Origin of the sequence: Pseudomonas protegens CHA0 (assembly GCF_000397205.1) — a bacterium.
GTDB lineage: Bacteria > Pseudomonadota > Gammaproteobacteria > Pseudomonadales > Pseudomonadaceae > Aquipseudomonas > Aquipseudomonas protegens.
This window is the reverse complement of the sequence record NC_021237.1, coordinates 527027-757712: the sequence shown is the minus strand read 5'-3', so window position 1 is coordinate 757712 and position 230686 is coordinate 527027. Positions and strand designations below refer to the sequence as shown.

Genomic DNA, 230686 nt, shown 5'->3' with positions numbered 1-230686 from the left:
GCTGGTGGTGTGCCTGATGATCCTGCTCGGCGCCGTGAGTGGTCTCATCATGTGGTGGCAACGACGGCCCCAGGGCCGGCTCGGCGTGCCCCCACTGCGCCACGACCTGCCACGCTGGAAGACCGCAATGCTGGTCATCGGCCTGCTGGCCCTGGCCTTCCCGCTGGTGGGGGCTTCGCTGGTCGTGGTCTGGCTGCTGGACCGCCTGCTGCTATCGCGCTGGAACCGTGATCCTGAATCAGCCTCATCTTCAACATGAATCAGCCGAGATGCGCGTTCCAGAGGGCTCTGTACACTCCGCGCGCTTCAGTCGCGCACAGTTATAATGTTACTTTATAACGCCTGGTGTAAGATCCCCGCCCGCAGCCTCATCCGCTGCGGGCAACCCTCTGGAAGAAGTGATTCACCGTCCCGATGAACAAGTACCTGCTGCCCAGCCTCTGCCTGATGGCCCTGACTTCCCCGGCCCAGGCCGACGACTCCGCCCTGACCCTGCCCACCGGCACCATCTCCGCCGCCGCCAGCGAAGCCGACGACAGCATCAGCCTGGCCACCCCCACCAGCGCCGGTTCGCGCCTGGGCCTGAGCGCCCTGGAAACCCCGGCCAGCACCGACAGCCTGAGCGGCGATCGAATCCGCGCCCGGGGCGATCGGAGCATCCAGGACGCGGTATCGCGCAGCGCCGGCATCAGCCGCACCGGCACCCCGGGCGACGGCGGCACCTCGCTGTCGGCACGGGGCTTTACCGGGCAGAGCTCGGTGATGCAACTGTATGACGGCAACCGCATGTACACCGGCATGGGCACCGTGACCTTCCCGGTGGACACCTGGGCGGTGGAGCGGGTCGACGTGCTGCGCGGCCCGGCCTCGGTGCTGTACGGCGAAGGCGCCACCGGTGCGGTGATCAACACCGTTGCGAAAAAGCCGTTCAGCGGCGAAATCGAAAACCACCTGCGCCTGGGCTACGGCTCCTTCGATCGCCAGCAGCAGGCCCTGGACAGCGGCGGCTCCCTGAGCGACACCCTGAGCTACCGGCTCAACCTCAACCGCGAACGCAGCAACGGCTGGATCGACCGGGGCGATTCCTCCGGCGACTTCGTCAGCGCTGCCCTGCGCTGGCAGGCCCGTGACGACCTGGCCTTCACCCTGGCCCACGACTACGGCGACCAGAACCCGATGAACTACTTCGGCACGCCGCTGATCGACGGGCGTTTACACAAGAGCCTGCGGGACAAGAACTACAACGTCGGCAACGACAAGCAGCACTACAACGACCAGTGGACCCGCCTGACCAGCCAATGGCAGATTTCCGACAACCTCAGCGCCAGCAACGAGCTGTACTACCTCAAGGCCCAGCGCCGCTGGCAGAACGCCGAGAGCTACAACTTCAACAGCCTGGGCCGGCAACTGACCCGCAGCGGCAACTTCGGCATCGGTCACCAGCAGGAACAGGTCGGCGACCGCCAGACCTTCACCTTCAAGCACTCGCTGCTGGGCCTCGACAGCCAGACCCTGACCGGGGTCGACTACAACCGCATCCGCTTCCACATGAAGAGCAACTCGCCCTTCATCGACAGCTTCAGCAACGGTCAGCCGGTGGACCTGTACCATCCGGCCCCGGACGACTTCGCCAGCGACAGCCCCTACCGCGACCAGTTCAAGACCACCACCAGGCAGATGTCGGTGTTCGCCGAAAACCGCCTGCAGCTCAGCGAGCGCTGGTCCCTGGTGAGCGGTGTGCGCCGCGACTACGTGCATATTGATCGCGATGACTTGAAGGACGACAGCCGAAGCGACAAGACCCTGACCGGTAACAACTGGAAGGCCGGGCTGGTGTTTGCGGTGACCCCGGACACCTCCCTCTATGGCCAGTACTCCACCAGCACCGACGGTGTCGGCGGGCTGATTTCCCTGAGCAAGAGCCAGCAGCAATTCGACCTCTCCAGCGCCAGGCAGACCGAGATCGGCCTCAAGCAGATGTTCTGGGACCAGCGCGGCGAATGGACCCTGGCGGCCTACCACATCGTCAAGAAGAAGCTGCTGACCGATGTCCCGGGCGACCCGGACCTGAAACAGCAGGTGGGCCAGCAATCCTCCAACGGCCTGGAAGCCAGCCTGGACCTGCAACTGCCCCGCGCCTGGCAACTGCAGGCCAACGCCGCCATCGTTCGCGCCCGGTACGACGACTTCCAGCAGGACGTCGACGGTGTGCAGGTCTCCCGCGACGGCAAGCGCCCGGTGGACGTGCCCCGGCGCACCGCCAACCTGTGGCTGAGCAAGGCCCTCGACGATGACCTGCGGGCCGGCGCCGGAGTGCGCTACGTAGACGCACGCTACGCCGACATGGCCAACCGGAATCAGTTGCCCAGCTACACCGTGGTGGATGCCGCGCTGTCGTGGAAAGCCCTGCCCAGCACCACCCTGGGCCTGCAATTGAACAACCTGTTTGACCGCCAGTACGCGCAAAGCCAATACAATGACGGCCAGCAATGGATACTCGGCGAGCCGCGCTCGTTCTTCGTCACCGCTGACTACACCTTTTAACCTCACCTGCGGCCACCGCGCGGGGACCACACGGATACGGCATGACCTCGCTGAACCTCACCAACCTGGCCTGGACACCCTTGGGCCAGGGCCACTGCCACCACCAGTTCCAACTGCGTGAGGCCAGCCTGCAGGTGGCGGCCGGCGAGTTCGTCGGCCTGATCGGGCCCAACGGCAGCGGCAAGACCAGCCTGTTGCGCTGCGCCTATCGCTTCAGCAAGCCGCAGCAGGGCGAGGTGCAGCTTGAGCATCAGAATGTGTGGAAGCAGTCGCCGCGCTGGTGCGCGCAACGCATCGCCGTGGTCCTCCAGGAGTTTCCCGACGCCTTCGGCCTGACCGTGCAGGAGGTGGTCGCCATGGGCCGCACCCCGCACAAGGGCCTGTTCGACGGCGACACCCAGGACGACCGGCGCATCGCCCGCGAGGCCCTGGAATCGGTGGGCCTGCTGGGCTTCGAGGATCACGCCTTCGCCACCCTGTCCGGCGGTGAGAAACAGCGGGTGATCCTGGCCCGCGCCCTGGCCCAGCAACCCCAGTTGCTGATCCTCGACGAGCCCACCAACCACCTCGACCCGCGCTACCAGCTGGAGTTGCTGCAGCGGGTCAAGCGCCTGGGCATCGGTACCCTGGCGAGCATCCACGACCTGAACCTGGCCGCAGCCTTCTGCGACCGCCTGTATGTCCTCGACCATGGGCGCATCGTCGCCAGCGGCACGCCCGGCGAGGTGCTCACCGTCGAGTTGCTGCGCAACGTCTTCGGCGTCGAGGCGCTGATCGACGCCCATCCCCTGTCCGGCTACCCACGAATCACCTGGATCACCCAACCATGACCTTGCGCTCCCTGCTTCGCTCCAGCCTGCTCCTGGCCCTGTCTCTGGGGGCCGCCCAGGCCTTCGCCGAGGCCACCCATTACCCGCTGACCATCACCAGCTGCAACCGCGAAGTGACCTTCAAGCAAGCGCCGAAACACGCCCTCAGCCATGACATCAACATGACCCAGATGATGCTCGCCCTGGGGCTCAAGCCACGCATGGTGGGCTACAGCGGGATCAGCGGCTGGAAGGCCGTGACCCCGCAGATGAGCGCCCTGCTCGACGGCCTGCCGGAACTGGCGGCCAAGTACCCGTCGGTGGAAACCCTGCTCAATGCCAACGTCGACTTCTTTTTCGCCGGCTGGGACTACGGCATGCGCGTGGGCGGCGACCTCACGCCCCAGACCCTGGCGCCGCTGGGGATCAACGTCTACGAGCTGACCGAGTCCTGCGCCTTCGTGATGAAGCGCCCGGCCGCCAGCCTCGAGGACACCTACACCGACCTGCGTAACCTCGGGCGGATCTTCGACGTGCAGGATCGCGCCAACGCCCTGATCGCCCGGATGCAGGAGCAGGTGGCCCAGGTACAGAAGGACCTGCCCAGGGACAAGCCGCGGGTATTCCTCTATGACAGCGGCGAAGACCGGGCCATGACCTCGGGCCGCCTGGGCATGCCCCAGGCCCTGATCGACGCGGCCGGCGGGCGCAATATCCTCGATGACGTCGACGCCAGCTGGACCCGGGTCAACTGGGAAACCGTGGTCGAGCGCAACCCGCAGGTGATCGTGATCGTCGACTACAGCGAAGTCAGCGCCGAGCAGAAGCAGCAGTTCCTGCTGAACAACAAGGCCCTGCAAGGAGTCGATGCGATCAAGAACCAGCGCTTCATCGTCATCCCCTATGTGCAGGCCACGCCGGGCATCGACAACGTGCTGGCGGTGGAAACCCTGGCCAAGGGTTTCCACGGCGAATGACCAGTCCCCGCTATGCCGCACTGTTGATGGCCCTGGGCGCCCTGCTGCTGGCGTCCTGCGTGGTGTCCCTGGGCTTTGGCCCGGCGCGGGTGCCGGTGGAGGTGGTGGGGCGCATTCTGTTGCACAAGGCCCTGGGCCTGGGCGTTGTGGACTGGAGCCCGGGCCAGGAGCACATCGTCTGGCTGATCCGCGTGCCGCGCATGCTCCTGGGGGCCCTGGTGGGTGCCGGGCTGGCACTGATCGGCGCGGTGCTGCAGGCGGTGACCCGCAACCCGCTGGCCGACCCGCACCTGCTGGGGGTGACCTCCGGCGCCACCCTCGGCGCGGTGATCGTGGTGCTGCACCTGGGCCAGGTCATCGGGCTTTTGACCCTGCCCCTGGCGGCCTTTGTCGGCGCCCTGCTGAGCATGGCGCTGGTGCTGGGGATCGCCGCCCGCAACGGCCGCCTCGACAGCGACCGGCTGTTGCTGTGCGGGGTGGCGGTGTCGTTCGTGATGATGGCCGCGGCCAACCTGCTGCTGTTCATGGGCGACCACCGCGCCAGCTCCGCAGTGATGTTCTGGATGCTCGGCGGCCTGGGCCTGGCGCGCTGGGAACTGCTGGCGATCCCCGCCGCCAGCGTGCTGCTGGGGCTGGTGTTGCTGCTGGGCATGGCGCGCCCGCTGAACGCCCTGATGGCCGGCGAGCAGACCGCCGTGACCCTGGGCCTGAACGCGCGCAATGTGCGCCTGAAGGTGTTCCTGATTGCCTCGCTGATGACCGGAGTGCTGGTGTCCATCAGCGGCTCCATCGGTTTTGTCGGGCTGATGGTGCCGCACATTGCCCGGCGCCTGGTGGGCGCCGAACACCGCCGGCTGCTGCCGGTGTGCGTACTGCTGGGTAGCCTGTTCCTGGTCTGGGTGGATGTGGCTGCGCGCACCCTGATCGCCCCCGAGGACCTGCCCATCGGCGTGGCCACCGCGGCCATCGGCGGGGTGTTCTTCATCGGCCTGATGCGCCGCCGCTGACTGTGCCCGCCTCTGTAGGAGCCGGCTTGCCGGCGAAGGCGCTCGTGAGCCTTGTGCAAGGTTCGAAGGCCTCTTCGCTGGCCAGCCAGCTCCTACAATCGTCGCCCTTGCTTTAAGATCGCGCGCTTGGATCTCTCAGGATGAGTCTCATGTTCAGAACCGCGCTCCTGGCCTTGCTGCTCGGCACCTCCCTTGGCGCCGTGGCCGACACCTCGGTCGACGTCTCGAAAATCTACGGCAACATCCAGATCGTCAACAGCTTCCCCGACTACAAGGTCAAGGTGGTGAACTCCTTCCCCGACCTGAAGGTGAAGCAGGTCAACTCCTTTGCCGACGCGCCGGGCAAGTGGAAAATCGTCAACAGTTTTCCCGACTACAAGATCCAGATCGTCGACTCCTTTCCCGACTTCACCATCAAATATGTCGATTCCTTCCCGGGCGTGAACTGAAGCCACCCCCAGGCCACGGCTGCCGCCAAGCGGCAGCACCACAATGACGCACCCCGACGCACCAGCCCCTTGCCCAAGCCTCGTCTTGGGGCATCACCTCCCCCGCCCGCGCCGTTAAAGCGACGTTTTCATGCCTTGCGCCGACTCGGCACACCCCTTGCAAAACAGCCCTTCAGCAGTCCGCATCTACCACCTGAAAAATCAAGAGTTCATGGAGATCGCACAATGAAGCGTCGTAGTTTGCTCAAGGCTTTCACTCTCACGGCAAGCATTGCCGCGATGGGCATGACCTGGACCGTCCAGGCCGCCGAAACCATCAAGGTGGGGATCCTGCACTCGCTGTCGGGCACCATGGCGATCTCCGAAACGTCCCTCAAGGACATGGCGCTGATGACCATCGACGAAATCAACGCCAAGGGCGGGGTCAACGGCAAGCTGCTGGAGCCGGTGGTGGTGGACCCGGCCTCGAACTGGCCGCTGTTCGCCGAGAAGGGCCGCCAGTTGCTGACCCAGGACAAGGTGGCGGTGGTATTCGGCTGCTGGACCTCGGTGTCGCGCAAGTCGGTGCTGCCGGTGTTCGAGGAGCTCAACGGCCTGCTGTTCTACCCGGTGCAGTACGAAGGCGAAGAGATGTCGCCCAACGTCTTCTACACCGGCGCCGCGCCGAACCAGCAGGCGATCCCGGCGGTGGAATACCTGATGAGCGAGGACGGCGGCAGCGCCAAGCGCTTCTTCCTCCTGGGCACCGACTACGTCTACCCGCGCACCACCAACAAGATCCTGCGTTCGTTCCTGCACTCCAAGGGCGTGGCCGACAAGGACATCGAAGAGGTCTACACCCCGTTCGGCCACAGCGACTATCAAACCATCGTCGCCAACATCAAGAAGTTCTCCGCCGGTGGCAAGACTGCGGTGATCTCCACGGTCAACGGTGACTCCAACGTGCCCTTCTACAAGGAACTGGCCAACCAGGGCCTGAAAGCCACCGACGTGCCGGTGGTGGCCTTCTCGGTGGGCGAGGAAGAACTGCGCGGCATCGACACCAAGCCCCTGGTGGGCAACCTCGCGGCCTGGAACTACTTCGAGTCGGTGGATAACCCGGTGAACCAGAAGTTCGTCGCCGCCTGGAAGGCCTACGCCAAGGCCAAGAACCTGCCGGGCGCGGACAAGGCGGTGACCAACGACCCGATGGAAGCCACCTACGTCGGCATCCACATGTGGGCCCAGGCGGTGGAGAAAGCCAAGTCCACCGATGTCGACAAGGTTCGCGAGGCCCTGGCCGGGCAGACCTTCGCCGCCCCTTCGGGCTACACCCTGACCATGGACAAGACCAATCACCATCTGCACAAGCCGGTGATGATCGGCGAGATCCAGCCCGACGGTCAGTTCAACGTGGTCTGGCAGACCGACGGCCCGATCCGCGCCCAGCCCTGGAGCCCGTTCATCCCGGGCAACGACAAGAAGCCGGACTACGCGGTCAAGAGCAACTGATCCGAACCTGACGCCTTCCCCGTAGGAGCGAGCTTGCTCGCGACGAGGTCCGCAGGACCTCCAACGAAAACCGCCCGGCTGGCCGCTGCGCGGATCGCGAGCAAGCTCGCTCCTACAGGTTATCCGGGCGCTTTCAAGGACACCGATATGCCCACTGCCCTCTACCGTTTGATCCTCGCCGGCCTGCTGTTACTGCCATGGACGGCCCAGGCCGGGGATGCCGAAGACTTCGTCGCCGGCAACTCCGGCGAGCAGGCCCGGCTCCTGGAAACCTGGGCCGCGCAGCCCGACCCGGCGCGCCTGGAACTGCTCAACGCCCTGCAGCAGGGCCAGTTGAACATCGCCGGCGAAAGCAGAACCCTGCGCCTGAACAACCGTCTGCGGGGCCTGATCGACAGCGCCCTGGCCAGCCACCAGTTGCTCGCCAGCGACGCCAACAGCCGTCTGGCCGCCGCCCGCCAACTGCAGAAAAGCGCCAAGCCGGCGCAACTGAAATTCCTCGATGCCCGACTGGCCGCCGAGCAAGCCCCGGACGTGCACGATGCCCTGAGCCTGGCCCTGGCCAACCTGCAACTGGTGGACAGCGACCCGGCGGTGCGCCTGGCCGCCGTGCGCCTGCTGGGGGAAACCGGCGACCCGCTGGCCCGTACCCGCCTCGAAGGCCTGCTCGAACCCGGGGTCGAAGCCGATGCCGCGGTACGCACCGCGGCCGAAACCAGCCTGGCCCAGGTCAAGCGCAAGCTGCTGGTGGGCGAAGTGCTGGGCCAGGCCTTCAGCGGCCTGTCCCTGGGTTCGATCCTGCTGCTGGCGGCCCTGGGGCTGGCCATCACCTTCGGCCTGCTGGGGGTGATCAACATGGCCCACGGCGAGATGCTGATGCTCGGCGCCTACGCCACCTATGTGGTGCAGTTGCTGTTCCAGCGCTACGCCCCGCAAGCCATCGAGTACTACCCACTGCTGGCGCTGCCGGTGGCGTTTTTCGTCACCGCCGGGATCGGCATGGCCCTGGAGCGCATGGTGATCCGCCACCTCTACGGCCGGCCCCTGGAAACCCTGCTGGCCACCTGGGGCATCAGCCTGATGCTGATCCAGCTGGTGCGCCTGCTGTTCGGCGCGCAGAACGTCGAAGTGGCGAACCCGGCCTGGCTGTCCGGCGGCATCCAGGTGCTGCCCAACCTGGTACTGCCCTACAACCGCATCGTGATCATCGCCTTCGCGCTGTTTGTCGTGGTGCTCACCTGGCTGCTGCTGAACAAGACCCGCCTGGGCCTGAACGTGCGCGCGGTGACCCAGAACCGCAACATGGCCGCCTGCTGCGGCGTGCCCACCGGGCGCGTGGACATGCTCGCCTTCGGCCTCGGCTCGGGCATTGCGGGCCTGGGCGGCGTGGCCCTGAGCCAGATCGGCAACGTCGGCCCGGACCTGGGCCAGAGCTACATCATCGACTCGTTCCTGGTGGTGGTCCTCGGCGGGGTCGGGCAACTGGCCGGCAGCGTGCTGGCGGCCTTCGGCCTGGGGGTGGCGAACAAGATCCTCGAACCGCAGATCGGCGCCGTGCTCGGCAAGATCCTGATCCTTGCGCTGATCATTCTGTTTATCCAGAAACGCCCGCAGGGACTCTTCGCACTGAAAGGACGGGTGATCGACTGATGAATCAACCACTGCTCATTACCGCCACCCAGAAAGCCGGGCCCAGGGTCACGATCACCGTCGGGGCGTTGCTGCTCCTGGTGCTGCTGGCCCTGCCGCTGCTGTCGCTGCTACCGGCGGACCACCCGCTGCAGGTCTCGGCCTACACCCTGACCCTGGTGGGCAAGATCCTCTGCTACGCCATCGTCGCCCTGGCCCTGGACCTGGTCTGGGGCTACGCCGGGCTGCTGTCCCTGGGCCACGGCCTGTTCTTCGCCCTGGGCGGCTACGCCATGGGCATGTACCTGATGCGCCAGGCCGCCGGGGATGGCCTGCCGGCCTTCATGACCTTCCTTTCCTGGAGCGAACTGCCCTGGTACTGGGCCGGCACCGAGCATTTCCTCTGGGCCTTGTGCCTGGTGGTGCTGGCCCCGGGGCTGCTGGCCCTGGTGTTCGGCTTCTTCGCCTTCCGCTCGCGGATCAAGGGCGTGTACTTCTCGATCATGACCCAGGCCCTGACCTTCGCCGGGATGCTGCTGTTCTTTCGCAACGAGACCGGCTTTGGCGGCAACAACGGCTTTACCAACTTCCGCAGCATCCTGGGCTTCGGCATCACCGAACCGGGCACTCGGGCGGTGCTGTTCCTGGCCACGGTGGCGCTGCTGGTGGGCAGCCTGTACCTGGGCTGGCGCCTGGCCCGGAGCAAGTTCGGCCGGGTGCTGACGGCCCTGCGCGACGCCGAAAACCGCCTGATGTTCTGCGGCTACGACCCGCGCGGCTTCAAGCTTTTCGTCTGGGTCCTGAGCGCCGTGCTGTGCGGCCTGGCCGGGGCCCTGTACGTGCCCCAGGTGGGCATCATCAACCCCAGCGAAATGTCCCCCACCAACTCCATCGAGGCCGCCGTGTGGGTCGCCCTGGGCGGGCGCGGCACGCTGATCGGCCCACTGCTGGGGGCCGGTGTGGTCAACGGCATGAAGAGCTGGTTCACCGTGGCCTTTCCCGAATACTGGCTGTTCTTCCTCGGTGCGCTGTTCATCGTCGTGACCCTGTACCTGCCCAAGGGCGTGATCGGCCTGCTGAACAAACGAGGTGAACAATGAGAGTCACAGCAACGGCGGACTTCATGCTCGAACCCATTCTCGACACCAACAAGGACGCCGGCACCAGCCGCGACGCCATCGGCCTTGGCCACGCCGCCGGCAAGGGCCTCAACACCCGCCACGGCACCATCCTGACCCTGGAGGACATCAGCGTCAGCTTCGATGGTTTCAAGGCCCTCAACGACCTCAACCTGTACATCGGTGTCGGCGAGTTGCGCTGCATCATCGGCCCCAACGGCGCCGGCAAGACCACCCTGATGGACGTGATCACCGGCAAGACCCGCCCCTCCCGGGGCAAGGCCTGGTTCGGCGAAACCCTGGACCTGACCCAGATGAGCGAAGTGCAGATCGCCCAGGCCGGGATCGGCCGCAAGTTCCAGAAACCCACGGTGTTCGAGGCCCTGAGCGTGTTCGAGAACCTGGAGCTGGCGCAGAAGACCGACAAGTCGGTGTGGGCCAGCCTCGGGGCCCGCTTGAGCACAGAACAGCAGGACCGCATCGCCCAGGTGCTGGAGACCATTCGCCTGAGCCCTTCGGCTCAACGCCAGGCGGGCCTGCTGTCCCACGGCCAGAAGCAGTTTCTGGAGATCGGCATGCTGCTGATGCAGGACCCGCAACTGCTGTTGCTGGACGAACCGGTGGCGGGCATGACCGACGCCGAGACCGAATTTACCGCCGAGCTGTTCAAGACCCTGGCGGGCAAGCACTCGCTGATGGTGGTGGAACACGACATGGGCTTTGTCGGCTCGATTGCCGACCACGTCACCGTGCTGCACCAAGGCAGCGTGCTGGCCGAAGGCTCCCTGGAACAGGTGCAGGAAAACGAACGGGTGATCGAGGTTTACCTCGGCCGTTAGCGCAACCGCCGTTCGCCGGCAAGCCGGCTCCTACCCCTCCCGCAGGAGCCGGCTGGCCAGCGAAGACCGCCCCGCAATCCCCACAAAACTCGAGTACCCGACCATGCTCCAAGTCGACAAGCTGCACCAATACTACGGCGGTAGCCACATCCTGCGCGGCCTGAGCTTCGAAGCCCGGATTGGCGAAGTCACCTGCCTGCTGGGGCGCAACGGCGTGGGCAAGACCACCCTGCTCAAATGCCTGATGGGCCTGCTGCCGGCCAAGGAGGGCGCGGTCAACTGGGAGGGCCGGGGCATCACCGGCTACAAGCCCCATCAGCGCGTCCACGCCGGGATCGCCTACGTGCCCCAGGGCCGGGAAATCTTCGGCCGCCTGACCGTGGAGGAAAACCTGCTGATGGGCCTGTCCCGCTTCCCCGGCTCCCAGGCCAAGGAAGTGCCGGCCTTCATCTACGAACTGTTCCCGGTGCTGTTGCAGATGAAGCAGCGCCGTGGCGGCGATCTCTCCGGCGGCCAGCAGCAACAACTGGCCATCGGCCGGGCCCTGGCCAGCCGCCCGCGCCTGCTGATCCTCGATGAGCCCACCGAAGGCATCCAGCCCTCGGTGATCAAGGAGATCGGCGCGGTGATCAGCAAGCTCGCGGCCCGGGGCGACATGGCGATCCTGCTGGTGGAGCAGTTCTACGACTTTGCCGCCGAACTGGCCGACCAGTACCTGGTGATGTCCCGGGGGGAAATCATCCAGCAGGGCCGCGGCAAAAATATGCAGGCCGAGGGTGTACGCGGCCTGGTTACGATCTAATCTGTAGCCTCCTAACGATAACGACCCAGCATGAACCTACCTGCCGCCACCGCCCTGTTCACTCCCAGCTGGCACGCCGAACTGGAGCTGGCCTATGCCCGTTGCGGCGCCACCACGCGCCCGGTGCTGCGCCGCCACCTGGGCCCGCTGCGGGTGCAGAAGCACCTGTATGCCGAAGGCCCCGAGGTTTGCCAGCACATCATCGTCCACCCGCCCGGCGGCATTGCCGGCGGTGATCGGCTGGCCATCAGCGCCCGGGTCGACAGCGGTGCCTGGGCCCAGTTGACCAGCCCCGGGGCGGCCAAGTGGTATCGCGCCACCGGCCCGGCCAGCCAGGCCCTGAACCTGCAGGTAGCGCCGGGCGCGACCCTGGAGTGGCTGCCCCAGGAAACCATCGTCTTCAGCGCTGCCCAGGCCGAGCTCACGACCCGCATCGAATTGCAGGGCGATGCCCGGCTGTTCTACTGGGACATCATTGCCCTGGGGCGCCCGGCCAGTGGCGAGCGGTTCGAGCAGGGCCATTTCCAGGCCCACCTGGACCTGTACCGCGACGGCCGGCCGCTGTGGCATGAACGCCAGCGCATCGGCGGTGGCGACGGCCTGCTGGATTCCCCCATCGGCCTGGATGGCCAGCCGGTGTTCGCCACCTTGCTGGTGACCGGTGAAATCGACAGCGAACTGCTGGAACGCTGTCGCGCCCTGGCACACCCGGTACGCGGCGACCTGAGCCAACTGCCGGGCCTGCTGGTGGCCCGCTGCCTGGCCAGCGAAGCTCTGCAGGCCCGGGCCTGGCTGATCGAGCTGTGGCGCCTGCTGCGCCCGGCGCTGCTGGGCCGCGAAGCCAGGCCACCCAGAATCTGGAACACCTGACCCGCATGCCCTTTTCCACTGCACCTTTTTCTACTGCCTGACAACGGATTGACCACGATGGATCTGACCCCACGCGAAAAAGACAAGCTGCTGATCTTCACCGCCGGCCTGGTGGCCGAGCGGCGACTGGCCCGCGGCCTCAAGCTCAACTACCCGGAAACCATGGCCTATATCTCCGCGGCGCTGCTCGAAGGCGCCCGGGACGGGCAGACCGTGGCCGAACTGATGCACTACGGCACCACCCTGCTCAGCCGCGAGCAGGTGATGGAAGGCATCCCGGAGATGATCCCGGACATCCAGGTGGAAGCCACCTTTCCCGACGGCACCAAGCTGGTCACCGTTCACCAACCCATCGCTTGAGGCCGTGCCATGACCTATCGCATCCGCGATGCCCTGCATGCCGACCTGCCGGCGATCCGCGACATCTACAACGACGCCGTGCTCAACACCACGGCGATCTGGAACGAGCAACCGGTAGACCTGGGCAACCGCCAGGCCTGGTTCAGCGCACGCCAGGCCCAGGGCTATCCGATCCTGGTGATCATCAACGCCGAGGAGCAGGTGCTCGGCTACGCTTCCTTCGGCGACTGGCGGCCTTTCGACGGCTTCCGTCACACCGTGGAACATTCGGTCTATGTGCGCAGCGACCAGCGCGGCAACGGCCTGGGCCCGCGGTTGATGGCGGTGCTGCTGGAGCGCGCCCGGGGCTGTGGCAAGCACGTGATGGTGGCCGCCATCGAGAGCGGCAACAGCGCCTCGGTCCGTCTGCATGAGCGCCTGGGGTTCATCAGCACCGGGCAGATGCCTCAGGTGGGCACCAAGTTCGGGCGCTGGCTGGACCTGACCTTCATGCAGCTGATTCTCAACCCCGGGGCGCAACCGCCCGCCCCGCACAAGGAGTGAAATCTCGATGAACGCCGCCCAACTGCGCCTTGTCCATGGAGAAAGCTTTGCCCATTACCGTCAGGGACTGATCGAGTTGCTGCTGGACTCGGTGCAGCACGGTGCGTCCATCGGCTTCATGGCCGATCTCGACGACAGCCAGGCCCGCAGCTACCTCAGCAGCGTGCAGGCCGGGGTCGAGGACGGCAGCCTGCTGTTGTGGGTGGTGGTACGCGACGAGAAAGTCCTGGCCAGCGTGCAACTGGCCCTGTGCATGAAGGCCAACGGGCGCAACCGCGCCGAGGTGCAGAAGCTCCAGGTCCTGCACAGCGCCCGCCGCCGCGGCCTGGGCCAGCAGTTGATGAATGCCCTGGAACAGGCCGCCCGCCAGCACAAGCGCGGGCTGCTGTACCTGGACACCGAGGCCGGCTCCGCGGCGGAAGAGTTCTACCGCGCCCTGGGTTATACCCGGGTCGGCGAACTGCCCAACTACTGCCAGAGCCCGGACGGCACCTATACCGCCACCGCCATCTACTTCAAGACCCTGGGACAACCCCTATGATTCCTGGCCAATACCAGATCCAGCCCGGCGAGATCGAACTCAACGCCGGGCGCCGCACCCTGCGCCTGAACGTATCCAACAGCGGCGACCGGCCAATCCAGGTCGGCTCCCACTACCACTTCTTCGAAACCAACGACGCCTTGACCTTCGACCGAGCCGCCAGCCGCGGCATGCGCCTGAACATCGCCGCCGGCACCGCGGTGCGCTTCGAACCGGGCCAGACCCGGGAAGTGGAACTGGTGGAACTGGCCGGCAAGCGCCGGGTATTCGGCTTCGCCGGGCGGATCATGGGCGACCTCTGATCCCTCGACCCTACGCATGTAGGAGCCAGCTTGCCGGCGAATGCGGTCTTTCGGGCCCCTTCGCCGGCAAGCCGGCTCCTGCAAGACCTGTTTCTGTAAGGAGCTGCGATGAAGATTTCCCGTGAAGCCTACGCCGACATGTTCGGCCCCACCGTGGGCGACAAGGTGCGGCTGGCCGACACCGAGCTGTGGATCGAAGTGGAGAAGGATTTCACCACCTACGGTGAAGAAGTGAAGTTCGGCGGCGGCAAGGTGATCCGTGACGGTATGGGCCAGAGCCAGTTGCTGGCCGCCGAGGTGGTGGACACCCTGATCACCAACGCCCTGATCATCGACCACTGGGGCATCGTCAAGGCCGACGTCGGCCTCAAGGACGGGCGCATCGCCGCCATCGGCAAGGCCGGCAATCCGGACATCCAGCCCGACGTGAACATCGCCATCGGCGCCAGCACCGAGGTCATCGCCGGTGAGGGCATGATCCTCACCGCCGGCGGCATCGACACCCATATCCACTTCATCTGCCCGCAGCAGATCGAAGAGGCGCTGATGAGCGGCGTCACCACCATGATCGGTGGCGGCACGGGACCTGCCACCGGGACCAACGCCACCACCTGCACCTCCGGGCCCTGGCACATGGCGCGCATGCTCCAGGCGGCGGACGCCTTCGCCATGAACATCGGCTTTACCGGCAAGGGCAACGCCAGCCTGCCGGAGCCCTTGATCGAACAGGTCAAGGCCGGGGCCATCGGCCTCAAGCTGCACGAGGACTGGGGCAGCACCCCGGCCAGCATCGACAACTGCCTGAGCGTGGCCGATGAGTACGACGTGCAGGTGGCGATCCACACCGACACCCTCAATGAATCGGGCTTCGTCGAAACCACCCTGGGCGCCTTCAAGGGCCGCACCATCCATACCTACCACACCGAAGGCGCCGGCGGCGGCCATGCCCCGGACATCATCAAGGCCTGCGGCCTGGCCAACGTGCTGCCCAGCTCCACCAACCCGACCCGGCCCTTCACCCGCAACACCATCGACGAACACCTGGACATGCTGATGGTCTGCCATCACCTGGACCCGAGCATCGCCGAGGACGTGGCCTTCGCCGAAAGCCGCATCCGCCGGGAGACCATTGCCGCCGAGGACATCCTCCACGACCTCGGGGCCTTCTCCATGATCAGCTCCGACAGCCAGGCCATGGGCCGGGTCGGCGAAGTGGTGACCCGCACCTGGCAGACCGCCGACAAGATGCACAAGCAGCGCGGCCCGCTGCCGGGGGATGGCCCGGGCAACAGCAACTTCCGGGTCAAGCGCTACATTGCCAAGTACACCATCAACCCGGCGATCACCCACGGCATCAGCCATGAGGTGGGCTCCGTCGAAGTGGGCAAGTGGGCCGACCTGGTGCTCTGGCGCCCGGCGTTCTTCGGGGTCAAGCCGACCCTGATCCTCAAGGGCGGGGCCATTGCCGCCAGCCTGATGGGCGACGCCAACGCCTCGATCCCGACCCCGCAGCCGGTGCACTACCGGCCGATGTTCGCCAGCTTCGGCGGCAGCCGTCACGCCACCAGCCTGACCTTCATCAGCCAGGCCGCACTGGAGGCCGGGGTGCCGGAGCAGTTGGGGCTGAAAAAACGCATCGCCGTGGTCAAGGGCTGTCGCAACGTGCAGAAAACCGACCTGATCCACAACGACTACCTGCCGGATATCGAAGTCGACCCGCAGACCTATCAGGTCAAGGCTGATGGCGTGCTGCTGTGGTGCGAACCGGCGGACGTGCTGCCCATGGCCCAGCGCTACTTCCTGTTCTAGGGCTGGCCCACCACTGGGCAGAGTGGCTGCTGAAATGTTCGATTAGGCGCTAAGATGCGTCTCGGTTTTCCACTCACTGCCCAGTAAGGTGCCCGGCTATGCGCCTGTCCGATTTTATCGTGCAGCACGTTGATCGAATCGTTGATGAATGGGAACAATTTGCCAGGAGCCTCGCTCAGGACTCCCTGACCCGCACGGACCTGCGTGACCACGCGCGCTCCATCCTGCTGGCCGCCGCCCGGGATATGTGCACCGCCCAGAGCCCCGGGGAACAACGGGCCAAGGCCAAGGGCGAAGGCCCGGAAAAAACCCCCAGCCTGGATGCCGCGGCCGCCAGCCATGGCGAGCTGCGCCATCACGTGGGGTTCGACCTGGTGCAGATGACCTCGGAATTCCGCCACCTGCGAGCCTGCGTGATCCGCCTGTGGGTGGCCAGCCTGCAGACACCGGACCTGGCCTACCTGCAGGACATGATCCGTTTCAACGAAGCCATTGATGAAGCCCTGGCCGAGTCCACCGCAGCCTATGCCGAACAGGTCAGCCGCTCGCGGGATATCTTCCTGGCAATTCTTGGCCACGACCTGCGGGCGCCGTTGCAGGCAGTGAGCATGTCCACTGAAATGCTGGCACGCAAAGTCGCCCTGGACGGCGACGCCCAGGCCTTCGTTTCACGTATCAAGAGCGGCACCCGGCACATGGGCGCCATGGTCAGCGACCTGCTGGAGTTCGTGCGCAGCCGCCTGGGCAGCAGCCTGCCCATCGAACCTGCGCCCATGGACCTGGCCAGCGCGGCCAAGGCGGCCATGGACGAAGCCTGCGCCGGGCAGCCCGATTGCACCCCGCTGATGAGCTTCGAGGGCGACAGCCATGGCATCTGGGACCGCGGGCGCATCGAGCAGATGCTGCAGAACCTGATCGGCAACGCCCTGCAGCACGGCAACAACCGCCGCACCGTGACCGTGACCATCACCGGTGGCGCGGAACAGGTGCTGTTGACCGTGCACAACTACGGCACGCCGATCCCCCCGGAGGCCCTGGGCACCCTGTTCGACCCGTTGGTGCGCAGCGTCGACGAAGAACTGGGCAACCCCAGCACCAGCCTTGGCCTGGGGTTGTTCATCGTCAAGGAAGTGGTGGTTGCCCACCAGGGCAGCATCGAAGTCAGCTCCAACGCCAGCGATGGCACCACCTTCACCGTGGTCCTGCCGCGCGTCTCCCGCGCCAGTGCCTGAGGCGCTTTGTAACCGCTAGTGCGTTTGTATCGTTTGTGCCGTTTGTATCGTTTTGTAGCCGCTGCTGAGCGCCAGCGAAGCTGCGAACGAGGACGCAGTCCTCGCAACCCGCTTTTTCCTGACACACCGCAGTCGCCTGGTTAGACGGGCGCTGCGCGCCCGGTCGCAGCCTCGCTAGCGCTCGGCAGCGGCTACAGGCCTACACACCCTCAGTCCACCAACAGGCGGCCCAGGCGCTGTTTGAGCATCTGGTTCTCGGCGCGCAGTTGCCGCACTTCGTCCAGCAGGTCCAGGGCCAGGGCCACGCCTTCCCATTCCAGGTCCAGGTCGCGGCGCAACTTCGCCGCGCGCTTGGCCAGGGACAGCTCATAGTCGTTGAAGCGCCAGTCCTTGGGGGCCCGGCCCTGAGGTTCGAGGATGCCGTGCTCGACGATTTCGATCACGTAGGCCGCCGACAGGTCGGCCACTTCACAGAACTCTTCCATGTCCAGCTGAACGATCAGGGTGCTCATGATCAGCGCCTCCTAGTGTCGAATCAGAAATTTTCCCGGGGGTCGAACGCTGCCTTCTTCGCCAGCTCCTGCCACAAGGCCTTGACGTCGTCGCCCGCCTGCTTGGGCATGACCGCCTTGAGTTGCACGAACAGGTAGCCGCGCTGGCCGGCCTTGTTCAGCAGGCCATGGCCCTTGGCGCGCATGCGCTGGCCATTCTGGCTGCCGGCCGGAACCTTGAGGTTGATCTTGCCGGTCAGGGTCGGTACCGCGACCTCGGTCCCCAGCGCCAGCTCCCAGGGGGCCAGTGGCAGGGTGATGATCAGGTTCTCGCCTTCGACATCGAACTTGGGATGCGGCGCGAAGCGAATGGTCAGGTACAGGTCGCCATTCGCGCCGCCGCCCACGCCCGGCGCGCCCTGGCCCTTGAGGCGGATGCGCTCGCCGTCGGTGACACCTGCCGGAATCTTCACGTTCAGGCTCTTGCTGGTGTTGCTGACGTGTTGGCCATTGGCGTTGTACTGCGGCACCTGGAAGCTGATCTTCTTCGACTCGGTGGACAGGGTTTCTTCAAGAAAGATCGGCAGTTCCATTTCCACATCCTGTCCACGACGACCGCTGCTGCGGCGCTGCTCCGGGCCGCCGAATCCTGGCCCCCGGTTACCAAAGATCGAACTGAAGAAGTCCGAGAAATCGCCACCGTCCTCGCCGCCGCCAAAACCGCCACGGCTCTGCCAGCCCGGCGGGCCCTGGAACGGTTGGCCATGCTGGCCGTACTTGCGCAGGTCATCGTACTCGGCGCGCTTGTCGGCGCTTTTCAGCGCTTCATAGGCTTCCGAGGCGTCCTTGAACTTGGCCTCGGCATCCTTTTCCTTACTGACGTCGGGGTGGTACTTGCGCGCCAGCTTGCGATAGGCGGCCTTGATCGCCTTGTCGTCCGCTGTCGGCTCCACGCCGAGAATCTTGTAATAGTCTTTGAAGTCCATCGAGGGAATCACCATCCGTTATCAAAGTCGCGCGGCGTGCAGCACAGCATGCTCGGTCTGGCAGCATGAGAATTGATCAATCTCAATCCTCTGACTGAACGGCGCATCAGAAGTTTATCGGCAGCCTCGGGCGGATCTTGTGATCCCAGGTGGCTGCGCGGCCCATGCCTGCAAGTTTGGGGGTAAAGGATAGTCTTTCAAGGCACGACAGGGGGTGATTTAGCAGATAGTCGGCCTTTGCAAGGCGCGAGGACTGGCGTACGCTGCGCGGCCGTTTTTTTCACCGGATCCAAAGACATGAACAACGCCACCCCGGCCCGTGCCTGCGGCATTGACTTCGGTACCTCCAACTCCACCGTCGGCTGGCTGCGCCCCGGCGAGGAGACGCTGATCACCCTGGAGGACGACAAGATCACCCTGCCTTCGGTGGTGTTCTTCAATATCGAGGAACGCCGTCCGGTGTACGGCCGCCTGGCGCTGCACGAGTACCTGGAAGGCTACGAAGGCCGGCTGATGCGCTCGCTCAAGAGCCTGCTGGGTTCCAAGCTGATCAAGCACGACACCAGCGTGCTGGGCACTGCCATGCCGTTCAAGGACCTCTTGGGGCTGTTCATCGGCCAACTGAAAAGCCGCGCCGAAGCCGCCGCCGGTCGGGAATTCGAAGAAGTGGTGCTGGGGCGCCCGGTGTTCTTCGTCGATGACGACGCCGCCGCCGACCAGGAAGCCGAAGACACCCTGGTGGAAGTGGCCCGCAAGATCGGTTTCAAGGAAGTGTCCTTCCAGTACGAGCCCATCGCCGCGGCCTTCGACTACGAATCCACCATCGAGCGCGAGGAACTGGTGCTGATCGTCGACATCGGCGGTGGTACCTCGGACTTCTCCCTGGTGCGCCTGTCCCCCGAGCGCCGTGGCGTCGATAACCGCCACGACGACATCCTCGCCACCGGCGGCGTGCACGTCGGCGGTACCGACTTCGACAAGCAACTGAGCCTCCAGGGCGTGATGCCGCTGTTCGGCTACGGCAGCCGGATGAAGAGCGGCGCCTACATGCCCACCAGCCACCACATGAACCTGGCGACCTGGCACACCATCAACTCGGTGTACTCGCAGAAATCCCAGCTGGCCCTGGGCAGCATGCGCTATGACATCGAGGACACCGGCGGCATCGACCGTCTGTTCAAGCTGATCGAACAGCGCGCCGGGCACTGGCTGGCCATGATCGTTGAAGAGACCAAGATCCAGCTGACCCACGCAGAGAACCGCCTGGTAGCCCTGGACCGAATCGAGCGCGACCTCAGCGTGGACCTGAGCCGGGCCCTGTTCGAATCCTCCATCGACGGTTTGCTGGAGCGCATCCGCACCAGCGTCACCCAGTTGCTGAACGACGCCAATGTCGGTGTGGGCCAGGTCGATACGGTGTTCTTCACCGGTGGTTCCAGCGGCATTCCGGCGCTGCGCCAGAGCGTGGCGGCGATGCTGCCCAATGCCCGGCATGTGGAAGGCAATATCTTCGGCAGCATCGGCAGCGGCCTGGCCATCGAGGCCAAGAAGCGTTACGGCTGAAACAGCTTCGCCGGCCCGCCGGCTCCTACAAGGTTCTGTAGGAGCCGGCGGGCCGGCGAACAAGACTCACACCAATCCCGCCAGCTTCAACTCGCTCTTCAGGTACGCGTAATAGATCGGCCCCGCCACCACCCCGGGCAGGCCGAAGGCGGCCTCGAACACCAGCATCGCCAGCAGCAGCTCCCAGGACTTGGCACTGATCTGCCCGCCAACGATCCGCGCGTTGAGGAAGTATTCCAGCTTGTGGATAAAGATCAGGTAGCCCAGCGCCGCCACCGCCACCCAGATCGACAGCGACAGGCCGACGATGGTGATCAGTGTGTTGGAAATCAGGTTGCCGATCACCGGCAGCAGGCCCAGCAGGAAGGTCAGCACGATCAGGGTCTTGGTCAGCGGCAGCTTGACCCCGAACAGCGGCAGGATCAGCGCCAGGAAGATCCCGGTGAAGAAGGTGTTGAGCAGGGAGATCTTGATCTGGGCGAAGACGATGTTGCGAAACGCCTGGACCAGCAGGTGCAGACGGTCGAACAGCGCCGCCGCCAGAGGCTTGCGCTTGGTCAGGTCGGGGACCCGCTGCAGGGCAATGATCGCCCCCAGGACCATGCCGATCAGCAGGGTCACGAACATGTGCGCCGCGTCCTTGCCCACCAGTTGCAACTCGCTCAGGTGCTTGCTGGCCCAGGCACCGATGGCAGCCTGGAACTCGGCGGCGCTGGCCGGCAGGTAGGAATCGAGGAACGGCGGCAACTGGCCCCGGGCCTTGTCCACCACCACCATGAACTTGCCCAGCGAGGCACCCGGGTTCTCCGCCTCATGCAACAGGAAGCTGATGGCCCCGGCGAACAGTAGGGTCAGCAGGCTGACCACCAGGGTGCCCAGCAAGGCCACCGCCAGCCAGCGCGCACGCCGGCCTTCGATCAGCCGCTGCAGTTGCGGGGTGAGCATGTTGACCAGCTCGAACACCAGCAACCCGGCCAGCAGGCTGGGCAGCAGACGCAGGGGCAAGGCCAGCAACAGGCCACCGAAAATGATGATCCAACTGATGAACAACAGATGACGCTGTGAAAACGCTGGCATATAGCCTCAAGACAGACAGCGGGGAAAAGATCGGCAGTCTGCCAGCCTTCACCCCTGAGGAATAGTGGCAGGCGCCGTGAGGACGCGGGCTTACAGGGTACTGGAGTGTTGTGACAGGCGAAGGTTCAGTCGGCTTTGGCCCCGGGCGCCGGGGCCGAAAGGTCGGGCAGCGGCACGTCGTAGCCGCAGTAGTGCAGGCGAGAGCCCAGGCGCTGGTTTTCGTAAACCAGAGAGGGCGCCGTGCAACTGCTGATGCCTCCCAGACAACCACTGGCCAGGGCAATCCCCATGGCACCGCGGATACTCACAGACACCTTCACTTTTTGTATTTGCTGATAAACGAATACCTGATGCCCGCTGCTTCGACGATGCTGCGCATTTCCTGCTCTTGCCCAGGTTCGCCGACAAAGAACAGCCAGACCCGAGGAAAGCGCTGACCACTCAGTGCACCGCCGACAATCGCCTTGTCCAGTGCCGGGTTGGCCCCGAACATCAGGAACCTACCGTTGGGGCTTTGGGAAACCTTGGCGAACATGTCACGCACATTGAAGCGTTCAACACCCCCGCCGGCCACAATCACTAGACGATCGGGAAGCTGCCCATGGCTGTTGATCTGCGTGACAAGCAGTTGCAGATCCTGACGCTCACCTGAGCCACCGCTGTCCCTCTGCACCACATCAGCGACCTCGGACAGGACCTGATCATGATCCTTGGATAGCGGTTGAGAAGCACAACCACTCAAGAGCAGCAACGTCGCAATCCATGCCCAGGTATTCATAAACATATCCTTATGTACTGTCGGCTAACGGGCTTGTCAGCAAACACCCTCCTTAGAGCAGGCCCGAAGGTTCAAGGTGAAGGCGCCTTGAGATCGGGCAGCGGCACATCGTAGCCGCAGTAGTGCAGGCGGGTCAGGGTCAGGCGCTTGTCGGGGTAGTCGCTGCCCCAGGCACTTCCCCGGTCATAACGAGCCTTGCCGCGGGCACAAGCAGCCTGGAGCCGGTTTTGTGCCTGAGCCAGAGCCGAAGGTGCCAGACGCTTGATCTGCAAGCTGGCAAAGAACGGCAGGATAAAGGTCCGATCCAGATCGTAACCCTTGGCGCCCAACGCCAGACGTTGCCCGGCATGTACATAGAACGGTTGAGTCAGGCCGCTTTCCCCTTCCCAGCACCAATACCTGACCTCATCCTCCCAGAGCCCCACTGCAGCCCCCTGCCAGTGCTCATAGAAGCGCAGGCACTGGTAGCCACCCCGGGTGACCCAATCCACTTCACGGGGTTTGGCACCACTGCCGGGCAAAGCCAATGCAGCCAGCTTGCCCTGGAGAAAGGCGTCCCGGGGATACATCAGCCCATAACCCTCACCGTCGAGAAAGCTGCTGACCTTCATGTACAGCGAAGACGCCGATACCTGGACATCGCCATAGGCGAAGGTCCCCTCGGTAGCGACAGACAGGCTGTCGCTGATTCTGTCGTAGTAGAAACCGCCCATGAGCGTACCGCATTCTGTGTGCCGGAACGGTTCAGGCAGGTCGAAGGAGAAACGCTGGGGCAAGGTCACCCGCTTGGCCCCTTCGCTACACAACATGCGCTGCTCGGTGCGTCGCTCCTGCGGCTTGGCGGGGAGGTTCAGGCATCCCCCGAGCAGCAATGCCAGCCCCACCACCACACTTGGGCTCCCCCTCATCTGCGGATAGTGTCCTTGCCATTGGCATCGATGAACGTAGGTTCAATGTACCGGGGATTCTTCTTGAACTGGTCCTGCAGTGCATTGGGCGCATCACCGCACATGCCCTTGGCGACACACAGGTAGTTCGAGTGCGGGCTATCCACTCCCATCAACGAGGTGCTGGTCGCCAGCGAACCGAAGAAACGAGCCACCGGGTCGGACGAGTGCGTGAAGTTCTGCCCCAGCAGATCCGACACGGTATCGGTGACCGGCAACATGCCGAAGAAGGTCTTCGACCCCGGACGGTTGACCTGGAAGAAGGCGCCGTTGCCGATATCGAATCCGGCGGCATCGGCGGCTTCAAAGAAGCTCTTGGAACCCACTGGGGCGCCCGACAACTGGATGCTCCCGACCTGGCCATTGAGGTTGAAATCCAGGCCGGAAATCGCCCGGTAGGTCAACAGGCCGCCCTGGCTGTGGCCGGCAACGTCCAGCTTGTACTCATCCTTGATCCCGGCCTGGAAGAAATCGTGCAACTGCTGGGCGTTACCAGAGCGCACCGTCCCGCCCAGCGCCACATCCCACAGTGACTCGACCAAGTCGCCGAGAATCCCGTGCTCGGGGTTGTAGGCCTGCATGAAGGAATCGGAGCCGGTCTGCATCGCACCGTTGACCAATGCCGCCATCAGCGAGTTCTGGATGCCGTTGGTGAACACTGCACCATCACCATCGGGACGCTCGATCTCCATCAGCTTCTGCACGTTCTCGATCATCGGTTTGCCGGACAACGGGTCCACCTTGATGGTCTTGCCGTCGGACTCGTACTGGTACTTGGTCTCAACCCGGTAGAAGCGCATGTCACCCGTGATCAAGGCCGGCACCTGGGTGATCAGGCCACCATGGTTCTCGACGCCGGGCATGATGCCACCGGTGTACTTGCCAGCCTTGTCGAGCACGGTTTCCAAGAGCCCGGGAATCCAGGCCAGCGGCAGCAACGACGGGTTGTCGGCCACCACCTGGTCCGCCGCCTTACTCAGGTCGCCAAACTGGGTAAAGATACCCGAGGCATTCTTGCCATAGTTCTTCATCCCCTCCTTCCACTGGTTCAGGGTCTGAATCGGGTGGTTCACCGACTCCAGGGACGACTGCGAGACATACAGGTCGGTACGCTTTTCCTTGTCCTTGGTGATTTCATAGGCCTGGGACACATCGCGGTTCAGGCCCGCAGTGGAGTCGACGCCAGTCTTGGCGTCGTTGCGCACGGTGATGGTGCCCGCGCCCACCGTGGCGCGCACTTCCTGCTCACGCTCCTTGCGGTAGTCATAGCCGCTGACGCTCCAGCCGGAGGCGCCGGTCTTGCCCTTGCCTTCCTGGCTCTTGTCCGTGGTGAAGGCCACGTCCTTGCCGCCGGTGGCCTTGGCGCCATCGCCGCCGCCCCAGCCAAAGGTGCCGCCCGCGTTCACATAGTAGCTGTGCTCCTTGTCCTGGCCGGAGATATCACGGAAGCCCAGGGTGCCGGTGTCCAGCTTGAGGTTGCCGTTGTCGGCGGCGACCAGCGCACCATCGAGCTGGGTGTGCTTCTCGGTGCGGATGTCGACGCCGTTCTTGCCGGTGATGCTGGTCTGCTCCTGGACCCAGTTGGTCTTGCCGGTGGTCTTGCCCATGCCCAGGGAACCGCTGACGCTGCCCCCGCCGCCCAGGCCAATGCTCACGGTGACGCTGGCATCCATTTCCTTGCCGCTGACCTTGCCGGTGTCCGGTACCGAGGAAACGGTCAGGTCACCGCCAACCCGGCCGATGACTTCACCGCCACGCAGGGTGGCACCGGCAATGGTGGTGTCCTTGCCACTGCTGAAGCGCAGCTGGTCACCCGCCACCAGATGGGCGTTCTGCTGGTTCTGGTTGTCCCGGTCCAGTTGGCCCTTGCCCATGTCGACGCTGGCGTAGACCGAGATGAAGTCCTTGCCGCCCACGGCCAGGCCCACTTCACCACCGCCGCTGTGGCGGCTGGACTCACTGCTGGAATCATTCTGCGCGGCACGGATGGTCAGGTCGTTGCCGGCGCCCAGGTCGATATCGCGCCCGGCCTGGACCTGGGTCCCAATCAGGGTCAGGTTGTTGCGCGCCTCAAGGCTGACATCGCGCCCGGCGAGGAACACCGACGGAGTATTGGTGCCCTGGCTCATCTGCTCGCTGGCCACACCGTTGCTGCCGCCGATGCCGGCACGGGCGCTACCGCCGCCGCTCTGGCCATTGATGCCGCCCTGGCTGCGGGCGGTCTTGCTCTCTTCGGAAACCGAACCGCGGGCCACATCCACATTGATGTCACGGCCCACCAGGGTGATGTCGCGCCCGGCGTCGAACTGACCACCGCGAATGTTGATGTCATTGCCGGCCACGGCGCTGATATCCCGCCCGGCCCCTAGGCTGGCAGGGCTGTTGCTGTGCACTTCCTGGCGCGAGCTGCTGGACTGGCTGGCCGTACCGAAATGGGTCGCGGCGGTCGGGCCCGAGGTGAACTGGTTGATCGCATCCACGGTGCTGAGCACGCTGGAGGCCTTGCTGGTGTTGTCCTCGCCTTTACCGGTGCCCTTGAGGGCGTCCATGGTGTTGCCGTAGTTGTGGCTGACATTGACCGTCAGGCCATTGCGGTCACGGCTCTTGCTACGTTCCTCGATCGAGGTTTCCTTGCCCGCGTCGATGCTGATATCGCGCCCGGCCTGCAAGTTGACATCACGCCCGGCGTCTACCCGCGAGCCTTCCAGGGTCAGGTCACGCCCGGCCTTGATGGTTGCATCCTGCCCGGCCAGCAACTGGCTCGGGGCCACTGTCTGCTCGGCATTGCGCGACTTCTGCTTGAGAGCTTCGCTGCCCAGGAACGCAGTAACGCCGTTGCGATCGCTCTCCAGGGACAGCCCCACATGCTTCTCGGATTTCCAGTTGCTCTGGTCCGAACTGTTGCTGCCGGCCAGCACGTTGACATCGCGCCCCGCCCCAACGTTGAGGTTGCGCTCGGCCGCCGCCGTGCTGCCGATCATGTTGACGTCACGGGATGCCTGCAGGGTGGTGTCACGCCCGCCGCTGACCACGCTGCCAACGCTCTGGGACTGGGTGTTTTCCTGCCCCGACTTCTTCGCCGAGGCAATCGAAGTGAAGCTGCCGGAACTGGAAAGCCCCACCTTGCTCTTGTACTTGTCGCTCTGGCTGCTGGAGGTGTTGGCCGCATCCATCAGGTTGATGTCGCCGTTCTTGTCGATCAGTCCGGCGCGCACTTCGGCATCGCGCTTGGCCTCGATGGAGCTGGCCGAAAGGTTGACATTGGTCCCGGCGATCACCACCGCGTCATTGCCGGCACTCAGCTCGCTGCCCACCTGGGTGGTGCTGCTGGAGGTGCGGCTGTTGCCGCTCTTGCTCAGGCCAAAGCTGCCTTTCTTCTTCTGGCTGTAGGAGCTGTCGTGCTGCTCCTGGGCCGATACCAGGCTAACGTCCCGGGTGGCGCCCACCAGCAGGTCGTTGCCGGCCTTGAGCTGGCTGCCGACCACGGTGACGTCGCGTCCGCCGTTGAGGCTGATACGGCCGTCCTTGTCCTGGCTGACGTTGACCATCAGGTCGTGCCCGGCGCTGATCTCGGAAGCCACGTTGGTGGTGGAGGAATCGGCGCTGCGGGTGGTCTTGCTCTTGCCCCAGGAACCTTTCTTCTTCTGGTAGAAGGTCGAGGACTGCTCGTCCTGGGCCGAAGCGATGACGATGTCGCGCTTGGCATTGAGGGACAGGTCGTTGCCGGCGCTGACCTGGCTCGCTACCACCGCCAGGTCGCGCCCGGCATTGAGTTCCAGGTTGCCGCCGGTGGTCACGCTGGAGCCCAGGGTCTGCACCGTGTCGTTGGTCACCAGGCCGCGACGGATCGCGCTCTGGGTGAAGGTGTGGTCCTGCACCGCCAGCAGGTCGATGTCGCGACCGGCGCTGAGCTTGGCATCGCCGGCACTGGCGAGCTGGCCGAGGTTGGTCAGGTCGCGACCGGCGCTGAGGTCCAGCTGCTGGCGCGCGGTGATCTGGCTGCCCTGGTCGAGGATGGTGCGATTGCCCGAGCCGTAGCCGACGGCCACTGCGGTGCGGTCGTTGATGATGTCGCCCTTGATCGAGGTGACGCTGACCTGGTTGCCGCGGATTTCCCCGGCCAGGGCGTTGCGCACGCTGTCCTGGGCCATCAGGCTGACCCGCTCGTTGGCCTCGATCAGGCCGCCCTGGTAGAGGCTGCCGCCAGCATTCACGCTCAGGTCGTTGCTGGCCCGCAGGGTACCGACGTTGGTCAGGTCGCCGCCGGCGATCAGGGTCATGTCGCGCCCCTGTATCAGGCTGCCACCGCGCAGGTTGCGGGTTTCCGCCTGGGCCAGGTAGAGCACCGGCACCAGCACTTTCTCACCCTGCACTTCGCGGGTTTCCATCCACACGATGTCATGGGTCAGCGAGGCCACCTGGGCCGGGGTCAGGGACACGCCGATGCTCAGGTTCAACTGGTCCTTGGAAGCGATGGCGTTGTCCATCAGGTAGCGGTACTGGTCGTAGTCGCTGGTCAGCCCGGCCGCCAGGAAGCGCTGGCCGGTCTGGGCCAGCACTGCGTCGCGAATCAGCCGGGTCTCGTACAGGCCGTCGCCCAGGCGGCGCCAGGTCTGGTCGGTGTTGTAGTTGAGGTTGCCGAGCATGTAGTCCGAGCTCATGAAGCGCGACAGGTCGGTGAAGGTCGGGTTGGTCTCGATCAGGTAGCGGCCCTGGGGGTTCTGGCTCTTGACGAACAGGCCGTACTCGCCCTGAGGCACGCGGAAGCTCGACAGCGAGGTCGGGTCCACGGCGGCGAACGGCACGCCGGAGAAATCCACCGGGACGAAGCTGACCTGGGTGGTGCCGTCGGCGCCGACCTTCTCGATGCGTTGCACATCCTTGGCCACCTGGTTGGCCGCCGCGGAGCTCTGGGCATTGACCGTGATCACCTGGCCGCCCACCTGGGCCAGGTTGTTCTGCAGCGTCTGCCCGGTGAGCTGGGCGCGGCTCTGTTCGCTCTGCACGCCGTTTTCAAGGGTGCCGCTGACCTGCAGGTGCAGGCGCTGGCCGGCCTGCAGGGTGGAGGCGTAGGCGCTCTGGGAACCCGGGGTGATCACCGTGTGGCTGGCGGGTTCGTAGATCGGGTACTGGGTCACCACGGTCGGCAGCGGGTCCTGCTGGCCCGGCGCGCGATTGGCGTTGGCGGCGTTCCAGGCGATGGTGGCGCGCTCGGCGGCGCGGAACGCGCCCTTGGAAACCCCGTGCAGGAAATAGCTGATGCTCTCGACCCGTTTGTTCAGGGTCAGGCCCCGGTTGTACAGGTTGTTGGCGGTGATGGAGACATCGCGGTTGGCGGCGATCAGGCTCTGGTCGTTTTCCACCGTATCGGCATTGATGGTCAGGTCACGGTTGGACACCAGGCGGGCGCCAGCGGAGTGCTCGCCCATGGTGCCTTCGTAGGTGGTGTTAACGATGTAAGTGGCGGTGTGGTAATCGCCGGAACAATCGGTGCAGTTGATCACGATATTGCGCTGGGTGATGGTTTCGCCGACCTGGTAATGGTCCATGGCGTTTTGCAGCAACGCCACGTTGAGGTTCATGTCGCCCTCGCTTTCGATGGTTCCGGAGCGGTTGCTCAGCAGGGCCGCGCGGCCCCCGTCGAGGGCGGCGAAGCTGAGGTTGCCGGCGCTGTAGATGTCGCCGTAGCTGTTGGCCAGGCCGTTGCCCCGCAGGAGCATGTCGCCGCCGCTGTAGATCAGGGTGTCGGCCGAGGTGGTGATGCCGTTGCTGGAGCGCAGCTGCATCTGCCCCAGGGCGCCCAGGGTGCCGCGGTTGTTGATCTGCCCCGCCGACACGTAGAGGTTCTGGCTGGCGATCAGCCGGCCCAGGTTGTCCAGGGTGCCGCGCAGGTTCAGCTCGGTGTCGCCGCCGCTGGCGATACGACCGCCGTTCTGGTTGAGGTCGCTGGCGCCCACCGTGAGCTTGCCCCGGGACGACAGCAGGCCGCTGTTGTTCAGGTTGCCCCCCAGGTCCAGGGTCAGGTAGCCGTCACTGGCCAGTTCCCCGGCGTTGTTCAGGGTGGCGGCGCCCACCCGCAGGCCGCTGGCGCTGGCGATACGGTCGCCCGCACTGAGGTTGAGATCGCCACCGGTGCTCAGGTCCAGGGCGCCGTTGAGCTGCATCAGCCCGCTGCGGTCCACCCAGCCGATGTCCCAGTCGCCCCGGCCCAGGCCGGTGATGCGCCCCTGGAGGCCCGAGAGCCCGCCCAGGTCGAGTTTGAACAGGCCGTTGCCAGCGTGCTCGATGCTGCCGCCGACGTTGTTCAGGTTGCCCGCATTCAGGCTGAAGGCGTTGGAGCCCAGGGCCAGGCTACCGCCCTGGTTGTACAGGCTGCCGCCCAGGCTGACCCGGCTTTGCTCCCCGCCTACGGCGCGGATTCGCCCGCCGGCGCTGTTATCCAGGTTGCCGCCCACCAGCAGCAGCGAGCCGGCCGACTCCACCAGGCCGCCCTGGTTGTAGAGGTTGGCCGCGGTGGTCAGGTCCAACTGCTGGGCGCTGATTTCGCCGCCCCAGCGGTTGTCCAGGGTCTGTCCGGAAGCGCTGAGCAGGCCGTTGGCGTAGAGCTTGCCTGCCTGGTTGGTGAGGCGGTCCACCACCAGCTTCAGGTTGCCGGCCTGGCTGCTGATCAAGCCGGCCTTGCCGTTCAGGGCACTGTTATCCACAGCCCCGGCCGTCACCGCGAGGGTCGCGCCCTGCAGGGTGCCGCCACGGTTGTCCAGGCTGCCCTGGCCCAGGGTGACTTCACCATGGCCGCCCTGGGCCAGGATCATCCCTTCGGCGTTGTTCAGGCCCCCGGTCACCAGGTTCAGGCCGTCGCTGCCAGCGAGCAGTTGCCCCTGGCGGTTGTCCAGCGCGCCGCCATCGACCTCCAGGCGCTTGCCCTTGAGGGTGCCGCCCTGGTTGTCGAGACGGGCCAGCTGGGTGACCTTGAGTGCCTGGTCACCGGCGTCGATGACCCCGGCGCTGTTGTTCAATACGCCATTGTTGAGGGCCACATGCAGCCCCCCGGCCTTGGCCACCACTGCGCCCCTGGCGCTGTTGTCCAGGCCCGCGGCGTTGATCCCGACGCTCTCGCCGAGGATCACCCCGCCACTGTTGTTCAGTTGGCCGCCGTTGACTTGCAGATGCCCGTCGCTTTGCAGGCGCCCCTGGCTGTTGAGCAACTGCCCCGGGGTGGCGCCGTCGGCAGTCAAGGTCAGCAGCAAGCCGTCGCTGCCCGCCGCCAGCAAGCCTGCGCCCTGGTTGTCCAGGCGCTGGGTGCTCAGGCTCAGGCGGTCGCCCACCAGTTGCCCGCCACGGTTGTCCAAAAGGCCGTTGTTGGTCAGCAGCAATTGATTGCCCACCACCACGCCGCCCTGGTTGTTCAGGCTGCCGGAGCCGATCTGCACATCGCCGTTCTTGGCCTGCAAATGGCCCAGGGCGTTGTTCAGATGCTGCTTGACCGTCAGGGTCAGCTGGCCGGCTTCGGCGCTGAGTACCCCGCCCTGGTTCTGGCTGAGGCTGTCGAGGTTGGCAGTCAGTACGTTGCCGATCACCTGGCCCTGGTTGTTGGCCAGGTCCCGGGCTTCCAGCAGCAGGTTGTCCTTGCCTTGCAGCAGGCCGCCCTGGTTGTCGATGTCCGCGGTGTGCAGCTCAAGCCCGGTGGCATCCACCGTGCCGCCCTGGTTATCGAGCTTGCCACTGCTGGTGAGGGTCAGCTGCGGAGCAACCAGGGTGCCAGCGCGGTTATCCACGCTGGCGGACTTGAGGCTGAGCAGCGATGTGGCCTGGAGCTTGCCACCCGCATTGATCAGGTCCTGGGCGAGGCTCACCTGCAACTCGCCCTTCTCGGCGCTGACCAGGCCCTTCTGGCTGTTGTCCAGGCGCGTGCCAGTGATCTTGATCTGGTCGGCCAGCAGCTTGCCGCCCTGGTTGAGCAACTCTGCGCCCTGGGTTTCCAGCAGGGTCTGGGCCTGGAGCTGGCCACCGTTGTTGTTCAACTGCTCGCTGACCTTGAAGGTGGCGCTACCCTGGCTGGCCCCGATCAGGCCCTGCTGGTTGTCCAGCCGCCCGGCGCTGATCTCTACCCGGTCGGCAATCATCGAGCCTTTCTGGTTGCTCACTTCGCGGGCCTTGAGGGTCAGGTCGGCGCCCGCCACTTCCAGGCGCCCGCCGTTGTTGTTCAGGCTATCCAGAGTGAGCGTCGCGGCCTGCTGCTCGCCAAAGCGGATCAGGCCGCCCAGGTTGGCGATGGCCGGGGTGGTCAGCACCAGCTCGTGCTGTGCCAGCACCCGAGCCTGTGCGCCCTGGTTGACCAGGCGCGCGGTCTTGACCTCGACCTTGGGCCCCTGAATCACCCCGTTCTGGTTGTTCAGGGCCTGGCGCGCGGTCAGCTCCAGGTTGCGGCTGGCCAGTACGTTGCCGCGGTTCTCCAGGGTGCCGGCGGTCAGCTTGACCTCGCCGTGATCGTTGCGGCTGTTGTCGGTGTTGACTCCGGCTTCGATGATGCCGTGGTTGACCACCTGCGCGGCGTCCACCACCTGGACCCGGTCCCGGGTCGCCAGGCTGGTCTGCACCTGGATCTGCTCGGCGGCCTGCAGGGTCGCCTCGGTGCCGGCGTAGGCCTTGCCCTTGAGCTCGATGCTCTGGGCCTTGATGGCGATGGCCTGGTTGGCGCCCATGCCGGCGACCGTGACCTTGCCGTTGGCGTCGATCTGGATATCACCGGTGCTGGCCGCCATTTCCCCGGACATGTTCACCCCCACGCCCTTTTCCGTGCCCACCAGGCGGATCGCCCCGGCGTACATGCCGCCCAGGGCCGAGCTGTCGATGGCCAGTTCCGGCTTGGCGCTGGCGTCGGCATCCCGGGCCGTGACACTCAGGTCATCGGCCTTGACGTCGTTGCGCCCGGTGATGACGTTGAGCTTCTTGGCGTACAGGTCGGCATTGAGCTTGGTACTGCGGGTGATCAGGTCGAACTGGTCGATGTTGCTGGCGTTGAGGCCGGCGCCTTCGATGCTGATGTCGCCGCCATCGACCTGGAAGCGATCGAGTTTCTGCCCTTCGATCACCGGCTTGCCGGTGGTCAGGGTGGCCCGTGGGGTGTTGATGAAGCCGCAGCCGTTGCAGGTGATGCCATGAGGGTTGGCGACGATCACCCGGGCCGACTGCCCGGCCACTTCGGTATAGCCCGCCAGCTTGCTGCGATTGCTGCCGGTGACTTCGTTGAGAATGACCTGGGCCGCCTGCCCCTTGAGGTTGGGGTTGCCCATGATGTAGCCGCCCAGCTGAGTGTTCTGGGTCGAGCCGGTACCGTTATTGAGGATCAGGCCGTTGCTGCCGACGTTGTATTCGCTGAACTTGTTGTGGGACAAGCCGGCGCCGTTGGCGGCGTTGATGTTGACGATGGGTACGCCATTGCCGGCCGCGCCGATGGTGGCGTTGCCCCCCGCGGCCGGGTCCAGGGCCAGGCCTGCGGCCACGCTGACGATCGGGTTGAGAAACAGGATCCCCGACAACGACAGGGCAATGCATTGGGCAAAAGGCTTGCGTACGTCCATGTGCGAATCATCCATTCAATAACGTTGCGGGCGAGTCAGAAGAACAGGTCTACCCGGAAGTACACCGGGTGCTCTCGCCTCTCGATAATTGCCGGTCGCTCCAGGGAGCGTGCGAAGCTGACGGATGCAGCCAGGTACTGGCCGCGGGCATTGAGTTCCAGGGCATTGCCGCTCATGCGGCCGCGGGCATCGTGGTTGTAGCGATCGCCCTTGATCACCCCCACGTCATACGCAAAGGCCATGCCGTATTCCTGGACAAAAGGCTGCAACGCCGGCCAGGTCACCGCACGGCGCCAGCGCAGTTGGTTGCGCCAGTAGCCGCCGCTGTTGCCGGACAGGGTCTGGTCCTGGAAGCCACGCACCGAGTTGAGGCCGCCGAGGCTGATGCGCTGGGGGCTGAAGAGCACGTCCTCGCTGCGCTGCCCGGTGGCCAGGCTGTCGAAGCTGAAGTTTTCGTTCCACAGGCGAAAGGGCTGCAGGTAGCTCAGGGTCAGGCTGTATTTGTTGTAACGGGCGACCGGCTCGCTGCCATGGGGATTGCCGCTGGCCTGGGCATCCAGGGCGCCGATGCCCTGCTGCCAGCCAATGTCGGCGTTGACCAGGGCATTGCCGATGCGCCGCCCATGGTTGAAGCCCAGCTGGCTTTCGGTGATGCGGTTGCTGGACACCTCGATCAGGTTGTCATCGATGTAGTTGCGCGTGCGCAACTGGCTCAGGCCCAGGCTCATGCCGGTCTTGCTCAGGTTGTCGCGGTGCAGCACCCGTTCGGCGCGCAACTGCTGGTTCTTGCTTTCGCCGTCCATGGTGAAGTCGAAGCCGGTGCTGTCATTGCGGGTGCGGTAGTAGCTCTGGCTGTAGGAATAACTGAGGGTCCACCAGCCCCAGGGCAGGCTGTAGAACAGGCTCTGGTTGTCGGAGTGGCGCCAGCGGTCACTGACCGTGTCCTGATTGGCCCGCAGGCTGAGCTGGTCTGCCAGGCCCAGGGGGCTGTCCCAGTCCAGGCCGAGGCCGGCCTGCTGCTCGCCGGTGCTCTTGTCGCCGCTGTTGTTGCGGGTGGCCGATACCCGCCAGGGCTTCAGACGCTGGCCCTTGAGCCCGACACGGCTGTCGCCCAGTTTCTCTCCCGGGGCCAGTTCCAGTTCCACCTGGCGCGAAGGCAAGCGAGTCAGCTGGTCCACCAGTTGCTCCAGCTCCCGCAGGTTGAGCACCTCGCCGGTGGTGCCGGGAAAGGCCATGGCCAGTTCCCGCGAGCTGGCCAGGGCGGAACTGTCCAGGCTCTCCAGGCGGCCTTCGACCACCACGATGGTCAGTTGCCCCGAGGCCAGTTCCTGGGCCGGCAGGTAGGCCCGGGTGGTGACATAGCCCTGCTGCAGGTAGTGATGGGTGATGGCCTTGAGCAGGGTGTTGATCTGCGTCACCGACAGGCACTGGTCGCGATAGGGCGCCACCAGGCGCTCGCGATCGGCGGCGGAAAGATGATCGGCACCCTTGAGAATCACGGTCTTGATGGTGAAGCAGCGCTGCTCGCCCGGTTGCGGGGCAGGCTCGGGGGGCAAGGTCTTGCCGGGGAGTTGCTGGAGTTCGTCGAGGCGCTTCTGCTGCTCTTGCAGCAACTGCTGCTGGCGATCCCGAATCAGGTCGCGATCACCCGGCGTCTGCAGCGGCGCGGCGCTGAGCGCGAGCGAAGCAGACAAAGCACAAAACGCTACTACAGGCCTGAACAAGCCAAAACGCGACATGCTTTCCATTCCCTAGAATCACGGATTTTGGCTGGCCAAACGTCCGCGTGGTGCGTCCCGGCACCTGTTTTCGAAGGGAACAAAGTGTAAATGTAAAAAAATTTACATAACAAAAAAGCGACGAGCGGTAGCTGCCAGACCTATCTCATTGAAAGCTAATGGTTTACGTGCTGCGAAACTCTGAAAAACCGATGCAGGCCAAGGTCCTGTAGCGCGCGCGATACCTCGGCCCCATCGATTCAGGCTCATTTCTTCTTCAGGCAATCACTCATGAACGCCTTGCGCGCATCGCCCTTGAGCGCCTGGGTGGTGGCCGTGGCGTTGCAGGTCTTCATTCTTTCCTGAGGCGTGGACGGGGTAGCCGCAGCTGCCGGGGCCGCCTTGAGGCAAGTGCTCATGAAGGCTTTGCGCTCATCGCCCTTTAGGGTCTTGGCGGTGGCCTCGGCATTGCAGGTGGTCATCTTGTTCTGCTGGGCGGTGGCGGCAAAACCCTGGGAGCACAGCAGCAGGCCCACCATCAACAACGGAATACGCAACATCTTCATGGAGTTTTCTCCTTGTCACCGCACCGACGGGCACGGCCTCCAGCGCAGTGTAGACAAAGCCTGTTACACCTTCACCTGTTCTGCAGGCCGGCCCGGCGATACTGCTCCGGCGTGCTGCCAGCCTGGCGCTGGAACATCGCGATAAACGCCGAGGCGCTGCTGTAGCCCATGTCGAAGGCGATTTCCTGGATGCTGCGCGAGCTCTCCAGGGCCTCGATGGAGGCCAGGAAACGCTGGCGCTGGCGCCATTCGCCAAAACTCATGCCCAATTCCCGCACGAACTGCCGGGCCAGGGTCCGCTCGCTGACATGGGCCAGCCCCGCCCAGTGGGCCAAAGGCTGGTTGTTGCCCGGTTCGGCCTGCAGGGCCTGGAGCACCCGCAGCAGGTCGGGGCTGCTGGCGTAGGGCAGGTAACAGGTATGCACCGGCGCCTGGCGCAACTGGTCCAGCAGCACCTGGGCCAGGCGCTGGTCGGCCTCGCCCTCGGGGATCTGCACGTCACGGGCGGCGAAGTCCTTGAGAATCGCCTTGAGGATCTCGCTGATGGCCAGGGTACTGCCCCCGGCCGGCAACTCGGCACACAGCTCCGGGGCCAGCAGTACGGCGCGGTAGTTGATCGGCTGCGCGGTGTAGAAACTGTGGGGCGTCTGTGGCGGCACCCACACCGCATATTGCGGAGGCGACATGAAACGCTGGCCGGCAATCTCCATGTGCATCACGCCGTGGGCCGAATACTCCAGGCAGCCCCAGGGGTGGCGATGCTCCAGGGCATGGCTGTGGGCGGCGAAGTCGGCATAGCGGAAGTACACCGGCGCGGGCAGCCCGTGGAAATCCAGGAGATCAATGTGTTTTTTGCTCATGCTGTCCGGATGTCGGGGCGGGTTGTCCGGTTCGCAGTATAGGCATTGATCCGGACAAGAGGATAATCAGCCTTCATCAACTGTCTGGTTGTCTCCATGCAATACGCTTATCCACTGCTGGCCATCTTTATCTGGGCCGGCAATACCGTGATCAACAAACTCGCCGTGGGCGCGATCTTTCCCGCGGAGATCGGCTTCTATCGCTGGTTGCTGGCGGGCCTGCTGTTCACCCCCTTCATGCTCAAGCCGGTGATCAAGCACTGGCCGGAGGTCCGCCCCAACCTCTGGCGCATCGCCATTCTCGGCGTGCTGGGCATGGCGGTGTACCAGAGCCTGGCCTACTTCGCCGCCAGCCTGACCTCGGCCACCAACATGGGCATCATCCTTTCGCTGATGCCGCTGATGTCCCTGGCCATGGCCATCGCGGCCCTGGGCCAGCGCCTGACTGCCGGAGCCCTGGTGGGCGCCGTGCTGTCCTTAGCCGGGGTGCTCGTGGTGGTGTCCTCCGGCAGCCTGGCCGCGCTGCTGCAACACGGGGTCAACCTGGGGGACGCGATGATGCTGGTGGCCACCCTGGCCTACGCCATCTACAGCACCCTGCTGAAGAAATGGCAGCTGCGCCTGCCGCCGCTGGTGCTGTTGTATCTGCAGGTGCTGGTGGCGGTCGTGGTGCTGCTACCGTTGTTCCTGGCTTCGCCGAAGGTAGGCCCGACTCTGCAGAACATTCCGCTGGTGCTCTATGCCTGCCTGCTGGCTTCGATGCTCGCGCCCTTGGCCTGGATGCAGGCGGTGGTGCGCCTGGGGCCAAGCCGGACCACGCTGTTTTTCAATCTGCTGCCATTGATCACGGCGCTGATTGCAGCAGTGGTGCTGCATGAGCAGTTGGCCTGGTTCCATTTGGTGGGTGGCTTGCTGACCTTGGGCGGGGTGATTCTCTCGGAACGCTGGACCACCGTGCTGGGACCGCTCGCCGGCAAGCCGGCTTCTGCCGGGCAACGCTGAGATCAGAGGCCGGCGGCCTTGAGGCGCCGGGCATGTTCGACGAACAGGCGGATCGGCTCCGCGCCCTTGCCCACCAGCCCCAGGGACTGATTGACGATATCGAAATGGTCCAGCGGGTAATCATCGCCAATGACCTGCCCCAGGTGCGAGCTGTAGCGCCCCACCATACCGTCGCACTGGCCGGCTTCACGGACGAAGGTGCGGGCGAACAGCCGGCAACTGCGGTTGGTGCCGTCGAACAGGTTACGCCCGCGGTTGGTCTTGCCCGGCTGCAAAATGCCGGACCAGGAGTAGTAGTGCACACCGTCGACCTGCGCCGGCCCTTGCCCGCCCCATTCCTGCGGCAACCCCTGGGGGTACTGGCGGTTGAACAGGGCCACGCCCTCGGTGGTCAGGGACTGGTGCGAAGCATGGATATCCACCGGCTGCTTCGGTCCGCGATAGCCGGTTTCCAGCAACCGCATCAGGCTTGAAATCCCCCTCAGCAGCAGGCTCAGCACTCGCCCCCGCAGGCTATGGGCGGGTGAATGCCGCTGCAGATAATCCGCCAGCTCGGAGCCATGGTTGGGCCCCGCCACCGACGTTACCGAGGCCACCCAGTCCGGCCGCCTGGCGGCGGCGTAGCGCGCGGTGAGCGCGCCCTGGCTGTGGCCGATCAGGTTGACTCGAGCGGCGCCGGTCTCGGCCATGATCCGCTGGATCTGCGCCAGCAACTGCTCACCGCGCACCTCGCTGGAATTGAGCGGCGAGACCTGCACCGCGATCACCTGCGCCCCGCCCCGGCGCAAGGCCGGAATGATCCCGTACCAGTAGGGGTACAGCAGCAGGCGGACAAAGCCGAGCATGCCGGGCACCAGGACCAGGGGGTAACGGGTGGCAAGCTCTTGGGACATGCGGCGACATCCTTGTGCGAAGGCAGCGGGGCTGGCTGAAAGCTAGACCATAACCGGGGCCGTCGTCAGCCCCCATGACGCTTTGGCGACAAACCGGTGACAGCCCGTTTCTCCCGGCAGCTACTTCAGCCCGGCCACCCCCGCCACGATCAGCCCCACCGACACCAGCTTGACCGCCGTCAGGCTTTCTCCCAGCAGCAGGCAGCCCAGCAGCACCGTGCCCAGGGAACCGATGGCGGTCCAGATCGGGTAGGCCACGCTCACCGGCAACTCGCGCATGGCCAGGGTCAGGAAATAGATCCCGCCCACCGCCGCGACCACCGTCAGCAGCGACGGCCAGGGCCGGGTAAAGCCCTCGGCGTACTTCATGCCCATGGCGAACGTGACCTCGAAGGCCGCCGCCAGCAGCAGGAACATCCAGGCCATGGCGCCGCCCCCTCAGAAACTCTGCGCCAGGGCCAGCAGGCGCTGCTGGGCTTCGCCACAGGACTGCGCGAATCGCTCGGGCGCCGACTCCTCGCCTTCCGCCGCAACCACGGTGACGTCTTCGATCCCGATAAAACCCAGGGCCGTGCGCAACCAGCGGTCCGCGTGGTTCATCGCTTCATGCTCGCCCCCCGGGCCAAAGCCGCCCCCGCCGCGGCTGGTAACGATCAACACCTTCTTGCCCTGCACCAGGGGCTGGTACTGGGCCACGCCGTTGTCCTGATGGGTGTTGAAGGTCAGCCCCAGGCGCACGATGTGATCGACCCAGGCCTTGATCCCGCTGGGCACGCTGAAGTTGTGCATTGGCGCCGAGATCACCAGGCGCTGATGGCCAAGCAACTCCGCCACCAGTTCGTCGCTCAGGGCCAGGTCGGCCTGCATCGACAGAGGCCGCGCCTCGGGCTGTGGATAAAACGCGGCGGCGATAAAGGCTTCGCTGACGTGGGGCAAGGCACCCCGGCCAACCTCGCGCCGGGTCAACCGCCCCTGGGGATTGGCCGCTTGCCAGGCCTGGAGGAAGGCGTCGGCCAGGCGCCGGCTGTGGGAACGCTCGCCCCGTGGGCTACCGTGGATCGCAAGAACTGTACTCATCTCATCTGCCTCAGAGGGGTTGCTGATGGCGGCCTTGAAACCAAGGCCGGTCCGCGCTAAAGCTAAGAGCACAGCCGCACTGCAACAAATGAACAGAATTTCTTCCAGATGAATTTATCTCAGCCATGGAGCACTCAATGTTCGCCCACCTGCCCCTCACCGCCCTGCGCACTTTCGAGTCCGCCGCGCGCCTGCTGAGTTTCAAGGCCGCCGCCGAGGACCTGTCGGTGACGCCCACCGCGGTGTCGCACCAGATCCGCAGCCTGGAGCACTGGCTGGGGGTGGCGCTGTTCGAACGACTGCCGCGCCAGGTGCGCCTGACCGAGCCCGGCCAGCGCTTGTTTCACAGCTTGCACGGTGCTCTTTTGGAAGTGACCCAGAGTGTCGATACGCTGCGGCCCACACCCAGCAATGCCCAACTGACCGTTTCCACCACCGCGGCCTTTGCCGCCCTGTGGCTGGTACCGCGGCTGGGGCGCTTCTATGCCCGGCACCCCGGCATCAGCCTGCGCCTGGATACCCAGTGCGAGGTGGTGGACCTGCAACAGGACGCCAGCATCGACGTGGCGATCCGCTACAGCCAGGAGGGCTACCTGGACCTGCACGGCCTGTGCCTGTTCGACGAACGTTTCGCAGTCTACGGCTCGCCCCAGCAGGTGGCCCTGGCCCGCCAGCAGGCGCCGACCCTGATCAGCGTGCACTGGCGCAACTCCCGGCTGTATGCCGACGGTTGGCAGGCCTGGTGCGCCCAGGCCGGGGAAAGCTGGTTCGATGACGCGCCGCTGATCCGCTCCTACGACGAGGAACAGTACGCCCTGCAAGCGGCCATTGCCGGCCAGGGCCTGGTCCTGGCCAGCGACATACTGGTGTCCCAGAGCGTGGCCAGCGGCCTGCTGCAGCCCTACCGACCCGAAGTCCAGGTGGACGGCGCCGGCTACAGCGCCCTGTGCGTGCCCGGCCGCGAGCGCCATCCGCCGGTGCGCGCCTTCCTTCAATGGCTACAGCAGGAATCATTGCTGGCCGGGCACCCGCCACTGGCACGCAGTTGACCGCCGGGCACATCCGATAAAACTTTTTGCCGCCGCCGCGACTCACAACCAAGGTAGCGATCAGGCCAACAGAGCCTGGCGTAAATCGGATTAGCCTCCAGGAGATCGAGATGAGCGACATGCATTTGTCTGATGTGAACACCCTGCGCGAACGGGCCCGCCAACACGTGGAAAACGGAGCCGTGACCGAGGGCTACAACGCCGATCGCGAGGAGATACTGCGCCTGCTCAACGAGTCGCTGGCCACCGAGCTGGTCTGTGTGTTGCGCTACAAGCGCCACTACTTCATGGCCAACGGGATCAAGGCCAGCGTCGCCGCCAGCGAGTTCCTCGAGCACGCCACCCAGGAAGCCGAGCACGCCGACAAACTGGCCGAGCGCATCGTCCAGCTCGGTGGCGAACCGGAGTTCAACCCCGACCTGCTGTCCAAGCACTCCCATGCCCAGTACGTGGCCGGCAACACCTTGAAGGAAATGGTCTACGAGGACCTGGTGGCGGAGCGCATCGCGGTCGACAGCTACCGCGAGATCATCCAGTACATCGGTGACAAGGACCCCACCACCCGCCGCCTGTTCGAAGAGATCCTGGCCCAGGAAGAAGAACACGCCGACGACATGGCAGACATCCTCAACGACCTGTAACGCCCTCTCCCCCAAGCCCGCCCTGCCTGCAGCGGCGGGCTTTTTTCTGGCCGCGCGCCCAGGCCCTTAATGAGTCGGTTTCACCGTCACCGGTGCCTTGCCCGAGCGCATCTGCTGCAACAGCGGCGCGCACTGGTTGGGCTCATCGCCGCTGGGCGCCACCAGCGCCAGCAGCCCCGCCGCCGGCCCGGCGATCACCCCCAGGGCCACCATGCCGGCACCGCGCAGTACCAGGGGCACGGCCTTGACCCCGGCACTGGGCTGGATGAACTTGCCCTGTACATAAAGCGGCGAGCGCAGGGAGAACAGGCGCAGGCCCTTGGATTCCGGAGTGATGGTCAGGTCCAGTTGCTCGCTGGCCATATTGGCGGTGCCATCGATGTAGATGATGGCGTTCTCGGTGTCGAAGACGAACAGCCGGGAAGTCGCCAGGCCGCTCTTGATGCCGAAGTCGGCCGCCGCGCAATTGATCTTCACTTCCTTGTCGCCAAACATCTTGCCGACCACATAGTTGCCGACGTTGAGCCCGGCGATTTCCATCAGGCTGCGGCTGATGGCGCCATCGTTGATCAGCATCTTCAGGTCACCGTTGGCGCTGCCCAGCAGGGCCGCCACCGAGTTGCCGCGACCGGCGATGTCGGCATCGCCATTGAGCTCGCCAAAGCTGGTCTTCATCGGTTCGAAGGTGGGGAACAGTTGCTTGAGCTTGAAATTGCGCGCCGTCAGCCTGGCCCGGCCCTCCAGCGGCGTGGTGTGGCCGTTGAGGCGGATCTGGGCGTCGAGCTTGCCGCCGGCCACGCCGAAGCGCAGGGGCTCCAGGCTGAGCTGGCCGTCGTTGAGCACCAGGTGGGTGTACAGATCGGTGAACGGCAGCTCGGCGCTGTGGACGATGCGCTTGCCGGTGAATTCCACATCGGCGTCCATGTCCCGCCAGCGCTCGGTGCGGAACTCTTCCACCGGCAGCACCTTGTCCGCCGGCTGCTTGCTCTCGCCGCCCCGGGCCTTCTGCTTGGCGTTGGAGTCGGCGCCGATCAGCGGCGCCAGGTCGCTCATCAGCAACTGGTTGGACACCAGCGCGCCACTGAGCTTGGGCCGTGGCTGGCTGGCCACGTAGGTCAGGTTGCCGTGGATGTCGCTGTCGCCGATCTTGCCGTTGAAGTCCTGGTAACTGAAGGTCGCGCCCGCCGGATCGTGCAGCTTGGCGGTCAGGTGGCCGTCGGTGGAATAGGGCGGCGAATCCGGCAGGGTCACCCCGGTCAGCGGGTAGAGGTTGCCCAGGCTGGTGCCCGCCAGCTTCAGGCGCAGATCCAGGGCGCCGAGGTTCAGCGGGTCGGTCAAGCTGCCGCGCAGCTCCACCTTGGTGTCGCCGATCTGCGCCTGGGCCTGCAGCGGAAACGGCTTGCGGGAATCCTGCAAGGCCAGCAGGCCGCCGATCTTGCCGGTGCCGGCGAGCTTCTGCCCGTGATACTGGCCCTTGACCTTGAGGGCGAAGGCATAGGCCTGGGCCTCGGCGCCTTTCTCGGCCACCTTCTTCGCTTCACTTTCACCGACGATATCGCTGAACGGGATCGGCTTGCCGAGCAATTCCACCTGCAGGTCCAGCTGGGTCTTCAGGCTCTGGTCATCGAGGGTCACGTGGCCCTTGTCGAAACCGATGGCACCGATGTCCACCGTCCAGTTGGACGGTTCGGCGTTCGGGTCCTTGGGGTCGAACTTGAAAGTCCAGTTGGCGCGCCCGTCGGCCAGGCGCTGCAACGCGGCGTCGGGCTCGGTAAGGTCGATGCGCGGAATGCTCACCCGTTGCGCCAGCAGGGCCAGAGGCGAAATGCGCAGCTCAACCCGCTTGAGGCTGACCATCTGCGGCGCCTTGGACCAGTCCGGGTTGCCCAGGGTCAGGTCCTGGGCCACCACGTGAGGCCAGGGCACCCAGGCCCGCCAGCCACCTTCGTCAGGTTCGCGTTGCCAGACCACCGACAAATCGCCATTGATCGCGAAGGGCCGGTGCAACTCCTCGGAGACCTTGGCATTGAGCGTGGGTTTGATCCGGTTCCAATCGAAGAACGCGATCACCAGTACCAGCACCGCCAGTAGCAGGATCAGGCCAGTGATGGACCAGGCGAGAATTTTACGAGTGCGCGTCATTGCACGAGGCTCCTGAAGACAACTGAGCGCCCAACCACGACGCATCGATGAACTGCCGATGGAAAAATCACCGGCCATGAAAACTACGACTGACAAAGCCCGCGCAGGTTTAATCCGGCTACCCGATCCGCTGAAAAAACCTGCTTTCCTGATCACTCGGACAGCTTTGTGTTACCTCGAGCCGCCCCTCCCTGAAGCGGCAGTGAGTCGAAAATACCCACCCTGGTGCAAAAGCAATCGGCGTTAACGCCCGAGCTAGAGCCTTCGCGGCAAACAATCAATTCCGTTGATTATTACCATTGTGTTTATGAACTTTTATATCGATTTAGCGGCGGTAACATTAGCTCCGTACCCAATTTATCGCCCTACCAAGGAGCAACCCATCATGAAACGCCAACTTTTACTGAGCCTCGCCTTATCTGTTCTGGCTGCCAACGCCTTCGCCCTGCCAGCCGCTGAACAAGCCACCCCACAGGTCAAGGCCAGCCACAGCGTGTTCACCCAGACCCTGGCCGAAGGCGGTTCGGATCGCCTGATCGAACGCAACAAAGTCGCTGCCGACGGTTATGACCGTACTCCACAAGGCCAGAGCGTTGCCGAAGACGGCTATGATCGCACCCCTCAAGGCCAGAACGTTGCCGAAGATGGCTACGACCGTACACCTCAAGGCCAGAACGTCGCCGAAGATGGCTACGACCGCACCCCTCAAGGTCAAAACGTAGCTGAAGGCGGCCGTGATCGCCTGGAAGAGAAAGGCCTGGTGGAAGATGGCTACAGCCGTACACCTCAAGGTCAGACCGTTGCCGAAGGCGGTGCTGATCGCCTGGCCGAACGTCATCAAGCTGCGAGCTGAGGCCATGCTGGCCCTGGAAAAAAGCCCGATCCCTGGATCGGGCTTTGACTTTTATAGCAGCTGCATTTTTCCCCCTGCCTCTCCCTCCTGTCTCTGACAGCAGTTCGACTCCGGCAAAGTTGATTTGCTAGAGTGCGCCGCTCCCATTGAGCAAAGAACGCCCCGCCGATGCTGCCCCGCGCCGAACAGAAGCAACAGACCCGCAACGCCCTGATGGATGCCGCCCGGCACCTGATGGAGTGTGGCCGTGGGTTTGGCAGCCTGAGCCTGCGGGAAGTGGCGAAAGCCGCGGGTATCGTGCCCACCGGTTTCTACCGGCACTTCAGCGACATGGACCAACTGGGCCTGGAACTGGTCAGCGAAGTCGGCCAGACCTTTCGCGAAACCATCCGCCTGGTGCGCCACAATGAATTCGTCATGGGCGGCATCATCGATGCCTCGGTACGCATCTTCCTCGATGTGGTGGAAGCCAAGCGCTCGCAGTTCCTGTTTCTGGCCCGAGAGCAGTACGGCGGCTCGCTGCCGGTTCGCCAGGCCATCGCCACCTTGCGCGAGAACATCAGTTCGGACCTCGCCGCCGACCTGACCCTGATGCCCAAGCTCCAGCACCTGGACGCCGCCGATCTCAGCGTCATGGCCGACCTGATCGTCAAAAGTGTGTTCGCCACCCTGCCCGACATCATCGATCCCCCGGCCCAGGCCCTGCCCGAACACCTCACGCCCCAGGCCAAGATCACCCAGCAACTGCGCTTCATCTTCATCGGCCTCAAGCACTGGCAAGGCCTGGGCAGCACCGAGTAACTCGCCCGCACCGCCCCCCCTTCACACTATGCGCCCCGCTCTGGGCTGCGCGTTTGCGCCTGCCTGCCCGCCGGGCACCGGATTGCAGCAAAAACATTTCCCGCGCACCAACTCAGTGCTATAAATCAGCTCAGCGCATCAATTTGTAACAAGATGAAACAAGGTTTTGCCCCTTTTTCAGGCGCAGTTCCGGCATCGAGAAAGGGTTTTCCCTCTCCACCGAGTGATTGGCAAGGCCCTTGCTCTGGCTTGTGCATCGCTCATAGCTGGAAGCTTTCCGATGCTGGTGATCCACCGCAGAACCGCCCCCCAAGCCACCTGGTCCGCCGAACTGCACCTGACTTACGAGGCCCGCAGCAAAAGCCGCCTGCGCTGTTTCAGTGCCGCCGGTGAAGACGTCGGCCTGTTTCTGGAGCGGGGCCAGCCACCACTGCACGATGGTGAGTTCCTGGAGGCCGAGGACGGGCGCATCGTCAAGGTCTGCGCCCGCCCGGAAGCCCTGCTGCACGTCACCTGCCGCAACGCCTTCGAACTGACCCGCGCCGCCTATCACCTGGGCAACCGCCACGTGGCCCTGCAGGTGGGTGACGGCTGGCTGCGCCTGCTGGACGACTATGTGCTCAAGGCCATGCTCGAACAGCTGGGGGCCAGCACCGCGCCCCTTGAGGCACCGTTCCAGCCCGAGCATGGCGCCTATGGCGGCGGCCACCATCATTCGCGCCACGGCGATGAAGACTTCAACTATCCGCCGCGCCTGCACCAGTTCGGCGTCCGCCCATGAACCCGGCCTGGGCCCTGCTGCGCCTGGCCAGCCCGCAGTTGCCGATTGGCGGCTACAGCTATTCCCAGGGCCTGGAAATGGCCGTGGAGCAGCAGCGGGTAAATGATCAGGCCAGCGCCCGCCGCTGGATCAGCGATCAACTGCTGCTGAACCTGGCACGCTTCGAAGCACCGCTGCTGCTCGCCCACTGCCAGGCCGCAGCCGACCAGGACTGGGCCCGCTTGCAGCAGTTGAGCGAGGAACATCGGGCCAGCCGCGAAACCCGCGAGCTTTACCAGGAAAGCCGGCAGATGGGTTATTCCCTCAAGCAACTGCTGGAGGGTTTGCCGGAACTGGACAGCGATGCCAGGGAACTGCTGGCGCACCAGGACGAACCACACCTGGCCCTGGGCTGGGCCCTGGCGGCACGGGCCTGGGGCATCAGCCCAGCGGACGCCCTGGCCGCCTGGCTGTGGAGCTGGCTGGAGAACCAGCTGGCGGTGCTGATGAAGACCCTGCCCCTGGGCCAGCAGGCCGCCCAGCGCCTGACCAGCGAGCTGCTGCCACTGTTGCAGCAAGCCCAGCACCACGCCGCGAACCTTGACCCCAACCATCATGGCAGCGCCGCTTTCGGCCTGTCCCTGGCGAGCATGGCCCACGAGCGCCAATACAGCCGCCTGTTCCGTTCCTAGGAGAAACTCATGAACGCACAACCTCTGCGCGTCGGCATCGGCGGCCCGGTGGGCTCCGGTAAAACCGCCCTGACCCTGGCCCTGTGCCTGGCCCTGCGCGAGCGCTACAACCTGGCGGTGGTGACCAACGATATCTACACCCGTGAAGACGCCGACTTCCTGGTACGCAATGAGGCCCTGGCGCCGGAACGGATCATCGGCGTGGAAACCGGCGGCTGCCCGCACACCGCGATCCGCGAAGACGCCTCGATCAATCTGGAAGCGGTAGACCAGTTGAACCGGCGCTTTCCCGGGCTCGACCTGATCCTGGTGGAGTCCGGCGGCGACAACCTCTCGGCCACCTTCAGCCCCGAACTCTCCGATCTGACCATCTATGTGATCGACGTTTCCGCCGGTGACAAGCTGCCGCGCAAGGGCGGTCCGGGCATCTGCAAATCCGACCTGCTGGTGATCAACAAGATCGACCTGGCGCCGCTGGTGGGAGCCTCCCTGGAGATGATGAACAGCGATACCCAGCGCATGCGCGGCGGCAAGCCGTTCGTCTTCAGCAACCAGAAAACCGGCCAGGGCCTGGCGGACATCATCGCCTTCATCGAACGCCAGGGCCTGCTCACCGCTGCCTGATCCCCGAACCCAATCCGCTCAACAAGGAAAGCCACTCCATGACCCTAAAACGCATCCTCGGGGCCCTGGCCCTGCTGCTGACCCCGGCCCTGGCCTTCGCCCACCCGGGCCATGGCGACAACGGCCTGATGGCCGGTATCAGCCACCCCATCAGCGGCCTCGACCACCTGCTGGCCATGCTCGCTGTCGGCCTGTGGGCCGCCCAGCAGCAAGGCGCCGCGCGCTGGGCGCTGCCTTGCACCTTCGTCGGCACCATGCTGATCGGTGGTGTGCTGGGCTTCGAGGGCCTGGAGTTGCCGGCCCTGGAAAGCGGCATCGCCGCCTCGGTATTGGCCCTGGGCCTGGCCGTGGCCCTGGCCGTGCGCCCGCCCCTGAGCCTGGCGATTGCCGCCACCGCGCTGTTTGCCCTGTTCCATGGCGTGGCCCACGGCCTGGAACTGCCGGACATGTCCAGCCCTTGGGCCTATGCCGCCGGTTTTGTGGCAGCCACTGCGGCCCTGCATGCCGCCGGCTATGCCGTGGTACGGGTACTGCCTCAGGCGGCAGCGCCGCTGGTGCGCCTGGCCGGTGCGGCCTCGGCCGCTACGGGCGTGTGGTTGCTGGCAGGCTGATCCCTGCTTCATCTGCAGGAGCCGGCGTGCCGGCGAAGGCGGTCTTGCGGGCCTCGTTCGCTGGCAAGCCAGCTCTTGCAAGACTGAGGTGATCTTTGGGCCGCCTTCGCAGGCAAGCCAGCTCCTGCCAGCAGGTCGTGCTCGGCGGGCAAGCCGCCTTGTGGGGCTTCTCTGGTAACATGTCGCGCATTCAAAACTGCCGTGACGACGCCAGCCAATGCCTGATGTATCCCGTTCCGCCGCCTCGCCTGAATCGAGCGCTCTGTTCAACGCCATGCAGCAGCATTTCCACAAGGTGATAGTGCCGCTATGGCAGGGCCCGGGTTGGAACCCGCAGTTGGCGTTGCCCTATGAGGCGCTGGACGCCGAGCATCGGCCGCTGCCACCGCAGCGCTATCGGGCCATGGCTTGCGCCCGGCAGTTGTATCTGTTTTCCCAATTGATCGGCGATGCCGCCGCGCCCTTTGCCCAGGAGCGCGCCGCCGCGCTGTTCCGCTCGCTGCAGCGGCACTTTCACGACGCAGAGCACGGCGGCTGGTTCTACAGCATCGACCCCGAAGGCGCGCCGCTGGATAGGCGCAAGGACCTCTACACCCACGCCTTCATCCTCTTCGCCTGCGCTCACTACTGGGCCAAGGTCCGCGAGCCGTTGGTGGAGTCGGTGCTCAACGCCGCCCTGGAAGTGGTAGCCCAGCGCTTCGCCCGCGGCGACGGGCTCTACGAAGCCAGCCTCGCCGAGGACTGGTCCATATTGGGTTCGGGGCCGCTGCAGAATCCACTGATGCACCTGGCCGAAGCCTTTCTCGCGATCCTGGCCGTACGCGAGGACGCTGCGGTGCAAGCCGCGTTGCTGGACCTGTGCCAGGCCATGCAGCAGCAGTTCATCGACCCCCAGCACGGGGTGATGATGGAGAAGCCCCTGGGAGCTGTGGATAACTGGTTCGAGCCGGGGCACCAGTTCGAGTGGTACTTCCTGCTGGCCTCATCACAGTTACTGCGTGGCAGCGCCCTGCACGCTTGCGTGGAACGAGCCTTCGCCTTTACCGAGCAACTGGGTGTCGAGCCCAAGAGCGGCGCCGTGTGCGCCATGCTCGAACTGCCGCCCCGAGCCGGCGTCAAGGACGCCACCCAGCGCATCTGGGCCCAGGCCGAGTACCTGCGCGCCCTGACCTTGCGTGCGGACAGCCAGACGCCCTTGCTGCGTCAGCTAAAGGCGCTGCAAGCGCATTTTCTGCATGCCGGGGGCTGGAATGAATGCCTGGATGCCAGCGGCGCGGTCAGCCGGCGGGATATGCCCTCGACCACGCCTTATCACCTGGCGACCTGTTATCGCGGGCTGGCGGAATATTTTGCCTGAAGCCCTTCGCCTGCAAGCCGGCTCCTACGCGGTGTTGTAGGAGCCGGCTTGCCGGCGAAACAGGCGCCGCCCATCAAGCGATCCACTTGCGATCCCCGGTAAAGCTGATGGTCAGCCAGCGCGCTGCGTCGGCCTCTCCCAACTGGCTGGAAATCTCCTCGCGCAAGCGGTCCAGAGTCGCCACATCCTGCAGCGGATAGTGCGCCGGCAGGACGATATGGATCTCGATGAACCGCGCCCGACCGTGCTTCTGCACGTAGCTGATGTAGTCGTCGAAACCATGGGCGGCCTTGGCCTGCTCCATCACATTGCGGACCTTTTCGTCCAACTGGTCCGGGGCGATCCCCAGCACATCACGCAGGGCCGGGCGCAGGATCTTCAGCGCCGGCGGCAACATGCTCAGGGCCAGCAGGATCAGGATCGCCGGGTCGACATACACCGCCCACTGGCCGTGCCCGTACTGCTTGAGCAGCAAGGCGATGATGAAGCTCACCAGCAGCCCCACCGATAGCATCGCGTCCACCAGCCAGCTGATGTTGTCGAACTGGATCAGCGACGACTTGAGCTTGCGGTTACGCCGGCGCACGTAGAAGAAGTAGGCGAACTCCGCCACGGCGAAAAACGCTGCATAGAAAATCACCAGCCCCAGCTCGACCTCGCGGCCACCGTTGATGATGCCGAACACCCCATTGAGGAAGGCGTAGATGGCGATCAGCATCAGGAAGCTGCCTTCGATCAGCAGCACCATGGGTTCCAGGTGCCAGAAGCCGAACTGGAAACGGTGGTTGCTTTCCTTGGCGATCAGCTTGGCGGTGATCAGCATCAGGACCTTGATGAAGGTGGCGATCAGCGAAAAAAATCCATCGAACAGGATGGATTGGGCGCCAGAAACAAAACCCGTGACGATACCGGCGATCGCCACGGCGAACATCAGTACGGTCGATTGTTTGAGCAGAGCCTGCTCACCTCGGTTACTCACGATTCCTCCTATCGAACTTCAAAAACGCCGCCTCGTGTGAGGCAGCGGCGAAATTTCTGGCGGGAATTCTAACCTGTCAGGGCTGACCACAAGCTGAAACGAATCAGCTTATGTGTATCCGAGTACAACTGTAGCCGCTGCCGAGCGATGGCGAGGCTGCGACCGCCTCCGCAGGAGGCGCAAGATCTTGCGGGCGCTGGAGGGCCCTGCGGCCCTGTCGCAGCCTGCGGCAGCGGCTACAGGGGGCTCATGACTTGGCGTTGCGTTCGATGGCGAAACCGGCCCAGGTCTGGCTCACAGGCATCAGCTCCAGGCTGTTGATGTTGACGTGTGCCGGGGTATTGAGCACCCAGAAAATGGTGTCGGCGATGTCCTCGGGCTGGATTGGCTCGGCCCCGGCGTAGGTGGCGTCGTAGCGTGCCTGGTCACCGGCGAAGCGCACCAGGGAGAACTCGCTTTCGCACAGCCCCGGCTCGATGTTGGTGACGCGCACGCCGGTGCCCTGCAGGTCGCAGCGCAGGTTCAGGGAGAACTGTTTGACGAAGGCCTTGCTCGCGCCATAGACGTGGCTGCCCGGGTACGGGTAGTTGCCGGCGATGGAGCCCAGGTTGACGATGCCTGCGCCGCGGCCATGGGCGATCAACCGTGGCAGCAGCAGGCGGGTGCTGTACATCAGGCCCTTGATGTTGGTGTCGACCATGGTGTCCCAGTCATCCAGGTCGCACTTGGGCGCCGGGTCCACGCCCAGGGCCAGGCCGGCGTTGTTGATCAGCCCGCGCAGCTTACTGAACGAAGGCGGCAACTGGGCGATGGCCTCTTCCATAGCCTTGCGGTCGCGCACATCGAGCACCAGGCCATGCACCTCGGTCTGTTTGGACAGCTCCGCGCACAGGGCGCTGAGGCGCTCCTCGCGGCGGCCGGTCAGTACCAGGGACCAGCCGGCTGCGGCAAAGCGCCGGGCGCAGGCTTCGCCAAAACCGGAAGTCGCGCCCGTAATGAACAGTGTGGAAGTCATGGTGTTCTCCTTGCTGGGTGGCGAGCCGCCGTTTCGATAAAAAACGCTTCGCAGCATGCCCGGGCCGGCTCCTACCGGCAACCGCGCCGTTGGCCGTAAAGAGCCGCAAGCGGTGAGCGCGCCCGATGCTCGCTGTACAAAAAACACTCACCAGGCGCCAAGCCACGGGTTACATGGCCTGCAGCCATGTGCACGCACCTTATCCACAGGCCGGTCCACAGTCTTTGGGGGCAAGTGCAAAGGGCTGAAAGCCGCTATCCACAGGGCCTGCGCGGGTCCAGCAGAAGTTTTTTGCTTGACCCGGACCGCGGGTCCATGCAGCCGGCCCGGGCAAAGATGACCGCACGGTCAAGGTTGACAAGGCCAGAGGCCAGTAACTACGCCGCTCAGAGCCGTCTTTCCAGAGTTTAATCACAGACTTATCCACAGGCTTATCCCAACCCTTTTCCAGGTACAGCTGCGACAATAAAAAGGTTGACAAGCGCACCTTCAGCTCCCATAAAAAGCACCGATCAAAAAACAACCAATCGCCTGCAAGGCACGTGGTTAAAGGCCTGCAGCCAGCTACACCCACGTTACCCACAGCCCGCTCCACAGCAAACGGGGACAAGTCAAAACAGTGGAAAAACAACTGTTTGCAGCGTCTTTATGCCGCGTTAAAGCAGCTTGCCAGGAATGTTTTCCACAATTACCGGACACAGGCTTGGTGCAGGCAAAAAGCGCCAGTCGGCGCTCGGTGAAATCAGAAAGGCGGTCAGGCGGCCCCCTTCGCTGGCAAGCCAGCGCCTACAGGGGAGGACGGGATGGGGTGGGCATAACAATGCCCCGGCGGCGCGGGCCGGCGGGGCATGCTTTATCCACAGAGCGGACGGTCAGTGGCCGCCCAGGTAAGCGTTGCGCACCTCCTCGTTGACCAGCAGTTCCTTGCCGGTGCCGCTCAGGCGGATCTCGCCGTTGACCATCACGTAGGCGCGGTCCGAGAGCTTCAGCGCGTGGTTGGCGTTCTGCTCCACCAGGAAGATGGTCATGCCGGTGGCCGCCAACTCCCTCAAGGTGGCGAAGATCTGCTTCACCACGATCGGCGCCAGGCCCAGGCTCGGCTCATCCAGCAGCAGCAACTTGGGCCGGCTCATCAATGCCCGGGCAATGGCCAGCATCTGCTGCTCGCCGCCAGACATGGTCATGGCCCGCTGGGTACGCCGTTCCTTGAGGCGGGGAAACAGCTCGAACATGCGCTGCATGTCCTCATTGGCGTACTTGTCGCCAATGGGGATGGTGCCCATCAGCAGGTTTTCCTCCACGGTCATGTCGGGGAACACCCGACGCCCTTCCGGGGACTGGGCGATACCGTTGGAGGCGATGTAGTGGGACGACTTATGGGTGATGTCCACACCGCGATAGAGAATCTGCCCGGACTCCGCCCGGGGCTGGCCGAAGATCGACATCAGCAGGGTCGACTTGCCGGCGCCGTTGGAGCCGATCAGGCTCACGGTTTCCCCTTCGTTGATGTGCAGCGAGACTTTCTTCAGGGCCTGGATCGGGCCGTAGTACACGTCCAGGTCCTTGAGTTCGAGGATAGGTTGAGTCATGCCAGTTCCTCTTCGTCGGCACCCAGGTAGGCGGCAATCACTTTCGGATCATTGCGGATCGCCTCCGGGCCGCCCTCGGCGATCACGTTGCCGTGGTCGAGCACCACGATGTGGTCGGAAATACTCATCACCATGCCCATGTCGTGTTCGATCAGCACCACGGTCAGGTCGTGCTCGTCGCGCAGCAGCCGGATCATTGCGCTCAGCGCCTCGGTTTCCTGGGGGTTGAGGCCGGCGGCCGGCTCGTCGAGGCAGATGATCTGCGGCCGGGTGCACATGGCCCGTGCGATCTCCAGGCGCCGTTGCTGGCCGTAGGACAGCTCGCCGGCCAGGCGGTTGGCGCAGTCCACCAGGTCCACCACCTCCAGCCAGTAGAAGGCATGGTCCAGGGCGGCGCTTTCCGCCTTGCGGTAGCCCTTGGTGTTGAGGATGCCCGCCAGCAGGTTGCGGTTGACCCACATGTGCTGGGCCACCAGCAGGTTTTCCACCACGGACATTTCCTTGAACAGGCGAATGTTCTGGAAGGTCCGCGCCAGGCCGGCGCGATTCACCAGGTGGGTGCCGCCGAACATCTTGTAGTACAGGCGGCTGGCGAAGCTTTTCGGCGAGACGAAGTCGGTGGCGCGAAAGGGCTCGCCCAGGAGCTTGATGACGTTGGTCTGCCGGCCCCGGGTATTGAGCTCGATGCGCCCGCCGGAGGCCTTGTAGAAGCCGGTCAGGCAGTTGAACACCGTGGTCTTGCCGGCGCCGTTGGGGCCGATCAGGGCGAAGATCGAGTTGCGCTTGACCTTCAGGCTGACGTCGCTGAGGGCCTTGATGCCACCGAAGTGCATCATCAGGTTTTCGACCGAAAGAATGTATTCGCTCATGGCGCGTTCCCCTCAGTCAGAGCACCTTTGCGTGGAGTGACGCCGGTGCGGCTGATGCGGATCAGCCCTCGCGGTCGCCAGATCATCATCAACACCATGAGAATGCCGAACAGCAGCACCCGGTACTCGGAGAAGCTGCGCAGCAACTCCGGCGCCACAGTCAGCACGAAGGCCGCGATCACCACGCCCACCGTCGAGCCCATGCCCCCCAGCACCACGATGGCCAGGATCAGCGCCGATTCGAAGAAGGTGAACGACGACGGGTTGACGAAGCCCTGGTAGCTGGCGAAGAACACCCCGGCCAGCCCGGCGGTGGAAGCACCGATGGTGAAGGCCGAGAGTTTGACCAGCACATGGTTCAGGCCCATGGCGCGGCAGGCGATCTCGTCTTCACGCAGGGCTTCCCAGGCCCGCCCCACGGGCATGCGGGTCAGCCGGTGCTTGATGTAGAGCACCAGCAGCACCACCAGGAACAGCACGATGTAGATGAACAGGAATTTCAGGTTGGGGTTGTATTCCAGGCCGAAGAACTCATGAAACGGCACCCCGCCGTCCTTGGCCTTGCGGCCGAACTCCAGGCCCAGGAAAGTCGGCGACGGCACCGGCATGCCGTTGGGGCCACCGGTGAAGGACAACCAGTTATTGAGCACCAGGCGGATGATCTCGCCGAAGCCCAGGGTCACGATGGCCAGGTAGTCGCCGTGCATCCTCAGCACCGGGAAGCCCAATATGCACCCCGCCAGGGCCGCGGCAATCGCCGCCAGGGGCAGCACGCTCCAGAAGCCCAGGCCCAGGTACTGGTAGCCCAGGGCCAGGCCGTAGGCGCCGATGGCGTAGAACGCCACGTAGCCCAGGTCCAGCAGGCCCGCCAGCCCCACCACGATGTTCAGCCCCAGGCCCAGCAGTACGTATATCAACCCGAGAATGACCACGGTCAGCAGGTACTTGTTGGCGAAGAACGGAAACACGATGGCGATCACGATCAGGGCCGGGATGATCCAGCGCAGCCGCGACTTGTAGTCCGGCGCCAGCACATGCACGCCGGAGCCGGTGCTTTCAAAGCCCTGGAGAATCTTCAGGCCCTTGGGGGTTTGCAGGAACAGGCTCAGGGCCAGCCGGCCGGCCATGACAATGGCTACCAGCCAGGCCACGCGAGTCGGCTGCAGGTTGAAACTGTAGCCATCGAGCACCACACCCACGATGGGGCCAAACACGATCAGCGAGATCAGCCCGGCCAGCACGGCGTCGATGACGCTCTTTTTGATATCAATCGGTTTATTGGCAGCAGACATACTTACACCTTCGCCACGAGTGGGCGACCCAGCAGGCCTTGGGGACGGAAGATCAGGATCAGCACCAGCAGCGAGAAACTGAACACGTCTTTGTAGTCGGAGTTGATCAAGCCGGAGAACAGCGACTCGGAGATGCCGAGGATGATCCCGCCGAGCATCGCCCCAGGCAGCGAGCCGATGCCGCCGAGTACCGCCGCGGTGAACGCCTTGATGCCGATGACGAAGCCGGCATAGAAGTCGAACGTGCCGTAGTTCATGGTGATCAGCACCCCGGCCAGGGCCGCCATGGCCGCGCCGATGACGAACACGTAGGAGATCACCCGGTCGGTGTTGATGCCGAGGATCGACGCCATCTTGCGGTCTTGCTGGGTGGCCCGGCACATACGCCCGAGCTTGGTGTACTTGATGATGTAGGTGAGCAGTGCCATGCCGGCGAACGCCGCCACCAGGATGAAGATCTTGGTGTAGGTGAGCTGCACGAAGCCTGTGCCGATATCGACTTTCCAGGCCCCGGCCAGCAGGGTCGGAACCCCTTGCTGCTTGGCACCCTGGCTGATCTGCGCGTAGTTCTGCAGGATCAGCGAAATGCCGATGGCGCTGATCAGCGGCGCCAGGCGGGTGGAGTTGCGCAGGGGTTTGTAGGCCACGCGCTCGATGACCCAGCCATAGATCCCCGTCACCACGACGGTGAAGATCAGCGTGCCGAGAATGAGTAGCGGGAAGGATTCAATGCCGAAATAGGCCAGCAGAGCCAGACTGATTGCCGCGAGGTAGGCGGAAATCATGTAAACCTCGCCGTGGGCGAAGTTGATCATGCCGATGATGCCATAGACCATTGTGTAGCCGATGGCGATCAGACCGTAGACGGACCCGAGGGTCAGCCCATTGATCAGTTGCTGCAGGAAAATACCATCCATAACGCAATCTCACGGACTTGAGAGACTGCACAGGCCGTCGACGCCGGACAGGGATCACCCGTCTGCGCAACACGTCCGTTGTGCAGCTCTACGAGAAAAGGCAAGTACTGCACGAGCAGGGACCGGTACCAGGGGGGGTACCGGCCCGTTCGGACTCATGTCACTTCTGTTTTTCCAGCTGGTGGTACTTGCCGTCCTTGTCCCACTGATAGACCACGTAGTCGGAAACCTTGAGGTCACCCTTGGCGTCCCAGGACTTCTCGCCCATCACGGTTTTCACCGGATTGGCCTTGAGCCATTTGGCCGCATCTTCGCCCTTGTTGGACTTGGCGCCGCCGAAGCCGGCCGCCAGGGCCTGGATCGAGGCATAAGCGTACAGGGTATAGCCCTCTGGCTCGGTGCCGGCCTTGCGGAAGGCATCCACCACGGCCTTGCTGTCTGGCAACAGGCGCGGGTCGGCGCCGAAGGTCATGTACACGCCGTCAACGTATTGCGGGCCACCGGCGGTGGTCACCAATTCGTCGGTAACGATGCCGTCGTCGGACATGAACTTGACGTCCTTCAGGCCCTGCTCACGCAGCTGGCGTACCAGCGGACCGGCTTCCGGATGCAGGCCGCCGAAGTACACCACGTCGGCGCCGGCGGCGCGGATCTTGGTCACCACGGCGCTGAAGTCTTTCTCGCCACGGGTCAGGCCCTCGTACAGCACCGGGGTCACGCCGCGCTTGGTCAACTGTGCCTTGGTGGCATCCGCCAGGCCCTGGCCGTAGGTGTCCTTGTCGTGCAGCACCACGACTTTCTTGCCCTTGAGCACATCGATGATGTAGTCACCGGCGACGATGCCCTGCTGGTCGTCACGCCCGCACATGCGGAACATCGCGGAGAGGCCACGCTCGGTGACCTGGGGGTTGGTGGAGCCCGGGGTGATGGCAATCACACCGGCGTCGCTGTACACCTCGGAAGCCGGAATGGTCGACGAGGAGCAGAAGTGCCCGACCACGCCGGCCACCTTGTCCTGGTCCACCAGGCGGTTGGCCACTGCCACCGCCTGCTTGGGTTCACAGGCGTCATCGCCCTTGACCAGGACGATCTTCTCGCCGTTGACCCCGCCCTTGGCGTTGATCTCGTCAGCCGCTGCCTGTGCACCCTTCATGTACTGCTCGCCAAATGCCGCGTTGGCGCCTGTCATGGGACCCGCTACACCGATCTTCAGGTCGGCTTGAGCAAACGCAGAAACACCCAGCGCAGTTGCCACTGCGAGGGCCAGAAAGCCTTTCTTGTAAAACGTCTGGGACATGAGGTGGTGCTCCAAGGTTTTTTTAGTTGGCACTGCGACTTCACTAAGGTTGCTCAGAGCAAGCGCCGTGCCAGTGGTTTTTTATTCTGAAAAAAGTCGCTGTCTTATTGTTATTTCGACTGTTTCGAGCCCTTTTTTATTGGGCGTGCAACCGTCTAAACCGCGGAAGGTAAAACCCTGCTTTTTAATGGGCGCAACCCATGCGTGCCATCATTGCAACCGCGACACAATTCAACGTGCAACCCTGCTGTAACAGCTCGCGTCACCGAACTGCACACTGCTGGTGCGAGACTGCTACGAGCCGCACCATTACAGGCTAGTCGCTGCATCGAAAAGCGTCGTCGGCCGCCCACTATTTCCTTGTTCAGATCACAATTCGCAGGCACTGGCCCGCGTGGTAGAGGGAGAAGCCGGCTTCGTACAGGCAACTGCGCAAGCCCACGCCGGCCAGGGGCTGCATGGCTGCGAAGGGGATCGGCAGGGCCTGGGGATCGCCGTTGCACAGGTAGTCGGCGAAGGCCTTGCCCACCACGGTTCCGGTGGTCACGCCCCGGCCGTTGTAACCGGTGACAGCCACCAGGCCCGGGGCTGGCTCGAACAGGCGCATCAGGTGGTCGGGGGTGAAGGCGATGCAGCCGGTCCAGGTGCATTCCCACTCCACCGGCTTGAGGTACGGGAAGTAATGCTGCTGTACGCGGTCGGCCCAGGCCTTGAGGAACCACAAGGGCTTCTGGCTGCCATTGCCCAGGCTGCCCAGCAACAGGCGGCCCTCGGCATCCCGGCGGATGCTGCTGAGCACCTGTCGGGTATCCCAGGAGCCCTGGCCCCCGGGCAGGATCTGCCGGGCCGCTTCTTCGGTCAGGGGCGCGGAAGCCACCTGGTAGTAGTAGCCGGGGAAGAAGTTGCGCCGCAGCTCGGTCCAGTCGCCTTCGGTGTAGGCGTTGGAGGCGATCACCACCTGCTCGGCCAGCACCGAGCCCTGCTCGGTCTGCACCGACCAGCGCTGGCCCTGGCGCTCCAGGCGGGTGACCGGGGAATGGTCGAACAGACGCCCGCCCAATTCCGTCGCCGCCCTGGCCAGGCCGCTGACGTAAGCCATGGGGTTGAGGGTTCCCGCCCGCCGGTCGAGCAGGGCCGCGGCAATCTTGCGAGTGCCGGTGGCCGCCTCGCACGCCGCGCCGGTCAGCAACTCCACGGGGGCCCCGCGACGTTTCCACTGTTCTTCACGGCTGCGCAGATCGGCCTCGCCCCGGGCGTTGTGGGCCATGTGCAAAGTGCCTTCGCGGCGCAGCTGGCAATCGATGTGGTACTTGTCCACCAGGCTGAACACCAATGACGGCGCCGCGCCGAGCATGCGGTTGAGCTGGCTGCCCACCTGCTCGCCGAAACCGGCCTCGATCTCGTCCGGCGGGATCCACATGCCGGCGTTCACCAGCCCGACGTTGCGCCCTGAACCGCCGTGCCCCGCGCGGTGGGCTTCGACCACACAGACCCGCTTGCCCTGCTCCAGCAAATGCACGGCGGCCGACAGCCCGGTGAAGCCGGCGCCGATGATGCACACATCCGCCGTCAGCTCGCCCTTGAGCGGCGCCCTGTCAGGCCGTTGCGGAGTGAGTGTTTCCCACAGACATTGTTCTTGTAGCGCCATTGCCAGACTCCGAAATCAACGAACCACAGACGCTGAAACGCACTTGCCGCTGTTCGCCAGCAAGCTGGCTCCTACAAACCTCCCCGTAGGAGCGAGCGTGCTCGCGAAAAGACTCAATCGAAGGTGATGCCCTGGGCCAGCGGCAGCTCCCGGGAGTAGTTGACGGTGTTGGTCTGGCGCCGCATGTAGCCGCGCCAGGCATCGGAGCCGGATTCGCGACCGCCGCCGGTTTCCTTCTCGCCGCCGAAGGCGCCGCCGATCTCTGCGCCGCTGGGGCCGATGTTGACGTTGGCGATGCCGCAGTCGCTGCCCACCGCCGACATGAACTGCTCGGCTTCACGCACGTCGGTGGTGAAGATGCAGGACGACAGGCCCTGAGGCACGGCGTTGTTCAGGCGCAGCGCTTCTTCGAAGTCGTTGTAGCCGATCACATAGAGGATCGGCGCGAAGGTTTCGCTGCACACCACCTCGCTCTGCTCGGGCATTTCGACGATGGCCGGCGACACGTAGTAGGCGTTGGGGAACTGGTCCTGCAACTGGCGCTGGCCGCCGAAGACCCGGCCGCCCTCGCTCAGGGCCTGCTCCAGGGCATCCTGCATGGCCTCGAAACTGTGCTTGTCGATCAGCGGGCCGATCAGGTTGCCTTCCAGCGGATGGCCGATGCGCACCTTGGAATAGGCCGTCTTGAGGCGGCTGATGATTTCCTCTTTCACCGACTCGTGGGCAATCAGGCGACGCAGGGTGGTGCAACGCTGGCCGGCGGTACCCACGGCGCTGAACAGGATGGCGCGCACCGCCATGTCCAGGTCGGCGCTGGGGCCGAGAATCATGGCATTGTTGCCCCCCAGTTCGAGAATGCTGCGGGCAAAACGCGCGGCCACCTTGGGCGCCACTTCGCGGCCCATACGGGTACTGCCGGTGGCGCTGATCAGGGCCACCCGCGGATCGTCCACCAGGGCGGCACCGGCATCACGGCCGCCGATGATCACCTGGCTCAGGTATTCGGGAGCATCCTGGAAGTTCTTCAACACGCGCTCCAGCAGCGCCTGGCAGGCCAGGGCGGTGAGCGGGGTCTTTTCCGAGGGTTTCCAGATCACCGGGTTGCCGCAGACCAGCGCCAGGGTGGTGTTCCAGGCCCAGACCGCTACCGGGAAGTTGAAGGCGCTGATCACCCCGACAACCCCCAGGGGATGCCAGGTTTCACGCATGTGGTGGCCCGGGCGCTCGGAGGCGATGGTCAGGCCGTAGAGCTGGCGCGACAGGCCGACGGCGAAGTCGCAGATGTCGATCATTTCCTGCACTTCCCCCAGGCCTTCCTGGGTGATCTTGCCGGCTTCCCAGGACACCAGCTCCCCCAGGTCGGCCTTGTACTCGCGCAGCACCTCGCCGAATTGCCGCACCAGCTCACCGCGACGGGGTGCCGGCACCTTGCGCCACAGGGCGAATGCATGCTCTGCGCGACTGACCTGCTGCTCCACCTCGGCGGCGCCCTGCCAGTTCACCGCGGCGATCCGGCTGCCGTCGATGGGCGAGTGCACAGGCTGGGTGCCCGACTGGTACAGGGCCGGGTTGACACCCAGACGATCAAGCAATGCGGCAACCATGGGGTTACTCCTTACAGATGAAAGCGAAAGAACCAGGCCGCTGCGACGGCCATCAAGGCTAGTAGTTGTAGCTGGCCCGAGACTTGCCAACAAACGACCTTTAAGCGAGATATCATTCCGTTTATTCATGCTGAGCCGCTCGCTGGCACCCATAAGAACAAGGACCACCCATGCTCAACAAACGCTACTTGCCGTCGATCACCGCCCTGCAGTGCTTCGAGGCCGTGACCCGGCACCTGAGCTTCACCCGTGCGGCCGAAGAGCTCAACCTGACCCAGAGCGCGGTGAGCAAGCAAGTGGCGCAACTGGAAGAGCTGCTGCAACACCTGCTGTTTCGTCGGGTACGGCGGCGCCTGCAACTGACTCCGGCCGGCGACCTGTACCTGGTGGAGGTGCGCAAGATCCTCACCCAGGTGGAGATGTCTACCCATTACCTGCGTTCCTACGGCGGCGAGACCGAAGTCCTACGAGTCTCCACGCCTTACACTTTTGGCGCCCGCTGGCTGGTGCCGCGCCTCAAGGGCTGGCGACTGCGCCACCCGCACATCCACCTGGACCTGTGCAATGAGCAAGAGCCTGACGAACTGCTCCAGGGCCATGCCGACCTGGCCTTCTACTTTGGCCAGGGTTCACGCCCCGGCACCGAGAGCCTGAAGCTGTTCAGCGAAGAGCTGGTGGCGGTCTGCGCCCCTGACAGCCTGCCCGCCGAGCCCTTGACCGACCCCAGGCAACTCACTGAACTGGTGCTGTTGCAGAACGCTTCACGGCCCCAGGGCTGGCACGAATGGTTCGACCAACAGGGCTACCAGACCGAGCACAGCTACCACGGCCCACGCTTCGAAACCTTCTATATGTGCATTCGTGCGGCCCAGGTCGGCTGCGGGGTCGCCCTGCTGCCACGTTTTCTGGTGGAAGAAGAACTGGCTGAAGGCAAGCTGGTGATCGCCTGGGAATACGCCATGCCCAGCCAGGACGCCTATTACCTGGCCTACCCCGAACACTCGGCGGAAGTGCCCAAGGTCCGGGACTTCGTGCGCTGGATGCTCGAACACAACGACTCGCCCCTCCCGTAGGAGCCGGTTTGCCGGCGATGGGGCCCTTGAGCCCTGCTCAAGACTGAAGATCCGTTCGCTGGCAAGCCAGCTCCTACGGCCGGAGAATGGCCCGCCACAAAAAACACTGGCAAAGCGCTGCGCGTCTATGCGCCACTAGCGCCTTCATTGAAAGAGCTGAATGCCGCACTTGTCCGTCGCGGCCAGCATGGAGATTCCCGTTATGAGCGAGAGTGTGTTTGCCGATCGCATCGTGCAGAACCTGCTCGACACCGACTTCTACAAACTGACCATGATGCAGGCGGTGCTGCACAACTACCCCAACGTCGAGGTGGAATGGGAGTTTCGTTGCCGTAACAGCGAGGACCTGCGGCCCTATCTGGCAGAGATCCGCTACCAGTTCGAGCGCCTGGCGGAACTGAGCCTGAGCGCCGACCAGCTGGGCTTTCTCGAACGAATCAGCTTCCTCAAGCCGGATTTCCTGCGCTTTCTCGGGCTGTTTCGCTTCAACCTGCGCTACGTGCATACCGGCATCGAGGACGGCGAGCTGTTTATCCGCCTGCGCGGCCCCTGGCTGCACGTGATCCTGTTCGAAGTGCCGATGCTGGCCATCATCAGCGAGGTGCGCAACCGCTACCGCTATCGCGAGATCCAGCTGGTCCAGGCCCGCGAGCAGCTGTACCGCAAGTTCGACTGGCTGACCGCCAACGCCAGCAGCGAAGAACTTTCCGAGCTGCAAGTGGCGGATTTCGGCACCCGCCGACGCTTTTCCTACCGAGTCCAGGAAGAAGTAGTGAACGTGCTCAAGCACGATTTCCCCGGACGTTTTGTCGGCACCAGCAACGTGCACCTGTCCCGGGAACTGAACATGAAACCCCTGGGCACCATGGCCCACGAATGGATCATGGCCCACCAGCAACTGGGGCCGCGGCTGATCGACAGCCAGATCGCCGCCCTCGACTGCTGGGTCCGCGAATACCGTGGCTTGCTGGGCATCGCCCTGACGGATTGCATCACCACCGATGCTTTCCTCGGCGATTTCGACCTGTTCTTCGCCAAGCTGTTCGACGGCCTGCGCCACGACTCCGGCGACCCGATCCTCTGGGCGGAAAAGGCCATCGCCCACTACCACAAGCTGGGCATCGATCCGATGAGCAAGACCCTGGTGTTCTCCGACAGCCTGAGCCTGCCGCGCGCCCTGGAAATATTCCGTGCGCTGCGGGGGCGGATCAATGTCAGCTTCGGCATCGGCACCAACCTGACCTGTGACATTCCCGGTGTCGAGCCGATGAGCATCGTGCTTAAAATGGCTGCCTGCAATGGCCAGCCCGTCGCCAAGATCTCCGATGAAGCGGGCAAGACCCATTGCAAGGATCCGAACTTCGTCGCTTACTTGCGCCACGTTTTCCAAGTACCTGCCCAACCTGGCAAGGAGTGAATCATGCAAGCCGTACAGCGTGAGATTGCGCAGCAGCTCAAGGTCCAAGCACCTTTTCCCGACCACGCCGCCCTTGAGGCAGAAATCGCCCGGCGCATCCGCTTCATCCAGGACTGCCTGGTCAATTCCGGGCTCAAGTCCCTGGTCCTGGGCATCAGCGGCGGTGTCGACTCCCTGACCGCCGGCCTGCTGGCCCAACGGGCGATGCGTGAATTGCGCGAACGCAGCGGGGACGATGGCTACCGCTTCATTGCCGTGCGCCTGCCCTATGAGACCCAGTTCGACGAACACGATGCCCAGGCCTCGGTGGACTTCATCAACCCTGACGAACGCCACACCGTGAACATCGGCCCGGCGGTCAGGGCCCTGGCCAACGAAGTGGCGGCCTTCGAGGGGCAGCACGCCGTGTCCCGGGATTTCGTCCTCGGCAACACCAAGGCGCGGATGCGCATGGTGGCCCAGTACACCATCGCCGGCGCCGCCCATGGCCTGGTGATAGGTACCGACCACGCCGCCGAAGCGGTGATGGGTTTCTTTACCAAGTTCGGTGACGGCGCCTGCGACCTGGCGCCCCTGAGCGGCCTGGTGAAAAACCAAGTGCGCTCCATTGCCCGCCACTTCGGTGCCCCGGAATCCCTGGTGGAAAAAGTGCCGACCGCTGACCTCGAAGACCTGTCGCCGGGCAAGCCGGACGAAGCGTCCCACGGCGTCACCTACGCCGAGATCGACGCCTTCCTGCATGGCCAGCCGGTACGTGAGGAAGCCTTCAAGATCATCTGCGACACCTACCGCAAGACCCATCACAAACGCGTCATGCCCTTCGCCCCATGACCCGCCTCGCTCTGTAGGTGCCGGCTTGCCGGCGAAAAGGCCGCTTGTGCTGCACAAGGCTCGAGGGCCTCTTCGCGGGCAAGCCCGCTCCTACGGATGCACACAAAAAAAGCGCCCCTGGGGGCGCTTTCTTGTTGCAGCCGGGCCTGATGCTTACTTCAGGACCACAGCGCCTTTCATCATCGAGTTGTGGCCTGGGAACGAGCAGAAGAACTGGTAGCTTTCGCCAGCGGTCAGCTTCGATACGTCGAAGGTCACCGAATCTTTCTCGCCGGCACCGATGATCTTGGTGTGGGCGATGACGCGGGTGTCGCCTTCCTTCAGGTAGCTCTTGTCGATGCCGGCGGCCATGCCGTCGGTGGCGATGCCAGCCATGTCTGCGGTCTTGCTCAGTACCCAGTTGTGGCCCATGACGTTCTTCGGCAGGCTGCCGGAGTGGGTCAGGTTCACGGTGAAGGTCTTGCAGCTCTTGTCGATGGTGATTTCCTTAGTGTTGAAGGACATCTGGTCGGTAGAGTCGACATCGACCTTGCATTCGGCGGCCATCAGTTGGCTGCTGGCCAGTGTCAACAGGGATACCGCAACGAGTTTGGCAAACATGGTGAATCTCCAAGGCAGGGTTAACAAAATCCATCTGAATCCATGGGACGGAAGACTGCCTGAATTTCTCGCAAGTTCCTATGATTTGCATCAAAAAATTGTATACAACTCTCTGCTATCGACCTGATCAAGACAATCAACCGGCCAGCGGCATGGCACGCTTCTAGAATCACGCCATCGTCCCTGATCGGAGTCACCCTCATGCCGTTGAACAGCCTGTTTCGCAGCTTGCTCGCCGCCTACGCCTGTGGCGCCAGCGGTACCCATGAAACCCCGCAACGGGAGGTTTAATACTTGGAGCGAGGCCGGCGAGCCTTTACTCTGAGGCCATCAATGACCTCGGAGTAAGGCATGTCGTTAACTTCTGTCTGTGTATTCTGTGGCGCCAGCACCGGCGCCAACCCTCTCTATCGTGAAGCCGCCCAGGCCCTGGGCCGGGCCATCGCCGAGCGTAGGCTGACCCTGGTGTATGGCGGCGGCGCGGTAGGGCTGATGGGCATCGTCGCCGACGCGGCCCTGGCGGCCGGGGGCGAAGTCATCGGGATCATTCCGCAAAGCCTGAAGGACAAGGAAATCGGCCATCGCGGCCTGACCCGCCTGGAAGTGGTGGACGGCATGCACGCCCGCAAGGCGCGCATGGCCGAGCTCAGCGACGCCTTCATCGCCCTGCCCGGCGGCCTGGGAACCCTGGAAGAACTGTTCGAAGTCTGGACCTGGGGCCAGTTGGGCTACCACCACAAGCCGCTCGGCCTGCTGGAAGTGAATGGCTTCTACGAAAAACTCAGCGGTTTTCTCGATCATATCGTCGGCGAAGGCTTCGTCCGTGCCCCGCACCGTGACATGCTGCAAATGAGCGAGTCGCCGGCCGGCCTGCTGGATGCGCTGGACGCCTGGCAACCGACGGTCCCGGACAAATGGGCCGAAGGCAAACCCAGCTAACCACCCGGCCCCGATAACAGGCAGAATACGCGCCGCTCAACCTCACCTTCGACCCCAGAGGATCGCCCATGGCCAAACCCAACTACTCCTTCGCCAAACGTCAACGTGACTTGGCCAAGGAACAGAAGAAAGAGGAAAAGCTGCAACGCAAGAAAGCCGCCGCTGAAGAAACCAGCGCACTGAACCCGGATGCAGAAGGTGAAGTGAGCGTCGACGACGCCGAGCCCGAGGCCCCCCAGGCCTGACCTGCCCCGTAGGAGCTGGCTGGCCAGCGAAAGCGCTCTCCAGCCCTACGCAATATCCGCAGGCCCCATCGCTGGCAAGCCGGCTCCTGCAAGGTCGGAGATGGCAGTGTCATGCCAGGGGCATGACGGTGACCCGAACATCCGGGTCATGGCTGCCCCCTCCCAGAATCACCCCACGCAACGGCGACACATCGGAAAAATCCCGGCCCCAGGCCAGGGTGATGTGCTCCAGCGCCGGCTGCACGTTGTTGGTCGGGTCGAAATCCACCCAGCCCAGCACCGGGCAAAACACTGAAACCCAGGCATGGGAAGCATCGGCGCCGATCAGCCGCGGCTGCCCCGGCGGTGGCTGGGTCAGCAGGTAGCCACTGACATAGCGCGCCGCCAGCCCTCGCGAGCGCAGGCAGGCCAGCATCAGGTGGGCGAAGTCCTGGCACACCCCGCGCCGACGTTCCAGCACCTCCACCAGCGGCGTCGCCACCTGGGTGGCTTCGGCGTCGAAAGTGAACTCACTGAAGATCTTCTCCATCAACGCCTGGGCGCCCTGCAACAGCGGCCGCCCCGGTACGAAGCAACTGGCGCAGAACTCGACAAAACTCTGCTTCAGATGCACATAAGGCGATTCGAAACGGTAGCGACAGGCTTCCAGCAACGCCTCGGACAAGGGCTGGCCGCTGTAGGTCAGGGCGCCGCGGGCGGCATCCCAGGGCAGTGACGCGGCAAAATCCAGCGCCGGCCGCTCCAGCACCTCGACACTGAGCTGGGCATTGACCAGCAATTCGTCATGGGGCCGCTCGAAGGCCAGGCGGGTCAGCGGGTTGCCGAATACATCCTGCTCGTCACGACGGCTGGTAGGGTCGGGGCTGATCAGCAATTGCCGCTCGCTGCACAGTTGCCAGGCACAGGCCCGGGGCCACAGGTGCGCCAGTTGCTGGGCCAGGGACACCGGGCTGTCGTAGCGGTAGTGGGTGTCGTGGAACACCTGGTAGCGCGCGCTCATCAGACCGACACCGTTTGCTGGCTGACATCATCCACATGGGCGAAATGCCGCAGCGCCAGGCGGTCCGAAACCTGCCCGCTGACCTCGGCGATCTCCTGCAGCAGGTCCGCCAGGCCCTCCACTGCGGCGCGCACACTGACCTCGCCGAACAGCGAGTTCTCCAGGCAGCCCAGGTCGAAATGCGCCAGGCGCTCCACCAGCCGCGGCAGCGCCAGCTCGCGGGGCACGCCGAAATCATCGTTGAGGCGCTTGAGGGTGCGGGTCACCAGCTTGAGCTGGAACAACACGGCGTGGGGGTTCTGTTCATCCAGCAGCAACAGGTCGAGGACCGGAATCAACTGCGCCACCGCCAGGTAGCGCGACCGGTAGGTGATGCTGCTGTTACCCAGCTCCAGCAGCCAGTCCAGGCCGGCCTGGTCGAAGGCCGCGGTGCCCCGCAGGAAGGCCGCGAGGCTGCTGCTGAGGAACTGCAGGCGCTCGATGCGCCGGCCAATCATCAGGAAGCGCCAGCCTTCGTCGCGGGTCATGTCGTCCAGGGCGAACCCGGAGAGCGCCGCCAGGGACATCACCAGGCGGTTGAGAAAATCCAGCAGTTCGGCGAAATCCGGCTCCGGAGTGTCCAGCTCCTGGGCCTCGCGCTGCAGCTCCACCAGGGCCTGCCAGTTTTCCCGGGACAGCTTGCCGCGTACCTGGGAAGCCGCCCACTGCAAGCGTTGCAGGTTGGAGCGCAGGCTGAAGGACCAGTCCTCACCCAACAGGGCCGCCAGCAGGCGCTCGGGCAGCTCGCCCTCATCCGGCAGCAGCATCAGGCTTTCTCCCAGGTCCACCGCGGCCAGCAAGGCTTGAGGGTCATCGCCGTCGACATAGCGCGCCAGCATGATCCGCAGCAGCCGCGCACTGTCGTCACAGCGCTCGCAATAACGGCCGAACCAGAACAGGTTTTCCACCACCCGCGACGGCAGGTAGGGATCGCGGCGCACCAGGTCATACACGCCGATGGTGCGCTGGGCCTTCCACTGCTCGCCGCTGGGCGCCCGCTCCCCCAGCACCCAGGTGTCCTTGCTGGCGCCACCGCGCTGCATCGACACCACTTCGGCACCGGCCTGGGCAGCGACCCGGGTCAGGCCTCCGGGCAGCACCCGGTAGCCGTCCTCGCTGGCCACCGCGTACACCCGCATGCCGATGGCACGGGGCTGCAGCTGCCCGTTCTCGGCCTGCCAGACCGGCGCCTGGGACAGTTGCGGCAATTCCTGGGCGACATAGGCATAGGGCCGCGCCCGCATGCGCTCAGCCAATTGCCGGCGTTGCTCGGGGTCCAGGTCGCGACCCAGCACCGGGGTGAAGCTCTGGGAGGCGAAGGCCGGCTTGACCAGCAGATCCGGGAGTTTTTCCAGGGCCTGCTGCAGCACCGGGGCCTCGCCGCACCACCAGGTAGCGATGGACGGCAGAAGCAGTTCCTCGCCCAGCAGAAACTGGCTGATCTTCGGCAGGAAGCCCAGCAGGCCGGGGGACTCCAGCACCCCGCTGCCCAGGGCGTTGGCCACCAGCACCCGGCCCTGGCGCACCGCGTCCAGCAGCCCGGGAACCCCCAGGGCCGAGTCGGTGCGCAACTCCAGCGGATCGCAGAAATCGTCGTCCAGGCGACGCATGATGGCGTGCACCCGGCGCAGGCCGCTGAGAGTCTTGAGGTACACCGTGGCATCACGCACGGTCAGGTCGCCGCCCTCCACCAGCGGGTAGCCAAGCTGTCGCGCCAGGTACAGGTGCTCGAAATAGCTCTCGTTGAACCGCCCTGGCGTCAGCAGCACCACCAGCGGCGCTTCGCTGTCCCGGGGTGCCTGGCGGGCCAGGGTTTCCTGCAGGGTGCGGAAGAACCCGGCCAGGTGCTGCACTTGCAGGTCGCGGTACAGGTCGGGGAACGCCCGGGACACGCTCATGCGGTTCTCCAGGGCATAGCCGGCTCCGGAGGGCGCCTGGGTACGGTCGGCGGTGACCCACCAGCGCCCGTCCGGGCTGCGTGCCAGGTCCACGGCATACAGGTGCAGGAAGGTCTGTTCCGGCGGGCAGATGCCCTGGCATGGCCAGAGGAAATTGTTGTGGCCGAACACCAGTTCCGCCGGCAACAGCCCTTCGCGGATCAACCGCTGCGGGCCATACAGGTCCGCCAGCACGGCATTGAGCAGGCGAGCGCGCTGGGCGATTCCGGTGGACAGCAACTGCCATTCATCCGCTGCGATCACATGGGGCAACAGGTCCAGTTCCCAGGGCCGGTCGGCGCCCTTGGGGTCGGCATAGACGTTGTAGGTGACGCCGTTCTCGTGGATCTGCCGGGTCAGCAGCGCCTGGCGCTGGGCCAGTTGACCGGGGCTGCTGCGCTGCAACTGTTCCAGCAGCCGCTGCCAGTGCGCCCGGACCTGGCCCTGGTCATCCAGCAACTCGTGGTAGGTACCCGCCGTCAGCGGGTAACGGTCTAGCAAGTCAGGCATGGAACACTCGGCAGACGGCAGGGAAAGTCAGATTAACGCACCGCCATGACGCCCGGATATGGCTATCTCACAGGCGTCGCAGGTGGATTAGAAGCGTCGCAAATCCAGGGTCAGCGGCAACTCGGCATTGATCACCACTGGCGGCACCTCCAGGCTTCCCGGGCTATGGCCAAGGCGGAAGAAGCGCGCCATGCGCCGGCTTTCCGCCTCGTTGGCATTCACCGGCAGGCTGTCGTAATTACGCCCGCCGGGGTGGGCCACATGGTATTGGCAGCCGCCCAGGGAGCGCTGCATCCAGGTATCGAGCAGGTCGAACACCAGCGGTGCATGCACCGGGATAGTGGGTTGCAGGCAATTGGCCGGCTGCCAGGCGCGGTAACGTACCCCGGCGACAAACTCGCCGACCCGCCCAGTGGGATGCAGGGGCAGCGCCACGCCATTGCAGGTCAGCACGTGGCGCTCGGGTTCCAGGCCGCCGACCTTGACCTGCAGGCGCTCCAGGGAAGAGTCGACATAACGCACCGTGCCGCCCGCCGCGCCCTCCTCCCCCAGCACATGCCAGGGCTCCAGGGCCTGGCGCAGTTCCAGCTCGATGCCACTGACGGCGTAATCGCCGACCTTGGGAAAGCGGAACTCCAGGTGCGCGGCAAACCATTCGGCCCGCAGCGGGTAGCCGGCGGCATTCAGCTCTACCAACACATCAGCGAAATCCTGTTCGATAAAGTGCGGCAACAGAAAACGATCGTGCAGTTCGGTGCCCCAGCGCGCCAATCGGGCCGGTGCGTAAGGCTCGCGCCAGAAGCGCGCCACCAGCGCCCGCAGCAGCAACTGCTGGGCCAGGCTCATGCGCGCATGGGGCGGCATTTCAAAGGCCCGCAGCTCCAGCAGGCCAAGGCGCCCAGTGGCGCCATCCGGCGAATACAGCTTATCGATGCAGAACTCGGCGCGATGGGTGTTGCCGGTGACATCGATCAACAGGTTGCGCAGCAGGCGGTCCACCAACCAGGGCGCGCACTCCTGGCCGGGAGCCGGCATCTGCGCGAAGGCAATCTCCAGCTCGTACAGCGCGTCATTGCGTGCCTCGTCGACCCTCGGTGCCTGGGACGTGGGGCCGATGAACAACCCGGAAAACAGGTAGGACAGCGACGGGTGGTTGTGCCAGTAACTGATCAGGCTGCGCAGCAGGTCGGGGCGCCGCAGGAACGGCGAGTCGGCCGGGGTGGCTCCGCCAAGGACAAAATGGTTGCCGCCACCGGTGCCGGTGTGGCGCCCATCGATCATGAACTTCTCGCTGGTCAGGCGCGTCTGCCGGGCCTGCTCATAGAGAAACTCGGTGCGCTCCACCAACTCGTCCCAACTGACCGAGGGCTGCACGTTGACTTCAATCACCCCCGGGTCCGGGGTCACCCGGAAGTTGCACAAGCGCGGGTCCGCCGGCGGCTCGTAGCCCTCCAGCAAGACCGGGCAGCGCAGCTCCTCGGCCGTGGCCTCGATCACGCTGACCAGTTGCAGGTAATCCTCCAGACGCTCCAGGGGCGGCATGAACAGGTACAACCGCCCCTCGCGCGCCTCGGCGCAGAGCGCGGTACGGGTCAGCCAGTCGGCGGACTCGTCCACCTGGGGCACCCGCTCGTCCGCCACTGCCGGCTCATCAATCGCTGCCAGCTGAGCCGCGCCCGCCAGTTCGGGAAAATCCTGGTTCGGATCGGTGGCGTGAATGAACGGATACTCCGCCGCCGTCACCCATGGCTGGGACGCCAGGGGCAAGCGATAGCCCAGGGGCGAATCACCCGGTACCAGCCGGCAATGGTTATCGCGCAGGTACCAGCGCCCGCTCTGCCACTGGTCGCCCTTGGCGGTACGGGCCAAGGGCAGGACCTGGCCGATGACCTTGTCCAGCCCCTGGCTGAAAACCTTGCGCAGGCGCTGCCGCTCCAGGGCATCCTCCAGCCGCGAATCCTCGGCGCTGACATTCAGCGGCAGGCTGCCTTCGCGCCACAGGTAGTAGAAATTGTCCTCGTAGGCGGGAAACACAAAACGCGCAGGCAGCTTCAGACGCTCGGCGACACTGGCCAGAAAACGTCCGGCCAACAGCGCATCGGCGGCGTAATCTTCATGCTCGTCGGCAATCAACGCGTTGTTGCGCCACACCGGTACACCGTCGCGACGCCAGTGGCAATTCAGCGACCAGCGCGGCAGTTGCTCTCCCGGGTACCACTTGCCCTGGCCGAAGTGCACCAGGCCCTGGGGTGCATAGTGCTGGCGCAGGCGCTGGAACAGCTCGCCGGCCAGGCGGCGCTTGTTCGCCCCCAGGGCTGCCGTGTTCCACTCCGGGCCATCGGGATCGTCGATGGCGACGAAAGTCGGTTCGCCACCCATGGTCAGGCGCACATCCGCCTCCAGCAGGTCGACATCGATCTGCCGGCCCAGGGCCTGGATCGCCAGCCATTGCTCATCGGTGTAGGGCTTGGTCACCCGGGGCGCTTCCCAGATGCGCTCCACACTCATCTCATGGCTGAATTCGCATTCGCAGGGCTCCACCAGCCCGGTGATGGGCGCTGCTGAAGAGGGGTCGGGGCTGCAGGCCAGGGGAATATGCCCTTCCCCGGCGAACAGCCCGGACGTGGCATCCAGGCCGATCCAGCCGGCGCCCGGCAGGTACACCTCGCACCAGGCATGCAGGTCGGTGAAGTCCACCTCGGTGCCGGAGGGGCCATCCAGGGATTTGACGTCCGCCGTCAGCTGGATCAGGTAGCCGGAGACAAAGCGCGCCGCCAACCCCAGGTTGCGCAGCAATTGCACCAGCAGCCAGGCCGAGTCCCGGCAGGAGCCGGAGGCGTTGAGCAGGGTCTGCTCCGGAGTCTGCACCCCGGGCTCCATGCGGATCAGGTAGGCGATGTCGGCACTCAACCGCTGGTTCAGGCCCACCAGGAAATCCACCGCCGGCAGCGGTGAGCGCGAAATGGCGTCCAGGTAAGCCTGGAACCTCGGCGTCAGGGGCAGGGTTTCCAGGTAGGGCGCCAGCTCGCGCTGTTCATCGGCGGCATAAGCGAAGGGAATCTGCTCGGCGTAGGGCTCGAGGAAGAAATCGAACGGGTTGAACACCGCCATTTCCGCCAGCAGGTCGACTTCGATCCGCAGCTCGCTGGTTTTTTCCGGGAACACCAGGCGCGCCAGGTAATTGCCCTGCGGGTCCTGCTGCCAATTGATGAAATGCTGCTCGGGCTGGACCTTCAGCGCATAGGAGAGAATTCGCGTGCGGCTGTGGGCCGCCGGGCGCAGGCGAACGATCTGCGGGCCCAGTTCGACGGCGCGGTCGTAGCGATAGTGCGTGACATGGTGCAATGCGACATGAATCGACACGGCGTGCCTCCTGCGAGCCTGAACGGTGGGAGAACCTGCGCAAGACTTATGCCAGCGCGCAAGTCCATGGGGTTGTTCAGCGACCCTGGGCAGTACAGCACCAAAACCGCGCAATCGATGCATCCCGGTGCAGGCAATTGCACATAAATGCGCCAGAAGGCAGGCGACGAATCAGCCGCGCTTGCGCTGCTGCTTGAAGCGCTGGCGCTGCTGGCGGATCTGCAGCAGCCGTTCGCGCATTTCCCGGTGCCGCTTGCTGTTGAGCAGCAACAGCCCGAGCAGCGGCAGCAACACGCCGAACAGGTACACCCCCTGGTGCGGGTGATACTGAAACATCGGCACCACCCCAAGCAGGCAGGCGACAAAGTAGCCGGCCACCAACCATACCGCGCGGGAAATGCCACGCACTATCAGCAGGTTGCCCAGCACCAGCAGCGGGATCAGTACCAACAGGCCAAACAGCAGGTATTCGTCGCGCTGGGGCGGTGCCATGGCGCGCCAATAAGTGGTGCCGGCCAGGGACAGCAGGAGCGAGGCACTGAAGCAGCCCAGCAGCACGGTGAGCATGAAGGTCGGGAAATAACGTACCAGGAAGTCTCTCATGCGGCCGCCATCTATCACTCGTCGAACTCCTCGTAGAGCCCCACCGCAAGGGTTTTCACCTGGCCAAGATTGCCGGAGCTGATACTCCCGCTGGTACTCAGGGCAGCGCCCAGAGCATCCTGCATCTGGGTCAGGGTGGCGTGGCGGATCTGCGTCGACGAATAGCGCCTGGGCAACGCACCGGCACGCTGTTGCAGCTTCAGCAGCTTGGAGGTCAGGCTCGGGTCCCGCAGGGTCAACAGTTCCTTGGTCAGCTTGGCCCGTTCCTGGCGGTTGAGCCCCTTGAGCAACTGCATCCAGCTTTTGCCGGTGTTCGCCGCCTTGCTGGCCTTGAGCAGCCTGAGCGTGGTCAGCGCCGAACCGCCGACACCCACCAGGGAAATGCCATCGAGAATCGGCGTGACTATGTTGTACCACTCGGCATCGTCCATGCGATCGTTGGCCGCCGGGTCCTGGATCTCGTTGATCACCCGCGCGCCGCCAATCACGCACTGAGCGGTGCCGGCCATCGCCGCCGAGGCCCCAAGCGCTACCACCCAGACACTGGCACCGGCGGTGAAGGGCACGGCGATGCTGCCGCTGAACACCACCAGCCAGCCGATCACTGCGGCCGTGCAGGCCAGGGTGGTGTTGAAGGATTCAGTGGCCAGCCGCGATTCGCGCGGGTTGTTCTTCACCTGGTCGACGAACTGCTGGGGCGCGATGTAGCGCTTGGCCTCGCGCAAGATCACCCGCTTGGGCACGATGCTGCAGATCGGCCTGAATTCGCGCAGGGTCACGACATTGAAGTCGGCATCGATGTACACCACCCCGGCACCGGCAATCGAGGGATCGGTGTCGATGGCGGCAAACAGACGCGGCAGGTTGATCTGGCTTTCGATCCGTTGGCGGGCAAGAACCTGGGTCAGGCTGAGGTCCCTGATCACTCCGTCTAGTGGGCTGGTCACGCGGTTCATCCTTGGTCTGACGATGTGAATCTGCCTGATAGCCATGAGCCAGCCAGGCATCGCGGCAATGCAAGCCCGGCAACCTTAACAAAGCCCTGACCGTTTGTTGCTCGCCCGCCGGTAAAAAAATCGATCTCCATAAAAGCAAAACGCCAGCTCGGTGGCTGGCGTTTTGTGGGGTTTAGCGCGGCACTACCGGCTTGCGGGTCGGCTTCTTGCCTTTGCCCTTGGCCGCATCGGCGCGCTCCTTGGCCGCCTGCTTGTTGCGGGCAAACGCCGCAGCCTTGGCCTGTTCGCGCTTGTCCCAGGCATTGCCGCCGTCGCTGCCGCGAGGAGGCAGCCCGGTGTGCTGGGTAAGGATCTTGGTTTCCTTGGCCACCTTGTGGCTGCCGGCCGGTGTCGAATTCTTGCGACGGGCACTCTGGTAGCTGTCGGTAGCCGGCTGGTGGGTCGGAATCAGCTGGTTCTTGCCCGGACCGATCAGGTCGCCACGGCCCATGCGCAGCAGAGCCTCGCGCAGCATCGGCCAGCCCTTCGGATCGTGGTAGCGCAGGAACGCCTTGTGCAGGCGGCGCTGCTCCTCGCTCTTGACGATGGTCACGCCGTCGCTCTTGTAGGTGACCTTGCGCAGCGGGTTCTTGCCCGAGTGGTACATGGCCGTGGCGGTGGCCATAGGCGACGGGTAGAACGCCTGTACCTGGTCCGCGCGAAAGCCATTGCCCTTGAGCCACAGGGCCAGGTTCATCATGTCTTCATCGGTGGTGCCCGGGTGGGCGGCGATGAAGTACGGAATCAGGTACTGCTCCTTGCCCGCTTCCTTGGAGTATTTCTCGAACATCCGCTTGAAGCGGTCGTAGGTACCAATGCCCGGCTTCATCATCTGATTGAGCGGACCTTCCTCGGTGTGTTCCGGGGCGATCTTCAAGTAGCCGCCCACGTGGTGGGTCACCAGCTCCTTGACGTACTCCGGCGACTCGACCGCCAGGTCATAGCGCAGGCCGGAGGCGATGAGGATCTTCTTCACCCCGGGCAAGGCACGGGCGCTGCGATACAGCTGGATCAGCGACGAATGGTCGGTGTTCAGGTTCGGACAGATGCCCGGGAACACGCAGGACGGCTTGCGGCACGCGGATTCGATTTCCGGGCTCTTGCAGGCGATGCGGTACATGTTCGCGGTCGGGCCGCCGAGGTCGGAAATGACCCCGGTAAAACCTGGAACCTTGTCGCGAATTTCTTCGATCTCGCGAATGATCGACTCTTCGGAACGGTTCTGGATGATCCGCCCTTCGTGCTCGGTGATGGAGCAGAAAGTACAACCGCCGAAGCAGCCGCGCATGATGTTCACCGAGAAACGGATCATGTCGTAGGCCGGGATCTTTTCCTTGCCATAGGCCGGGTGCGGAATGCGCTGATAAGGCATGCCGAACACGTAGTCCATTTCCTCGGTGGTCATGGGAATGGGCGGCGGGTTGAACCACACGTCCACTTCGCCATGCTTCTGCACCAGGGCGCGGGCGTTGCCCGGGTTGGTTTCCAGGTGCAGCACACGGTTGGCGTGGGCGTACAGCACCGGGTCGTTGCGCACCTTCTCCATGGACGGCAGGCGGATCACGGTCTTGTCCCGGGTCATGCGCGGGCTGGCAAGGATCTGCACCACCTTGGCTTCCTGGGGATCGTCCACCGGGCCCTTTTCCTGCTCGATGGCGCAGGCCTGGGTGTCCTGGGTATTGACGTAGGGGTTGATGATCTTGTCGATCTTGCCCGGGCGGTCGATACGGGTGGAGTCCACTTCGTACCAGTCCTTGGGCGTGTCGCGGCGGATGAAGGCGGTGCCGCGCACGTCGGTGATGTCTTCGATCTTGTGGCCGTAGGACAGGCGCTGGGCCACTTCGACAATGGCTCGCTCGGCGTTGCCGTAGAGCAGGATATCGGCGCTGGCGTCGATCAGGATCGAGTTGCGCACCCGGTCCTGCCAGTAGTCGTAGTGGGCGATGCGGCGCAGGGACGCCTCAATGCCGCCGAGAACGATGGGCACGTGCTTGTAGGCTTCTTTGCAGCGCTGGCTGTAGACCAGGCTCGCACGATCCGGGCGTTTGCCCGCCAGGCCACCGGGGGTGTAGGCGTCGTCGGAGCGGATTTTCTTGTCGGCGGTGTAGCGGTTGATCATCGAGTCCATGTTGCCGGCGGCGACACCGAAGAACAGGTTCGGCTCGCCGAGCTTCATGAAGTCGTCTTTGGACTGCCAGTTGGGCTGGGCGATGATCCCGACGCGAAAGCCCTGGGACTCCAGCAGCCGGCCGATGATCGCCATGCCGAACGACGGGTGATCGACGTAGGCATCACCGGTGACGATGATGATGTCGCAGGAATCCCAGCCGAGCTGATCCATCTCCTCCCTGCTCATGGGCAGGAATGGTGCTGGCCCGAAACATTCGGCCCAGTACTTGGGATAGTCAAATAACGGCTTGGCTGCTTGCATGTCGATGACCGGTGTTGGCTTGGATAGGGACGCGTTGATTCACAGGGAAATTCGCGGGCGCGGAATATAGCACAAAAAATAACCAATTCCGACCGTTATGGTCGGAATTCGGTGCAGCCGATTCGCCGGCGAGCCGGCTCCTACAGGCGCCGGCAGGCGGATGGCCGGCGAACGGGCGGGTTATTCGTCGTCGTCGAAGTTGTAGCTGCCCGGGGCGAGGTTCTCGAAGCGGGTGTACTTGCCGATGAACGCCAGGCGGATAAAGCCGATGGGGCCGTTCCGCTGCTTGCCGATGATGATCTCGGCAATGCCCTTGTGCTCGGTTTCCGGGTGATACACCTCGTCCCGGTAGACGAACATGATCACGTCGGCGTCCTGCTCGATCGCTCCGGATTCCCGCAAGTCGGAGTTCACCGGGCGCTTGTTGGGACGTTGTTCCAGGGAGCGGTTGAGCTGGGACAGGGCCACTACCGGGCAGTTGAACTCCTTGGCCAGGGCCTTCAGGGACCGGGAAATCTCGGAAATCTCGTTGGTCCGGTTGTCGCCGCTGGAGCCTGGAATCTGCATGAGCTGCAGGTAGTCGATCATGATCATGGCGATATCGCCGTGCTCACGCACCAGGCGCCGGGTCCGCGCACGCATCTCCGAGGGGCTGATGCCCGCGGTGTCGTCGATGAACAGCTTGCGGTCGTTGAGCAGGTTGACCGCCGAGGTCAGGCGTGGCCAGTCGTCGTCTTCCAGCTGGCCGGAACGGACCTTGGTCTGGTCGATGCGGCCCAGGGAGGAGAGCATACGCATGATCAGCGATTCACCTGGCATCTCCAGGGAGTACACCAGCACCGCCTTGTCGCTGCGCAGTACCGCGTTCTCCACCAGGTTCATGGCGAAGGTGGTCTTACCCATGGACGGACGGCCGGCGACGATGATCAAGTCGGCCGGCTGCAGGCCGCTGGTCTTCTCGTCGAGATCGGTATAGCCGGTGGACAGGCCGGTGATGGCGTTGTCCGTGTTGAACAGGGTATCGATGCGGTCGATGGCCTTGGTCAGCAGTTCGTTGACCCCCACCGGGCCGCCGGTCTTGGGCCGCGCTTCGGCGATCTGGAAGATCTGCCGCTCGGCCTCGTCGAGAATCTCTTCGGCGGTGCGCCCTTCCGGGTTGAAGGCACTGTCGGCGATCTCGGTGCTGATGCCGATCAGCTGACGCAGGGTGGCCCGCTGGCGAACGATCTGCGCATAGGCCTTGATGTTGGCCACCGACGGAGTGTTCTTCGCCAGTTCACCCAGGTAGCCCAGGCCGCCGACCTGCGAAGTCTGGCCTTCCTTGTCCAGTTGCTCGGACAGGGTGACCACGTCGATGGGCATGTTCTGGTCGGCCAGCTTGGCGATGGCGCGGAAGATCAAACGGTGGTCATGCCGGTAGAAATCGCCGTCGGACACTTGATCCAACACGCGTTCCCAGGCGTTGTTGTCCAGCATCAGACCACCGAGCACGGCCTGTTCGGCCTCGATGGAGTGCGGCGGCACCTTCAGGGCAGCGGTTTGCAGATCGTATTGCTCGGGAGCGGAGATATCGTTCATGGCCACTTGGAATTCGGGGGATGAAAATCAGGATCAGCAGAAAGACAAAGGGCACGACCTGTAAACAGGATCGTGCCCGATGTTAACCGTCAGCCACACAAGGTGCCAGACGATTTGGTACTGCTTAAGCAGCCACCACGACAACGCGTACGGTTGCTTCAACTTCAGCGTGCAGGTGCACGGCTACGTCGAATTCACCTACGTTGCGGATGGTGCCGTTCGGCAGACGAACTTCGCTTTTTGCCACTTCAACGCCCGAGGCGGTCAGTGCATCAGCGATGTCGTGGGTGCCGATCGAACCGAACAGCTTGCCTTCGTCACCGGCGGTGGCAGTGATGGTCACTTCCAGCTCAGCCAGTTGCGCAGCGCGAGTTTCGGCAGAAGCCTTCTTCTCTGCAGCCAGTTTTTCCAGCTCGGCACGACGCGCTTCGAACGCAGCCAGGTTGGCAGCGGTAGCAGCGGTGGCTTTGCCGAAAGGCAGCAGGTAGTTACGGCCGTAACCAGCCTTAACGTTTACCTTATCGCCCAGGTTGCCCAGGTTGGCGATTTTTTCCAGCAGGATCAGTTCCATTTGGTAATAACCTCTTAACTTTTAACCTTCACCGTTCGCAGAGCCGTTATCAGCGTCTTTCGGCGCCAAACGACCGCGAAAATCAACCAGACTGTCGACAATGGCCAGGACCACGAGCAACGGATAGATCAGTTGCATGAACGGCAACAGCGTGACGTACAACCCCACCAGCCAGAACCTGGCCAGTCGCCCTTGTGCCACCAGCCCGTGAATCAGGGCCAGCCCGGCAAAAGCCAGCGGGACACTGCACATCGGCGTCAGCATGGCCAGTTGAGGTCCGAAGTTCGGCCCCACCAGCATGCACGCCAGCAGCAACATCGCTGGCCCAAGAGGGATTCTGATGGCGCGAAACTCGCGACCAAAACCACCCGGGTTATACAACACAGCCTGCCAGTAACGCCCAAGAATCAGGCTCAGCACGCTGATGGCTTGCAACAGGGCCGCTATCAGGCCGGTCAGGATCGGTGCAATCAGCGTGGCAAGACGAGCTCGCTCTTCAACCGATAGCTGCTGGTAGACCTCACCCAAGGCCATCGGCAGGATTTTTATCAATTCCTGTGACAGCGCTTCGATCTGAGGGCGGAAAGCCGCACCCAGGACTCCAGCAAACACCAACCCCATCGCTATGCTGACCAGCAGCACGCGGCTCCAGGACTCGCTTGCGCGCAAAACCAACGCAAGACTCGAAGAACCCAGCAGCACCAAAAGTGCCCGCGGGTCATCGAACGTCAGCCACCAGAGCAAAGCTGGCAGCACTCCCAGAGCGAGGACGCCAAGGGCATCCTTCAATCCGCGCCGCAGAAGCACCAGGCTCCCGGCGGCAGCACCCAACCAATACAACAACGGCAATGCCGAACAGCCAGCCACTACCAGAGTGGCCTGCATACGACCGCGCATGATGAACTCAGCTAAGGCGCGCATGCATTCAATCCCTTACTACTTGTCGACTGCCCGATCTCAGCGGCCGTGGCTGTCGGTGTAGGCCAGCAGGGCCAGGAAGCGGGCGCGCTTGATAGCGGTGGCCAGCTGACGCTGATAACGAGCTTTGGTACCGGTGATGCGGCTTGGAACGATTTTGCCGGTCTCGGATACGTAGGCTTTCAGAGTGTTGAGATCTTTGTAATCGATCTCTTTCACGTCTTCAGCGGTGAAGCGGCAGAATTTACGACGACGGAAGAAACGTGCCATGTAATTGGCTCCTCAAAAGGTCCGTGGATTACTCGTCAGCGTTATCGCTGGCGTCGCTGTTGTCGCTGTCATCGCCATCGGCGCTGTCAGCATGCTCAGGACGGTCACGACGCTCACGGCGCTCACTGCGGTTTTCTTCAGCCTTGAGCATCTCGGATTGGCCAGTGATGGCTTCTTCGCGACGGATGACCAGGTTACGGATCACAGCATCGTTGTAACGGAAGTTGTCTTCCAGCTCAGCCAGGGCTTTACCGGTGCACTCAACGTTCAGCATCACGTAGTGAGCCTTGTGAACATTGTTGATTGCGTAGGCCAGTTGACGACGGCCCCAGTCTTCCAGACGGTGGATTTTGCCGCCGTCTTCTTCGATCAGCTTGGTGTAACGCTCAACCATGCCGCCGACTTGCTCGCTTTGATCCGGGTGGACCAAAAAGATGATTTCGTAATGACGCATGAATGCTCCTTACGGGTTGTAGCCTGCCGCCTATAAGCGGTCAGACAAGGAGTGAATGACACTGGTGTGTCTTGCCTGGTAGTAGGCACATATGCGCCTGCCGTCACGGCAAGGGGCGCAATTGTAGAGAAGGGGGAACAGCGGCGCAAGGCAATTGGTGATTATTTGAACAACCACCTGCGGGAGCCGGCGTGCCGACGATGGACGGCAGCACGCGCCTCGCCGGCAAGCCGGCTCCTGCAACTGCGGGTCAGGCTTTCTTGGCGCCGGCCTTGGCCTTGGCACCGCGCTGGCGCATGGCTTCGAACAGGCACACGCCAGTGGCCACGGAGACGTTGAGGCTGCTGACGCTGCCGGCCATCGGCAGGCGTACCAGGTAGTCGCAGTGCTCGCGGGTCAGGCGACGCATGCCCTTGCCTTCGGCCCCCATGATGATGATGGTCGGGCCGGTCAGGTCCTGGTCGTACAGTTCCTGTTCGGCCTCGCCGGCGGTGCCGACGATCCACAGCCCACGCTGCTGGAGCTTCTCCAGGGTGCGGGCCAGGTTGGTCACGGCTACCAGCGGAATCACTTCGGCGGCGCCGCACGCCACTTTGCGCACGGTCGGAGTCAGGGTCGCCGACTTGTCCTTGGGCACCAGCACTGCCAGGGCACCGGCCGCATCGGCAGTACGCAGGCAGGCCCCGAGGTTGTGCGGGTCGGTCACACCGTCCAGCACCAGCAGCAACGGCGCGCCTTCGGTACGGTCCAGCAGCTCGTCGAGCATGGCCTCGCCCCACACCTGGCTCGGGCTGACTTCCGCCACTACGCCCTGGTGCACGCCTTCAACCCATGCGTCCATCTCACGACGCTCGGCCTGGCCAACCGAAACACGGTTCTGCGCAGCCAGGTCCACCAGCACCTGAACCCGTGGATCACTGCGCCCTTCAGCCAACCAGATCTGCTTGACCCGCTTGGGATGGTGACGCAGCAACGCTTCTACGGCATGCACGCCGTAGATCTTTTCCAACTGACTCATGACTTGGCCTTAGGTTTGCGCGCCCCGCCGCTTTTAGCGCCGGAAGCGGAGCCCGCCTTGGGCGGACCTTTACGATGTTTGCTCGGCTTGGCGGGCTTTTCGCCAGCGCGCGAGGGCGCCGGCTTACCGGACTTTCCCGCAGACGTCGCTTTACCACCGCCCTTGGCTTCGGCCAGCAGCGCCCGCTTCATTTCACGGCTTTTGCGCACTTCGGCGTTTTTCGCTGCAGCGTCGCTTGGACGATAAGCCTCGACCGCCTTTTCCTTGGCGGAGCTGCGACGCCCCGCCTTGGCTGGAGCCGGCTCTTCCACGACCTTGCTGGCAGGTACGTCCGCGGCGCCACGCTTCTTGCGGCCGATCGGTGCGTTGATGGTCTTCTCGGCCATTTCGAAATCGATCTTGCGCTCGTCCAGGTCGACGCGCATGACCCGCACTTCCACAGTATCGCCCAGGCGGAAGCTGCGACCGGTGCGTTCGCCCGCCAGGCGGTGATGCACAGGGTCGAAGTGGTAGTAGTCCCCCGGCAAGGCGGTGACGTGCACCAGGCCCTCGACGTAGATGTCGGTCAACTCGACGAACAGGCCGAAACCGGTCACCGCGGTGATCACACCCGGGAAGGACTCGCCCACACGATCCTTCATGAACTCGCACTTGAGCCAATTCACTACGTCCCGCGTAGCCTCATCGGCACGACGCTCGCTCATCGAGCACTGCTCGCCGAGCTGCTCCAGGGTCGCTTCGTCGTACGGATAGATACGCGCCTTCGGAATGGTCATCGCCCCGGCGCGACGCACGTGCGGCGTGTCCTGCTTGGAGTGGATGACGCTGCGGATGGCCCGATGGGTCAACAGGTCCGGGTAGCGACGGATCGGCGAGGTGAAGTGGGTATAGGCTTCGTAATTCAGACCGAAGTGACCCTGGTTATCAGCGCTGTACACCGCCTGGCTCAGGGAGCGCAGCATCACGGTCTGGATCAGGTGGTAATCCGGACGGTCCTTGATGGTTTCCAGCAATGCCTGGTAGTCCTTCGGCGTCGGGCCATCCTTGCCCTTATGCAGGGACAGGCCCAGCTCGCCGAGGAAGGCGCGCAGTTTTTCCAGACGCTCCGGCGGCGGACCATCGTGCACCCGGTACAGGGCCGGAATCTCGTGCTTCTTGAGGAACTCGGCGGTGGCCACGTTGGCCGCCAGCATGCATTCCTCGATCAGCTTGTGCGCATCATTGCGTGTAGTCGGACGAATTTCGGCGATCTTGCGCTCGGAACCGAAGATGATCCGGGTTTCCTGGGTCTCGAAGTCGATGGCGCCCCGGGTATGACGAGCCCCCAGCAAGACCTTGTACAGCGCATACAGCTGCTTCAGGTGCGGCAGGACATCGCCGTATTCACCGCGCAACTGCTTGGCTTCGCTGGTTTTCGGCTGCTCGAGCATGGTGCTGACCTTGTTGTAGGTCAGACGCGCCTTGGAGTGGATCACCGCTTCGTAGAACTGGTAATCGGTCATCTCGCCGGACTTGGAGATGGTCATCTCGCAAACCATGGCCAGGCGATCGACTTTCGGGTTCAGCGAGCACAGGCCGTTGGACAGTTGCTCGGGCAGCATCGGGATCACCCGCTCGGGGAAGTAGACCGAGTTGCCGCGCACCTGGGCTTCGGCATCCAGAGCCGAACCGATCTTCACGTAACTGGAGACGTCGGCAATCGCCACATACAGCTTCCAGCCACCACCAAACAGGCGCAGCTTGCCGGGCTTGGCTTCGCAGAAAACAGCGTCGTCGAAGTCGCGGGCGTCTTCGCCGTCGATGGTGACGAAAGGCAGATCACGCAGATCGATGCGCTTCTCTTTGTCCTTCTCTTCCACTTCGGGCTTGAGCTTGCCGGCTTCCTTGAGCACCGCCTCTGGCCAGACATGAGGAATATCGTAGGTGCGCAGGGCAACGTCGATTTCCATGCCCGGTGCCATGTAGTTGCCCACCACTTCCACCACATCACCTTGCGGCTGGAAGCGCGGCGTCGGCCAGTGAGTGATCTTCACTTCGACGAACTGACCGATCTTGGCATTGGCATTGCGCCCCGGCGTTACCAGCACTTCCTGCTGGATCTTCGGGTTGTCTGCCACCACGAAACCGATGCCACCTTCTTCGAAGTAGCGACCGACGATGCTTTCATGGGCACGGGACACCACTTCGACGATCACGCCTTCGCGACGGCCGCGGCGATCCAGGCCGGAAACCCGGGCCAGGGCGCGGTCGCCATCGAATACCAGGCGCATTTGCGCCGGGCTCATGAACAGGTCGTCGCTACCGTCATCCGGCACCAGGAAGCCGAAGCCGTCGCGGTGACCGCTGATACGGCCGAGAATCAGGTCGAGCTTGTCCACCGGCGCATAGGTGCCGCGGCGGGTATAGATCAGTTGAGCGTCGCGCTCCATGGCGCGCAGGCGGCGGCGCAGGGCTTCCAGCTGGTCTTCCGTGGTCAGACCGAACTCTTCGACCAACTGCTCGCGACTAGCAGGCGAACCCCGGTCAGCAAGGTGCTGAAGGATGAGTTCGCGGCTAGGAATAGGGTTTTCGTATTTTTCCGCTTCACGAGCGGCCTCGGGATCGAGGGACTGCCAATCGGCCATTAGATAAATTTCACCTTGTCTATATGCGGGTTAGTTTGGCATACGCGTATTGAAACGGGAAATTTCAGGCTCAGACAACCTGGGAATAATCCTCGCCATCGCCTCAGAAACATCGTCACGCATACCGCCGGAGACTTTTTTCAAACTTTTTTGAAATCTGGGGTTTACAGCTCAAAAGAGCCTCCGTATAGTGCGCGCCATCGACGACGGAGACGTCAGCGATACTGCCCAGATGGTGAAATTGGTAGACACGCCAGCTTCAGGTGCTGGTGGCCGCAAGGCCGTGGAAGTTCGAGTCTTCTTCTGGGCACCAATTCAAGAGCTTGAGATTAGATCAGTTTCAAGGCTCGAACAAAAACCCGCGAAAGCGGGTTTTTGCATTCTAAGTGTTTGATTTAATAAAACCAAAACAGGGGTTTACAGATCAAAACGCTGTCCGTATAGTGCGCTCCATCGACACGGCGACGACGTCGATACTGCCCAGATGGTGAAATTGGTAGACACGCCAGCTTCAGGTGCTGGTGACCGCAAGGTCGTGGAAGTTCGAGTCTTCTTCTGGGCACCAATTCAAAACTTGAGAGCATCGCTTTCAAGTCTCACAAAAACCCGCGAAAGCGGGTTTTTGCGTTTCTGCCCCCTGATATTTCCCCGCGCCATCGCCTTCCTCCGCATCCGCAAAGCGCACATGAGAAACGATATCGTTTATGATTGTTACAAGTTTTTGCGGCACTACAGTGAGGAAACCTGCGAATGATGTTCAGAAATACCCTCCTTCCAACATCCCTTCTGCGTGGCTTGACCATCACTTTGCTGGGGCTGACCCTGGCATCCCCCTTCACCCAGGCAGCCGATCCGGTTTCCCTGACCCTGTACAACGGTCAGCACAAGGAAGTCGGCGACGCGGTAGCCAAGGCTTTCGAAGCCAAGACCGGCATCCATGTGAATGTCCGCAAGGGCAGCAGCAATCAACTGGCCAGCCAGGTTGTCGAAGAAGGCGACCGCTCCCCCGCTGATGTGATCCACACCGAAGAATCCCCTCCCCTGAACAAACTCGGCGAGCAGGGCCTGCTGGCCCAGACCGACACCACGACCCTGGCCGTACTGCCCAAGGAATATGTTGCGGGCAACGGCACCTGGATCGGTGTCACCGCGCGCGTACGAGTCGTCGCCTTCAACCCGAAACTGATCGACGAAAAAGACCTGCCCAAGTCGGTGATGGAATTCTCCCAGCCGCAGTGGCAAGGCAAGGTTGGCTTCGTGCCCACCAGTGGCGCCTTCCAGGAACAGGCCGTGGCCATCATCAAGATGCACGGCAGGGATGCTGCCGAAGAATGGCTGACCGGCCTGCGGGCTTTCGGCAAGGTCTACAGCAACAACATGGTGGCCCTCAAAGCCGTGGAAAACGGCGAAGTGGCCACGGTCCTGGTGAACAACTACTACTGGTTTGCCCTGCAACGGGAAAAAGGCCAGCTCGACTCAAAACTGCACTACTTCACGGGCGGCGACGTCGGCGGCCTGATCACCGTGTCCAGCGCAGCCGTACTCAAGTCCAGCAAGCATCCGAAAGAGGCCCAGCAGCTTCTGGCCTACATGGCCAGCGAAGAAGGCCAGCGGGTGATTACCCAGACCACGGCCGAGTACCCGCTGCATAAAGGCATGCAGTCCGATCGTGGACTCAAGCCCTTCAATGAACTGGAAGCCCCGAAGGTGACCCCAGCCGATCTCGGCAATGCCGAGGAAGCCCTGGACCTGGAACGTGACGTCGGCCTGAACTGATGAATCCATCGCCATCCGCTTCCGCCTTGCGCACCACCTTCGTGCCGAGGCGCAAGCGGCCTTCGATCTGGCTACTGCTGCCAGTCCTGCTACTGGTCTGCCTGAGCCTGTTGCCACTGTTATATGTCGGCCTCAAGGCCTGGCAGGCCGGCTGGGCTGAAGCCCTGCACCTGCTGTGGCGCCCCTATGTGTTGCGCCTGCTGAGCAATACCCTGCTGCTGATGCTCGGCGTGACCCTTGCCTGCGCCGTGCTCGGCCTGTCCCTGGCCTGGCTGCTGGAACGCAGCGATTTGCCGGGAAGGCGGATCTGGGGCGTGGTGCTGTGCTTGCCCTTCGCCGTACCGGCCTTTGTCAGCAGCTTCACTTGGGTATCCCTGAGCGCCGGGTTCGAAGGACTGGGCGGCGCGATCCTGGTGATGACCCTGTCCAAATACCCGCTGGTGTTCCTGCCGGTGGCGGCCACCCTGCGTAATCTCGACCCCTCCCTGGAGGAATCGGCGCGGACCCTGGGGCAAAATCGCTGGGGCGTGTTCTTCAAGATAACCCTGCCCTTGCTCTGGCCTTCATTGCTGGCCGGCTCGCTGCTGATTGCCCTGCATATGCTGGTGGAGTTCGGCGCCCTGTCGATCATCGGCCTGCAGACCTTCACCACCGCCATCTACCAGCAATTCGAGCTGGAGTTCAGCAATGCCAACGCCGCCATGCTGTCGGCCGTGTTGCTGGCGCTGTGCCTGCTGCTGCTGGGGCTGGAACTGCGCGTCCGTGGCAAGGGCCGCCATGTACGCACCGGCCAGGGCGCAGCCAGGCACGCCGAACAGGTACGCCTGGGGCGCTGGAGCATCGGCGGACAGCTTTACTGCCTGATGCTGGCGCTGATCGGCAGCGGTGTCCCCCTGGGCATGCTTGCCTATTGGCTGGCCGTCGGTTCATCGGCAGCCTTCCCCGTCGCGGCAATCAGCGAAGCATTGCTGTCTTCACTGGCCCTGTCCCTGGGCGGCGCCGGCCTGTGCCTGGTGCTGGCAGTGCCGGTGGGCCTGCTGGTGGTGCGCTACAAGGGGCGCCTGGCCATCTGGGCAGAGCGCCTGCCCTATCTGCTGCATGCCCTGCCAGGGCTGGTGATCGCCCTGACCCTGGTGTATTTCGCGCTGCACTATGTGCCGGTGCTGTACCAGACCTCGGCGCTGCTGCTGATTGCCTATGCCCTGCTGTTCCTGCCCCTGGCCCAGGCGCCGATCCGCACCGCGCTGAACAAGGCCGCGCCACAGCTGGAAGAAGCAGCAAGAACCCTCGGCGCATCGTCGTTCAGCGCCTTTTGCCGAGTGACCCTGCCGATCATCTTCCCGGCGCTGGGCGCGGCTTTCGCCCTGGTCTTTCTGGATGCGATGAAGGAACTGACAGCGACCCTGCTGCTCAGCCCAACCGGGCTCAACACCCTGGCCACAGAAGTGTGGGCGCATACGGCGAATGTGGAGTTTGCAGCGGCGGCACCTTATGCGGCGCTGTTGATACTGGTGTCAGGGCTACCGGTCTATCTGCTGACAACGCGGATGTATTTGAGTCGCTGAGAGGTGGCAAGCCGGCTCCTGCAGTAAGGTGGCAGGAGCCAGCTTGCCGGCCAGGCATCAGGCGCGGAACTGACCGAGGCTGGCCTTGAGCTGCGCCGCCAGGCTGTCCAGTACCTTGCCGCTGGCGGTGGTTTCTACCACGGCCTGAGCCGCTCGCTCGGCCTGGGCATGGATGGTTTCCACCCGCCCACGCACCGCCTGCGCGCCCTGCGCCTGATGGGCCGCAGCCTGGGTGGCCAGGCCAATCGCGGCGTGCACCTGCTCTACCGAAGACTGCACCGATTGTTGCAGGCGAGCACTGTCGCGCAGCACCAGCAAGCCCTCGCTGGCCTGACGCCCGGCCTGACCGATAGCCGCTACGGCCTCCCGCGCCCCCTGCTGCAGGGCACCGATATGAGCCTGGATATCGCCAGTGGAGCTTTGCGTCTTGCTGGCCAGGGCCCGTACCTCATCCGCCACCACGGCAAATCCGCGCCCGGTCTCGCCGGCGCGCGCGGCCTCGATCGCAGCGTTCAATGCCAGCAGGTTGGTTTGCTCGGCAATGCCATGGATCACCGTCAGCACCACCTCGATCTGCTCGCTCTGCTGGGCCAGGCGCTCGATCACCTTGGCCCCGGTATCCACTTGCCCCGCCAGCGCCTCGATCAGGCTGCCGACCTGCTCGGAGGTGCGGGTAGTCTCGTCCGTCGCCTGACGAATCTCCACCACCTGCTGCAGTGCGGCCTGCATCGCCTGGCTTTCCGCCTGGGCTTCATCGGCCATCTGCGACAACGCCCGCAGGCTCTCTGCCACCTCATCACGCTGCGCTTCGGCTGCGGCATCAGCCCCGGCATTACGCTGGCTCATGGCGCCGATCTCGACGCCTGTGCGCTGGGCCACATCCCCCGCTTCCCGCACGATGGGCTGCAACTTATCCACAAAGCGATTCACCGCCGAGGCCATGTCGCCAATCTCATCATTGCTGTTGAGCGGCACACGCTTGGTCAGGTCACCTTCGCCCGCTGCCAGGTCATTGAGCGCAGCGATCAGCAAATGCAGCTTGCTCACCACGCGACGCCCCAGCACCACTGCCAGCAACAGCAGCAGGGCCAGGCCAACCAGCGCCAGGCCGACGCCGATCTGCCAGCGCAAGGTGGCCGCCGCCTCCTGCACCGTGCTCGCGGTATTGGCCTGCATCTGTGCCGCCGTACCCTGGGCCGACTGCAAGCGCGAGCGCATGGCCGCCGAGCTGTCGGCAGAAGCTCCCTTGAGGCTGTCGCCAACCAACTGATCGCTGCTGGCAATCAAGGCACTGAAACGCTGATCCAGGGCGGCGATATCGGCCTCCACCGACGCGGTGGAGACTCCCATCAGCACCTTGCCGATTTCCACGCCATTGGGATTGATCGAGGCTTCAAGGTAGTACACCGAAGGATCGTTCTTCGCTGCATCCAGGACTTTGTCCAGCGCCCGGTCGCCCTTGCCCTTTTCCAGCAGCGCCTTGTTGATCGGGTTTTCACGATTCAGGTAGCGGGTCAGGTGCTCTCCCGCCGCATCGTCATAAACCACGAACAACACATTGGGGTTGCGCTGAGCCCGTCGGGCGAACTCGGACAAGGTCGGCACATCACTGTCCCACATGGCGCGAGGCGCCACGGAGGCCAGCAACTGAGCCATGTCATTGGCAGAGTCCTTCAGGTCCTTCTCCAGCGCTGCACGCAGCTGTACCTGTTCTTCCTTGAGACGCGAAGACAGGCCGGCCGTGAGGCGTTGGCGGGTACTGCTGGAAAGACTCTCCAGACTGGAGGTGACTTCTTTGCCCGCCTGCTCGAGCTCGCCAGCCAATTTCTGGCTGTCGCCGCCCAGGCGCGAAGCCAGATCCGCCTCGAGGGCAGTCACTGTGCTCCGAGTCAGGGCAACCGCTACCAGCACTTGCACCAAAAGGGCGATACCGAGAGTAACGAACACAGGCCGTAGTAAACGGCTTTGTAACAGTGAGAGAACGGCCGACACAGGAAATCCCTCTACTTTTGACGCCATTATTCTGATGGCACTCTAGAAGTGGATTTCACAGCAAGGGTCGTGCCGCGTGGCAGGCAGAAACGACAAAGGGCCCGATTAAGGGCCCTTTGTTTTTTACATCAACGACTTATCAAGCGAACGGATGACGCAGAACGATGGTCTCGTTGCGGTCCGGGCCTGTCGAAATAATGTCGATCGGCGCGCCGACCAACTCTTCGATGCGCTTGATGTAGGCCTGGGCGGCGGCAGGCAGCTCTTCCAGGGTCTTGGCACCCAGAGTCGACTCGCTCCAGCCCGGCATCTGCTCGTACACCGGCTCCAGGCCGATGTAGCTGTCGGCGTCGGTTGGCGCGTCGATGACTGCACCATCCTGGTTCTTGTAGCCGACACAGATATTGATGGTTTCCAGGCCGTCCAGAACGTCCAGCTTGGTCAGGCACAGGCCCGAGATGCTGTTGACGTCGATGGCGCGACGCAGGATCACGGCATCGAACCAGCCGCAGCGACGAGCGCGGCCGGTGGTGGCGCCGAACTCATGACCACGCTTGGCCAGGAAAGCGCCGATGTCGTCGAACAGCTCGGTCGGGAACGGGCCCGAGCCTACGCGAGTGGTATAGGCCTTGGTGATGCCCAGGATGTAGTCCAGGTACATCGGACCCACGCCCGAACCGGTGGCGATACCACCAGCAGTGGTGTTGGAGCTGGTGACGTACGGGTAGGTGCCGTGGTCGATGTCCAGCAACGAACCCTGGGCGCCTTCGAACATGATGTCCTTGCCGGCGCGGCGCAGCTGGTGCAGCTCGGCAGTCACGTCGAGCATCATCGGCTTGAGCAGTTCGGCGTACTCCATGCACTCGTCCAGGGTCTTCTGGAAGTCGATGGCCGGCTCTTTGTAGTAATTCACCAGAACGAAGTTGTGGTAGTCCAGCAGCTCGCCCAGCTTGGCGGCGAAACGCTCGCGGTGGAACAGATCGCCGATGCGCAGGCCACGACGTGCAACCTTGTCTTCGTAAGCCGGGCCGATGCCGCGGCCGGTGGTACCGATCTTCTGCTCGCCACGGGCTTTCTCGCGGGCCTGGTCCAGGGCCACGTGATAGGACAGGATCAGCGGGCAGGACGGGCTGATACGCAGGCGCTCGCGCACCGGCACACCCTTCTCTTCCAGCTTGACGATTTCACGCATCAAGGCATCCGGAGCTACCACCACACCGTTACCGATCAGGCACTGCACGCCTTCGCGCAGCACACCGGACGGAATCAGGTGCAGGACGGTCTTCTCACCGTCGATCACCAGGGTGTGGCCAGCGTTGTGGCCACCTTGGTAGCGCACTACGGCGGCGGCATGTTCGGTCAGCAGATCAACGATCTTGCCTTTGCCCTCATCACCCCATTGGGTGCCCAGGACTACGACATTCTTACCCATAACACTTGTCCTCATTCGCGCAAACTTGGTGCCGGCAGCCGCCGGCAGGAAAACTCAAGAAGCCAGCGGCAATACTTGCCAAAGCCCATTCTGCTGAATCAATTGCCGGTCGCAGTCCGCTTCACGGGCGGCGGCCAAAGGCTGCCCAGGCAAGGCCTGAACCACACGCTGACCCTCACTGCGCAAGCGGCAGACGGTCTGCCAGAGTGCCGCGTCAGTGTTGTCTGGCATCCAGATACCGCCAGACGGTAGCTCGACTTCAGCACGCCCCAGGGTCACCAGGGTTTTCAAATCGGTGGAGAAACCAGTCGCGGGACGGGCACGCCCGAAATCCGCGCCGATGTCATCGTAGCGCCCGCCCTGGGCGATGGATTGGCCCACGCCTGGAACAAATACCGCGAACACCACACCGGTGTGGTAGTGATAGCCGCGCAACTCGCCAAGGTCGAAATACAGCGGCAAGTCCGGGAACCGCACGGACAGGCGCTCGGCAATGGTCAGCAATTCATCCAGCGCCAGCAGCACAGACGTCGGCGCACCGGCCAGGCGACGGCGGGCATCGCCCAGCACTTCGCGGCTGCCGCACAGGTCCACCAGGGAGCGCAGCATGTCCGCCAAGTCGGCCGGCAGGCCTTCCGTCAGGCTGATGACCTCGTCGATCGCCTTGCGTTGCAGGGCATCGAACAGTTGCTGTTCAACAGCACCGGACAAGCCGGCGGCCTGTGCCAGGCCACGGTAGATGCCAACATGTCCCAGATCCATGTGCACATCGGGCACGTCGGCCAGTTGCAGCATGGCCAGCATCAGGCTGATGACTTCAACGTCGCTGCTCGGGCTGGCATCGCCATACAACTCGGCCCCCAGCTGGATCGGGCTGCGCGAGGACGACAAGGCACGCGGCTGCGCATGCAGCACACTGCCGGCGTAGCACAGGCGGCTCGGCCCTTCGCGGCGCAGGGTGTGGGCATCAATACGCGCCACCTGCGGCGTGATGTCGGCCCGAAACCCCATCTGCCGGCCCGACTGCGGGTCGATGACCTTGAAGGTACGCAGATCCAGATCCTGGCCTGCACCTGTCAACAGGGATTCCAGGTATTCGATATGGGGAGTGACGACGAACTCGTAACCCCAACTCTGAAACAGATCCAACACCTGACGACGCGCCACTTCGATGCGCGCCGCTTCCGGCGGCAATACTTCTTCGATGCCATCTGGCAGCAGCCAGCGGTCTACCGTTGCCATTACGCCATTCCCCTATGATCCGGGCGGCAAGCCTGGGGCCAGCCTTAGAGTGAAGCAGAAAACAGTCGCATCCGACGCGAGCTCAGCCGGACAGGCAGCCAGGAATCAGCTGTACAGACCATTTTCCTCGAAAAATCTTGCCGGACTCTTGAACGAGCCACGGCCAATCAAAGATGCAGACGCAAAAAAGCCGGGAATTTCCCGGCTGCCGCATCATACACCCGTTTTCCCAAAGGATCACCCCGCGAGGCGTTTTAGCCGCCCGGCGGGGTGCTCCAGGGTCAGGGCCTGATCAAGGCTTGGACTTTTCCAGGTAGTGGAAGAAGTCGCTGCTTGGGTCCAGAACCATGACGTCGGATTTGTTCGCGAAGCTTTCACGGTAGGCACGCAGGCTACGGTAGAACGCGTAGAACTCCTGGTCCTGGCCGTAGGCCTTGGCATAGATCGCCGCTGCCTGGGCATCACCGTCACCGCGAGCCTCTTCAGACTCCCGATAGGCTTCAGCCAACAGCACGCGACGCTGACGATCGGCATCGGCACGGATGCCTTCCGCCAGTTCGTTACCTTTGGCCCGGTGCTCGCGAGCCTCACGCTCACGCTCGGTGCTCATGCGCTCGAACACGCTGCGGTTCACTTCCTTGGGCAGGTCGATGGCCTTGACCCGGACATCGACCACTTCGATACCCAGCTCCTTTTCCGCCATCTTGTTCAGCGACGCCGTGATATCCGCCATCAGCGCGTCACGCTCACCGGAAACCACTTCGTGCAGGGTGCGCTTACCGAACTGGTCACGCAGGCCCGACTCCAGGCGACGGGAAAGACGCTCGTCGGCAATCTGCTTGAGGCCGGAAGTCGCGGTGTAGAAACGCTCGGCATCCTTCACCCGCCACTTGGCGTAGGCATCCACCATCACGGCTTTCTTTTCCAGGGTCAGGAAGCGCTGCGTCGGTGCATCCAGGGTCATCAGGCGTGCGTCGAACTTACGCACCTGGTTCACGTAGGGCACTTTCACATGCAGGCCAGGCTGGACATCCGCCTGAACCACACGACCGAACTGCAGCAACACCGCACGCTCGGTCTGAGCGACGATGTAGAAGCTGTTCCAGGCAACCACCGCCACGACAACGCCCACGATCAGGGCGATCAGCGATTTATTGCTCATCAGCGAGTCTCCCTAGAACGCGTCTGCTGCTGTTGCTGCATATGGTCAGCCGCCGCGCGCGCATTCGCTTCATTGCTGGCCGCCGATGCTGCGCCCGTTACCGGAGCACTGCCGCTACGACCACTGTCGATCATCTTGTCCAGCGGCAGATAGAGCAGATTGTTCTGCCCGCCCTTGCTGCCAGTCACCAGCACCTTGCTGGTGTTGCTGAAGACTTCCTGCATGGTGTCCAGGTACAGGCGCTGACGGGTGACTTCAGGAGCCTTGCGGTACTCGGCAACCAGTTTGGTGAAGCGATCTGCCTCACCCTTGGCCCGGGATACCACTTCGTCACGGTAACCGTTGGCATCCTCGAGGATGCGCTGGGCCTGACCACGGGCTTCCGGCACGACGCCGTTGGCATAGGTTTCAGCCTGGTTGCGCGAACGCTGTTCATCTTCACGGGCACGGATCACGTCATCGAAGGCTTCCTGTACTTCACGCGGTGCCGCTGCGCTCTGTACGTTCACCTGGGTCACGGTGATACCGGTGCGATAGTTGTCCAGGAAGCGTTGCAGACGCTCCTTGATCTCACTGGCCATCAATTCACGACCTTCGGTCAACACCTGGTCCATGGCGGTGGAACCCACCACGTGACGCAGGGCGCTGTCGGTCGCATGCTGCAGGCTGATTTCCGGCTGATCGACGTTCAGCACGAAATCCTGCAGGTTGCTGATCTTGTACTGCACGGTCAGCGGCACTTCGACGATGTTCTCGTCCTCGGTGAGCATCTGACCCTGCTTGGTGTAGGCACGCTCGCGCGTGACGTTTTCCATGTACTTGCGATCGATCGGCGGGAAGTAGATGTTCAGACCCGGGCCGACGGTTTCGTAGTATTTGCCGAAGCGCAGCACTACGGCCTGCTCCTGCTCGTCTACTACATACACCGCGCTGTACAGCCACACGGCAGCCAGCACGACAAGACCGATACCCAGCAGGCCGAAACCACCGCCCTTGCCGGAACTACCGCCGTCATCACCACGTTTCTTACCACCACCGAACAACCCATTCAGGCTTTCCTGCAGCTTACGGAAGGCCTCGTCGAGATCTGGTGGCCCCTTGCGATCGCCATTATTGCGGCGCTTACCACCCCAAGGGTCCTGATTATTCGAGTTGCCACCCGGCTCATTCCAAGCCATAGCGCTCTCCATCTGATAAAGCAAAGACGCACCCACGGCGCGCCGACCAATGCTACAGAATGCCTGCTACAGCGGCACAACCGCTTGCCCAGGCTTTTATTGCAAAGTGTGTTGCTCGATGAATTCCGACGGCTGCATGCCTTCGCGACTGACCAGCCGGTTCAACTCGGCCCGTGGCAGGCGAACAGCAAGCAGGCTGACACCTTCGTCGTCGTGATCTTCTTTCTGCACAGCGTTCAACTGGAAAAACTGTGCTCGCAGTCGAGCAAAACGCTGAGGCAAGCGCAAGGTGCCTACAAACAAATCTTCACCCAGCAGCTCGGCGATGGCCTGCTTGAGCAGATCCAGCCCCTGGCCATCACGGGCCGACAGCCAGACCCGCTGCGGCTTGCCGTCAGGGTCGCGCTGGATCTGCGGCTCCACACCCTCGAGCAAATCGAGTTTGTTATAGACCTCCAGGATCGGCAAGTCTTGAGCCCCGATCTCCCCCAGCACCACCATCACCTGCTCGATCTGCGCCATGCGCTCGGGCTCATGGGCATCGATCACATGCAGCAGCAAATCGGAGTTGCTCGATTCTTCGAGGGTAGCCCGAAACGCCTCCACCAACTTGTGCGGCAGGTGGCGGATGAACCCCACGGTATCGGCCAGCACAATCGGCCCCAGGTCGTCCAGCTCAAGCCGGCGCAGGGTGGGGTCGAGGGTGGCGAACAATTGGTCGGCAGCGAAAACATCGGACGCAGTGACCGCATTGAACAGCGTGGACTTGCCGGCGTTGGTGTAGCCCACCAGGGACACTGAAGGGATATCCGCACGCTTGCGGCCACGACGGGCCTGCTCACGCTGGCTGCGAACCTTCTCCAGGCGCGCCTTGATCTGCCGCAGACGCACTCGCAACAGGCGCCGGTCGGTTTCCAGCTGGGTTTCACCGGGCCCGCGCAGACCGATACCGCCTTTCTGCCGTTCAAGGTGAGTCCAGCCACGAACCAGACGGGTGCTCATGTGCTCAAGCTGGGCCAGTTCAACCTGGAGCTTGCCTTCATGGGTGCGCGCGCGCTGAGCGAAGATATCGAGAATCAGACCCGTGCGGTCGATCACGCGACACTCGAATACACGTTCGAGGTTACGTTCCTGACTGGGTGTGAGGATGTGATTGAAAATCACCAGGTCTACCTGTTCGGCTTTGACCAGGTCGCGTAACTCCTCGACCTTGCCGCTGCCAACCAGGTATTTGGCGGTTGGCCGATGACGCGGCACGCTAACAAACGCGACGGTCTCGGCGCCGGCCGATAATGCCAGCTCCTGAAACTCCTGCGGATCTTCGCGCGCCTCAGGGTCCTGACCATCCAAGTGAACGAGAATGGCCCGTTCACCACCACCGTGGCGCTCAAAGAACAAAGGAGACTCCTATCAGGCGTTACCTGGCTCAGCGTCACCCTGTTCGGATTCGGAAGCGCTAGGCAGGCGAATCGGGCGAACTGGAACCACTGTCGAGATAGCGTGCTTGTAAACCATTTGGCTGACGGTGTTCTTCAGCAGGATGACGAACTGGTCGAAAGACTCGATCGTACCTTGCAGCTTGATCCCGTTGACCAGATAGATGGAAACCCCAACCTTCTCTTTACGCAATGTATTCAAGTAAGGGTCTTGTAGCGAATGCCCTTTTGACATGTGCCGCACTCCTTTAAGGATCAATAATAAAAATCAGAAAACAGATGGCCAAAGCCGTCACACCCCCAAGGATAGACGGCAATTGCAAGGACTCAGCTCAATATGGAGATCGTCCCCAAGTATTTCAAGGCGCGTGGCAGATTGTCGCAATCCAGGCTGTCCAACCATTGCAGGTCAGCCCAACTGCGTAACCAGGTGAACTGGCGTTTCGCCAATTGGCGCGTGGCAATGATGCCCCGCTCCTGCATTTCGGCTGACGTCAGCTTGCCATCCAGATGATCCCAGACTTGGCGGTAGCCCACTGCACGTATAGACGGCAACCCGGCATGCAGGTCACTTCTGGAACGCAGAGCTACGACCTCGTCAATGAATCCCTGTTCCAACATTTGTGTGAATCTTTGTGCAATACGCTGGTGCAGTACCTGGCGATTCGCCGGAGCGATGGCCAGATTGGCGACAGTATAGGGCAATTGACTGCGTCCCGATGCGCCTGCTTCAGTACTTTGCGCCAATTGACGCTGGCGATGGGCGGTCATTGTCAGGCCACTGACCCGATAGACCTCAAGCGCCCGGGTCAGACGCTGGGGGTCGTTGGGGTGGATCCGCGCCGCCGACTCGGGGTCCACCGCCGCCAGCTGGTCGTGCAGGGCCTGCCAGCCAAGACGTGCAGCCTCCTCCTCCAGCTCGGCACGTACCTGCGGATCCGCCGCGGGCATGTCCGCCAGGCCTTCAAGCAGCGCCTTGTAATACAGCATGGTGCCGCCCACCAACAGCGGGATCTTGCCCCGGGCGGTGATATCGGCCATGGCCGCCAGCGCATCGGTACGGAAATCCGCCGCCGAGTAGCTCTCGGCAGGGTCGAGAATATCGATCAGGCGATGGGGAAACTGCGCCAGCAGTTCCCTGGAAGGCTTCGCGGTGCCAATGTCCATGCCGCGGTAGACCAGCGCCGAGTCGACACTGATCAGCTCGCAAGGCAGCACCTTGGTCAGTTCGATGGCCAGATCGGTCTTGCCCGCAGCGGTCGGGCCCATCAGGAAAATCGCTGGAGGAAGCTGGGTCATCAACGGCCGCGCAGAAAGAGTTTGTCCAGATCGTCCAGGCCCATTTGGGTCCAGGTCGGTCGACCGTGGTTGCATTGGCCACTGCGCTCGGTGTTTTCCATGTCCCGCAGCAAGGCGTTCATTTCCGGCAGGGCCAGGCGTCGATTGGCGCGGATCGCGCCGTGGCAGGCCATGGTGCCGAGCAGCTCATTGAGGTGGGCCTGGATCCGGTCACTGGTGCCGTACTCCATCAGGTCCGCCAGTACGTCGTGCACCAGGCGATTGGCTTCCGCCTGCTTCAACAATGCCGGGATCTGGCGGATCGCCAGGGATTCCGGGCCCAGGCGCTGCAGCTCGAAGCCCAGGCGCTGAAACCAGCTCATGTGTTCTTCAGCGCAATCGGCCTCACGCTGGCTGACGGCAATCGACTCCGGCACCAGCAGCGGCTGGCCGCTCAGGCCTTCGCTGGCCATGGCCACCTTCAAGCGCTCGTACATGATCCGCTCGTGAGCCGCGTGCATGTCCACCAGCACCAGACCCAGGGCGTTTTCCGCCAGGATGTAGATCCCCTTGAGCTGGGCCAGGGCATAGCCCAGGGGCGGAATGTCCTCCTGGCCGTCCGGCAAAGCCGCCGCCGGCGCCCCCGGCAACGGGGCAAAGAACTCGCGGTACACGCCCTGGCTCTCGGCGGCCGGCAACACTGGCTGTGGCCGTGGCGTGTACTGATATTGATAGCCACTGCCGGCTCCCGCGCCCGGCGCATTGAAGTTCGGCTGGGATTGGGGCTGCTCCAGAGCCAGGTTCGCGGCCAGGCGCATCTCACCCTGAGGCCCGAACTCACCGGCCTCGATACCTGTCGGGCGCACGATGCCGGCGACCGCCGCCGGCGCCGCCAACTGATCCTCGGGCCGCACATCACCCAGGGCCCGGTGCAAGGTGCCATAAAGGAAGTCGTGCACCATGCGCCCGTCACGGAAACGCACTTCGTGCTTGGTCGGGTGCACGTTGACGTCGACCACCGACGGGTCGACTTCGAAAAACAGAACAAAGGTCGGGTGTCGACCGTTGAACAGAACATCGCGATAAGCCTGGCGTACCGCGTGAGCCACCAGCTTGTCCCGTACTGCGCGACCGTTGACGTAGAAGTACTGCAGGTCCGCCTGGCTGCGGGAGAAGGTCGGCAAGCCCACCCAGCCCCACAGATGCAAGCCGTTGCGCTCGACCTCGATGGGCAACGCCTGCTCCAGGAAGCCCGAACCGCACACCGCTGCCACACGACGGGCACGAGCGGCGTCGTCCTTGGCCTCGTGCAGGCTGAGGATGCTCTTGCCGTTGTGCCGCAAGTGGAAGGCCACGTCGAAACGCGCCAGGGCCAGGCGCTTGATCACTTCCTGCAGGTGATCAAACTCGGTCTTTTCCGCCTTGAGGAACTTGCGTCGTGCCGGCGTATTGAAGAACAGATCGCGAACTTCCACCGAAGTGCCTACCGGGTGCGCCGCCGGCTGCACCCTTGGTGCCATGTCCCGGCCTTCGGTTTCCACCTGCCAGGCCTGCTCGGCATCCCGGGTACGGGACGTGAGGGTCAGGCGCGCCACGGAGCTGATGGAAGCCAGGGCCTCGCCGCGAAACCCCAGGCTCATCACCCGCTCCAGGTCTTCAAGGTCGCGGATCTTGCTGGTGGCGTGCCGGGCCAGGGCCAGCGGCAAGTCGTCGGAGGAAATACCGCTACCGTCGTCACGTACCCGCAGCAGCTTGACCCCGGCCTGCTCCACATCCACATCGATGCGCTTGGCGCCAGAGTCCAGGCTGTTTTCCAACAGCTCCTTGATCACCGAAGCCGGGCGCTCGACCACCTCGCCCGCGGCAATCTGGTTGGCCAGGCGCGGGCTGAGCAGCTCGATGCGCGCGCTACTGATTACCGATTCACTCATTCCTTGGCCGCCAGTTCTGTACCGGGGATGGTCAACACCTGCCCCACTTTCAATTCATCGCTTTTCAGGTTGTTGGCACTGCGTAGCGTGGCCGCGGAGACCTGATAGCGCACGGCGATCATGGCCAGGGTTTCCCCCGGATTGACCCGGTGATCACGCGGCCCCTGGGCGATCTTCCCGGAATCGCGCAGCCAGGCAATATAGGTGCCCGGTGGCGGGTTCTGCTGGAAGAACTGCCGCACGCCGCTGCTGATGGAACGCGCCAGGGCCTGCTGATGGCTGGCGGTGGCCAGCTTCGAGGCCTCGTTGGAGTTGGAGATAAAGCCGGTTTCCACCAGGATCGACGGAATATCCGGGGATTTGAGCACCATGAACCCGGCCTGCTCCACCCGCTGTTTGTGCAACGGAGTCACCCGGCCGATGTTGTTCAGGACTTTCTGCCCGACATTCAGACTGGAGGTCAGGGACGCTGTCATCGACAGGTCCAGCAGCACCCCGGCCAGCATCCGGTCCTTGTCATCCAGGCTGACGTTGCCAGCCCCGCCGATCAGGTCGGAACGGTTCTCGCTGTCCGCCAGCCAGCGCGCGGTTTCCGACGTGGCACCACGTTCAGACAAGGCAAACACCGATGCGCCAAAGGCCGCGGCCGAAGGCGCAGCGTCGGCGTGGATCGAGACGAACAGGTCGGCGCCCTTCTTGCGGGCGATCTCGGTACGACCGCGCAATGGAATGAAGTAGTCGCCAGTACGGGTCAGCTCGGCGCGGAAACCCTTGAGGCCATTGACCTGACGCTGCAATTCGCGAGCAATGGCCAGCACCACGTCTTTTTCATGCTGCCCGCGGGAGCCGGAGGCACCCGGGTCTTCGCCGCCGTGGCCGGCATCGATCACCACAATGATGTCGCGCTTGCCCGCCGGGGCTGGCGGCAGCTTGATCGCCGGCTCCGCCGGAGTGACGGGCACTGCTGGGACAGTGGCCACAGTAGGTGGCGGCGCAGTAGGTGGCGCGGCGTCAGCCGGGTTGTCGAACAGATCGACCACCAGGCGATTGCCGTACTGAGCGTTGGGCGCCAGGGTGAAACTCTTCGGCGTGACGGCCTTTTTCAGGTCGATGACCACCCGCAGGTCACTGGGCGTGCGCTGTGCCGAGCGCATGGCGGTAATCGGTGTATTGGCCGTGGCGACGTTCAGCGGACCGCCAAGGGTCGCGCCATTGATATCGATCACCAGACGATCCGGGGCCGTCAGGGTAAAGACGCTGTGCTGAACCGGGCCGGACAGGTCGAATACCAGTCGCGTGTTATCCGGTGCCCGCCACAGGCGGACGCTGCGAACCTGTGTAGCGGCCACAGCATCGACGGCCAATGCCGTAAGCAACAGTCCTACGACAGCAACCAACGCGCGAATGCGCATACCTAACCCCATCAATTATTTGAATTCCAACGCCAAAGCGGCACACCAGGACTCGCCACGCGAGCCTTGAGACAACAGATGCACAGAACGCCCATTGTTATGCGGGGTAATGGTAATGGTCAGGTCAGGCTTTGGCAAAAAGCCTGCACCACGCTGGGGCCACTCCAGCAGGCACAGAGCATCGCCCTCGAAGTAGTCGCGAATCCCCAGGAACTCCAGCTCCTCAGGATCCACCAGGCGGTACAGGTCGAAGTGGAAAGCCCGCACCGAGCCGATCTCGTACGGTTCGACCAGGGTAAAGGTCGGGCTCTTCACTGCCCCCGCGTGCCCCAGGCCACGGATGATCCCTCGCGACAAGGTGGTTTTGCCCGCCCCCAGGTCGCCTTCGAGGAAGATCACCCCCACGCCTTGGGTCACCTGGGCAATACGTGCACCAAATTCCACCATGGCCTGTTCGTCGGCCAGAAAAAGGGTTAACTCAGACACGGTGATTGTTCCTCCAACAACTGACGAATGGCTGGAATCAGATCACTGGCCGCCAGCCCTCGGCCCAATTTGCCTTGCTGCTCGCCCGCGCTGGCATGCAGCCAGACCGCCAGGCAGGCGGCATCGAATGCCGACAAGCCTTGCGCCAGCAAGGCGCCGATCAGGCCAGCCAGCACATCACCCAAGCCTGCCGTGGCCATCGCCGGATGCCCGGCGTCACAGCGGGCCAGCCGCCCATCGGCAGTGGCGATCAGGCTACCGGCCCCCTTGAGCACTGCAACCGCTGCGTATTTTTTGCTCAGCGCCAGGGCCGCTGCAGGGCGATCCGCCTGCACCTCGGCGCTGGAGATACCCAGCAGCCGCGCCGCCTCTCCCGGATGGGGAGTGATGACACTCGCGGCAGGCAGTTGCAGCCCGCCCTCGGCCAGCAGGTTCAAGGCATCGGCATCCCACACCTGGGGCAACGGCGCATTGGCCGCCGCCGACAGCAGGCTGCGCCCCCAGGCGCCCTGCCCCAACCCCGGCCCGACCACCAGCACCGTGGCCCGAGCCAACAACCCCATCAACTGGTTGGCCGAATGAGTGCCCTGGGTCATGACCTCCGGCAAGCGCGCCGCAGCGGCAGCCACATGCTCACTGCGGGTCGCCAGGGACACCAGCCCCGCGCCACTGCGCAAGGCACTTTCCGCACTCAGCAAGGCGGCGCCGGCAAAACCTCGATCGCCCCCAATCAGCAACAGGTGGCCGAACTGGCCCTTGTGGGCATCGCGAAGTCGTCCACTCAGATATGGCAAATGGCCAGAAGTCAGCAACTGAACGTCAGGTAGAGGGTGTTTTGTCTGCGGCATGCGTCTTCGAGCTCCGATGTCTGGCAGAATTATACGCACCTCAGCCCCGGTTTCTCTCGCCTCATGCCCGCTATTACCCAGGATCTTCCCGCTCTCGCCCAATCGATCAAGGACTGGGGCCGCGAACTGGGCTTTCAACAAGTCGGCATCAGCGGCCTGGACCTGGCCGAGCATGAGCAGCACCTGGAACGCTGGCTCGCCGCCGGCTACCACGGCGAGATGGAATACATGGGCGCCCATGGCAGCAAACGCTCCCATCCCGACCAGTTGGTGCCTGGCACCCTGCGGGTGGTTTCGCTGCGCATGGACTACCTGCCCGGCGACACCCAGATGGCCCAGCGCCTGGCCCAGCCTTCCAAGGCCTATGTTTCGCGCTATGCCCTGGGGCGCGATTATCACAAGCTGATCCGCAAGCGCGTACAGCAACTGGCCGAGCGCATCCAGCAAGCCATCGGCCCCTTTGGCTACCGCGCCTTCGTCGATAGCGCTCCGGTGCTGGAAAAAGCCATCGCCGAACAGGCCGGGCTCGGCTGGATCGGCAAGAACACCCTGGTGCTGAATCGCAAAGCCGGCAGCTACTTCTTCCTCAGCGAATTGTTCGTCGACCTGCCCCTGCCGGTGGACGCGCCCCACGCCACGGAGCACTGCGGCCGCTGCACCGCCTGCCTGGACATCTGCCCGACCAACGCCTTCGTCGGCCCCTATGTGCTGGATGCCCGACGCTGCATTTCCTACCTGACCATCGAGCTCAAAAGCGCCATCCCCGAAGACCTGCGCCCGCTGATCGGCAACCGGGTATTCGGCTGCGATGACTGCCAGATCGTCTGCCCCTGGAATCGCTTCGCCCGCTCAACGGCCGAGGGCGACTTCAAGCCCCGGCACAACCTGGACAATGCCGAACTGGCAGAGCTGTTCATGTGGGACGAGGACAAATTCCTCAGCAATACCGAAGGTTCGCCCTTGCGCCGCGCCGGCTACGAGCGCTGGCTACGCAACCTGGCGGTAGGCCTGGGCAACGCCCCCTCTAGCATTCCGGTGCTGGAAGCCCTCAAGGCCCGCCAGGACTACCCCTCGGAACTGGTTCGCGAACATGTGCAATGGGCCCTGGACCAGCACGCCAACCGTCAGTGTTCGTCGTTGTAGACGAACTTGGGCATTTCCCAGTGAAAACGGATCGCCAGCAGGCGCAATAGAAAGCCGCCGAACAGGGTTACCAGGATCGACTGCTCGCTGGGCAGTTGCAGGTAGATGCACAGCATGTAGCACCAGGCTGCGGCGAAGGACACGCTGGCGTACAGCTCGCGGCGAAAGATCAGCGGGATATCGTTGCAGAAGATGTCCCTGAGGATGCCGCCAAAGACCCCGGTGATCACCCCACTGACTGAAGCCACCAGCATGCCGTGGCCCATTTCCAGGGCAGTCATGCAGCCAATCAGGGTAAAGGCCACCAGGCCCACGGCGTCGAGCACCAGAAACAGCGAGCGCAGGTGACGCATCAAGGGCGCGATGAAGATCGTCACCAATGCCGCCACCGAGGTCAGCACCAGGTATTCCGGGTGCTTGACCCAGGTCAGCGGGTAGTGGCCCAGCAGCACATCACGCACAGAACCGCCGCCGAGTGCGGTGACGCAGGCAATCAGCACCACACCGAACCAGTCCATGCCGCGCCGGCCGGCAGACAGGGCACCGGTCATGGCTTCGGCGGTAATGGCAATCAGATAAAGCATCAACAGCATGATGGCGGTCCTTGCAGGAAGGCGCGCAGTCTACTCAGTTGAAGCGGGCACCAAAAGGGGGCGGGTACGGGCGCCGAGTCGCAACGGGCGCCCGTTCGCCGGCAAGCCGACGCCTGCGGGTCAGAACTTGATGAAGTGCTTGCGGTAGTGCTGGAGCTCGGCAATGGACTCGCGAATATCGTCCAGGGCCAGGTGGGTGCTGCCTTTCTTGAAGCTGTCGCGCACGTCCGGCGCCCAGCGGGCGGCCAGTTCCTTGAGGGTCGAGACGTCCAGGTTGCGGTAGTGGAAGTAGCTTTCCAGAGCCTTCATGTGGCGGTACAGGAAGCGCCGGTCCTGGCAGATGCTGTTGCCACAGATCGGCGATTTACCCTTGGGTACCCACTGCTCCAGGAAGGCAATGGTCTGGGCTTCGGCTTCGGCCATGCTGATGCGGCTTTCGCGAACGCGCTGGGTCAGACCGGAACCGCCGTGCTGGCGGGTGTTCCATTCATCCATGCCGGCGAGGATCTCGTCGCTCTGGTGGATGGCGATGACCGGTCCTTCAGCCAAGGTGTTGAGGTTGCTGTCAGTGACAATGGTGGCCATCTCGATGATGACGTCGGTGTCAGGGTTCAGACCGGTCATTTCCAGGTCGATCCAAATCAGGTTCTGCGGGTTTTGCATGGGTGGGCTCCTCGGCGTAGTTGCGCAGTTTAGCCTAGAGGGCCTGCCCGGCGTGCTAAACTCGCCGCCGTTTTACCTATCCGCCGTAATTATCGACACGGAACACCAATGGCCAAACGCCAGCTCAATCGCCGCCAAAACTGGCGCATCGAAAAGATCCAGGGTGAGCGCGCCGCCCGCGCCGCCAAACGCGAGTCCTCTGCCGTCGAGGCGCTGGAAGGTGGCGACCTGGGCCCGGAACAGACCGGCCTGGTCATCGCCCACTTCGGCGTCCAGGTCGAAGTCGAGGCTCGCGAAGGCGAAACGGCCGGCCAGGTGTTCCGCTGCTACCTGCGGGCCAACCTGCCGGCCCTGGTGACCGGCGACCAGGTGGTCTGGCGCGCCGGCAACCAGGGCATCGGGGTGATCGTCGCGCAACTGCCGCGCAGCACCGAGCTGTGCCGCCCGGACAGCCGCGGCCAACTCAAGCCGGTGGCCGCCAACGTCGACATGATCGTGATCGTGTTTGCGCCCATGCCAGAGCCCCACGCCAACCTGATCGACCGCTACCTGGTAGCCGCCGAGCATGCTGGAATCCGGCCGTTGCTGCTGCTGAACAAGGCCGACCTGATCGATGAGCAGAACGCCCCTGCGCTCAACGCCCTGCTCGCGGTCTACCGCCAGCTGGGCTACCCGCTGCTGGAGGTCTCGGCTCATCACGGCGACGGCATGGAGCAGTTGCAAGCCCTGCTGGACGGGCGCATCAGTGTATTCGTCGGCCAGTCGGGGGTGGGCAAGTCGTCCCTGGTCAACAGCCTGCTGCCGGAAGTCGAAACCCGCGTCGGCCCGCTGTCGGAGTTCTCCGGCCAGGGCACTCACACCACCACGACCGCGCGCCTGTTCCACTTCCCCGGTGGCGGTGAGCTGATCGACTCCCCCGGTATCCGTGAGTTCGGCCTCGGCCATGTCAGCCGCGCCGATGTCGAGGCCGGGTTCATCGAGTTCAATGACTTGCTGGGCACCTGCCGCTTCCGCGATTGCAAGCACGATCGCGAGCCGGGCTGTGCCTTGCTCAAGGCCCTGGAAGACGGGCGGATCCAGCAGCAACGGATGAACAGCTACCGCTCGATCCTCGCCAGCCTGCCAGACAACAGTTACTGATTGACCTGACCCAGATACGACAAGGCCGCGATCTTCGCGGCCTTGTCGTTTGTCACTTCGCCGTGCCCGGCGTAGCGGGCGGCGCCACCGGAGCAGTGGGAGCCGGAGCCGGAGCCGGAGCGGAAGACTGGCCCGCCGCACCCTGCTCGTCCATCTTCAGCACACCGTCCTCGAAGATATTCATACGTTGACGCACCTCGTGCGCCGGCAGCGGTTCGCTACCGGGCGGCAAGGCATTCGGGTCGGCTGCCGCCCCCGGTACTTCACCGGGAGCACCGCTACCCTGGGTCGGTACCGGAGCATTGGGATCGGTCTGCTCACCCTCGATGGCACGCTGGGCCTTCTTGGTCAGCACGACGATATCGATGCGCCGGTTGACCGGGTTGAACGGGTCCTTGCGATCGAATAGAGCCGACGAAGCAAAGCCCACCACACGCGCAACTTGCGGATCAGGATAACCACCCGCCACCAGCGCCCGACGCGCAGCGTTGGCCCGGTTGGCCGACAGTTCCCAGTTGCCGAAGTCGCCAGTGCCCGAATAGGGCTTGGCGTCGGTGTGACCGCTGATGCTGATCTTGTTCGGCACGGTCTTGATGGTGTCAGCCATGGCCAGCAGGATGTCTTCGAAATACGGCTTCAGACGTGCACTGCCAGAGTCGAACATCGGCCGGTTCTCGGCGTCCATGATCTGGATCCGCAGGCCGTCCGGGGTGATCTCGAAGAGGATCTGGTCCTTGAACTTCTGCAGTTGCGGGTTTTCTTCAACCTTGTTCTGCAACTCTTGCAACAGCAACTCGAGACGCTCGCGCTCGACCTGCTCGGCCATGCCCTCCACCTGGTCGGCATCCACCGTGACCTTGTCCGGTTGTGGCTGGGACTTGATCTCGGGGTTGAGGGTGTTGTCCGGCGCCAGCTCAGGGGAGCCGCCCAGGTCGATGATGTAGGGCGTACCGCTTTCCGAGAAGCCGATCGGGTCCTTGAAGTAACCGGCGATGGCGATCTTCTGTTCCGGGGTGGCCGTGGACAGCAGCCACAACACCAGGAAGAACGCCATCATCGCCGTGGCGAAGTCGGCGAAGGCGATTTTCCAGGCGCCCCCGTGATGTCCGCCAGCGAAGCGCTTGACGCGCTTGATGATAATCGGCTGATTATTTTCCATGACTTAGCGACCGCGAACCGCTTGTTCCAGCTCGGCGAAGCTAGGACGGTGCGCCGGGTACAGAACCTTGCGCCCGAACTCCACGGCCAGGGACGGCGGCATGCCGGAAGCCGAGGCCACCAGCGACGCCTTGATGGCTTCGTAGACGTTCAGTTCTTCCTTGGCGTCGTGGGCCAGGGAGTGGGCCAGCGGGCCGAAGAAACCATAGGCCGCGAGAATACCGAAGAAAGTACCCACCAGTGCCGCACCTACGTGCAGGCCGATGGACTTCTGGTCGCCATCGCCCAGGGAAGCCATGGTCACCACGATCCCCAATACCGCCGCGACGATACCGAAACCGGGCATGCCGTCGGCAATCCCGTTGACCGCATGGGATGGATGCTCAAGGTCTTCCTTGAGGCTGAACAGCTCCATGTCGAACAGGCCTTCCAGCTCGTGGGGAGCCATGTTGCCGGAGGACATGATGCGCAGATAGTCACAGACGAAGGCGGTCATGCGTTCATCTTTGAGCACCGCCGGGTACTTGGCGAAAATCGGGCTGGCCGCGGCGTCCTCGATATCGCCTTCGATGGCCATCATGCCTTCGCGACGACTCTTGTTGAGGATCTCGTAGATCAGGCCCAGCACTTCCAGGTAGAAGGTGTGGGTGAAGCGCGAGCTGAACATGCCCAGGGATTTCTTGACGACGTGCATCGTCATGTAGCCCGGGTTGGCCTGGAGGAATGCGCCAAAGGCTGCGCCGCCGATGATCAGCACTTCGAAAGGCTGGATCAGTGCCGCGATTTTGCCGTGGGAAAGCACGTATCCGCCGAGCACGCTCGCGAATACGACGATGATGCCGATAATTTTAGCCATAGGTAGGGGAGTACTTATTGAGTCGGGTTCAAGGTCATATTCGGAAGTTCTTAAAACTCTTCTTCTACTTATCGGCAAAACTGCGCCAGACTATAGCCAGTTAAGGCGAAAAGCCAGTTTGGCCCGCTCTGGGCGTGTTCACAGCAGACGATGATTGCGCCCGACCATGTCTAATGAAACCAGCGTCCCACATTCTCCGCCCGCCTCTCTCGACGCCTGGGTAAAGCTCCTCAATGGCGTGCGCCTGCCGGTGCCCCAGGCCAGCCATGACCGGGTCTGCCGCGCCATCGCCAACAACCGCAGCTCGCTGCGGGAGATTGTCGATCTGATGCAAAACAGCCCGGCACTGGCCTTGAGCGTGATCCGCGAAGCCAACCGGCATTCCCACGGCAGCATGAGCGAACCGGCGGAAAACCTGGAGATCGCGGTCAATCGACTGGGCCTCAAGCGTACCGAGGAGTTGCTCGAGCAACTGCCGACGCTGCCTGAAGAGCAGATCCCCCAGGCATTGCGCCAGTTCCAGCTGATCAGCCAGCACGCCAGCCAGCAAGCCAATGGCTTCTTTGCCGGACGCCTGGCGCGACTCTGGCAGGACATCCACTGGGGCAGCCTGCTGTTTCTCTCGCCGCTGTGGGCCATGGCCCTGGTCTATCCCAAGCTGCTGGAAGAGTGGGAACTGCGGGTCATCTACAAGCACGAATCCGCACACGACGTTGAACTGCAACTGTTCGGAGTGCGGCTGATGGAAATGTGCCAGGCCCTGGTCCTGGCCTGGCACCTGCCGATCTGGGTCCAGCAGGGCTATCGCCTGCTGACCCAGGAGCAGCACCTGCTGGCCAAGGTCATGCTGATTGCCCGCGACAGCGACAACCCGCTGCGCCAGCAACAACGCCTGGACGCTGAACCGGACCTGCGGCGCTGGCTGAACCAGCCGGCCAACACTGTGTTGCTGGCCAACGGACTGGCGCTGGCGGCGCAACAGTCCTGGAACAGTCCCCATGGCCGGCGCTGGCAGAACCTTACCGCTCTTTATCTGCAGATCCCCCTGGACCAGGTCCAGCAACAGTTGCACCAACAGGCAGCACAAAGCGCCCGCAACGACACCCAGCCCGATCTCTGGCACCCGGCCCAGGCCCTGCTCTGGCCTTGGGATGCCCGACGCCTGCATCACGGCGAGCAACCAGCCCCGGCGCCCACCGCACTGGAACTGGCCAAGTGGCGCAAGCTCTGCGGCGAACTGTTGCTGGACCCCAGCCCCTTTACCAACGCCGTGCACCTTACCGGCTTTGCCCGGGATGCCTTGGCGGCATGCGGCATGCATCGGGTCATGCTGCTGATGGTCGATCGCAGCCTGAGCCACCTGCGAGTGCAACAGCTTTACGGCCTGCCCAGGGAAGCGGCCAGCCTGACCCTGCAGGCCAAGCAGAGCCCGCTGTTGCAACGCCTGCTGGAAAAATCCGCGCAGATCCGCCTGACCCCGGCCAACCGGGCCCAGTTCGCCCCTCACCTGCCAAGCTCGCTGCGCCAGCTGTTTCGCGGCGAACACCTGCTGATCCGCTCACTGTCGTGCAATGGCCGGGTACTGATGCTGGCGATCGCCGACCAGGGCGGCGTGCCGTTCTCGGAAATCAGCGTCCAGGCCTTCGGCAAGACCGCCCAGTGCATCGAAAAAGCCTTGCACAGCTTTACCAACCGCAGCCAATGACGCTTGCGCTACAATCCTTCCCTTTGCGCCCTGGGGACCTGACATGTCTGACTTCTCTGGCTTGCCGCTGGTCATTGAACCGAGCGACCTGCTCGCCCGCCTGAACGCCCGCGAACTGATCCTGGTCGACCTGACCAGCGCTGCCCGATATGCAACCGGGCATATTCCCGGGGCGCGCTTCGTCGACCCCAAGCGCACTCAGCTGGGCCAGGCGCCGGCTCCCGGGCTGCTGCCGCCGCAAGCGGCGCTTGAAACGCTGTTCGGCGAACTCGGGCACAACCCGGACGCGGTCTATGTGGTCTACGACGATGAAGGCGGTGGCTGGGCCGGGCGCTTCATCTGGCTGCTGGACGTGATCGGCCACCACCGCTACCACTACCTCGACGGCGGCCTGCCGGCCTGGCTGGCGGAAGGCCTGCCCGTGTCTACCGAAGTGCCGGCCGCGGTCGGCGGCCCCGTGGCGCTGGCCCTGCATGACGAGCCCACCGCCACCCGCGAATACCTGCAAAGCCGTCTCGGCGCGGCGGACCTGGTGATCTGGGACGCCCGCGGACCGCTGGAGTACTCCGGCGAAAAAGTCCTGGCAGCCAAGGGCGGGCATATCCCCGGCGCGGTGAATTTCGAATGGACCGCCGGCATGGATCAGGCACGCCACCTGCGCATCCGCCGCGACATGCCACAGATCCTTGCGGACCTGGGCATCAGCAAAGACAAAGAAGTGATCACCCACTGCCAGACCCACCATCGCTCCGGCTTCACCTATCTGGTGGCCAAGGCGCTGGGCTACCCACGGGTCAAGGGCTACGCCGGTTCCTGGGGCGAATGGGGCAATCATCCCGATACGCCCGTAGAGATTTAAGGTTTTTAAGGACACCCAATGAAAAAGCGTTTGTTCATCATCAGCCAGTACCTGCTGCCTCATCACCTGCTGTCGCGCCTGGCCGGCTGCATTGCCGAGTGCCGCGTGCGCTGGTTCAAGAATGCCTTCACCCGCTGGTTCGCCAAGCAGTATCAAGTGGATATGTCCGAGGCCCAGGTCGAGGACGTGACCGCCTACGAGCACTTCAACGCCTTCTTCACCCGCGCCCTCAAAGACGGCGCGCGGCCGCTGGACCCGACCCCGGGCGCGGTGCTCAGCCCTGCCGACGGCGCGGTCAGCCAACTGGGCCCGATCGAACACGGCCGAGTGTTCCAGGCCAAGGGCCACAGCTACAGCGTGCTGGAACTGCTGGGCGGTGACCCGGCCCTGGCACAGCCGTTCATGGGCGGCGACTTTGCCACCATCTACCTCTCCCCCAAGGACTACCACCGGGTGCACATGCCCCTGGCCGGCACCCTGCGGGAAATGGTCTATGTGCCGGGCCGGATCTTCTCGGTCAACCAGACTACCGCTGAAAACGTACCCGAGCTGTTCGCACGCAACGAGCGCGTGGTGTGCATCTTCGATACCGAGCGCGGCCCGATGGCGCTGGTGCTGGTGGGCGCGATGATCGTCGCTTCGATCGAAACCGTCTGGGCCGGCCTGGTAACGCCGCCCAAGCGCGAACTCAAGACCGTGCGCTACGACGAAGCCGCCCGCGCTCCGATCCACCTGGAGAAAGGCGCCGAAATGGGCCGCTTCAAGCTGGGCTCCACGGCCATCGTGCTGTTTGGCCCGGACCAGGTGCAGTGGGCCCAAGAGCTGGCTGCCGGCTCGCCCGTGCGGATGGGCCAGGGCCTGGGCCTGCCCAAGGCTTGAGGCCTGAATGCCGGACATAAAAAACGCCGCTGATCAGCGGCGTTTTTTATGAGCGGGGATTTTCCGGCGGCTCAGAGTTGCCCGTCGCGGTCACGGAACCCCAGCAGGTACAGCACGCCATCCAGGCCCAGGGTCGAGATCGCCTGCTTGGCCGACTGCTTGACCAGCGGCTTAGCGCGGAATGCCACGCCCAGGCCGGCAATGCCGAGCATCGGCAAATCGTTGGCGCCATCGCCGACAGCGATGGTCTGCTCCAGGCGCAGGCCTTCCTTGTGCGCCAGCTCACGTAGCAGATCGGCCTTGCGCTGGGCGTCGACAATCGGCTCCACCGCCACGCCAGTGACCTTGCCGTCCACCACTTCCAGCTCGTTGGCGAACACGTAGTCGATACCCAGCTTGGCTTGCAGCTGCTTGGCAAAGTAGGTGAAGCCGCCGGAGAGGATCGCGGTCTTGTAGCCCAGGCGCTTGAGCTCGGCGAACAGGGTTTCGGCGCCCTCGGTCAGGCGCAGGGAGGCGCCGATGGCGTCCAGCACATTGACGTCCAGGCCCTTGAGTAGCGCCAGGCGCTCCTTGAAACTGGCGCGGAAGTCCAGCTCGCCGGCCATCGCCCGCTCGGTGATTTCCGCGACCCGATCGCCGACACCGGCCGCCTTGGCCAGCTCGTCGATGACTTCGGCCTCGATCAGCGTCGAATCCATGTCGAACACCGCCAGGCGCCGGTTACGGCGGAACAGCGAGTCTTCCTGGAACGCGATATCGACGTTCAGCTCCTGGGCCACGCTGAGGAACTCGGCCCGCAGGGCTTGCGGATCGGCGGCTTCGCCACGTACCGAGAACTCGATGCAGCCCTTGCCCTGGTCGGCTGGCATGTCCAGGGGCATGCGCCCGGACAGGCGATCGATATGGTCGATGTTCAGGCCGTACTTGGCGGTGATGGAGCTCACGCGCTGCAACTGTTCGGCGGTAACCTTGCGCGTCAGCAGGGTCACGATATGGCGCTTCTTGCCCTGCCCGGCGACCCACTGCTGGTAATCCTGCTCGGACACCGGCGTGAAGCGCACCTGCTGGTCGAGCTTGTAGGCGGTGAACAGGATGTCCTTGAGCACCGACGAGCTCTGCTCGTTGCTGGGAATTTCAACCAGGATGCCGAACGACAAGGTGTCGTGGATCACCGCCTGACCGATGTCGAGAATGTTCACACCACCCTGGGCCAGAACGCCGGTAATGGCCGCAGTCAGACCGGGACGATCTTCGCCGGTGATGTTTATCAGGACAATTTCGCGCAAGGCGCACCCCCGAGGTGGAAAAAAAGCGCATTCTACCCACTTTCGGTGACCATCGGGCACAGCCAGCGCTTTGCCGGTCTAGGGCCTGTCGCTATACTGCGCGTCAACTTCACGGACAAAAGAGCCGAGCTCAGTGAACCGGCCCACGCCAGTTAAAACCGATAACTTCTTCCTGCTGATCTTCCGTGCACTGCGCCACCGCCGTGTGCCGATTGCATTGCGCATTGCCAGCCATAACGTGATCCTGGTCGCCCTGGCCCTGGTGATCTATGCCGGCGTGATGGGCCTGCAGTTCAAGCAAGCCATGCACGAACAAGCCGACGCCCTGGGTCAGAGCCTGACCACCCAGACCGCCACCTCGGCCACCGAGCTGCTGGTGTCCAACGACATCCTCAGCCTCAATGTCCTGCTCAACAATCTGACCAAGAACCCGCTGGTGGCCCACGCGGCCATCTACAGCGTGGACAACCGCATCCTCGCCGAGGCCGGCCAGCGCCCCAAGAGCAGCCTGCTGGGTGAAACCGAGGGCGTGTACCAGACCAAGATCACCTTCCAGGACGTGACCGCGGGCAACCTGCGAATCAGCCTGGACATGGCGCAATTCCAGCAGCCGATGACCATCAGCCTGCAAAGCATGGGCATCCTCAGCGCCATCCTGCTGGCCCTGGCCCTGGCCTTGAGCCTGCGCCTGGGGCGGCACATCTCGACTCCGCTGCTGCAACTGCGAGTCTGGCTGCGTGACCTGGACGAACACACTCCCGCCACCCAGCGCCAGGACGAAATCGGCGATCTGGCGCGTCAGCTGCATGCCCGCCTGGTGCCGGAAAAACCCGAACCGGCACCGCAGCCCGAGGCTGAAGTGCAAGACGACGAGGACGATGAGCCGGCATTCGAAGTGCGCAACCTGCGGGACCCGAGCTTCGACGAAAGCGCTCCGGTAGCAGGCCTGAAGCCTGCACCCCGGCACCTGGTTCACGCCGAAGAAGATGAACTGGACGAGGAAGACCCCTTCGCCGACCTGCGGGACAGCTCATCGACGCCTGCTGCCAAGCCACAACCGCAACCACAGGTTCCGGCCCAGCCCCAGCACAGTGCGGTACTCGCGGTGCAACTCGGTGCCCAGGAGCAACTGCGACGCCTGCCCCGCGCCCGCCTGATGGAACTGCTGGAACGCTACCGCGATTGCCTCGACCAGGCCGCCTCGCTGTACCAGAGCGAACTGCATACCCTGAACGATGGCAGCACGCTGATGCTGTTCCACAGCGAAGACAGCGGTGACGACTACCTGACCAACGCCATCTGCTGCGGCGAGTTGCTGCGCGCCCTGGGCCATGCCCTGCAGATCGAAGTGGCGGACAGCGGCATCACCCTGCAACTGCAACTGGGCCTGACCCTGGGCGACGAACTGTTCGGCCTGAGCCAGATCGACCTGCTGCTCACCGAAACCGCTCAGGATGCCCTGGCCCTGTCCCAGCACAGCCGCAACCTGCTGCTGGTGGAGCGCAAGGTCAATGACGACCCGCTGCTGCGCCAGCGGGCACGTATTCGCCCGATCGCCAGCCCGGAAGGTGCCTGCTGCGTGGAACGCCTGATGGAGCCCTACCCGTCGATGCTGGAGCGGCAACTGGCACGCATGCATGAAACACGGGCCAAGCTGTAAGGCTGACCCGCACAAAAAGAAGCCCGCCCAGTGCGGGCTTTTTCATGAGCTTTGTGTAGCCGCTGGCGCAGCCTGCGACAAGCCCCGCAGGGGCTTCAACGCTGGTGATATCGCTGCGTGCCTGCGGCCTGCTCGCAGCCTTCGGCAGCGGCTACAGGAGATTGCGTTGGCCAGAGCCAGAAACGACAAGGCCCGCTGTTGGGCGGGCCTTGTCTCGCGGCGTGTCAACTCAGAACCTGAACACTTCCATATCCGTGCGGATCGGCGTGGCCATCGGGATCTTCGGTTGCTTTTCCTGCCCGGCAGGCTTGGGCGCAGGAGCCGGGGCCGCCTTGCGTGGCACCTCCGCCACCGCCGGCTGATTGGCCAGAGGCTTGAGGGCACCCGACAACTGTTCCGCCAGACGCTGCAACAGCACGCCCTGGGCCTGGACCTGGGACGCCGTGGTTCCCGCGTGCTGCTCCTGCAGATGAACGATGCGGTTGTCCCGCACCTGGCCACGACGGTCGATCAGGCGCCATTGCGCATCCAGCACCGCCGGCTGCGACTTGCCTGAATCCAGGCGAGTGATCGACAGCAGCACCTGGACATCCGGAGTGAAGCCGCTGGTGGCCGGAGCCAATACAACCCGCTGGCTGTCGAGATGACCGGCCACCTGGCGCAACAGCAACTGGTCGATGTCCGAAGACAGGCTGCCGGCCCAGCGACCATCAGTGGAGGCCTGCAGGCTGCCATCATCCTGACGCTGCAGGAGGGTTTCACGTTGCAGGTAGTCGGCGATCAGCACCGGCCCAAGCAATACCGACATGCCGGCACTGGCCGGCTGAGCTGGACTTCCGCTGTCCAGCTGATACAGCGACACCGGCTGGTGTACGCTGCAACCCGCCAGGCCAAGAACGCCGGCGAGCAAGAAAACAAGAGGAAGGCGCAGAGCAGTCATCATCCCATCCAGGTGGCGGCCACAAGGCTAGCCACAGTGTAAATACTCAAAAAAACCTGAATAACGCCCGGCCACGCCAGCGTTTGAAAGCGCATATCATCCGTGAATATGCGCCCTGACTCCAGTGTTGTAGCGTCGATCCTGCGCTTAAATCGCAGATCGAACGCTCTAGCCCGCCCTTAACTGAGAGGCTCTACCAACAACGCATCCACCCGCTGGAAGCCGCGAGGCAGTTTGTTGCCACGGCGCCCGCGCTCACCTTTGTAGTGCTCCAGATCGTCAGCCTTCAGCGACAAGGTGCGCTTGCCAGCCTGCAGCACCAGGGTCGCGCCGTCCGGCAGCACCGCGATATCGGTGACGTACTCTTCGCGGCTGGCCACGCGCTCACCGGGAATGCCGATGATCTTGTTGCCCTTGCCCTTGCCCAGCTGCGGCAGGTCGCTGATCTTGAACACCAGCAAGCGCCCTTCGGTGGTCACCGAAGCCAGCCAGTTCTGTTCGCGATCGGCCACTGGCCGCGGCGCCAGCACCTTGGCATTGTTCGGCAGGCTCAACAGCGCCTTGCCCGCCTTGTTCTTGGCCTGCAGGTCCTCGCCCTTGACCACGAAGCCGTAGCCGGCGTCAGAAGCGATCACATACAAGGCATCGTCATCCGGCAGCAGCACGCATTCGAACGTCGCACCCGGCGGCGGCGTCAGACGGCCGGTCAGCGGCTCGCCCTGACCCCGGGCCGATGGCAGCGTATGGGCCGCCACCGAGTAACTGCGCCCGGTGGAGTCGATGAACACCGCGAACTGGTTGGAACGCCCGGGCGCAGCGGTCTTGTAGCCATCGCCGGCCTTGTAGGACAGACCAGTGGCGTCAATATCATGCCCCTTGGCGCAACGCACCCAGCCTTTTTCCGACAGAACGATAGTCACCGGCTCGGTAGGCATCAGCTCGTTTTCCGACAGCGCCTTGGCCTCGGCCCGGGCGACGATCGGCGAACGACGGTCATCGCCGTAGGTTTCTGCGTCTTGCAGCAACTCGGTGCGCACCAGCTTCTTCAGTTTGGCTTCGCTGTTGAGCAAGGCTTGCAGCTTGGCCTGCTCCTTGAGCAACTCATCCTGTTCGGCCCGCAGCTTCATCTCTTCCAGACGCGCCAATTGGCGCAGGCGCGTGTCGAGGATGTAGTCGGCCTGGATTTCGCTCAGGGCGAAACGCTCGATCAGCTTGGCCCGTGGATGCTCCTCGGTACGGATGATGTGGATCACTTCATCCAGGTTGAGGTAGGCAATCAGCAAACCGTCCAACAGATGCAGGCGACGCTCGACCTTGTCCAGGCGGAACTGCAGCCGGCGACGCACGGTGGTGACCCGGAACTCCAGCCACTCCACCAGCAGGGCCCGCAGGTTCTTCAACTGCGGCTTGCCGTCCAGGCCAATGATGTTGATGTTGACCCGGTAGGTGGATTCCAGCTCGGTGGTGGCGAACAGGTGCTGCATCAACTCATCGGCGTCGACCCGGTTGGAGCGTGGGATGATCACGATGCGGCACGGGTTTTCATGGTCCGACTCGTCACGCAGGTCGGCCACCATCGGCAGCTTCTTGGCCTGCATCTGGCCGGCGATCTGTTCCAGCACCTTGGCCCCGGAGACCTGGTGCGGCAGCGCGGTGACGATGATGTCGCCGTCCTCGACCCGGTACACGGCGCGCATGCGCACCGAGCCACGGCCGGTTTCGTAGATCTTCAGCAGGTCGGCACGCGGGGTGATGATCTCGGCTTCGGTGGGGTAGTCCGGCCCCTGGATATGCTCGCAGAGCTGCTCGACCGTGGCCTTGGGCTCATCCAGCAGGCGCACGCAGGCCGAAGCCACTTCCCGCAGGTTGTGCGGGGGCACGTCGGTGGCCATGCCCACGGCGATGCCGGTGGTGCCGTTGAGCAGGATGTTCGGCAGGCGTGCCGGCAGTACCAGCGGCTCCTGCAGCGTGCCGTCGAAGTTCGGCCCCCAGTCCGCAGTGCCCTGGCCCAGTTCGCTGAGCAGCACTTCGGAATAGCGTGACAGGCGCGCCTCGGTGTAACGCATGGCAGCGAAGGACTTGGGATCGTCCGGCGCACCCCAGTTGCCCTGGCCGTCCACCAGCGTGTAGCGGTAACTGAAAGGCTGGGCCATCAGCACCATGGCCTCATAGCAGGCCGAATCGCCGTGCGGGTGGAACTTGCCGAGCACGTCACCCACGGTACGCGCGGATTTCTTGTGCTTGGAATCGGCATCCAGCCCCAGCTCACTCATGGCGTAGACGATACGCCGCTGTACCGGTTTCAGGCCGTCGCCGATATGCGGCAGAGCACGGTCCATGATCACGTACATGGAGTAGTTGAGGTAGGCATTTTCGGTGAAGTCAGCCAGTGACCGGCGTTCTACGCCATCCAGGCTGAGATCAAGGGAGTCGCTCATGCGGGCCTCATTGGTTCGTAGTCTGGCGCAGCAGCATGCTGCCGCCGCGCTGAGTAAATTCAAGTTTTTTCAAAGCGCTCATGCCCAGCAGAACCTGGTCGCCGTCGAGCCCCGGCGCCACCAGCGCGGCCACGTCCCGCAGCACGATATCCCCCAGCTGCAGGAGTTCGATACGGGTCCGATAACCTTCGCTGCGCCCATTGGCCGTGCTCAGGGTGACCGGCGCACCGCGCTCCAGGCCCAGACGTTCAGCGAGATCCGCAGGTACCGAGACGTCGGTGGCCCCGGTGTCGAGCATGAATTGCACCGGCCGCCCGTTGATATGGCCGCTGGCGACGAAATGCCCCTGGCGATTGCCCGCCAGTTGCACTTCGATGTAACCCTCATGTTGTTGCGAACTGACGACAGTGTTGGGGTTCTCCTGGTGCGCTTCCCAGTCGGCAAAGAACCGCGTGGCCAGGAACAGCGCCGCCGCCCAGGCCATGATCAGCATCACCCGCCCGGCACTCTTGCCCGGTTGCTGGCTCACGGCTTGGCACTCCAGCCGCCTTCGGGAGCTGCAAAACGCCAGACGATCGGTCGGGCCTCGCCGTCGGCGCGAGCACCGTTGTTGTTGTCCAGGCCAATCCAGGCGCCCTTGGCGTCCACCACCAGGGCTTCCGCCAACCCGTAGGGCTGTGGATAACGCCGATGCTCCACCAGTGCTTCGCCAGCATACGACCAGCACTGCTCGACCTTGGCGCTCAGCGCGTCCCGGCGACAGATCTGATAGGCGTTGCGCTCCAGGGTGAACAGCTTGCCGTCGAACAGCGACAGGTCGGCAAAGTCACGGGATACGGCCTTGGCGTTGGGCATCTGCTCAGGCTGCATTAGCGCCCCTGCTTCACTAAGCAGCACGCAACCGCCATCGCAGTCCCAGGTGGTCTGGCCACGCTTGATCAACAGCAGCCCGCGCCGCTCGCGTTCCGCCGCCAGCCAGATCCGATCCCCGGCAGAGTTGACCGCCAGCCCTTCGAACAGGGCATTGAAGTGCAGCAGCATGCCGCTGGCACGGGCTTCGCGCACCATGATCGGGGAAATCTTCAACCAGGCCGGCGCGCCTTGCGCCGGAACCTGCAGCACCGCGGCATGGGCTTCGCTGACCACATATTTGTTGCCGGCGGCATCACAGGTGATGCCCTCGAAATCCAGGTCGCCGCCACGCACGAAGGACGCCGCCCAGGTCCGCACCTTCAAGCCCCAGGGCAAGCCGGAATCCGGCAACGCAGGCACCTCGATCCCGACGGTCTCGGCCTGCCAGACAGTGTTCCGGGTATCGAGCCTGTAGATCTGCTCGTCGTCGCGATCGGAGACGGTCCAAAGCTCCTGACCACACAGCGCCAGCCCGGACAGATTGCCGCCGCGCATGCCTTGCACAGGATGCTCGGACAGCAGTTTCAGTTCGGGCGCCGGCGCGGCCACCACCGAGGTTGCCAATAGCGCCAGGGCCAGGGCAAAACCTCTGTGCATCAGGCCAGCACCTCGGCCAGGTTGCCCTTGGACTCCAGCCAGGACTTGCGATCACCGGCGCGCTTCTTGGCCAGCAGCATGTCCATGATTTCCGCGGTGGCCTCGACGTCGTCCAGGGTCAACTGCACCAGGCGCCGGGTGTTCGGGTCCATGGTGGTCTCGCGCAGTTGCGGCGGGTTCATTTCACCCAACCCCTTGAATCGGGTGACCTGTGGCTTGCCGCGTTTCTTCTCGGCCACCAGGCGGTCGAGAATGCCGTCGCGCTCGGCTTCATCCAGGGCGTAGTAGATCTCCTTGCCCAGGTCGATGCGGTACAGCGGCGGCATGGCCACGTAGACGTGACCGGCATCCACCAGCGGACGGAAATGCTGGACGAACAAGGCACACAGCAAGGTAGCGATGTGCAAGCCGTCGGAGTCGGCGTCGGCGAGGATGCAGATCTTGCCGTAGCGCAGCTGGCTCATGTCCTCGGCGCCCGGATCGACCCCGATGGCCACGGCGATGTTGTGCACTTCCTGGCTGGCCAGGACCTCGCTGCCGTCCACTTCCCAGGTGTTGAGGATCTTGCCGCGCAACGGCAGGATCGCCTGGAACTCCTTGTCCCGCGCCTGCTTGGCCGAACCGCCGGCGGAGTCACCCTCCACCAGGAACAGCTCGGAGCGCATCGGGTCCTGGCCGGCGCAGTCCGCCAGCTTGCCTGGCAGTGCCGGGCCCTGGGTAATGCGCTTGCGCTCGACCTTCTTGCTGGCCTTCAAGCGGCGCCCGGCGTTGCTGATGGCCAGCTCCGCCAGTTGCATGCCCAGCTCGGGGTTGGCGTTGAGCCACAGGCTGAAGGCGTCCTTGACCACACCGGAAACGAACGCCGCCGCCTCGCGGGATGACAGGCGCTCCTTGGTCTGGCCGGAGAACTGCGCGTCCTGCATTTTCATCGACAGGACAAAGGCAATGCGCTCCCAGACGTCTTCCGGGGCCAGCTTCAGGCCGCGGGGCAACAGGTTGCGGAACTCGCAGAACTCGCGCATGGCATCCAGCAGGCCCTGGCGCAGGCCGTTGACATGGGTGCCGCCCTGGGCCGTGGGGATCAAGTTGACGTAGCTTTCCTGGACGCTGTCGCCGCCTTCGGGCAGCCACAACAGGGCCCAGTCCACCGCTTCCTTGTTCCCTGCCAGGCTGCCGCAGAACGGCTCGGCCGGAAGGCGTTCGAATTCACTGACCGCATCCACCAGGTAGGAGCGCAGGCCATCTTCGTAGTGCCACTCGACCTTCTCGCCGCTGGACTTGTCCTCGAAGCTCACCAGCAGCCCCGGGCAGAGTACGGCCTTGGCCTTGAGCACGTGCTTGAGACGGCTGACGGAGAATTTCGGCGAGTCGAAGTATTTTGGGTCCGGAGCGAAGTACACGCTGGTGCCGGTGTTGCGCTTGCCCACGGTGCCGACCACTTCCAGCTCGGTGGCCTTGTAGCCGTCGGCGAAAGTCATCTGGTATTCGTTGCCGTCGCGCTTGACCCGCACCCGCACCTGGTTCGACAAGGCGTTGACCACGGAGATGCCCACCCCGTGCAGACCGCCGGAGAACTGGTAGTTCTTGTTAGAGAACTTGCCGCCGGCGTGGAGCTTGGTGAGGATCAGCTCGATCCCGGACACGCCTTCTTCCGGGTGGATGTCCACGGGCATGCCGCGGCCGTCGTCGGACACTTCCAGGGAATGGTCGGCGTGCAGGATGACCTGTATCGACTTCGCATGGCCGGCCAGGGCTTCGTCGACGCTGTTGTCGATGACTTCCTGGGCCAAATGGTTGGGCCGCGTGGTGTCGGTGTACATGCCCGGGCGTTTGCGCACCGGGTCGAGTCCCGAGAGGACTTCGATGGCGTCTGCGTTATAAGAGCTAGCGCTGGGAGTGGCCATGGGTTCTCGTCGTTAGTCGTTCAATGAATATGGGGCGAAGGCTCACAGTGCAGTGAAGTCGATCGCCTGGTACTGATCGGCAGTGATGCCGGCAAAATTCAACATCGCCGGCAATTGTCCGGCAAAACCTTGGAAACTATGATCGCCGCCGGCCTGTATGCGCAAGGCGCAGGCGCGGTAGTAGCGCTCGGCGCTGCGATAGTCCAGCGTCTCGTCCCCGGTCTGCAACCACACCTGATAACGCTCAGGGTCCTGGGGCGGCGCCACTTCCAGCGCTGCCAGGGCCGCGACATGGTCGTGGGTCAGCTCCCAGGTCTCGTCGGTGTACAGGTTCTTCTGCGTGCCCAGATAACCGTCGAACATCCGGTGCGGGCTGACAGCAGGGTTGATCAGCAGGGCCTTCAGACCATAGCGCTCGGCAAGGTGAGTCGCATAGTAGCCGCCGAGCGAGCTGCCGACCAGCAATGGACGACCGAGTTCGGCAATCGCCTGTTCCAGCTGGCCAATGGCCTGGCGCGGATGGTGATGCAGGGCCGGCACCCGCAGTTGCCCGGCCAGGCCGAGCTGCTCCATGACCTGGCGCAACTGGGAGGCCTTGGTCGATGCCGGAGCACTGTTGAAGCCGTGGATATAGAGGATCGAACCGGACATGCGAGCTCCCTGTGCACCTGGGCAAAAGCCGCAGTTTACAGGGATGGGGCCAGGTTACGCAGCCGCTTCAGTAGCCTTCGCTACCGTAGTCGATGGTGAATTCATAGCCTTCGACCCGCTGCACGCCGGTTTCCAGCCGTCCATCGGGCAGCAGCCGCAACCAACGGTAGCCCGGCACCTGCTCCTCGACCTTGAAGTCTTCGCTCAAGGGCTCGAACTGGATGCAGGTGGAAGGTGAGGCCAATAGCCGCACGTCGCCCCGCAGGCGATCGATCTCCTGGTGAACATGCCCCCAGAGCACGGCGCGCACCTGGGGGAAAGCGTCGATCACGGCAAACAGCGCCTGGGCATTGCGCAGGCCGATGGGCTCCATCCAGGCGCAATCGATGGACACCGGATGGTGATGCAGGCAGACCAGGTGGTGCCGCTCTGGTGCTTCGCGCAGGGAGCGGGTCAGCAGTTGCAACTGCTCATCCTGCAGATAACCCGGTACCGAACCCGGCACCGCCGAGTCCAGCAGGGTGATGCGCCAGTTGCCGATGTCCACCACCGGGTCCAGCAAGTCACTGCCGCTGGCGGCCTGCTCCATGACCTGCGGTTCGTCGTGGTTGCCCGGCAGCCAGCGGCCTGGGGCGGCAATCTGCCGGGTCAGTTGGCGAAAGCGTTGATAGGACTCCAGCGTGCCGTCCTGGGACAGGTCGCCGGTGGCCAGCATCAGGTCGATCCTTGGCTGCTGCGCCAGCACCAGGTCGATGACCCGTTGCAGGCTGTCGGCGGTGTTCATGCCCAAGAGCGTGCCGTCCGTCTCGGCAAACAGATGGCTATCGGACAGTTGCACCAGCAACACGGGGTCGGCGGCAGTCAGTGCGGATACGCTTGGCACGGCGTTCTCCCGGAGCAAGATCACAAAGCGTGAAGAAGGGGGCAATTATGCTGGGGGAAGTGAAAAAGAGGAAACCTGGGAAGCGGACCCAGTTCACATCTAGCGCACGGCTTCGAACTCGTGGCCGCAGGCCAGGCAGTGGCTCAGCCACTCGCCGAGGAACACGTTCAGCTGGGCCTTTTCATCAGGCTGGTGCATGAAGGCATTGGGATAGGGATAGATGCTGCGAAAACGCCGGGCATGTTCGGCACTGATGACTTCCGCCATGCGCGCGTCGTGGTAGACCTGCACTTCCAGCTGCGGCACAGGCAGCCAGGGCAGGCTGTGCTCCTGGCGCACCTGCAAGGTGGTGGTATACGGGCAGGCCAGTACCACCTCCAGGGCCAGTACGCCGAGCATCTGGTCGCCCTGGGTCACGGCGATGCGCCGGGCCACGGGCTGGTTGCGCATGTCGGGCAGCAGTCGCATCAGCCGGGCGTAGTTGGCCTCGCAGGAAGCTTGCAGCCCCGCGAGATCCACCCGATAGCGGTCGCGTACCTTGTTTACGACCATAACCCCCTCACTTCCGCGCGATTGAGCGCCAGCCACTGCAAGGCAATGATGCTGGCGGCATTGCAAATCCGCCCGTCGCGCATGGCCTGCAAGGCATCCTCGTAGGCCATCACGCACACCCGAATGTCTTCCGCCTCTTCCTCCAGCCCATGCAGCCCACCGGCGGCGCTGCTGTCGCAACGCCCCAGGTACAGATGGACGAATTCGGTGCTGCCACCGGGCGACGGGAAGTACTGGGTCATCGGCCACAGCGCCGAGATGTCCAGGCCAGCTTCCTCCTGCGCCTCGCGGCGGGCAACCTGTTCCGGCTGCTCGTCCTTGTCGATCAGCCCGGCCACCAGTTCCACCAGCCAGGGCGAAGCCGTCTTGCCCATGGCACCGACGCGGAACTGTTCGATCAGCACCACCTCATCGCGCTGCGGGTCGTACGGCAGTACGCAGACCGCATCGTGACGGACAAAGACTTCACGATTGATTTCACGCCCCATGCCACCGGCGAACAGCTCATGACGCAGTTGCAGGCGATCGAGCCGGTAGAAACCCTGGAAACAGTTTTCGCGCCGGATGATCTCGACGGCACTCGGCGTGGAGTTGGCAAAGTCAGTCATAACAATCCTCGTGTACAGCATGTTCAATCCGAGGATCCCCCTCGACTTCGCGCCATCCTAACGCGCTCGCAGCTGATCATGCAGCCCCTTTACCCTCAGCGGGATAGACGGCGAGGGGCTAAACCTACTCTAATTGCCTCTATTGAGCTTAGTGGCGAACCGACTGCCTCGCAGGCAGTCGAAGCCGGTAACTTTTGCCTCCCCCTGGTTTATGAAGGACGCCCATGTCGCTTGTCAAAATCGCCTCCGTGGCCTGTATCGCCCTGACCCTGGGTGCCTGCCAAAGCCTGTTTCAACCCAGCTACATGACCCCGCTGGAAACCACCCGGGACAAGTCCGAACAACTCAAGCCCGGTTGCAGCGGCGCCGACTGCCCGCTGGTCAACCTCGACACCGTGCACTTCCCCGCCGAACCGAAGCTGGATGCCATCATTGAAAAGCGCCTGCTGCAAATGACCCGCACCAGCCCCGATGCTGCGCTGCCGGCCAGCCTTGCGGCCTATCGCGAGCAGTTCCTGCGCAGCGCGCCGGACCGCCACGGCATGTACCTGCAATCCAAGCTACGCGAGCAGCATGACGGCCTGGTGATCATCGAACTGGCCAGTTACCTGGACACCGGCGCCGCCAACGGCACCCCGGGCCGTGGCTTCGTCAACTACTCACGCCAGCAGCACAAGGCCCTGAACCTGGCGGACATGCTCCTGCCCGGCCAGGAAGAGATGTTCTGGAAGGCCGCGCGGGTCGCCCACAACAACTGGCTGATCAGCACTCACCTGGATCGCGAGGCCGAGTTCGTGAAGACCTGGCCCTTCCAGAAGACCCAGAACGTAGCGCTGACCCGTAACGCCGTGACCCTCAAGTACGACGTCACCACCATCGCGCCGCAGGTTTTGGGCCACATCGAACTGCAGATCCCTTACGACCGCCTCAAGGGCGTGCTCAAGCCCGAGCTGTTTCCTGGCGGTAACTGAAAGCCCGGCCCAACAGCCATTGCAGCAGCCCTGCCAGCACCAGTGACGGCAGGGTTGCGCCGATATCCGGGTACAGATTGGCCAACAGATGATAGGTGCTCACCCCACCCAGCCAGGCCAGCAGCGCCGGCCAGCGCAAGGCTGACGCCGGGTTCTGCCCCGAGCGCCGACGCAGGATGAAGTGATCCACCAGCACCACGCCAAACAGCGGCGCGAATACCGAGCCGATCAGCAACAGGAAGTTCTGGTACTGGGCCAACGGCGCCAGGCAGGCGATCAGGGTGCAGAGCACGCCTATGGCCAGCGCCAGGTGCTCGACCTTGAGGCGCAGCAGGATGCCGCTGGAAACCGCCGCCGAATGGATATCGGCAAAGGCATTCTCCGACTCGTCCAGCAGAATCAGCAGCAACGGAATCCCCAGCCCGGCCCCGGCCAGCGCCAGCAGCAAGGCATTCACTTCACCACTGGGAGCGAAGGCCAGGGTGTAGGCGACGCCCAGGCTCATCAACCAGAAATTGCCGATGAAAAAGCCCAGGGCCGTGCCGCCGAATACGCTCTTGGCGTGCTTGCCGAACCGCGAGTAGTCGGCGATCAGCGGCAACCAGGACAAGGGCATGGCGATGGCGATATCGAAGCCCACGGCGAACGGCATCGAGCCGTCCCCGGCCTGGGCCCAGAGCGCCGCCAGGTCGGCTCGGGCGAAGAGGTTCCAGGTCAGCCACAGGCAGGCGGCCAACAATAACCAGATCCCCCATTTGCGCAGGATCTGCCGGACGAAGGTCAAGGGCCCGCTGACCGCCAGCAAGGTGGCCAGGGCACCGAAAAACAGGGTCCAGAGCAACGGGTTGGCCAGCAAGCTGCCTTCGCTGAAGGCCCGGCTGCCCAGGAGGCTCGCGGCATCGCGCATGACGATGATTTCAAACGAGCCCCAGCCCACCAGTTGTAAGAGGTTCAACAGTGCCGGCAGGCTGGCACCGCGCCGGCCCAGGCTGAGCTTGAGCGCAGCCATGGACGACAGGCCGGTGTCGCTGCCGATCACCCCCACCGCCGCCAGCAGCAGAACGCCGACCGCGGTGCCGAGCAGGATCGCCAGCAGCGAATGGGCCAGCCCCAGGCCTGGCGCCAGCAAGGCGCCGGTCTGCAGCACCATCAGGCCGATACCGAGGGAAAACCACAGGGAAAACAGATCGCGGGCGCCAAACACGCGCTTGTCGGCCGGTACCGCGAGATCGGGAGAGTAGGTACTGATTGGACTGCTCAAGGTTGATATCTCGAAGGAATAGGGTCTGCAGGAGCCGGATTGCCGGCGAAAGCGCCACCTTGTCGAGAGCGCGGCGCCTGGTTCGCGGGCAAGCCCGCTCCTGCACAGAGGGGTCAGACTTTCTTGTACAGCTGGCTGCCTTCCTGCTTGAAGCGCTCGGCCTGTTCCGCCAGGCCCTTGGCGACATCCACATCCACCGCTTCGATACGCTGGTTGGCTGCGTACTCACGCACTTCCTGGGTGATCTTCATCGAGCAGAACTTCGGCCCGCACATGGAGCAGAAATGCGCGACCTTGGCCGAATCCTTGGGCAGGGTCTCGTCGTGGTACGAGCGGGCGGTGTCCGGGTCCAGGCCGAGGTTGAACTGGTCTTCCCAGCGGAACTCGAAACGCGCCTTGGACAAGGCGTTGTCGCGGATCTGCGCGCCCGGATGACCTTTCGCCAGATCCGCAGCATGCGCGGCGATCTTGTAGGTGATGATCCCGGTCTTCACGTCATCCTTGTTCGGCAGGCCCAGGTGTTCCTTGGGCGTGACGTAGCAGAGCATGGCGCAGCCGAACCAGCCGATCATCGCCGCACCGATACCGGAGGTGATGTGGTCGTAGCCGGGGGCAATGTCGGTAGTCAGCGGGCCGAGGGTGTAGAACGGCGCCTCGTCGCAGCACTCCAGCTGCTTGTCCATGTTCTCCTTGATCAACTGCATCGGCACGTGGCCCGGGCCTTCGATCATGCACTGCACGTCATGCTTCCAGGCGATCTTGGTCAGCTCGCCGAGGGTTTCCAGTTCGCCGAACTGGGCTTCGTCGTTGGCGTCGGCAATCGACCCCGGGCGCAGTCCATCTCCCAGGGAGAAGCTGACGTCGTAGGCCTTCATGATTTCGCAGATTTCGTCGAAGTGGGTGTAGAGGAAGTTCTCCTTGTGGTGCGCCAGGCACCACTTGGCCATGATCGAGCCACCCCGGGACACGATGCCGGTGACCCGCTTGGCGGTCAGCGGCACGTAACGCAGCAAGACGCCTGCGTGGATGGTGAAGTAGTCCACGCCCTGCTCGGCCTGCTCGATCAGGGTGTCGCGGAACAGCTCCCAGGTCAGGTCCTCGGCCACGCCGTTGACCTTTTCCAGGGCCTGGTAGATCGGTACGGTACCGATCGGCACCGGCGAGTTGCGGATGATCCACTCGCGGGTTTCATGGATGTGCTTGCCGGTGGACAGGTCCATCACCGTGTCCGAACCCCAGCGGATGCCCCAGGTCAGTTTCGCCACTTCTTCCTCGATGGAGGAACCCAGGGCACTGTTGCCGATGTTGCCGTTGATCTTCACCAGGAAGTTGCGGCCGATGATCATCGGTTCCAGTTCGACGTGGTTGATGTTGGCCGGGATGATCGCGCGGCCACGGGCGATTTCCTCACGCACGAACTCGGCGGTGATTTCCTTGGGGATGCTGGCGCCGAAGCTGTGGCCGGCGTGTTGCTGCTTCAGCAAGCCGGCGGCACGGGCCTCTTGCAGCTTCATGTTTTCGCGGATGGCGACGTATTCCATCTCGGCGGTGATGATGCCTTTGCGCGCGTAGTGCATCTGGCTGACGTTGGCCCCGGCCTTGGCCCGGCGCGGGTTGTTGACGTGGGCGAAGCGCAGCTTGGTCAGCTCCGGGTCGGCCAGGCGCTGCTGGCCGAAGTTGGAGCTCAGGCCGGCCAGGCGCTCGGTGTCGCCACGGTCTTCGATCCAGGCCGAACGCACATCGCCCAGGCCCTTGCGCACATCGATCACCACGTTCGGATCGGTGTAGGGGCCGGAGGTGTCGTACACGGTCACCGGGGCGTTGATCTCGCCGCCGAAGTCGGTGGGGGTCACATCCAGGGTGATTTCGCGCATGGGCACGCGGATGTCCGGGCGCGAACCCTGGACATAGACTTTTTGCGAGCGGGTAAAGGGCTGAACCGATTGTTGGTCGACTTGGGCCGACTCACTGAGGTTGCTAGCGTTTTTTAATTTTGTAGTCATCACGGGCTCTCCAGACAGCATCCAGGCAGTGGATTTTTGTCGGAGCGAACCTGTAACGGACGGACGCACCCTGTCTAAGCAACTAGTGAGTGCAGTGCTTGGTACTCGAGGGGTGTTCGATTGTCGAACAACATCCCGGACGAAGCACAAGAGGACTCGCCGGGTGACGAGAAATCTTGTTCCCTACGCAGGCGCTAACCTGATCAGGTTCAACGGGATCCGGATTATCCGATCTCAGCCTCATAGCAAGGCACCCCGACAAGAACCGGGCCAGTCTAGACAAAGCCACAGCAGAACGCCAACCCCCCGTACGATCAGCATGATGAATGGCGTAATTGCAGGATTGTTGCCACCCCCCAGCGCATCTACACTCGTTGCCCTGTGTCGAACCTTGACGCTCTGTGGGTCGCGCCTTAGCCTTGGCGCCTGGATTATCTCCGTAATATCAACTCTAGGGATCGCCGAATGCTGCGCAAACTCTCACTGGCTGTTGCCGTGTCTTGTGCGTCCAATGGAATGGCCTGGGCAGCAGAAGCGCCTTTGACCACCAAGACCGATCTGGTCAGCGTCTACCAGGAAGCGGTGGACAACAACGCCGATCTGGCCGCTGCGCGCGCCCAGTACGGTGCCCAGAAGGAAGTGGTGCCCCAGGCTCGTGCCGGGTTGCTGCCTAACCTTTCGGCCGGCGCGGACATGAACAACACCCGCACCAAGTTCGACGAACCGTCGATGACCTCTACCCGCAGCGGCAACGTCTACCAGGCGACCCTGGCCCAGCCACTGTTCCGGGCCGACCGCTGGTTCCAGCTGCAGGCGGCCAAGGACATCAACGAACAGGCTTCCCTGCAACTCTCGGCCACCGAGCAGAACCTGATCCTGCAGAGCGCGGAGAACTACTTCGCGGTGTTGCGCGCCCAGGACAACCTGGCCTCGACCAAGGCCGAGGAAGCGGCCTTCAAGCGTCAGCTGGACCAATCCAACGAACGCTTCGACGTGGGCCTGTCGGACAAGACCGACGTCCTGCAATCCCAGGCCAGCTACGATACCGCCCGGGCCAACCGGATCCTTGCCCAGCGCCAGGTGGATGATGCCTTCGAGGCCCTGATCACCCTGACCAACCGCGAGTACAACTCGATCCAGGGCATCGTCCATACCCTGCCAGTGCTGGCGCCGACCCCCAACGACGCCAAGGCCTGGGTGGACACCGCCGCCAAGCAGAACCTCAACCTGCTGGCCAGCAACTACGCAGTCAGCGCCGCCGAGGAAACCCTCAAGCAGCGCAAGGCCGGGCATGCCCCGACCCTGGACGCAGTGGCGCAGTACAAGAAAGGCGACAACGACGCTTTGGGCTTCAGCAACCCCAACCCGCTGACCCGCTACGGCAGCGACGTCGAACAGCGCTCCATCGGCCTGCAACTGAACATTCCGATCTACAGCGGCGGCCTGACCAGCTCCCAGGTGCGTGAATCCTACTCGCGCCTGAGCCAGACCGAGCAACAGCGTGAATCCCTGCGCCGCCAGGTGGTGGAAAACACCCGCAACCTGCACCGCGCGGTGAACACCGATGTCGAGCAGGTCCAGGCCCGGCGCCAGTCGATCATTTCCAACCAGAGCGCAGTGGAGGCCACGGAGATCGGCTACCAGGTGGGCACGCGCAATATCGTCGATGTGCTCGACGCCCAGCGCCAGCTGTACACCTCGGTGCGCAACTACAACAACAGCCGCTACGACTACATCCTCGACAACCTGCGCCTGAAACAGGCGGCCGGCACCCTCAACCCGGGGGACCTGCAGGACCTGTCGCGCTATCTCAAGGCCGACTACAACCCGGATCGCGACTTCCTGCCGCCAGATCTGGCCAAGGCCGCCCAGGAGCAGCTCAGGGCCCGCCCCTGAAGGTCGCAAGCATGAAAAAGGCCACCTTTGCGGGTGGCCTTTTTCATGGCGGTGTAACGGCCTTTTACGGCCATGCGACAGCGGCTACCGAAGGCGACGATCAGTGCCTGCCCAGGAGGCGGCCAAGGCCATCGAGCAGCCGTTGCAAGGCGCCCTGGTTGGCCTTGAGCACCTTGAGCCCGGCGTCGGCCATCTTGCGCGCATCCTGGGGTAGCTCGAACAGACGCTGCACCGCCACCGCGAGCCCCTCGGCATCGTCCACTTCCTGCAAGGCTCCGGCCTCACGCAGCATCGCGGCGATTTCCAGGAAATTGAACAGATGCGGCCCGCTGATCACCGGCTTGGCCAGGGCTGCCGGCTCCAGCAGGTTGTGCCCACCGTTGGGCACCAGGCTGCCGCCGACAAAGGCGCTGTCGGCCAGGGCATAGAGGAACAGCAATTCGCCCATGGTGTCCCCCAGCAGTACCGAGGTGGTGGCAAGCACCGGCTCGGCTGCAGAACGGCGCACCGTGGCAAAACCCTGCTGCCGGCACAGCTCATGCACCGAGTCGAAGCGCTCCGGGTGCCGCGGCACCAGGATCAGCAAGGCATTGGGGTAATTGCCCAGCAGTTGCCGGTGGGCATCGAGCACCACCGCGTCTTCGCCCTCGTGGGTACTGGCGGCGATCCACACCGGGCGCTCCATGGCCTGCCATTGCTGGCGCAGCTCAGTGGCCCGCTGCAGCAACTGCGGGTCGATGCTCAGGTCGAACTTGATCGATCCGGTCACTTGCACAGTCTCTGGGCGGGCCCCAAGCCGGAGGAAACGCTGGGCCTCGGCTTCGGTCTGCACCGCGAACAGGCTCATCTGCGCCAGCATCGGTGCGGTCAGCCGAGCAAAACGCCCATAGCCCTTGGCCGAACGCTCGGACAACCGGGCATTGGCCAGGGCTACCGGAATCCCGCGCCGGGCACACTGGTCGATATGGTTGGGCCACAGTTCGGTTTCCATGATCACTGCCAGCTTGGGCTGCACCCGATCGAGAAACCGCGCCGCGGCGCAAGGCAAGTCGTAGGGCAGGTAGCAGTGCTGGATCCGCGGCTCGTTGGCAAACAGCGCGTGGATGCGCTCGGAGCCGGTGGGAGTCATGCAGGTCACGGTAATCGGCAGCTGTGGATAACGCGCCAGCAGCGCCCGGATCATCGGCGCGGCAGCGATGCTCTCGCCCACCGACACCGCATGCACCCAGATGCCACCGGGTTGCATGCTCGGCAAGCCGAGAGAGAAACGCTCGCCAATGCGCTTGGCATAAGCCGGCGCCTTGCGCGAGCGCAGCCACAGGCGGATCGCTACCAACGGCAGCCCCAGGTAAAACAATGCGGTATAGAGAGTTCTATTCATGGCGGCGGAGTTTATCGGTTTTTTAGCCGATCGCCTTCAGGTGCACGGCAAAACGTTCTGCCAGCCAGTGCGCCGCGGGGCCCAGAGGCTCGTCACGGCGCCAGGCCAGCTCCACCACCAGTGCCGGGGGCGTCCATTGGCTGGCCAGCTCCACCATCTGGTTCTGATAGGCCGGGTACTGCACCACATGCCGTGGCAGCCAGGCCCAGCCCAGCCCGCGCATCAGCCATTCGGCCAGGACGTAGAAGCTGTCAGCCCGCCAGACCTGGGGGCTGACCTGCTCACCACCGGGGTAGCCACTGGCTTGCGGAGCGATGAGCAACTGCCGGTGTAGCGCCAGCAACTGGCGGTTGACCCTTTTTTCATGGGCCAGCGGATGCCCCACGGCGCAGACAGTGACCATCTCCACACTGCCCAGGGCCCGGCGCTCCAAAGTTTCCGGCATCTGCTCATGGTGAAACAGCAACCCCAGGTCGGCCCGGCGCTCCACCAGTTTGCGCGCTACGTCGCCCTGGGCCCCGCTGGCCAGTTGCACCTCCAGGCTGGGAAAGTGTTCCGCCAGGGCCTCCAGGCTGTCGAGCACCGGCTGATAGGGCATCGCCTCGTCCTGGGCCAGGCGCAACCGCGCTTCCTGGCCGCGCATCAAGGCCAGCGCCCGGCCATTGAGGCGGTCGCACTGGCGCAGGATCTCCCGCGCTTCCTGCAACAGTGCGCTGCCCGCCTCCGTCAGCCTTGGCTGGCGGCCACTGCTGCGTTCGAACAGGCTGACTCCCAGGTCATCCTCCAGCTGGGCGATGGCACTGCTGATGGCCGATTGCGCCTTGCGCTGCTGGCGGGCCACGGCAGAAAACGAACGCAGTTCGGCGACCCCGACAAACAGGCGCAACTGCTCCAGGTTCCATTGCATGTTCATGGCACAACCTATCTATCATCCAGATAGGTAATGACTTTACCCCATCTGAACTTTCTCTAGAATGCCGACCTCATAAAGCAGTCCCAGCCCCGAGGAACCCTCCCATGAACGCTTACTACTACCTGGCTATCGCCATCTGCGCGGAAGTGATCGCCACTGTTTCAATGAAAGCGGTCAAGGGCCTGAGCACTCCGCTGCCCCTGGCATTGATCATCGTCGGCTACGGCGTGGCCTTCTGGATGCTGACCCTGGTGGTGCGTACGGTGCCGGTGGGCGTGGCCTACGCGGTATGGGCCGGCATGGGCATCGTCATGGTGAGCATCGCCGCACTGTTTCTGTACGGCCAGAAGCTGGATATCCCGGCGATGCTGGGCATGGCGCTGATCGTCCTCGGCGTGGTGGTGATCCAGTTGTTCTCGAAAACCGCCGGGCACTAGAAAGCAGCCTCACGCCACACGCCTCAAGCGGCCAGAGTGAGCGCCAAGCTTGCAGCTTGAGGCCTGAGGCTTGAAACTTGCGGCTTCGTTTTACTTACCGAGGTCGCTGCATGCCATCCGCTATTTCCACCGATGTGCTGATTGTCGGCGCAGGCGTCGCCGGTCTCTGGCTCAACGCTCGCCTGCAACGCCTGGGTTTTTCCACCGTGCTGGTGGAAAGCGCCAGCCTCGGCGGCGGACAGAGCGTGAAATCCCAGGGGATCATCCACGGCGGCGCCAAATACGCCCTGCACGGCGCCCTCACTGGCGCCTCCGAGGCCATTGCCGACATGCCACGGCGCTGGCGCGAAGCCCTGGCGGGCAATGGCGAGCTGGACCTGTCCGGCGTGCGCCTGCTGTCCGAGGCCCACTACCTCTGGTCCCCCGGCACCCTGGCCGGCAACCTCACCAGCTTCTTCGCCAGCAAGGCGGTACGCGGGCGGGTCGATCAGGTCAAGGGCGAGCAACTGCCCCCGGCCCTGCAGGACAAGCGTTTCAAGGGCAAGGTTTACCGCCTCGCCGAACTGGTAGTGGATGTGCCGAGCCTGATCGAGCGCCTCGCGCACCTGGCGGGAGACAGCCTGCTGGCCGGGCAGAAGATCGAGCCCCTGCTGGAGAACGGCCAACTGCTGGGCCTGCGGGTCGACGGCCGGGAAATCCGCGCGCAACGCATTGTTCTCAGCGCCGGAGCCGGCAACGCCGAGCTGCTGCAAGCGGCCGGCCTGAGCCAGCCCGCCATGCAAAGGCGACCATTGCACATGGTGCTGGTCAAGGGCCCGAGCCTGAAACCGCTGTACGCCCACTGCCTGGGCGGCGGGCCAAAACCACGGATCACCGTCACCACTCACCCGGCCGCCGACGGCCAGTGGGTCTGGTACCTGGGGGGCGATATCGCCGAAGCCGAGGGCGTGGCCCGGGAACCGGCAGCGCAGATTGCCGCAGCCCAGAAGGAACTGGGGCAACTGCTGCCCTGGATCGACCTGAGCCAGGCGCAATGGGCCACCCTGCGGGTCGACCGCGCCGAACCGGCACAGTCGGGCCTGGCCCGCCCGGACAACGCCTTCCTCGCCGAGCAGGATCGCCTGCTGGTGGGCTGGCCGACCAAGCTGGCCCTGGCACCGGACTTCGCCGACCGGGTCCTGGCTGCCCTGGAGCGCGACGGCATTCGCCCCGCCGCCGCCCAGGCCCTGCCCGAACTGCCCAAGCCGCCCCTGGCGCAACCAGCCTGGGAGCAACTGCTGCCATGAGCCAGCCAACCCTGCACGATCTGCATCGCCCCTTGGGCAGCACCGGCCTGCTGGTGTCGCCCCTGGGTCTGGGCACGGTGAAACTGGGCCGCGACCAGGGCGTGAAATACCCCAACGGCTTCCAGATCCCCGACGACCAGGAGGCCCGCATGCTGCTCAAGCTGACCCGCGATCTGGGCATCAACCTGATCGACACCGCTCCGGCCTACGGCCGCAGCGAAGAGCGCCTGGGCCCGCTACTGCGCGGCCAGCGCCAGGAATGGGTGATTGTCAGCAAGGTCGGCGAAGAGTTCGCCGATGGCCTGTCGCGGCACGATTTCAGCGCGGCCCATACCCGGATGTCCGTGGAGCGCAGCCTGCAACGCCTGGAAACCGACTTCATCGACCTGGTGCTGGTGCATTCCGACGGCAACGACCTGGCGATCCTCGAGCAGTGCGAGGTCTACCAGGCCCTGGCGCAGCTCAAGCAGGAGGGCAAGATCCGTGGCTTCGGCTTCTCCGGCAAGACCGTAGACGGCGGCCTGAAGGCCCTGGAGCAAGGCGATTGCGCCATGGTTACCTACAATCTGAACGAACAGGCCGAGCGGGCAGTCATTGACTACGCTACCGCTCACCACAAGGGCATCCTGGTGAAAAAGGCGCTTGCCAGCGGCCACGTCTGCCTGAGCCCGGGCATCGATCCCGTGCGGGCCAGCTTCGAGCTGCTGTTTGACCGGCCCGGTGTCGCCAGTGCTATTGTCGGGACCATCAATCCCTTGCACCTGGCCCATAACGTGTCGACTGTGGCGCAGGTCCTTGGCAAGAACTGATGCCGCCGACGCGGCCGACCCCGACGCAAGAAGGAGCCGAGATGTCGCGACCGCTCATTAGAAAGAACCCCAGCAACTTCAAGACCCTGCCCCTGTTCGTCGAAGCGACTCCCGAAGGCTTGAGCTACCAGAGCGTCGGAATGCCGCTGAACTTCGCCCAGACCCTGCAGCGCCGGCGCGCGGTGACGGTGGCCGACAATCAGCGCTTCGCCCTGGAGCTGGCCAACCTCGGAGTCTCGGTGCGCCTGACCCTGCACTGGCAGAACCGCGACTACTGGGTGCTGGTGCGCCAGCGCCGCCAGGATCGCGGCGATGTGGTGCTCAAGCTGATTTCCGGCTATGTCCCGGCTCACGAGCTCAACCTGCCACTGCATACCGCGATCCAGGAAATTGCCGAGGAATGCCTGCTGGAAACCCCCGAAGGCTGGCTCGGTGGGCGCTTCAACGACACCTGGCTGCCCGCGCCCTACGCCGGCGCCCTGCACTATCGCGAGGCCCTGCCCTTTCGCCTGACCCCGCTGTCCGGGGCGGCGCTGCCGGTGCGCTGTGGCAACCTGCAGTTGCTGGAGCGTCCCCGGGCCTATGTGCACCTGCCCACCGCCTCACTGCAGTTGATCTACGACCTGCGCCTGGACGTGCCGAGGGAAGCCAAGTCCCTGAGCCTGTTCCACGTCGACGAGCGCCTGGAGGGCGACCAACTGGTGGCACGGCTGGACCGCAAGCGCCCGGACCTGTACCTGATGCCCCTGGACAACGGCGAGCCCTGCGCCGAGCTCTACACCCTGAAGAAAGACCAGTTGCATCCGGCCAGCACCCGCGGCCTGTACCTGGCGGAAAGCTTCGCCCAGCAGGAAGGCTGGGTGGTGAGTGACGAGCGGATTCGCTGGAAGGACTGGCTCAGGCAGCGGGGCCTGGAGCCACCGCAAAAGGCGTCGAAGCTATCGCGGCTAACCGGCCGGGCCCGGCAGATCCTGCGCAAGATCGTCCCCGGCAACGCCCGGCGCCAGGGCTGAGGCAAAAAAAGGCGCCTGCAACAGGCGCCTTTTTTGCGGACCGCAAGGCCGTTACTCGGCCTTGTCGGTCTTGCGGATCTTCTCGACGATAGCCGTGGTCGAGCTGTTTTCCACAAGCCCCAGCACCTTAACGGTGCCGCCATAGGCACCGACTATATCGGCACCTACAACCTGGTCGATGGAATAGTCACCGCCCTTCACCAGCACGTCCGGCCGAACCTGGGACAGGAGGTTTTCCGGGGTGCCTTCGGGGAAACTGATCACCCAGTCCACCGCCCCCAGCCCCGCCAGCACCGCCATGCGCCGGTCGACACTGTTGATCGGACGGCCAGGGCCCTTGAGGCGGCTGACCGAAGCGTCATCGTTGATCGCCACGATCAACCGGTCGCCCTGGGCTCGCGCCTGTTCCAGGTAGGTCACGTGCCCGGCATGCAGGATGTCAAAGCAGCCGTTGGTGAAGACGATCTTCTCGTTGTGGGCTCGGGCATCATCGATGGCCAGCAACAACTGGTCGAGGCTCAGCACCCCGCGCTCGGAGCCTTCCTCGCGCTGGATCGCCCGGCGCAGTTCGGGAGCACTGATGGCGGCGGTACCCAGCTTGCCAACCACGATGCCGGCCGCCAGATTGGCCAGGCCCACTGCGTGGGGCAGCTCTTCGCCGGCGGCAATGGCGGCCGCCAGGGTGGAGATCACCGTATCCCCGGCACCGGTAACGTCGAACACTTCCCGGGCCCGGGCTGGCAAGTGCATGGCCGGGTGGTCGGGGCGCAACAGGGTCATGCCATGTTCGCCACGGGTCACCAGCAGCGCCCCCAGCTCCAGGTCATGCATCAACTGCGCGCCCTTGCTCACCAGTTCGTGCTCGTCGGCGCAGCCGCCGACGATGGTCTCGAACTCGCTGAGGTTCGGCGTGATCAGGCTGGCGCCGCGGTAGATGGAGAAATCCTTGCCCTTGGGGTCCGCCAGCACCGGAATGCCCCGGGCCCGCGCAGCGGCGATCAGCACTTGGTGATTGCGCAGCGCGCCCTTGCCGTAGTCGGACAACACCAGCACCTTGATCCCGTCGAGCAGGGCATCGACCTCGGCCGCCAGGGCCAGGGCGTCGGTGGCGAAGGGTTCTTCGAAATCGATACGCAACAACTGCTGGTGACGGCTCATGACCCGCAGCTTGACGATGGTCGGCTGGTGCTTGATGCGCTGGAACAGCGCACGCACGCCCGCGCCTTGCAGGCTGTTGGCCAGGCTGTCGGCGGCTTCATCGTCGCCGGTCACGCCCACCAGGGAGGCCGGCGCGCCGAGGGCAGCGATGTTCAGGGCAACGTTGGCGGCACCGCCGGGGCGATCCTCGATTTGCTCGACCTTGACCACCGGCACTGGCGCCTCAGGGGAAATCCGTGAGGTACCACCATGCCAGTAACGGTCGAGCATGACATCGCCGACCACCAAGACGGGGGCTTGATCGAATCGCGGCATGGACAACTTCATGGAGCATCCCACATACAAAATGAACAGGGGCGCGATATTAACACAGGGTTGGCGCCGCCTAGTTCTATGCCTTGAATGGGGCCGACGAAGAATTCTTGCCGCTTATTTACGGGGCAGCAGTTGCAGCAGGCGGCGGATCGCCTCCGGCAGTGCCACGGTCGCCGTGTCGATCTCGCAATCGGCCTGCAACGGCGCTTCATAGGGGCTGTCGAGCCCGGTGAAGTCCTTGATCCGCCCCTCCAGCGCAGCCTGGTACAACCCTTTGGGGTCACGCCGGGCACAGGTGTCAAAAGGTGTACTGACGTACACCTCGATGAATTCCCCCGGGCCGAACAGCGCGCGGGCGGCATCGCGCTCGGCGCGAAACGGCGAGATCGCCGACACTATGACCAGCAGGCCGGCGTCCACCATCAACCGCGCCACCTCGGCCATGCGGCGGATATTCTCCTTGCGCGCCTCGGCCCCCATTCCCAGGTCACTGCACAGGCCACCGCGAACGTTGTCACCGTCGAGGACGAAGGTGTGCATACCCAACTCGTTGAGCCGCAGCTCCAACAGATTGGCCAGGGTCGACTTGCCGGCCCCCGACAATCCGGTCAGCCAAAGACAGCAGGGTTGCTGCTGCTTGAGGGCGGCCCGGGCCTCGGTGGACAACGACAGGCTGTAGGGACGGATTTGCGGGCACTCCAGCGGTACACAGGCAAGCTTATTCATAACCGAGCATCTCGTAGTCGCGTTGATAGACCCGGCGCACCAGGCGCCGGGTGCGTACCGAACAGATATCCCTGACGGGGGTGCTATGGCGCTGCTGGGTGCTGTTGACATGGGGCAGTCGGGTCTGGACCTGCAACTGCTCGCACAGCAGTTGGAAATCTCGCTGCAGGTGCTCCTGATAGCCGACGAAATCCAGGGCCAGGCGGCCCAGGGAATCGGTGAGAAAATCGCTCTGGGCAGCAAAGTGCATCTGCTTGTGGATGGTTTCCGGGTGCAGCCAGCGGCCGATAAAGTCATCGAAGTCGCGGTAATGCCCTACCAGCGCCTGGGCTGCCTGGTCCCGTCGGCCGAGGCGATTGCCCCGCAGGAAAGCGTAGGCCGAGTAGGCGCGCTCCAGGGGGTCGCGCACGAAAGCAAACTTGAAGCTGCTGGAAAAGGCCTGGGGAAACTGCTGCTCGTACCAGTACAACGGCAGGTGCCCGGGCATCCAACCGTCGAACAATGCCGAACAGATGCTGCTGCCCGCGCACTTGGGGACATGAATGAACAGGCAGGAGTGCCGGGAGAAGGCATCAGGAAAGCGCACATTGGCCGACATGGACTTGTTCACCACTTGGCGATCCACCACCGACAGGCGCCCAAGCAGGAAATTGCGCTGGGTCTTGGGTAATAACTTCCACACAAAGCGTTGCAACATTCTGCTACCCACGCGAGAGGGATGGCCCCCTCGATCTGTTCAAAGATTCAGGCGGGAACCATAACAAGCGGGAAACGCAGAATTATTTAGGCTTGGTCAAGACTGTAAGGAAGCGGCTACAAATGATGCCAAGGTGCCTTGCACACCAAGGCCCCGGGGAGCGAGCCGGCTCGCTCCCCGGAACAGGTCAGGCGATTCCGCTGGGCGCGGGCTCTTCCAGGCCCATGGCATGCAACCGCGAGTAGTAGCCGTTCTGTGCCAGCAACTGGGCATGGCTGCCGCGCTCGACAATCCGCCCCTGGTCCATGACCAGGATCAGGTCGGCTTTCTCGATGGTCGACAGGCGGTGGGCAATCACCAGGGTGGTGCGGCCCTTCATGACCTTGTCCAGGGCGGCCTGGATGTGCCGCTCGGATTCGGTATCCAGGGCCGAAGTGGCCTCGTCGAGAATCAGCAGCGGGGCGTTCTTCAGCAAGGCCCGGGCAATCGCCAGGCGCTGGCGCTGGCCACCTGAAAGCAGTACGCCGTTCTCCCCTACCTGGGTATCCAGGCCTTCGGGCAACTGGGCAATGAAGTCCATGGCATAGGCATCGGCGGCGGCCTTCTCGATGTCCTCACGCGGCGCACCGGCCAGGTCACCGTAGGCAATGTTGTTGGCCACGGTGTCACTGAACAGGGTGACGTGCTGGGTAACCTGAGCAATATGCCGACGCAGGTTCAGCAGGCGGAAGTCTTCGACCTCGGTGCCATCCAGAAGAATCTGGCCCTTGTCGTGGTGGTAGAACCGCGGAATCAGGTTGGCCAGAGTCGACTTGCCACTGCCGGAACGCCCCACCAGCGCCACCATTTTCCCGGGCTCGATACTGAAGCTGATGTCATCGAGCACCTGCCGTTCGGTTCCCGGGTAGGTGAAACTCAGGTTGCGCACCTCCAGGTGCCCATTGATGCTGGCGCGCTCGACGGTGCCGCGATCGACCTCAGGTTCGACGTCCAACTGCTCGAAGATGCTCTCCGCACCCGCCACGCCTTTCTGGATCGTTGAGCTGACTTCGGACAGCTGGCGGATCGGCTTGGGCAGCAGACCGGCCATGGTGATATAGGCCACCATTTCACCGGCAGAAGCATCACCGCGCAGATACAGCACCAGGAACATCAGCACCGCCATGGCGCTGTAGATCACCAGTTGCAACAGTGGGGTGTAGATGGCGCCGGTACGGGTCATGCGCAGTTGCTTGTCAGTGTTGCCCTGGCTGGCCGCAAGAAAACGCTGCTGCTCATAGGTCTCGCCGCCAAAGCTGCGAACCACGCGATAGCCCTGGATGGTTTCCGAGGCAACATGGGTCACATCACCCATGGCCACCTGGATCTTCTTGCTCTGCTTGCGGAATTTCTTGCTGGCGGTGCGGACCATGACCGCGATCAGCGGCAGGATGGCGATCATCACCAGGGTCAGGCGCCAGTTCATCCACAACAGCGAGCCGAACAGGAAGATCACGGTCATGCCTTCGCGGATCACCACCTTGATCGCGTCCGTCGCCGCCCCCGTGACCATGGTCACGTTGAAGGTGATACGCGAGATCAGGTGCCCGGAGTTGTGCTTGTCGAAGTAACGGTTGGGCAGGGTCAACAGGTTGTTGAACAGTTGCACCCGCAAATCGTGCACCAGCCCCAGGGATACCTTGGCCAGGAAGTAGTTGCCCAGGTAGGAGCCCAGGCCTTGCCAGGCAGCGATCAGCACGATCAGCAGCGGCACCGCTTGGAGCAACTGCATGTCGCGCAGATAAGGCACACCGGGAAACAGCACCGCCTGAGGGTTGGATAGGCCGTCGACGAAATACTTGAGGATGTAGCCGAGCATGGGCTGAGTCGAAGCGAAGATCAGAAACCCGACGATGCTGATGAGAAACAGACCAATATAGGGCCGCACATAGCCGAGCAGACGGAAGTAGATTTTCAAGCTCGAGGGGCTTGCGTCAGGACTGGAGTCGGTCATATCACGCGAATGTCGTCAAAAAGGAGGCTGACTTTAGCACAGCTTGTTCGCGGTACTGGCACTCCCATAGGCCCGAGATTGTTCAGCTGACCAACGACATCGCCAGCCATAAGTCGTTATGATTGCCAGCTTAACTTCCGGGATGAACGTTCAAGCATGCAACCCAATGCCCTTCACAACACGGCCAATCGAGTATTCGATTTCATTTGCCTGTGGATTCTGCCGATCGGTTATCTACTGCTTCTCTGTGCGATGTTCTTCCTTCCGGGGCGCAGTGGATTGCACAAGCTGTACTACGGACTGTTCAGCATCCCGACGCTGATCGCGCTGTGTACTCGCCCCAGCGAACTGAAAAGCCTTCTGCGCGAACCTGTCTTCATCGCCATGTTGCTGTTCTGCACCTGGGCCATTGTCAGCCTGGCCTGGAGCCCTCTGGTGGACAGCGTGCTGGGGGAAATCAAGACGCCTCTGCACACCCTGATGCTGTTCGCCGGCTGCATGCTACTGGTTCGCTACCGCGGCGAGGTGCTACAGCCGCTGGTCTTTTGTGCTGCGATCGTTGCTCTCATCGCCTCGATCTTCAACCTGTACGTCTTCGTTCGATACCACACCCCCGAACTGCGCATGATCGGTGCGGGCGCCTTTGACAACCCATTGCTGAGCTCCCATGTCTTTGGGTTCTTCTGTGTCTACTGGCTGTGCCTGAGCATGAACTGCCGTCGTTACCAGATACTCTGGCTGAGCGTTCCGGCGTTGGTCATCATGGTCGCCGCGCTGATCGCCACGGGCTCCAGAACGCCTCTGGTGGCATTGACCCTGGCGGCACTGTGGCTGAGCTTCATTAGTTGGAACCGTCGTTCGCTGATGCTGCTGGGCGGCATGCTGGCAGGCGGTATAGCCGTCGTTGCGCTGTTCTCGCAGATGCTTCTGGAACGGGGCAGCTCTTCGCGTTTCGATCTCTGGCGCCTGGCCCTGGAACAGATTGCCAACCACCCATGGATCGGCCACGGCTACAACGCCAGTCTGTCCCTGGACCCCGGCATCGGTTTCCTGCTGCAAGAGCCCCATAACTTCGCCCTGGGCGTGCTCTACTATGTGGGCATCATCGGCCTTCTGCCGTGGCTGTTCATGCAGGCCTGGGCCCTGTTCAAAAGCTGGCAACTGCGGGCCGAACCACTACTGATCCTGGCCTCGACCTGGCTGATGTTCGGCATTGGCGCAGGCCTGACCGAAGGCGGCGGGATTCTCTCTCGCCCCAAAGAGCACTGGTTCCTGCTGTGGATTCCCCTGGCCCTGATCGCTGCCCTGTGTATCAGCCAACGTGCGCGACGCTCACCCAGCCACACGGTCGAGTCGCTCACCCAGGCCGACGCCGACAAGCTGATGGCCAATGCCCGGGTTATCGAAGCCGACGGCCTGGGCCCCAAGGTCCTGCGTCTTGACGACGGCAGCTTCCTCAAGCTGTTTCGCCCTCGCCGCTGGTACACCTCCGGAGGGTTCAACCCCTACTCCACGCGGTTTGCCACCAATAGCGAGCAACTGCGCGAGCTGGGCATCACCACCCCGAAAATCCTCGGACTGTATCGTCTTGCCGACGGCAGCAACGCCGTCCGCTACCAACCGCTACCCGGCCAGACTCTGCGCCAGAGTCTGCAATTGGCAAGCTCTGGCGACGAGCGTTCCAAGTTGATCAAGCGCTTTGGCGCCTTCATGGCCAACCTGCATGAGCAAGGGGTGTATTTCCGCTCACTGCACCTGGCCAATGTGCTGGTACTGGAAAATGGCGAGTTCGGGCTGATCGATCTTGCAGACCTGCGGGTCTACCCCTCATCACTGAGAAAATCGCTGCGCCAGCGCAATGTGCGCCATATGCAGCGCTATGCCGAGGATTGTGGCTGGCTGTTCCTGGAGCACCTGGACGCACTGCAGGCCGGTTACGCCCAGGGCACCTCGATGCCCCTGGCCACCGGACTGTTGAAGCAGCTACCGGCGAATGACCTGCACCAGGTGGCTCGCTGATCCCTGCGCACGCACCTGTTCCATGACAGCTACACAGGGCTGCCTGGAACAGGTTCGGAAGGGATTAAACAGCGAGCGGTCAGGCTGAGCGCTGCCGGGCGTAGGCCAGGAAGCCGTCAATATCATCGCTGCAGAGCTTGTCGGCCAACCCGTGCAACTCAGCCTCCGGCCAGTCCCACCAGGCACTCTGCAAGAGTTGCTGGCGCTGCTCCTCGGGAAAGCGCCAGCGCAGGAAACGCGCCGGGTTGCCACCGACCACCGCATAAGGCTCGACGTCCTTGGTGACCAGCGCTCCCGCCGCGACAATCGCACCATGGCCAATGGTCACACCGGATAACAGCGTGCTGTTGGAACACAGCCACACATCACTGCCCACCCGGACGTCGCCATTGGTCCCGGCGTAGCCACTGATGTGCGCGGCCTGAGGCAGCATGGCCGGGAAGGGATAAGTGGTGACCCAATCCGCTCGGTGGTGGCCACCGAGGAATATCTGCACCCCTTCGGCAATCGAGCAGTACGCCCCGATGCTCAGGGTCGAGCCCTCCTGCCAGTCATGCACCTCGGGCAAGCCATAGCTGCCACGCCCGATGCTGTAACCTGGATATCTCTGCTGGAAACGCACCACGCCGCGCTCGATTTTCGGCAGCTTGCGGATCGCACGCTTGGCGCGCTTCTCCAGAAAACGTTGAATCCAGCCCATGCTCCGGCGTCTCTTCAGTCTTTTTCCAGTGGAGAAAAATAAAGGCGGCCCAATCCACGCCAGGTTTTCTTGTTCCAGGCCTTGAACGGAATCTGTGCCAGCAGCTCGCGTGCCAGTTTGCGATCCCGATTGGAGACTTTGAGGAACATCGAACTGAGGAACTTGTAGCGCACCTCGTCATACAGCGGGTGGTCGCTGAACAGGGCGTAGGAACGCAGGATGTTGTCGATCATGAACCTGTGGTTCTTGTAGGAGTTGGTGGCGTGCTTGCGATACCGCGCCATCAACACGTTCAAGCCATCGATGAAATAGCCGGCCCGGGTGATCTTCAACTCGATCAGCAGGTCTTCAAGACGGATATTCGGATCGAAACCGCCGACCTTTTCCAGGGCCTCACGACGAATCATCAGGGTCGGAGCCGGTGGATAGGGCTTGCGCTCAAGGAACATGTCGTCGAAGTCCAGGCGCCGGAACGGCACGTCACGGCGCTGGCGCTTCTCGGGAAACAGGTTGCCATCGCTGTCGATCAGCTCGATATTGCCCGCGCAGATCCCCACCTCAGGCTTGCCATCCATGTAGGCCACCTGAGTCGCAATGCGCTCGGGCAGCATGATGTCGTCGGAGCCGAAAGGCACGATCAGGCTGCCCCTGGACCGTGCAATGGCACCATTGAGAGTGTTGGTCAGGCCCTGATTCTGCTGGACCCGGAAGTCGAAGCCATGCTGCTCCTGCAGGCGCCGGATACGCTCGACACTGTCATCGCTGGAACCGTCATCCACCACCAGCAGCTCGATGTTCGGATAGGTCTGGTTGAGCACACTGAGAATGCTTTGCTCAATGTAGGGCGCGTGGTTGTAGGAGGCGATAATCACCGTCACCACAGGTTGCTGGTCTGCCATTACTGCCTCTTGCCCGCTTGACTCAAGCCGGAGTCGATCAATTGCCGGTACTCCTCGCGGAACACCTCGATATCGTGTTCTTTCTGCAGATAGGCATAGGCCTGCTGGCCCTTGGCGGCCAGTTCCTCGTCGGACAGCCCGAGATAGGCATCCAGCGCGGTGACCAGCGCCGATACATTGGCCGGCTCCACGGCCAGGCCGCCAGCCCCCTCGATCAGGGGCAGCATGGCCGGCACGTTCGAGGCAATCACCGGCAACTGTCCGCTCATGCCTTCAAGCAAGGCCAGGCCCAGCCCCTCGGCCAGCGATGGCATGGTCCAGATATCGAAGGCCCGCACGTATTGCAGGGCGTTCTCCTTGAACCCCAGCAGGTGAGCCCGGCCCTGCAGCCCCAGGCGCTCGATTTCAGCACGCAGATTGGCTTCCTCGCGACCGGCACCAATGATTGCCAACTGAGTTTTCGGGTACTTGTCCTTGAGTTGAGCAAAGGCCTGCAGCAGATAGGTATGACCCTTGACCGGCACCAGGCGGCCCAAGGCACCAATCAGCCGCACATCGGGGGCCAGCCCCAGCAACTCTCGGGAGCGCTCGCGGGAATGCTGCAAGGCCTCTGCCTGTTCAATGTCGATGGCGTTGGTGATCGCCCAGGTGTTCTGGTCGGTGAAACCGCATTGGCAATCGAGCAGGTACTGCTTGACGGCCGGGGACACACCGACAAAGCGCCAATGCCGATCGATCAGACGCTGGGTCTGGCGGCGCCGGTAAAGCCGGTCGTACTCACCAAAACCGTGGGAAATTCCGATGCACAACGGCACCTTCAACCAGCGGTTGAGGGTCAGCATCATGTTCACCGGCTTGAAGCGATTGCAGATCACCACATCGAACTGTTCCTTGCGGCAGAACTGATACAGCCGCCACATGGCCCGCAGGCGCATGCCCTTGAGGGATTTGTCGGAAAACTCGAAATACACCGAATGCGCGGCGCGACTCACCGGATCGTTCGGCCCGGGGCGCCCCCGCAGGAACGCTGCGGTGACTTCGTAACGCTCAGCCGGCAAGGCCTTGACGATCTGCTCGGCGAGATCGGCGAAGTCGTGGGATTTGACGTTGTAGTCCGGCTGCAACTGCAGGACCTTGAAGCGCTGACTCATAACTATCCCCGGTGAAAACCTGCGGCATCGATGATCCAGGACGGCTCACTGGCCAGGGCTTGGAGCGACTGCGCATCCTGCTCCGGCAACTGCGACCACTCATTGCGCTTCCAGCACACAAAGTGGAAGTACGGGAAACTGCGGTCGCCGTCGCGGTCATTGGTCAGATGCCCATCCTTCCAGTACCAGCGCGTCGGAAAATCACGGCTGCCGTCATGCCACTTGATGACTCCGCCCGGCGTGCTGAAGGCCTCGGTGAACTCACTGCGGCGGCGCCATGGATTGAACTTGCCCACCAGCTTGAACAGCGGTTCCGGGAAGTTCTTGCGCCAGAGGAAAATCCGACTGAACGCCCCTTCATCCAGTGCGTGATGCTGCTGGTCGGTAAAGCGCGTCTGCCAATCCTTGATCTGCCTGAACAACTCAAGCTTACGTGCAGTATTGCGTATCAGGCACAAGTGCCCGGCGACGCGCCGTTCATGGGTGGAGAACAGGTCATACCCCGCCAGGCGATCCGCAGTGAAATAGGCCCGCAGGTCACCGTAGACCAGGTCGATATCGCCGAAGGCCCAGAAGTCGTAGCCCTCCAGACGATCAATATGGATGTACCCCATTGCCGGCCTGATATCACAGAGCTTGTAGGCCGCATTGGGCGCAAAGTCGATCTCCAGGCGCCGGGATACCAAAGCGCAGTACTCAGCAAAGCTCATGCTTTCTAGCTTGACGTTCGGCGGCAGATTGTCCGGGGTCCCGCAGTCGCTGAAAAAGAGCCAGTCTATATCCGGATTCCGGCGGCAGCTTTCGAGAAAAAACGGCATCCAGAATGGCCAACGCCCGAAGTAGGGCATGAGAAACAAGATTCGCGGGCGAGGATTGATCACAAAGGACTCACTGTCGGATTGGGGCTACAAAACGCCCCCATGGTTATGTCGGTTTATCGCTGTTGCAATAGCCAGAACAGCTCATGGCGTCTGACCGCCTTGCGAAAGAACTCATTCTCCCCAAGTGCTGAAGGCATCCTACTGGCCATAAGCCATTGTATCGACCTGCGCAGGCGTCGCTTGAACGGCATTTTCGGTTGCAGGTCATGCATCATGCCCAAGGCCATGGCCTTGTCATACTGCTCGCCCTGGGACAGTGACAAGCACCAGGGACGCAACACCGCCGTCGACTCGAACACCGGCGGCAACGCAATGCCTGCGCCCGAATCCCCCATGGGCCAGCGGTCGTTGTCATGCAGGTGATTGGCGTAGCCAAGGATAGTGGTCGGCTGCCAGGCCAGCCCTTCCAGGGCTTGCATGACCGCCTCGCGAGCACAGATGTGGTCGGGATGAGGGTCCAGCGTCGGGTGCGGCAACACTATCACCTCAGGGCGCGCCTTGAGCAGCAGCTCACGCAGGTCGGCCAGGAGATTGTTCCAGGTCGGCAACCCGTCCTGGTCGGCGGGCAGCGGGAATGGATTGAACTGGCGGAACAAGCGGATATCGCTCAGTTGCGCCTCGCGAGAGGCCACCGGCTGTTCAGGGGAGGCCTGCATGGCAGGCAGCTGCAGGCAGAAATAGCCCAACTGCACGCAATGGGATTCAGGCACCCCGGCCCAGCGCGGCACAGTAATACTGTCCCAGGCCCGCAAGCGCCCCTTGATCCGCGCCGCCTCTGCCGGGTTCATGCCCATGGCCTGGTAATGCTCAGCCTCGATTTCGCCTGCGGTGAGGGTCACGATCCAGGCCTCGTCGGCCTGGCTGTACAGACCGAAGGCTGCCAACTCGGCATCGTCGGCATGGGGAGCGATCACCATCACCCGCTGGCGCCGGTAGTCGGGATCCCGCCAGAACATCAGTTGCGGCTGGATGCGGAGCCGACAGAAGCGCCCGCGCAACCTCAGCTCGCCACTGACCAGGGAACTGGCCAGGCCGCTGAGGTTGAGGTAGCGCAGGCCATTGACCCCGCGCTCGAACACCTGACGATCGGCAAGCGGACCGCCCGACACCTCAACAGCCGGGTCGAGAAAACGTCCCAGCCACGAGCTCTTGACGTGCACGCCTAGAACCAGGGTTTCATCCCCGGCCAGCGCCAGCGGCGCCTCCAGCAACAGGCGCCCCGCTTCAAGGCGCACAGCGGCCTGCTGGGCATCGCTGCCGAAGTCGTAGCAGTAATCATCCTTGGGCGAATAGAACAGATGATCGGCAAACCAGGCTTCATGGGCCAGCCAGGCCAATACCGCCAGCAATACCGGCACCCACCAGGCCACCAGGATGCCGGCCACCAATAGCAGCACCAGCCCGATCAACAGAGCGATTCGTTTATTGCGCCGGTGACGCTTGAGCAGTTGTTGCTTGCGACTCATGGGCTGACTCACACCTGGAAAACCGGCACAGGATTGCACCAACGGTCCTTGTATTCACGGTCGGCACGACCGAAGGAGAAACGCAGTGGCTTGTTCAGGGCACGGGCCTGTTCCCAGGCACTCTGGGTGTTGAGAAAACTCAGCACGCTGCCAGGGCTGAACTCACGAGTCTCCGGGTCTACCCCACCGTTCACGTACTCGACGCTGATCCACTCCGGCGCTTCGACCCGGTAGATCAGTTGCACGGCAATCGGCGCGTCGTTGAGGAAGATCACCGAACCGATCAGCAGCTCGCGCAGGCGCTCCAGCACCTCGGCCATACGCTCGGCACCGGTGGCGGCAAAGCCCCAGCGGCGCTGGAACAGGTCGCAGTAGATCGCCGCCAGCTCGGGGCTGCTGAAATCACTGACCGGGCGTACAACCCCGCCCGCCTCTTCCAGCAGGCGCAGCTCACGACGCTGGTTGTAACGAAACTTCTTCGACAGCTCTTCCGGCGTCCTGGCCATGGCCAGCTGTTCAGCCTGGGGCTTGAGGCCGGTCAGGCGCCCCTCGTTCAATGCGGACAGGTAACGCCCACGATGGCGCAACACCGCCTGAGCATCAGCAGCGGCGGGCAGGATCAGCTCGGCATTGCCGATATCGAACAGGCCCTTCTTGCCGGCCCGCTTGAGCACGTCCTTGGACAGCGCCAGGTCGCGCCCCCAGGTGGCAATGGCCGCCTGCAATTGGCCGTTGCGCTCCCAGGCCAGGTAGCGCACCGGGATCTGCGCCAGGTCCGCCAACTGCTCCACCACCAGGGGATGGGTTGCCACACTGCCACCGAACCGCTGCCAGGCATCGGCGTAGGTCGATGCGTCAATGACTGACCAGCCACGTTCGCGCCAGCCTTGAAATCGATTGAGCATCAGCCCCTCGCGGTCAGATCGGTGACTTGCGGCAAACGCCAGAATACGTCGCGTACAGCACGGTCGGAGAAGCGCTCGCGCAGGCGATCGAGCATCAGCTCGGCACAGACCCGGCGCTGGTGGTCGTCCATCGCGGCCAGATGCTGAAGCCCCTGGGCCATATGTTCAACGTCGCCCAGGGGGAACAGGATGCCCACCCCCTCGACCACTTCCCGGGCACCGCCACAGGCGGTGGCCAGCAGCGGCACGCCGGCGGCCATGGCCTCCAGCAGGACCATGCCAAAAGGCTCGTGGTCGGAGCTCAAGGCAAACACATCGAAGGCGCGGAAATAGCGTCGGGCCTGAGGCACCTGCCCGAGGAACAGCACGCGATCGGCAATCCCCAGCTCGCGGGCCAGGGACTTCAGGTCTTTTTCCAGACGCCCGGTTCCGAGAATCGCCAGTTGGCTGTGCGGCGGCAATTGCGGCAAAGCCGCGGCAAAGCCACGCAGCAAGGTGGCCTGGTCCTTGTCCGGATGCAGGCGCCCGACGTTGCCGACAATCCAGGCATCGGCGGACAGGCCCAGCTCGCTGCGCGCCTGGGCAGCGCTCAGTTGCTCGGCCTGCAGTGCCTCAAGGTCGATACGGTTGTACAGGGTCTGAATGCGCTGCGCCGGCCATTTCGGCAGGCAGGCACGCATGTCGTCACGCACCGCATCGGACACCCCGAGCAGGCTCAGGCGCTTACGGAACAGTTGGGCGAAGAGCTTGCGGCTGCCGCGCTTGTAATCGGAAAACGCATGATGGACACCGATCACCGGCAAGCCGGTACCGAGCAAGGCGATATAGATCGGCTTGAAGCGGTGAGCGATGCAGAAGCTGAAATTGCGTGACGCGGCGATCTTGCGCAGGTCGCGGATGGCGCCCAGCTTCAGGCCGCGGATGGCCTTGGAGCTGTATTCCATAAACAGCACTTCATCAGACGCGCAGCCCGCGGCGACATCGGCATCGGCGGCCCCGGTGAGAAACACCGTGGTCACTCGATAGCCGCTGCCCGCGAACAGGTTGGCGTATTGCCGGGCACAGTCCAGGAACGGCCCGTCATAGCCGTGGCAGAACTGCAGCACATGGCGTTCAGCCGAGCGTGTCATAAGGGTCCACGCCGTCTTTGACCACCAGAATGTCTTCCATGATCAGGTACTGCAGGTCGGACCCGTAGAACATGTTCAGGGCATCGGTGGGCGAACAGATCATCGGTTCGCCACGGCGGTTCAACGAGGTGTTCAGCGACACGCCGTTGCCGGTCAGTACTTCCAGGGCCTTCATCATGTCGTAGTAGCGCGGGTTGTATTCGCGCTTGAGCACCTGGGCCCGGGACGTGCCGTCCTCGTGGACCACTTCCGGTACCCGGGTCTTCCACTCTTCAGCCACTTCGAAGGTGAAGGTCATGAACGGCGCCGGGTGATCGACCTTGATCATCTGCGGGCCGACGGTGTCGAGCATCGACGGGCAGAAAGGCCTCCAGCGCTCGCGGAACTTGATCTGTTCGTTGATCCGGTCGGCCACGCCAGTGGCGCTCGGGCAACCGATGATCGAACGGCCGCCCAGGGCACGCGGACCGAACTCCATGCGGCCCTGGAACCATGCCACCGGGTTGCCATCCACCATGATCTTGGCGATACGCTCCGGGGTGTTGTCGATCTGCCGCCAGGCTGGCTTGTTCGGGTGGCGGGCACAGGCCGCGATCACGTCTTCATTGCTGTAGGACGGGCCGAGATAGACATGCTCCATCTTCTCTACCGGCACCCCACGGGCATGGGAAACGTACGCCGCGGCACCAACGGCGGTACCGGCGTCGCCGGAAGCCGGCTGCACGAACAGCTCCTTGACCTCGGGACGGGCAATGATCTTCTGGTTCAGCTTGACGTTCAGCGCACAGCCGCCGGCGAAGGCCAGCTTGCCGGTTTCCTTGAGGATGTCGCCCAGGTAATGGTCGATCATCTGCAGGGCCAGCTTCTCGAACAGCGCCTGCATGCTCGCCGCGTAGTGGATGTACGGCTCGTCGGCGATGTCGCCTTCGCGCTTGGGACCCAGCCACTCGATGAGTTTTGGCGAGAAGTAGAAACCCTTGCCCTTCTCTTTGTAGCGACGCAGGCCGATGACGTTGGCGTAATCGGTGTTGATCACCAGCTCGCCGTTTTCAAAACTGGCCAGGCGCGAGAAATCGTATTTGCTGGCATCGCCGTACGGCGCCATGCCCATGACCTTGAACTCGCCGTCGAGCATCTCGAAGCCGAGGAACTCGGTGATCGCGCCATAGAGGCCGCCCAGGGAGTCCGGGTCGAAGAATTCCTTGATCTTGTGGATCTTGCCGTTTTCGCCGTAGCCGAAGAAGGTGGTGGCGTACTCACCCTTGCCGTCGATCCCGAGGATCGCGGTCTTCTCCTTGAAGCCCGAGCAGTGGTAGGCACTGGAGGCGTGGGCCAGGTGGTGCTCCACCGGCTCGATCTTGACCTTTTTCGGGTCGAAGCCCAGTTGCTCCAGGCACCAGACGATCTTATTGCGGTAGCGCTTGTAGCGACGGTTGCCCATCAGGATCGCGTCCAGGGCGCGGTCCGGGGCGTACCAGTAGCGCTTGGCGTAGTGCCAGCGAGCCTTGCCGAACAGGCTGATCGGGGCAAACGGAATCGCGACTACGTCAACGTCGGAAGGCTTGATCCCGGCCTGCTCCAGGCAGAATTTCGCCGACTCGTAGGGCATGCGGTTCTTTGCATGTTTGTCGCGCACGAAACGCTCTTCTTCAGCGGCGGCAATCAGCTTGCCGTCGATATACAGGGCCGCTGAAGGATCATGGCTAAGGGCGCCGGACAGGCCAAGAATCGTCAATGCCACAGGGGTCTAGCCTCGTTTAGTCTGCATGCGGGCGCGATGCGCCTTGAAAATGAAGTGTGCTCGCAAGGGGCGAGAAACAACGAAAGGGCGGGATTATAACGTAAAAGCAGGTGCAAGCCTCTAGCGGCGAGCGCCAAGCCCGGGTTGGCACCCGCCGCGCGCCGTGGCCGCGGCGCAGGCAGCGGCCATGGGTCGCAGGTCAGGCCTCGGTGCCCTGGGCCGTCTTGGGCAGGCGCTGGTCAATCACTTGATACAAATTGCTGTCTTGCGGCCAATTGCGCATGAATCGCGCGCGATCACGGGCATAAGCCGGGGCAAAGCTGCTCAGGCTGGAGTGCTGGCACATGGAATCGAGGTCTATCAGCGCCCAGCGACCCTCTTGCCAGAACAGGTTGTGGCCCTTGAAGTCGCCATGGCTGATGCGCTCCTTGATCAGCTCGGCAAACAGCTGGTCCAGCGCCAGCAATTCCGGCTCCGGGGCTTGCCCGCTGTCCACGAAGGGTGCAAAGCGCTCGATGATGTCCGGCCCTGGCAGATGCTCGGTCACCAGGTAGGCGCTGCGCCGCAGCCACAGGAAACGCCGCTCCAGCAAGGCCAGAGGCTTGGGCGTGGCAATGCCCAGGAACGCCAGGCGATTGCCTTCGCGCCAGGAATGCCAGGCCCGGCTCGGGCGCCAGAAGCGCTTGAGCCAGTGAGCAAAGCCCTTGATGTTGTAGCGCTTGATCACCAGCGGCCGGCCCGCAACCTCGACCCGCCCAACACTGGCCGCGCCACCGGTCTTGTACAGATGGCCCTGATCCAGCAGGGCGTCGGCCTGCTCCAGCACCGGCAGCATCGCCGCCTCTTCCTCACGGCGGATCGCGCGCAAGGCGAACGGGCCGCGCTGCACGCTGAACAGCGTGCACTCGCGGCCGACCTTGTTGAGAAAGTCCCGCAGGCGCCAGCCCCGGACCTTGTTCACCTGCTTCTGCAGGGCTTCCAGGGGCAAGGCATGCTCGGCGTTGCTCAACAGGTAGTGCACCAGCAACTCTTCGGTGAACGGTTCCAGACTCTTGGGCAACTGGGCGAAGAATACCCCGAGGTTCTCCAGGACCTTCTGCCGGGACAGGGGCTTGCCCGCCTCTTCGACACAGATCCCCGCCCCATCGATCAAATACAGCCGGTTGTCGTGGCGCAGCAGATTGTCCAGGTGCAGGTCCGATTGCCACAGGCCCTTGGCGTGCAACTGGCCGATAGCCCCGAGGGCCTCGGCCAGTACCTCAGCCTGCTCGTCGGCCAGCACTGGCAGAGCTTCCACCTGCTTCCAGGCGTCGCCCAGGCTTTGTGCGCCCTGCAGTAACTCGAACAGCAGCCAGCCGCCCTCGCCTTCCTGCAAACCGTCCGCCAGCAGCAAGGGCGTCGTCAGCCCTTGTTCTGCCAGCAGGCGCACACCCTGCAATTCTCGCTGGAAATGCCGAGCGGCCTTGGAGCCCACCAGCAGCTTGGCCAGCACCGGACGCCCGCGCCAGACCCCGGCCCCCACGTAACGCTGCCCCGGCAGCACCCGCAGCAGGCTCAGCAACTGCAACTGTGCCGGGCCGGCGGCGTCCGCCAACTCAAGGCTCAAGGGCAGCGTCGGGCTGCGCCCGCTGTTCTTCAGTTCGGACAGACGCATCAGCGTGCCCCCTTGTGGCTGCGCCGAGCACTGAGCCGCGCCACCCAGGCATCCACCAGGGAGCTGTCCCGAGGCTGGCCCACATAGGCCGCCAGCAGGCTGCGCACCTCATCGCCGCTCCACACCGCAGCCCGGCGTAGCAAGGGCTCCAGATCCTTGACCCGATCACGCTGGCCAAACAGCAGGGGCCGGGTCTTTTCCAGGTCGATCAACTGCGCCTGATACCCATCGCCCTCGGCCCGCAGGAAAATATGCTTGGGATAGAAACAGCCATGCACCTGGCGCAAGCCGTGCAGCTGCCGGGCCAGTTGCCCGCAAGCCTGGAGCACCGCCTGCCGCTGATGCTCGCTGAGCCGGTCCCACTGCAACAGCAGCGCATCCAGGTCATCCCAGCCATCCAGGGCCCGGGTCAACAGGATCGCCCGGGACTCGCCATCGACCTTGCGCATACCGAAGAACACCGCTTGCAAGGCCGGAATGCCCAACTGCTGGTAGCGGCGGATATTGCGAAATTCACGGGCGAAACTCGGCTCGCCAAAGGGCCGGTGCAGGGTCCGGGTCAGGTAGTTGGTCTGGCGCTTGAGGTAGAACCCCTGCCCTTCCACATCCAGGCGAAACACACTGCTGCTGCCGCCACGACCGGTATTGGGTTCATCCACCGCGTCCAATTGGGTGGCCCACAGCTGGTCGAAAGTGCCGAGGCCATTGCGCTCCAGCAGCGCACGCTCCTCGGACGCCAGAAAATCAGTCATTCACGCCCCTCGAAAAATCTCAACACGTGGCGAATACGCTCCTTGTCGGCGGCACTCAAGTGATCACGCTGACGGTATTGCAGGTAGAAACGCAGGCGCTGGGTGGCCGACAGATGGTATTTGGCCACCTTATCCAGACAGGCCAGGTCCTTGGTGATCCGGTACTTGAGCCAGAAACCACGCCAGAAATCGCCGTTCGGGCAATCGATCAGGTACAACCGGTCCTGGTCGTCGACCAGCAGGTTGCGCCACTTCAAATCATTGTGGGTAAAGCGGTGGTCATGCATGACCCGGGTGTAAGCGGCCAACTGACGGCTGACGCCATCCACCCAACGACGGTCCTGCAGACGCGGGTCGTTGCGTTCGGCCAGCACCGAGAGATCCTCGGTACGCGGCAGCTCCCGGGTGATCATCGCCCCCCGGGAATAGGCCAGGCAGCGACGCTCCAGGCCCCAGGCCACCACATCGGCGGTGGGAATGCCCCATTTGGCGAAGCGCTTGAGGTTCTGCCACTCGAACTTGACCCGGGGCTTGCCCAGGTAGCGCCGCAGATTCTTGCCGGCGCCGGTATAGCGCTTGACGTAATAGTTGACGCCACCACGCTCGACGCGGATGACTTCGGACAACGGATCCCGGGTCAGGTGCTCGCCCTGCAGGGCAAACACCGCTTCCAGACTGCCGAAATCCTCCGCCAACGCCTGATAGGCCGGGTCCAGGTTCCAGCTCGCCATCAGAGTGCATCTCCGTACCGTTGCTTGCGGGCGTAGAGCTTTTCCGCCTTGCCTTCGAGCCAGGCCAGCAGTGCGGCCTCCTCGGCCAGAATCTGCCGCAACGGCTGCTGGAAGTAGCCCTTGAGAAAGCGCAGCTTGTCGCGGCGCGTCAGGCCGATATCCAGGGCCGAGAAATACAGCGCCGCCAGATCCTTGTTGCGCCAGCGCTGAGTGATCTTCGGCCGGGTCTGGGCCCGGTGCAGGTCGATCACCGAGAGCTTGAGCCCTTCGGGAGTGACAGGCCGATCGGTGTGCAGCAGGAAGTGGCAGATATAGCAGTCGCGGTGGTTGACCCCGGCGCGATGCATCATGCCGGTCATGCGCGCTACCTCGGCGATCAGCGCGCGCTTGAGCGCAGGCGCCGGCGGCTGCTTGACCCAGCCGATGCTGAAATCTTCGAGGCTGACGGTCGGCGCCAGCTCCTCGGTGACGATGAACGAATGCTGGTCTGCCGGATTGGCCCCACGCTCGCCGTAGGCCACGGCGGTCATGGTGGGCACGCCCACCTGATGCAGGCGCTCCAGGGCGCGCCATTCCTGGCCGGCGCCGAGCACCGGCAGTTTGGCGGTGACCAGGTTCTTGACGATCTCGCCCCAGCCGATCCCACGATGGATCTTCACGAAATAACCGCGGCCGTCGACTTCCGTACGCAAGGTACGGCGCGCTTCCAGCTCACGGTAGACCTGGCCCTTCAGGCCCTCGACAGCGTCGAACGCATCGCGTCCGGCCCAGAGGCTCTTGAAGGGTTCGGCAAGCATCAACTTCATCGGTGTTGCTCCGCCAGAATCACATCCGCAGCGTGCTGCGGCATGCTGTAAAGGTCGGCCGTCTCGGCGAACGCCAGGCCATTTCGGCTCCAGGTCGCGCGTGCAGCGTCGTCGGTCAACATGGTGGTGAGGTATTGATTGAGCTGCGCCTGTTCCAGCGGCTCATCCAGCACCAGGCCGCTCTGGGCCTCGGCAATGTAATGGGCATAACCGCAGACCGCGCTGACCAGCACCGGCAGGCCGGCCACCAGGGCCTCCAGCAATACGGTGCCGGTGTTTTCGTTGTAGGCCGGGTGAATCAGCAGGTCGGCGCCCAGCAGGAACCGCGGGATATCGCTGCGGCCCTTCATGAACTGCACCTGGTCGCTCAACCCCAGCGCAGCACTTTGCACCTGGAATACCTTGGGGTCGTCCTGGCCGATTACAAACAGCCGGGTGCGTTTTTTCAGCGCCGAGGGCAATGCCGCCAGAGCCTTGAGGCTGCGGTCCACACCCTTGGTCTTGAACCCGGAACCGATCTGCACCAGCAGCAGGTCGTCATCCTTGAGCTTGAATTCGCGACGAAAATCCGCCCGGATCTCGGCGGCGTTGGCCGGTGCCCGGCGGTCCTGGGCGATCCCCGGCGGCAGCAGGTGGAAGCGCTCCAGCGGGGTGTCGTAGTGCTTGATGAACAGCGGCTGCTGGACCTCGGAGATCATCAGGATCTCGGTCTTGGCGTCCTTGGCGAACACCGCGCGCTCGTACTCGGCAAAGTGCCGGTAACGGCCCCAGCGCCGGTACAGGGAGTGCCGCAGGTTCTGTGCCTTGTCCTCGAAACAGCCATCGGCGGCGTAGTACACGTCCAGCCCCGGCATCTTGTTGAAACCCACCAGCCGGTCCACCGGGCGCTTGGCCAGGTCGGCCTCCATCCAGGCGCTGAGCTTTTCATTGCGACGATGGTTGAACAGCGCCTTGACCGGCGCCACCAGCACTTCGAAACCGGGAGGGACATCGCCTTCCCAGATCAGGGTGTAGACACGGATCTGATGCCCGCGCCGCTGGCACTCCAGGGCGATGCGCATGAAATCGCGCTGCAGGCCGCCGAAGGGGAAATACTTATAAAGGACAAAAGCCAATTGCATCAGCGCGGCTCCTCAGCCAGTAACAGGGTGCTCAGTCGGCTGGCGACACGCTCGGGATTCAGGCGAGTGAAGCACAGCGGCCACTCGCGCTTGAGGTCATAACGCTGCTGGTCCACAGCGGTGGGCTGATAGGTGCATTTCTTCTGCAGGCACGGTGCGCACGGGAAGTTGCTGCCCAGGTGGATCTGCACCCGGCCATAGGCGCCGGTCAGCCCCGGGTTGGTCGGCCCGAACAGTGAGATGGTCGGTACATCCAGTGCCGCGGCGAGGTGGCCCAGCCCGGTGTCCACGGCCACGCAGGCCTGGGCATCGGCCAGCACCTTGGCGACCCCGGCCAGGTTCAGCTTCGGCAGCACCGTGGCGTTTTTCAGGCCGCTGGCGATGCGCTCGGCTCGAGCCTTTTCCGCGGGGTTGCCCCAGGGCAGCTTGACCTCGACGCCGAGCATGCCCATGCGTTCGGTCAGCTCGCGCCAGTAGGCCTCGGGCCAGTGCTTGGTGTCCCAGGTGGTGCCATGCAGGAACAGCACGAAGGGCTTCTTGCGCGGCAACTCCACGAGTTTTTCGACGTTCAGGCCATAGTCGCCCAGGCCCTGGGGCAGGTCGTAGCCCAGGGCCACGGCGAACAGTTGGCGCACGCGCTCCACCGCGTGCTGCCCACGGGCCACCGCCAGGCGCCGGGAGTAGAAGCGTGAAGCCAGAGGCTCGCGGGCCGAGTTCTTATCCAGCCCCGCCACCGGGGCGCGCACGTAGCGGGTCAGCCAGGCGCTTTTCAGCAGGCCTTGGGCATCGATCACCAGGTCGTACTTGGTCGAGCGCACGCTCTGCTTGAAGCGTCGCCACTCGCCACTCTTGATGGTCTGCCAGATGTTCTTGCGCCAGCGACGGATCGCCACCGGTATCACCTTGCCGACCGCCGGATGCCAGGTGGGAATTTCGGCAAAGCCTTCTTCCACCACCCAGTCGAACTTGATCCCGGGGATGGCTCGCGCGGCATCGGTCAGCGCCGGCAATGCATGGATCACATCCCCCAGGGACGAGGTCTTGATCAACAGTACCCGCAACTTATTGAACCTCGACCACGGTGCCCTGCAACCGCTGCAGGGCTTCGTTCACCGGCTGCGGCAACAACTGGCGCAGGCAGTTGTAATGGCCGAAGCGGCAGGTGCGGTCAAAGCACGGGCTGCATTCGATCCCCAGCCGTACTACCTCGACCCGATCGGCCAGGGGCGGGGTGAAGCCCGGCGAAGTGGAGCCGTACACCGCCACCAGCGGGCGATTGAGCGCCGCAGCCACGTGCATCAAGCCGGAATCGTTGGACACCACCGAGTCGGCGCAGGACAGCAGATCGATGGCCTCGGCCAGGGACGTTTCGCCACTGAGGTTGCTCGATTCCTCGCGCAGGCCGGGAATCAGCCGCCCGCGAATCTCTTCGCCCACAGCATGGTCATTCTTCGAGCCGAACAGCCAGACCTGCCAGCCTTCGCGGATCTTCGCCTCGGCGACCTGGGCGTAGTGCTCGGACGGCCAGCGCTTGGCTTCGCCGAACTCCGCCCCCGGGCACAGTGCCAGCACCGGGCGGTCCAGGCTCAGGCCGAACTTGGCCAGGGCCGCGTCCCGGCTTTGCGGATCGATCTGCAGGCTCGGGCGCGGATAAGGCTTGGGCAGCTCGGTCCCCGGCTCATAGGCCAGGGCCATGAAACGCTCGATCATCAGCGGATAACGTTCTTTGTCGAGCTTGCGCACGTCATTGAGCAGGCCGTAGCGGAACTCGCCGCGCCAGCCGGTGCGCTTGGGAATGCCGGCAAAAAACGGCACCAGCGCCGACTTCAGCGAGTTGGGCAGCAGGATCGCCTGATCGTACTGGCCAGCCAGGGACTTGCCGATCCGCCGGCGGGTCGCCAGTTCCAGGGCGCCATGGCCCAGGGGAAAGCTCAGGGCCCGACGCACCTGGGGCATGCGTTCGAGGATCGGCCGGCTCCACTCGGGGGCCAGCACGTCGATCTCGCATTGTGGATGACGCTGTTTCAGGCACTCGAAGAGTGTCTGCGCCATCACCATGTCACCGACCCAACTGGGCCCAACGATCAGAATATTCATGTGGTTTCCATAAACGAACCGGGGAGGCATACGCCTCCCCGCCTCGAGAATCCAGCACCGCGGCCTTCACCGCCGGTTCAGTTTGGGCGAGCCGGCAAGGCCCGCCGAATACATGGTTGGCCTTCTCAGGCCGCTTAGCTTAGCCCCAGCTCACGCCAAATTCGTAACACTTCCCGTCGTTCGGTCACAAATTGATCACCGGTAATGATTCCGGCCTCATTCTGCAACGCCTGCCGGTGAGCCGCGGAACGGTAGGCCTTGTAGACCTCGCGCAGCAGGCTGGCATCGCTCGCGGGCATCAGCCCGACTTGCTCCAGACCTTCCAGGATGCGGATGTTATCGGTATAGCGCAGCAGTGACGGGTGCTCTTCGGACCACGCCAGGGCCGCGTATTGCACCATAAATTCGATATCGACGATACCTCCGGCGTCCTGCTTGAGGTCGAACGGCGCCGTGGCTTCGAAGGCATTGGCTGCAGTTCCGGCGGCGGTCAGGCGGCTGCCCAGGTTGTCGCGCATCTTGGCCCGCATCTCGCTGACTTCCTGGCGCAGCTTGGGCAGGTCGCGTTTTTTCCCCAGCACCGCGGCCCTGACCTTTTCAAAGGCCTGGCCCACATCCTGGCTGCCCACCAGCACCCGCGCCCGCACCAGCGCCTGGTGCTCCCAGGTCCAGGCCTCGTTTTCCTGATAGCGGGCAAAGGCCCCCAGGGAACTCACCAGCAACCCAGACGCGCCGGAAGGCCGCAGGCGCATATCCACTTCATAGAGCTGGCCGGAGTTGGTCTGGGTGGTCAGCAGGTGAATGATGCGCTGCCCCAGCCGGGTGAAGAACTGCGCACCGTCTATGGGTTTGGGCCCGTCGGTTTCCGCCTGGGGGTCGCCATCATGGATGAACACCAGGTCCAGGTCGGAACCGTGGCCCAGCTCGATGCCGCCGACCTTGCCGTAACCGACAATGATGAAGCCCGGGTCGCACAAGGTGCCGTCGGTACGCAGCGGTGCACCGTGCTTGGACACCGTCTGGCGCCAGGCCAGGGCCAGCACCTGTTCCAGGATCGCTTCGGCGAGCCAGGTCAGGTAATCGCTGACTTTCATTAAAGGCAGGCTGCCGGCGATCTCCGAGGCGGCCACTCGCAGGCGGTGGGCCAGCTTGAAGTGGCGCAGGGCTTCCATCTGCTGCTCCAGGTCATCCTCGGGAATGCGCGTCAGGCGCTCGCGCAACTCGGCAGCCAGTTCCGGCGCCAGGGGCGGCTTGAACAGGCGCCCTTCGTTGAGCAGTTCATCCAGCAGCAGGGGGAAGCGGGTGATCTGCTCGGCGATCCACGGGCTGGCGGCGCACAAGGTCAGCAGACGACGTAGAGCCCCCGGGTTCTCGGTGAGCAGCACCAGATAGGCCGAACGCCGCGCCACGGCTTCCACCAGCGGCAGCACTCGCTCCAGCACCAGGTCCGGATTGGCGTGCTCCACCGCCTGGGCCAGCAACCGCGGAATAAAGGCATCCAGACGTTCGCGTCCCAGGCGCTGCATGGCACGTAGCTGCGGGCTGCCCCGCAGACCGGCCAGGGCACGCAGGGCCTTGGGCGCATCGACGAAGCCGCCCTCCTGCAACTGGCGGCAGGCGGCCTCCTCGTCCTGGGCTTCCTCCCACAACGGCAGCCATTCGCCACCCACCACCACTTCGCTTTCGGCGCCTTCATCCTCATCCGGGTCGGCGATGACCTGACGGAAGTGCCAATCTACCCGGCCGCGCCAGTGCATCAACTGTTCGTGGAAGGCGTTCCAGTCGGCAAAGCCCAGCATGAAGGCGATCCGCGCCTGATCCTGGGGATTGTCCGGAAGCATCTGCGTCTGGCGATCGGCGATGGCCTGGATCGCGTGCTCGGTATAGCGCAGGAACTCATAGCCTTCGCGCAGCTCGCTGATCACGGCAGGCGGCAGGTAGCCCTGCCCTTCCAGAGTGCCCAGCACCTTTAATAGAGGACGCTGCTGCAGGCTCAGGTCGCGTCCGCCGTGGATCAGCTGGAAAGCCTGGGCGATGAACTCGACCTCGCGGATCCCCCCCGAGCCCAGCTTGATATTGTCGGCCATGCCCTTGCGCCGGACTTCCTGCTGGATCAGCTGCTTCATGGTGCGCAGCGCCTCGATGGCGGAAAAGTCCAGGTAACGGCGATAGACGAAAGGCCGCAGCATGTCCAGCAACTGCGCACCGGCGGCCTGATCCCCTGCCACCACCCGGGCCTTGATCATGGCGTAGCGTTCCCAGTCGCGCCCCTGATCCTGGTAGTACTGCTCCAACGCATTGAAGCTCAACACCAGGGCACCGGCAGAACCATAGGGCCGCAGGCGCATGTCGACGCGGAACACGAACCCGTCGACGGTCATCGGGTCCAGGGCCTTGATCAGGCGCTGCCCGAGGCGAATGAAGAACTCCTGATTATCCAGGGGCCGCTTGACGCCGACGGTCTCGCCGCCTTCGGGGTAGGCGAAAATCAGGTCGATGTCCGACGACAGGTTGAGCTCCACCGCCCCCAGCTTGCCCATGCCGAGGATCACCATCTGCTGCGGCTCGCCGCTACGCCCGCCGGTGGGCACGCCGAACTGCTGGGTGTGACGCAGATACAACCATTGATAGGCCTGGTCGATGCAGGCGTCGGCCAGATCGGAAAGGTCGCGGCAGGTCTGCACCAGATCCGCCTGGCGGGTCAGGTCGCGCCAGATGATCCGCACCTGCTGGCGGGTGCGCTGGCGCCGCAGCACGCGCCCCAATTGATCCTCGCTCTCGGCCGCCTGCACCGCGGCGGCGATTTGCGCGCACAACTCCCCAGGCGCGAATGGGCGGTCCAGCTCGCCGCTGCGCACCAGCTCTAGCAACATCAAAGGGTCACGCAGGCTCTGTTCAATGACAAAGTCGCTGGCGGCGCCCACCCGGGCGAACTCTGCCCAGCGTTCGGCGCTCCAGTCGGCCAACCCGGGATCGCCTTCCAGGGCCGCGACGGCGCCACGCAACGACTGCTCTGCGCGGCTGACCAATGGCAAGAGAATCGCGGGGACGGGGGCAAGCGCGGGCAGGCTCATGGGCTATCCTTGATCGGCGTGGAAAATGCGGGCGGGGACGGATGTCGCGGGCAGGTCGCCTGATGGACTGTCGAACAAAAGTTAGAAATAGCTGAAAATAGGTTTTTTTTAGCAGCCGGCATTAATTTATTACCTATTCCCGTTAGTCATCGACCAACAGTAACGATTATTCTCACAACGCAGCAGGAGGCCACAAGCCGCTCTTCTGTAGTTTTACTACTCGTATATACATTCGAAAGGCTGAAATGGCCGACGATTTGTAGTAAAACTACACGCCGCTGGATCAACCTCCGGCAATCCAAGAATTTATAATCGTCTGCCCAAAAGGCCAGTCGCAAACTCAGGCAACCGATTCTGGAAGCCTTTCCGCCCTGGAGCAAGCCATGCAAGACCTCGATCCCGTCGAAACCCAGGAATGGCTGGACGCCCTGGAATCGGTTCTCGACAAAGAAGGCGAAGACCGTGCTCACTATCTGATGACCCGTATGGGCGAACTCGCGACCCGCAGCGGCTCGCAACTGCCCTACGCCATCACCACGCCGTACCGCAACACGATTCCCGTCACCCACGAAGCACGCATGCCTGGCGACCTGTTCATGGAACGCCGCATTCGCTCGCTGGTACGTTGGAACGCGTTGGCCATGGTCATGCGTACGAACCTGAAAGATTCTGACCTGGGCGGTCACATCTCCAGCTTCGCCTCCAGCGCCACCTTGTATGACATCGGCTTCAACTACTTCTTCCAGGCCCCGACCGACGAACACGGCGGCGACCTGATCTACTTCCAGGGTCACGCATCGCCAGGCGTCTACGCCCGTGCGTTCATGGAAGGCCGCATCACCGAAGACCAGATGAACAACTTCCGCCAGGAAGTCGATGGCAATGGCCTGTCGTCCTACCCGCACCCTTGGCTGATGCCTGACTTCTGGCAGTTCCCGACCGTTTCCATGGGTCTGGGCCCGATCCAGGCGATCTACCAGGCGCGCTTCATGAAGTACCTGGAAGCCCGTGGCTTCATCCCTGCCGGCAAACAGAAAGTCTGGTGCTTCATGGGCGACGGCGAGTGCGACGAGCCGGAATCCCTGGGCGCGATCTCCCTGGCCGGCCGCGAGAAGCTGGACAACCTGATCTTCGTCATCAACTGCAACCTGCAGCGCCTCGACGGCCCGGTTCGCGGCAACGGCAAGATCATCCAGGAACTCGAAGGCGTGTTCCGTGGCGCCCAGTGGAACGTCAACAAGGTGGTCTGGGGCCGTTTCTGGGACCCACTGCTGGCCAAGGACGTCGACGGCATCCTGCAGCGCCGCATGGACGAAGTCATCGACGGCGAGTACCAGAACTACAAGGCCAAGGACGGTGCGTTCGTCCGTGAGCACTTCTTCAATACCCCTGAACTCAAGGCGATGGTTGCCGATCTGTCCGACGACGAGATCTGGAAACTCAACCGTGGCGGCCACGACCCGTACAAGGTCTATGCGGCCTACCACGAGGCGGTCAACCACAAAGAGCAGCCGACCGTCATCCTGGCCAAGACCATCAAGGGTTATGGCACCGGCGCCGGCGAAGCGAAGAACACCGCGCACAACACCAAGAAAGTCGACGTCGACAGCCTGAAGCTGTTCCGCGACCGTTTCGACATTCCGGTGAAAGACGACGACATTGAGAACCTGCCGTTCTTCAAGCCAGAAGAAGGCAGCGCCGAAGCCCGCTACCTGAGCGAGCGTCGTGCCGCACTGGGCGGTTTCGTGCCGCAGCGTCGCGCCAAGAGCTTCAGCGTCCCGACTCCGCCACTGGATACCCTCAAGGCCATCCTCGACGGCTCGGGCGACCGTGAAATCTCCACCACCATGGCCTTCGTGCGGATCCTCGCGCAGCTGGTCAAGGACAAGGAAATCGGCCAGCGCATCGTGCCGATCATCCCGGACGAAGCCCGTACCTTCGGTATGGAAGGCATGTTCCGCCAGTTGGGCATCTACTCCTCCGTCGGCCAGCTCTACGAGCCAGTCGATAAAGACCAGGTGATGTTCTACCGCGAAGACAAGAAGGGCCAGATCCTCGAAGAAGGCATCAACGAAGCGGGCGCCATGAGCTCCTTCATCGCTGCCGGTACTTCGTACTCCAGCCACAACCAGCCAATGCTGCCGTTCTACATCTTCTATTCGATGTTCGGCTTCCAGCGTATCGGCGACCTGGCCTGGGCTGCCGGCGACAGCCGTACCCGCGGCTTCCTGATCGGCGGTACTGCCGGGCGCACCACCCTCAACGGGGAAGGCCTGCAGCACGAAGACGGTCACAGCCACATGCTGGCCGGGACCATCCCGAACTGCCGCACCTTTGATCCGACCTACGGCTACGAGCTGGCGGTGATCATCCAGGACGGCATGAAGAAGATGACCGAAGAGCAACAGGACGTCTTCTACTACATCACCGTGATGAACGAGTCCTACCAGCAGCCAGCCATGCCGGCCGGTGTCGAGGAAGGCATCATCAAGGGCATGTACCTGCTGGAAGAAGACACCCGCGAGGCCGCGCACCACGTGCAACTGATGGGCTCCGGCACCATCCTGCGCGAAGTTCGCGAAGCCGCGAAGATCCTGCGTGACGAGTTCAACGTCGCTGCCGACGTCTGGAGCGTGACCAGCTTCAACGAACTGCGCCGCGACGGCCTGGCCGTGGAACGCAGCAACCGCCTGCACCCTGGCCAGAAGCCGAAGCTGAGCTATGTCGAAGAGTGCCTGAACGGCCGCAAGGGTCCGGTCATCGCCTCCACCGACTACATGAAGCTGTTCGCCGAACAGATCCGCCAGTGGGTCCCATCCAAGGAGTTCAAAGTCCTGGGCACCGACGGTTTCGGCCGCAGCGACAGCCGCAAGAAACTGCGTCACTTCTTCGAAGTAGACCGTCATTTCGTGGTGTTGGCAGCCCTGGAAGCCTTGGCTGACCGTGGTGACATCGAACCTAAGGTCGTGGCTGAAGCCATCACCAAGTTCGGTATCAACCCGGAAAAACGCAACCCACTGGACTGCTGAGGAGACTTTCTGTGAGCGAACTCATTCGCGTACCTGACATCGGCAGCGGTGAAGGTGAAGTAATCGAACTGTTTGTGAAGGTCGGCGACCGTATCGAAGCCGACCAGAGCATCCTGACCCTGGAATCGGACAAGGCCAGCATGGAAGTGCCGGCCCCGAAATCCGGCGTCATCAAGAGCCTCAAGGTGAAGCTGGGCGACCGTCTGAAAGAAGGCGACGAACTGCTCGAACTGGAAGTCGAGGGCGCCGCTACTGCGGCCCCGGCGGCTGCTCCTGCGGCAAAAGCTGAAGCCAAACCGGCGGCTGCTCCTGCCGCAGCCCCAGCCCCTGCCCCTGCTGCCGCTTCGGTTCAGCAAGTGCACGTGCCGGACATCGGTTCGTCGGGCAAGGCCCAGATCATCGAGATCCAGGTCAAGGTCGGCGACAAGGTCGAGGCTGATCAATCGCTGATCACCCTGGAATCCGACAAGGCAAGCATGGAAATCCCGTCGCCTGCCGCTGGCGTGGTCAAGGCCATCAGCGTCAAGCTCAACGACGAAGTCGGCACCGGCGACCTGATCCTGGACCTGGAAGTGGCGGGTGCTACGGCTCCTGCTGCCGCTCCGGCCCAGGCTGCTGCTCCGGCCGCTGCCGCTGCGCCTGCTCCTGCAGCAGCCCCGGCTGCTCCAGTGGCTGACAGTGTTCAGGACATCCACGTTCCGGACATCGGTTCGGCCGGCAAGGCCAAGATCATCGAAGTGCTGGTCAAGGCTGGCGACAGCGTTGAAGCCGACCAGTCGCTGATTACCCTGGAATCCGACAAGGCGAGCATGGAAATTCCATCGCCTGCCGCTGGCGTGGTGGAAAGCGTTTCCATCAAGCTGGACGACGAAGTCGGCACCGGCGATCTGATCCTCAAGCTGAAAGTCAAAGGCGCAGCGCCTGCTGCTGCCCCGGCTCCGGCTGCGGCGCCAAGCGCTCCGGCTCCAGCCGCCGCTGCTGCCCCGGCTGCCGCTGCACCTGCTGCCGCCCCGGCCGCCGCACCTGCCAAGCCAGGCGCGAAAGTTCACGCCGGCCCGGCTGTGCGTCAACTGGCCCGTGAATTCGGCGTCGAGCTGAGCGCTGTCGGCGCCAGCGGCCCGCACGGTCGCATCCTGAAAGAAGACGTGCAGGTCTACGTCAAGGCCATGATGCAGAAGGCCAAGGAAGCGCCAGCTGCTGGCGGCGCAACCGGTGGCGCGGGCATCCCGCCGATTCCGGTCGTGGACTTCAGCCGCTTCGGTGAAATCGAAGAAGTGCCGATGACCCGCCTGATGCAGGCCGGCGCCGCCAACCTGCACCGCAGCTGGCTGAACGTGCCACACGTGACTCAATTCGACTCGGCCGACATCACCGAGCTGGAAGCTTTCCGCGTTGCACAGAAGGCCGTGGCCGAGAAGGCCGGCGTCAAGCTGACCATCCTGCCGCTGCTGCTCAAGTCCTGTGCCCACCTGCTCAAGGAACTGCCGGACTTCAACAGCTCCCTGGCGCCAAGCGGCAAGGCGATCATCCGCAAGAAGTACGTGAACATCGGCTTCGCCGTGGACACTCCGGATGGCCTGCTGGTACCGGTGATCAAGGACGTCGACCAGAAGAGCCTGCTGCAACTGGCGGCCGAGGCGGCTTCCCTGGCGGAAAAAGCCCGCACCAAGAAGCTCTCCGCGGACGAGATGCAAGGCGCCTGCTTCACCATCTCCAGCCTCGGGCACATTGGCGGCACCGGTTTCACGCCGATCGTCAACGCGCCGGAAGTGGCGATCCTCGGTGTTTCCAAGGCCACCATCCAGCCAGTCTGGGACGGCAAGGCCTTCCAGCCGAAACTGATGCTGCCACTGTCCCTGTCCTACGATCACCGTGTGATCAACGGCGCGGCCGCCGCACGCTTCACCAAGCGCCTGAGCGACCTGCTGGCGGACATCCGCACCATTCTGCTGTAACCCGCGTACCGGCCCTCCTGTCATGGGCGGGCCGGTAGCGCACGCTTTCCGAGCGCCACGCTCGTACCTCAACCCCGTCAATTTGGCGGGGCTTTTTTTGCCAGAAAAACGTCGCCAATTGCCCGTCAGTGCACGACGTTAAACAGCAAAAAAGTTACTTTGCAGAAATCCTTCTGCCTGCCGATACAGGTTTATAGCACTTAGCCTTCATCTTACTTGTCAGTCGATGCGCCATGATGCAACCTTGCCGCAGGCAACAGTAAAGAGGGCGTGAGCCCGGCGCGATCAGCAATTTCGAAGCGAGTTTCCCCATGAAAAGCCAACCCGATGCCGCCAGCCGTATGGCGGCCGAGGTAGTGACGCAGTTGCCTGTGCCCTCGCGGCTCGGCATGTTGCGTTTCGAACGGCTGAATGAAGCGAGCTGGGCGCTGCTGTTTCTCGATCCCAATTGCGAACGCCAGTTCGGCCTGCCCGCCGTCGAACTCTGCGCCCTGGTCGGCTCGCCCTATGCCAGCCTGATGGAGCCCGAAGCCCGCTATCAGCTGCACGACACCATCCAGCAGCAACTGAGCAACAGCTCCCATTACCTGATCCGCTATACCCTGCACACCGCCCAGGGGCCCTTGAGCATCCTCGAGCTGGGCGAAGCCTACAAACAGCACAACCGGCACCTGCTGCGCGGCTACCTGTTGGTGGTCGAAGGGCTGTTCAGCGATGCTTCGGCGCTGCCGGCACTGGATCTGGAAACCCAGAACACCCGCCTGCAGATCGCCCTGGAACTCAACCAGCGGGCCCAGCAGGAGCAATTGCAGCACCTGGAACGGGTGCGTGCGCAGCAGGATTTGATCCTGCTCCTGACCCGCCAGCGCTACAGCACCGGCAATTCGTTGAAGGAAGCTGCCGAACTGATTACCCGCAGCGCCTGCGATATCTACCAGATCGACTGCGCCAGCATCTGGAACCTGGAAGACCAGCAACTGGTGCCGATTGCCGCCTATCACCGCGGCCCCCAGGAATACCGCATGCCGGAGTCCATCGACGCCAGCAGCTTTCCCGACTACCTGGAAGCCCTGCATAGCTGCCGCGCCATCGACGCGCAGAACGCCATGCGCGACCCGCGAACCCGGGAGATGGCCGAGAGCCTGCGCCCGCGGGACGTCAACGCCATGCTCGACGCCAGCATCCGCATCGACGGCCAGGTCGTCGGCGTGCTGTGCCTGGAACAGACCGGCATGACCCGGGCCTGGCAGTCGGACGAGATCGCCTTCGCCGGCGAACTGGCAGACCAGTTCGCCCAAGTCATCAACAATCACAACCGGCGGGCCGCCACCAGCGCCCTGCACTTGTTCCAGCGCGCCGTGGAACAGAGCGCCAACGCCTTCCTGCTGGTCAATTGCGACGGCGTGGTGGAGTACGTCAACCCCAGCTTCACGGCGATCACCCAATACAGCACCGAAGAGGTCCATGGCCACCGTCTGTCCGAACTGCCGGCCCTGGAAAACCTCAGCGAGCTGCTGTTCGACGCTCCGTCCAGCCTGGCCAAGAGCAACAGCTGGCAGGGCGAGTTCAAGAGCCGGCGCAAGAACCTGGAGCCTTACTGGGGCCAGCTGTCGATCTCCAAGGTGTATGGCGACAACCGCGAGCTGACCCACTACATCGGCATCTACGAAGACATCACCCAGACCAAGCTCGCCCAGCAGCGCATCGAGCGCCTGGCCTACACCGACAACCTGACCAACCTGGGCAACCGCCCCGCCTTCATCCGCAACCTCGATGAACGCTTTGCCCGAGACAGCGATACCCCGATCAGCCTGCTGCTGGTGGACATCGACAATTTCAAGCGGATCAACGACAGCCTCGGCCACCAGACCGGCGACAAACTGCTGATCAGCCTGGCCCGGCGCCTGCGCAACAGCCTGAGCCCCAGCGGCAGCCTGGCGCGCTTCGCCAGCAACGAATTCGCCGTGCTGCTGGACAACACCGACCTGGAAACCGGGCAACAGATCGCCAGCCAGTTGCTGATGACCCTGGACAAGCCGATGTTCGTCGACAACCAGTTGATCAGCGTCACCGGCTCCGTGGGCCTGGCCAGTGCGCCGCTGCACGGCCGTGACCCGCAGACCCTGATGCGCAACGCCGGCCTGGCCCTGCACAAGGCCAAGGCCAACGGCAAGCACCAGGTGCAGGTCTTCACCGAAGCCCTCAACGCCGAAGCCAGCTACAAGCTGTTCGTCGAGAACAACCTGCGCCGCGCCCTGACCCAGAACGAACTGGACGTGTTCTACCAGCCCAAGCTGTGCCTGCGCAGCGGCCGCCTGCTGGGCATGGAAGCGCTGCTGCGCTGGAACCACCCGGAAAAGGGCATGATCCGCCCCGACCAGTTCATCAGCGTGGCGGAAGAAACCGGCCTGATCATCCCCATCGGCAAGTGGATCGCCCGCCAGGCCTGCCGCATGAGCAAGCAACTGACCGCCGCCGGCATGGGCAACCTGCACGTAGCCATCAACCTGTCGCCCAAGCAGTTTTCCGACCCGGACCTGGTGGCCTCCATCGCCAGCATCCTCAAGGAAGAACAACTGCCCTCCTCGCTGCTGGAGCTTGAGCTAACAGAGGGCCTGCTGCTGGAAGCCACCGACGACACCCACCAGCAGCTGGAACAACTGAAAAAACTCGGCCTGACCCTGGCCATGGACGACTTCGGCACCGGCTATTCGTCCCTGAGTTACCTGAAGAAATTCCCCATCGATATCATCAAGATCGATCGCAGCTTCATCCACGAGATCCCCGACAACCAGGACGACATGGAAATCACCTCCGCGGTGATCGCCATGGCCCACAACCTGAAGATCAAGGTGGTCGCCGAAGGCATCGAGACCGCCGAGCAACTGGCCTTCCTGCGCCGCCACCGCTGCGACGTGGGCCAGGGCTACCTGTTCGACCGGCCGATTCCCGGCTCCGAGCTGATTGCCAAGCTCAAGCGTTATCCTCGTGGCCCAATTGCCTGACAGCGCTGTAACACTCGGGCAAACTGCGTGTCTATCGACTGACTGACTCCCCAACCTGACTGGAGGACTGCAACATGGTCTTGCGCTCGGAAATTCTGGTGAACAAAAACGTGCTTCCAACCAAAGAACAAGCTCTGCCTGGCCGTGAAACCCCCATGGCCCTACCTGCCGAACACTACGTCAACGGCAACCCGCTGCTGGGCCCGTTTCCGGGCAATGTGGATTTCGCCATCTTCGGCCTGGGCTGTTTCTGGGGTGCCGAACGGCGCTTCTGGCAGCGCGAAGGTGTGTTCAGCACGTGCGTGGGTTATGCCGGCGGCTTCACCCCGAACCCGACCTACGAAGAAGTCTGCTCGGGCCTGACCGGGCATACCGAAGTGGTGCTGGTGGTGTACGAGCCGGAAAAGGTCAGCTACAAGGAATTGCTGGCGATGTTCTGGGAACTGCACAACCCGACCCAGGGCATGCGCCAGGGCAATGACATCGGCACCCAGTACCGCTCGGTGATCTACGCCACCAATCCGACCCAGCTGGAGCAGGCGCTGCACAGCAGGGACGTGTTCCAGGCGGAGCTGACCAAGGCCGGCCTGGGCACCATCACCACGGAAATCGAAGAAGCGCCGACCGTGTACTTCGCCGAGGCTTACCACCAGCAGTACCTGGCGAAGAACCCTGAAGGCTATTGCGGGATCGGCGGCACCGGCGTGACCTGCCCGATCTGAGTCCATGCGCCGGCCTGCCGGCTCCTGCAACCTTCCGCAGGAGCAGGCTGGCCAGCGACCCTTTACTCTGCGATCAACCAGTCCATCTGCCAGCCGCCCTGGGTCTGGCCGAGCTTCTTCGACAGCCAGGGCAGCAGCTCGCGCAACTCCTCTTCCAGGCCCCAAGGCGGGTTGGCGATCGCCAGGCCCGAACCGTTGAGGCTGTTGGGCGTATCCAGCGGATGCACCAGCAACTCCACCCGCAGCAGCTTCGGCGCACCGGTACCGGCCAGGTCCTGATAGAAGCGTCGTAGGGCGCGCTGGTCCTTGACCGGGTACCAGATGGCCGCCACGGTCTGGCGCATGCGGCCAATGGCTTCCTTCAGCGATGCCGCACAGCGCTGCATCTCGTCCAGTTGCTCGAAAGGCGGGTCGATGAGCATCACCGCGCGTTTTTCCGCCACCGGCAGCAGGGCCCGGGCCACGTGCCAGCCCTCGCCCAGGTGCACCGCTACCCGCCGGTCACCCTTCATGTTGTCCTTGAGCAGCAGGCCGTCTTCCGGGTGTTTCTCGTTGAGCAGCACCCGATCCTGGGAACGGGTCAGGCGCCGAGCCAGTTCCGGCGAGCCCGGGTAGTAACGCAACTCGCCATCGGGGTTCATCTTGTGCAGCACCTGCATGTAATCGGCGGTCAGCGCCGGCAGGTCCTCGTCGCCCCACAGGCGGGCGATGCCTTCCAGGTACTCGCCGGTGCGCGTGGCCTGGTCGCCCTTGAGGTCATACAGGCCGATACCGGCGTGGCTGTCGAGGTAGGCGAACGGCTGCTCCTTGCGCGACATCAGGGCGATGAGGCGGGTCAGGGTCAGGTGTTTGAAGACGTCGGCGTGATTGCCGGCGTGGAAGGCGTGACGATAGTTCATGGTTGCTCCTGCGCAGGGGGGCAAGTTTACCCTGTGCGCAGGCTGTCGTCAGTTCAGAGCGGGGCCGTACCCGGCGCAGGCGACGACGGGCACGGCCAGGGTTTCAGACAAACTCGTGGCTGACTTGCGACCACAGGCTGACCCGCCGTCCGGACGTTTCGAACACCTCGATCTCGCGCTTGATCCCGCCACTGTCCTTCCAGCCCGGCAGGTCGAGCACGATCAGCTCCTCCATCATCGCCATGTACAGCGCATCCACCGGCGCCCAGAGCTTGCCGATGGCGGCATTGTCCTTGCCCGCCAGGCACAGGTTGATCGGGTGGGACATGCTCACCTGGCTGAACACCGCATGACCGGCTTCCAGTATCTGCGCCGCGACCTGGTTGCATTGGAGAAAACGCTCGTTGATGACGGCCGGCTCGGAATGGCTGTAGGGGCAGGCCAGGAAAATCTTGCGCATCGTTACCTCGATTTCAGGGATAGGTGATGCGGGCCGTCAGGCCCGCGCAGGTTGCAGGGCAAAGGCTGCCGCCTGTTCCTGCTCTTGCAGCTCATAGCGCTGGGCGGCCGGCACCGAGATGCGGATGGCGATCGCCACCGCCAGCAGGCCGCCAAACAGTTTGCCGAGCAGAATCGGCAGGATCAGGCTTGGCTGGAAGTTCGCAGTGAAGGCCAGGTGGTCGCCGATCAGTGCCTGGGCGCAGACCCCCAGGGCCACGCACAGCACCTTGTCGCGGGCGGTCATGTGCTTGAACAGGTGGAAGGTGGCGATGATGTTGGCAAACACCATGATGAACCCCGCGGCACCGGTGCTGGACAGGTTCAGATGGCGTCCCAGCAGCTCCATGGGCTTCTTGCAGTAGCGCTGGAACAGGTAGCAGATGGGGAAGGTACCGGCGAGCATGATGCCGATGTAGCCGGCGATCTCGATCGCCCGGAACAGCTCCTTTTCGTCGGCGAACATCGGGTCGAAGCCCCAGCCGCCGAAGTTGATGCTGAAGAACTTGGTGAAGTGCTCGACGATGCTCAGGGCCAGGATCAGCTTGATCGCCGCGTCCATGATCTTGCCGAACACCAGGAAGCCCCTGACCATCATCTGCGGCCGGTAGCGCAGCCCCGCCGCCAGCAGGAAGCAGAACACGAACAGCGGCGCCAGCAGCTTGAGCATGTCGACGAAGCCCAGGGACAGGTAGTACAACGCCTCGGAGTTGGTGGAAACGATGTCCCGCACCGGCAAGTGGGTAGCGGTGATGATCAGCAGCGACATCAGCACCGCGAACGGAATGCTGATCAGCCCGGCCATGGCACCCAGGGCCAGGTACTTGTGGTCCTTGCGCTCGAGCATGGTCAGGCCCACCGGGATCAGGTAGACGATGGTCGCCCCGGAGGTGTAGCCCACCAGCATTGCGGTAATCCACAGGTCACGGTTGGCGGTCAGGGCGTTGGCCAGCTGGTAGCCGCCCATGTCCACGGCAATGATCGACAGCGCCGCGATGGAGACATCCGAACCCAGGGCGTTGAAGAACGGCCCCAGGGCGTGGGAAATGCCCTGGGACAGGTAGGGAATCGCCACCATGATCCCGGCCTGGGCCAGGAACACCGGGCCGATGGAGTGGATACCGTTGACGAACTCCTTACCCAGCCCGCTCTCGGGCTTGATGATGGATGACAGGGCGCCGATCACGGCGCCGAGCATGATCAGGTAAATGACGTAGTTTCCAAATTCAGCCATGTGGGTTCATCTCTCTGAGCGTCATTTATAGGTTTCCCCCGCCGGGGAAGTTCTTGTCGAGGCCAGCTCTGGTCACTCATCGCCAAGGAGAACGATGAACCAGGTGATGAAACACAGGGCACATCCCGTGCCACAATGTGTATTAGTTGTGGTTTTTACTTTAAAACAACCATATTTCGGTCAATGCACCTTCGCAACATTGGCCCGACCTGCCGTGAGTCCGGAGCCAACCCCATGACTGCGGGCCATTGTGAAACGTGCAAGTAAATGCTTAACTTTTCCATCGAATTTGACCGAATCAGCACATTCCTGAACCAGGAGTGTGCGTAAGTAACAAAAAATGCCCATTTGTGTGGCGAAGTACCACTAAACGGAAAACACCATGCGCCCCAACGAACGACGACAGCACATTCTCGAACTCCTGCGGCAACGGGAGCGGATTTCTGTGGAAGAGCTGGCGCGCATCACTGCCACGTCCCAGGAAACCATCCGCCGCGACCTCAGCGACCTGGCGGAAAGCGGCCTGGTCACCAAGTTCCACGGTGGCGCGGCCCTGCCCCCTACCGGCGAGCACGAAAACACCTTCCAGACCCGCATGAACGAACACGCCCAGGAGAAGCGCGCCATCGGCCGCTACGCCGCCGGCCTGTTCTGCGCGGGCGACAGCATCTTCATCGATACCGGCACCACCACCCTGTTCTTCGCTCGGGAACTGGCGCAGCACACCCGCCTGACGGTGATCACCAACTCCCTGCCGATTGCCGGCTGCATTGGCGAGTCGGGCAATCGGGTGTTCATGATCGGTGGTGAATATCGCCCCGACTCGACACAGAACGTCGGCACCCTGGCCCTGGAACAGATCACCCGTTTCAACGCCGAGCACGCGGTGATCACCATTGGCGCGCTGAATGAAGACGGCGCCATGGACTTCTCCATCGAAGAAGCCGAAGTGGCCCGCGCGATGATTGCCCAGGCCCGCCAGCTGACGGTGATCGCCGATTCCTCGAAGCTGGAACGCCGCGGCCTGTTCAAGGTGTTCCCGCTGGAGCGCATAGACCGCCTGGTGATCGACCGCCAGCCCGGCCCGGAGCTGCTGGCGGCCCTGGAGAAAGCGGGCGTGGAGGTGCATCTGGTGCCACAGCCCTGAACCAGGGCCGTTGCCACAGGTGATGGCCACCACCAAAAACCACAACCAAATGACCGATATATGACCGAATAGAAAATAAAAACAACAATCATGGCCCGCATTATGCTTTGATTCCTGCACAGATCCTTGGGTGTTACCGCAGGAAACAGGCATTTATATGACCGAACTTTATCCGAACAATGTGACTTTCGATGTGGCCATCGTCGGTGGCGGGGTCGTCGGTTGCGCCATGGCCCGGCGCTTCGCCCTCGAAGGCGCACGGGTGGTGCTGCTGGAAAAGGGCAGCGACATTCTCTCCGGCGCCAGCAAGGCCAACAGCGCCATCCTGCACACCGGCTTCGACGCCCCCAGTGGCAGCCTGGAACTGCAGTGCATGCAGGCCGGCTACCAGGAATACCTGGAAATCCACTCGGCCATGAACCTGCCACTGCTCAAGAGTGGCGCGCTGGTAGTGGCCTGGAACGCCGAGGACCAGGCCAGGCTGCCGGGGATCCTCGCCCAGGCCCAGGCCAATGGGGTAGACAACGTACGCCTGCTGGAACGCAGCGAGATCCTCGCCCTGGAGCCGCACCTGGCCAATCACGCCGTGGGCGCGGTACTGGTCCCCGACGAGCACCTGATCGACCCCTGGTCCGCCCCCCTGGGTTACCTGCAGCAGGCCATGGCCCATGGCGCCCGCGTACAGTTGCAATGCGAGGTGCAGCAAGGCCAGTTCGATGGCGACGCCTGGACCCTGCACACCAACCGGGGCACCCTGCGCAGCGCCCAGGTGATCAACTGCGCCGGGCTGTTCGGCGACACCCTGGAACACAACCTGCTGGGCCACAGCGAATTTCGCATCATGCCGCGCAAGGGCCAGTTCGTGGTCTTCGACAAGGCCGCGGCCACACTGCTGGAGCGCATCGTCCTGCCGGTACCCAACGAGCGCACCAAGGGCATAGTCCTGACCCGCACGGTGTACGGCAACCTGCTGGTGGGCCCCACCGCCGAAGAGCAGGAGGACCGCGTGCATGCGGGGCTCGACGGCCCGACCCTGCAAAGCCTGATCGATGCCGCCGTGGAGCGGATTCCCGCCCTCGCCGGGATGCCGGTCACCGCCACCTACGCCGGGCTGCGCCCCGCCAGCGAAAAGAAGGAGTACCGGATCCAGGCCGACCACGCCCGGCACTGGATCACCGTCGGCGGCATCCGCTCCACCGGGCTCACCGCCGCCCTGGGTATTGCCCGGCATGTCTACGGCCTGTACAGCCAGCGCCGCCAGCACCAGCCGGTGCGCGAACCGGTCTGGCCACAGATGCCCAATCTGGCGGAGCACTTGCCCCGCGACTGGCAGCGCCCCGGCTATGGCGAAATCGTCTGCCATTGCGAACTGGTGACCCGGCGCGAAATAGAAAGCGCCCTGCACAGCCCCCTGCCACCTGGCGACCTGGGCGGGCTCAAGCGCCGCACCCGCGCCTGCATGGGCCGCTGCCAGGGTTTCTATTGCTCGGCCCAGGTCGCCGAACTCAGCGCCAGCCAACTGGCCGTCCCTCTTGCCACAGGTCGTTGCCATGAACAGCACTGAACTTCTTCAGGCCGAAGCGGCCATTATCGGCAGCGGCCCGGCGGGCCTGGCCGCGGCCATCGAACTGCGGCGCCAGGGTATCGGCCCGGTGATTGTCATCGAACGTGAAAGCGAAGCCGGCGGCATTCCCCGGCACTGTGCCCACCCGCCCTTCGGCATGCGCGAGTACCAGCGCCTTCTCAGCGGCCCGGCCTATGCCCGGCGCAATGTCGAAGCCGCGCTGAAAGCCGGCGTGATCCTGCTGCTGCGACACACGGTGGTCAGCCTGGAACCCGGCGGCCTGTTGCGCCTGGCCACTCCAGACGGGCCACGGCAGATCCAGGCACAGAAGGTGCTGATCGCCACCGGCGCCCGGGAAACCCCGCGCTCGGCACGCCTGCTGTCCGGCGACCGCCCGGTGGGGGTGATCAACACCGGGGCCTTGCAGAACTTCCTCTATGTGCAGCACCTCAAGCCTTTCGAGCGGCCCCTGATCATCGGCACCGAACTGGTCAGCCTGTCTGCCGTACTCAGTTGCCGACGCGCCGGTATCCGTCCGGTGGCGGTGCTGGAAGCCAATAAACGAGCCACCACCCGCTGGCCGCTGTCGGTGTTCCCAAGGTTGCTGGGCATCCCCATGCACTTTGGCGCCGAGCTGCTGGCGATCAATGGGTGTGGCCGGGTGGAGTCGGCCCGGGTGCGCCTGGCCGATGGCCAGGTTCGCGACATTTCCTGCGACGGCGTGCTGCTCACCGGCCAGTTCACCCCGGAGTCGAGCCTGGTGCGCCTGAGCCACCTGCAACTGGACAATGGCAGCGGGGGGCCGAAGATCGACCAGTACGGCCGCTGTTCGGACCCGGCCTACTTTGCCGCCGGCAACCTGCTGCGGCCGATCGAGACGGCCGGCTGGTCCTACCGCGAAGGGCGGCGCATCGGCAGCCTGATGGCCCTGGCCCTGAGCGGCCAGCTACCCGATGCCAATGACGCCCTGACCCTGAAGTACGCCGCCCCGATCAAGCTCGGCGTGCCGGGCCGCCTGGTGCGCGGCGAACTGGCGGGCCTGGCGCACATCCAGTTGCGGGTCAGCCAGGCGGTCAGTGGCACCCTGCGGGTCCGCGCCCAGGGCCTGGAGCTCTGGAGCCGACCGGTCTCGGTACTGCCGGAACGGCGCCTGCTGATCCCCATCAAGGACCTGCACCTGCCGGAACATTTCGACCAACTGGACATCTGCATCGACCAGGCCGTCCCACAACAAGAGAAATGACCATGCGAATAGCCGCACTTGACCAGGGCACCACCAGCACCCGCGTACTGGTCGTGGACATGCAAGGCCGTGCCGATATCCAACTGGCGCTGCGCCACCAGCAGCATCACCCGCGCCCGGGCTGGGTCGAACACGACCCGCTGGAGCTGCTGGCCAACCTGCAACGCTGCCTGGAAGCCACCGGCCGGGTCGACGCCATCGGCCTGGCCAACCAGGGTGAAAGTTGCCTGGCCTGGGACGCCGTCAGTGGCGCGCCGCTGTCGCCGGTGATCGTCTGGCAGGACAACCGCAGCGCCGCGCGCATCGAAGAACTGCGCGCCAGCGGCGCCGAAGCCCTGACCCTGGAGCGGGCCGGGCTGCCCCTGGATGCCTACTTCTCCGCCAGCAAGCTGGCCTGGATCGTCGACAACCTGCCGGCGGCACAGGCCGCCCTGAGTGCCGGCCGCCTGCGCCTGGGCACCACCGATGCCTACTTTCTCGATCGCCTGACCGGGGTCTACGCCACTGACATCACCACCGCCTCGCGCACCTCGCTGATGAATCTCGCCACCGGCCAGTGGGACCCGCAGTTGTGCCAGCTGTTCGGCGTGCCCATGCAGGCCCTGCCGGAAATCCGCGCCACGGTCGGCGACTTCGGACGCATCGGCCAGACCCCCATCAGCGCCTCGGTGGTCGACCAGCAAGCCTCGCTGTACGGTCATGGCTGCCGGGAGCCGGGGGACGCCAAGATCACCTTCGGCACCGGCGCCTTCGCCCTGACAGTCACAGGCGAACAGATCATTCGCGCCCCGGAGAAAGGCCTGCTGGCCACCGTCGCCTGGCAGGCCGACGGCAAACCGGTGTATGCCATGGACGGTGGCGTGTACGACGCCAGCGCCGCAGTGGAATGGGCCGGGCGCCTGGGCCTGTTCAGCGATTTCTCGGAACTGGCAGCCTTCGATCAGCCACCGGCGATTTCCCGCGAGCTGGCGTTTGTCCCGGCCTTGTCCGGGCTTGCCTGCCCGCACTGGGACCGCAGTGCCGGGGCGGTATGGATCGGCATGAACGCCGCCACCACTCGCCAGGACCTGTGCCAGGCGGTACTGGAAGGCGTGGCCCTGCGCAGCGCCGAAGTGATCACGGCGATGGACGATCACCTCAACGTCACCGACCAGTTGTCGATTGACGGCGGCCTGGCCCGCAGCCCGTATTTCGCCCAGTTCCTGGCCGATATCCTGCAACGCACCATCGTCACCCAGCGCTTCGACGAACTCACCGCCCTGGGCTGCGCCGCCCTCGCCGCCCGCGGCCTGGGGCTGGAGTTGCCAGAGCTGGACAACACCCGCACCGACTACCGGCCGCGTATCGACCGGGCCACGGCAGACGCCTGGCGCTGCACCTTCAGCGCCGCGGTCAAGCGCTCCCAGGGCTGGTCCCAGCCGCACTGAAACAGCCCGCCGGCCATGGAGGGCCGGCCCTTTCCTGCCGCACCTCGGGACCCTTGCCCATCCGCCGCGCCTATTGGACACTGACGCGCCCGCTCGCGGCCAAGCGGCGGGCACATCAAGCGGTTGCTGGCGACTCAGACACACGGGACCACTGACTGCTGCGCGGGCACACGACCTGCCTGGCTGTGCTCATTAATGGATTAGCCAGGGTCTGTTACCGCTTGGTGACAAGCCCTTAGTCGAGGATTTATGAAAGACGCAACGATTGCGCTGCACCATGGATTCAAGTCGGACCCGACCACCAAGGCCGTGGCCGTGCCCATCTACCAGAACGTCGCCTTCGAGTTCGACAACGCCCAGCACGGCGCTGACCTGTTCAACCTCGATGTGCCCGGCAACATCTACACCCGCATCATGAACCCCACCAATGATGTGCTGGAACAGCGCATGGCCGCCCTGGAAGGCGGGATCGCCGGGCTGGCGGTGGCCGCCGGCAGTGCCGCCATCCACTACGCGATCCAGACCCTGACCCAGGCCGGGGACAATATCGTCTCCACGCCCCAGCTGTACGGCGGCACCTACACCCTGTTCGCCCACCTGCTGCCCAGCTTCGGGGTCGAAGTGCGTTTCGCCCGGGACGACTCGGCCGAGGCCATTGCCGAGCTGATCGACGACAAGACCAAGCTGGTGTACTGCGAGAGCATCGGCAACCCCGCGGGCAACATCGTCGATATCGAGGGCCTGGCCCAGGCCGCCCACGCCCGTAACGTGCCACTGATGGTGGACAACACCGTGGCCACGCCGATCCTGTGCAAGCCGATCCAGTTCGGCGCCGACATCGTGGTGCACTCGGTGACCAAGTACGTCGGCGGCCACGGCAACTCCCTGGGCGGGGTGATCGTCGACAGCGGCAACTTCCCCTGGGCCGACCACCCGCAGAAGTTCGCCAGCCTCAACACCCCGGAGCCGGCCTACCACGGCGTGGTCTACACCGAGAAGTTCGGCCCCGCCGCCTTTATCGCCCGGGCCCGCACCGTGCCGCTGCGCAACACCGGCGCAGCATTGGCGCCGATGAACGCCTTCCTGTTGCTGCAAGGCCTGGAAACCCTGGCCCTGCGCATGGAACGCCACACCGACAACGCCCTCAAGGTGGCGCAGTTCCTCAAGGCCCACCCGCTGGTGGCCTGGGTCAGCTACGCCGGCCTGCCCGACCACCCGCACCATGAACTGGCGCGCAAATACATGCAGGGCAAGCCGTCGGCGATCCTCTCCTTCGGCCTCAAGGGCGGCTATGCCGCGGGCGTGCGCTTCTACGATGCGCTGCAGATCTTCAAGCGCCTGGTGAACATCGGCGACGCCAAGTCCCTGGCTTGCCACCCGGCATCCACCACCCACCGGCAGATGAACGAAGAAGAGCAGGCCAAGGCCGGGGTCAAGCCGGAGATGATCCGTCTCTCGGTGGGCATCGAGGCCATCGAAGACCTGCTCGAAGACCTGGACCAGGCACTGCAACAAGCCTGATCCCCGGCCCTGGCGTTCTGCGCCAGGGCCATTGCCTAGCGCGTTGGCACCCACGCCTCTCCCCTCTCCAGCCCCCAGGACCCTTGATCACCCGCAAAGGAACCCGACATGATTGTGCGTTACGTCAAGATCACCATGACCCTGGCAGTGGCGGCCTTCGCCCTGCTGGTGGCCTACAACAACATCAGCGACTACGGTTCCAACTTCGCCTTTGTCCAGCACGTGCTGAGCATGGACAGCGTCTTCCCCGGCAACAGCGCCACCGACCGCGCCCTGACCTTGCCGCTGCTGTGGAATGCCGGTTACTGGCTGATCATCGCCGGCGAAGCCCTGACCGGCGCGCTGCTGGTGTTTGGCGCCCTGCGCCTGTGGCTGGCCCGGCACGGTGTCGCCAGCGACTTCAACCGCGCCAAGCGCTGGGCCATTGCCGGCTTCTGCCTGGGCTTCTGCGTCTGGTTCTTCGGCTTCATGGTGGTCGGCGGCGAGTGGTTCATGATGTGGCAGTCCAAGGCCTGGAACGGCCAGGACGCGGCGTTCAAGTTCTACATGGCGATCCTGGGCGTACTGATATTCCTCAACCAGCCCGACACCGAGCTGCACTGACCCTGTAGCCGCAGCCGAGCCATGGCGAGGCTGCGCAAAGGCCCGCAGGGCCTTGCGGTCCCTCCGAGCGCCCCTCGTTAACAGCCTGCGGCAGCGGCTACGGGACGCAAAAAAAAACGGCCCGCTGCGGTGACGCAGCGGGCCGTTCTTCAGCGCCCCGGGGAATCAGGGCAGGATTTGCGCACTCAGTGGTTGAGCTTGAAATCCTTCTCGGCCGCTTCGAAGCGCTGGACCATGCCGGCGCTCGGCGTGCCCATCTTGCTCACCAGCAGGATCGCCAGGCTGGCGAAGATGAAGCCCGGGATGATTTCGTACAGGCCCAGCAGAGCGAAATGCTTCCACAGGATCACGGTGACGGCACCGACGATGATGCCGGCCAGCGCGCCGTCACGGGTCATGCCTTTCCAGATCACCGAAATCAGTACCACGGGGCCGAAGGCCGCGCCGAACCCGGCCCAGGCATAGCTCACCAGGCCCAGCACGCGGTTTTCCGGGTTGGCGGCCATGGCAATGGCGATCAGCGCCACCACCAGCACCATGGCGCGGCCGACCCACACCAGTTCCAGCTGGGAAGCGTGCTTGCGCAGGAAGGCTTTGTAGAAGTCTTCGGTCAGGGCACTGGAGCACACCAGCAGCTGGCAGCTCAGGGTACTCATGACTGCCGCCAGGATGGCCGACAGCAGCACACCCGCGATCCACGGGTTGAACAGCAGCTTGGCCAGTTCGATGAACACCCGCTCAGGGTTTTCGGTCACAGGGCCGGCCACCTCAGGGTGCGCCGAGAAATAGGCGATACCGAAGAAGCCCACCGCCACGGTGCCGCCCAGGCACAGGATCATCCAGGTCATGGAGATGCGACGGGCCTTGGCAATCGACTTCACCGAATCGGCGGCCATGAAGCGCGCCAGGATATGCGGCTGGCCGAAGTAGCCCAGGCCCCAGCCCATCAGCGAGATGACGCCGATGAAGGTGGTGTTCTTGAGCATGTCGAAGTTGGTCGGGTCCTTGGCTTCGATGGCCAGGAAGGTGGTGTCCACGCCACCGGTCGCCAGCAGCACGATGATCGGCGTCAGGATCAAAGCGAAGATCATCAGCGTGGCCTGGACGGTATCGGTCCAGCTCACTGCCAGGAAACCACCTACGAAGGTGTAGGCAATGGTTGCCGCCGCACCGGCCCACAGCGCTGTCTCGTAGGGCATGCCGAAAGTGCTTTCGAACAGGCGGGCACCGGCGACGATGCCGGAGGCGCAGTAGATGGTGAAGAACACCAGGATCACCACCGCAGAGATGATCCGCAGCAGGCCGCTCTTGTCTTCAAAGCGGCTGGAGAAGTAGTCCGGCAGGGTCAGCGCGTCACCGTTGTGTTCGGTCTGCACCCGCAGGCGGCCGGCCACGAACAGCCAGTTGAGGTAGGCACCGACGATCAGGCCGATGGCGATCCAGCTTTCCGAAAGACCGGACATGTAGATGGCGCCCGGCAGGCCCATCAGCAGCCAGCCACTCATGTCGGAAGCACCGGCGGAAAGCGCGGTGACCACGCTGCCGAGGCTGCGGCCGCCAAGAATGTAGTCGGAAAGGTTGTTGGTGGAGCGATAGGCCATGAAGCCGATCAGCACCATTGCCGCGATGTAGATCACGAAGGTGATCAAGGTTGGATTGCTTGCACTCATTGAGTTACGCCCTGGCTTTGTTTTTATGGTGCGGCGGCCACTGCCACCCGCCGCCAAACGATGACGCTTGGGAGACGATCAGGCGGGCCGCGCATTTATGACTGATGTTTCCCCAGGAAAGCCATCAGCCGATGAACCAGTCCTGCAGGACGGTTGCACCTTGGCCGCGAATCCTATGCAACAAGACGAACAAGGTGCAACCAATTTGCGCCGAATCAGTTGCACCTTGTCCAAAAACTGGTCGTTGACGACGCTTTTGCTCCTTTTTGGAGCAAAAAATGGCGTTTTCAGAAGTAAAGGCACCAGTAGGAGGCAAGCCACTCCGTGCAGGAATTTTATTCCTGACAAGCTGCTTCTTTTTCCAGCTAAAAATGGGTTGCACCCGGTTGCACCTATTGCAGTGCGCGGATAATCTTGCCGCCAGCTGATGCCACACGTGCGTGGCAAACATGAGGATAAAAATATGGCTACCACCACCCTCGGGGTCAAACTCGACGACCCTACCCGCGAGCGCCTCAAGGCCGCCGCGGCCTCGATCGATCGTACGCCGCACTGGCTGATCAAGCAGGCGATTTTCAATTACCTGGAAAAACTCGAGGGTGGTGCAACCCTGACCGAGCTGAGCAGTGCCACCGCCAAAGACGGCGAGGATGCCGGCGAGGTACAGACCGATCACGCTCACCAATGCTTCCTGGAGTTCGCCGAAAGCATTCTCCCGCAGTCGGTGCTGCGCGCCTCGATCACCGCCGCCTACCGCCGCCCGGAACCGGAAGTGGTGCCGATGCTGCTGGAGCAGGCGCGCTTGCCGGCCGCCACCGCCGAAGCCGCGAACAAGCTGGCCGCCTCGATCGCCGAGAAGCTGCGCAACCAGAAGAGCGCCGGCGGCCGTGCCGGTATCGTCCAGGGCCTGCTGCAGGAGTTCTCCCTGTCGTCCCAGGAAGGCGTGGCACTGATGTGCCTGGCCGAAGCCCTGCTGCGCATCCCCGACAAGGGCACCCGTGACGCGCTGATCCGCGACAAGATCAGCACCGGCAACTGGCAGCCGCACCTGGGCAACAGCCCATCGCTGTTCGTCAACGCCGCCACCTGGGGCCTGCTGCTTACCGGCAAGCTGGTGTCGACCCACAACGAGGCCGGCCTGACCTCCTCCCTGAGCCGCATCATCGGCAAGAGCGGCGAGCCGATGATCCGCAAGGGCGTGGACATGGCCATGCGCTTGATGGGCGAACAGTTCGTCACCGGCGAAACCATCGCCGAAGCCCTGGCCAACGCCAGCAAGTTCGAAGCCAAGGGCTTCCGCTATTCCTACGACATGCTCGGCGAAGCCGCACTGACCGAGCACGACGCACAGAAGTACCTCGCGTCCTACGAGCAGGCCATCCACTCCATCGGCAAGGCCTCCCACGGTCGCGGCATCTATGAAGGCCCGGGCATCTCCATCAAGCTCTCGGCCCTGCACCCGCGCTACAGCCGCGCCCAGTACGAGCGCGTTATGGAAGAGCTGTACCCGCGCCTGCTGTCCCTGACCCTGCTGGCCAAGCAGTACGACATCGGCCTGAACATCGACGCCGAGGAAGCCGACCGCCTGGAGCTGTCCCTGGACCTGCTGGAGCGCCTGTGCTTCGAGCCGCAACTGACCGGCTGGAACGGTATCGGCTTCGTGATCCAGGCCTACCAGAAGCGCTGCCCGTACGTGATCGACTATGTCATCGATCTGGCCCGTCGCAGCCGTCACCGCCTGATGATCCGCCTGGTGAAAGGCGCCTACTGGGACAGCGAGATCAAGCGCGCCCAGGTCGAAGGCCTGGAAGGCTATCCGGTCTACACCCGTAAGGTGTACACCGACGTTTCCTACATCGCCTGCGCACGCAAGCTGCTGTCGGTGCCGGAAGTCATCTACCCGCAGTTCGCCACCCACAACGCCCACACCCTGTCGGCGATCTACCACATTGCCGGTCAGAACTATTACCCCGGCCAGTACGAGTTCCAGTGCCTGCACGGCATGGGCGAACCGCTGTACGAGCAAGTGGTGGGCAAGGTTGCCGAGGGCAAGCTGAACCGTCCATGCCGCGTCTATGCACCGGTGGGCACCCACGAAACCCTGCTGGCCTACCTGGTACGCCGGCTGCTGGAAAACGGCGCCAACACCTCGTTCGTCAACCGTATCGCCGACCAGTCGATCTCGATCCAGGAACTGGTGGCCGATCCGGTGACCCAGATCGAACAGATGGCCACCCTGGAAGGCGGCTTCGGCCTGCCGCACCCGCGCATTCCATTGCCGCGTGACCTGTATGGCGCCGAGCGGGCCAACTCCGCCGGCATCGACATGGCCAACGAACACCGCCTGGCGTCGCTGTCCTGCGCACTGCTGGCCACCGCCCACAACAACTGGAAAGCCGCACCGATGCTCGGTTGCGCCGCCAGCAGCGAAACCCCGGCGCCGGTACTCAACCCGTCGGATCATCGCGACGTGGTGGGCCATGTCCAGGAAGCCACGGTGGAAGACGTCGACAACGCCATCCAGTGCGCCCTCAACGCCGCACCGATCTGGCAGGCCACGCCGCCGGCCGAACGCGCTGCAATCCTGGAACGCGCCGCCGACCTGATGGAAGGCGAGATCCAGCCGCTAATGGGCCTGCTGGCCCGGGAAGCCGGCAAGACCTTCGCCAACGCCATCGCCGAAGTGCGTGAAGCCGTGGACTTCCTGCGTTACTACGCGGTGCAGGCCCGCAACGACTTCAGCAACGACGCCCACCGCCCACTGGGCCCGGTGGTGTGCATCAGCCCATGGAACTTCCCGCTGGCGATCTTCAGTGGCCAGGTCGCCGCAGCCCTCGCCGCCGGTAACCCGGTACTGGCCAAGCCGGCCGAACAGACCCCGCTGGTGGCGGCCCAGGCCGTGCGCCTGCTGCTCGAAGCCGGGATTCCCGAAGGCGTGCTGCAACTGCTGCCGGGCCAGGGCGAAAGCGTCGGTGCCCGCCTGGTAGGTGACGAGCGCGTCAAGGGCGTGATGTTCACCGGCTCCACTGAAGTTGCGCGCCTGCTGCAACGCAACATCGCCGGGCGCCTGGACAACCAGGGCCGGCCGATCCCGCTGATCGCCGAAACCGGTGGCCAGAACGCCATGATCGTCGATTCCTCGGCCCTGACCGAACAGGTGGTCATCGACGTGGTGTCCTCGGCCTTCGACAGTGCCGGCCAGCGTTGCTCGGCCCTGCGCGTGCTGTGCCTGCAGGAAGATTCCGCCGACCGCGTGATCGAAATGCTCAAGGGCGCCATGGCCGAAAACCGCCTGGGCAACCCTGAGCGCCTGTCGGTGGACATCGGCCCGGTGATCGACGCCGAAGCCAAGGCCGGCATCGAGAAGCACATCCAGGCCATGCGCGACAAAGGTCGCAACGTGTACCAGATGGCCATCGCCGACGGCGAAGAATGCAAGCGCGGCACCTTTGTCATGCCGACCCTGATCGAGCTGGAAAGCTTCGACGAGCTGCAGCGCGAGATCTTCGGTCCGGTGCTGCACGTGGTGCGCTACAAGCGCAAGGAAATCGACCAGCTGATCGCCCAGATCAACGCTTCCGGCTACGGCCTGACCCTGGGCGTGCACACCCGGATCGACGAGACCATCGCCAAGGTGGTGGACAACGTCCACGCCGGTAACGTCTACGTCAACCGCAACATCGTCGGTGCCGTGGTCGGCGTGCAACCGTTCGGCGGCGAAGGCCTGTCGGGCACCGGCCCGAAAGCCGGCGGCCCGCTGTACCTGTACCGCCTGCTGTCGACCCGCCCGGTGGATGCCATCGAGCAGTCCTTTGCCCGTGGCGACGCCGAGAACGCCCCGGACCTGCGCCTGCGCGAAGTCCTCAGCAAGCCGTTGAACGCCCTGCAAGCCTGGGCCGAGAGCAGCAAGCTGGCGGAACTGGCGATCCTGTGCAAACAGTTCGCCGGCCAGTCCCAGAGCGGCATCACCCGGCAGTTGACCGGCCCTACCGGCGAGCGCAACAGCTACGCCATCCTGCCCCGCGAACACGTCCTGTGCCTGGCGGAGGTCGAGGGTGACCTGCTGACCCAACTGGCAGCCGTGCTGGCCGTCGGTGGCTCGGCGGTGTGGCCGGAAAGCGAGATCAGCAAGGCGCTGTTCGCCCGCTTGCCGAAGGAAGTCCAGGCACGCATCCAGCGCGTGGCCGACTGGAGCAAGGACGAAGTGGTATTCGACGCCGTCCTGCACCACGGTGATTCCGACCAGCTGCGCAGCGTCTGCCAGCAGGTGGCCCAGCGTGCCGGTGCCATCGTCGGCGTCCAGGGCCTGTCCCAGGGCGAGACCGCGATTGCCCTGGAGCGCCTGGTGATCGAGCGCGCCTTGAGCGTCAACACCGCAGCCGCCGGCGGCAACGCCAGCCTGATGACCATCGGCTGATCGCCGAAGGTTCTGCTGCATCGATGGGCGCCCTGACCGGCGCCCATTTTTTTTGCCGGTCCTCTGTAGGAGCCGGCTTGCCGGCGAAGAGGCCCTTGAGCCCTGCATCACCCTCCCATGACGCCTTCGCGGGCGAGCCCGCTCCTGCAGAAGCCGACGCCTATTGAGGTTTTTTGGGCTTTGCATCACCGAAATCAATCTTGCTATCCAACCTTCATTCACGCGCCTAGACTCGGCCCATTCCCTATCCCACAGGTATGCCGCCATGTCCGAGACGCTGCTCAGTTCCCGCAATCTGGCCTTCGAACTGTATGAGGTACTCGACGCCGAGGGCCTGACCCAGCGCGAGCGGTTTGCCGAGCACAACCGGCAAACCTTCGACGCCGCCCTGGGCACCGCACGCAGCATCGCCGAGAAGTTCTTCGCCCCGCACAACCGCAAGGGCGATGAGCACGAGCCACGCTACGAAGACGGCCAGGCGGTGCTGATCCCCGAAGTGAAACCGGCGGTGGATGCGTTCCTCGAAGCCGGCTTCCTGAATGCCGCCCGCAGTTTCGAGGCCGGCGGCATGCAACTGCCAACCCTGCTGTCCCAGGCCTGCTTCGCCCACTTCCAGGCGGCCAACGCGGCCTCGACCTCCTACCCGTTCCTGACCATGGGCGCCGCCAACCTGATCGAGAGCTTCGGCACCGAAGAACAGAAACAACGCTTCCTGCAGCCGATGATCGACGGTCGCTTCTTCGGCACCATGGCCCTGACCGAGCCCCATGCCGGCTCGTCGCTATCGGATATCCGCACCCGTGCCGAACCGGCCGACGACGGCAGCTACCGGCTCAAGGGCAACAAGATCTTCATTTCCGGCGGCGACCACCCGCTGTCGGAAAACATCGTGCACATGGTCCTGGCCAAGCTGCCGGACGCGCCGCCCGGGGTGAAGGGCATTTCGCTGTTTATCGTGCCCAAGTTCCTGGTCAACGACGACGGCAGCCTGGGGCCGCGCAACGATGTGCTGCTGGCCGGGCTGTTCCACAAGATGGGCTGGCGCGGCACCACCTCCACCGCGTTGAACTTCGGCGATAACGGCCAGTGCGTGGGGTATCTGGTGGGCAAGCCCCATCACGGCCTGAGCTACATGTTCCAGATGATGAACGAGGCACGGATCGGCGTCGGCATGGGTGCGGTGATGCTCGGCTACGCCGGCTACCTGTACTCCCTGGAATACGCCCGCGAACGCCCGCAAGGTCGCCTGCCGGACAGCAAGGACCCGAGCACCGCGCCGGTGGCGATCATCCAGCACGCCGATGTGCGGCGCATGTTGCTGACCCAGAAGGCCTACGTCGAAGGCGCCTTCGACCTGGGGCTGTACGCGGCGCGGCTGTTCGACGACACCACCACCCTGGCCGATGCGGCCGAGCGCCAGCAGGCCCACGAACTGCTGGACCTGCTGACCCCGATCGTCAAGTCCTGGCCTTCAGAGTTCTGCCTGAAGGCCAACGAACTGGCGATCCAGATTCTCGGCGGCCACGGCTATACCCGGGAGTACCCGGTGGAGCAGTACTACCGCGACAACCGCCTGAACCCGATTCACGAAGGCACCCACGGCATCCAGTCCCTGGACCTGCTGGGGCGCAAGCTGGCGCAGAACGGCGGCGCCGGGCTCAAGCGCCTGGTACGCCTGATTGCCGAGACCGGCGAGCGGGCCCGCGCCCATCAATCACTGGACGCCCTGCGCCTGCCTCTGGAACAACTGGTAACGCGCCTGCAAAGCGTGACCCTGGGGTTGCTGGGTGATCTGGCCAGCGGCAAGGTCACCGCCACCCTGGCCAACTCGGCGCTGTATCTGAAAGCCTTCGGCCATGCGGTGATCGGCTGGCGCTGGCTGGAACAGGCCATCCGGGCCGAGGAAGGCCTGGCGCGAGCAGTGGCGGCGGATCGGGATTTCTACCTGGGCAAGTTGCAGGCCGCGCGCTACTTCCTGACCTGGGAAGTGCCAGGCTGCCAGCACGAGCTGGCACTGCTGGAAGCGCGGGACGATACCTGCCTGAGCATGCAGGACGCCTGGTTCTGAGGCCACCCAGGAGCGGGCTGCCGACGAAGGCGCCCGGCCTGACGCACCGCGGCGGGTGGTCAGTGCAGCTTGAAGCCGCCCACCTGTCGGGCCAGGTCCTCGGAGAGGCGCTGCAGGGTCCGGCAGTCTTCACGGCAGGCCTGGACTTCGGCCGCGGTGGCCCGGGCCAGATCGGAGATGCCCTGGACATTGCGGTTGATCTCTTCGGTCACCGCCGACTGCTCCTCGGTGGCGGTGGCCACTTGCTGGTTCATGTCGCTGATGTGCTCAACCTGCCCGGTAATCGCTGTCAGCGAAGCCCCGGTCTGCTGGCTGGACTGCACCCCGGTACCCGTGGCCGACTGCCCGGCATGCATGGAGGCCACGGCATTCTCCGCGCCCTGCTTGAGGCTCTGGATCATCTGCTGGATCTCGTCGGTGGAAGCCTGGGTGCGCTGGGCCAGGGTCCGCACTTCGTCCGCCACCACGGCAAAGCCTCGGCCCATTTCCCCGGCACGGGCTGCCTCGATAGCCGCATTGAGGGCCAGCAGGTTGGTCTGCTCGGAGACCCCGCGGATCACCGCCAATACCTGATCGATGGAGGCCACCTGATGCGCCAGTTCACTGACAGCGCTGGCGGCCAGGGCAATTTCCCCGGACATGCTTTCGATGTGCCGGATCGAGCCGTCCACCACCCCCTGGGCCAGCTGGGCCTCATCCCGGGCCGCCTGGGACGCATCGGCCGCCTGCCCGGCATTGCGCGCGATGTCCTGGACGGTCAGCCCCATCTGGTGCACGGCCGTGGCCACCATGTCGGTCATTTCCTGCTGCCGCCCCGAGCGCTCGGCAGTGTTCTCCACCACCGCCGCCACCTGCCCCACGGATGAGCGCAGACGCTCGGTGGTGGCCAGCACTTCGCCGATCATGCCGTGCTGGCTGTCGAGAAAACGATTGAAGCCCCGGGCCAGGTCCCCCAGCTCGTCGGCCCGGCTGGCATCCAGGCGCAGGGTCAGGTCGCCACCACCGCTGCCGATGGCTACCAGCCCGGCGGTCACCTGGCGCACAGGCCGCACCAGGCCGCGAGCCAGCCAGATCACCAGCAACAGGCAGACCAGGGCGATAGCCAGGCCGATGCCGGTGGTCAGCCACAAGGTTTGCCGGGCATCGGCGTAGATCTGCGCTTCGGGCACCTCGGCCACCAGCGACCACCCCATGCCCCGCAGTGGCAGGCTCAGGGCCACAAAGTCTTCGCCGTCGCGCACGAACCGGCTGCTGGCCAACCCCTCGTGCCCCATGACCGCCTGGGCGGCCGACTCGCCGATCTGCTCGGACAGGTGCCGCTTGCCGCTGAACTGCGCCTCGGGGTGAACCTGGATCAAGCCGTCGGCGCGCACCAGATAGACCTTGCCGTGCTCGCCGAAGCTGAAGTCATGGATCAATTGCGACAGCGCCTGCATCTTCAGCCCGAGCCCGGCCACCCCCACCAGCTTGCCGTCCTTCTTGACCCGCATGTCGATGAACATCGCCAACTCGCCGGTGGCCACATCGGTGTCGATGTTGAGCAGCCGCGGCTTGTCGCTGTCGATGAAGCTGTAGAACCAGGCGTCCTTGGGATTGGAACGGCTGAGGGTGCGATCCAGCCCCTTCTCGTTGTAGTAGTGGTTGGTCGCGGTGCCCACCATCAAGGTGGTGAAGGCCTGATTTTCGGCGCGGATGCCTTCCAGGTAGTCGACGAACACCTGGGCCTGGGCCGGATCCTCGCCGCCTGCCAGCCAATCGCGCAGCATGCCGTTGCTGGCAATGTCCCGGGCGACCGTCAGCGGCTGGGCGAGGATGCGTTCGATATCGTTGCGCATGGCTTCGATGCTCGAAGGCAGCGCCTTGTCCACCAGGTAGTTCTGGGTCAGGTGGTTGATCACCACGGTGTAGACCGCCACCACCACCAGCAGGCTGACCAGCAGGGCCGAGCCCATGCTGAGGACCAGTTGCCATTGAATACTGCGTCGCCAGAATTGCATGGAACACCTCTTTCTTATTGGTATAAGAGGCTGAAATGTCGCGCCAGCCGCGGAAGGTTGTATACAAATATTAGTTATGTTTGTCCAACCTATAACCCTGCGGCTGTGTGCAGTTCCGTCAGTTCTGTTGAATGGTCTTGGCAATGACCTCGACGGTGGCGCTCACTTGCTCCTGATAGCGCTCCAGTTCCTGGGCATGGCGCTTCTGCATCTCGATCTGCTGCGAGCACAGGTTCATCGCCGCCAGCACCAGCAGGCGCTCGCCGATCAGCGTCGGGTACTTCTTCTTGGTGTCGGCCAGGGCCGCCTTGAGCATCAGCGCAGCGTCCATCAGGGTCTGTTCTTCCCCGGCCGGCGCCTTGATCGAGTAATCCTCCCCCAGGATCGAAACGACCTTCACTCCATCGATGTGATGTCTCATGGATTGGCCGGGCTCGCGCTGACACGCTCAACCAGCGCCTGGATGCGGGCAGCGGTGGCGCCTTGCTTTTCTTCCTGCTCCATCAGGCTCAGTTGCAGGCTTTCGTTTTCATCCTTGGCCTGGTCCAGTTGTTCCTTGAGGGCTGCGTTCGTACCGAGCAGTTCCTGGTTCTGTACCACCAGGTCGCTGACCAGCTGTTCCAATTGGCTGAGGGATGCTTCCAACATTTTGATCTTCCGGGCTTTTTGCAAAGGGCGCGTACGATAAAGAAAAGTCACCCTGGATGCCAGGGTTATCCAGGCGCAAAGCCTTGATTTTACTGGCGATGACCCTTCCGCGAGAGCTGTTAGAGACTGTCATTCTGCGCTCCGGTTCCTGACGCCTCGTCGGAGTCTCGGACTTTTATGAACTTTCCCAGTTACGCATAAGAAATTTCTGAAACTGCATCCGCCGGTTCAAGAAGCCATTGTTCAACGCGATAGACAGGTACGTCCCTGATCCTGCCAGCGCAATAAAGCGCTCACCCGAGGTAATGTCCATGTCCCTGCGCTCCCTGAATATTGCCCCGAGGGCCTTCCTCGGATTTGCCCTGATCGGCTGCCTGATGCTGTTTCTCGGGGTGTTCGCCCTGAATCAGATGGGCAAGATCCGCTCAGCCACCGAGCGCATGAGCCAGGACACCATCCCGAGCATCAAGAGCGTCGATGAATTCACCCAGCTCAGCCTGCGCCAACGGGTCCAGGCCTACCGACTGCTGCTCAACCGCGAACCCCAGGCCCAGCAGCAGACCCTGGATGCCATCGACCAGCGCAACCAGAAGATCGAAGAAGCCCGGGCCCAGTACCTGAAGCTCATCAGCAGCCCCGAGGAGCGCCTTGCCTACGAGCAATACGGCACGCTGCTGAGCCACCACCGGCAGTTGGAGAGCCAACTGATCGAGCTGTCGCACAACAACCAGCTTGAGGCCATGCAACAACTGCTCAATACCGAACTGATGGACAGCGCTGAAAAGATCAACGCGGTCCTCAACCAACTGGTGGAGATCAACAGCCATTACGCCACCGTCGCCGACGATGATGCTGCCGCTCAGTACCGCAGAGCCTTCAATCTGGTGGTAGGGCTGCTGGTGCTGGCCAGCGCCCTGACCCTGCTGTTCGCCTGGCGCCTGATCCGCAGCATCACCCAGCCCATCGCCAATGCCCTGAGGGCCGCCGAAGAGATCGCCGAAGGCAACCTGACCCGCCCCATCACGGTCGATGGCAGCGACGAAGCCGGGCGCCTGCTGCAAGCCATGGTCACGATGCAGGAAAAGCTGCGCGACACCCTGCAGAGTATTTCCGGCTCCGCCCATCAGTTGGCGTCGGCGGCCGAAGAGCTCAACAGCGTCACCGAGGAAGGCGCCCGCGGCCTGACCCAGCAGAACAACGAGATCGAACAGGCCGCCACCGCGGTCAATGAAATGACCAGCGCCGTGGAAGAAGTGGCGCGCAATGCGGTGAGCACCTCCGAAGCCTCGAAGAGCGCCACCACTTCCGCCGGCGACGGCCGCGACCTGGTGCGCGAAACCGTGTCGGCCATCGAGCGCATGAGCTCCGACGTGCAAGGCACCGCCAGCCTGATCGGCGACCTGGCCAACGAGTCCCGGGACATCGGCAAGGTGCTGGACGTGATTCGCGGCCTGGCCGACCAGACCAACCTGCTGGCCCTCAATGCCGCCATCGAGGCTGCCCGTGCCGGTGAGGCCGGTCGCGGTTTTGCCGTGGTCGCCGACGAAGTCCGCGCCCTGGCCCACCGCACCCAGCAGTCCACCAGCGAAATCGAACGCATGATCGGCAGCATCCAGAGCGGCACCGAGCACGCCGTGGACTCCATGCGCAACAGCACCGAACGCGCCGAATCGACCCTGAGCATCGCCCGGGGGGCCGGCCAGTCCCTGGACACCATCAACAGCGCCATCAGCGAAATCAACGAACGCAACCTGGTGATCGCCAGCGCCGCTGAAGAACAGGCCCAGGTTGCCCGTGAAGTGGACCGCAACCTGGTGAACATCCGCGACCTGTCGGTACAGTCCACCACCGGTGCCAACCAGACCCAGGCCGCCAGCAGCGAGCTGTCACGCCTGGCGGTCGACCTGAACAACCTGGTAACCCGATTCAAGCTCTGAAGCCCTTGCGCCCTGCTCCAGCTCCCGCCGTTGAGCGGTGGGGGCTGGTGAGGGTGGCGTTCAAGGCACCCCAGCAGGCAGGTACCGGACAGGCTTAATCCACGGCGAGACTCAAGACTTTAGTCGTACGACCGATAAGTCACGGTAGAGTCAGTCTCAAGCCCCGCACGGATGCGCCCTTTTTGGTACCTACCATGTCCCTTCGTAATATGAATATCGCTCCGCGGGCCTTCCTCGGCTTCGCCATGATCGGCGGCTTGATGCTGATCCTCGGGGTGTTCGCCCTGAACCAGATGAGCAAGATCCGCGGCGCCGCCGAAGACATCACGTCGAGCAGCGTGCCAAGCATCAAGAGCCTCGACGAATTCACCCAGTTGACCCTGCGCCTGCGGGTGCTGTCCTACCGCTTGCTGGTGAACCGTGAGCCGGACGTGCAGCAAAAGACCATCGAACTGCTGGAAATGCGCAACCAGCAGATCCGCGCCGCCCAGGTCATCTACGAAAAATTCATCACCAGCCCGGAAGAAAAATCCGCCTACGAGCAGTACCTCCAACTGCTGGGCCAGTACCGGCAGATCGAAGAGCGGATGAAGAGCCTGTCGCGCAACAATCAGGTGGATGAGCTGCGCAACTTGCTCAATACCGAACTGCTGAACAACTCCGAAGCCATGAACACCGTGCTCAACCGCTTGCTGGAGATCAACACCCAGCAGACCGTGGACACCAACCAGCAAGCCGCCGAGCAGTACTCCTCGGCCTTCAACCTGGTGGTGGCGCTGCTGGTGCTGGCTACTGGCCTGACCTTCCTCTTCGCCTGGCTGCTGACCCGCAGCATCACCCAGCCCATCGCCAACGCCCTGGGCGCCGCCGAGGAAATCGCCGAGGGCAACCTGACCCGGCCGATCAAGGTCGATGGCAGTGACGAGGCCGGGCGCCTGTTGCAGGCCATGGCCAAGATGCAGGAAAAACTGCGCGACACCCTGCAGCGCATCTCCGGTTCCGCCACCCAGTTGGCTTCGGCGGCTGAAGAGCTCAACAGCGTCACCGAGGAAAGCGCCCGCGGCCTGACCCAGCAGAACAACGAGATCGAACAGGCCGCCACCGCGGTCAATGAAATGACCAGCGCCGTGGAAGAAGTGGCGCGCAACGCGGTGAGCACCTCCGAAGCCTCGAAGAATGCCACCGCTTCCGCCGGCGACGGCCGCGACCTGGTGCAGGAAACCGTGTCGGCCATCGAGCGCATGAGTTCCGACGTGCAGGGCACCGCCAGCCTGATCGGCGACCTGGCCAACGAGTCCCGGGACATCGGCAAGGTACTGGACGTGATTCGCGGCCTGGCCGACCAGACCAACCTGCTGGCCCTCAATGCCGCCATCGAGGCCGCCCGTGCCGGTGAGGCCGGTCGCGGTTTTGCCGTGGTCGCCGACGAAGTCCGCGCCCTGGCCCACCGCACCCAGCAGTCCACCAGCGAAATCGAACGCATGATCGGCAGCATCCAGAGCGGCACCGAGCACGCCGTGGATTCTATGCGCAACAGCACCGAACGAGCCGAATCGACCCTGAATATCGCCCGGGGTGCCGGCCTGTCCCTGGACACCATCAACAGCGCCATCATCGAGATCAACGAACGCAACCTGGTGATCGCCAGCGCCGCTGAAGAACAGGCCCAGGTGGCCCGGGAAGTGGACCGCAACCTGGTGAACATCCGCGACTTGTCGGTGCAGTCCTCCACCGGTGCCAACCAGACCAGTGCAGCCAGCAACGAGCTGTCGCGCCTGGCCGTGGACCTCAACGGCATGGTTGCCCGCTTCCGCCTCTGAAACACGCCGCCAGCCCTGGATGGCGCCGGTAAAACGGCGCCGGAATTCACACCTGGGGAATCCGCCACTGTCGCCAAAAGCTTTTTGACAGTGGCGTATTTCAACAGGTTAGAATCGCTGGCACGCAGACTGCATGGTCAGCCTGCGCCCGCCTTTTTCGCCCTGGAGTACTGCCTTTGAATGCGACGACCATCAACAGCCTGTTCTTGATCGGCGCGTTGCTGGTAGGTGCGAGCATTCTGGTGAGTTCACTTTCATCGCGCCTGGGCATCCCGATCCTGGTGATCATCCTGGCCGTGGGCATGACCGCCGGGGTGGACGGCGGCGGCATCATCTTCGACAACTACCCGACCGCCTACCTGGTGGGCAACCTGGCCCTGGCCGTGATCCTGCTGGACGGCGGCCTGCGTACCCGGGTCGCGAGTTTCCGCGTGGCCCTGTGGCCGGCGCTGTCCCTGGCCACGGTGGGGGTGCTGATCACCACTGGCCTGACCGGCATGGCAGCCGCCTGGCTGTTCGACCTCAACCTGATCCAGGGCCTGCTGATCGGCGCCATCGTCGGTTCCACCGACGCCGCCGCGGTGTTCTCGTTGCTGGGGGGCAAGGGCCTCAACGAGCGGGTCACCGCCAGCCTGGAGATCGAATCCGGCAGCAACGACCCGATGGCGGTGTTCCTCACCGTGACCCTGATCGACATGCTCGCCAGCGGCCACACCGGCCTGCACTGGAGCCTGCTGACGGACCTGATCCGCGAGTTCGGCATCGGCGCGGTGATCGGCCTGGGCGGTGGTTGGCTGATGTTGCAACTGGTCAACCGCATCCACTTGGCCACCGGTCTGTACCCGATCCTGGTGGTGGCCGGCGGCCTGGTGGTGTTCGCCCTGACCAACGCCCTGCACGGCAGCGGCTTCCTCGCCGTGTACCTGTGCGGCCTGGTGATCGGCAACCGCCCGGTACGCAGCCGCCACGGCATCCTGCACATGCTCGACGGCATGGCCTGGCTGGCACAGATCGGCATGTTCCTGGTGCTGGGGCTGCTGGTCACCCCCCACGACTTGCTGCCCATCGCCCTGCCGGCCCTGGGCCTGGCGCTGTGGATGATCCTGTTCGCCCGACCGCTGTCGGTGCTGGTGGGCCTGGCGCCGTTCAAGGCCTTCCATGGCCGGGAAAAGGCCTTCATTTCCTGGGTCGGGCTGCGCGGTGCGGTACCGATCATTCTCGCGGTGTTCCCGCTGATGGCCGGGCTGCCCAATGCCCAGCTGTACTTCAACCTGGCGTTCTTCATCGTCCTGATCTCGCTGCTGGTGCAGGGCACCAGCCTGCCGTGGGTGGCCAAGTGGCTGAAGGTGACGGTTCCACCGGAGCCGGCACCGATCTCCCGGGCGGCCCTGGAGGTCCACGTCACCAGCGAGTGGGAGCTGTTCGTCTACCGCCTGGGGGCGGAGAAATGGTGCATCGGCGCCGCCCTGCGGGAGCTGAAAATGCCCGAGGGCACGCGCATCGCCGCACTGTTTCGTGGCCAGCAACTGCTCCATCCGTCGGGTAGTACGGTGCTCGAAGCCGACGATCTGCTGTGCGTGATCGGCCATGAACACAACCTCCCGGCCCTGGGCAAACTCTTCAGCCAGGCTCCGGAACGCGGCCTGGACCTGCGCTTCTTCGGTGACTTCGTGCTCGAGGGCGATGCCCAGCTGGGCGCGGTCTCGGCGCTCTACGGGCTCAAGCTCGACGGCCAGGACGCAGACATGCCGCTGGGCGCCTTCATCGCCCAGAAGGTCGGTGGTGCACCGGTGGTCGGCGACCAGGTGGAATGGAACAACACCATCTGGACCGTGGCCGTGATGGACGGGAACAAGATCGGCAAGGTCGGCGTCAGATTCCCCGAAGGAAGTCGCCCCGGCCCCGGACTCTTCCTCTAAACTGCGGAACGCGTCAGCCCCCGGCATGGCGCCCCCTATTCCTACTTGCTTGACCGACCTCTATGCCTATCCTGCGTAAATTTTTCGCTGTTGCCCTGCTGGGCCTGAGCCTCTCTGTCGGCGCGGTACAGGGCGGTGACCCGCCCAGCGCCGAGGCGGTCCAGCAGAGCCTGGACAAGATCGCCGAGCGCAAACTGCCGGAGGCCGACCAGAAGGCCCTGCAGACCCTGCTGCAGAACACCCTGAATCAGCTGGCCAACAAGCAGAACTATGAGCAGCGCCTGAGCGATCTCAAGCAGCAATTGAGCAATGCCCCGCGCCAGACATCGGAAAACCAGCGCGAACTGGCCCGCCTGAAAGCCAGCAAAGTGGTCCCGGTGATCCAGCGCTACGGCTCGTTGCCGGTATCGCAGCTCGAACAGCTGCTGACCGAGCGCACCAGCCTGCAGGGCGACCTACAAAAGGCCCTGGCCGACGCCAATACCCTGGACATCACCGCCCAGACCCGCCCCGAGCGCGCCCAGGCGGAGATCAGCAGCAGCCAGACGCGCATCCTGCAGATCAACGCCGCACTCAAATCCGGCAAGGACGGCGGCAAGCTGCTCAGCGCCGACCAGCGCAACCTGCTCAACGCCGAGCTGGCAGCGATCAACGCGCTGATCCCCCTGCGCCGCCAGGAACTGGCCGGCAACAGCCAATTGCAGGATCTGGGCAGTAGCCAGCATGACCTGCTGATGGAAAAGACCGCGCGCCTGGAGCAGGAAATCCAGGACCTGCAGACCCTGATCAACCAGAAGCGCCTGGCCCAGTCCCAGGAAACCGTGACCCAGCAGTCCATCGAGGCGCAGAAGGCCGGGAGCAGCAGCCTGCTGGCCACCGAGAGCGCCAGCAACCTCAGGCTCTCCGACTACCTGCTCAAAAGCACCGACCGCCTCAACGAACTGACCCAGCAGAACCTGCTGACCAAGCAGCAGCTGGACAGCGTGACCCAGAGCGATGCGGCCCTGGACGAGCAGATCAACGTGCTCAAGGGCAGCCTGCTGCTGTCGAAGATCCTCTATAAACAGAAGCAGGCCCTGCCGCGCCTGAAACTGGACCGCGACCTGGCGGACGAAATCGCCGACATCCGCCTCTATCAGTTCGAAGTCAATCAACAGCGCGAGCTGCTGGGCAGCCCCAGCACCTACGTCGACAACCTGCTCAAGAACCAACCCCCGGAACAGGTCACGCCACAACTGCGCCGGACCCTGATCGATCTCGCCATCACCCGCGCCGACCTGCTGGAACGCCTGAACCGCGAGCTGAGCGCGCTGCTCAATGAATCCATCACCCTGCAGTTGAACCAGAAGCAGCTGCTCAGCACCTCCCAGAGCCTGCGAGCGACCCTCGACGAGCAGATGTTCTGGATCCCCAGCAACAAGCCGCTGGACGCCGAGTGGCTGCAAAGCGTCCCCGTGCGCCTGGAGCGCCAGGTCACTACCCTGCCCTGGGCCTCCAGCCTCAGCGAACTGACCGACGGCCTGGCCCAGCGGCCACTGCTGTTCCTGCCCCTGGCGCTGCTGTTCGGCGCCCTGCTGTGGCGGCGCAAGGCCCTGTATGCGCGCCTGAACAAGGTGCACAAGGACATCGGCCATTTCAAACGCGACAGCCAGTGGCACACACCACTGGCGATCTTGGTGAACATCCTCCTGGCGATGCCGGTGACCCTGGTCCTGGCCCTGTGCGGCTACGCCCTGCAGATCGACGCCCGTGGGCAGAACGCCAACCTCGGCGCCGCGCTGCTGCAGATCGCCCAGGCCTGGCTGGTGTTCTATACCGCCTATCGGATCCTCGCCCCCGGCGGCGTGGCGGAACTGCATTTCCGCTGGGAAAAACCCCAGGTGGAATTCCTCCAGGGCTGGGTCCGCCGCCTGGGGCTGGTGGTCCTGGCACTGGTGGCCGTGGTGGCGGTGGCCGAGCACCAGCCCGCAGCCCTGGCCGAGGACGTGCTGGGCATCGCCGTGGTGCTGACCTGCTATGCACTGATGGCCTGGCTGCTGAGCCGCCTGCTGCTGAGCAGCCCGACCCACCAGAACACCTCGCTGTTCCGCAAGGCCGTGGGCGTGCTCTTCACCCTGCTGCCGATCGCCCTGTTCATCGCCGTGTGCTTCGGCTACTACTACACCGCCCTGAAACTCAGCGACCGGCTGATCAACACCCTGTACCTGCTGATGTTCTGGCTGGTGATCGAGGCCACCTTCGTCCGCGGCCTGAGCGTGGCGGCCCGGCGCCTGGCCTACCAGCGCGCGCTGAGCAAGCGCCAGGCCGCCAAGGAAGCCGGGGAAAGCGGCGAGGCGGTGGTGGAAGAGCCGACCCTGGATATCGAGAAGGTCAACGAGCAATCCCTGCGCCTGATCCGCCTGGCCCTGCTGGGCGGCTTCATGGCGGCGCTGTACTGGGTATGGGCAGACCTGATCACGGTGTTCTCCTACCTGGACAACGTCACCCTCTACGAATACACCAGCGGCACCGGCGCCAACATGAGCATGGTGCCCATCAGCATCGGCGACGTCATCGGCGCGCTGATCATCGTCGGCATCACCTTCGCCCTGGCGCGCAACCTGCCTGGCCTGCTGGAGGTACTGGTGCTGTCCAAGCTGGACCTGGCCCAGGGCAGCGCCTATGCCACCACCACCCTGCTGTCCTACGCCATCGCCGGGATAGGTTTCGTCGCCACCCTGTCGACCCTGGGGGTCAGCTGGGACAAGCTGCAATGGCTGGTGGCCGCCTTGTCCGTGGGCCTGGGCTTCGGCATGCAGGCGATCTTCGCCAACTTCATCTCCGGCATCATCATCCTGTTCGAGCGCCCGGTACGGATCGGCGACACCATCACCATCGGCAACCTGTCGGGCACCGTGAGCAAGATCCGCATCCGCGCCACCACCATCACCGACTTCGACCGCAAGGACATCATCGTCCCCAACCAGACCTTCATCACCGGGCAGTTGATCAACTGGTCGCTGACCGACACCATCACCCGGGTGACCCTCAAGCTCGGTGTCGACTACGGTTCGGACCTGGACCTGGTCAAGGAACTGCTGCTCAAGGCCGCCCGGGAGAACCCGCGGGTCCTCAAGGAGCCGGAACCCCATGTGTACTTCCTGAACTTCGGTGAAAGCACCCTGGACCATGAGCTGCGCATGCACGTGCGCGAGCTGGGGGACCGCAACCCGGTGGTCGACGAGGTCAACCGCTTCATCAACCGCGAGTTCAAGAAACAGCACATCAACATCTCGTTCCGGCAGATGGAGGTCTACCTGAAGAACCTCCACGGCCAGGAATACAAGATGGTGCCCATCGAACCCGAGGCCAAGACCATAGTCCCGGTGGCCGAGGGCAAGCCGCTGCAGGAACCGCCGGCCAGCAAACTCGACTAAGGCCTCTTTCCCCAGCAGAATACTCGGACATTCTGCTGGGAGATGGCCGTTGAAAGCCCTCGACGAACTGACCTTCGACAACCGCTTCGCCCGCCTGGGCGACGCCTTCTCGACCCACGTACTGCCCGAACCCCTCGACCACCCGCGGCTGGTGGCCGCCAGCCCTGGCGCCATGGCGCTGCTGGACCTGGACCCGGCCGTGGCCGAAACCCCGGTGTTCGCCGAACTGTTCGGCGGGCACAAGCTGTGGGCCGAGGCCGAGCCCCGGGCGATGGTCTATTCCGGGCATCAGTTCGGCTCCTACAACCCGCAATTGGGGGACGGCCGCGGGCTGCTGCTGGGCGAGGTCTACAACCAGGCGGGAGAACACTGGGACCTGCACCTGAAGGGCGCCGGCCAGACGCCCTATTCGCGCATGGGCGATGGCCGCGCGGTGCTGCGCTCGTCGATCCGCGAATTCCTTGCCTCCGAGGCCCTGCATGCCCTGGGCATTCCCAGCAGCCGCGCACTGTGCGTGATCGGCTCGGACACTCCGGTATGGCGCGAGAAGCAGGAGCGCGGGGCCATGGTCCTGCGCCTGGCACCGAGCCATATCCGCTTCGGCCATTTCGAGTATTTCTACTACACCAAGAAACCCGAGCAGCAGAAGCAGTTGGGGGAGCATGTACTGGCCCTGCATTTCCCCGAGTGCCAAGAGCTGCCTGAACCCTATCTGGCGATGTTTCGCGAGATCGTCGAGCGCAATGCCGAGCTGATTGCCAAATGGCAGGCCTATGGCTTCTGCCACGGGGTGATGAACACCGACAACATGTCGATCCTGGGCATCACCTTCGACTTCGGCCCCTTCGCCTTCCTCGACGATTTCGACGCCCACTTCATCTGCAACCACTCGGACGATCAGGGGCGCTACTCCTTCAGCAACCAGGTACCCATCGGCCAGTGGAACCTCAGCGCCCTGGCCCAGGCCCTGACCCCGTTCATCAGTGTCGAGGCGCTGCGCGAAAGCCTGGGCCTGTTCCTGCCGCTGTACCAGGCCCACTACCTGGACCTGATGCGCCGGCGCCTGGGCTTCACCCAGGCCGAGGACGACGACCAGAAGCTCGTGGAACGCCTGCTGCAACTGATGCAGAACAGCGGCGTCGACTACAGCCTGTTCTTCCGCCGGCTGGGGGAGCACGCCCCGGAGCAGGCGCTGGCACGGCTGCGGGACGACTTCGTCGACCGCAACGGCTTCGACGCCTGGGCCGGGCTGTACCGGGAACGGGTCGCCCGCGATCCGATCCAGGGCCAGGACCTGCGCCGCGAGCGCATGCACGCGGTCAACCCGCTGTACATCCTGCGCAACTATTTAGCGCAGAAAGCCATCGACGCCGCAGAAGCCGGGGATTACAGCGAAGTGCGCCGCCTGCATCAGGTGCTGAGCCGGCCTTTCGAGGAACAGCCCGGCATGGACAGCTACGCCGAACGCCCGCCGGAGTGGGGCAAGCACCTGGAAATCAGCTGTTCGTCCTGAGTCGGGCGAAGCTGTCCATCGATACCTTCAAGCCCTAGGCCAACCTGCGGACCTGCCGCAGGTTGAGCAGGCGCTTGCCGTCCAGCACTGGCTCAACCTGGGATTGCGCATGGACCCACCACTGACGGGCAGGGATAATGCGCGCCCTGATTTCCAGTACCTGCAAGGATGCACATGAACCTGTTCTTCACCCTGGCCACCCTCGCCCTTGCCGTCTTCAGCCTGGTGTCGGTCGTCATCTACCTGAGCCGCCGCGCCAAGTACCGTATGAACCTGCAGGACCTGCACCTGCACGGTAAGGCGCACCGCAGCATTACCCAGGCCGAACTGGACGAGCTGGCCAAACAGACCGCCAGCCTGCAACGCATCCAGGGCAGCGGCGGCATGTCCTACAAGCCGATCAGCGACAGCGTCTATCTGATTAGCGGCGGCACCGCGAGCGACGGGCTGGAACTGCAGGTCCAGTCGGTGAAACACATGTCGATCGCCGGTATTCCCGTGGAATTTCCCTTCCCGATGGAAAGCTTCCTGGCCGACAACAACCAGGCCGAAGTGGTGATCGCCAAGAAGTTCGCCGTGGTCATCGGCCTCAACGGACATCGCCTGGCCCAATGACGCACTGGCGGCCTGGCTGCCACCTTCACCGCTCGCCCATGCCCCGAGCCCTGCCACCATCGCTGCCCTGCAAGAGTCCGCCATGAAACGTCGCTACCTGCTGCTGTTGCCCCTGCTGCTGTCGCTGGCCGGATGCAAGGAAGACTTCGCCACCCTGCACTTCCAGGAGTCGGTGCGCTCCGACCCCAAGGCCGGCCCGCAATACTCCGACCAGTTGGTGCACGAGGCGTACAAACACAGCATTTACACCGCGCTCGGCGCCCAGGGCCTGGACCCGGACGCCATCGCCCTGGAGCGGGACCAGGAGGACGACAAGGTCATTCACCTGCGCCTGGTGGACTACTCCCTGAGCCCGGAACAACGGGGCAGCCTCAAGGCCATCCTCGAACAGGTCGTCAGCGCGCGAAATGCCAGCTCGATGAACCTGCGCCTGGAGCTGGACAACGCCCATGCCAAGGTCACCCCTTCCGGCACCAGCGACCTGCCGGACAACATCGACGCCACCCTGGCGTTCGAGCCGGAGTTCGGCATGCTGCTGGACCGCAGCTACGAAGACAGCATGCAGGCCATCGTCAACGCGAGCGAAATCGAAGGCCCGGTCAGTTGCAAGATCACCGCGCGCCTGGCCATGCCCAGGCCCTTGAAACTGATCGCCTACGAAGCCCTTGAACAGGACAACAGCGAGCGCGGCCTGATCTCCTTGCTGACCCGCGGCGGCAGCATTGCCAAGGTGCCACTCAAGGTACATTTCGATGACCCGGACCTGAACCGGCTCCTGCAGCACAAAACCGTCCAGGCCTGGCCATCCAGCTCGAAGATCACCCGGCCCGCCCCGGTGCCCCTTGACGAATTCGCCATCGTCATCGGCTCCATCGGCGTCCAGACCCTGACCTCGGCCCTGGCCTTCGACACCCGCAAGGACGAGCTGCAAGCGCTGTGCGACCAGAAGATGCAGACCCTGGGCCGGCCGTTCACCTTTCACATGGGCCGGACCCTGGATCGCCTGACCAGCGTCGATTACCGCTAACAGCCACTATGCGACGAGGATTTCCATTGAACCGACGTCTCTCCACTGCCGCCCTCTTGCTGATGCTGCTGACCGGCTGCAAGCAGACCTACCTCACCCTGCATTTCCAGGAAGAAGTGGGTAACCCCCAGCAGGCCCGGATAGTGCCGTACTTCGCAGAGGCCATCACTCAGATGGCCGCCGGGATCGGCATCGAACCCGACGCCATCGGCCTGGAAATGGACCGCAAGGACGACAAGACCCTGCATATCAGCCTGGACAGCAGCGTGCCCGAACCCCAGCGCCAGCGCCTGCAAGCGCTGTTCAGCGAAATTGTCGAGGCACGCGCAGCCGGCACCTTCGAAGCCGTTCTGGAGATCGCCCCGCAAACCGGGAGATACACCACCCCCGAGTACCGCAAAAGGGCCATGGCCTTGCCGCGACGCTTCTCCCTGGCGCTGGAGCCGGTGAAATACGCCGACGTGCTGTTTCATTACTCGATGGAGGAGTTGATCAGCGGCAAGCTCGCGGCCACCGGCACGCCCAACGAGGCGTTCTGCCAATACCAGGCCACCCTCCAGGCGCCGGGCATGCCGTTCAGCCAGATGGGCAGCAAGGCCGGTAGCGGCACAGGGGATTACAACGTGTATCTGGAGTGGAAAGACGGCAAGCGCGAACCGGCGCAATACTTGTTCGGCAACATCACTTTCGCCAACCCCACGCTCAACCAGATGCTGTTCGACAACCGCATCCAGCTGTCCGCGATCAAGACCTCCTGGGACACGCGAGCGGACCGCCGGGCCGACCGCGTCGGTTTCAGCGTCGGCTCCCTGGGCCTGCAGTACCACGAGGACGGGGAGATTTCCCCGTTGCAACACATCGGCTTCATGGGCAGGTGCGAGGGCATGGCCATGGCGCTGGGGCGGCCCTTTACCTTCTACATCGGCCGCTCCATGGACCGCCTGGTCAGCGTCGAACTGGCCCCGCCCAGCGCATGAGCCCTGGAGCCGCAACGGCTCCAGGCCGACCGCTGCGACTTGATATTGCCCCCGGGCGCCGCCATCTAAGGCGCTCTACCCTGTTTGCGGAGCCCGACCATGTCCGACCCACTGCTGATCCCCTGCCCGCACTGCAACGGCCTCAACCGCATTCCCGCCGAGCGCCTGGGGGACCACCCCAAGTGCGGGCGCTGCAAGGCCGAGGTCTTGCTGAGCAAACCCTTTGACTTGAAACAGGGCGACTACGCCAGCCAGATCAAGGGCGACCTGCCGTTGCTGGTGGATGTATGGGCTGACTGGTGCGGGCCGTGCAAATCCTTTGCGCCGGTCTTCCAGCAAGCCGCCGCGCAGCTCAGCGGCAAGTGCCGCCTGGCCAAGCTGGACAGTGAAGCCAACCCGCAGCTGGCGGGGCAATTGGGGATTCGCTCGATCCCCAGCCTGATTCTGTTCAAGAACGGTCGGGAAGTAGCCCGGCAAAGCGGCGCCTTGCCACTGCCGCAATTGTTGAGCTGGCTGCGCAGCCAGGGGATTTGACGCAGCGCCAAGAGCCGCAGGCCAAACCCTGTGCTCATGGCCTCTTGAGGGTCAGGCGTTTTCCAGCAGGTTGTGCAGGTCGACGAATTGCTGGGTCAGCTTGTGTCGTGGGTCCAGGTGGATCAGCGGCATGCTGGCCTGGTGGGATTCACGCATGCGCACCGAGCTGCCCAGGTACACCGGCAGCACTGGCAGGCCCTCGCTGATCAGTTCGTCGAGCATCTGCTGCGGCAGGCTGGCCCGGGCCTGGAACTGATTGACCACGATGCCCTCGACCTCCAGCCCCTCGTTGTGGTCTTCCTTCAGCTCTTCGATCTCCGCCAGCAGGCCGTACAGGGCCTGGCGGGAAAAACTGTCGCAGTCGAAGGGGATCAGCACACGATCAGCGGCGATCAGCGCCGATACCGCGTAGAAATTCAGGGCCGGCGGGGTATCGAGGTAGATCCGGTCGTAATCCTCGGCCAGTTCGTCCAGCAATTTGCGCAGCTTGTTGATCTTGTGCTTGGCCTCAAGCTTGGGCTGCAGGTCCGCCAGCTCGGCGGTGGCCGTGATCACGTGCAGGTTGTCGAAGGGGGTCTCGTAGATATCCACCTGGTTTTTCTTGGCGAATGGTCCGGACGACAGGGTTTGCTTGAAAAAATCGGCAATGCCCATGGGAATGTCCTCGCCGGTCAGGCCGGTGAGGTACTGGGTCGAGTTGGCCTGGGCATCCAGGTCCACCAGCAAGGTGCGATAGCCCTCGCTGGCGCTGACCGCCGCCAGATTGCAGGCAATACTGGATTTGCCCACGCCACCTTTCTGATTGAACACCACACGCCGCATGTCTAGACCTCCCTGTATCAAAGATCACCGAGTGTAGTAGGCCACGCGGCCCCTTAGCTACCTTGCTGTCACACAGATTTTCCTTGCCCGCAGCCCTGGCACAAACACCGGGCAATGTCGGCCCCGAGGCCGACCTGGGACTGAAAGACTTCAGATAGTGGCAAAAAGACACCTCGCATCGCGTCGGATTTTTCGCTTTTGCGACCAACAGGCCAAGGAGCATTTGCTACAAGCCAGTCGCACCGGGATAATGCGCGCCACTGACGCCTTCGCGTCACTCAGGCCAATCGCCGATCGAAGCGATATGCCGCGTCAAGGAAGCCCGCAGGGGCGGGATGAAATCAAGTGATCAAGTTCAACATCGCTCAATGGCGTGCGTGGGCCCCTGGGCTCGAAAGCGTGGACGCCTGGCAGGCCTGGAGCCGTCAACCGGCCCTGCCTGAAAACAGCGATGCCGCCCCCGATGTGTCCTTTCTCCCCGCCATGCAGCGGCGCCGTCTCAGCCGCCTGGCGCGCATGGCGTTCAGCGTCGGCTGGCCCCTGGCCGAGGGCCTGGAACAACTGCCGCTGGTGTTCATCTCCCGGCATGGCGAAACCCCGCGCACCTTCGAGATTCTCAGCGACCTGGCCGCCGAGCAACCGTTGTCGCCCACCCAGTTCAGCCTCTCGGTACACAACGCAGTGATCGGCCTGTGGTCGATCATGCGCGGCGAAACCAGCGAAATGACGGCCCTGGCCGCTGCCGGCGATGGCCTTGAGCATGGCCTGCTGGAGGCGGCCACGCTGCTGGCCGACGGCGCCCCCCATGTACTGCTGGTGATCACCGAGGAACAACCGCCCGAGGCCTATGCCAGCTGGATCGACGACGTGCCGTTTCCCTATGCCCTGGGCCTGCTGCTGACCCCCGGCGACGACTGGCAGTTGTCCCTGGGCAGCCATGACGGTCAAACGCCCAGGGCCCAATGGCCCCACGCCCTGAATCTGCTGCGTACCCTGCTGGGCGCGCAGACCTTTTGCCAACATGCCTGGATGAATCGTGTATGGACCTGGCAACGCAACCACTGAGCGCCAAGGGCCGCAATGCCTACTACTGGCGCCTGACGGCCACGGCGCTGAGCTTTGCACTGTTCGGAATAGGTGGTTTGTGCCTGCGCCTGGTGATTTTCCCCCTGCTCGCCTGCCTGCCCGGCGACGCCCAGCGCCAGCGCCAGCGGGCGCGCAAGACCGTCAGCCGGCTGTTCTGGCTGTTTATCCGCTTCATGGCCAGGAGCGGCGTGCTCACCTATGAGGTCCAGGGCGCCGAGCGGCTCGGGCGACCGGGGCAGATGATCATCGCCAACCACCCCTCGCTGATCGACGTGGTGTTCCTCATCGGCCTGGTCCGCGACGCCAACTGCGTGGTGAAGCAGAGCCTGTGGAACAACCCCTTCACCCGCGGCCCGGTGCGCGCCACCCAGTACATCAGCAACGACGGCAGCATGGACATGCTCGACAGTGCCTGCGGGGCGCTGCAAGCAGGCCAGACCCTGATCGTCTTTCCCGAGGGCACCCGCACCCAGCCGGGTGCCGCTCCGGCCTTTCATCGGGGAGCGGCGGCCATTGCCCTGCGCGGTGCGAAGATCATCACCCCGGTGGTGATCCGGGTCAGCCCCAGCACCCTGACCAAGGCCGAACCCTGGTACCGCATCCCGCAACGCCGTGTGCACTTCAGTTTTCACGTCGGTGCCGATATAGACCCACAGACCTTTGCAGCCCAGGGCCCGGCGCCCCAGGCTTCGCGCAAGCTCAATGAGCACTTGCACCATTTTTTCATTAAGGAGCTCGCCAGAGATGAGCGATACACACCCGGACCTGATGCTTGAAATCAAACTGCTGATCATCGACGCCCTGGGCCTCGAAGACATCAGTGCCCAGGACATCGGCAACGACCAGACGCTGTTCGGCGAAGGCCTCGGCCTGGACTCGGTGGATGCCCTGGAGCTGGGCCTGGCGATCCAGAAGAAGTACGGCATCAAGATCGACGCCGACGCCAAGGACACCCGCAACCACTTCAGCAACGTGGCGAGCCTTGCGGCGTTCGTCACTGCAAAACAGGCAGCTTGAGAACCGACCATGCAAACCCGTGACGATATCTTCAACACCCTGCGCGATGCCCTGGTCGAGCTCTTCGAACTGGAGCCCGAGCGCGTCAGCCTCGAGTCCAACCTGTACGAAGACCTGGAAATCGACAGCATCGATGCGGTCGACCTGATCGACCACATCAAGCGCCAGACCGGCAAGAAAATCGCCGCCGAGGAATTCAAGTCGGTGCGCACCGTCAACGACGTGGTCGAGGCGGTCTACCGTCTGGTCCAGCCGGCCGCATGAGCCGGCTGATCGGCCTGGGCTTGTTGCTGGCCGGCCTGCTCTACCCCTTCGCGGTGTACTTCGGCATGGAGCATTTCGCTCCGTGGCAGTTCGGCCTGCTGCTGGGCGGCCTGTGGCTGGCCCGGGCGCTGACCGGCGAACGCCGCCCCGGCAGCCTGTGGATGGCCATTGCAGCGATCGCGTTCTGCCTGCTGCTGGCCTGGTTCGACAACCCGGCGCTGCTGCGCTGGTACCCGGTGCTGATCAGCGCCTTCATGCTCGGCCTGTTCGGCCTGAGCCTGAAATACGGCCCCCCGGTGGCAGAGCGCCTGGCCCGCATCAGCGAGCCGCAATTGCCGGAAAAGGCCATACGTTATACGCGCCAGGTGACCGTCGCCTGGAGCGTGTTTTTCCTCTGTAACGGAATGCTCGCCGCGGCCCTGACCCTGTGGGCGCCGCTGAGCTGGTGGACGTTGTACAACGGCCTGATCGCCTACGGGCTGATGGGCCTGCTGTTTGCCATTGAATGGCTGTTACGACAACGGGTAAGAGGCCGTAGATGAACTGGATTCCCCTTGAGCAGCTGTTGCTCAAGCTACATACGCCGCGAGCGGTCAGCGCCGCGCCGGCCATCGACCTGGGGGCCGTGCAGGAACAGGCCCTGAGCCTGGCCGCTGCCCTGCAAGCCCGTGGCGTACGGCGCCTGGCGGTGCACCTGGAAGACGCCGTGGAACTGGCGGTGGCCCTGCTCGGCGCCTGGCGTGCCGGGGCCAGCGTGCTGTTGCCCGCTGACCTGCAAGCCCAGACCCGCCAGCGCTGGTCGAGCGAAGTCGACCTGTGGCTGACCGACCAGGACACGCCCCTGCACCAGTTGCAGGCCAGCCCCCTGGCCCCGGCCGAGCTGGACCCGGACACCTGCCAGTTGAGCCTGTGCACCTCCGGCTCCAGCGGCGAACCCAAGCGCATCGAGAAGAACCTGCGGCAACTGGCCAACGAGGTCGTCGCCCTGGAGCACCTGTGGGGCGCCGACCTGGGCCAGGCCTGGATCATCGGCAGCGTCGCCACCCAGCACATCTACGGCCTGCTGTTCCGCGTGCTCTGGCCACTGTGCGCCGGGCGGCCTTTTGTACGCCGCCAGCTGCCATTTCCCGAAGACCTGCAACGGGCCAGCCGCGAGTGCCCGACGTTTGCCTGGGTGGCGAGCCCGGCCCTGCTCAAGCGCATGGGCGACAACCTCGACTGGCCGGCCCTGAGCCAGGTACGGCGGGTATTTTCCTCCGGCGGAGCCTTGCCCGCCGAAGCGGCCAGCGGCCTGCACCAGCGCCTGCAGCAATGGCCGACGGAAATCCTCGGCAGCTCGGAAACCGGCGGCATCGCCTGGCGCCAGGGGCCAGGCCTGTGGCAGCCCTTCGCCGATGTACGGCTGAGCCAGGATGCCGACGGCGCGCTGTTGATCGCCTCGCCCTACCTGCCGGCCGGGCATGTGGAACACACGGCCGACGCCGCGCGGATCGCCGCCGACGGGCGCTTCGAACTGCTGGGGCGCCTGGATCGCATCGTCAAGCTGGAAGAAAAACGCATTTCCCTGCCCATGCTTGAGCAGGCCCTGGCCAGCCACGAATGGGTGGCGGAAGCGCGGCTCGGGGTGATCGAAGACAACCGCGCCTACCTCGGCGCCCTGCTGGTGCTCAGCGAGCCCGGCCTGCATGCCCTGCGCAACCAGGGCCGGCGCCACCTGACCCAGGCCTTGCGCCAGCATCTGGCCGGGCATTGCGAAGCCCTGGCCCTGCCCCGGCGCTGGCGCCTGGTGCGGCAACTGCCGCTGAACAGCCAGGGCAAGCTGCCCCAGGCGCAAGTCCAGGCCCTGCTGCTGGCTCCACGCCCGCAAGCCCCGGAAGTGCTGGAGCAACGGCAGCACGAGGAGGAGTGGCAGCTGCAACTGGCCATTCCGCCGGACCTGGCGTACTTCAGCGGGCACTTCCCCCAGACCCCGGTGCTGCCGGGGGTGGTGCAGGTGGACTGGGCCCTGGCCCTGGGCCAGCAACTGCTGGAGCTGCCGGGCCGCTTCGCCGGCATGGAAGTGCTGAAGTTCCAGCAACTGGTACGCCCCGGCGACCGCATCCAGCTGAACCTGCGTTTCGATGCCCAGCGCCAGAAACTGTATTTCGCCTACCTCAATGACGGGGCTCCCTGCTCCAGCGGGCGGATCGTCCTGGAGGCCAGCTGTGGATAAGTTGTACGGCATCGCGCCCGGGATTCCCTGGCAAGCCAGCGCCTACGCTGAAGGGGCCCGCTGCCATGCATAAGCCTTGCGCGGTGATACCGGTCTACAACCATGAAACCGCCGTGCCGGCGGTGGTCGAGGCGCTCCTGGCCCGCGGCCTGCCCTGTGTCCTGGTGGACGACGCCAGCAGCCCCCAATGCGCGGCGGTGCTGGAGCAGCTGGCCGGCCTCGACCAGGTGTTCCTGATCCGCCTGGCGATCAACCAGGGCAAGGGCGGCGCGGTCATGGCCGGCCTGCGCGAAGCCGCGCAGCTGGGCTTCAGCCATGCCCTGCAAGTCGATGCCGATGGCCAGCACGACCTCACGGATGTGGATAACTTCATCCAGCACTCCCAGGCCCACCCCGAGGCGCTGGTCTGCGGTTATCCACAGTACGACGCCAGCGTGCCCAAGGGGCGCCTGTATGCCCGCTACCTGACCCACGTGTGGGTCTGGATCAACAGCCTGTCACTGCAGATTCCCGATTCCATGTGCGGCTTCCGGGTCTACCCCTTGCCACCGACCCTGGCCCTGCTGGACTCGGTGCAACTGGGCCGGCGCATGGACTTCGATCCGGAGATCCTGGTGCGCCTGGCCTGGCGCAACCAACCCATGCGCTGGCTGCCGACCCGGGTCCACTATCCCCAGGACGGCCTCTCGCACTTTCGCCTGTTCCATGACAACGCGCTGATCTCGAAGATGCACGCCAAGCTGTTCTTCGGCATGTTGGCGCGCCTGCCGCTGATCCTCTGGCGCCGGTGGCGTCCATGAGCCAGGAGCAACCCAAGGAGCCCGGCAACGAACACTGGGCCGGCCATCAGGAGCGCGGCAGCTTCTGGCTGATGAAGCTCACCGCCCTGGGCGTGCGGGTGCTGGGGCGCCGGCTGCTGAGCCCGGTGCTGTACGCCATCGTGTTCTACTTCTTCCTGTTCGGCCGCCGGGCCCGGCGCAGCATCTGGCAGTACCAGCAGCACCTGGCCCAATGGAGCGGGCGCGACGAGTTGCGCCCCAGCCACTGGCGGGTGTTCGGCCAGTTCATGGCCTTTGCCGATGCCCTGCTGGACAAGCTCGACGTGTGGAACGGCAAACTGCGCATCGAACAGATCGAGATCGTCGACCCGGCGCAACTGCGCCACCAGCTGCGCGGCGAACGCGGGCAGATGCTGGTGGGCGCGCACCTGGGCAACCTGGAAGTGTGCCGGGCCCTGGCCGAGCTGGGGGAGCAGGTGACCATGAACGTGCTGGTGCACACCAAGCACGCCGAACGCTTCAACCGCCTGCTGGGCGAAGCCGGGGCCAGCAACCTGCGGCTGATCCAGGTCAGCGAGCTGGACCCGGCGATCATGCTGCAACTGAGCCAGCGCCTGGATCGCGGCGAATGGCTGGCGATTGCCGGGGACCGCGTGCCGCTGCACGGCGGGCGCAACGTGCGGGTGGATTTCCTCGGCCACCCGGCCGCCTTCCCCCAGGGCCCCTGGCTGCTGGCCGGGCTGCTCAAGTGCCCGGTCAACCTGCTGCTGTGCCTGAAACAGCAAGGCCGCTACCAGGTGATCCTCGAGCCCTTCGCCGACGCCGTGCAGTGGAAACGCAATGACCGCCAGCAGGTGATCGCCCAGTGGACCGCCCGCTACGCCGAGCGCCTGGGCCAGTACTGCCTGCAAGCCCCGCAACAATGGTTCAACTTTTACCCATTCTGGAAGACCGATGACGACCTCGACCCATGAGCCGGTAACCTTCGGCGAACACCCCCTGCGCATCGAAGACGTGCTGGCCCTGGCCAACCGCCAGGTGCCGACGCGCCTGCAAGGCGACGCCGCCTGGCGCCAGCGGATCGCCAAGGGCGCGCAGTTCCTCGACTCCCTGCTGGACAAGGAAGGGGTGATCTACGGCGTGACCACCGGCTACGGCGACTCTTGCGTGGTGGCGGTGCCGCTGCAGCACGTCGAGGCGCTGCCGCGCCATCTGTACACCTTCCACGGTTGCGGCCTGGGCAAGCTGCTGGACGCCCAGGCTACCCGCGCGGTGCTGGCGGCGCGCTTGCAGTCGCTGTGCCACGGAGTTTCCGGGGTGCGCGTGGAACTGCTGGAGCGCCTGCAGGCCTTCCTCGACCAGGACATCCTGCCGCTGATCCCGGAAGAGGGCTCGGTGGGCGCCAGCGGCGACCTGACGCCGCTGTCCTATGTGGCGGCCACCCTGTCCGGGGAACGCGAGGTGATGTTCCGCGGCGAGCGGCGTGAGTCCGCCGACGTGCACCGCGAGCTGGGCTGGGAACCCCTGGTGCTGCGGCCCAAGGAAGCCCTGGCGCTGATGAACGGCACCGCGGTAATGACCGGGCTGGCCTGCCTGGCCTTTGCCCGGGCCGACTACCTGCTGCGCCTGGCGACCCGCATCACCGCCCTCAACGTGGTGGCCCTGCAGGGCAATCCGGAACACTTCGACGAACGCCTGTTCGCCGCCAAGCCGCACCCGGGGCAGATGCAAGTGGCCGCCTGGCTGCGCCAGGACCTGGCGATCGACGCGCCGACCGCGCCCCTGCATCGCCTGCAGGACCGCTACTCGCTGCGCTGCGCCCCCCATGTGCTGGGGGTGCTGGCCGACAGCCTGAACTGGCTGCGCGGTTTCATCGAGACCGAGCTCAACAGCGCCAACGACAACCCCATCATCGACGCCGAGGCCGAGCGCGTGCTGCACGGCGGGCACTTCTATGGCGGGCACATCGCCTTCGCCATGGACAGCCTGAAGAACCTGGTGGCCAACGTCGCCGACCTGCTGGACCGGCAGTTGGCCCTGCTGGTGGACGTGCGCTACAACCACGGCCTGCCGAGCAACCTTTCCGGCGCCAGCGCCGAGCGCGCCATGCTCAACCACGGCTTCAAGGCGGTGCAGATCGGCGCCAGCGCCTGGACCGCCGAGGCCCTGAAAAACACCATGCCGGCCAGCGTGTTCTCGCGCTCCACCGAGTGCCACAACCAGGACAAGGTGAGCATGGGCACCATCGCCGCCCGGGACGCGATCCGCGTGCTGGAGCTCACCGAACAAGTGGCCGCCGCCACCTTGCTGGCGGCCAACCAGGGGGTCTGGCTGCGCAGCCAGGAAGCCGATGCCCGGCCTCTGCCACCAGCCCTGGATGCCATGCACCGGCAACTGGCCGAGGACTTCGCACCGGTGATCGAAGACCGCGCCCTGGAGCACGAACTGCGCCTGTGCCTGCAACGCATCGCCGAACAACACTGGAGGCTGCATGCGTAGCAAGGGAGTGATCCACGCCGACACCCAGATCCAGGTGCCCTTCTTCGACGTCGACACCATGCACGTCGTCTGGCACGGGCATTACGTCAAATACCTGGAGGTCGCCCGCTGCGCCCTGCTGGACAAGCTCGGCCACAACTACCAGCAGATGCTCGAATCCGGCTACGCCTGGCCGGTGATCGACCTGCAACTGCGCTACGTGCGCGGCGCGGTGTTCGGCCAGACCCTGAACGTGCGCGCCAGCCTGGTGGAGTGGGAAAGCCGGCTGAAGATCAATTACCTGATCACCGACCAGGCCACAGGCGAGCGCATGACCCGCGCCAGCTCGGTGCAGGTGGCCGTGGAGATCGCCAGCCGGGAAATGCAACTGGCCTCGCCCAAGGTCTTCACCGATGCCGTCGCGAGGGCCTTGCCATGAAGGTAGGAGCGAGCTTGCTCGCGAAGAGGGTCGGTCTGTCTGCCAACTGCATGAGGTTGCGTACCGTGGTGCGGCGGTTCGCGAGCAAGCTCGCGCCCACGCTCTTGGTGCTCTGGTGTGTGCCGGGGCTGGCCCAGGCCTTCGACCTGCAACAGTTGAGCGATCAACTGTCGCGGCCGGAGGTGATCCACGGTCGTTTCATCCAGGAAAAACACCTGCGGGCCCTGCCCCAGCCATTGACCAGCAAGGGTCACTTCGTGCTGGCGAAAAACCATGGCCTGCTGTGGCTGCTGCAGACCCCGTTGCAACAGGACTACCGCATCACTGCCCAGGGCATCGCCCGGCGCGATGGCGGCGGCTGGCAGATGCTTCCCGGCAAGAGCGCCGGGGCCGAGCAGAACCGCCTGTTCCTCGCTGTGCTGCAAGGCGACAGCAGCGGCCTGCAGCGGGACTTCGAACTCAAGCTGCAAGGCAGCGCGCAGAACTGGCAGTTGCAACTGATCCCCCGCTCCCTGCTGCTGAAACAGATCTTCAACCAGATCAACATCGACGGCGGCGAGCTGGTGCAGCGCATCGAACTGCTGGAAGCCCAGGGCGACCGCACCTTGCTGATCATGCAGGACAGCAGCAGCGCCCAGCCGCTCAGTGAAACGGAGCAACATGACTTTGCCGAGTGAACGCTGGCTGCCGCGTTTTTTCCTGATTCTGCTGACCCTGGTCCTGGCCCTCGGTGCCTGGCAATGGCGCCATGGCGCGCCGCTGTCGGCCAACCTCATGGAACTGGTGCCCGGCACGGCCCCGGATGCACTGGAGCAACAGGCCGAGCAACGCATGCAGGAACCGCTGAACCGGGAAATCCTGGTGCTGGTGGGGCATGCCGAACGTCAGCAGGCAGTGGCCATGGCCCGGCAACTGGCCGAGCAATGGCAGGCCAGCGGGTTGTTCGAGAAGGTCCAGTGGAACCTCCAGGCCGACCTGCCGGCGCTGCGCCAGCAACTGTTGCAGGGCCGCCTGGCGATGCTCGGGGCCAAGGATCGCGAGCAACTGGCCCAGCAGCCCCAGACGTTTATCCAGCAACGGGTGCAGAGCCTGTTCGACCCGTTCGGCGGCTTTACCCTGGTGCCCAGCCAGGATGACTGGCTGGGCCTGACCGGACGCATCCAGAACAGCCAGCCGCAACACGGCGCGGTGCAGCTGGACATCGGCAGCGGCGCCCTGGTGGCCGAGGCCGACGGCCAGCACTGGGTATTGCTGCGTGCCCGCACCGGCGGCAACGCCTTCGACATGCAACTGCCTCTGCAAGTGGCTGACCTGCTGCGCCACAGCCGTGAGCAGGCCAGCCAGCAACAGGTACAACTGTTGGCCGCCAGCGGTTTGCTGTACGCCGCCAACGGCCAGCAACAGGCCACCCGGGAAATCACCTGGGTCGGCGGCGGCGCCACCCTGGGCATCCTTTTGCTGTTGCTGCTGGCCTTCCGCCGCTGGCGTGCCCTGCTGGCCTTCGTCCCGGTGCTGGTGGGCATGCTGTTCGGCGCCGTGGCCTGCGTGGCGCTGTTCGGCCGCATGCACGTAATGACCCTGGTGCTGGGGTCGAGCCTGATCGGCGTGGCCGTCGACTACCCCCTGCACTACCTGTCCAAGAGCTGGAGCCTGAAACCCTGGCGCAGCTGGCCGGCCCTGCGCCTGACCCTGCCGGGGCTGAGCCTGAGCCTGGCCACCAGTTGCATCGGCTACCTGGCCCTGGCCTGGACCCCGTTCCCGGCCCTGACCCAGATCGCCGTATTCTCCGCCGCCGGCCTGGTGGGCGCCTACCTGGCGGCGGTGTGCCTGCTGCCGGCACTGCTCAAGGGGGTGCAACTACGCCCGGCGCATTGGCCGCTACAAGTGGCCCAAGCCCTGCTGCAGGCCCGCTCGGCCTTGCTCAAGCGGGTGCCCAGTCCGGTGCTGCTGGTATTGCTGGCGCTGTTCTGCGCCGCAGGCCTGTGGCAGCTCGAGAGCAAGAACGACATCCGCCAATGGGTCGGTGCACCGCCGCAGTTGCTGCAGGAAGCCCAGGCCATTGCGCGGATCACCGGCTATCAGCCCACCAGCCAGTTCTTCCTGGTGCGCGCCACCGATCAGCAGCAACTGCTGGAGCGCCTGGAGGCCCTGGACCTGCGCCTGCAACAGCTGGTGAACCTGGGCAAGCTCAAGGGCTACCTGTCGCTGAACCAGTTGCTCAGCCAACCGACCGAACAACAGCAGGTGCGCGAAGCCCTCAAGCAGCTGCCGCGTTTCTGGCAGCCGCTGCTGGACCTGGGGGTACCCCTGGCCGCCCTGCAAGCGGAGCTGGAACAGCTGCAGCAATTGCCGGTGGAAGACCTCGACGCCGCGCTTTCCGGGCCGCTGGCTGAGCCCTATCGCCCGCTGTGGCTGGGAGCCAACGCCAACGGCGTGGCCGCCATGGTCAGCCTGCAGGGGCTGAACGACGCCGCCCTGCTGCGAATCCAGGCCGATGATCTGCCAGGGGTGCAACTGGTGGACCGCCTGGGTGAGCTGAACCGGGTATTCGCCGCCACCCAGGTCAGCGCCGCCGAACTCAAGCTGGCCTCCTGCGTGCTGATCGTGCTGCTGTTGATCCTGCCCTTCGGCCTCGGCGGCGCCTTGCGCCTGGTGGCCCTGCCCCTGCTGGCAGCCCTGTGCAGCCTGGCCAGCCTCGGCTGGCTGGGCCAGCCCCTGACCCTGTTCAGCCTGTTCGGCCTGCTGCTGGTGACGGCCATCAGCGTCGACTACGCGATCCTCATGCGCGAGCAGATCGGCGGCGCCGCGGTGAGCCTGCTGGGCACGCTGCTGGCGGCCCTGACCACCTGGCTGTCGTTCGGCCTGCTGGCCATTTCCAGCACCCCGGCGGTGAGCAACTTCGGCCTGGCGGTCAGCCTGGGGCTGGCCTTCAGCTTCATCCTTGCGCCCTGGGCCGGCCACAGGCCGCACCCGGCGCCCGACACAGAGCGTGCAGCATGCTGACCCTGCTGTTCTGGCTACTGGCCCTGGCGCTGTTTGCCCTGGCCACCCACATCGGCCGGCGCCTGGGCCTGATCCCGATTGTCAGCCAACTGCTGCTGGCGACCTTCGGCCTGCCGCTGCTGATGCTGCTGTGGATCGAACCGCACTGGCAGCTAAGTGGTGCGCAGCTGGTTTCGCCGCACTGGCTCAAGCATCTGTACAGCCTGAGCTTTGCCTTGCTGCTGGGGCATATCCTCAGTGACGTGATCGACCTGCGCCTGGACCGCCAGAGCCTGAAGATCGCCGTGCCGAGCTTCGGCATTCCCTTCGCCTGCGGCCTGGCCACCGCCTTCTGGCTGCTGCCGGCGCAACCCTGGATAAGCTCCCTGGCGGTCGGCCTGCTGTTCGCCATCACCGCGATCCCGGTGCTCTACCTGTACCTGCGGCACATCCAGTACCCGCCCGCCGCCACCCGGCGCCTGGTGCAGACCGCGATCCTCATCGACCTGGCCTGCTGGAGCCTGTTCGCCCTGGCCCAGGGCAGCCTGCACCTGAGCAGCCTGCTGCTGCCCCTGGCCGGCGCCTGCCTGCCCCTGGTGCTGCGCGGCCTGGGCCTGCGCCAGCCGCTGCTCTACAGCCTGGGCTTTTTCGGCCTGCTGGTGGTGGCCGAGCACTACCGGCTCAATGCGCTGATCTTCGGCATCGGCTACCTGCTGTGCATGGCCGCCCTCAAGCTGGCGCTGGTGCTGCCGTTACAGGCTGCCTGGATGAACCGCTTGCAGACCTACATCGCCATCCCGCTGATCCTGACCTTCGGCATCGTGCAGATCGATGTGCACAGCGCCATGGGCAGCCTCGGCTGGGTGCAACTGGCGGCCCTGCTGCTGTTGCCGATTGCCAGCAAGCTGCTGGGCAACTGGCTGGGCCTGGGCTGGGCCGGCGCTTCCTTTACCGGCGCCAGCCGCTGGCGGGAAAGCCTGCTGCTGAACATTCGCGGCTTGAGCGAGATCGTCTTTCTCAACCTGCTGCTGCAACAACAGTTGATCAGCCCGGCGCTGTACTTCGCGCTGATGCTCATGGGCCTGATCGCCACCCTGCTGCCGGCCCTGGCCGGAATGCACCGAACTCCCCAGGCGGCGCCCCACGCTGCCCCCTTGAACCTGAACATCGCCAAACCGGCAAGGAGCCCCAGTGCCAACAGTTGAAATGGAACGTCGCCAAGTCGTGGTGATCGGTGCCGGCCCCTCGGGGGCCATCGCGGCCGCGCTGCTCAAGCGCCAGGGCCACGACGTGCTGATCGTCGAGCGGCAACATTTCCCGCGTTTCTCCATCGGTGAAAGCCTGCTCTCCCACTGCCTGGATTTCGTCGAGGAAGCCGGGATGCTGGAGGCGGTGCAAGCCGCCGGCTTCCAGCTCAAGAACGGCGCGGCCTTCGCCTGGGGCGAGCACTACAGCACCTTCGATTTCGGCGACACCTTCAGCAATGGCAAGCCCACCACCTTCCAGGTGCAGCGCGCCGACTTCGACAAGCTGCTGGCCGACCAGGCCGCCCTGCAAGGGGTCGAGATCCGCTACGGCGAAGAGATTGTCGCGGTGGAGGTGGAGCGGCCCTTGCCACAGCTCGACTGCCGCCGTGAAGACGGCAGCCAGTACCGCATCGAAGCCGACTTCATCCTCGACGCCAGCGGTTACGGCCGGGTCCTGCCGCGCCTGCTGGAACTGGAAGCGCCGTCGAACTTTCCGGTACGCCGAGCGGTGTTCACTCATGTCGAAGACCGCATCGACTGCGAGCACTTCGACCGCAACAAGATCCTCATCACCACCCACCCCGAGCACCGCGACATCTGGTTCTGGAGCATCCCCTTCAGCAACGGCCGCTGCTCGGTAGGGGTGGTGGCCGCCCAAGAGCATTTCGCCGGGCGCGATGGCGACCTGGACGCCTGCCTGCGGGGCTTCATCAGCGAAACCCCGAGCCTGGCCAAGGTGCTGCAATACGCCGAGTGGGACACCCCGGCGCGGACCATCGGCGGCTACTCGGCCAACGTCAGCACCCTGCATGGCCCGGGCTTCGCCCTGCTGGGCAACGCCGCGGAATTCCTCGACCCGGTGTTCTCTTCCGGGGTGACCATCGCCATGCGTTCCGCGAGCATGGCCGCCGCCGTGTTGCACCGGCAGTTGCAGGGCCAGGGCGTCGACTGGGCGACGGAGTTCGCCGAACCGCTGAAACGCGGCGTGGACACCTTCCGCTGCTACGTCGAGGGCTGGTACGCCGGTACTTTCCAGGACGTGATCTACCATCCTGGCAGCTCCCCGGAAATCCGCCGCATGATCAGCTCGATCCTCGCCGGTTATGCCTGGGATGAACGCAACCCTTTCGTCAGCGAGCCCAAGCGCCGGCTCAAGGCCCTCTCGGAAGTCTGTGCGAGGGACCGCGCATGACTGAGCAAACCAGCCAGTACCTGAGTGACAGCTACGTCGAGGAAACCCGCTTCGGCTTCTGGTTCCTGCGCAGCCACACCTGGCAGCACCATGTGCTGCGGGTGGCGATCAATGACCTGCGCTCGCTGTTCGATGGCGAGCTGCCCCGGCATCCGGTGTTGCTGGACGCCGGTTGCGGCCAGGGCAAGTCGTTCCAGTACCTGCGCCAGGTGTTCGCCCCGCAGCGCCTGATCGGCCTGGACGCCGACCCCCACAGCCTCAAGCTCAGCGCCGAGGAAGCCCGGCGCCAGCAGATGCAGGTGGAGTTGATCGGCAGCGACTGCGCGACCCTGGAACTGGCCAACGCCAGCGTCGACCTGCTGTTCTGCCACCAGACCTTCCACCACCTGGTGGAACAGGAAAAAGCCCTGGCCGAGTTCTACCGGGTGCTCAAGCCCGGGGGTTACCTGCTGTTTGCCGAATCCACCGAGGCCTATATCGACACCTGGGTGATCCGCTGGCTGTTCCGCCATCCGATGCATGTGCAGAAAAGCGCCGCCCAGTACCTGCTGATGATTCGTCAGCAGGGCTTTGAATTCGGCCCGCAGAACGTGTCTTATCCCTACCTGTGGTGGAGTCGCGCCAAGGACTTCGGCCTGCTGGAGCGCTTCGGCCTGCGCCAGCCGCCGCCGGTGGGCCAGCGCGAGGAAACCCTGGTCAATGTGGTGGCCCGCAAGCCGCTCGCTCCCCCTGTTGCCGAGGAAGGTCCGTCCGAATGATCCGTGCCCTGCTGCTCGGTTGTGTCCTGTTGCTGAGCGCTTGCGTCAGTCAGGCTCCGCTGCCCGAGCGCACGCCCTCGCTGGTGCTGCCGTTGCAGCTCCACGTACAGCGCCAGCTTCAGGACCAGCGCCAGGACTGGCTGCTGGTGATCCAGGCCGAAGGCCCGGACCTGCGCTGGTCGCTGATGGACCCGCTGGGCATTCCCCAGGCCCGTCAGCGCCTGGTGGGCGGACACTGGCAGGCCGACGGCCTGCTGCCACCCAACCCGGAGGCCCGGGAGCTGTTCGCGGCCCTGCTGTTCGCCCTGACGCCTGTGGCCGAACTGCAGGCCAATTATCCGCACGCCCGGCAACAGGGCGCCCAACGTACCCTCGGCCCGCGCTGGCGAGTCGACTATCAACACGCTCTGGATTTCACCTTGAACCTGCCCCAAGGCCCGCACTACCACATCACGGCTCTGAGCACCGAGGCCACGCCATGACGGCTTACCTCAACGCCCTCGGGGTGATCTGCGCCCTGGGCCGCAATCGCCAGGAAGTCGCCCGCAGCCTGTTTGCCGGCGACTGTTCGGGCATGCGCGACGAAAGCCACTGGGTGCCCGAGCGCACCTTGCCGGTGGCGGCAGTGCGCAGCCCGCTGGCGGGCATGCCGGCGGGCCTCGAAGCCCAGAACAGCCGCAACAACCAGCTGTTGCTGGAGGCCACCCGGCAGATCGAAGACGACATCCAGCAGGCCATCCAGCGCTACGGCCATGGCCGCATCGGCATCGTCCTGGGCACCAGCACGTCGGGCATCGACGAAGCCAGCCGGGGCATCGCCCGTTACCTGCAGGACCGGCAATTCCCGGCGGGCTACGACTACCGTCAGCAGGAGCTCAGCGCCCCGGCGAACTTCCTCGCCCAATGGCTGCAACTCTGCGGCCCGGCCTATGTGATTTCCACCGCCTGTACCTCCAGCGCCCGGGCCCTGATCAGTGCCCGGCGCCTGCTCGATCTGGGCCTGTGCGACGCCGTGCTGTGCGGCGGGGTCGACAGCCTGTGCAAGCTGACCCTCAATGGTTTCACAGCCCTGGAGGCGGTCTCCGGGCAACGCTGCAACCCCTTTTCCCGCAACCGCGACGGGATCAACATCGGTGAAGCGGCGGTGCTGTTCCTCATGAGCCGGGAGCCTGCCGGCGACGCCCCTGTTGCCCTGCTGGGCGGTGGCGCCAGCTCCGACGCCTACCATATTTCCGCCCCGGCCCCCGATGGCCGCGGCGCCCTGCAGGCCATGAGCCAGGCCTTGCGCAGCGCCGGCCTGCAGCCACAGCAGATCGGCTACCTGAACCTGCACGGCACCGCCACCCAGCACAACGACGCGATGGAAAGCCTGGCCGTGGCCCAGCTGTTCCCCGAAGGCGTGCCCTGCTCTTCGACCAAACCCATGAGCGGCCATACCCTGGGGGCCGCCGGGGCCCTGGAGGCGGCGTTCTGCTGGCTGGCCCTGAGTACCGACAACCCCGGCCTGGCGCTGCCGCCCCATGTCTGGGATGCCCAGGCCGACCCGTCTTTGCCGCCACTGCGCTGGGTCACCCCGGACGATCGCCTGGCCCCCCACGCACCGCGCCGCCTGATGAGCAATTCCTTCGCCTTCGGCGGCAACAACGTCAGCCTGATTATCGGAGACGCCCCATGATTGACTGGCCGCTCGCCGAGTTGCTGCCCCACGCCGGGGACATGATCCTCATCGATCAGGTCCTGGCCTTTGATGAAGAACAGATCCGCACCCGCCTCGAAGTTCGCCCCGGTGGCCTGTTCAACCGCCCCGACGGCAGCCTGCCGGCCTGGGTCGGCGTCGAGCTGATGGCCCAGAGCGTGGCCGCCTACGCCGGTTGCCGCGCCCGCCAGCAAGGCTTGCCGGTGGAGCTGGGCTTTCTTCTGGGCACCCGCAAATTCGAATGCAATGTCGAGCACTTCCCCCTCGGCAGCACCCTGGAAATCCATGCCCTGCGCTCTCTGGAAGACGACAACGGCATGGGCGTGTTCGAGTGCCACCTCAGTGGCCCCGGCATCACCGCCAGCGCGCGCCTGAACGTGTTCCGTCCGCCCCAGGCCGCCGACTACCTGCATGAAACACCTGCCTCTTCTACAGGAACACCGTCATGACTGACTCCGTACTGGTCACCGGCTCCAGCCGTGGCATCGGCCGTGCCATCGCCCTGCGTCTGGCCCGGGCCGGGTATGACCTGGTGCTGCACTGCCGCAGCGGCCGCACCGAAGCCGAAGCCGTCAGGGGCGAAGTCCAGGCCCTGGGCCGCAGCGCCCGCGTCCTGCAATTCGATGTATCGGACCGGGAGGCCTGCCGGGTTGCCCTGGAGGCCGATGTCGAAGCCCATGGCGCCTATTACGGCGTGGTGCTCAACGCCGGCCTGACCCGTGACGGCGCCTTCCCGGCCCTCAGCGAAGAGGACTGGGACCAGGTGCTGCGCACCAACCTCGACGGTTTCTACAATGTCCTGCACCCGGTGATGATGCCCATGATCCGCCGCCGCGCAGCCGGGCGCATCGTCTGCATCACCTCGGTCTCGGGGCTGATCGGCAACCGTGGCCAGGTCAACTACAGCGCCTCCAAGGCCGGCGTGATCGGCGCCGCCAAGGCCCTGGCCATCGAGCTGGGCAAGCGCAAGATCACCGTCAACTGCGTGGCCCCGGGGCTGATCGACACCGCCATGCTGGATGAAAACGTGCCGGTGGAAGAACTGCTGAAAATGATTCCCGCGCAGCGCATGGGCACCCCGGAAGAGGTGGCCGGCGCGGTGAATTTCCTGATGTCCGCCGAAGCGTCCTACATCACTCGCCAGGTGCTGTCGGTGAACGGGGGCCTGTGCTGATGAAACGTGTGGTCGTCACCGGCATGGCCGGCATCACCTCCCTGGGCAGCGACTGGGCCAGCATCGCCGAGCGCTTTGCCGCCAACCGCAGCGGCATCCGGCGCATGGACGAGTGGGACAGGTTCAGCGAACTCAACACCCGCCTGGCCGGCCCCATCGATGACTTCCAGGTGCCCGGGCACTGGACCCGCAAGCAGCTGCGCAGCATGGGCCGGGTTTCGCGCCTGGCCGTGGGCGCCGCCGAGCAGGCCCTGGCCGACGCCGGGCTGCTGGGCGACCCGTCGATCAAGGACGGGCGCATGGGCGTGGCCTGTGGTTCTTCCACCGGCAGCACCGACGAGATCAAGGCCTTCGGCAACATGCTGCTCAACTCGGTGGCCGAGGGGCTCAACGCCAACTCCTACGTGCGCATGATGCCCCACACCACCGCCGCCAATATCAGCATCTTCTTCGGCCTGACCGGGCGCCTGATCCCTACCTCCAGCGCCTGCACCAGCGGTAGCCAGGGCATCGGCTACGCCTATGAGGCGATCAAGTTCGGCCGCCTGCCGCTGATGCTCGCCGGCGGCGCCGAGGAACTGTGCCCCACCGAAGCCATGGTGTTCGACGCGCTGTATGCCACCAGCCTGAAGAACGATGCGCCGCACACCAGCCCGCGCCCCTACGACAGCGGCCGTGACGGCCTGGTGATCGGCGAAGGTGGCGGCATGCTGGTGCTCGAGGAGCTGGAGCACGCCCTGGCCCGTGGCGCGCGCATCCACGCGGAAATCGTCGGCTTCGGCAGCAACGCCGACGGCCAGCACACCACCCGCCCCGAACAGAGCACCATGCGCCGGGCCATGGAGCTGGCGCTGGAGGATGGGGCCCTGGCCCCGGAGGCCATCGGCTACGTCAACGGCCATGGCACCGCCACCGAGCAGGGCGACATCGCCGAGACCCTGGCCACCAGCAGCCTGTTCGGCAGCCGCATGCCCATCAGTTCGCAGAAGAGTTTCCTCGGCCACACCCTGGGCGCCTGCGGCGCGCTGGAATCCTGGTTCAGCATCGAGATGCTCAACCGCGACCTCTATGTGCACACCTGCAACCTGGATCAGGTCGACCCCCGCTGCGGCGAGCTGGACTACCTGCAGGGAGGCTTTCGCGCCATGAGCCACGAATACGTGATGAACAACAACTTTGCCTTTGGCGGCGTCAACACCTCGTTGATCTTCCGCCGCTGGTCCTGATGCCTCACCTCACTGGAGAAATGGAATGTCTTCCCTGTTTCGCGCCACCCTCATCGTCCTTGCCCTGCTGAGCGTCACCGCCTGTACCAGCAAGCGCATGTACACCCCCAACCGGGTGCTCCCGACCACCATCCAGGCCGACCAGGAGCAGGTCAAGCAGGCGATCCTGAAGAACCTCGTAGCCCGCAAGTGGACCGTGCAGCGCATCAGCCCGGAGCTGATCCAGGCCGAGATCACCGTGCGTCAACAGTTCCACGCGGAGATCGATATCCAGTACTCCGCCAGCTACTACAAGATCGTCTACCGCGACAGCCGCGACATGGACTACAAGGACGGCAAGATCCACAAGAACTACATCCGCTGGGTGCGCCTGCTGGACAAGGGAATCCTGCGCGAACTGCGGGACAACCAGAACGAGCGGGCCGCGCAACAGCTGTCGGATGCCGCGGCCAAGAGCTTCCCGGCCGCACAATGAGCCCTTCCCTGTGACCCCGGTCACAGGGCTGCTTCACCCCCTTTGATGTCATGGAGAATGCGATGCGTTTGAAGACACTGGCGGCCACCGCCACCCTGCTGCTGTGCACCCTGCCCGGCGTCAGCCAGGCCCGCGATACCACCCTGTACCTGCCCTTCGACAAGGTGGTGGCCGAGGCCATCAGCACCGGCAAGATCGACGGCAGCGTGAAGTTCTACCTGGCGGGCAACAAGCCGGCCGGCAAGGTCAGCGTGCTGAGCCCCGGCGCCGTGACCAACAAGAAGACCAATGCCTTCGGCAAGGCCGACCAGGTGGCCTGCGAGTGGGCCTTGCAGTCGGCACTGATCACCCTGCATGAAGCGGCGAAGAAAGTCGGCGCCAACGCCGTGACCGACATTGCCAGCTTCTACAAGAGCCACGAGCGCAAGGACGCCACCACCTATGAGTGCCATGCCGGCGCCATCATGGCTGGTGTAGCGCTGCGCGGGGATCTGTCCAAGGTCCAGTGAGCTGCGGCTGACAACGCAAAGGGCGCCTGGGGCGCCCTTTGCGTTTCCGGGATTTTCCGAAAGCGCGCCAATCGCCGTCTACACTCGCAACAGCAGGCCGGGTGACCGCCGCCTGCGGGAGCCAAGTGGCGCGATCGGGCATCGGCCGGCGTGACAGTGGCGCCCCTTTCACGTCCGTCAAGGAGCCGACCATGCAAGTGAAAGCACTGATTGCCCTGGCCCTGCTAACGACCCTGAGCCCCGCCAGCCAGGCCACCAACCTGATGTACATGCCCTTCGAGAAAGTCGTGGCCGACGCCGAGCGCGCCGGGCGCCTGGATGGCAGCGTGAGCTTCCATCTGGCCGGCAACCCACTTCCGCCAGTGCTCCAGGTGCGGCTCACCGAAGTCACCACCAACAAGAAGACCAACGCTTTCAACAAGAGCGATATCGCCGCCTGCGAATGGGCCCTGCAGTCGGCCCTGATCACCCTGCAAGCCGCAGCCAAGCGGGTCGGCGCCAACGCAGTGACCAATATCGTCAGCTACTACAAGCACCACGTGCGCAAGGACCTCAACACCTACGAATGCCATGCCGGGGTACTGATGGCCGGAGTGGCCCTGCGCGGCGACCTGGTGAACCTGCAGGCCCCGGTGCGGCCCAACAGCCCCTCAGGGCGTAGCCCCGGTCTTGCGCGTCAGTAGCTCGACAAAGGCCTTGGCCATGGGCGAAGCCTGATCCTTGCGCTGCACCAGCCACACCGCCGACATCGCCGCCGGGTCCAGCAGGCGGCGATAGACCACGCCGTCGATGCGCATGCGCTGGTAGGACGCCGGCAGCACCGACACCCCCAACCCCGCCGCCACCAGGCCGATGATGGTCATGGCTTCCGCCGCCTCCTGAGCGAAATGCGGGGTAAAGCCGGCATCCCGGGACAGGCTCAGCAACTGCGCATACAGGCCGCTGCCATAGCTGCGGGGAAAAAACACAAAGGGCTCATGGGCCAGCTCCGCCAGGTGCAGCCCCTCTTCACTGCCACTGGCCAGCGGGTGCTTGGAACTGAGCACCGCCACCAGCGGCTCGCGCAGCAGCTCCACCACCGACAGCGAATCCGGCAGGGGCAAGGGCCGCATGATGCCGACCTGGATCGCCTGGTCCACCAGGGCCTCGGCCACCTGGGTGCTGCTCATTTCCTTGAGCTTGAGGTGTACCGCGGGAAAGCGCTGGCGAAAGGCGAAGATCGCCTGGGGAATGGTCGAATTGAAGGGCGCCGACGAGGTGAAGCCGATCTTCAGTTCCCCCAGCTCGCCCAGCTGCGCACGCCGCGCCACGTCCGCCGCCTTGTCCACCTGGGCCAGTACCAGCCGCGCCTCTTCCAGGAACAGGCGCCCGGCCTCGCTGAGCTCGACCCGACGATTGGTGCGTTCGAACAGGCGCGCCCCCACCTCCTGCTCCAGCGCCTGGATCTGCTGGCTCAGGGGCGGTTGGGAGATGCCCAGCACCTGGGCTGCACGGCCAAAATGCAGTTCTTCGGCGACAGCGATGAAGTAGCGCAGGTGACGCAGTTCCATGAGGGCCTCATTAAGTCTTAAAACCTATCAAACAGGTCGAACAATATATTGGAAAGAATCATTAGCCAGCTATATGCTTTTTCCATTGCCTGACCGGCTGCGTTCCCCCGAGGTCCCCCGTGAAATCCGCTGTTGCCGCTGTTGCCCCCTCCGCCGAAGAACCCCCTGCCACGCCCCTGGACGAGGTGGTCGCCCAGCTCAACGAAGCCTATATCGAAAAAGGCACGCCGATGTTCATGCGCACCGTGCTGGCGCTGTTCTCCGGCGGTTTTGCCACCTTCGCCCTGCTGTATTGCGTACAGCCGATGATGCCGCTGCTGTCCCGGGACTTTTCCATCAATGCCGCCCAGAGCAGCCTGATTCTCTCGGTCGCCACCGGCATGCTGGCCATCGGGTTGTTGATCACCGGGCCGGTTTCCGACCGCATCGGTCGCAAGCCGGTGATGGTCGCCGCCTTGCTGGCCGCCGCCCTGTGCACCATCGCCAGTGCGCTGATGCCGAGCTGGCACGGGGTGCTGCTGATGCGCGCGCTGGTGGGCCTGTCCCTGAGCGGGCTGGCAGCGGTGGCCATGACTTACCTGAGCGAGGAGATCCACCCCCAGCACATCGGCCTGGCCATGGGCCTGTACATCGGTGGCAACGCCATCGGCGGCATGAGCGGGCGACTGATCACCGGGGTGCTGATCGACTTCGTCAGCTGGCACACGGCGATGCTGGTGATCGGCGGCCTGGCACTGATCGCTGCCGCGGTGTTCTGGCGCATCCTTCCCGAATCGCGCAATTTCCGTCCCCGTTCGCTGCACCCGCGCAGCCTGCTGGACGGCTTTGCCATGCACTTTCGCGATGCCGGCCTGCCCTGGCTGTTCCTCGAAGGTTTCCTGCTGATGGGGGCATTCGTCACCCTGTTCAACTACATCGGCTACCGCCTGCTGGCCGAGCCCTATCAACTGAGCCAGGCCTGGGTCGGGATGCTGTCGGTGGTGTACCTCTCGGGCATCTACAGCTCGGCGAAGATCGGCGCCCTGGCCGACCAGCTGGGCCGGCGCCGGGTGCTCTGGGGCACCATCGTGCTGATGCTGGCGGGGATCGCCCTGACCCTGCTGACCCCGCTGTCCCTGGTGCTGATCGGCATGCTGCTGTTCACCTTCGGCTTCTTCGGTGCCCACTCGGTGGCCAGCAGCTGGATCGGCCGTCGCGCCACCAAGGCCAAGGGCCAGGCGTCGTCGCTGTACCTGTTCAGCTACTACGCCGGCTCGAGCATTGCCGGCACCGCCGGCGGGGTGTTCTGGCACCTGGCGGGTTGGAACGGCATCGGCCTGTTTATCGGCGCCTTGCTGATCGGAGCCCTGTTGATCGCCATGAAACTCGCCAAACTCCCCCCTTTGTAGGAGCAGGCTTGCCGGCGAAGTGCTCCGCCAGGCAGGCGCAGGTCTTGAGGGCCCTCTCGCCAGCAAGCTGGCTCCTACACCGAGCGAATCTGGCTGGCCGCCCCCTGTAGGAGCTGGCTTGCCAGCGAAGGCGTGCGCCAGGCAGGTGCAGGCCTTGAGGGCCCTCTCGCCAGCAAGCTGGCTCCTACACCGAGCGAATCTGGCTGGCCGCCCCCTGTAGGAGCTGGCTTGCCAGCGAAGGCGTGCGCCAGGCAGGCGCAAGTCTTGAGGGCCCTTTCGCCAGCAAGCTGGCTCCTGCAAAAAGTGTCCGCCAATGAAAACGCCCGGCAGGTGCCGGGCGTTTTTTAGGGAGGCGCTTATTCGTGGTATTGCGCCGACAACTCGTGCACCGCTTCCAGGAAGGCTCCGGCGTGCTCCGGTTTCACTTCCGGAGTGATGCCGTGGCCCAGGTTGAACACGTGGCCGCTGCCCTTGCCGTAGCTGGCGAGGATGCGCGCAACTTCGCTGCGGATCGCCTGCGGGTTGGCGTAGAGCACGGTAGGGTCCATGTTGCCTTGCAGCGATACCTTGCTGCCGACCCGGCGGCGGGCTTCGCCGATGTCACAGGTCCAGTCCAGGCCCAGGCTGTCCGCGCCGGCATCGGCAATGCTTTCCAGCCACAGGCCGCCGCCCTTGGTGAAGAGGATCACCGGAACCTTGCGCCCGTCGTGTTCGCGGATCAGGCCACTGACGATCTTGCGCATGTAGGCCAGGGAGAATTCCTGGTAGGCCGCCGCCGAAAGGCTGCCGCCCCAGCTGTCGAAGATTTGCACAGCCTGCGCGCCGGCACGGATCTGCCCGTTCAGGTACGCGGTGACCGACTGGGCCAGCTTGTCCAGCAGCAGGTGCATGGCTTGCGGGTTGTCGTAGAGCATGGCCTTGGACTTGCGGAAGTCCTTTGAGGAGCCGCCTTCGACCATGTAGGTGGCCAGGGTCCAGGGGCTGCCGGAGAAGCCGATCAACGGCACACGGCCGTTGAGTTCGCGACGAATGGTGCTGACCGCATCCATTACATAGCCCAGGTCCTTGTGCGGATCGGGGATCGGCAGGGCTTCGATGTCGGCCAGGGTGCTGACCACTTTCTTGAAGCGCGGGCCTTCGCCGGTTTCAAAGTACAGGCCTTGGCCCATGGCATCGGGGATGGTCAGGATGTCGGAGAAGAGGATCGCCGCATCCAGCTGTGGATAGCGGTCCAGAGGCTGCAGAGTGACTTCGCAAGCGAACTCCGGATTCATGCACAGGCTCATGAAGTCACCGGCGTTGGCGCGGCTGGCACGGTATTCAGGCAAGTAGCGCCCAGCCTGACGCATCATCCACACCGGGGTGACGTCTACGGGTTGCTTGAGCAGGGCACGAAGGAAACGGTCGTTCTTCAGGGCAGTCATGTCGGCATCCGGAAAAAAAGTGGGGGCATTTTCTCAGAGCGCGACACAAAAGGCACGGCAAGAGCCGTTTCTTTATGTCTATGGGGTCAATTTGTCACGGGACGGGCACAGATCCCGTAGGAGCCAGCTTGCTGGCGAAGCGATCGACGCGGTGCATCAACAGCACCGCGTTATCGTTGTTCGCCGGCCAGCCGGCTCCTGCAAGGTGGGTCAGACGCCCAGGTAGTCGAGGATGCCTTCGGCGGCGTTACGCCCTTCGAAGATCGCCGTCACCACGAGATCAGAACCACGCACCATGTCGCCACCGGCAAAGATTTTCGGATTGCTGGTCTGGTGCTTGAACTTGCCCTGTTCCGGGGCCACGACGCGGCCCTGGCTGTCGGTCTGGATGCTGAACTGCTCGAACCATGGCGCCGGGCTTGGACGGAAACCGAAGGCGATGACCACGGCGTCGGCCGGGATGATCTCTTCGGAGCCCGGGATCGGCTCGGGGCTGCGGCGGCCACGGGCGTCCGGCTCGCCGAGACGGGTCTCGACCACCTTCACGCCTTCGACGCGGTCTTCACCGACGATGGCGATCGGCTGGCGGTTGTAGAGGAATTTCACGCCTTCTTCCTTGGCGTTCTTCACCTCTTTGCGCGAGCCGGGCATGTTGGCTTCGTCACGACGATAGGCGCAGGTCACCGACTTGGCGCCCTGGCGGATCGAGGTGCGGTTGCAGTCCATCGCGGTGTCGCCACCGCCCAGCACCACCACCTTCTTGCCCTTCATGTCGACGAAGTCTTCCGGCGACTTTTCAAAGCCCAGGTTGCGGTTGACGTTGGCGATCAGGAAATCCAGCGCGTCATAGACGCCCGGCAGGTCCTCACCGGCAAAGCCGCCCTTCATGTAGGTGTAGGTGCCCATGCCCATGAACACCGCATCGTATTCGGCGAGCAACTGCTCCATGGTCACGTCCTTGCCCACCTCGGTGTTGAGGCGGAACTCGATGCCCATGCCGCTGAAGACTTCGCGACGATTGCTCAGCACGGTCTTTTCCAGCTTGAACTCGGGAATACCGAAGGTCAGCAGACCGCCGATTTCCGGGTTCTTGTCGAACACCACCGGGGTCACGCCGCCACGCACCAGCACGTCGGCACAGCCCAGGCCTGCCGGGCCCGCGCCAATGATCGCCACGCGTTTGCCGGTGGGCTTGACCTTGGACATGTCAGGGCGCCAGCCCATGGCGAAGGCGGTGTCGGTGATGTACTTCTCCACCGAACCGATGGTCACCGCGCCAAACCCGTCGTTGAGGGTGCAGGCACCCTCGCACAGGCGATCCTGCGGGCACACCCGGCCACAGACTTCCGGCAGGGTGTTGGTCTGGTGCGACAGCTCGGCGGCGGCGAGGATGTTGCCCTCGGCCACCAGCTTGAGCCAGTTGGGAATGAAGTTGTGCACCGGGCACTTCCATTCACAGTACGGGTTACCGCAACCCAGGCAGCGGTGGGCCTGGTCGGCCGACTGCTGGGGTTTGAAGGGTTCGTAGATTTCCACGAACTCTTTCTTGCGTTGACGCAACAGTTTCTTCTTCGGATCCTTGCGCCCGACATCGATGAACTGGAAGTCGTTATTCAGACGTTCAGCCATTATCAAAACCTCATCACACTCTTCAGGCGCATATCACTGCGGGTTGGCACGGGTGCTGGAAAGCAACGACTTCAAGCTGGCAGCCTTGGGCTTGACCAGCCAGAAACGGCGCAGGTAGTCGTCGAGGTTCTCGGCGAGGTTACGGCCCCATTCGCTGTCGGTTTCCTCGACGTACTCGTTCAGCACGCGCTGCAGGTGGCTGCGATAGGCTTCCATCGCTTCGCCGCTGATCCGTTGGATTTCCACCAGTTCGTGGTTGACCCGGTCAACGAAGGTGTTGTCCTGGTCCAGCACATAGGCGAAACCGCCGGTCATGCCTGAGCCGAAGTTGTAACCGGTCTTGCCCAGGACGCAGACGAAACCACCGGTCATGTACTCGCAGCAGTGATCGCCAGTGCCTTCCACCACGGTGTGGGCACCGGAGTTGCGCACGGCGAAACGCTCACCCGCGGTGCCAGCGGCGAACAGCTTGCCGCCGGTGGCGCCGTACAGGCAGGTGTTGCCGATAATGGCGCTGTCCTGGGTCTTGTAGACGCTGCCCTTGGGCGGAACGATGACCAGCTTGCCGCCGGTCATGCCCTTGCCCACGTAGTCGTTGGCATCGCCTTCCAGGTAGAGGTTCAGGCCACCGGCGTTCCACACGCCGAAGCTCTGCCCCGCAGTGCCCTTGAAGCGGAACGTGATCGGCGCCTGGGCCATGCCCTGGTTGCCGTGGAGCTTGGCGATTTCACCGGAGATCCGCGCACCGATGGAACGGTCGCAGTTG

194 protein-coding genes, 2 tRNA genes, 3 pseudogenes and 1 riboswitch (2 of these 200 cut by a window edge) are annotated in these 230686 nt (G+C 64.0%); of the genes and pseudogenes, 98 read left to right on the top strand and 101 right to left on the bottom strand.

Features of this window, described 5'->3' with window-relative positions; translation table 11 throughout:
• The 18 genes from PFLCHA0_RS03265 to PFLCHA0_RS03180 form a co-directional block, all read left to right on the top strand.
• Window positions 1-259 carry the 3' end of a PepSY-associated TM helix domain-containing protein gene (locus tag PFLCHA0_RS03265; RefSeq protein ID WP_015633978.1) on the top strand. The gene continues 1124 nt to the left of window position 1, outside the view, so 259 of the gene's 1383 nt are visible here — the last part of the coding sequence; its start codon lies off the left edge, out of view; its stop codon occupies window positions 257-259.
• Window positions 260-414: 155 nt separating this feature from the next.
• Window positions 415-2544 carry a TonB-dependent receptor gene (locus PFLCHA0_RS03260; protein WP_015633977.1) on the top strand — a complete coding sequence of 710 codons (2130 nt, stop codon included), beginning with the start codon at window positions 415-417 and terminating at the stop codon, window positions 2542-2544.
• Between the two features lie 41 nt (window positions 2545-2585).
• Window positions 2586-3374 carry an ABC transporter ATP-binding protein gene (locus PFLCHA0_RS03255; RefSeq protein ID WP_011059013.1) on the top strand — a complete coding sequence of 263 codons (789 nt, stop codon included), beginning with the start codon at window positions 2586-2588 and terminating at the stop codon, window positions 3372-3374.
• Window positions 3371-4330, top strand: a complete 960-nt coding sequence (locus PFLCHA0_RS03250; RefSeq protein ID WP_015633976.1) for an ABC transporter substrate-binding protein — start codon at window positions 3371-3373, stop codon at window positions 4328-4330. The genes PFLCHA0_RS03255 and PFLCHA0_RS03250 overlap by 4 nt, the downstream gene beginning before the upstream one ends.
• Window positions 4327-5337: a FecCD family ABC transporter permease gene (locus PFLCHA0_RS03245; protein ID WP_015633975.1), complete on the top strand. Its 1011-nt coding sequence runs from the start codon at window positions 4327-4329 to the stop codon at window positions 5335-5337. The genes PFLCHA0_RS03250 and PFLCHA0_RS03245 overlap by 4 nt, the downstream gene beginning before the upstream one ends.
• A gap of 149 nt (window positions 5338-5486) precedes the next feature.
• Window positions 5487-5786 carry a hypothetical protein gene (locus PFLCHA0_RS03240; protein ID WP_015633974.1) on the top strand — a complete coding sequence of 100 codons (300 nt, stop codon included), beginning with the start codon at window positions 5487-5489 and terminating at the stop codon, window positions 5784-5786.
• 225 nt (window positions 5787-6011) lie between these two features.
• Window positions 6012-7277 carry an urea ABC transporter substrate-binding protein gene (gene urtA, locus PFLCHA0_RS03235; protein WP_015633973.1) on the top strand — a complete coding sequence of 422 codons (1266 nt, stop codon included), beginning with the start codon at window positions 6012-6014 and terminating at the stop codon, window positions 7275-7277.
• 147 nt (window positions 7278-7424) lie between these two features.
• Window positions 7425-8927: an urea ABC transporter permease subunit UrtB gene (gene urtB / locus PFLCHA0_RS03230; RefSeq protein ID WP_041751931.1), complete on the top strand. Its 1503-nt coding sequence runs from the start codon at window positions 7425-7427 to the stop codon at window positions 8925-8927.
• Entirely contained in the window at window positions 8927-10006 is a 1080-nt protein-coding gene (gene urtC, locus PFLCHA0_RS03225) for an urea ABC transporter permease subunit UrtC (RefSeq protein WP_015633971.1), read from the top strand. Before urtB ends, urtC begins: the two co-directional genes overlap by 1 nt.
• Window positions 10003-10863, top strand: coding sequence for an urea ABC transporter ATP-binding protein UrtD (urtD, locus tag PFLCHA0_RS03220; RefSeq protein WP_015633970.1), 861 nt, complete (start codon window positions 10003-10005; stop codon window positions 10861-10863). The genes urtC and urtD overlap by 4 nt, the downstream gene beginning before the upstream one ends.
• Before the next feature lie 103 nt (window positions 10864-10966).
• Window positions 10967-11665 (top strand): urea ABC transporter ATP-binding subunit UrtE, encoded by a 699-nt coding sequence (gene urtE / locus PFLCHA0_RS03215; RefSeq protein WP_015633969.1) that lies wholly within the window; start codon window positions 10967-10969, stop codon window positions 11663-11665.
• Between the two features lie 30 nt (window positions 11666-11695).
• Window positions 11696-12535, top strand: a complete 840-nt coding sequence (locus tag PFLCHA0_RS03210) for an urease accessory protein UreD (RefSeq protein WP_015633968.1) — start codon at window positions 11696-11698, stop codon at window positions 12533-12535.
• Between the two features lie 57 nt (window positions 12536-12592).
• Window positions 12593-12895 (top strand): urease subunit gamma, encoded by a 303-nt coding sequence (gene ureA, locus PFLCHA0_RS03205; RefSeq protein WP_011059003.1) that lies wholly within the window; start codon window positions 12593-12595, stop codon window positions 12893-12895.
• 9 nt (window positions 12896-12904) lie between these two features.
• Window positions 12905-13438: a GNAT family N-acetyltransferase gene (locus tag PFLCHA0_RS03200; protein WP_015633967.1), complete on the top strand. Its 534-nt coding sequence runs from the start codon at window positions 12905-12907 to the stop codon at window positions 13436-13438.
• 7 nt (window positions 13439-13445) lie between these two features.
• The gene (locus PFLCHA0_RS03195; RefSeq protein WP_011059001.1) at window positions 13446-13979 is read left to right on the top strand and encodes a GNAT family N-acetyltransferase; all 534 of its coding nucleotides are present in this window, start codon (window positions 13446-13448) and stop codon (window positions 13977-13979) included.
• Window positions 13976-14281 (top strand): urease subunit beta, encoded by a 306-nt coding sequence (locus PFLCHA0_RS03190; RefSeq protein WP_011059000.1) that lies wholly within the window; start codon window positions 13976-13978, stop codon window positions 14279-14281. Before PFLCHA0_RS03195 ends, PFLCHA0_RS03190 begins: the two co-directional genes overlap by 4 nt.
• Before the next feature lie 108 nt (window positions 14282-14389).
• The gene (ureC, locus tag PFLCHA0_RS03185; RefSeq protein ID WP_011058999.1) at window positions 14390-16090 is read left to right on the top strand and encodes an urease subunit alpha; all 1701 of its coding nucleotides are present in this window, start codon (window positions 14390-14392) and stop codon (window positions 16088-16090) included.
• A 98-nt stretch (window positions 16091-16188) separates the two neighbouring features.
• Entirely contained in the window at window positions 16189-17322 is a 1134-nt protein-coding gene (locus PFLCHA0_RS03180) for a sensor histidine kinase (RefSeq protein WP_011058998.1), read from the top strand.
• Between the two features lie 209 nt (window positions 17323-17531).
• Here the strand turns inward: PFLCHA0_RS03180 and PFLCHA0_RS03175 are convergent, their stop codons facing one another.
• Window positions 17532-17834 carry a chaperone modulator CbpM gene (locus PFLCHA0_RS03175; protein ID WP_011058997.1) on the bottom strand — a complete coding sequence of 101 codons (303 nt, stop codon included), beginning with the start codon at window positions 17832-17834 and terminating at the stop codon, window positions 17532-17534.
• A gap of 23 nt (window positions 17835-17857) precedes the next feature.
• Complete coding sequence (locus PFLCHA0_RS03170) at window positions 17858-18799, bottom strand: DnaJ C-terminal domain-containing protein (RefSeq protein ID WP_011058996.1); 942 nt, start codon at window positions 18797-18799, stop codon at window positions 17858-17860.
• A gap of 297 nt (window positions 18800-19096) precedes the next feature.
• Here PFLCHA0_RS03170 and PFLCHA0_RS03165 point away from each other — a divergent pair, with 297 nt between their 5' ends.
• Window positions 19097-20362, top strand: coding sequence for an Hsp70 family protein (locus PFLCHA0_RS03165; protein WP_015633965.1), 1266 nt, complete (start codon window positions 19097-19099; stop codon window positions 20360-20362).
• A gap of 66 nt (window positions 20363-20428) precedes the next feature.
• Here PFLCHA0_RS03165 and PFLCHA0_RS03160 read toward each other — a convergent pair whose 3' ends face one another.
• From PFLCHA0_RS03160 to PFLCHA0_RS03130, 8 genes are all read right to left on the bottom strand, one after another.
• Window positions 20429-21439, bottom strand: coding sequence for an AI-2E family transporter (locus PFLCHA0_RS03160; RefSeq protein ID WP_011058994.1), 1011 nt, complete (start codon window positions 21437-21439; stop codon window positions 20429-20431).
• 125 nt (window positions 21440-21564) lie between these two features.
• Entirely contained in the window at window positions 21565-21747 is a 183-nt protein-coding gene (locus tag PFLCHA0_RS31615; RefSeq protein ID WP_172621738.1) for a hypothetical protein, read from the bottom strand.
• Between the two features lie 8 nt (window positions 21748-21755).
• Complete coding sequence (locus tag PFLCHA0_RS03155; protein WP_015633963.1) at window positions 21756-22217, bottom strand: hypothetical protein; 462 nt, start codon at window positions 22215-22217, stop codon at window positions 21756-21758.
• 71 nt (window positions 22218-22288) lie between these two features.
• Window positions 22289-23125, bottom strand: coding sequence for a hypothetical protein (locus tag PFLCHA0_RS03150; RefSeq protein WP_015633962.1), 837 nt, complete (start codon window positions 23123-23125; stop codon window positions 22289-22291).
• Window positions 23122-32745 carry a hemagglutinin repeat-containing protein gene (locus PFLCHA0_RS03145; RefSeq protein WP_041751929.1) on the bottom strand — a complete coding sequence of 3208 codons (9624 nt, stop codon included), beginning with the start codon at window positions 32743-32745 and terminating at the stop codon, window positions 23122-23124. The genes PFLCHA0_RS03150 and PFLCHA0_RS03145 overlap by 4 nt, the downstream gene beginning before the upstream one ends.
• 35 nt (window positions 32746-32780) lie before the next feature.
• The gene (locus tag PFLCHA0_RS03140) at window positions 32781-34484 is read right to left on the bottom strand and encodes a ShlB/FhaC/HecB family hemolysin secretion/activation protein (RefSeq protein WP_015633960.1); all 1704 of its coding nucleotides are present in this window, start codon (window positions 34482-34484) and stop codon (window positions 32781-32783) included.
• Between the two features lie 245 nt (window positions 34485-34729).
• A complete protein-coding gene (locus PFLCHA0_RS03135; RefSeq protein WP_011058988.1) occupies window positions 34730-35029 on the bottom strand; it encodes a PsiF family protein in 300 nt (99 codons plus the stop codon).
• A 71-nt stretch (window positions 35030-35100) separates the two neighbouring features.
• Window positions 35101-35889 (bottom strand): AraC family transcriptional regulator, encoded by a 789-nt coding sequence (locus PFLCHA0_RS03130; protein ID WP_011058987.1) that lies wholly within the window; start codon window positions 35887-35889, stop codon window positions 35101-35103.
• 96 nt (window positions 35890-35985) lie between these two features.
• On the opposite strand from PFLCHA0_RS03130, the gene PFLCHA0_RS03125 reads away from it, so the two are divergent.
• Window positions 35986-36891, top strand: coding sequence for a DMT family transporter (locus PFLCHA0_RS03125; RefSeq protein ID WP_015633959.1), 906 nt, complete (start codon window positions 35986-35988; stop codon window positions 36889-36891).
• A gap of 2 nt (window positions 36892-36893) precedes the next feature.
• Here the strand turns inward: PFLCHA0_RS03125 and PFLCHA0_RS03120 are convergent, their stop codons facing one another.
• The 3 genes from PFLCHA0_RS03120 to PFLCHA0_RS03110 all read right to left on the bottom strand — a co-directional run bounded on the left by PFLCHA0_RS03120 (window position 36894) and on the right by PFLCHA0_RS03110 (window position 38861).
• Window positions 36894-37784 (bottom strand): esterase/lipase family protein, encoded by an 891-nt coding sequence (locus PFLCHA0_RS03120; RefSeq protein ID WP_011058985.1) that lies wholly within the window; start codon window positions 37782-37784, stop codon window positions 36894-36896.
• Window positions 37785-37904: 120 nt separating this feature from the next.
• Window positions 37905-38210 carry a DMT family transporter gene (locus PFLCHA0_RS03115; RefSeq protein WP_011058984.1) on the bottom strand — a complete coding sequence of 102 codons (306 nt, stop codon included), beginning with the start codon at window positions 38208-38210 and terminating at the stop codon, window positions 37905-37907.
• Between the two features lie 12 nt (window positions 38211-38222).
• A complete protein-coding gene (locus PFLCHA0_RS03110; protein WP_015633958.1) occupies window positions 38223-38861 on the bottom strand; it encodes an FMN-dependent NADH-azoreductase in 639 nt (212 codons plus the stop codon).
• A 125-nt stretch (window positions 38862-38986) separates the two neighbouring features.
• Here PFLCHA0_RS03110 and PFLCHA0_RS03105 point away from each other — a divergent pair, with 125 nt between their 5' ends.
• Both PFLCHA0_RS03105 and PFLCHA0_RS03100 read left to right on the top strand, forming a co-directional pair.
• Entirely contained in the window at window positions 38987-39910 is a 924-nt protein-coding gene (locus PFLCHA0_RS03105; protein WP_162470465.1) for a LysR substrate-binding domain-containing protein, read from the top strand.
• A 110-nt stretch (window positions 39911-40020) separates the two neighbouring features.
• Entirely contained in the window at window positions 40021-40551 is a 531-nt protein-coding gene (locus PFLCHA0_RS03100) for a ferritin-like domain-containing protein (protein ID WP_015633957.1), read from the top strand.
• A gap of 66 nt (window positions 40552-40617) precedes the next feature.
• Here PFLCHA0_RS03100 and PFLCHA0_RS03095 read toward each other — a convergent pair whose 3' ends face one another.
• Window positions 40618-42693, bottom strand: a complete 2076-nt coding sequence (locus tag PFLCHA0_RS03095) for an AsmA family protein (RefSeq protein WP_015633956.1) — start codon at window positions 42691-42693, stop codon at window positions 40618-40620.
• 385 nt (window positions 42694-43078) lie between these two features.
• Between PFLCHA0_RS03095 and PFLCHA0_RS03090 the strand changes: the two genes are divergently transcribed.
• From PFLCHA0_RS03090 to PFLCHA0_RS03060, 7 genes are all read left to right on the top strand, one after another.
• Window positions 43079-43546, top strand: coding sequence for a hypothetical protein (locus PFLCHA0_RS03090; RefSeq protein ID WP_011058979.1), 468 nt, complete (start codon window positions 43079-43081; stop codon window positions 43544-43546).
• Between the two features lie 168 nt (window positions 43547-43714).
• Window positions 43715-44347, top strand: a complete 633-nt coding sequence (locus PFLCHA0_RS03085; protein ID WP_011058978.1) for a TetR family transcriptional regulator — start codon at window positions 43715-43717, stop codon at window positions 44345-44347.
• A 280-nt stretch (window positions 44348-44627) separates the two neighbouring features.
• Window positions 44628-45128 carry an urease accessory protein UreE gene (gene ureE, locus PFLCHA0_RS03080; RefSeq protein ID WP_015633955.1) on the top strand — a complete coding sequence of 167 codons (501 nt, stop codon included), beginning with the start codon at window positions 44628-44630 and terminating at the stop codon, window positions 45126-45128.
• Window positions 45125-45799, top strand: coding sequence for an urease accessory protein UreF (locus PFLCHA0_RS03075; protein WP_015633954.1), 675 nt, complete (start codon window positions 45125-45127; stop codon window positions 45797-45799). Before ureE ends, PFLCHA0_RS03075 begins: the two co-directional genes overlap by 4 nt.
• 9 nt (window positions 45800-45808) lie before the next feature.
• A complete protein-coding gene (gene ureG / locus PFLCHA0_RS03070; RefSeq protein ID WP_011058975.1) occupies window positions 45809-46423 on the top strand; it encodes an urease accessory protein UreG in 615 nt (204 codons plus the stop codon).
• 38 nt (window positions 46424-46461) lie between these two features.
• Window positions 46462-47034 (top strand): HupE/UreJ family protein, encoded by a 573-nt coding sequence (locus tag PFLCHA0_RS03065; RefSeq protein ID WP_015633953.1) that lies wholly within the window; start codon window positions 46462-46464, stop codon window positions 47032-47034.
• A gap of 217 nt (window positions 47035-47251) precedes the next feature.
• Window positions 47252-48391: an AGE family epimerase/isomerase gene (locus tag PFLCHA0_RS03060; protein ID WP_015633952.1), complete on the top strand. Its 1140-nt coding sequence runs from the start codon at window positions 47252-47254 to the stop codon at window positions 48389-48391.
• Between the two features lie 73 nt (window positions 48392-48464).
• On the opposite strand, the gene PFLCHA0_RS03055 is transcribed toward PFLCHA0_RS03060, so the two are convergent.
• The 9 genes from PFLCHA0_RS03055 to amaB form a co-directional block, all read right to left on the bottom strand.
• Window positions 48465-49370, bottom strand: coding sequence for a cation diffusion facilitator family transporter (locus PFLCHA0_RS03055; RefSeq protein WP_011058972.1), 906 nt, complete (start codon window positions 49368-49370; stop codon window positions 48465-48467).
• A gap of 247 nt (window positions 49371-49617) precedes the next feature.
• Entirely contained in the window at window positions 49618-50385 is a 768-nt protein-coding gene (locus PFLCHA0_RS03050) for an SDR family oxidoreductase (protein ID WP_041115482.1), read from the bottom strand.
• Between the two features lie 872 nt (window positions 50386-51257).
• The gene (locus tag PFLCHA0_RS03045) at window positions 51258-51974 is read right to left on the bottom strand and encodes an ABC transporter ATP-binding protein (protein ID WP_011058970.1); all 717 of its coding nucleotides are present in this window, start codon (window positions 51972-51974) and stop codon (window positions 51258-51260) included.
• The gene (locus PFLCHA0_RS03040; RefSeq protein ID WP_011058969.1) at window positions 51971-52843 is read right to left on the bottom strand and encodes an ATP-binding cassette domain-containing protein; all 873 of its coding nucleotides are present in this window, start codon (window positions 52841-52843) and stop codon (window positions 51971-51973) included. Before PFLCHA0_RS03040 ends, PFLCHA0_RS03045 begins: the two co-directional genes overlap by 4 nt.
• On the bottom strand, window positions 52840-54135 hold the full coding sequence (gene livM, locus PFLCHA0_RS03035) for a high-affinity branched-chain amino acid ABC transporter permease LivM (protein ID WP_015633950.1): 1296 nt from the start codon (window positions 54133-54135) through the stop codon (window positions 52840-52842). Before livM ends, PFLCHA0_RS03040 begins: the two co-directional genes overlap by 4 nt.
• A gap of 2 nt (window positions 54136-54137) precedes the next feature.
• Entirely contained in the window at window positions 54138-55052 is a 915-nt protein-coding gene (locus tag PFLCHA0_RS03030; protein ID WP_011058967.1) for an ABC transporter permease subunit, read from the bottom strand.
• A 160-nt stretch (window positions 55053-55212) separates the two neighbouring features.
• Window positions 55213-56349 (bottom strand): branched-chain amino acid ABC transporter substrate-binding protein, encoded by a 1137-nt coding sequence (locus tag PFLCHA0_RS03025; protein ID WP_011058966.1) that lies wholly within the window; start codon window positions 56347-56349, stop codon window positions 55213-55215.
• 364 nt (window positions 56350-56713) lie between these two features.
• Complete coding sequence (amaA, locus tag PFLCHA0_RS03020; protein ID WP_011058965.1) at window positions 56714-57997, bottom strand: L-pipecolate oxidase; 1284 nt, start codon at window positions 57995-57997, stop codon at window positions 56714-56716.
• Window positions 57998-58110: 113 nt separating this feature from the next.
• On the bottom strand, window positions 58111-59601 hold the full coding sequence (amaB, locus tag PFLCHA0_RS03015; protein ID WP_011058964.1) for an L-piperidine-6-carboxylate dehydrogenase: 1491 nt from the start codon (window positions 59599-59601) through the stop codon (window positions 58111-58113).
• Between the two features lie 170 nt (window positions 59602-59771).
• Between amaB and PFLCHA0_RS03010 the strand changes: the two genes are divergently transcribed.
• The 3 genes from PFLCHA0_RS03010 to nadE all read left to right on the top strand — a co-directional run bounded on the left by PFLCHA0_RS03010 (window position 59772) and on the right by nadE (window position 62922).
• Window positions 59772-60674: a LysR family transcriptional regulator gene (locus tag PFLCHA0_RS03010; protein ID WP_015633948.1), complete on the top strand. Its 903-nt coding sequence runs from the start codon at window positions 59772-59774 to the stop codon at window positions 60672-60674.
• A gap of 202 nt (window positions 60675-60876) precedes the next feature.
• Window positions 60877-62091 (top strand): nicotinate phosphoribosyltransferase, encoded by a 1215-nt coding sequence (gene pncB, locus PFLCHA0_RS03005; protein ID WP_015633947.1) that lies wholly within the window; start codon window positions 60877-60879, stop codon window positions 62089-62091.
• Window positions 62092-62094: 3 nt separating this feature from the next.
• Window positions 62095-62922: an ammonia-dependent NAD(+) synthetase gene (gene nadE, locus PFLCHA0_RS03000; RefSeq protein WP_015633946.1), complete on the top strand. Its 828-nt coding sequence runs from the start codon at window positions 62095-62097 to the stop codon at window positions 62920-62922.
• Between the two features lie 153 nt (window positions 62923-63075).
• Here nadE and azu read toward each other — a convergent pair whose 3' ends face one another.
• Complete coding sequence (gene azu / locus PFLCHA0_RS02995) at window positions 63076-63522, bottom strand: azurin (protein WP_011058960.1); 447 nt, start codon at window positions 63520-63522, stop codon at window positions 63076-63078.
• Between the two features lie 351 nt (window positions 63523-63873).
• On the opposite strand from azu, the gene PFLCHA0_RS02990 reads away from it, so the two are divergent.
• Together PFLCHA0_RS02990 and PFLCHA0_RS31795 are read left to right on the top strand one after the other, a co-directional pair.
• Window positions 63874-64461, top strand: coding sequence for an LOG family protein (locus PFLCHA0_RS02990; protein WP_011058959.1), 588 nt, complete (start codon window positions 63874-63876; stop codon window positions 64459-64461).
• A gap of 68 nt (window positions 64462-64529) precedes the next feature.
• Entirely contained in the window at window positions 64530-64706 is a 177-nt protein-coding gene (locus tag PFLCHA0_RS31795) for a hypothetical protein (protein ID WP_011058958.1), read from the top strand.
• 109 nt (window positions 64707-64815) lie between these two features.
• On the opposite strand, the gene PFLCHA0_RS02985 is transcribed toward PFLCHA0_RS31795, so the two are convergent.
• The 13 genes from PFLCHA0_RS02985 to rnr form a co-directional block, all read right to left on the bottom strand.
• Entirely contained in the window at window positions 64816-65706 is an 891-nt protein-coding gene (locus PFLCHA0_RS02985) for a transglutaminase family protein (RefSeq protein WP_011058957.1), read from the bottom strand.
• A complete protein-coding gene (locus PFLCHA0_RS02980) occupies window positions 65706-68192 on the bottom strand; it encodes a circularly permuted type 2 ATP-grasp protein (RefSeq protein WP_015633945.1) in 2487 nt (828 codons plus the stop codon). Before PFLCHA0_RS02980 ends, PFLCHA0_RS02985 begins: the two co-directional genes overlap by 1 nt.
• Before the next feature lie 87 nt (window positions 68193-68279).
• On the bottom strand, window positions 68280-71555 hold the full coding sequence (locus tag PFLCHA0_RS02975; protein WP_041751927.1) for a transglutaminase family protein: 3276 nt from the start codon (window positions 71553-71555) through the stop codon (window positions 68280-68282).
• Window positions 71556-71726: 171 nt separating this feature from the next.
• A complete protein-coding gene (locus tag PFLCHA0_RS02970) occupies window positions 71727-72176 on the bottom strand; it encodes a hypothetical protein (protein WP_011058954.1) in 450 nt (149 codons plus the stop codon).
• Window positions 72173-73114: an NAD synthetase gene (locus PFLCHA0_RS02965; RefSeq protein ID WP_186355319.1), complete on the bottom strand. Its 942-nt coding sequence runs from the start codon at window positions 73112-73114 to the stop codon at window positions 72173-72175. The genes PFLCHA0_RS02970 and PFLCHA0_RS02965 overlap by 4 nt, the downstream gene beginning before the upstream one ends.
• A 172-nt stretch (window positions 73115-73286) precedes the next feature.
• Window positions 73287-75584 (bottom strand): YgiQ family radical SAM protein, encoded by a 2298-nt coding sequence (locus PFLCHA0_RS02960; protein ID WP_011058952.1) that lies wholly within the window; start codon window positions 75582-75584, stop codon window positions 73287-73289.
• Window positions 75585-75764: 180 nt separating this feature from the next.
• On the bottom strand, window positions 75765-77162 hold the full coding sequence (gene dnaB, locus PFLCHA0_RS02955) for a replicative DNA helicase (protein WP_011058951.1): 1398 nt from the start codon (window positions 77160-77162) through the stop codon (window positions 75765-75767).
• Between the two features lie 124 nt (window positions 77163-77286).
• Window positions 77287-77733, bottom strand: a complete 447-nt coding sequence (gene rplI / locus PFLCHA0_RS02950; RefSeq protein ID WP_007921484.1) for a 50S ribosomal protein L9 — start codon at window positions 77731-77733, stop codon at window positions 77287-77289.
• A gap of 21 nt (window positions 77734-77754) precedes the next feature.
• Window positions 77755-78654, bottom strand: a complete 900-nt coding sequence (locus tag PFLCHA0_RS02945) for a hypothetical protein (protein ID WP_011058950.1) — start codon at window positions 78652-78654, stop codon at window positions 77755-77757.
• Window positions 78655-78690: 36 nt separating this feature from the next.
• A complete protein-coding gene (rpsR, locus tag PFLCHA0_RS02940) occupies window positions 78691-78921 on the bottom strand; it encodes a 30S ribosomal protein S18 (RefSeq protein ID WP_002551829.1) in 231 nt (76 codons plus the stop codon).
• Window positions 78922-78949: 28 nt separating this feature from the next.
• Window positions 78950-79375 carry a 30S ribosomal protein S6 gene (rpsF, locus tag PFLCHA0_RS02935; protein WP_011058949.1) on the bottom strand — a complete coding sequence of 142 codons (426 nt, stop codon included), beginning with the start codon at window positions 79373-79375 and terminating at the stop codon, window positions 78950-78952.
• Window positions 79376-79625: 250 nt separating this feature from the next.
• On the bottom strand, window positions 79626-80393 hold the full coding sequence (gene rlmB, locus PFLCHA0_RS02925; protein WP_015633942.1) for a 23S rRNA (guanosine(2251)-2'-O)-methyltransferase RlmB: 768 nt from the start codon (window positions 80391-80393) through the stop codon (window positions 79626-79628).
• Window positions 80390-83017, bottom strand: coding sequence for a ribonuclease R (rnr, locus tag PFLCHA0_RS02920; protein ID WP_015633941.1), 2628 nt, complete (start codon window positions 83015-83017; stop codon window positions 80390-80392). The genes rlmB and rnr overlap by 4 nt, the downstream gene beginning before the upstream one ends.
• A 226-nt stretch (window positions 83018-83243) precedes the next feature.
• Between rnr and PFLCHA0_RS02915 the strand changes: the two genes are divergently transcribed.
• From PFLCHA0_RS02915 to PFLCHA0_RS02900, 4 genes are all read left to right on the top strand, one after another.
• Window positions 83244-83330, top strand: a tRNA-Leu gene (locus tag PFLCHA0_RS02915).
• A gap of 165 nt (window positions 83331-83495) precedes the next feature.
• Window positions 83496-83582: transfer RNA gene (locus PFLCHA0_RS02910), tRNA-Leu, on the top strand.
• A gap of 185 nt (window positions 83583-83767) precedes the next feature.
• Window positions 83768-84793, top strand: a complete 1026-nt coding sequence (locus PFLCHA0_RS02905) for an extracellular solute-binding protein (RefSeq protein WP_015633940.1) — start codon at window positions 83768-83770, stop codon at window positions 84791-84793.
• Window positions 84793-86358 carry an ABC transporter permease gene (locus PFLCHA0_RS02900; protein ID WP_011058945.1) on the top strand — a complete coding sequence of 522 codons (1566 nt, stop codon included), beginning with the start codon at window positions 84793-84795 and terminating at the stop codon, window positions 86356-86358. Before PFLCHA0_RS02905 ends, PFLCHA0_RS02900 begins: the two co-directional genes overlap by 1 nt.
• A 57-nt stretch (window positions 86359-86415) precedes the next feature.
• Here PFLCHA0_RS02900 and PFLCHA0_RS02895 read toward each other — a convergent pair whose 3' ends face one another.
• The 12 genes from PFLCHA0_RS02895 to PFLCHA0_RS02840 form a co-directional block, all read right to left on the bottom strand.
• Window positions 86416-88350, bottom strand: a complete 1935-nt coding sequence (locus PFLCHA0_RS02895) for a methyl-accepting chemotaxis protein (RefSeq protein WP_011058944.1) — start codon at window positions 88348-88350, stop codon at window positions 86416-86418.
• Window positions 88351-88489: 139 nt separating this feature from the next.
• A complete protein-coding gene (locus PFLCHA0_RS02890) occupies window positions 88490-89782 on the bottom strand; it encodes an adenylosuccinate synthase (protein ID WP_011058943.1) in 1293 nt (430 codons plus the stop codon).
• Window positions 89783-89836: 54 nt separating this feature from the next.
• On the bottom strand, window positions 89837-91024 hold the full coding sequence (locus PFLCHA0_RS02885) for an ATP phosphoribosyltransferase regulatory subunit (protein WP_011058942.1): 1188 nt from the start codon (window positions 91022-91024) through the stop codon (window positions 89837-89839).
• 292 nt (window positions 91025-91316) lie between these two features.
• Entirely contained in the window at window positions 91317-92186 is an 870-nt protein-coding gene (gene hflC, locus PFLCHA0_RS02880) for a protease modulator HflC (protein ID WP_011058941.1), read from the bottom strand.
• Complete coding sequence (hflK, locus tag PFLCHA0_RS02875; protein WP_011058940.1) at window positions 92186-93364, bottom strand: FtsH protease activity modulator HflK; 1179 nt, start codon at window positions 93362-93364, stop codon at window positions 92186-92188. Before hflK ends, hflC begins: the two co-directional genes overlap by 1 nt.
• A gap of 96 nt (window positions 93365-93460) precedes the next feature.
• The gene (hflX, locus tag PFLCHA0_RS02870; RefSeq protein ID WP_011058939.1) at window positions 93461-94762 is read right to left on the bottom strand and encodes a ribosome rescue GTPase HflX; all 1302 of its coding nucleotides are present in this window, start codon (window positions 94760-94762) and stop codon (window positions 93461-93463) included.
• A gap of 12 nt (window positions 94763-94774) precedes the next feature.
• Window positions 94775-95035, bottom strand: a complete 261-nt coding sequence (gene hfq / locus PFLCHA0_RS02865) for an RNA chaperone Hfq (protein ID WP_007921378.1) — start codon at window positions 95033-95035, stop codon at window positions 94775-94777.
• 92 nt (window positions 95036-95127) lie between these two features.
• Window positions 95128-96099, bottom strand: a complete 972-nt coding sequence (miaA, locus tag PFLCHA0_RS02860; RefSeq protein WP_011058938.1) for a tRNA (adenosine(37)-N6)-dimethylallyltransferase MiaA — start codon at window positions 96097-96099, stop codon at window positions 95128-95130.
• Window positions 96099-98009 (bottom strand): DNA mismatch repair endonuclease MutL, encoded by a 1911-nt coding sequence (gene mutL / locus PFLCHA0_RS02855; protein WP_015633938.1) that lies wholly within the window; start codon window positions 98007-98009, stop codon window positions 96099-96101. Before mutL ends, miaA begins: the two co-directional genes overlap by 1 nt.
• On the bottom strand, window positions 98006-99433 hold the full coding sequence (locus PFLCHA0_RS02850; protein ID WP_197731927.1) for an N-acetylmuramoyl-L-alanine amidase: 1428 nt from the start codon (window positions 99431-99433) through the stop codon (window positions 98006-98008). The genes mutL and PFLCHA0_RS02850 overlap by 4 nt, the downstream gene beginning before the upstream one ends.
• Before the next feature lie 3 nt (window positions 99434-99436).
• Window positions 99437-99907, bottom strand: a complete 471-nt coding sequence (gene tsaE / locus PFLCHA0_RS02845) for a tRNA (adenosine(37)-N6)-threonylcarbamoyltransferase complex ATPase subunit type 1 TsaE (RefSeq protein ID WP_015633937.1) — start codon at window positions 99905-99907, stop codon at window positions 99437-99439.
• A complete protein-coding gene (locus tag PFLCHA0_RS02840; protein ID WP_015633936.1) occupies window positions 99895-100755 on the bottom strand; it encodes an NAD(P)H-hydrate dehydratase in 861 nt (286 codons plus the stop codon). Before PFLCHA0_RS02840 ends, tsaE begins: the two co-directional genes overlap by 13 nt.
• 63 nt (window positions 100756-100818) lie before the next feature.
• Between PFLCHA0_RS02840 and queG the strand changes: the two genes are divergently transcribed.
• Complete coding sequence (gene queG / locus PFLCHA0_RS02835) at window positions 100819-101898, top strand: tRNA epoxyqueuosine(34) reductase QueG (RefSeq protein WP_011058933.1); 1080 nt, start codon at window positions 100819-100821, stop codon at window positions 101896-101898.
• Here the strand turns inward: queG and PFLCHA0_RS02830 are convergent.
• Window positions 101880-102494, bottom strand: coding sequence for a trimeric intracellular cation channel family protein (locus PFLCHA0_RS02830; protein ID WP_169893104.1), 615 nt, complete (start codon window positions 102492-102494; stop codon window positions 101880-101882). The genes queG and PFLCHA0_RS02830 overlap by 19 nt on opposite strands.
• Before the next feature lie 117 nt (window positions 102495-102611).
• Window positions 102612-103154 carry an oligoribonuclease gene (gene orn, locus PFLCHA0_RS02825; protein ID WP_011058931.1) on the bottom strand — a complete coding sequence of 181 codons (543 nt, stop codon included), beginning with the start codon at window positions 103152-103154 and terminating at the stop codon, window positions 102612-102614.
• A gap of 108 nt (window positions 103155-103262) precedes the next feature.
• Between orn and rsgA the strand changes: the two genes are divergently transcribed.
• Window positions 103263-104294 (top strand): small ribosomal subunit biogenesis GTPase RsgA, encoded by a 1032-nt coding sequence (rsgA, locus tag PFLCHA0_RS02820; protein ID WP_011058930.1) that lies wholly within the window; start codon window positions 103263-103265, stop codon window positions 104292-104294.
• Between the two features lie 52 nt (window positions 104295-104346).
• Here rsgA and motB read toward each other — a convergent pair whose 3' ends face one another.
• Together motB and motA are read right to left on the bottom strand one after the other, a co-directional pair.
• On the bottom strand, window positions 104347-105453 hold the full coding sequence (gene motB, locus PFLCHA0_RS02815) for a flagellar motor protein MotB (RefSeq protein ID WP_015633934.1): 1107 nt from the start codon (window positions 105451-105453) through the stop codon (window positions 104347-104349).
• 3 nt (window positions 105454-105456) lie between these two features.
• Window positions 105457-106308 carry a flagellar motor stator protein MotA gene (gene motA, locus PFLCHA0_RS02810; protein WP_011058928.1) on the bottom strand — a complete coding sequence of 284 codons (852 nt, stop codon included), beginning with the start codon at window positions 106306-106308 and terminating at the stop codon, window positions 105457-105459.
• 166 nt (window positions 106309-106474) lie between these two features.
• Between motA and PFLCHA0_RS02805 the strand changes: the two genes are divergently transcribed.
• Genes PFLCHA0_RS02805 through asd form a run of 3 tightly spaced genes read left to right on the top strand, consistent with a single transcriptional unit; the run spans window position 106475 to window position 109751 of the window.
• On the top strand, window positions 106475-108013 hold the full coding sequence (locus tag PFLCHA0_RS02805; protein WP_011058927.1) for an HDOD domain-containing protein: 1539 nt from the start codon (window positions 106475-106477) through the stop codon (window positions 108011-108013).
• 43 nt (window positions 108014-108056) lie between these two features.
• Window positions 108057-108872, top strand: coding sequence for a thiosulfate sulfurtransferase (rhdA, locus tag PFLCHA0_RS02800; protein WP_015633933.1), 816 nt, complete (start codon window positions 108057-108059; stop codon window positions 108870-108872).
• An 18-nt stretch (window positions 108873-108890) separates the two neighbouring features.
• Window positions 108891-109751: an archaetidylserine decarboxylase gene (gene asd, locus PFLCHA0_RS02795; protein ID WP_015633932.1), complete on the top strand. Its 861-nt coding sequence runs from the start codon at window positions 108891-108893 to the stop codon at window positions 109749-109751.
• A gap of 71 nt (window positions 109752-109822) precedes the next feature.
• Here asd and serB read toward each other — a convergent pair whose 3' ends face one another.
• The gene (gene serB / locus PFLCHA0_RS02790) at window positions 109823-111037 is read right to left on the bottom strand and encodes a phosphoserine phosphatase SerB (protein ID WP_015633931.1); all 1215 of its coding nucleotides are present in this window, start codon (window positions 111035-111037) and stop codon (window positions 109823-109825) included.
• Between the two features lie 133 nt (window positions 111038-111170).
• Between serB and PFLCHA0_RS02785 the strand changes: the two genes are divergently transcribed.
• Window positions 111171-112697 (top strand): AhpA/YtjB family protein, encoded by a 1527-nt coding sequence (locus PFLCHA0_RS02785; RefSeq protein WP_015633930.1) that lies wholly within the window; start codon window positions 111171-111173, stop codon window positions 112695-112697.
• A gap of 229 nt (window positions 112698-112926) precedes the next feature.
• On the opposite strand, the gene PFLCHA0_RS02780 is transcribed toward PFLCHA0_RS02785, so the two are convergent.
• The 9 genes from PFLCHA0_RS02780 to PFLCHA0_RS02740 form a co-directional block, all read right to left on the bottom strand.
• A complete protein-coding gene (locus PFLCHA0_RS02780) occupies window positions 112927-113637 on the bottom strand; it encodes a PqiC family protein (RefSeq protein WP_041115443.1) in 711 nt (236 codons plus the stop codon).
• Between the two features lie 179 nt (window positions 113638-113816).
• Window positions 113817-116075 (bottom strand): DNA topoisomerase IV subunit A, encoded by a 2259-nt coding sequence (gene parC / locus PFLCHA0_RS02775; protein ID WP_011058921.1) that lies wholly within the window; start codon window positions 116073-116075, stop codon window positions 113817-113819.
• Between the two features lie 7 nt (window positions 116076-116082).
• Window positions 116083-116604 (bottom strand): retropepsin-like aspartic protease family protein, encoded by a 522-nt coding sequence (locus PFLCHA0_RS02770; RefSeq protein ID WP_011058920.1) that lies wholly within the window; start codon window positions 116602-116604, stop codon window positions 116083-116085.
• Window positions 116601-117584, bottom strand: coding sequence for an esterase-like activity of phytase family protein (locus tag PFLCHA0_RS02765; RefSeq protein WP_015633928.1), 984 nt, complete (start codon window positions 117582-117584; stop codon window positions 116601-116603). Before PFLCHA0_RS02765 ends, PFLCHA0_RS02770 begins: the two co-directional genes overlap by 4 nt.
• Window positions 117584-119488, bottom strand: a complete 1905-nt coding sequence (parE, locus tag PFLCHA0_RS02760) for a DNA topoisomerase IV subunit B (RefSeq protein ID WP_011058918.1) — start codon at window positions 119486-119488, stop codon at window positions 117584-117586. The genes PFLCHA0_RS02765 and parE overlap by 1 nt, the downstream gene beginning before the upstream one ends.
• Before the next feature lie 42 nt (window positions 119489-119530).
• A complete protein-coding gene (locus PFLCHA0_RS02755) occupies window positions 119531-120139 on the bottom strand; it encodes a YqiA/YcfP family alpha/beta fold hydrolase (protein ID WP_015633927.1) in 609 nt (202 codons plus the stop codon).
• 67 nt (window positions 120140-120206) lie between these two features.
• Complete coding sequence (gene cpdA, locus PFLCHA0_RS02750) at window positions 120207-121022, bottom strand: 3',5'-cyclic-AMP phosphodiesterase (protein ID WP_015633926.1); 816 nt, start codon at window positions 121020-121022, stop codon at window positions 120207-120209.
• Between the two features lie 99 nt (window positions 121023-121121).
• Complete coding sequence (locus PFLCHA0_RS02745) at window positions 121122-121574, bottom strand: DUF1249 domain-containing protein (protein WP_011058915.1); 453 nt, start codon at window positions 121572-121574, stop codon at window positions 121122-121124.
• Window positions 121565-122182: an NUDIX domain-containing protein gene (locus PFLCHA0_RS02740; RefSeq protein WP_011058914.1), complete on the bottom strand. Its 618-nt coding sequence runs from the start codon at window positions 122180-122182 to the stop codon at window positions 121565-121567. The genes PFLCHA0_RS02745 and PFLCHA0_RS02740 overlap by 10 nt, the downstream gene beginning before the upstream one ends.
• Window positions 122183-122406: 224 nt before the next feature.
• Between PFLCHA0_RS02740 and PFLCHA0_RS02735 the strand changes: the two genes are divergently transcribed.
• On the top strand, window positions 122407-123153 hold the full coding sequence (locus tag PFLCHA0_RS02735) for an RsiV family protein (protein ID WP_015633925.1): 747 nt from the start codon (window positions 122407-122409) through the stop codon (window positions 123151-123153).
• On the opposite strand, the gene cytX is transcribed toward PFLCHA0_RS02735, so the two are convergent.
• Together cytX and thiC are read right to left on the bottom strand one after the other, a co-directional pair.
• Complete coding sequence (gene cytX, locus PFLCHA0_RS02730) at window positions 123122-124414, bottom strand: putative hydroxymethylpyrimidine transporter CytX (RefSeq protein WP_015633924.1); 1293 nt, start codon at window positions 124412-124414, stop codon at window positions 123122-123124. The two genes, PFLCHA0_RS02735 and cytX, sit on opposite strands and share 32 nt — an antisense overlap.
• Window positions 124415-124527: 113 nt before the next feature.
• Window positions 124528-126417, bottom strand: a complete 1890-nt coding sequence (gene thiC, locus PFLCHA0_RS02725; RefSeq protein ID WP_015633923.1) for a phosphomethylpyrimidine synthase ThiC — start codon at window positions 126415-126417, stop codon at window positions 124528-124530.
• A gap of 163 nt (window positions 126418-126580) precedes the next feature.
• Window positions 126581-126685, bottom strand: a riboswitch (TPP riboswitch).
• A gap of 197 nt (window positions 126686-126882) precedes the next feature.
• Here thiC and PFLCHA0_RS02720 point away from each other — a divergent pair.
• Window positions 126883-128313 (top strand): TolC family outer membrane protein, encoded by a 1431-nt coding sequence (locus tag PFLCHA0_RS02720; protein ID WP_011058910.1) that lies wholly within the window; start codon window positions 126883-126885, stop codon window positions 128311-128313.
• 100 nt (window positions 128314-128413) lie between these two features.
• Here PFLCHA0_RS02720 and waaA read toward each other — a convergent pair whose 3' ends face one another.
• Together waaA and PFLCHA0_RS02710 are read right to left on the bottom strand one after the other, a co-directional pair.
• Entirely contained in the window at window positions 128414-129694 is a 1281-nt protein-coding gene (waaA, locus tag PFLCHA0_RS02715; RefSeq protein ID WP_011058909.1) for a lipid IV(A) 3-deoxy-D-manno-octulosonic acid transferase, read from the bottom strand.
• 22 nt (window positions 129695-129716) lie between these two features.
• Window positions 129717-130601, bottom strand: a complete 885-nt coding sequence (locus PFLCHA0_RS02710; protein WP_015633922.1) for a LysR family transcriptional regulator — start codon at window positions 130599-130601, stop codon at window positions 129717-129719.
• Between the two features lie 110 nt (window positions 130602-130711).
• Between PFLCHA0_RS02710 and PFLCHA0_RS02705 the strand changes: the two genes are divergently transcribed.
• The 4 genes from PFLCHA0_RS02705 (at window position 130712) to PFLCHA0_RS02690 (ending at window position 134152) form a co-directional block, all read left to right on the top strand.
• Complete coding sequence (locus PFLCHA0_RS02705) at window positions 130712-131044, top strand: DMT family transporter (protein ID WP_011058907.1); 333 nt, start codon at window positions 130712-130714, stop codon at window positions 131042-131044.
• 110 nt (window positions 131045-131154) lie between these two features.
• Window positions 131155-132330, top strand: coding sequence for an NAD(P)/FAD-dependent oxidoreductase (locus PFLCHA0_RS02700; RefSeq protein ID WP_015633921.1), 1176 nt, complete (start codon window positions 131155-131157; stop codon window positions 132328-132330).
• Window positions 132327-133139, top strand: coding sequence for an aldo/keto reductase (locus PFLCHA0_RS02695; protein WP_015633920.1), 813 nt, complete (start codon window positions 132327-132329; stop codon window positions 133137-133139). The genes PFLCHA0_RS02700 and PFLCHA0_RS02695 overlap by 4 nt, the downstream gene beginning before the upstream one ends.
• Window positions 133140-133180: 41 nt before the next feature.
• Window positions 133181-134152, top strand: a complete 972-nt coding sequence (locus tag PFLCHA0_RS02690) for a hypothetical protein (RefSeq protein WP_011058904.1) — start codon at window positions 133181-133183, stop codon at window positions 134150-134152.
• A 51-nt stretch (window positions 134153-134203) separates the two neighbouring features.
• On the opposite strand, the gene hldE is transcribed toward PFLCHA0_RS02690, so the two are convergent.
• From hldE to msbA, 4 genes are all read right to left on the bottom strand, one after another.
• On the bottom strand, window positions 134204-135637 hold the full coding sequence (gene hldE / locus PFLCHA0_RS02685) for a bifunctional D-glycero-beta-D-manno-heptose-7-phosphate kinase/D-glycero-beta-D-manno-heptose 1-phosphate adenylyltransferase HldE (RefSeq protein WP_011058903.1): 1434 nt from the start codon (window positions 135635-135637) through the stop codon (window positions 134204-134206).
• Between the two features lie 102 nt (window positions 135638-135739).
• Window positions 135740-136351, bottom strand: coding sequence for an adenylyl-sulfate kinase (gene cysC / locus PFLCHA0_RS02680; protein ID WP_015633919.1), 612 nt, complete (start codon window positions 136349-136351; stop codon window positions 135740-135742).
• Window positions 136344-137048, bottom strand: a complete 705-nt coding sequence (locus PFLCHA0_RS02675) for a sulfotransferase family 2 domain-containing protein (protein ID WP_015633918.1) — start codon at window positions 137046-137048, stop codon at window positions 136344-136346. The genes cysC and PFLCHA0_RS02675 overlap by 8 nt, the downstream gene beginning before the upstream one ends.
• A gap of 187 nt (window positions 137049-137235) precedes the next feature.
• Window positions 137236-139041, bottom strand: coding sequence for a lipid A export permease/ATP-binding protein MsbA (gene msbA / locus PFLCHA0_RS02670; RefSeq protein ID WP_011058900.1), 1806 nt, complete (start codon window positions 139039-139041; stop codon window positions 137236-137238).
• A 156-nt stretch (window positions 139042-139197) separates the two neighbouring features.
• On the opposite strand from msbA, the gene PFLCHA0_RS02665 reads away from it, so the two are divergent.
• Window positions 139198-141060: an O-antigen ligase family protein gene (locus tag PFLCHA0_RS02665; protein ID WP_015633917.1), complete on the top strand. Its 1863-nt coding sequence runs from the start codon at window positions 139198-139200 to the stop codon at window positions 141058-141060.
• Between the two features lie 79 nt (window positions 141061-141139).
• On the opposite strand, the gene PFLCHA0_RS02660 is transcribed toward PFLCHA0_RS02665, so the two are convergent.
• The 16 genes from PFLCHA0_RS02660 to glnE form a co-directional block, all read right to left on the bottom strand.
• Entirely contained in the window at window positions 141140-141760 is a 621-nt protein-coding gene (locus PFLCHA0_RS02660) for a CatB-related O-acetyltransferase (RefSeq protein WP_011058898.1), read from the bottom strand.
• A gap of 14 nt (window positions 141761-141774) precedes the next feature.
• Complete coding sequence (locus PFLCHA0_RS02655) at window positions 141775-142659, bottom strand: glycosyltransferase (protein WP_015633916.1); 885 nt, start codon at window positions 142657-142659, stop codon at window positions 141775-141777.
• Window positions 142659-143810 (bottom strand): glycosyltransferase, encoded by a 1152-nt coding sequence (locus PFLCHA0_RS02650; protein ID WP_015633915.1) that lies wholly within the window; start codon window positions 143808-143810, stop codon window positions 142659-142661. Before PFLCHA0_RS02650 ends, PFLCHA0_RS02655 begins: the two co-directional genes overlap by 1 nt.
• A gap of 2 nt (window positions 143811-143812) precedes the next feature.
• Window positions 143813-144691, bottom strand: a complete 879-nt coding sequence (locus PFLCHA0_RS02645) for a DUF6625 family protein (protein WP_019093035.1) — start codon at window positions 144689-144691, stop codon at window positions 143813-143815.
• Window positions 144692-144744: 53 nt separating this feature from the next.
• Window positions 144745-146157, bottom strand: coding sequence for a PIG-L deacetylase family protein (locus PFLCHA0_RS02640; protein WP_015633913.1), 1413 nt, complete (start codon window positions 146155-146157; stop codon window positions 144745-144747).
• Between the two features lie 8 nt (window positions 146158-146165).
• On the bottom strand, window positions 146166-147062 hold the full coding sequence (locus PFLCHA0_RS02635; RefSeq protein ID WP_011058893.1) for an antimicrobial resistance protein Mig-14: 897 nt from the start codon (window positions 147060-147062) through the stop codon (window positions 146166-146168).
• Window positions 147062-148192 carry a glycosyltransferase gene (locus PFLCHA0_RS02630; RefSeq protein WP_011058892.1) on the bottom strand — a complete coding sequence of 377 codons (1131 nt, stop codon included), beginning with the start codon at window positions 148190-148192 and terminating at the stop codon, window positions 147062-147064. The genes PFLCHA0_RS02635 and PFLCHA0_RS02630 overlap by 1 nt, the downstream gene beginning before the upstream one ends.
• A complete protein-coding gene (locus PFLCHA0_RS02625) occupies window positions 148176-149933 on the bottom strand; it encodes a carbamoyltransferase family protein (RefSeq protein ID WP_015633912.1) in 1758 nt (585 codons plus the stop codon). Before PFLCHA0_RS02625 ends, PFLCHA0_RS02630 begins: the two co-directional genes overlap by 17 nt.
• 199 nt (window positions 149934-150132) lie before the next feature.
• Complete coding sequence (locus PFLCHA0_RS02620) at window positions 150133-151587, bottom strand: lipopolysaccharide kinase InaA family protein (protein WP_015633911.1); 1455 nt, start codon at window positions 151585-151587, stop codon at window positions 150133-150135.
• Window positions 151587-152339, bottom strand: coding sequence for a lipopolysaccharide kinase InaA family protein (locus PFLCHA0_RS02615; RefSeq protein WP_015633910.1), 753 nt, complete (start codon window positions 152337-152339; stop codon window positions 151587-151589). The genes PFLCHA0_RS02620 and PFLCHA0_RS02615 overlap by 1 nt, the downstream gene beginning before the upstream one ends.
• Window positions 152336-153070, bottom strand: a complete 735-nt coding sequence (locus PFLCHA0_RS02610) for a lipopolysaccharide kinase InaA family protein (RefSeq protein ID WP_015633909.1) — start codon at window positions 153068-153070, stop codon at window positions 152336-152338. The genes PFLCHA0_RS02615 and PFLCHA0_RS02610 overlap by 4 nt, the downstream gene beginning before the upstream one ends.
• Entirely contained in the window at window positions 153070-153876 is an 807-nt protein-coding gene (gene rfaP / locus PFLCHA0_RS02605) for a lipopolysaccharide core heptose(I) kinase RfaP (RefSeq protein WP_011058887.1), read from the bottom strand. Before rfaP ends, PFLCHA0_RS02610 begins: the two co-directional genes overlap by 1 nt.
• A complete protein-coding gene (locus PFLCHA0_RS02600) occupies window positions 153873-154997 on the bottom strand; it encodes a glycosyltransferase family 4 protein (protein WP_011058886.1) in 1125 nt (374 codons plus the stop codon). Before PFLCHA0_RS02600 ends, rfaP begins: the two co-directional genes overlap by 4 nt.
• On the bottom strand, window positions 154997-156058 hold the full coding sequence (waaC, locus tag PFLCHA0_RS02595) for a lipopolysaccharide heptosyltransferase I (protein ID WP_011058885.1): 1062 nt from the start codon (window positions 156056-156058) through the stop codon (window positions 154997-154999). Before waaC ends, PFLCHA0_RS02600 begins: the two co-directional genes overlap by 1 nt.
• 1 nt (window position 156059) lies before the next feature.
• Window positions 156060-157094: a lipopolysaccharide heptosyltransferase II gene (gene waaF / locus PFLCHA0_RS02590; protein WP_041751920.1), complete on the bottom strand. Its 1035-nt coding sequence runs from the start codon at window positions 157092-157094 to the stop codon at window positions 156060-156062.
• Window positions 157095-157228: 134 nt separating this feature from the next.
• Entirely contained in the window at window positions 157229-160168 is a 2940-nt protein-coding gene (glnE, locus tag PFLCHA0_RS02585; RefSeq protein WP_019093029.1) for a bifunctional [glutamate--ammonia ligase]-adenylyl-L-tyrosine phosphorylase/[glutamate--ammonia-ligase] adenylyltransferase, read from the bottom strand.
• 383 nt (window positions 160169-160551) lie between these two features.
• On the opposite strand from glnE, the gene aceE reads away from it, so the two are divergent.
• From aceE to msrA, 4 genes are all read left to right on the top strand, one after another.
• Window positions 160552-163197 (top strand): pyruvate dehydrogenase (acetyl-transferring), homodimeric type, encoded by a 2646-nt coding sequence (gene aceE / locus PFLCHA0_RS02580; protein ID WP_011058882.1) that lies wholly within the window; start codon window positions 160552-160554, stop codon window positions 163195-163197.
• 11 nt (window positions 163198-163208) lie between these two features.
• On the top strand, window positions 163209-165152 hold the full coding sequence (gene aceF / locus PFLCHA0_RS02575; RefSeq protein WP_015633905.1) for a dihydrolipoyllysine-residue acetyltransferase: 1944 nt from the start codon (window positions 163209-163211) through the stop codon (window positions 165150-165152).
• A gap of 311 nt (window positions 165153-165463) precedes the next feature.
• On the top strand, window positions 165464-168157 hold the full coding sequence (locus tag PFLCHA0_RS02570; protein ID WP_011058880.1) for a sensor domain-containing phosphodiesterase: 2694 nt from the start codon (window positions 165464-165466) through the stop codon (window positions 168155-168157).
• Between the two features lie 74 nt (window positions 168158-168231).
• The gene (msrA, locus tag PFLCHA0_RS02565) at window positions 168232-168879 is read left to right on the top strand and encodes a peptide-methionine (S)-S-oxide reductase MsrA (RefSeq protein WP_011058879.1); all 648 of its coding nucleotides are present in this window, start codon (window positions 168232-168234) and stop codon (window positions 168877-168879) included.
• A gap of 62 nt (window positions 168880-168941) precedes the next feature.
• Here msrA and PFLCHA0_RS02560 read toward each other — a convergent pair whose 3' ends face one another.
• The 3 genes from PFLCHA0_RS02560 to eutH all read right to left on the bottom strand — a co-directional run bounded on the left by PFLCHA0_RS02560 (window position 168942) and on the right by eutH (window position 171510).
• Window positions 168942-169778, bottom strand: a complete 837-nt coding sequence (locus tag PFLCHA0_RS02560) for a 23S rRNA (adenine(2030)-N(6))-methyltransferase RlmJ (RefSeq protein WP_011058878.1) — start codon at window positions 169776-169778, stop codon at window positions 168942-168944.
• A 103-nt stretch (window positions 169779-169881) separates the two neighbouring features.
• On the bottom strand, window positions 169882-170238 hold the full coding sequence (locus PFLCHA0_RS02555) for a DUF1937 family protein (protein ID WP_011058877.1): 357 nt from the start codon (window positions 170236-170238) through the stop codon (window positions 169882-169884).
• A 36-nt stretch (window positions 170239-170274) separates the two neighbouring features.
• Complete coding sequence (gene eutH, locus PFLCHA0_RS02550; protein ID WP_011058876.1) at window positions 170275-171510, bottom strand: ethanolamine utilization protein EutH; 1236 nt, start codon at window positions 171508-171510, stop codon at window positions 170275-170277.
• A gap of 382 nt (window positions 171511-171892) precedes the next feature.
• Here eutH and PFLCHA0_RS02545 point away from each other — a divergent pair, with 382 nt between their 5' ends.
• The 6 genes from PFLCHA0_RS02545 to PFLCHA0_RS02520 all read left to right on the top strand — a co-directional run bounded on the left by PFLCHA0_RS02545 (window position 171893) and on the right by PFLCHA0_RS02520 (window position 179015).
• On the top strand, window positions 171893-172657 hold the full coding sequence (locus tag PFLCHA0_RS02545; RefSeq protein ID WP_011058875.1) for a DeoR/GlpR family DNA-binding transcription regulator: 765 nt from the start codon (window positions 171893-171895) through the stop codon (window positions 172655-172657).
• A 157-nt stretch (window positions 172658-172814) separates the two neighbouring features.
• Window positions 172815-174221 (top strand): NAD(P)/FAD-dependent oxidoreductase, encoded by a 1407-nt coding sequence (locus tag PFLCHA0_RS02540; protein WP_015633904.1) that lies wholly within the window; start codon window positions 172815-172817, stop codon window positions 174219-174221.
• Window positions 174208-175464, top strand: coding sequence for an NAD(P)/FAD-dependent oxidoreductase (locus PFLCHA0_RS02535; protein WP_015633903.1), 1257 nt, complete (start codon window positions 174208-174210; stop codon window positions 175462-175464). The genes PFLCHA0_RS02540 and PFLCHA0_RS02535 overlap by 14 nt, the downstream gene beginning before the upstream one ends.
• Window positions 175465-175466: 2 nt before the next feature.
• Window positions 175467-176891, top strand: coding sequence for a glycerol kinase (locus PFLCHA0_RS02530; RefSeq protein ID WP_011058872.1), 1425 nt, complete (start codon window positions 175467-175469; stop codon window positions 176889-176891).
• A 249-nt stretch (window positions 176892-177140) separates the two neighbouring features.
• On the top strand, window positions 177141-178412 hold the full coding sequence (locus PFLCHA0_RS02525) for an O-acetylhomoserine aminocarboxypropyltransferase/cysteine synthase family protein (RefSeq protein WP_015633901.1): 1272 nt from the start codon (window positions 177141-177143) through the stop codon (window positions 178410-178412).
• Window positions 178413-178520: 108 nt separating this feature from the next.
• Window positions 178521-179015 carry a DUF2165 family protein gene (locus PFLCHA0_RS02520; protein ID WP_011058870.1) on the top strand — a complete coding sequence of 165 codons (495 nt, stop codon included), beginning with the start codon at window positions 178521-178523 and terminating at the stop codon, window positions 179013-179015.
• A 185-nt stretch (window positions 179016-179200) separates the two neighbouring features.
• Here PFLCHA0_RS02520 and putP read toward each other — a convergent pair whose 3' ends face one another.
• Both putP and PFLCHA0_RS31610 read right to left on the bottom strand, forming a co-directional pair.
• Window positions 179201-180685: a sodium/proline symporter PutP gene (gene putP / locus PFLCHA0_RS02515; RefSeq protein WP_011058869.1), complete on the bottom strand. Its 1485-nt coding sequence runs from the start codon at window positions 180683-180685 to the stop codon at window positions 179201-179203.
• Between the two features lie 124 nt (window positions 180686-180809).
• The gene (locus PFLCHA0_RS31610; protein WP_134532534.1) at window positions 180810-181067 is read right to left on the bottom strand and encodes a hypothetical protein; all 258 of its coding nucleotides are present in this window, start codon (window positions 181065-181067) and stop codon (window positions 180810-180812) included.
• 81 nt (window positions 181068-181148) lie between these two features.
• On the opposite strand from PFLCHA0_RS31610, the gene putA reads away from it, so the two are divergent.
• Window positions 181149-185102, top strand: coding sequence for a trifunctional transcriptional regulator/proline dehydrogenase/L-glutamate gamma-semialdehyde dehydrogenase (putA, locus tag PFLCHA0_RS02510; RefSeq protein ID WP_015633899.1), 3954 nt, complete (start codon window positions 181149-181151; stop codon window positions 185100-185102).
• Between the two features lie 265 nt (window positions 185103-185367).
• Complete coding sequence (locus tag PFLCHA0_RS02505) at window positions 185368-187170, top strand: acyl-CoA dehydrogenase (protein WP_015633898.1); 1803 nt, start codon at window positions 185368-185370, stop codon at window positions 187168-187170.
• Between the two features lie 59 nt (window positions 187171-187229).
• On the opposite strand, the gene PFLCHA0_RS32225 is transcribed toward PFLCHA0_RS02505, so the two are convergent.
• The 4 genes and pseudogenes from PFLCHA0_RS32225 to PFLCHA0_RS02490 form a co-directional block, all read right to left on the bottom strand.
• Window positions 187230-187961, bottom strand: a complete 732-nt coding sequence (locus PFLCHA0_RS32225) for a methyl-accepting chemotaxis protein (RefSeq protein WP_370059465.1) — start codon at window positions 187959-187961, stop codon at window positions 187230-187232.
• Between the two features lie 135 nt (window positions 187962-188096).
• Window positions 188097-189122: pseudogene (locus PFLCHA0_RS32220) on the bottom strand (cache domain-containing protein); the annotation flags it as partial.
• Window positions 189123-189285: 163 nt separating this feature from the next.
• Window positions 189286-189588: a cell division protein ZapA gene (locus PFLCHA0_RS02495; protein WP_011058865.1), complete on the bottom strand. Its 303-nt coding sequence runs from the start codon at window positions 189586-189588 to the stop codon at window positions 189286-189288.
• Window positions 189585-189815 carry a hypothetical protein gene (locus tag PFLCHA0_RS02490; RefSeq protein WP_015633896.1) on the bottom strand — a complete coding sequence of 77 codons (231 nt, stop codon included), beginning with the start codon at window positions 189813-189815 and terminating at the stop codon, window positions 189585-189587. Before PFLCHA0_RS02490 ends, PFLCHA0_RS02495 begins: the two co-directional genes overlap by 4 nt.
• Window positions 189816-190120: 305 nt before the next feature.
• Here PFLCHA0_RS02490 and PFLCHA0_RS32215 point away from each other — a divergent pair.
• The 11 genes and pseudogenes from PFLCHA0_RS32215 to trxC form a co-directional block, all read left to right on the top strand.
• Window positions 190121-190897: pseudogene (locus PFLCHA0_RS32215) on the top strand (MCP four helix bundle domain-containing protein); the annotation flags it as partial.
• A complete protein-coding gene (locus PFLCHA0_RS32210; RefSeq protein ID WP_370505887.1) occupies window positions 190880-191752 on the top strand; it encodes a methyl-accepting chemotaxis protein in 873 nt (290 codons plus the stop codon). The pseudogene PFLCHA0_RS32215 and the gene PFLCHA0_RS32210, both read left to right, overlap by 18 nt.
• Before the next feature lie 194 nt (window positions 191753-191946).
• A pseudogene (locus PFLCHA0_RS32205) lies at window positions 191947-192669 on the top strand (MCP four helix bundle domain-containing protein); the annotation flags it as partial.
• Window positions 192670-192699: 30 nt separating this feature from the next.
• Complete coding sequence (locus PFLCHA0_RS32200) at window positions 192700-193572, top strand: methyl-accepting chemotaxis protein (RefSeq protein ID WP_370059463.1); 873 nt, start codon at window positions 192700-192702, stop codon at window positions 193570-193572.
• A gap of 176 nt (window positions 193573-193748) precedes the next feature.
• Entirely contained in the window at window positions 193749-195491 is a 1743-nt protein-coding gene (locus PFLCHA0_RS02475) for a potassium/proton antiporter (RefSeq protein ID WP_011058861.1), read from the top strand.
• A gap of 62 nt (window positions 195492-195553) precedes the next feature.
• Window positions 195554-198907, top strand: coding sequence for a mechanosensitive channel MscK (mscK, locus tag PFLCHA0_RS02470; RefSeq protein WP_011058860.1), 3354 nt, complete (start codon window positions 195554-195556; stop codon window positions 198905-198907).
• Window positions 198908-198956: 49 nt separating this feature from the next.
• A complete protein-coding gene (gene selO, locus PFLCHA0_RS02465; RefSeq protein ID WP_015633892.1) occupies window positions 198957-200420 on the top strand; it encodes a protein adenylyltransferase SelO in 1464 nt (487 codons plus the stop codon).
• Window positions 200421-200594: 174 nt separating this feature from the next.
• A complete protein-coding gene (locus PFLCHA0_RS02460) occupies window positions 200595-201035 on the top strand; it encodes an IgaA/UmoB family intracellular growth attenuator (RefSeq protein WP_015633891.1) in 441 nt (146 codons plus the stop codon).
• Between the two features lie 82 nt (window positions 201036-201117).
• Window positions 201118-202062, top strand: a complete 945-nt coding sequence (locus PFLCHA0_RS02455) for a hypothetical protein (RefSeq protein ID WP_015633890.1) — start codon at window positions 201118-201120, stop codon at window positions 202060-202062.
• A gap of 26 nt (window positions 202063-202088) precedes the next feature.
• On the top strand, window positions 202089-203039 hold the full coding sequence (locus tag PFLCHA0_RS02450; RefSeq protein WP_230493584.1) for a hypothetical protein: 951 nt from the start codon (window positions 202089-202091) through the stop codon (window positions 203037-203039).
• Between the two features lie 99 nt (window positions 203040-203138).
• Window positions 203139-203573: a thioredoxin TrxC gene (trxC, locus tag PFLCHA0_RS02445; RefSeq protein ID WP_015633888.1), complete on the top strand. Its 435-nt coding sequence runs from the start codon at window positions 203139-203141 to the stop codon at window positions 203571-203573.
• 51 nt (window positions 203574-203624) lie between these two features.
• Here trxC and PFLCHA0_RS02440 read toward each other — a convergent pair whose 3' ends face one another.
• On the bottom strand, window positions 203625-204395 hold the full coding sequence (locus PFLCHA0_RS02440; protein ID WP_011058854.1) for a ParA family protein: 771 nt from the start codon (window positions 204393-204395) through the stop codon (window positions 203625-203627).
• Window positions 204396-204740: 345 nt separating this feature from the next.
• On the opposite strand from PFLCHA0_RS02440, the gene PFLCHA0_RS02435 reads away from it, so the two are divergent.
• From PFLCHA0_RS02435 to PFLCHA0_RS02325, 23 genes are all read left to right on the top strand, one after another.
• Entirely contained in the window at window positions 204741-205460 is a 720-nt protein-coding gene (locus tag PFLCHA0_RS02435; RefSeq protein WP_011058853.1) for a beta-ketoacyl synthase chain length factor, read from the top strand.
• Window positions 205436-206257, top strand: a complete 822-nt coding sequence (locus PFLCHA0_RS02430; RefSeq protein WP_011058852.1) for a lysophospholipid acyltransferase family protein — start codon at window positions 205436-205438, stop codon at window positions 206255-206257. The genes PFLCHA0_RS02435 and PFLCHA0_RS02430 overlap by 25 nt, the downstream gene beginning before the upstream one ends.
• On the top strand, window positions 206226-206498 hold the full coding sequence (locus tag PFLCHA0_RS02425) for a phosphopantetheine-binding protein (RefSeq protein ID WP_011058851.1): 273 nt from the start codon (window positions 206226-206228) through the stop codon (window positions 206496-206498). The genes PFLCHA0_RS02430 and PFLCHA0_RS02425 overlap by 32 nt, the downstream gene beginning before the upstream one ends.
• Window positions 206499-206507: 9 nt before the next feature.
• A complete protein-coding gene (locus PFLCHA0_RS02420) occupies window positions 206508-206762 on the top strand; it encodes an acyl carrier protein (RefSeq protein WP_011058850.1) in 255 nt (84 codons plus the stop codon).
• The gene (locus PFLCHA0_RS02415; RefSeq protein WP_011058849.1) at window positions 206759-207304 is read left to right on the top strand and encodes a COG4648 family protein; all 546 of its coding nucleotides are present in this window, start codon (window positions 206759-206761) and stop codon (window positions 207302-207304) included. The genes PFLCHA0_RS02420 and PFLCHA0_RS02415 overlap by 4 nt, the downstream gene beginning before the upstream one ends.
• On the top strand, window positions 207301-208974 hold the full coding sequence (locus PFLCHA0_RS02410) for an AMP-binding protein (protein ID WP_015633887.1): 1674 nt from the start codon (window positions 207301-207303) through the stop codon (window positions 208972-208974). Before PFLCHA0_RS02415 ends, PFLCHA0_RS02410 begins: the two co-directional genes overlap by 4 nt.
• A gap of 65 nt (window positions 208975-209039) precedes the next feature.
• Complete coding sequence (locus PFLCHA0_RS02405) at window positions 209040-209774, top strand: glycosyltransferase family 2 protein (protein ID WP_015633886.1); 735 nt, start codon at window positions 209040-209042, stop codon at window positions 209772-209774.
• Entirely contained in the window at window positions 209771-210727 is a 957-nt protein-coding gene (locus tag PFLCHA0_RS02400; RefSeq protein WP_015633885.1) for an LpxL/LpxP family acyltransferase, read from the top strand. The genes PFLCHA0_RS02405 and PFLCHA0_RS02400 overlap by 4 nt, the downstream gene beginning before the upstream one ends.
• Entirely contained in the window at window positions 210708-212252 is a 1545-nt protein-coding gene (locus PFLCHA0_RS02395) for an HAL/PAL/TAL family ammonia-lyase (protein WP_015633884.1), read from the top strand. The genes PFLCHA0_RS02400 and PFLCHA0_RS02395 overlap by 20 nt, the downstream gene beginning before the upstream one ends.
• Window positions 212245-212670 (top strand): acyl-CoA thioesterase, encoded by a 426-nt coding sequence (locus PFLCHA0_RS02390; RefSeq protein WP_011058845.1) that lies wholly within the window; start codon window positions 212245-212247, stop codon window positions 212668-212670. The genes PFLCHA0_RS02395 and PFLCHA0_RS02390 overlap by 8 nt, the downstream gene beginning before the upstream one ends.
• Window positions 212667-213347 carry an outer membrane lipoprotein carrier protein LolA gene (locus PFLCHA0_RS02385; protein ID WP_015633883.1) on the top strand — a complete coding sequence of 227 codons (681 nt, stop codon included), beginning with the start codon at window positions 212667-212669 and terminating at the stop codon, window positions 213345-213347. Before PFLCHA0_RS02390 ends, PFLCHA0_RS02385 begins: the two co-directional genes overlap by 4 nt.
• Window positions 213331-215673, top strand: coding sequence for an MMPL family transporter (locus PFLCHA0_RS02380; RefSeq protein WP_015633882.1), 2343 nt, complete (start codon window positions 213331-213333; stop codon window positions 215671-215673). The genes PFLCHA0_RS02385 and PFLCHA0_RS02380 overlap by 17 nt, the downstream gene beginning before the upstream one ends.
• On the top strand, window positions 215667-216857 hold the full coding sequence (locus PFLCHA0_RS02375; RefSeq protein WP_015633881.1) for a cation:proton antiporter: 1191 nt from the start codon (window positions 215667-215669) through the stop codon (window positions 216855-216857). Before PFLCHA0_RS02380 ends, PFLCHA0_RS02375 begins: the two co-directional genes overlap by 7 nt.
• Entirely contained in the window at window positions 216844-218091 is a 1248-nt protein-coding gene (locus PFLCHA0_RS02370) for an NAD(P)/FAD-dependent oxidoreductase (RefSeq protein ID WP_015633880.1), read from the top strand. The genes PFLCHA0_RS02375 and PFLCHA0_RS02370 overlap by 14 nt, the downstream gene beginning before the upstream one ends.
• Window positions 218088-218849 carry a class I SAM-dependent methyltransferase gene (locus PFLCHA0_RS02365; protein WP_015633879.1) on the top strand — a complete coding sequence of 254 codons (762 nt, stop codon included), beginning with the start codon at window positions 218088-218090 and terminating at the stop codon, window positions 218847-218849. Before PFLCHA0_RS02370 ends, PFLCHA0_RS02365 begins: the two co-directional genes overlap by 4 nt.
• Window positions 218846-219331 carry a hypothetical protein gene (locus PFLCHA0_RS02360; protein WP_015633878.1) on the top strand — a complete coding sequence of 162 codons (486 nt, stop codon included), beginning with the start codon at window positions 218846-218848 and terminating at the stop codon, window positions 219329-219331. Before PFLCHA0_RS02365 ends, PFLCHA0_RS02360 begins: the two co-directional genes overlap by 4 nt.
• Window positions 219328-220524, top strand: a complete 1197-nt coding sequence (locus PFLCHA0_RS02355) for a beta-ketoacyl-[acyl-carrier-protein] synthase family protein (protein ID WP_015633877.1) — start codon at window positions 219328-219330, stop codon at window positions 220522-220524. Before PFLCHA0_RS02360 ends, PFLCHA0_RS02355 begins: the two co-directional genes overlap by 4 nt.
• On the top strand, window positions 220521-220994 hold the full coding sequence (locus PFLCHA0_RS02350) for an ApeP family dehydratase (RefSeq protein ID WP_011058837.1): 474 nt from the start codon (window positions 220521-220523) through the stop codon (window positions 220992-220994). Before PFLCHA0_RS02355 ends, PFLCHA0_RS02350 begins: the two co-directional genes overlap by 4 nt.
• Window positions 220991-221719, top strand: a complete 729-nt coding sequence (gene fabG / locus PFLCHA0_RS02345; RefSeq protein ID WP_015633876.1) for a 3-oxoacyl-ACP reductase FabG — start codon at window positions 220991-220993, stop codon at window positions 221717-221719. Before PFLCHA0_RS02350 ends, fabG begins: the two co-directional genes overlap by 4 nt.
• Window positions 221719-222945 (top strand): beta-ketoacyl-ACP synthase, encoded by a 1227-nt coding sequence (locus PFLCHA0_RS02340; protein ID WP_011058835.1) that lies wholly within the window; start codon window positions 221719-221721, stop codon window positions 222943-222945. The genes fabG and PFLCHA0_RS02340 overlap by 1 nt, the downstream gene beginning before the upstream one ends.
• Before the next feature lie 25 nt (window positions 222946-222970).
• Window positions 222971-223420 (top strand): lipoprotein, encoded by a 450-nt coding sequence (locus tag PFLCHA0_RS02335; protein ID WP_015633875.1) that lies wholly within the window; start codon window positions 222971-222973, stop codon window positions 223418-223420.
• A gap of 62 nt (window positions 223421-223482) precedes the next feature.
• Complete coding sequence (locus PFLCHA0_RS02330) at window positions 223483-223929, top strand: hypothetical protein (RefSeq protein ID WP_015633874.1); 447 nt, start codon at window positions 223483-223485, stop codon at window positions 223927-223929.
• A 191-nt stretch (window positions 223930-224120) separates the two neighbouring features.
• On the top strand, window positions 224121-224612 hold the full coding sequence (locus PFLCHA0_RS02325) for a hypothetical protein (protein ID WP_015633873.1): 492 nt from the start codon (window positions 224121-224123) through the stop codon (window positions 224610-224612).
• Here the strand turns inward: PFLCHA0_RS02325 and PFLCHA0_RS02320 are convergent.
• Window positions 224580-225479 carry a LysR family transcriptional regulator gene (locus PFLCHA0_RS02320; RefSeq protein ID WP_011058831.1) on the bottom strand — a complete coding sequence of 300 codons (900 nt, stop codon included), beginning with the start codon at window positions 225477-225479 and terminating at the stop codon, window positions 224580-224582. The two genes, PFLCHA0_RS02325 and PFLCHA0_RS02320, sit on opposite strands and share 33 nt — an antisense overlap.
• A 119-nt stretch (window positions 225480-225598) precedes the next feature.
• On the opposite strand from PFLCHA0_RS02320, the gene PFLCHA0_RS02315 reads away from it, so the two are divergent.
• Complete coding sequence (locus PFLCHA0_RS02315; protein WP_015633872.1) at window positions 225599-226867, top strand: MFS transporter; 1269 nt, start codon at window positions 225599-225601, stop codon at window positions 226865-226867.
• 356 nt (window positions 226868-227223) lie between these two features.
• Here the strand turns inward: PFLCHA0_RS02315 and hemE are convergent, their stop codons facing one another.
• The 3 genes from hemE to gltB form a co-directional block, all read right to left on the bottom strand.
• Window positions 227224-228291: a uroporphyrinogen decarboxylase gene (hemE, locus tag PFLCHA0_RS02310; RefSeq protein ID WP_011058829.1), complete on the bottom strand. Its 1068-nt coding sequence runs from the start codon at window positions 228289-228291 to the stop codon at window positions 227224-227226.
• Between the two features lie 210 nt (window positions 228292-228501).
• Entirely contained in the window at window positions 228502-229920 is a 1419-nt protein-coding gene (locus PFLCHA0_RS02305) for an FAD-dependent oxidoreductase (RefSeq protein WP_015633871.1), read from the bottom strand.
• Between the two features lie 33 nt (window positions 229921-229953).
• Window positions 229954-230686 carry the final stretch of a glutamate synthase large subunit gene (gene gltB, locus PFLCHA0_RS02300; RefSeq protein WP_015633870.1) on the bottom strand. It continues 3716 nt past the right edge of the window, so the window shows 733 of its 4449 coding nt (coding positions 3717-4449); its start codon lies off the right edge, out of view; its stop codon occupies window positions 229954-229956.

Excerpts from the sequence above, each read along its gene's own strand:
- PFLCHA0_RS03260 (WP_015633977.1), top strand. The coding sequence starts at position 415 with ATGAACAAGTACCTGCTGCCCAGCCTCTGCCTGATGGCCCTGACTTCC.
- PFLCHA0_RS03255 (WP_011059013.1), top strand. The coding sequence starts at position 2,586 with ATGACCTCGCTGAACCTCACCAACCTGGCCTGGACACCCTTGGGCCAG.
- PFLCHA0_RS03250 (WP_015633976.1), top strand. The coding sequence starts at position 3,371 with ATGACCTTGCGCTCCCTGCTTCGCTCCAGCCTGCTCCTGGCCCTGTCT.
- PFLCHA0_RS03245 (WP_015633975.1), top strand. The coding sequence starts at position 4,327 with ATGACCAGTCCCCGCTATGCCGCACTGTTGATGGCCCTGGGCGCCCTG.
- PFLCHA0_RS03240 (WP_015633974.1), top strand. The coding sequence starts at position 5,487 with ATGTTCAGAACCGCGCTCCTGGCCTTGCTGCTCGGCACCTCCCTTGGC.
- urtA (WP_015633973.1), top strand. The coding sequence starts at position 6,012 with ATGAAGCGTCGTAGTTTGCTCAAGGCTTTCACTCTCACGGCAAGCATT.
- urtB (WP_041751931.1), top strand. The coding sequence starts at position 7,425 with ATGCCCACTGCCCTCTACCGTTTGATCCTCGCCGGCCTGCTGTTACTG.
- urtC (WP_015633971.1), top strand. The coding sequence starts at position 8,927 with ATGAATCAACCACTGCTCATTACCGCCACCCAGAAAGCCGGGCCCAGG.
- urtD (WP_015633970.1), top strand. The coding sequence starts at position 10,003 with ATGAGAGTCACAGCAACGGCGGACTTCATGCTCGAACCCATTCTCGAC.
- urtE (WP_015633969.1), top strand. The coding sequence starts at position 10,967 with ATGCTCCAAGTCGACAAGCTGCACCAATACTACGGCGGTAGCCACATC.
- PFLCHA0_RS03210 (WP_015633968.1), top strand. The coding sequence starts at position 11,696 with ATGAACCTACCTGCCGCCACCGCCCTGTTCACTCCCAGCTGGCACGCC.
- ureA (WP_011059003.1), top strand. The coding sequence starts at position 12,593 with ATGGATCTGACCCCACGCGAAAAAGACAAGCTGCTGATCTTCACCGCC.
- PFLCHA0_RS03200 (WP_015633967.1), top strand. The coding sequence starts at position 12,905 with ATGACCTATCGCATCCGCGATGCCCTGCATGCCGACCTGCCGGCGATC.
- PFLCHA0_RS03195 (WP_011059001.1), top strand. The coding sequence starts at position 13,446 with ATGAACGCCGCCCAACTGCGCCTTGTCCATGGAGAAAGCTTTGCCCAT.
- PFLCHA0_RS03190 (WP_011059000.1), top strand. The coding sequence starts at position 13,976 with ATGATTCCTGGCCAATACCAGATCCAGCCCGGCGAGATCGAACTCAAC.
- ureC (WP_011058999.1), top strand. The coding sequence starts at position 14,390 with ATGAAGATTTCCCGTGAAGCCTACGCCGACATGTTCGGCCCCACCGTG.
- PFLCHA0_RS03180 (WP_011058998.1), top strand. The coding sequence starts at position 16,189 with ATGCGCCTGTCCGATTTTATCGTGCAGCACGTTGATCGAATCGTTGAT.
- PFLCHA0_RS03175 (WP_011058997.1), bottom strand. The coding sequence starts at position 17,834 with ATGAGCACCCTGATCGTTCAGCTGGACATGGAAGAGTTCTGTGAAGTG.
- PFLCHA0_RS03170 (WP_011058996.1), bottom strand. The coding sequence starts at position 18,799 with ATGGACTTCAAAGACTATTACAAGATTCTCGGCGTGGAGCCGACAGCG.
- PFLCHA0_RS03165 (WP_015633965.1), top strand. The coding sequence starts at position 19,097 with ATGAACAACGCCACCCCGGCCCGTGCCTGCGGCATTGACTTCGGTACC.
- PFLCHA0_RS03160 (WP_011058994.1), bottom strand. The coding sequence starts at position 21,439 with ATGCCAGCGTTTTCACAGCGTCATCTGTTGTTCATCAGTTGGATCATC.
- PFLCHA0_RS03155 (WP_015633963.1), bottom strand. The coding sequence starts at position 22,217 with ATGAATACCTGGGCATGGATTGCGACGTTGCTGCTCTTGAGTGGTTGT.
- PFLCHA0_RS03150 (WP_015633962.1), bottom strand. The coding sequence starts at position 23,125 with ATGAGGGGGAGCCCAAGTGTGGTGGTGGGGCTGGCATTGCTGCTCGGG.
- PFLCHA0_RS03145 (WP_041751929.1), bottom strand. The coding sequence starts at position 32,745 with ATGGACGTACGCAAGCCTTTTGCCCAATGCATTGCCCTGTCGTTGTCG.
- PFLCHA0_RS03140 (WP_015633960.1), bottom strand. The coding sequence starts at position 34,484 with ATGTCGCGTTTTGGCTTGTTCAGGCCTGTAGTAGCGTTTTGTGCTTTG.
- PFLCHA0_RS03135 (WP_011058988.1), bottom strand. The coding sequence starts at position 35,029 with ATGAAGATGTTGCGTATTCCGTTGTTGATGGTGGGCCTGCTGCTGTGC.
- PFLCHA0_RS03130 (WP_011058987.1), bottom strand. The coding sequence starts at position 35,889 with ATGAGCAAAAAACACATTGATCTCCTGGATTTCCACGGGCTGCCCGCG.
- PFLCHA0_RS03125 (WP_015633959.1), top strand. The coding sequence starts at position 35,986 with ATGCAATACGCTTATCCACTGCTGGCCATCTTTATCTGGGCCGGCAAT.
- PFLCHA0_RS03120 (WP_011058985.1), bottom strand. The coding sequence starts at position 37,784 with ATGTCCCAAGAGCTTGCCACCCGTTACCCCCTGGTCCTGGTGCCCGGC.
- PFLCHA0_RS03115 (WP_011058984.1), bottom strand. The coding sequence starts at position 38,210 with ATGGCCTGGATGTTCCTGCTGCTGGCGGCGGCCTTCGAGGTCACGTTC.
- PFLCHA0_RS03110 (WP_015633958.1), bottom strand. The coding sequence starts at position 38,861 with ATGAGTACAGTTCTTGCGATCCACGGTAGCCCACGGGGCGAGCGTTCC.
- PFLCHA0_RS03105 (WP_162470465.1), top strand. The coding sequence starts at position 38,987 with ATGGAGCACTCAATGTTCGCCCACCTGCCCCTCACCGCCCTGCGCACT.
- PFLCHA0_RS03100 (WP_015633957.1), top strand. The coding sequence starts at position 40,021 with ATGAGCGACATGCATTTGTCTGATGTGAACACCCTGCGCGAACGGGCC.
- PFLCHA0_RS03095 (WP_015633956.1), bottom strand. The coding sequence starts at position 42,693 with ATGACGCGCACTCGTAAAATTCTCGCCTGGTCCATCACTGGCCTGATC.
- PFLCHA0_RS03090 (WP_011058979.1), top strand. The coding sequence starts at position 43,079 with ATGAAACGCCAACTTTTACTGAGCCTCGCCTTATCTGTTCTGGCTGCC.
- PFLCHA0_RS03085 (WP_011058978.1), top strand. The coding sequence starts at position 43,715 with ATGCTGCCCCGCGCCGAACAGAAGCAACAGACCCGCAACGCCCTGATG.
- ureE (WP_015633955.1), top strand. The coding sequence starts at position 44,628 with ATGCTGGTGATCCACCGCAGAACCGCCCCCCAAGCCACCTGGTCCGCC.
- PFLCHA0_RS03075 (WP_015633954.1), top strand. The coding sequence starts at position 45,125 with ATGAACCCGGCCTGGGCCCTGCTGCGCCTGGCCAGCCCGCAGTTGCCG.
- ureG (WP_011058975.1), top strand. The coding sequence starts at position 45,809 with ATGAACGCACAACCTCTGCGCGTCGGCATCGGCGGCCCGGTGGGCTCC.
- PFLCHA0_RS03065 (WP_015633953.1), top strand. The coding sequence starts at position 46,462 with ATGACCCTAAAACGCATCCTCGGGGCCCTGGCCCTGCTGCTGACCCCG.
- PFLCHA0_RS03060 (WP_015633952.1), top strand. The coding sequence starts at position 47,252 with ATGCCTGATGTATCCCGTTCCGCCGCCTCGCCTGAATCGAGCGCTCTG.
- PFLCHA0_RS03050 (WP_041115482.1), bottom strand. The coding sequence starts at position 50,385 with ATGACTTCCACACTGTTCATTACGGGCGCGACTTCCGGTTTTGGCGAA.
- PFLCHA0_RS03045 (WP_011058970.1), bottom strand. The coding sequence starts at position 51,974 with ATGACTCAACCTATCCTCGAACTCAAGGACCTGGACGTGTACTACGGC.
- PFLCHA0_RS03040 (WP_011058969.1), bottom strand. The coding sequence starts at position 52,843 with ATGAGCGAATACATTCTTTCGGTCGAAAACCTGATGATGCACTTCGGT.
- livM (WP_015633950.1), bottom strand. The coding sequence starts at position 54,135 with ATGTCTGCTGCCAATAAACCGATTGATATCAAAAAGAGCGTCATCGAC.
- PFLCHA0_RS03030 (WP_011058967.1), bottom strand. The coding sequence starts at position 55,052 with ATGGATGGTATTTTCCTGCAGCAACTGATCAATGGGCTGACCCTCGGG.
- PFLCHA0_RS03025 (WP_011058966.1), bottom strand. The coding sequence starts at position 56,349 with ATGTCCCAGACGTTTTACAAGAAAGGCTTTCTGGCCCTCGCAGTGGCA.
- amaA (WP_011058965.1), bottom strand. The coding sequence starts at position 57,997 with ATGGCGCTACAAGAACAATGTCTGTGGGAAACACTCACTCCGCAACGG.
- amaB (WP_011058964.1), bottom strand. The coding sequence starts at position 59,601 with ATGGTTGCCGCATTGCTTGATCGTCTGGGTGTCAACCCGGCCCTGTAC.
- PFLCHA0_RS03010 (WP_015633948.1), top strand. The coding sequence starts at position 59,772 with ATGCTCAACAAACGCTACTTGCCGTCGATCACCGCCCTGCAGTGCTTC.
- pncB (WP_015633947.1), top strand. The coding sequence starts at position 60,877 with ATGAGCGAGAGTGTGTTTGCCGATCGCATCGTGCAGAACCTGCTCGAC.
- nadE (WP_015633946.1), top strand. The coding sequence starts at position 62,095 with ATGCAAGCCGTACAGCGTGAGATTGCGCAGCAGCTCAAGGTCCAAGCA.
- azu (WP_011058960.1), bottom strand. The coding sequence starts at position 63,522 with ATGTTTGCCAAACTCGTTGCGGTATCCCTGTTGACACTGGCCAGCAGC.
- PFLCHA0_RS02990 (WP_011058959.1), top strand. The coding sequence starts at position 63,874 with ATGTCGTTAACTTCTGTCTGTGTATTCTGTGGCGCCAGCACCGGCGCC.
- PFLCHA0_RS31795 (WP_011058958.1), top strand. The coding sequence starts at position 64,530 with ATGGCCAAACCCAACTACTCCTTCGCCAAACGTCAACGTGACTTGGCC.
- PFLCHA0_RS02985 (WP_011058957.1), bottom strand. The coding sequence starts at position 65,706 with ATGAGCGCGCGCTACCAGGTGTTCCACGACACCCACTACCGCTACGAC.
- PFLCHA0_RS02980 (WP_015633945.1), bottom strand. The coding sequence starts at position 68,192 with ATGCCTGACTTGCTAGACCGTTACCCGCTGACGGCGGGTACCTACCAC.
- PFLCHA0_RS02965 (WP_186355319.1), bottom strand. The coding sequence starts at position 73,114 with ATGAACCGCGTGACCAGCCCACTAGACGGAGTGATCAGGGACCTCAGC.
- PFLCHA0_RS02960 (WP_011058952.1), bottom strand. The coding sequence starts at position 75,584 with ATGCAAGCAGCCAAGCCGTTATTTGACTATCCCAAGTACTGGGCCGAA.
- dnaB (WP_011058951.1), bottom strand. The coding sequence starts at position 77,162 with ATGAACGATATCTCCGCTCCCGAGCAATACGATCTGCAAACCGCTGCC.
- rplI (WP_007921484.1), bottom strand. The coding sequence starts at position 77,733 with ATGGAACTGATCCTGCTGGAAAAAATCGCCAACCTGGGCAACCTGGGC.
- PFLCHA0_RS02945 (WP_011058950.1), bottom strand. The coding sequence starts at position 78,654 with ATGCGCGCCTTAGCTGAGTTCATCATGCGCGGTCGTATGCAGGCCACT.
- rpsR (WP_002551829.1), bottom strand. The coding sequence starts at position 78,921 with ATGGCACGTTTCTTCCGTCGTCGTAAATTCTGCCGCTTCACCGCTGAA.
- rpsF (WP_011058949.1), bottom strand. The coding sequence starts at position 79,375 with ATGCGTCATTACGAAATCATCTTTTTGGTCCACCCGGATCAAAGCGAG.
- rlmB (WP_015633942.1), bottom strand. The coding sequence starts at position 80,393 with ATGAGTCAGTTGGAAAAGATCTACGGCGTGCATGCCGTAGAAGCGTTG.
- rnr (WP_015633941.1), bottom strand. The coding sequence starts at position 83,017 with ATGGCCGATTGGCAGTCCCTCGATCCCGAGGCCGCTCGTGAAGCGGAA.
- PFLCHA0_RS02905 (WP_015633940.1), top strand. The coding sequence starts at position 83,768 with ATGATGTTCAGAAATACCCTCCTTCCAACATCCCTTCTGCGTGGCTTG.
- PFLCHA0_RS02900 (WP_011058945.1), top strand. The coding sequence starts at position 84,793 with ATGAATCCATCGCCATCCGCTTCCGCCTTGCGCACCACCTTCGTGCCG.
- PFLCHA0_RS02890 (WP_011058943.1), bottom strand. The coding sequence starts at position 89,782 with ATGGGTAAGAATGTCGTAGTCCTGGGCACCCAATGGGGTGATGAGGGC.
- PFLCHA0_RS02885 (WP_011058942.1), bottom strand. The coding sequence starts at position 91,024 with ATGGCAACGGTAGACCGCTGGCTGCTGCCAGATGGCATCGAAGAAGTA.
- hflC (WP_011058941.1), bottom strand. The coding sequence starts at position 92,186 with ATGAGCAATAAATCGCTGATCGCCCTGATCGTGGGCGTTGTCGTGGCG.
- hflK (WP_011058940.1), bottom strand. The coding sequence starts at position 93,364 with ATGGCTTGGAATGAGCCGGGTGGCAACTCGAATAATCAGGACCCTTGG.
- hfq (WP_007921378.1), bottom strand. The coding sequence starts at position 95,035 with ATGTCAAAAGGGCATTCGCTACAAGACCCTTACTTGAATACATTGCGT.
- miaA (WP_011058938.1), bottom strand. The coding sequence starts at position 96,099 with ATGACCCAGCTTCCTCCAGCGATTTTCCTGATGGGCCCGACCGCTGCG.
- mutL (WP_015633938.1), bottom strand. The coding sequence starts at position 98,009 with ATGAGTGAATCGGTAATCAGTAGCGCGCGCATCGAGCTGCTCAGCCCG.
- PFLCHA0_RS02850 (WP_197731927.1), bottom strand. The coding sequence starts at position 99,433 with ATGGGGTTAGGTATGCGCATTCGCGCGTTGGTTGCTGTCGTAGGACTG.
- PFLCHA0_RS02840 (WP_015633936.1), bottom strand. The coding sequence starts at position 100,755 with ATGCCGCAGACAAAACACCCTCTACCTGACGTTCAGTTGCTGACTTCT.
- queG (WP_011058933.1), top strand. The coding sequence starts at position 100,819 with ATGCCCGCTATTACCCAGGATCTTCCCGCTCTCGCCCAATCGATCAAG.
- orn (WP_011058931.1), bottom strand. The coding sequence starts at position 103,154 with ATGCAAAACCCGCAGAACCTGATTTGGATCGACCTGGAAATGACCGGT.
- rsgA (WP_011058930.1), top strand. The coding sequence starts at position 103,263 with ATGGCCAAACGCCAGCTCAATCGCCGCCAAAACTGGCGCATCGAAAAG.
- motB (WP_015633934.1), bottom strand. The coding sequence starts at position 105,453 with ATGGAAAATAATCAGCCGATTATCATCAAGCGCGTCAAGCGCTTCGCT.
- motA (WP_011058928.1), bottom strand. The coding sequence starts at position 106,308 with ATGGCTAAAATTATCGGCATCATCGTCGTATTCGCGAGCGTGCTCGGC.
- PFLCHA0_RS02805 (WP_011058927.1), top strand. The coding sequence starts at position 106,475 with ATGTCTAATGAAACCAGCGTCCCACATTCTCCGCCCGCCTCTCTCGAC.
- rhdA (WP_015633933.1), top strand. The coding sequence starts at position 108,057 with ATGTCTGACTTCTCTGGCTTGCCGCTGGTCATTGAACCGAGCGACCTG.
- asd (WP_015633932.1), top strand. The coding sequence starts at position 108,891 with ATGAAAAAGCGTTTGTTCATCATCAGCCAGTACCTGCTGCCTCATCAC.
- PFLCHA0_RS02780 (WP_041115443.1), bottom strand. The coding sequence starts at position 113,637 with ATGACTGCTCTGCGCCTTCCTCTTGTTTTCTTGCTCGCCGGCGTTCTT.
- parC (WP_011058921.1), bottom strand. The coding sequence starts at position 116,075 with ATGAGCGACTCCCTTGATCTCAGCCTGGATGGCGTAGAACGCCGGTCA.
- PFLCHA0_RS02765 (WP_015633928.1), bottom strand. The coding sequence starts at position 117,584 with ATGCACAGAGGTTTTGCCCTGGCCCTGGCGCTATTGGCAACCTCGGTG.
- parE (WP_011058918.1), bottom strand. The coding sequence starts at position 119,488 with ATGGCCACTCCCAGCGCTAGCTCTTATAACGCAGACGCCATCGAAGTC.
- PFLCHA0_RS02755 (WP_015633927.1), bottom strand. The coding sequence starts at position 120,139 with ATGTCCGGTTCGATCCTCTATATCCACGGCTTCAACAGTGCTCCGGCA.
- PFLCHA0_RS02745 (WP_011058915.1), bottom strand. The coding sequence starts at position 121,574 with ATGGTCGTAAACAAGGTACGCGACCGCTATCGGGTGGATCTCGCGGGG.
- PFLCHA0_RS02740 (WP_011058914.1), bottom strand. The coding sequence starts at position 122,182 with ATGACTGACTTTGCCAACTCCACGCCGAGTGCCGTCGAGATCATCCGG.
- PFLCHA0_RS02735 (WP_015633925.1), top strand. The coding sequence starts at position 122,407 with ATGTCGCTTGTCAAAATCGCCTCCGTGGCCTGTATCGCCCTGACCCTG.
- thiC (WP_015633923.1), bottom strand. The coding sequence starts at position 126,417 with ATGACTACAAAATTAAAAAACGCTAGCAACCTCAGTGAGTCGGCCCAA.
- PFLCHA0_RS02720 (WP_011058910.1), top strand. The coding sequence starts at position 126,883 with ATGCTGCGCAAACTCTCACTGGCTGTTGCCGTGTCTTGTGCGTCCAAT.
- waaA (WP_011058909.1), bottom strand. The coding sequence starts at position 129,694 with ATGAATAGAACTCTCTATACCGCATTGTTTTACCTGGGGCTGCCGTTG.
- PFLCHA0_RS02710 (WP_015633922.1), bottom strand. The coding sequence starts at position 130,601 with ATGCAATGGAACCTGGAGCAGTTGCGCCTGTTTGTCGGGGTCGCCGAA.
- PFLCHA0_RS02705 (WP_011058907.1), top strand. The coding sequence starts at position 130,712 with ATGAACGCTTACTACTACCTGGCTATCGCCATCTGCGCGGAAGTGATC.
- PFLCHA0_RS02700 (WP_015633921.1), top strand. The coding sequence starts at position 131,155 with ATGCCATCCGCTATTTCCACCGATGTGCTGATTGTCGGCGCAGGCGTC.
- PFLCHA0_RS02695 (WP_015633920.1), top strand. The coding sequence starts at position 132,327 with ATGAGCCAGCCAACCCTGCACGATCTGCATCGCCCCTTGGGCAGCACC.
- PFLCHA0_RS02690 (WP_011058904.1), top strand. The coding sequence starts at position 133,181 with ATGTCGCGACCGCTCATTAGAAAGAACCCCAGCAACTTCAAGACCCTG.
- hldE (WP_011058903.1), bottom strand. The coding sequence starts at position 135,637 with ATGAAGTTGTCCATGCCGCGATTCGATCAAGCCCCCGTCTTGGTGGTC.
- cysC (WP_015633919.1), bottom strand. The coding sequence starts at position 136,351 with ATGAATAAGCTTGCCTGTGTACCGCTGGAGTGCCCGCAAATCCGTCCC.
- PFLCHA0_RS02675 (WP_015633918.1), bottom strand. The coding sequence starts at position 137,048 with ATGTTGCAACGCTTTGTGTGGAAGTTATTACCCAAGACCCAGCGCAAT.
- msbA (WP_011058900.1), bottom strand. The coding sequence starts at position 139,041 with ATGACCGACTCCAGTCCTGACGCAAGCCCCTCGAGCTTGAAAATCTAC.
- PFLCHA0_RS02665 (WP_015633917.1), top strand. The coding sequence starts at position 139,198 with ATGCAACCCAATGCCCTTCACAACACGGCCAATCGAGTATTCGATTTC.
- PFLCHA0_RS02660 (WP_011058898.1), bottom strand. The coding sequence starts at position 141,760 with ATGGGCTGGATTCAACGTTTTCTGGAGAAGCGCGCCAAGCGTGCGATC.
- PFLCHA0_RS02655 (WP_015633916.1), bottom strand. The coding sequence starts at position 142,659 with ATGGCAGACCAGCAACCTGTGGTGACGGTGATTATCGCCTCCTACAAC.
- PFLCHA0_RS02650 (WP_015633915.1), bottom strand. The coding sequence starts at position 143,810 with ATGAGTCAGCGCTTCAAGGTCCTGCAGTTGCAGCCGGACTACAACGTC.
- PFLCHA0_RS02640 (WP_015633913.1), bottom strand. The coding sequence starts at position 146,157 with ATGAGTCGCAAGCAACAACTGCTCAAGCGTCACCGGCGCAATAAACGA.
- PFLCHA0_RS02635 (WP_011058893.1), bottom strand. The coding sequence starts at position 147,062 with ATGCTCAATCGATTTCAAGGCTGGCGCGAACGTGGCTGGTCAGTCATT.
- PFLCHA0_RS02630 (WP_011058892.1), bottom strand. The coding sequence starts at position 148,192 with ATGACACGCTCGGCTGAACGCCATGTGCTGCAGTTCTGCCACGGCTAT.
- PFLCHA0_RS02620 (WP_015633911.1), bottom strand. The coding sequence starts at position 151,587 with ATGCGTCTGTCCGAACTGAAGAACAGCGGGCGCAGCCCGACGCTGCCC.
- PFLCHA0_RS02615 (WP_015633910.1), bottom strand. The coding sequence starts at position 152,339 with ATGACTGATTTTCTGGCGTCCGAGGAGCGTGCGCTGCTGGAGCGCAAT.
- PFLCHA0_RS02610 (WP_015633909.1), bottom strand. The coding sequence starts at position 153,070 with ATGGCGAGCTGGAACCTGGACCCGGCCTATCAGGCGTTGGCGGAGGAT.
- rfaP (WP_011058887.1), bottom strand. The coding sequence starts at position 153,876 with ATGAAGTTGATGCTTGCCGAACCCTTCAAGAGCCTCTGGGCCGGACGC.
- PFLCHA0_RS02600 (WP_011058886.1), bottom strand. The coding sequence starts at position 154,997 with ATGCAATTGGCTTTTGTCCTTTATAAGTATTTCCCCTTCGGCGGCCTG.
- waaF (WP_041751920.1), bottom strand. The coding sequence starts at position 157,094 with ATGAATATTCTGATCGTTGGGCCCAGTTGGGTCGGTGACATGGTGATG.
- glnE (WP_019093029.1), bottom strand. The coding sequence starts at position 160,168 with ATGAGCCTGCCCGCGCTTGCCCCCGTCCCCGCGATTCTCTTGCCATTG.
- aceE (WP_011058882.1), top strand. The coding sequence starts at position 160,552 with ATGCAAGACCTCGATCCCGTCGAAACCCAGGAATGGCTGGACGCCCTG.
- PFLCHA0_RS02570 (WP_011058880.1), top strand. The coding sequence starts at position 165,464 with ATGAAAAGCCAACCCGATGCCGCCAGCCGTATGGCGGCCGAGGTAGTG.
- msrA (WP_011058879.1), top strand. The coding sequence starts at position 168,232 with ATGGTCTTGCGCTCGGAAATTCTGGTGAACAAAAACGTGCTTCCAACC.
- PFLCHA0_RS02560 (WP_011058878.1), bottom strand. The coding sequence starts at position 169,778 with ATGAACTATCGTCACGCCTTCCACGCCGGCAATCACGCCGACGTCTTC.
- PFLCHA0_RS02555 (WP_011058877.1), bottom strand. The coding sequence starts at position 170,238 with ATGCGCAAGATTTTCCTGGCCTGCCCCTACAGCCATTCCGAGCCGGCC.
- eutH (WP_011058876.1), bottom strand. The coding sequence starts at position 171,510 with ATGGCTGAATTTGGAAACTACGTCATTTACCTGATCATGCTCGGCGCC.
- PFLCHA0_RS02545 (WP_011058875.1), top strand. The coding sequence starts at position 171,893 with ATGCGCCCCAACGAACGACGACAGCACATTCTCGAACTCCTGCGGCAA.
- PFLCHA0_RS02540 (WP_015633904.1), top strand. The coding sequence starts at position 172,815 with ATGACCGAACTTTATCCGAACAATGTGACTTTCGATGTGGCCATCGTC.
- PFLCHA0_RS02535 (WP_015633903.1), top strand. The coding sequence starts at position 174,208 with ATGAACAGCACTGAACTTCTTCAGGCCGAAGCGGCCATTATCGGCAGC.
- PFLCHA0_RS02530 (WP_011058872.1), top strand. The coding sequence starts at position 175,467 with ATGCGAATAGCCGCACTTGACCAGGGCACCACCAGCACCCGCGTACTG.
- PFLCHA0_RS02525 (WP_015633901.1), top strand. The coding sequence starts at position 177,141 with ATGAAAGACGCAACGATTGCGCTGCACCATGGATTCAAGTCGGACCCG.
- PFLCHA0_RS02520 (WP_011058870.1), top strand. The coding sequence starts at position 178,521 with ATGATTGTGCGTTACGTCAAGATCACCATGACCCTGGCAGTGGCGGCC.
- putP (WP_011058869.1), bottom strand. The coding sequence starts at position 180,685 with ATGAGTGCAAGCAATCCAACCTTGATCACCTTCGTGATCTACATCGCG.
- putA (WP_015633899.1), top strand. The coding sequence starts at position 181,149 with ATGGCTACCACCACCCTCGGGGTCAAACTCGACGACCCTACCCGCGAG.
- PFLCHA0_RS02505 (WP_015633898.1), top strand. The coding sequence starts at position 185,368 with ATGTCCGAGACGCTGCTCAGTTCCCGCAATCTGGCCTTCGAACTGTAT.
- PFLCHA0_RS32225 (WP_370059465.1), bottom strand. The coding sequence starts at position 187,961 with ATGGTGGCCACGGCCGTGCACCAGATGGGGCTGACCGTCCAGGACATC.
- PFLCHA0_RS02495 (WP_011058865.1), bottom strand. The coding sequence starts at position 189,588 with ATGAGACATCACATCGATGGAGTGAAGGTCGTTTCGATCCTGGGGGAG.
- PFLCHA0_RS02490 (WP_015633896.1), bottom strand. The coding sequence starts at position 189,815 with ATGTTGGAAGCATCCCTCAGCCAATTGGAACAGCTGGTCAGCGACCTG.
- PFLCHA0_RS32210 (WP_370505887.1), top strand. The coding sequence starts at position 190,880 with ATGGTCACGATGCAGGAAAAGCTGCGCGACACCCTGCAGAGTATTTCC.
- PFLCHA0_RS32200 (WP_370059463.1), top strand. The coding sequence starts at position 192,700 with ATGGCCAAGATGCAGGAAAAACTGCGCGACACCCTGCAGCGCATCTCC.
- mscK (WP_011058860.1), top strand. The coding sequence starts at position 195,554 with ATGCCTATCCTGCGTAAATTTTTCGCTGTTGCCCTGCTGGGCCTGAGC.
- PFLCHA0_RS02460 (WP_015633891.1), top strand. The coding sequence starts at position 200,595 with ATGAACCTGTTCTTCACCCTGGCCACCCTCGCCCTTGCCGTCTTCAGC.
- PFLCHA0_RS02455 (WP_015633890.1), top strand. The coding sequence starts at position 201,118 with ATGAAACGTCGCTACCTGCTGCTGTTGCCCCTGCTGCTGTCGCTGGCC.
- trxC (WP_015633888.1), top strand. The coding sequence starts at position 203,139 with ATGTCCGACCCACTGCTGATCCCCTGCCCGCACTGCAACGGCCTCAAC.
- PFLCHA0_RS02440 (WP_011058854.1), bottom strand. The coding sequence starts at position 204,395 with ATGCGGCGTGTGGTGTTCAATCAGAAAGGTGGCGTGGGCAAATCCAGT.
- PFLCHA0_RS02430 (WP_011058852.1), top strand. The coding sequence starts at position 205,436 with ATGGACCTGGCAACGCAACCACTGAGCGCCAAGGGCCGCAATGCCTAC.
- PFLCHA0_RS02425 (WP_011058851.1), top strand. The coding sequence starts at position 206,226 with ATGAGCGATACACACCCGGACCTGATGCTTGAAATCAAACTGCTGATC.
- PFLCHA0_RS02420 (WP_011058850.1), top strand. The coding sequence starts at position 206,508 with ATGCAAACCCGTGACGATATCTTCAACACCCTGCGCGATGCCCTGGTC.
- PFLCHA0_RS02415 (WP_011058849.1), top strand. The coding sequence starts at position 206,759 with ATGAGCCGGCTGATCGGCCTGGGCTTGTTGCTGGCCGGCCTGCTCTAC.
- PFLCHA0_RS02410 (WP_015633887.1), top strand. The coding sequence starts at position 207,301 with ATGAACTGGATTCCCCTTGAGCAGCTGTTGCTCAAGCTACATACGCCG.
- PFLCHA0_RS02405 (WP_015633886.1), top strand. The coding sequence starts at position 209,040 with ATGCATAAGCCTTGCGCGGTGATACCGGTCTACAACCATGAAACCGCC.
- PFLCHA0_RS02400 (WP_015633885.1), top strand. The coding sequence starts at position 209,771 with ATGAGCCAGGAGCAACCCAAGGAGCCCGGCAACGAACACTGGGCCGGC.
- PFLCHA0_RS02395 (WP_015633884.1), top strand. The coding sequence starts at position 210,708 with ATGACGACCTCGACCCATGAGCCGGTAACCTTCGGCGAACACCCCCTG.
- PFLCHA0_RS02390 (WP_011058845.1), top strand. The coding sequence starts at position 212,245 with ATGCGTAGCAAGGGAGTGATCCACGCCGACACCCAGATCCAGGTGCCC.
- PFLCHA0_RS02385 (WP_015633883.1), top strand. The coding sequence starts at position 212,667 with ATGAAGGTAGGAGCGAGCTTGCTCGCGAAGAGGGTCGGTCTGTCTGCC.
- PFLCHA0_RS02380 (WP_015633882.1), top strand. The coding sequence starts at position 213,331 with ATGACTTTGCCGAGTGAACGCTGGCTGCCGCGTTTTTTCCTGATTCTG.
- PFLCHA0_RS02375 (WP_015633881.1), top strand. The coding sequence starts at position 215,667 with ATGCTGACCCTGCTGTTCTGGCTACTGGCCCTGGCGCTGTTTGCCCTG.
- PFLCHA0_RS02365 (WP_015633879.1), top strand. The coding sequence starts at position 218,088 with ATGACTGAGCAAACCAGCCAGTACCTGAGTGACAGCTACGTCGAGGAA.
- PFLCHA0_RS02360 (WP_015633878.1), top strand. The coding sequence starts at position 218,846 with ATGATCCGTGCCCTGCTGCTCGGTTGTGTCCTGTTGCTGAGCGCTTGC.
- PFLCHA0_RS02355 (WP_015633877.1), top strand. The coding sequence starts at position 219,328 with ATGACGGCTTACCTCAACGCCCTCGGGGTGATCTGCGCCCTGGGCCGC.
- PFLCHA0_RS02350 (WP_011058837.1), top strand. The coding sequence starts at position 220,521 with ATGATTGACTGGCCGCTCGCCGAGTTGCTGCCCCACGCCGGGGACATG.
- fabG (WP_015633876.1), top strand. The coding sequence starts at position 220,991 with ATGACTGACTCCGTACTGGTCACCGGCTCCAGCCGTGGCATCGGCCGT.
- PFLCHA0_RS02340 (WP_011058835.1), top strand. The coding sequence starts at position 221,719 with ATGAAACGTGTGGTCGTCACCGGCATGGCCGGCATCACCTCCCTGGGC.
- PFLCHA0_RS02335 (WP_015633875.1), top strand. The coding sequence starts at position 222,971 with ATGTCTTCCCTGTTTCGCGCCACCCTCATCGTCCTTGCCCTGCTGAGC.
- PFLCHA0_RS02330 (WP_015633874.1), top strand. The coding sequence starts at position 223,483 with ATGCGTTTGAAGACACTGGCGGCCACCGCCACCCTGCTGCTGTGCACC.
- PFLCHA0_RS02325 (WP_015633873.1), top strand. The coding sequence starts at position 224,121 with ATGCAAGTGAAAGCACTGATTGCCCTGGCCCTGCTAACGACCCTGAGC.
- PFLCHA0_RS02320 (WP_011058831.1), bottom strand. The coding sequence starts at position 225,479 with ATGGAACTGCGTCACCTGCGCTACTTCATCGCTGTCGCCGAAGAACTG.
- hemE (WP_011058829.1), bottom strand. The coding sequence starts at position 228,291 with ATGACTGCCCTGAAGAACGACCGTTTCCTTCGTGCCCTGCTCAAGCAA.
- PFLCHA0_RS02305 (WP_015633871.1), bottom strand. The coding sequence starts at position 229,920 with ATGGCTGAACGTCTGAATAACGACTTCCAGTTCATCGATGTCGGGCGC.